The organism is Paenibacillus mucilaginosus 3016, from assembly GCF_000250655.1.
Lineage (GTDB): Bacteria > Bacillota > Bacilli > Paenibacillales > NBRC-103111 > Paenibacillus_G > Paenibacillus_G mucilaginosus.
Window position 1 is genome coordinate 8,122,107 of the sequence record NC_016935.1, and the last position, 230,686, is coordinate 8,352,792.

General features: G+C 57.2%; 198 protein-coding genes, 12 tRNA genes, 9 rRNA genes, 9 pseudogenes and 1 other annotated feature (2 of these 229 only partly in view). Of the genes and pseudogenes, 42 read left to right on the top strand and 186 right to left on the bottom strand.

The features are described from left to right. Nucleotides 1-1,215 carry the 3' portion of a GerAB/ArcD/ProY family transporter gene (locus tag PM3016_RS33825; RefSeq protein WP_014372486.1) on the top strand. 213 nt of this gene lie to the left of the window's left edge, so only the last 1,215 of its 1,428 coding nucleotides appear in the window; its start codon lies off the left edge, out of view; it ends in the stop codon at nt 1,213-1,215. A gap of 40 nt (nt 1,216-1,255) precedes the next feature. Here PM3016_RS33825 and PM3016_RS33830 read toward each other — a convergent pair whose 3' ends face one another. After that, entirely contained in the window at nt 1,256-1,606 is a 351-nt protein-coding gene (locus PM3016_RS33830; protein WP_014652941.1) for a hypothetical protein, read from the bottom strand. Between the two features lie 109 nt (nt 1,607-1,715). Here PM3016_RS33830 and PM3016_RS33835 point away from each other — a divergent pair, with 109 nt between their 5' ends. The 3 genes from PM3016_RS33835 to PM3016_RS33845 all read left to right on the top strand — a co-directional run bounded on the left by PM3016_RS33835 (nt 1,716) and on the right by PM3016_RS33845 (nt 4,002). After that, nucleotides 1,716-2,729 (top strand): M23 family metallopeptidase, encoded by a 1,014-nt coding sequence (locus tag PM3016_RS33835; protein WP_014372488.1) that lies wholly within the window; start codon nt 1,716-1,718, stop codon nt 2,727-2,729. Between the two features lies 1 nt (nt 2,730). Next, complete coding sequence (locus PM3016_RS33840; RefSeq protein WP_013921008.1) at nt 2,731-3,138, top strand: bactofilin family protein; 408 nt, start codon at nt 2,731-2,733, stop codon at nt 3,136-3,138. Nucleotides 3,139-3,249: 111 nt separating this feature from the next. Next, nucleotides 3,250-4,002, top strand: coding sequence for an HAD family hydrolase (locus PM3016_RS33845; protein WP_013921009.1), 753 nt, complete (start codon nt 3,250-3,252; stop codon nt 4,000-4,002). Between the two features lie 145 nt (nt 4,003-4,147). Here the strand turns inward: PM3016_RS33845 and PM3016_RS33850 are convergent, their stop codons facing one another. From PM3016_RS33850 to PM3016_RS33860, 3 genes are read right to left on the bottom strand one after another with little or no spacing between them, the layout of a single operon-like run. Further along, nucleotides 4,148-4,975, bottom strand: a complete 828-nt coding sequence (locus tag PM3016_RS33850) for an aminoglycoside adenylyltransferase domain-containing protein (RefSeq protein WP_014372489.1) — start codon at nt 4,973-4,975, stop codon at nt 4,148-4,150. 21 nt (nt 4,976-4,996) lie between these two features. Next, entirely contained in the window at nt 4,997-6,553 is a 1,557-nt protein-coding gene (locus tag PM3016_RS33855) for a DUF4153 domain-containing protein (RefSeq protein ID WP_014372490.1), read from the bottom strand. Between the two features lie 7 nt (nt 6,554-6,560). After that, on the bottom strand, nt 6,561-6,971 hold the full coding sequence (locus PM3016_RS33860; protein ID WP_013921012.1) for a hypothetical protein: 411 nt from the start codon (nt 6,969-6,971) through the stop codon (nt 6,561-6,563). Nucleotides 6,972-7,102: 131 nt separating this feature from the next. Between PM3016_RS33860 and PM3016_RS33865 the strand changes: the two genes are divergently transcribed. Together PM3016_RS33865 and PM3016_RS33870 are read left to right on the top strand one after the other, a co-directional pair. Then, a complete protein-coding gene (locus PM3016_RS33865; RefSeq protein ID WP_014372491.1) occupies nt 7,103-8,899 on the top strand; it encodes an ABC transporter substrate-binding protein in 1,797 nt (598 codons plus the stop codon). A gap of 115 nt (nt 8,900-9,014) precedes the next feature. Continuing rightward, complete coding sequence (locus PM3016_RS33870) at nt 9,015-9,518, top strand: hypothetical protein (protein ID WP_013921014.1); 504 nt, start codon at nt 9,015-9,017, stop codon at nt 9,516-9,518. Between the two features lie 231 nt (nt 9,519-9,749). Here the strand turns inward: PM3016_RS33870 and PM3016_RS33875 are convergent, their stop codons facing one another. The 3 genes and pseudogenes from PM3016_RS33875 to gltB all read right to left on the bottom strand — a co-directional run bounded on the left by PM3016_RS33875 (nt 9,750) and on the right by gltB (nt 16,826). Further along, entirely contained in the window at nt 9,750-10,553 is an 804-nt protein-coding gene (locus tag PM3016_RS33875) for a hypothetical protein (RefSeq protein ID WP_014372492.1), read from the bottom strand. Nucleotides 10,554-10,738: 185 nt separating this feature from the next. Continuing rightward, a complete protein-coding gene (locus PM3016_RS33880; protein WP_014372493.1) occupies nt 10,739-12,223 on the bottom strand; it encodes a glutamate synthase subunit beta in 1,485 nt (494 codons plus the stop codon). A gap of 12 nt (nt 12,224-12,235) precedes the next feature. Further along, nucleotides 12,236-16,826: pseudogene (gene gltB / locus PM3016_RS33885) on the bottom strand (glutamate synthase large subunit). 361 nt (nt 16,827-17,187) lie between these two features. Between gltB and PM3016_RS33890 the strand changes: the two are divergent. Continuing rightward, complete coding sequence (locus PM3016_RS33890; protein WP_014372494.1) at nt 17,188-19,062, top strand: PAS domain-containing sensor histidine kinase; 1,875 nt, start codon at nt 17,188-17,190, stop codon at nt 19,060-19,062. A gap of 146 nt (nt 19,063-19,208) precedes the next feature. Then, nucleotides 19,209-19,787, top strand: a complete 579-nt coding sequence (locus PM3016_RS33895) for a thymidine kinase (RefSeq protein WP_014372495.1) — start codon at nt 19,209-19,211, stop codon at nt 19,785-19,787. A gap of 134 nt (nt 19,788-19,921) precedes the next feature. Here the strand turns inward: PM3016_RS33895 and hisC are convergent, their stop codons facing one another. Beyond that, nucleotides 19,922-21,064, bottom strand: coding sequence for a histidinol-phosphate transaminase (gene hisC, locus PM3016_RS33900; RefSeq protein WP_013921021.1), 1,143 nt, complete (start codon nt 21,062-21,064; stop codon nt 19,922-19,924). 153 nt (nt 21,065-21,217) lie between these two features. Between hisC and pdxR the strand changes: the two genes are divergently transcribed. Further along, nucleotides 21,218-22,843, top strand: a complete 1,626-nt coding sequence (pdxR, locus tag PM3016_RS33905; protein ID WP_013921022.1) for a MocR-like pyridoxine biosynthesis transcription factor PdxR — start codon at nt 21,218-21,220, stop codon at nt 22,841-22,843. A 97-nt stretch (nt 22,844-22,940) separates the two neighbouring features. Next, the gene (locus PM3016_RS33910; protein WP_014372496.1) at nt 22,941-23,516 is read left to right on the top strand and encodes a hypothetical protein; all 576 of its coding nucleotides are present in this window, start codon (nt 22,941-22,943) and stop codon (nt 23,514-23,516) included. On the opposite strand, the gene PM3016_RS33915 is transcribed toward PM3016_RS33910, so the two are convergent. The 4 genes from PM3016_RS33915 to PM3016_RS33935 form a co-directional block, all read right to left on the bottom strand. Continuing rightward, on the bottom strand, nt 23,491-24,573 hold the full coding sequence (locus PM3016_RS33915) for a hypothetical protein (protein ID WP_014372497.1): 1,083 nt from the start codon (nt 24,571-24,573) through the stop codon (nt 23,491-23,493). The genes PM3016_RS33910 and PM3016_RS33915 overlap by 26 nt on opposite strands. Continuing rightward, entirely contained in the window at nt 24,566-25,105 is a 540-nt protein-coding gene (locus tag PM3016_RS33920; protein WP_013921025.1) for an RNA polymerase sigma factor, read from the bottom strand. Before PM3016_RS33920 ends, PM3016_RS33915 begins: the two co-directional genes overlap by 8 nt. Before the next feature lie 147 nt (nt 25,106-25,252). Next, a complete protein-coding gene (locus tag PM3016_RS33925; RefSeq protein ID WP_014372498.1) occupies nt 25,253-27,031 on the bottom strand; it encodes a 5'-nucleotidase C-terminal domain-containing protein in 1,779 nt (592 codons plus the stop codon). A 434-nt stretch (nt 27,032-27,465) separates the two neighbouring features. Further along, the gene (locus PM3016_RS33935; protein ID WP_013921027.1) at nt 27,466-27,816 is read right to left on the bottom strand and encodes a metal-sensitive transcriptional regulator; all 351 of its coding nucleotides are present in this window, start codon (nt 27,814-27,816) and stop codon (nt 27,466-27,468) included. 220 nt (nt 27,817-28,036) lie between these two features. Here PM3016_RS33935 and PM3016_RS33940 point away from each other — a divergent pair, with 220 nt between their 5' ends. After that, nucleotides 28,037-29,686, top strand: coding sequence for a hydroxysqualene dehydroxylase (locus PM3016_RS33940; RefSeq protein ID WP_013921028.1), 1,650 nt, complete (start codon nt 28,037-28,039; stop codon nt 29,684-29,686). A 125-nt stretch (nt 29,687-29,811) separates the two neighbouring features. On the opposite strand, the gene PM3016_RS33945 is transcribed toward PM3016_RS33940, so the two are convergent. The 9 genes and pseudogenes from PM3016_RS33945 to PM3016_RS33980 form a co-directional block, all read right to left on the bottom strand. Then, entirely contained in the window at nt 29,812-30,342 is a 531-nt protein-coding gene (locus PM3016_RS33945; RefSeq protein ID WP_013921029.1) for a type 1 glutamine amidotransferase domain-containing protein, read from the bottom strand. 460 nt (nt 30,343-30,802) lie between these two features. Then, nucleotides 30,803-30,925, bottom strand: a 5S ribosomal RNA gene (rrf, locus tag PM3016_RS33950). Nucleotides 30,926-31,021: 96 nt separating this feature from the next. Continuing rightward, nucleotides 31,022-33,951: ribosomal RNA gene (locus PM3016_RS33955) — 23S ribosomal RNA — on the bottom strand. A 269-nt stretch (nt 33,952-34,220) separates the two neighbouring features. Next, nucleotides 34,221-35,757 (bottom strand): 16S ribosomal RNA (locus PM3016_RS33960). The 16S, 23S and 5S rRNA genes sit together here, the layout of an rRNA operon. 272 nt (nt 35,758-36,029) lie before the next feature. After that, nucleotides 36,030-36,602: a hypothetical protein gene (locus tag PM3016_RS39020; protein WP_187297988.1), complete on the bottom strand. Its 573-nt coding sequence runs from the start codon at nt 36,600-36,602 to the stop codon at nt 36,030-36,032. Beyond that, nucleotides 36,586-38,277, bottom strand: a pseudogene (locus PM3016_RS33970) (alpha-glucosidase). The gene PM3016_RS39020 and the pseudogene PM3016_RS33970 overlap by 17 nt, the downstream one beginning before the upstream one ends. Nucleotides 38,278-38,490: 213 nt before the next feature. Further along, complete coding sequence (locus PM3016_RS33975) at nt 38,491-39,180, bottom strand: HD domain-containing protein (RefSeq protein WP_041619589.1); 690 nt, start codon at nt 39,178-39,180, stop codon at nt 38,491-38,493. Nucleotide 39,181: 1 nt separating this feature from the next. Beyond that, nucleotides 39,182-39,430: a hypothetical protein gene (locus PM3016_RS39025; protein ID WP_187297989.1), complete on the bottom strand. Its 249-nt coding sequence runs from the start codon at nt 39,428-39,430 to the stop codon at nt 39,182-39,184. A gap of 191 nt (nt 39,431-39,621) precedes the next feature. After that, the gene (locus PM3016_RS33980) at nt 39,622-40,437 is read right to left on the bottom strand and encodes an AraC family transcriptional regulator (protein WP_014372500.1); all 816 of its coding nucleotides are present in this window, start codon (nt 40,435-40,437) and stop codon (nt 39,622-39,624) included. Nucleotides 40,438-40,625: 188 nt separating this feature from the next. On the opposite strand from PM3016_RS33980, the gene PM3016_RS33985 reads away from it, so the two are divergent. After that, nucleotides 40,626-42,878, top strand: a complete 2,253-nt coding sequence (locus PM3016_RS33985) for an FAD-dependent oxidoreductase (protein ID WP_014372501.1) — start codon at nt 40,626-40,628, stop codon at nt 42,876-42,878. Between the two features lie 167 nt (nt 42,879-43,045). After that, complete coding sequence (locus tag PM3016_RS33990; RefSeq protein WP_014372502.1) at nt 43,046-43,615, top strand: O-acetyl-ADP-ribose deacetylase; 570 nt, start codon at nt 43,046-43,048, stop codon at nt 43,613-43,615. 142 nt (nt 43,616-43,757) lie between these two features. Here the strand turns inward: PM3016_RS33990 and PM3016_RS33995 are convergent, their stop codons facing one another. Next, nucleotides 43,758-44,120, bottom strand: a complete 363-nt coding sequence (locus PM3016_RS33995; protein WP_013921037.1) for a response regulator — start codon at nt 44,118-44,120, stop codon at nt 43,758-43,760. Nucleotides 44,121-44,371: 251 nt separating this feature from the next. Between PM3016_RS33995 and PM3016_RS39100 the strand changes: the two genes are divergently transcribed. Further along, nucleotides 44,372-44,464, top strand: a complete 93-nt coding sequence (locus tag PM3016_RS39100) for a hypothetical protein (RefSeq protein ID WP_014372503.1) — start codon at nt 44,372-44,374, stop codon at nt 44,462-44,464. 99 nt (nt 44,465-44,563) lie between these two features. Here PM3016_RS39100 and PM3016_RS34000 read toward each other — a convergent pair whose 3' ends face one another. Next, on the bottom strand, nt 44,564-45,154 hold the full coding sequence (locus PM3016_RS34000; protein WP_014372504.1) for a spore coat protein: 591 nt from the start codon (nt 45,152-45,154) through the stop codon (nt 44,564-44,566). Nucleotides 45,155-45,343: 189 nt separating this feature from the next. Here PM3016_RS34000 and PM3016_RS34005 point away from each other — a divergent pair, with 189 nt between their 5' ends. After that, a complete protein-coding gene (locus PM3016_RS34005) occupies nt 45,344-45,892 on the top strand; it encodes a hypothetical protein (protein ID WP_014372505.1) in 549 nt (182 codons plus the stop codon). A gap of 444 nt (nt 45,893-46,336) precedes the next feature. Here the strand turns inward: PM3016_RS34005 and PM3016_RS34010 are convergent, their stop codons facing one another. Beyond that, nucleotides 46,337-46,966, bottom strand: a complete 630-nt coding sequence (locus tag PM3016_RS34010) for a stalk domain-containing protein (RefSeq protein ID WP_014372506.1) — start codon at nt 46,964-46,966, stop codon at nt 46,337-46,339. A 252-nt stretch (nt 46,967-47,218) separates the two neighbouring features. Here PM3016_RS34010 and PM3016_RS34015 point away from each other — a divergent pair, with 252 nt between their 5' ends. Further along, nucleotides 47,219-47,662, top strand: coding sequence for a chemotaxis protein CheW (locus tag PM3016_RS34015; RefSeq protein WP_014372507.1), 444 nt, complete (start codon nt 47,219-47,221; stop codon nt 47,660-47,662). A gap of 207 nt (nt 47,663-47,869) precedes the next feature. On the opposite strand, the gene gcvH is transcribed toward PM3016_RS34015, so the two are convergent. Beyond that, nucleotides 47,870-48,271, bottom strand: coding sequence for a glycine cleavage system protein GcvH (gene gcvH / locus PM3016_RS34020; RefSeq protein ID WP_014372508.1), 402 nt, complete (start codon nt 48,269-48,271; stop codon nt 47,870-47,872). A 276-nt stretch (nt 48,272-48,547) separates the two neighbouring features. Between gcvH and gcvT the strand changes: the two genes are divergently transcribed. Genes gcvT through PM3016_RS34040 form a run of 4 tightly spaced genes read left to right on the top strand, consistent with a single transcriptional unit; the run spans nt 48,548 to nt 52,959 of the window. Continuing rightward, entirely contained in the window at nt 48,548-49,663 is a 1,116-nt protein-coding gene (gcvT, locus tag PM3016_RS34025; protein WP_014372509.1) for a glycine cleavage system aminomethyltransferase GcvT, read from the top strand. A 12-nt stretch (nt 49,664-49,675) separates the two neighbouring features. Then, a complete protein-coding gene (gene gcvPA, locus PM3016_RS34030; RefSeq protein ID WP_013921047.1) occupies nt 49,676-51,046 on the top strand; it encodes an aminomethyl-transferring glycine dehydrogenase subunit GcvPA in 1,371 nt (456 codons plus the stop codon). Continuing rightward, nucleotides 51,043-52,518 carry an aminomethyl-transferring glycine dehydrogenase subunit GcvPB gene (gene gcvPB, locus PM3016_RS34035; protein WP_013921048.1) on the top strand — a complete coding sequence of 492 codons (1,476 nt, stop codon included), beginning with the start codon at nt 51,043-51,045 and terminating at the stop codon, nt 52,516-52,518. The genes gcvPA and gcvPB overlap by 4 nt, the downstream gene beginning before the upstream one ends. A 45-nt stretch (nt 52,519-52,563) precedes the next feature. Beyond that, on the top strand, nt 52,564-52,959 hold the full coding sequence (locus tag PM3016_RS34040; protein ID WP_014372510.1) for a DUF2500 domain-containing protein: 396 nt from the start codon (nt 52,564-52,566) through the stop codon (nt 52,957-52,959). A gap of 196 nt (nt 52,960-53,155) precedes the next feature. On the opposite strand, the gene PM3016_RS34045 is transcribed toward PM3016_RS34040, so the two are convergent. Both PM3016_RS34045 and PM3016_RS34050 read right to left on the bottom strand, forming a co-directional pair. Further along, complete coding sequence (locus PM3016_RS34045; protein ID WP_013921050.1) at nt 53,156-53,473, bottom strand: DUF2325 domain-containing protein; 318 nt, start codon at nt 53,471-53,473, stop codon at nt 53,156-53,158. A gap of 71 nt (nt 53,474-53,544) precedes the next feature. Next, complete coding sequence (locus PM3016_RS34050; protein WP_238540392.1) at nt 53,545-54,246, bottom strand: (2Fe-2S)-binding protein; 702 nt, start codon at nt 54,244-54,246, stop codon at nt 53,545-53,547. A gap of 362 nt (nt 54,247-54,608) precedes the next feature. On the opposite strand from PM3016_RS34050, the gene PM3016_RS41245 reads away from it, so the two are divergent. Continuing rightward, nucleotides 54,609-55,685: a DUF2278 family protein gene (locus PM3016_RS41245; RefSeq protein WP_337999615.1), complete on the top strand. Its 1,077-nt coding sequence runs from the start codon at nt 54,609-54,611 to the stop codon at nt 55,683-55,685. 143 nt (nt 55,686-55,828) lie between these two features. Here PM3016_RS41245 and PM3016_RS41015 read toward each other — a convergent pair whose 3' ends face one another. From PM3016_RS41015 to PM3016_RS34060, 3 genes are all read right to left on the bottom strand, one after another. Beyond that, complete coding sequence (locus PM3016_RS41015) at nt 55,829-55,963, bottom strand: hypothetical protein (protein WP_016363047.1); 135 nt, start codon at nt 55,961-55,963, stop codon at nt 55,829-55,831. Between the two features lie 144 nt (nt 55,964-56,107). After that, nucleotides 56,108-56,224: a hypothetical protein gene (locus PM3016_RS37760; protein WP_014372513.1), complete on the bottom strand. Its 117-nt coding sequence runs from the start codon at nt 56,222-56,224 to the stop codon at nt 56,108-56,110. Nucleotides 56,225-56,481: 257 nt separating this feature from the next. Next, on the bottom strand, nt 56,482-57,525 hold the full coding sequence (locus PM3016_RS34060; protein ID WP_014372514.1) for a glycoside hydrolase family 88/105 protein: 1,044 nt from the start codon (nt 57,523-57,525) through the stop codon (nt 56,482-56,484). A 230-nt stretch (nt 57,526-57,755) separates the two neighbouring features. Here PM3016_RS34060 and PM3016_RS34065 point away from each other — a divergent pair, with 230 nt between their 5' ends. Then, nucleotides 57,756-58,676, top strand: coding sequence for an AraC family transcriptional regulator (locus tag PM3016_RS34065; RefSeq protein WP_014372515.1), 921 nt, complete (start codon nt 57,756-57,758; stop codon nt 58,674-58,676). A 34-nt stretch (nt 58,677-58,710) separates the two neighbouring features. Here the strand turns inward: PM3016_RS34065 and PM3016_RS34070 are convergent, their stop codons facing one another. Together PM3016_RS34070 and PM3016_RS34075 are read right to left on the bottom strand one after the other, a co-directional pair. Continuing rightward, a complete protein-coding gene (locus tag PM3016_RS34070; protein WP_014372516.1) occupies nt 58,711-59,685 on the bottom strand; it encodes a LacI family DNA-binding transcriptional regulator in 975 nt (324 codons plus the stop codon). Nucleotides 59,686-60,059: 374 nt separating this feature from the next. Beyond that, the gene (locus PM3016_RS34075; protein WP_014372517.1) at nt 60,060-64,172 is read right to left on the bottom strand and encodes a fibronectin type III domain-containing protein; all 4,113 of its coding nucleotides are present in this window, start codon (nt 64,170-64,172) and stop codon (nt 60,060-60,062) included. 368 nt (nt 64,173-64,540) lie between these two features. Here PM3016_RS34075 and PM3016_RS34080 point away from each other — a divergent pair, with 368 nt between their 5' ends. Both PM3016_RS34080 and PM3016_RS34085 read left to right on the top strand, forming a co-directional pair. Then, on the top strand, nt 64,541-66,196 hold the full coding sequence (locus PM3016_RS34080; RefSeq protein WP_014372518.1) for an S-layer homology domain-containing protein: 1,656 nt from the start codon (nt 64,541-64,543) through the stop codon (nt 66,194-66,196). Nucleotides 66,197-66,578: 382 nt separating this feature from the next. Further along, nucleotides 66,579-67,973: a hydroxysqualene dehydroxylase gene (locus PM3016_RS34085; RefSeq protein ID WP_238540393.1), complete on the top strand. Its 1,395-nt coding sequence runs from the start codon at nt 66,579-66,581 to the stop codon at nt 67,971-67,973. Nucleotides 67,974-68,106: 133 nt separating this feature from the next. Here PM3016_RS34085 and bacA read toward each other — a convergent pair whose 3' ends face one another. After that, nucleotides 68,107-68,904 carry an undecaprenyl-diphosphate phosphatase gene (gene bacA, locus PM3016_RS34090; protein ID WP_013921063.1) on the bottom strand — a complete coding sequence of 266 codons (798 nt, stop codon included), beginning with the start codon at nt 68,902-68,904 and terminating at the stop codon, nt 68,107-68,109. A gap of 264 nt (nt 68,905-69,168) precedes the next feature. Beyond that, nucleotides 69,169-70,116 carry a magnesium/cobalt transporter CorA gene (gene corA, locus PM3016_RS34095; protein ID WP_013921064.1) on the bottom strand — a complete coding sequence of 316 codons (948 nt, stop codon included), beginning with the start codon at nt 70,114-70,116 and terminating at the stop codon, nt 69,169-69,171. A gap of 158 nt (nt 70,117-70,274) precedes the next feature. Here corA and PM3016_RS34100 point away from each other — a divergent pair, with 158 nt between their 5' ends. Next, the gene (locus PM3016_RS34100; RefSeq protein WP_013921065.1) at nt 70,275-70,610 is read left to right on the top strand and encodes a L,D-transpeptidase; all 336 of its coding nucleotides are present in this window, start codon (nt 70,275-70,277) and stop codon (nt 70,608-70,610) included. Between the two features lie 69 nt (nt 70,611-70,679). Here PM3016_RS34100 and PM3016_RS34105 read toward each other — a convergent pair whose 3' ends face one another. From PM3016_RS34105 to PM3016_RS34120, 4 genes are all read right to left on the bottom strand, one after another. Continuing rightward, on the bottom strand, nt 70,680-71,342 hold the full coding sequence (locus PM3016_RS34105; protein ID WP_013921066.1) for a TetR/AcrR family transcriptional regulator: 663 nt from the start codon (nt 71,340-71,342) through the stop codon (nt 70,680-70,682). 169 nt (nt 71,343-71,511) lie between these two features. Next, the gene (locus PM3016_RS34110) at nt 71,512-71,790 is read right to left on the bottom strand and encodes a DUF1294 domain-containing protein (protein WP_013921067.1); all 279 of its coding nucleotides are present in this window, start codon (nt 71,788-71,790) and stop codon (nt 71,512-71,514) included. A gap of 27 nt (nt 71,791-71,817) precedes the next feature. Beyond that, nucleotides 71,818-72,252: a hypothetical protein gene (locus PM3016_RS34115; protein WP_013921068.1), complete on the bottom strand. Its 435-nt coding sequence runs from the start codon at nt 72,250-72,252 to the stop codon at nt 71,818-71,820. A 212-nt stretch (nt 72,253-72,464) separates the two neighbouring features. Further along, entirely contained in the window at nt 72,465-72,668 is a 204-nt protein-coding gene (locus PM3016_RS34120; RefSeq protein ID WP_013921069.1) for a hypothetical protein, read from the bottom strand. Between the two features lie 210 nt (nt 72,669-72,878). Between PM3016_RS34120 and PM3016_RS34125 the strand changes: the two genes are divergently transcribed. Then, nucleotides 72,879-73,880, top strand: a complete 1,002-nt coding sequence (locus tag PM3016_RS34125; RefSeq protein WP_013921070.1) for a YihY/virulence factor BrkB family protein — start codon at nt 72,879-72,881, stop codon at nt 73,878-73,880. A gap of 306 nt (nt 73,881-74,186) precedes the next feature. Continuing rightward, nucleotides 74,187-74,855: a GGDEF domain-containing protein gene (locus PM3016_RS34130; protein WP_236628592.1), complete on the top strand. Its 669-nt coding sequence runs from the start codon at nt 74,187-74,189 to the stop codon at nt 74,853-74,855. Between the two features lie 107 nt (nt 74,856-74,962). Here PM3016_RS34130 and PM3016_RS34135 read toward each other — a convergent pair whose 3' ends face one another. Together PM3016_RS34135 and PM3016_RS34140 are read right to left on the bottom strand one after the other, a co-directional pair. After that, a complete protein-coding gene (locus tag PM3016_RS34135; protein ID WP_238540394.1) occupies nt 74,963-76,390 on the bottom strand; it encodes a sensor histidine kinase in 1,428 nt (475 codons plus the stop codon). Continuing rightward, on the bottom strand, nt 76,380-77,054 hold the full coding sequence (locus PM3016_RS34140; RefSeq protein WP_013921073.1) for a response regulator transcription factor: 675 nt from the start codon (nt 77,052-77,054) through the stop codon (nt 76,380-76,382). Before PM3016_RS34140 ends, PM3016_RS34135 begins: the two co-directional genes overlap by 11 nt. 189 nt (nt 77,055-77,243) lie before the next feature. Here PM3016_RS34140 and PM3016_RS34145 point away from each other — a divergent pair, with 189 nt between their 5' ends. Next, entirely contained in the window at nt 77,244-77,993 is a 750-nt protein-coding gene (locus PM3016_RS34145) for a hypothetical protein (RefSeq protein WP_013921074.1), read from the top strand. Nucleotides 77,994-78,328: 335 nt separating this feature from the next. On the opposite strand, the gene PM3016_RS34150 is transcribed toward PM3016_RS34145, so the two are convergent. After that, on the bottom strand, nt 78,329-78,991 hold the full coding sequence (locus PM3016_RS34150; protein WP_014372522.1) for a PspA/IM30 family protein: 663 nt from the start codon (nt 78,989-78,991) through the stop codon (nt 78,329-78,331). Nucleotide 78,992: 1 nt separating this feature from the next. Continuing rightward, nucleotides 78,993-79,397: a hypothetical protein gene (locus PM3016_RS34155; protein ID WP_014372523.1), complete on the bottom strand. Its 405-nt coding sequence runs from the start codon at nt 79,395-79,397 to the stop codon at nt 78,993-78,995. A gap of 359 nt (nt 79,398-79,756) precedes the next feature. Here PM3016_RS34155 and PM3016_RS34160 point away from each other — a divergent pair, with 359 nt between their 5' ends. Next, the gene (locus PM3016_RS34160) at nt 79,757-82,048 is read left to right on the top strand and encodes an AraC family transcriptional regulator (RefSeq protein WP_238540395.1); all 2,292 of its coding nucleotides are present in this window, start codon (nt 79,757-79,759) and stop codon (nt 82,046-82,048) included. Nucleotides 82,049-82,186: 138 nt separating this feature from the next. Here PM3016_RS34160 and PM3016_RS34165 read toward each other — a convergent pair whose 3' ends face one another. The 4 genes from PM3016_RS34165 to PM3016_RS34180 all read right to left on the bottom strand — a co-directional run bounded on the left by PM3016_RS34165 (nt 82,187) and on the right by PM3016_RS34180 (nt 87,629). Continuing rightward, the gene (locus tag PM3016_RS34165) at nt 82,187-83,776 is read right to left on the bottom strand and encodes an extracellular solute-binding protein (RefSeq protein WP_014372525.1); all 1,590 of its coding nucleotides are present in this window, start codon (nt 83,774-83,776) and stop codon (nt 82,187-82,189) included. Nucleotides 83,777-83,867: 91 nt separating this feature from the next. Next, nucleotides 83,868-84,761, bottom strand: a complete 894-nt coding sequence (locus PM3016_RS34170; protein ID WP_041617627.1) for a carbohydrate ABC transporter permease — start codon at nt 84,759-84,761, stop codon at nt 83,868-83,870. 21 nt (nt 84,762-84,782) lie between these two features. Continuing rightward, the gene (locus PM3016_RS34175; RefSeq protein WP_013921080.1) at nt 84,783-85,796 is read right to left on the bottom strand and encodes an ABC transporter permease; all 1,014 of its coding nucleotides are present in this window, start codon (nt 85,794-85,796) and stop codon (nt 84,783-84,785) included. A gap of 390 nt (nt 85,797-86,186) precedes the next feature. Further along, nucleotides 86,187-87,629: a family 43 glycosylhydrolase gene (locus PM3016_RS34180; RefSeq protein ID WP_014372526.1), complete on the bottom strand. Its 1,443-nt coding sequence runs from the start codon at nt 87,627-87,629 to the stop codon at nt 86,187-86,189. 382 nt (nt 87,630-88,011) lie between these two features. Here PM3016_RS34180 and PM3016_RS34185 point away from each other — a divergent pair, with 382 nt between their 5' ends. Then, entirely contained in the window at nt 88,012-88,335 is a 324-nt protein-coding gene (locus PM3016_RS34185) for a hypothetical protein (RefSeq protein ID WP_013921082.1), read from the top strand. A gap of 146 nt (nt 88,336-88,481) precedes the next feature. Here the strand turns inward: PM3016_RS34185 and PM3016_RS34190 are convergent, their stop codons facing one another. The 6 genes from PM3016_RS34190 to PM3016_RS34215 form a co-directional block, all read right to left on the bottom strand. Continuing rightward, a complete protein-coding gene (locus PM3016_RS34190; protein WP_013921083.1) occupies nt 88,482-89,906 on the bottom strand; it encodes an aldehyde dehydrogenase family protein in 1,425 nt (474 codons plus the stop codon). A 6-nt stretch (nt 89,907-89,912) separates the two neighbouring features. Further along, nucleotides 89,913-91,304, bottom strand: coding sequence for a 4-aminobutyrate--2-oxoglutarate transaminase (gene gabT, locus PM3016_RS34195; RefSeq protein WP_014372527.1), 1,392 nt, complete (start codon nt 91,302-91,304; stop codon nt 89,913-89,915). Between the two features lie 136 nt (nt 91,305-91,440). After that, the gene (locus PM3016_RS34200) at nt 91,441-92,832 is read right to left on the bottom strand and encodes a putrescine aminotransferase (RefSeq protein WP_013921085.1); all 1,392 of its coding nucleotides are present in this window, start codon (nt 92,830-92,832) and stop codon (nt 91,441-91,443) included. 41 nt (nt 92,833-92,873) lie between these two features. After that, a complete protein-coding gene (locus tag PM3016_RS34205) occupies nt 92,874-94,346 on the bottom strand; it encodes an aldehyde dehydrogenase family protein (RefSeq protein ID WP_013921086.1) in 1,473 nt (490 codons plus the stop codon). A 147-nt stretch (nt 94,347-94,493) separates the two neighbouring features. After that, nucleotides 94,494-95,831, bottom strand: coding sequence for a Glu/Leu/Phe/Val family dehydrogenase (locus PM3016_RS34210; RefSeq protein ID WP_013921087.1), 1,338 nt, complete (start codon nt 95,829-95,831; stop codon nt 94,494-94,496). A gap of 144 nt (nt 95,832-95,975) precedes the next feature. Further along, nucleotides 95,976-97,016 carry a lyase family protein gene (locus PM3016_RS34215; protein WP_014372528.1) on the bottom strand — a complete coding sequence of 347 codons (1,041 nt, stop codon included), beginning with the start codon at nt 97,014-97,016 and terminating at the stop codon, nt 95,976-95,978. A 257-nt stretch (nt 97,017-97,273) separates the two neighbouring features. Between PM3016_RS34215 and pdxS the strand changes: the two genes are divergently transcribed. Beyond that, entirely contained in the window at nt 97,274-98,164 is an 891-nt protein-coding gene (gene pdxS, locus PM3016_RS34220; RefSeq protein WP_013921090.1) for a pyridoxal 5'-phosphate synthase lyase subunit PdxS, read from the top strand. A gap of 153 nt (nt 98,165-98,317) precedes the next feature. On the opposite strand, the gene PM3016_RS34225 is transcribed toward pdxS, so the two are convergent. After that, nucleotides 98,318-98,767 carry a DUF441 domain-containing protein gene (locus PM3016_RS34225; protein ID WP_013921091.1) on the bottom strand — a complete coding sequence of 150 codons (450 nt, stop codon included), beginning with the start codon at nt 98,765-98,767 and terminating at the stop codon, nt 98,318-98,320. Between the two features lie 324 nt (nt 98,768-99,091). Here PM3016_RS34225 and PM3016_RS34230 point away from each other — a divergent pair, with 324 nt between their 5' ends. Beyond that, the gene (locus PM3016_RS34230) at nt 99,092-100,537 is read left to right on the top strand and encodes a sensor histidine kinase (RefSeq protein WP_238540396.1); all 1,446 of its coding nucleotides are present in this window, start codon (nt 99,092-99,094) and stop codon (nt 100,535-100,537) included. Here PM3016_RS34230 and PM3016_RS34235 read toward each other — a convergent pair. Continuing rightward, nucleotides 100,534-100,971 (bottom strand): hypothetical protein, encoded by a 438-nt coding sequence (locus tag PM3016_RS34235; RefSeq protein WP_014372530.1) that lies wholly within the window; start codon nt 100,969-100,971, stop codon nt 100,534-100,536. The two genes, PM3016_RS34230 and PM3016_RS34235, sit on opposite strands and share 4 nt — an antisense overlap. Nucleotides 100,972-101,153: 182 nt before the next feature. Here PM3016_RS34235 and PM3016_RS34240 point away from each other — a divergent pair, with 182 nt between their 5' ends. Continuing rightward, the gene (locus PM3016_RS34240) at nt 101,154-101,885 is read left to right on the top strand and encodes a response regulator transcription factor (protein ID WP_014372531.1); all 732 of its coding nucleotides are present in this window, start codon (nt 101,154-101,156) and stop codon (nt 101,883-101,885) included. A gap of 120 nt (nt 101,886-102,005) precedes the next feature. On the opposite strand, the gene PM3016_RS34245 is transcribed toward PM3016_RS34240, so the two are convergent. The 6 genes from PM3016_RS34245 to PM3016_RS34270 all read right to left on the bottom strand — a co-directional run bounded on the left by PM3016_RS34245 (nt 102,006) and on the right by PM3016_RS34270 (nt 110,407). Next, nucleotides 102,006-102,272 (bottom strand): biotin/lipoyl-containing protein, encoded by a 267-nt coding sequence (locus tag PM3016_RS34245; RefSeq protein ID WP_014372532.1) that lies wholly within the window; start codon nt 102,270-102,272, stop codon nt 102,006-102,008. Next, nucleotides 102,256-104,397, bottom strand: coding sequence for a sigma 54-interacting transcriptional regulator (locus PM3016_RS34250; RefSeq protein ID WP_014372533.1), 2,142 nt, complete (start codon nt 104,395-104,397; stop codon nt 102,256-102,258). Before PM3016_RS34250 ends, PM3016_RS34245 begins: the two co-directional genes overlap by 17 nt. A gap of 129 nt (nt 104,398-104,526) precedes the next feature. Further along, nucleotides 104,527-105,849, bottom strand: coding sequence for an RNA polymerase factor sigma-54 (gene rpoN / locus PM3016_RS34255; RefSeq protein ID WP_014372534.1), 1,323 nt, complete (start codon nt 105,847-105,849; stop codon nt 104,527-104,529). Between the two features lie 143 nt (nt 105,850-105,992). Beyond that, nucleotides 105,993-106,955: an agmatinase gene (speB, locus tag PM3016_RS34260; RefSeq protein ID WP_014372535.1), complete on the bottom strand. Its 963-nt coding sequence runs from the start codon at nt 106,953-106,955 to the stop codon at nt 105,993-105,995. Nucleotides 106,956-107,386: 431 nt separating this feature from the next. Next, nucleotides 107,387-109,051 (bottom strand): glutamate--tRNA ligase, encoded by a 1,665-nt coding sequence (gene gltX, locus PM3016_RS34265; protein ID WP_014372536.1) that lies wholly within the window; start codon nt 109,049-109,051, stop codon nt 107,387-107,389. Continuing rightward, a complete protein-coding gene (locus PM3016_RS34270; protein WP_014372537.1) occupies nt 109,052-110,407 on the bottom strand; it encodes an APC family permease in 1,356 nt (451 codons plus the stop codon). It abuts the gene before it with no gap. A gap of 1,055 nt (nt 110,408-111,462) precedes the next feature. Here PM3016_RS34270 and PM3016_RS34275 point away from each other — a divergent pair. Continuing rightward, complete coding sequence (locus PM3016_RS34275; RefSeq protein ID WP_014372538.1) at nt 111,463-113,214, top strand: sensor histidine kinase; 1,752 nt, start codon at nt 111,463-111,465, stop codon at nt 113,212-113,214. A gap of 171 nt (nt 113,215-113,385) precedes the next feature. Beyond that, nucleotides 113,386-114,414, top strand: a complete 1,029-nt coding sequence (locus tag PM3016_RS34280) for a dimethylarginine dimethylaminohydrolase family protein (RefSeq protein ID WP_014652992.1) — start codon at nt 113,386-113,388, stop codon at nt 114,412-114,414. Between the two features lie 120 nt (nt 114,415-114,534). On the opposite strand, the gene PM3016_RS34285 is transcribed toward PM3016_RS34280, so the two are convergent. The 11 genes and pseudogenes from PM3016_RS34285 to ppc form a co-directional block, all read right to left on the bottom strand. Beyond that, complete coding sequence (locus tag PM3016_RS34285; RefSeq protein ID WP_014372540.1) at nt 114,535-114,954, bottom strand: VOC family protein; 420 nt, start codon at nt 114,952-114,954, stop codon at nt 114,535-114,537. Between the two features lie 18 nt (nt 114,955-114,972). Beyond that, nucleotides 114,973-115,479: a GyrI-like domain-containing protein gene (locus PM3016_RS34290; RefSeq protein WP_014372541.1), complete on the bottom strand. Its 507-nt coding sequence runs from the start codon at nt 115,477-115,479 to the stop codon at nt 114,973-114,975. Between the two features lie 238 nt (nt 115,480-115,717). Continuing rightward, nucleotides 115,718-116,269, bottom strand: a complete 552-nt coding sequence (locus PM3016_RS34295) for a histidine phosphatase family protein (protein ID WP_014372542.1) — start codon at nt 116,267-116,269, stop codon at nt 115,718-115,720. Between the two features lie 317 nt (nt 116,270-116,586). Further along, entirely contained in the window at nt 116,587-117,090 is a 504-nt protein-coding gene (locus PM3016_RS34300; RefSeq protein ID WP_014372543.1) for a DMT family transporter, read from the bottom strand. A 14-nt stretch (nt 117,091-117,104) separates the two neighbouring features. Then, a complete protein-coding gene (gene glmS, locus PM3016_RS34305; RefSeq protein WP_014372544.1) occupies nt 117,105-118,934 on the bottom strand; it encodes a glutamine--fructose-6-phosphate transaminase (isomerizing) in 1,830 nt (609 codons plus the stop codon). 551 nt (nt 118,935-119,485) lie between these two features. Continuing rightward, a pseudogene (gene glmM, locus PM3016_RS34310) lies at nt 119,486-120,827 on the bottom strand (phosphoglucosamine mutase). Between the two features lie 171 nt (nt 120,828-120,998). Beyond that, nucleotides 120,999-122,471: a CdaR family protein gene (locus tag PM3016_RS34315; RefSeq protein WP_014372545.1), complete on the bottom strand. Its 1,473-nt coding sequence runs from the start codon at nt 122,469-122,471 to the stop codon at nt 120,999-121,001. Nucleotides 122,472-122,474: 3 nt separating this feature from the next. Further along, the gene (cdaA, locus tag PM3016_RS34320) at nt 122,475-123,281 is read right to left on the bottom strand and encodes a diadenylate cyclase CdaA (protein WP_013921113.1); all 807 of its coding nucleotides are present in this window, start codon (nt 123,279-123,281) and stop codon (nt 122,475-122,477) included. Between the two features lie 145 nt (nt 123,282-123,426). After that, nucleotides 123,427-124,038 carry a zf-HC2 domain-containing protein gene (locus tag PM3016_RS34325; RefSeq protein ID WP_013921114.1) on the bottom strand — a complete coding sequence of 204 codons (612 nt, stop codon included), beginning with the start codon at nt 124,036-124,038 and terminating at the stop codon, nt 123,427-123,429. A gap of 91 nt (nt 124,039-124,129) precedes the next feature. After that, nucleotides 124,130-124,695 (bottom strand): annotated as a pseudogene (sigW, locus tag PM3016_RS34330) (RNA polymerase sigma factor SigW). 434 nt (nt 124,696-125,129) lie between these two features. Beyond that, on the bottom strand, nt 125,130-127,919 hold the full coding sequence (gene ppc / locus PM3016_RS34335) for a phosphoenolpyruvate carboxylase (protein ID WP_013921116.1): 2,790 nt from the start codon (nt 127,917-127,919) through the stop codon (nt 125,130-125,132). A gap of 187 nt (nt 127,920-128,106) precedes the next feature. On the opposite strand from ppc, the gene PM3016_RS34340 reads away from it, so the two are divergent. The 5 genes from PM3016_RS34340 (at nt 128,107) to PM3016_RS34360 (ending at nt 135,640) form a co-directional block, all read left to right on the top strand. Continuing rightward, a complete protein-coding gene (locus PM3016_RS34340) occupies nt 128,107-131,217 on the top strand; it encodes a response regulator (protein WP_014372546.1) in 3,111 nt (1,036 codons plus the stop codon). A 243-nt stretch (nt 131,218-131,460) separates the two neighbouring features. After that, nucleotides 131,461-133,206: an alpha-glycosidase gene (locus PM3016_RS34345; protein ID WP_014372547.1), complete on the top strand. Its 1,746-nt coding sequence runs from the start codon at nt 131,461-131,463 to the stop codon at nt 133,204-133,206. Nucleotides 133,207-133,281: 75 nt separating this feature from the next. Beyond that, nucleotides 133,282-133,617: a YflT domain-containing protein gene (locus tag PM3016_RS34350; protein WP_236628597.1), complete on the top strand. Its 336-nt coding sequence runs from the start codon at nt 133,282-133,284 to the stop codon at nt 133,615-133,617. A gap of 104 nt (nt 133,618-133,721) precedes the next feature. Beyond that, a complete protein-coding gene (locus PM3016_RS34355; RefSeq protein WP_238540397.1) occupies nt 133,722-134,792 on the top strand; it encodes an AI-2E family transporter in 1,071 nt (356 codons plus the stop codon). A 29-nt stretch (nt 134,793-134,821) separates the two neighbouring features. Continuing rightward, complete coding sequence (locus PM3016_RS34360; protein ID WP_013921121.1) at nt 134,822-135,640, top strand: SDR family oxidoreductase; 819 nt, start codon at nt 134,822-134,824, stop codon at nt 135,638-135,640. 86 nt (nt 135,641-135,726) lie between these two features. On the opposite strand, the gene PM3016_RS34365 is transcribed toward PM3016_RS34360, so the two are convergent. The 17 genes from PM3016_RS34365 to PM3016_RS34445 form a co-directional block, all read right to left on the bottom strand. After that, a tRNA-Gly gene (locus PM3016_RS34365) sits at nt 135,727-135,797 on the bottom strand. Between the two features lie 5 nt (nt 135,798-135,802). Then, nucleotides 135,803-135,879, bottom strand: a tRNA-Pro gene (locus PM3016_RS34370). 16 nt (nt 135,880-135,895) lie between these two features. After that, nucleotides 135,896-135,972 (bottom strand) — tRNA-Arg (locus PM3016_RS34375). A gap of 4 nt (nt 135,973-135,976) precedes the next feature. Then, nucleotides 135,977-136,051: transfer RNA gene (locus tag PM3016_RS34380), tRNA-Gly, on the bottom strand. Between the two features lie 8 nt (nt 136,052-136,059). After that, nucleotides 136,060-136,142: transfer RNA gene (locus PM3016_RS34385), tRNA-Leu, on the bottom strand. 42 nt (nt 136,143-136,184) lie between these two features. Next, nucleotides 136,185-136,260 (bottom strand) — tRNA-Lys (locus PM3016_RS34390). 8 nt (nt 136,261-136,268) lie between these two features. Next, a tRNA-Gln gene (locus PM3016_RS34395) sits at nt 136,269-136,343 on the bottom strand. Between the two features lie 9 nt (nt 136,344-136,352). Next, a tRNA-Trp gene (locus PM3016_RS34400) sits at nt 136,353-136,426 on the bottom strand. A gap of 4 nt (nt 136,427-136,430) precedes the next feature. Next, nucleotides 136,431-136,507: transfer RNA gene (locus tag PM3016_RS34405), tRNA-Met, on the bottom strand. A gap of 5 nt (nt 136,508-136,512) precedes the next feature. Further along, nucleotides 136,513-136,588 (bottom strand) — tRNA-Val (locus tag PM3016_RS34410). A 5-nt stretch (nt 136,589-136,593) separates the two neighbouring features. Next, nucleotides 136,594-136,668: transfer RNA gene (locus PM3016_RS34415), tRNA-Glu, on the bottom strand. A gap of 11 nt (nt 136,669-136,679) precedes the next feature. After that, nucleotides 136,680-136,753, bottom strand: a tRNA-Ile gene (locus tag PM3016_RS34420). Between the two features lie 43 nt (nt 136,754-136,796). Next, nucleotides 136,797-136,913: ribosomal RNA gene (gene rrf / locus PM3016_RS34425) — 5S ribosomal RNA — on the bottom strand. Nucleotides 136,914-137,009: 96 nt separating this feature from the next. Then, a 23S ribosomal RNA gene (locus tag PM3016_RS34430) occupies nt 137,010-139,939 on the bottom strand. 267 nt (nt 139,940-140,206) lie between these two features. Continuing rightward, nucleotides 140,207-141,743: ribosomal RNA gene (locus tag PM3016_RS34435) — 16S ribosomal RNA — on the bottom strand. Between the two features lie 302 nt (nt 141,744-142,045). Continuing rightward, nucleotides 142,046-142,264 (bottom strand): hypothetical protein, encoded by a 219-nt coding sequence (locus tag PM3016_RS34440; protein ID WP_013921123.1) that lies wholly within the window; start codon nt 142,262-142,264, stop codon nt 142,046-142,048. A 174-nt stretch (nt 142,265-142,438) separates the two neighbouring features. After that, nucleotides 142,439-143,062, bottom strand: a complete 624-nt coding sequence (locus PM3016_RS34445; RefSeq protein WP_013921124.1) for a stage II sporulation protein M — start codon at nt 143,060-143,062, stop codon at nt 142,439-142,441. 109 nt (nt 143,063-143,171) lie between these two features. Between PM3016_RS34445 and pdaB the strand changes: the two genes are divergently transcribed. Continuing rightward, the gene (gene pdaB, locus PM3016_RS34450) at nt 143,172-143,957 is read left to right on the top strand and encodes a polysaccharide deacetylase family sporulation protein PdaB (protein ID WP_014372550.1); all 786 of its coding nucleotides are present in this window, start codon (nt 143,172-143,174) and stop codon (nt 143,955-143,957) included. Nucleotides 143,958-143,983: 26 nt separating this feature from the next. On the opposite strand, the gene PM3016_RS34455 is transcribed toward pdaB, so the two are convergent. Then, nucleotides 143,984-144,580 (bottom strand): KinB-signaling pathway activation protein, encoded by a 597-nt coding sequence (locus PM3016_RS34455; protein ID WP_014372551.1) that lies wholly within the window; start codon nt 144,578-144,580, stop codon nt 143,984-143,986. 137 nt (nt 144,581-144,717) lie between these two features. Between PM3016_RS34455 and gerD the strand changes: the two genes are divergently transcribed. Beyond that, nucleotides 144,718-145,518 carry a spore germination lipoprotein GerD gene (gene gerD / locus PM3016_RS38335; protein WP_013921127.1) on the top strand — a complete coding sequence of 267 codons (801 nt, stop codon included), beginning with the start codon at nt 144,718-144,720 and terminating at the stop codon, nt 145,516-145,518. A gap of 83 nt (nt 145,519-145,601) precedes the next feature. Here the strand turns inward: gerD and PM3016_RS34465 are convergent, their stop codons facing one another. The 97 genes and pseudogenes from PM3016_RS34465 to spoIIE all read right to left on the bottom strand — a co-directional run. Beyond that, nucleotides 145,602-146,693, bottom strand: a complete 1,092-nt coding sequence (locus PM3016_RS34465; RefSeq protein ID WP_014372552.1) for an Mrp/NBP35 family ATP-binding protein — start codon at nt 146,691-146,693, stop codon at nt 145,602-145,604. Nucleotides 146,694-146,754: 61 nt separating this feature from the next. Continuing rightward, nucleotides 146,755-147,519 (bottom strand): N-acetylmuramoyl-L-alanine amidase CwlD, encoded by a 765-nt coding sequence (gene cwlD / locus PM3016_RS34470; protein ID WP_013921129.1) that lies wholly within the window; start codon nt 147,517-147,519, stop codon nt 146,755-146,757. Nucleotides 147,520-147,589: 70 nt separating this feature from the next. Beyond that, nucleotides 147,590-148,765, bottom strand: a complete 1,176-nt coding sequence (sat, locus tag PM3016_RS34475) for a sulfate adenylyltransferase (RefSeq protein ID WP_014372553.1) — start codon at nt 148,763-148,765, stop codon at nt 147,590-147,592. Between the two features lie 27 nt (nt 148,766-148,792). After that, nucleotides 148,793-149,485, bottom strand: coding sequence for a phosphoadenylyl-sulfate reductase (locus tag PM3016_RS34480; RefSeq protein ID WP_013921131.1), 693 nt, complete (start codon nt 149,483-149,485; stop codon nt 148,793-148,795). 197 nt (nt 149,486-149,682) lie between these two features. After that, on the bottom strand, nt 149,683-150,075 hold the full coding sequence (rpsI, locus tag PM3016_RS34485; protein ID WP_014372554.1) for a 30S ribosomal protein S9: 393 nt from the start codon (nt 150,073-150,075) through the stop codon (nt 149,683-149,685). Nucleotides 150,076-150,094: 19 nt separating this feature from the next. Continuing rightward, a complete protein-coding gene (gene rplM / locus PM3016_RS34490; RefSeq protein ID WP_013921133.1) occupies nt 150,095-150,532 on the bottom strand; it encodes a 50S ribosomal protein L13 in 438 nt (145 codons plus the stop codon). Between the two features lie 151 nt (nt 150,533-150,683). After that, nucleotides 150,684-151,460, bottom strand: a complete 777-nt coding sequence (gene truA, locus PM3016_RS34495) for a tRNA pseudouridine(38-40) synthase TruA (RefSeq protein WP_014372555.1) — start codon at nt 151,458-151,460, stop codon at nt 150,684-150,686. A gap of 94 nt (nt 151,461-151,554) precedes the next feature. Beyond that, on the bottom strand, nt 151,555-151,920 hold the full coding sequence (rplQ, locus tag PM3016_RS34500; protein ID WP_013921135.1) for a 50S ribosomal protein L17: 366 nt from the start codon (nt 151,918-151,920) through the stop codon (nt 151,555-151,557). A 55-nt stretch (nt 151,921-151,975) separates the two neighbouring features. Continuing rightward, on the bottom strand, nt 151,976-152,920 hold the full coding sequence (locus tag PM3016_RS34505) for a DNA-directed RNA polymerase subunit alpha (protein WP_013921136.1): 945 nt from the start codon (nt 152,918-152,920) through the stop codon (nt 151,976-151,978). Nucleotides 152,921-153,047: 127 nt separating this feature from the next. After that, nucleotides 153,048-153,443 carry a 30S ribosomal protein S11 gene (rpsK, locus tag PM3016_RS34510; RefSeq protein ID WP_013921137.1) on the bottom strand — a complete coding sequence of 132 codons (396 nt, stop codon included), beginning with the start codon at nt 153,441-153,443 and terminating at the stop codon, nt 153,048-153,050. 19 nt (nt 153,444-153,462) lie between these two features. Further along, complete coding sequence (gene rpsM / locus PM3016_RS34515) at nt 153,463-153,831, bottom strand: 30S ribosomal protein S13 (protein WP_013921138.1); 369 nt, start codon at nt 153,829-153,831, stop codon at nt 153,463-153,465. Nucleotides 153,832-153,847: 16 nt separating this feature from the next. Beyond that, nucleotides 153,848-153,961: a 50S ribosomal protein L36 gene (gene rpmJ / locus PM3016_RS37765; RefSeq protein ID WP_003333770.1), complete on the bottom strand. Its 114-nt coding sequence runs from the start codon at nt 153,959-153,961 to the stop codon at nt 153,848-153,850. Nucleotides 153,962-154,019: 58 nt separating this feature from the next. Further along, complete coding sequence (gene infA / locus PM3016_RS34520; protein ID WP_009676800.1) at nt 154,020-154,238, bottom strand: translation initiation factor IF-1; 219 nt, start codon at nt 154,236-154,238, stop codon at nt 154,020-154,022. 2 nt (nt 154,239-154,240) lie between these two features. Further along, on the bottom strand, nt 154,241-154,549 hold the full coding sequence (locus PM3016_RS34525) for a KOW domain-containing RNA-binding protein (RefSeq protein WP_014372556.1): 309 nt from the start codon (nt 154,547-154,549) through the stop codon (nt 154,241-154,243). A 9-nt stretch (nt 154,550-154,558) separates the two neighbouring features. Then, nucleotides 154,559-155,311: a type I methionyl aminopeptidase gene (gene map / locus PM3016_RS34530; RefSeq protein ID WP_013921140.1), complete on the bottom strand. Its 753-nt coding sequence runs from the start codon at nt 155,309-155,311 to the stop codon at nt 154,559-154,561. Beyond that, nucleotides 155,311-155,962: pseudogene (locus PM3016_RS34535) on the bottom strand (adenylate kinase). The gene map and the pseudogene PM3016_RS34535 overlap by 1 nt, the downstream one beginning before the upstream one ends. A gap of 87 nt (nt 155,963-156,049) precedes the next feature. Further along, the gene (gene secY / locus PM3016_RS34540) at nt 156,050-157,351 is read right to left on the bottom strand and encodes a preprotein translocase subunit SecY (protein WP_013921142.1); all 1,302 of its coding nucleotides are present in this window, start codon (nt 157,349-157,351) and stop codon (nt 156,050-156,052) included. Continuing rightward, nucleotides 157,351-157,791, bottom strand: a complete 441-nt coding sequence (gene rplO, locus PM3016_RS34545; RefSeq protein ID WP_014372558.1) for a 50S ribosomal protein L15 — start codon at nt 157,789-157,791, stop codon at nt 157,351-157,353. Before rplO ends, secY begins: the two co-directional genes overlap by 1 nt. A gap of 33 nt (nt 157,792-157,824) precedes the next feature. Further along, a complete protein-coding gene (gene rpmD, locus PM3016_RS34550; protein ID WP_014372559.1) occupies nt 157,825-158,013 on the bottom strand; it encodes a 50S ribosomal protein L30 in 189 nt (62 codons plus the stop codon). A 10-nt stretch (nt 158,014-158,023) separates the two neighbouring features. Next, entirely contained in the window at nt 158,024-158,521 is a 498-nt protein-coding gene (rpsE, locus tag PM3016_RS34555; protein ID WP_013921144.1) for a 30S ribosomal protein S5, read from the bottom strand. 30 nt (nt 158,522-158,551) lie between these two features. Further along, nucleotides 158,552-158,920 (bottom strand): 50S ribosomal protein L18, encoded by a 369-nt coding sequence (gene rplR, locus PM3016_RS34560; RefSeq protein WP_013921145.1) that lies wholly within the window; start codon nt 158,918-158,920, stop codon nt 158,552-158,554. Between the two features lie 64 nt (nt 158,921-158,984). Further along, nucleotides 158,985-159,527 carry a 50S ribosomal protein L6 gene (rplF, locus tag PM3016_RS34565; protein ID WP_014372560.1) on the bottom strand — a complete coding sequence of 181 codons (543 nt, stop codon included), beginning with the start codon at nt 159,525-159,527 and terminating at the stop codon, nt 158,985-158,987. A 30-nt stretch (nt 159,528-159,557) separates the two neighbouring features. Continuing rightward, a complete protein-coding gene (gene rpsH / locus PM3016_RS34570; RefSeq protein WP_013921148.1) occupies nt 159,558-159,956 on the bottom strand; it encodes a 30S ribosomal protein S8 in 399 nt (132 codons plus the stop codon). 33 nt (nt 159,957-159,989) lie between these two features. Next, nucleotides 159,990-160,175: a type Z 30S ribosomal protein S14 gene (locus PM3016_RS37770; protein ID WP_010498863.1), complete on the bottom strand. Its 186-nt coding sequence runs from the start codon at nt 160,173-160,175 to the stop codon at nt 159,990-159,992. 50 nt (nt 160,176-160,225) lie between these two features. Beyond that, nucleotides 160,226-160,768 carry a 50S ribosomal protein L5 gene (gene rplE, locus PM3016_RS34575; RefSeq protein WP_013921149.1) on the bottom strand — a complete coding sequence of 181 codons (543 nt, stop codon included), beginning with the start codon at nt 160,766-160,768 and terminating at the stop codon, nt 160,226-160,228. Between the two features lie 32 nt (nt 160,769-160,800). Next, entirely contained in the window at nt 160,801-161,154 is a 354-nt protein-coding gene (rplX, locus tag PM3016_RS34580) for a 50S ribosomal protein L24 (protein WP_013921150.1), read from the bottom strand. Between the two features lie 39 nt (nt 161,155-161,193). Then, on the bottom strand, nt 161,194-161,562 hold the full coding sequence (rplN, locus tag PM3016_RS34585; RefSeq protein ID WP_013921151.1) for a 50S ribosomal protein L14: 369 nt from the start codon (nt 161,560-161,562) through the stop codon (nt 161,194-161,196). Between the two features lie 43 nt (nt 161,563-161,605). After that, entirely contained in the window at nt 161,606-161,869 is a 264-nt protein-coding gene (gene rpsQ / locus PM3016_RS34590; RefSeq protein WP_013921152.1) for a 30S ribosomal protein S17, read from the bottom strand. Between the two features lie 23 nt (nt 161,870-161,892). Further along, entirely contained in the window at nt 161,893-162,093 is a 201-nt protein-coding gene (rpmC, locus tag PM3016_RS34595) for a 50S ribosomal protein L29 (protein ID WP_013921153.1), read from the bottom strand. Then, the gene (gene rplP / locus PM3016_RS34600) at nt 162,083-162,520 is read right to left on the bottom strand and encodes a 50S ribosomal protein L16 (protein WP_041619350.1); all 438 of its coding nucleotides are present in this window, start codon (nt 162,518-162,520) and stop codon (nt 162,083-162,085) included. The genes rpmC and rplP overlap by 11 nt, the downstream gene beginning before the upstream one ends. Before the next feature lie 2 nt (nt 162,521-162,522). Beyond that, complete coding sequence (rpsC, locus tag PM3016_RS34605; RefSeq protein WP_013921155.1) at nt 162,523-163,188, bottom strand: 30S ribosomal protein S3; 666 nt, start codon at nt 163,186-163,188, stop codon at nt 162,523-162,525. 13 nt (nt 163,189-163,201) lie between these two features. Then, complete coding sequence (gene rplV / locus PM3016_RS34610) at nt 163,202-163,537, bottom strand: 50S ribosomal protein L22 (protein WP_013921156.1); 336 nt, start codon at nt 163,535-163,537, stop codon at nt 163,202-163,204. Nucleotides 163,538-163,585: 48 nt separating this feature from the next. Continuing rightward, entirely contained in the window at nt 163,586-163,867 is a 282-nt protein-coding gene (gene rpsS, locus PM3016_RS34615; RefSeq protein ID WP_013921157.1) for a 30S ribosomal protein S19, read from the bottom strand. 39 nt (nt 163,868-163,906) lie between these two features. Further along, complete coding sequence (rplB, locus tag PM3016_RS34620; RefSeq protein ID WP_014372561.1) at nt 163,907-164,737, bottom strand: 50S ribosomal protein L2; 831 nt, start codon at nt 164,735-164,737, stop codon at nt 163,907-163,909. A gap of 30 nt (nt 164,738-164,767) precedes the next feature. Then, a complete protein-coding gene (gene rplW, locus PM3016_RS34625) occupies nt 164,768-165,058 on the bottom strand; it encodes a 50S ribosomal protein L23 (protein WP_013921159.1) in 291 nt (96 codons plus the stop codon). Continuing rightward, nucleotides 165,058-165,681: a 50S ribosomal protein L4 gene (gene rplD / locus PM3016_RS34630; RefSeq protein ID WP_014372562.1), complete on the bottom strand. Its 624-nt coding sequence runs from the start codon at nt 165,679-165,681 to the stop codon at nt 165,058-165,060. The genes rplW and rplD overlap by 1 nt, the downstream gene beginning before the upstream one ends. A gap of 24 nt (nt 165,682-165,705) precedes the next feature. After that, nucleotides 165,706-166,332 carry a 50S ribosomal protein L3 gene (gene rplC, locus PM3016_RS34635; protein ID WP_013921162.1) on the bottom strand — a complete coding sequence of 209 codons (627 nt, stop codon included), beginning with the start codon at nt 166,330-166,332 and terminating at the stop codon, nt 165,706-165,708. Nucleotides 166,333-166,384: 52 nt separating this feature from the next. Then, nucleotides 166,385-166,693 carry a 30S ribosomal protein S10 gene (rpsJ, locus tag PM3016_RS34640; RefSeq protein ID WP_013921163.1) on the bottom strand — a complete coding sequence of 103 codons (309 nt, stop codon included), beginning with the start codon at nt 166,691-166,693 and terminating at the stop codon, nt 166,385-166,387. Nucleotides 166,694-166,935: 242 nt separating this feature from the next. Beyond that, nucleotides 166,936-168,126, bottom strand: coding sequence for an elongation factor Tu (gene tuf / locus PM3016_RS34645; RefSeq protein WP_013921164.1), 1,191 nt, complete (start codon nt 168,124-168,126; stop codon nt 166,936-166,938). 34 nt (nt 168,127-168,160) lie between these two features. Then, nucleotides 168,161-170,237, bottom strand: a pseudogene (fusA, locus tag PM3016_RS34650) (elongation factor G). A gap of 43 nt (nt 170,238-170,280) precedes the next feature. Beyond that, nucleotides 170,281-170,751 carry a 30S ribosomal protein S7 gene (rpsG, locus tag PM3016_RS34655; RefSeq protein ID WP_014372563.1) on the bottom strand — a complete coding sequence of 157 codons (471 nt, stop codon included), beginning with the start codon at nt 170,749-170,751 and terminating at the stop codon, nt 170,281-170,283. A gap of 45 nt (nt 170,752-170,796) precedes the next feature. Then, nucleotides 170,797-171,216 (bottom strand): 30S ribosomal protein S12, encoded by a 420-nt coding sequence (gene rpsL / locus PM3016_RS34660; protein WP_013921168.1) that lies wholly within the window; start codon nt 171,214-171,216, stop codon nt 170,797-170,799. A 117-nt stretch (nt 171,217-171,333) separates the two neighbouring features. Continuing rightward, entirely contained in the window at nt 171,334-171,585 is a 252-nt protein-coding gene (locus PM3016_RS34665) for a ribosomal L7Ae/L30e/S12e/Gadd45 family protein (protein ID WP_013921169.1), read from the bottom strand. Between the two features lie 149 nt (nt 171,586-171,734). Next, nucleotides 171,735-175,355 carry a DNA-directed RNA polymerase subunit beta' gene (gene rpoC, locus PM3016_RS34670; protein WP_013921170.1) on the bottom strand — a complete coding sequence of 1,207 codons (3,621 nt, stop codon included), beginning with the start codon at nt 175,353-175,355 and terminating at the stop codon, nt 171,735-171,737. Between the two features lie 117 nt (nt 175,356-175,472). Continuing rightward, a complete protein-coding gene (gene rpoB, locus PM3016_RS34675; protein WP_041618553.1) occupies nt 175,473-179,027 on the bottom strand; it encodes a DNA-directed RNA polymerase subunit beta in 3,555 nt (1,184 codons plus the stop codon). Nucleotides 179,028-179,409: 382 nt separating this feature from the next. Beyond that, nucleotides 179,410-180,006 (bottom strand): class I SAM-dependent methyltransferase, encoded by a 597-nt coding sequence (locus PM3016_RS34680; protein ID WP_013921173.1) that lies wholly within the window; start codon nt 180,004-180,006, stop codon nt 179,410-179,412. A gap of 93 nt (nt 180,007-180,099) precedes the next feature. Continuing rightward, the gene (gene rplL / locus PM3016_RS34685) at nt 180,100-180,462 is read right to left on the bottom strand and encodes a 50S ribosomal protein L7/L12 (RefSeq protein ID WP_013921174.1); all 363 of its coding nucleotides are present in this window, start codon (nt 180,460-180,462) and stop codon (nt 180,100-180,102) included. 57 nt (nt 180,463-180,519) lie between these two features. After that, nucleotides 180,520-181,032: a 50S ribosomal protein L10 gene (gene rplJ / locus PM3016_RS34690; protein ID WP_013921175.1), complete on the bottom strand. Its 513-nt coding sequence runs from the start codon at nt 181,030-181,032 to the stop codon at nt 180,520-180,522. A gap of 107 nt (nt 181,033-181,139) precedes the next feature. After that, nucleotides 181,140-181,298: a sequence feature (ribosomal protein L10 leader region), on the bottom strand. 63 nt (nt 181,299-181,361) lie between these two features. Next, the gene (gene rplA / locus PM3016_RS34695; protein WP_013921176.1) at nt 181,362-182,054 is read right to left on the bottom strand and encodes a 50S ribosomal protein L1; all 693 of its coding nucleotides are present in this window, start codon (nt 182,052-182,054) and stop codon (nt 181,362-181,364) included. A 101-nt stretch (nt 182,055-182,155) separates the two neighbouring features. Next, nucleotides 182,156-182,581 (bottom strand): 50S ribosomal protein L11, encoded by a 426-nt coding sequence (gene rplK, locus PM3016_RS34700; protein ID WP_013921177.1) that lies wholly within the window; start codon nt 182,579-182,581, stop codon nt 182,156-182,158. Nucleotides 182,582-182,625: 44 nt separating this feature from the next. Further along, nucleotides 182,626-183,159, bottom strand: a complete 534-nt coding sequence (gene nusG, locus PM3016_RS34705) for a transcription termination/antitermination protein NusG (RefSeq protein ID WP_014372564.1) — start codon at nt 183,157-183,159, stop codon at nt 182,626-182,628. 26 nt (nt 183,160-183,185) lie between these two features. Then, on the bottom strand, nt 183,186-183,398 hold the full coding sequence (gene secE, locus PM3016_RS34710) for a preprotein translocase subunit SecE (protein ID WP_013921179.1): 213 nt from the start codon (nt 183,396-183,398) through the stop codon (nt 183,186-183,188). Between the two features lie 18 nt (nt 183,399-183,416). After that, the gene (rpmG, locus tag PM3016_RS37775; RefSeq protein ID WP_014372565.1) at nt 183,417-183,566 is read right to left on the bottom strand and encodes a 50S ribosomal protein L33; all 150 of its coding nucleotides are present in this window, start codon (nt 183,564-183,566) and stop codon (nt 183,417-183,419) included. Nucleotides 183,567-183,965: 399 nt separating this feature from the next. Continuing rightward, on the bottom strand, nt 183,966-184,610 hold the full coding sequence (gene sigH, locus PM3016_RS34715) for an RNA polymerase sporulation sigma factor SigH (protein ID WP_014372566.1): 645 nt from the start codon (nt 184,608-184,610) through the stop codon (nt 183,966-183,968). Nucleotides 184,611-184,724: 114 nt separating this feature from the next. Continuing rightward, entirely contained in the window at nt 184,725-185,240 is a 516-nt protein-coding gene (locus PM3016_RS34720) for an NYN domain-containing protein (protein ID WP_013921182.1), read from the bottom strand. A gap of 15 nt (nt 185,241-185,255) precedes the next feature. Then, nucleotides 185,256-186,011 carry a 23S rRNA (guanosine(2251)-2'-O)-methyltransferase RlmB gene (gene rlmB / locus PM3016_RS34725; RefSeq protein ID WP_013921183.1) on the bottom strand — a complete coding sequence of 252 codons (756 nt, stop codon included), beginning with the start codon at nt 186,009-186,011 and terminating at the stop codon, nt 185,256-185,258. A gap of 22 nt (nt 186,012-186,033) precedes the next feature. Then, nucleotides 186,034-186,468: a Mini-ribonuclease 3 gene (locus tag PM3016_RS34730; RefSeq protein WP_041619351.1), complete on the bottom strand. Its 435-nt coding sequence runs from the start codon at nt 186,466-186,468 to the stop codon at nt 186,034-186,036. A gap of 11 nt (nt 186,469-186,479) precedes the next feature. Then, nucleotides 186,480-187,876: pseudogene (gene cysS, locus PM3016_RS34735) on the bottom strand (cysteine--tRNA ligase). A 1-nt stretch (nt 187,877) separates the two neighbouring features. Next, nucleotides 187,878-188,525: a serine O-acetyltransferase gene (gene cysE / locus PM3016_RS34740; protein WP_014372568.1), complete on the bottom strand. Its 648-nt coding sequence runs from the start codon at nt 188,523-188,525 to the stop codon at nt 187,878-187,880. A gap of 436 nt (nt 188,526-188,961) precedes the next feature. Further along, nucleotides 188,962-190,410: pseudogene (gltX, locus tag PM3016_RS34745) on the bottom strand (glutamate--tRNA ligase). An 84-nt stretch (nt 190,411-190,494) separates the two neighbouring features. Next, nucleotides 190,495-190,977 (bottom strand): 2-C-methyl-D-erythritol 2,4-cyclodiphosphate synthase, encoded by a 483-nt coding sequence (gene ispF, locus PM3016_RS34750; protein WP_013921188.1) that lies wholly within the window; start codon nt 190,975-190,977, stop codon nt 190,495-190,497. Further along, nucleotides 190,974-191,681, bottom strand: coding sequence for a 2-C-methyl-D-erythritol 4-phosphate cytidylyltransferase (gene ispD, locus PM3016_RS34755; RefSeq protein WP_014372569.1), 708 nt, complete (start codon nt 191,679-191,681; stop codon nt 190,974-190,976). The genes ispF and ispD overlap by 4 nt, the downstream gene beginning before the upstream one ends. Nucleotides 191,682-191,774: 93 nt before the next feature. Then, nucleotides 191,775-192,869, bottom strand: a complete 1,095-nt coding sequence (locus PM3016_RS34760; protein ID WP_014372570.1) for a PIN/TRAM domain-containing protein — start codon at nt 192,867-192,869, stop codon at nt 191,775-191,777. A gap of 145 nt (nt 192,870-193,014) precedes the next feature. Next, the gene (gene pssA / locus PM3016_RS34765) at nt 193,015-193,746 is read right to left on the bottom strand and encodes a CDP-diacylglycerol--serine O-phosphatidyltransferase (protein ID WP_013921191.1); all 732 of its coding nucleotides are present in this window, start codon (nt 193,744-193,746) and stop codon (nt 193,015-193,017) included. Between the two features lie 76 nt (nt 193,747-193,822). After that, nucleotides 193,823-194,905, bottom strand: a complete 1,083-nt coding sequence (gene disA, locus PM3016_RS34770) for a DNA integrity scanning diadenylate cyclase DisA (protein WP_013921192.1) — start codon at nt 194,903-194,905, stop codon at nt 193,823-193,825. An 11-nt stretch (nt 194,906-194,916) separates the two neighbouring features. After that, nucleotides 194,917-196,284 carry a DNA repair protein RadA gene (gene radA / locus PM3016_RS34775; protein WP_014653014.1) on the bottom strand — a complete coding sequence of 456 codons (1,368 nt, stop codon included), beginning with the start codon at nt 196,282-196,284 and terminating at the stop codon, nt 194,917-194,919. A gap of 167 nt (nt 196,285-196,451) precedes the next feature. Then, nucleotides 196,452-198,896: an ATP-dependent protease ATP-binding subunit ClpC gene (clpC, locus tag PM3016_RS34780; RefSeq protein WP_014372572.1), complete on the bottom strand. Its 2,445-nt coding sequence runs from the start codon at nt 198,894-198,896 to the stop codon at nt 196,452-196,454. A 73-nt stretch (nt 198,897-198,969) separates the two neighbouring features. After that, nucleotides 198,970-200,037 (bottom strand): protein-arginine kinase McsB, encoded by a 1,068-nt coding sequence (locus tag PM3016_RS34785; RefSeq protein WP_013921195.1) that lies wholly within the window; start codon nt 200,035-200,037, stop codon nt 198,970-198,972. Nucleotides 200,038-200,065: 28 nt separating this feature from the next. After that, the gene (locus PM3016_RS34790; protein WP_013921196.1) at nt 200,066-200,584 is read right to left on the bottom strand and encodes a protein-arginine kinase activator protein McsA; all 519 of its coding nucleotides are present in this window, start codon (nt 200,582-200,584) and stop codon (nt 200,066-200,068) included. Between the two features lie 53 nt (nt 200,585-200,637). Then, nucleotides 200,638-201,099: a CtsR family transcriptional regulator gene (locus PM3016_RS34795; protein ID WP_013921197.1), complete on the bottom strand. Its 462-nt coding sequence runs from the start codon at nt 201,097-201,099 to the stop codon at nt 200,638-200,640. 393 nt (nt 201,100-201,492) lie between these two features. Continuing rightward, nucleotides 201,493-201,609 (bottom strand): 5S ribosomal RNA (gene rrf / locus PM3016_RS34800). A gap of 96 nt (nt 201,610-201,705) precedes the next feature. After that, nucleotides 201,706-204,639: ribosomal RNA gene (locus PM3016_RS34805) — 23S ribosomal RNA — on the bottom strand. Nucleotides 204,640-204,908: 269 nt separating this feature from the next. Continuing rightward, nucleotides 204,909-206,445: ribosomal RNA gene (locus PM3016_RS34810) — 16S ribosomal RNA — on the bottom strand. A gap of 365 nt (nt 206,446-206,810) precedes the next feature. After that, entirely contained in the window at nt 206,811-208,307 is a 1,497-nt protein-coding gene (lysS, locus tag PM3016_RS34815) for a lysine--tRNA ligase (RefSeq protein WP_014372573.1), read from the bottom strand. Between the two features lie 75 nt (nt 208,308-208,382). Next, the gene (gene greA / locus PM3016_RS34820; protein WP_013921199.1) at nt 208,383-208,859 is read right to left on the bottom strand and encodes a transcription elongation factor GreA; all 477 of its coding nucleotides are present in this window, start codon (nt 208,857-208,859) and stop codon (nt 208,383-208,385) included. 199 nt (nt 208,860-209,058) lie between these two features. Beyond that, the gene (gene dusB, locus PM3016_RS34825) at nt 209,059-210,051 is read right to left on the bottom strand and encodes a tRNA dihydrouridine synthase DusB (protein ID WP_013921200.1); all 993 of its coding nucleotides are present in this window, start codon (nt 210,049-210,051) and stop codon (nt 209,059-209,061) included. 35 nt (nt 210,052-210,086) lie between these two features. Beyond that, entirely contained in the window at nt 210,087-210,317 is a 231-nt protein-coding gene (locus tag PM3016_RS34830; RefSeq protein WP_013921201.1) for a helix-turn-helix domain-containing protein, read from the bottom strand. Continuing rightward, nucleotides 210,299-210,832: a 2-amino-4-hydroxy-6-hydroxymethyldihydropteridine diphosphokinase gene (gene folK, locus PM3016_RS34835; protein WP_013921202.1), complete on the bottom strand. Its 534-nt coding sequence runs from the start codon at nt 210,830-210,832 to the stop codon at nt 210,299-210,301. The genes PM3016_RS34830 and folK overlap by 19 nt, the downstream gene beginning before the upstream one ends. Further along, entirely contained in the window at nt 210,833-211,195 is a 363-nt protein-coding gene (folB, locus tag PM3016_RS34840; protein WP_013921203.1) for a dihydroneopterin aldolase, read from the bottom strand. A gap of 41 nt (nt 211,196-211,236) precedes the next feature. Continuing rightward, a complete protein-coding gene (folP, locus tag PM3016_RS34845; protein ID WP_013921204.1) occupies nt 211,237-212,088 on the bottom strand; it encodes a dihydropteroate synthase in 852 nt (283 codons plus the stop codon). 31 nt (nt 212,089-212,119) lie between these two features. Further along, the gene (locus PM3016_RS34850; protein ID WP_014372575.1) at nt 212,120-213,007 is read right to left on the bottom strand and encodes an aminotransferase class IV; all 888 of its coding nucleotides are present in this window, start codon (nt 213,005-213,007) and stop codon (nt 212,120-212,122) included. Beyond that, a complete protein-coding gene (pabA, locus tag PM3016_RS34855; RefSeq protein WP_013921206.1) occupies nt 213,004-213,585 on the bottom strand; it encodes an aminodeoxychorismate/anthranilate synthase component II in 582 nt (193 codons plus the stop codon). The genes PM3016_RS34850 and pabA overlap by 4 nt, the downstream gene beginning before the upstream one ends. A 3-nt stretch (nt 213,586-213,588) precedes the next feature. Continuing rightward, nucleotides 213,589-215,139 (bottom strand): anthranilate synthase component I family protein, encoded by a 1,551-nt coding sequence (locus PM3016_RS34860; RefSeq protein WP_013921207.1) that lies wholly within the window; start codon nt 215,137-215,139, stop codon nt 213,589-213,591. 111 nt (nt 215,140-215,250) lie between these two features. Beyond that, nucleotides 215,251-216,192 carry a cysteine synthase A gene (cysK, locus tag PM3016_RS34865; protein ID WP_013921208.1) on the bottom strand — a complete coding sequence of 314 codons (942 nt, stop codon included), beginning with the start codon at nt 216,190-216,192 and terminating at the stop codon, nt 215,251-215,253. 125 nt (nt 216,193-216,317) lie between these two features. Further along, nucleotides 216,318-217,256: a peptidyl-prolyl cis-trans isomerase gene (locus PM3016_RS34870; protein ID WP_014372576.1), complete on the bottom strand. Its 939-nt coding sequence runs from the start codon at nt 217,254-217,256 to the stop codon at nt 216,318-216,320. A gap of 81 nt (nt 217,257-217,337) precedes the next feature. Then, nucleotides 217,338-218,210, bottom strand: a complete 873-nt coding sequence (gene hslO, locus PM3016_RS34875; RefSeq protein ID WP_013921210.1) for an Hsp33 family molecular chaperone HslO — start codon at nt 218,208-218,210, stop codon at nt 217,338-217,340. Nucleotides 218,211-218,259: 49 nt separating this feature from the next. Further along, nucleotides 218,260-219,027 (bottom strand): type III pantothenate kinase, encoded by a 768-nt coding sequence (locus tag PM3016_RS34880; RefSeq protein WP_013921211.1) that lies wholly within the window; start codon nt 219,025-219,027, stop codon nt 218,260-218,262. Next, entirely contained in the window at nt 219,024-219,893 is an 870-nt protein-coding gene (gene nadC, locus PM3016_RS34885; RefSeq protein ID WP_013921212.1) for a carboxylating nicotinate-nucleotide diphosphorylase, read from the bottom strand. The genes PM3016_RS34880 and nadC overlap by 4 nt, the downstream gene beginning before the upstream one ends. Then, complete coding sequence (gene nadB, locus PM3016_RS34890; RefSeq protein ID WP_014372577.1) at nt 219,886-221,499, bottom strand: L-aspartate oxidase; 1,614 nt, start codon at nt 221,497-221,499, stop codon at nt 219,886-219,888. Before nadB ends, nadC begins: the two co-directional genes overlap by 8 nt. A gap of 70 nt (nt 221,500-221,569) precedes the next feature. Further along, nucleotides 221,570-222,508, bottom strand: coding sequence for a quinolinate synthase NadA (gene nadA, locus PM3016_RS34895; protein ID WP_013921214.1), 939 nt, complete (start codon nt 222,506-222,508; stop codon nt 221,570-221,572). A gap of 322 nt (nt 222,509-222,830) precedes the next feature. Then, a pseudogene (ftsH, locus tag PM3016_RS34900) lies at nt 222,831-224,793 on the bottom strand (ATP-dependent zinc metalloprotease FtsH). A 78-nt stretch (nt 224,794-224,871) separates the two neighbouring features. Beyond that, nucleotides 224,872-225,411, bottom strand: coding sequence for a hypoxanthine phosphoribosyltransferase (gene hpt, locus PM3016_RS34905; RefSeq protein ID WP_013921216.1), 540 nt, complete (start codon nt 225,409-225,411; stop codon nt 224,872-224,874). 24 nt (nt 225,412-225,435) lie between these two features. Further along, complete coding sequence (gene tilS, locus PM3016_RS34910) at nt 225,436-226,857, bottom strand: tRNA lysidine(34) synthetase TilS (RefSeq protein WP_014372578.1); 1,422 nt, start codon at nt 226,855-226,857, stop codon at nt 225,436-225,438. A 60-nt stretch (nt 226,858-226,917) separates the two neighbouring features. Then, complete coding sequence (locus tag PM3016_RS34915) at nt 226,918-227,823, bottom strand: protein kinase domain-containing protein (RefSeq protein ID WP_014372579.1); 906 nt, start codon at nt 227,821-227,823, stop codon at nt 226,918-226,920. Next, nucleotides 227,813-228,595, bottom strand: coding sequence for a vWA domain-containing protein (locus tag PM3016_RS34920; RefSeq protein ID WP_014372580.1), 783 nt, complete (start codon nt 228,593-228,595; stop codon nt 227,813-227,815). Before PM3016_RS34920 ends, PM3016_RS34915 begins: the two co-directional genes overlap by 11 nt. 285 nt (nt 228,596-228,880) lie before the next feature. Beyond that, nucleotides 228,881-229,783 (bottom strand): hypothetical protein, encoded by a 903-nt coding sequence (locus PM3016_RS34925; protein WP_238540398.1) that lies wholly within the window; start codon nt 229,781-229,783, stop codon nt 228,881-228,883. A gap of 29 nt (nt 229,784-229,812) precedes the next feature. Then, nucleotides 229,813-230,686, bottom strand: partial view of a stage II sporulation protein E gene (gene spoIIE / locus PM3016_RS34930; protein ID WP_014372582.1) — the final stretch only. It continues 1,622 nt past the right edge of the window; 874 of the gene's 2,496 nt are visible here — the last part of the coding sequence; its start codon lies off the right edge, out of view; the stop codon is at nt 229,813-229,815.

Sequence of the window (230,686 nt, forward strand, 5' to 3'; positions counted from 1 at the left end):
TTCGAGATCACCATGAAGATGTTCGGCAGGATGGCCGGGACCCTCGTCAACCTGGTGTTGATCCTGCATATTTGGCTGATCCTGATGCGGGATTTACGGGCTCTTGGCAAGTTCATCAATACGATGCTGCTGCCCAACACGCCGGAAGAGATCCTGGTGATGCTGCTGATGCTCATCCTCATGTTCTACGGCAGGACCAGCGTTGAAGTGCTGGCCCGGGTGAACGATCTGTTCTTCCCGCTCTTCTTTATCGTGATCGCGCTTCTCCCGCTTCTGCTCTCCAACGAGCTGAACAAGGAGCTGATCCAGCCGGTGCTGGTCAGCGGGCCGATCAAGATGCTGTATTCGAACCTGCTGAGCTTCGGGTGGTACGGGGACACGCTGGTCGCAGGCGCCTTCCTGCATACGGTCTGGAACGCAAGGCAGGTGCAGGCCGCCATCCGCCACGGGGCCATCATGGCCACCACCCTGCTCAGCCTCTTCATCTTCATGGTGCTGGTCGTGCTCGGGCCCGTCATGCCGGCGAACATGATCTACCCGAATTACAGCCTGGTGCAGCACGTTCATATTACGGACTTCCTGGACCGCGTGGACCTGCCGATCCTCAGCATCTGGTTTCCGGTTCTCGTCTGCAAATTGCTGATGATCTATCTGGCCTTCCTTACGGGGCTGGCCAGCCTGCTGCGGGAGAGGGATTACACGTTCATCAACTCTCCGGTCTCGCTGGTTCTGCTGCTGACCTCGATGCTGGCCTTCAAGAGCACAACCGAGGTGCATGCCTTCGGCAATTACAGCTCGCCGGTGATCATCCTGGCTTACCAGCCGCTGCTGCTGGCGGCCCTGCTGATCGGGATGCGCCGGTTCCCGAAGAAGTCTGCCGGGGAGCAGGCCTCCGGCGGCTCGGACGACAGCTCGAACGGCGGTTCAGGCTCCGCCAGCCCCCGCAGGAGCGGAGCTGCATCGGGAGGCGGGGGCGGAGGCAGCCCGGGGGCCCGTATCCAGCGGCGCTTCCAAGCCTTGAGCTACGGCCATCTCGTCCTGATGAGCAACGTCCTGCTCCTGCTCTGCGTGCTGTTCGTCGGGGCCGGCGTGTTCTTCGCCAAATCGTTCGCCATGCTGGGCGCGGTCGGGGCCCTGGGCTACACGGTCTGCCTGCTGCTGGCGCTGCTGACCTCGCACTTCGAAATGAACCGCGCCGATCAGCATGGCGGCTAGTCCTGCTCTGAATCAGCGGCCCGAAGGACCGGGCCCGCTCTCAGACCGGCTCCAGACCGATGATCTGTCCCATCGGAATGAGAAGGGTGAGCTCTTCCTCCTCCTCTTCCCGGGATACCCGGACTTCGATGAAATCTTTGCCGGTGAGCTTCAGCTCCGCTTCGAAGAGTCCCGCATACAGCGTGCGGACCTTCGCGGCTGTCCCGGGGCGCCCGGCGGCATGGCCCAGCAGCACGATCTCCTGCAGGCTCTGCGGGACGAAATAGCTGCCGCTGACGCGGATGAACCGCCGGCCGACCTTCTCGAGCACACCCGGCTCGCTCGCGAAGGCTTCCGCCTGCAGGGCCACTTCGTGGTTCAGGTGAAGCGCCAGCCGTTCCAACAGGTTCATGCGATTACTTCGCAAGAAAGACAATCCGATCCCTCCCAGGCGCTCTGCTATCCTAACTGTATGCCCGGAGGCGGGGATTCTTGACTGTCACAGCATGAAAGGAGTTCCCATGAATTTCAAGTGGTTTCGCAACAAGCTGACCTTCGTGATCATACCCGAAGCGAACGGCAGCGTCGTCCGTGTCAACCTCTCCCGCGGCCTGATCGGCGGTGCCCTGCTGCTGGCGGTCCTGCTCATCGGCGCGTCGGGGATCATCTACTTCCGGCACCTGCATTCCACGGCTTCGGCCTACCTCCGCACATCGGAGCTGAACGGCCGGACCGCGCGGCTCGAGCAGGACCTGAAGGGCAAGAACGCCGCGATCGAGCAGCTTCAAAATGAGCTGCATTCCTTATCGAAGCAGGCCGAGCAGGTGCACAGCCGGATGGAGGAAATGAAGCGGCTCGAGCAGGAACTGAAGAAGCTCGCCCCCGGCAGTGCACCGGCCTCGGGGGGCTCCGGCGGCACGCCGGCCGTCTCGGCGGCAGCCGGCAGCGGCGCGGCGGGAGGCATGGGCGGTCCGGCCGTTCCCGTGACGGCCAGGGATATGCAGGAGCTCGCGAATCTGACCGAGGCCCGATATCTCGAGCTCGAACGGGAGATGACCCGGCTTCAGGGGCATTTTACCCGCTCCAAGCAGCTCCTGCTCGAGAAGCTGGAGCGCCAGCGCCGCACGCCGAGCCTCTGGCCGACTCTCTCCAAGATCGTCACTTCGCCCTACGGGTACCGCAAGGACCCGTTCACGAAGAAGCTCAGCTTCCACCGCGGGATTGATATTGCAGGGAAGATGAACGATCCGGTCTATGCGGCTGCCGGAGGCACGGTGCGTGAGGTCGGCTACGACAAGCTGCACGGCCATAATGTGATTCTGGAGCATGCGGACGGCCTCAGAACCTGGTACATGCACCTGAGCAGCGCTTCGGTACGCAAAGGACAGACGGTCGACAAAGGCCAGCAGATCGGCAAGCTCGGCACGACGGGCCGCAGCACCGGACCGCATCTGCACTACGAAATCCAGCTGGGCGGCAAGAGCACCGATCCCGCTCCTTACCTGCCCGCCTCATATCGAAAGGAGAAAGGTTGACATGCTGAAATCCATGCTTGGACAAAAAGGCCGCGGTTCCAAAGCCGCCAGCGGGGTGACCCTCATCGGCGAGGGCTGTGAATTCGAGGGCGCGCTCCGGTCGGAAGCCGACCTGCGGATTGAAGGCGAGTTCAACGGGGTGCTGCAGGCCTCGGGCGAGGTCGCCATCGGCGAACGGGGACGGGTCCGCACGACGGACCTGCGGGCCCGCGATGTCGTCATCGCCGGCAGGCTGGAGGGCCGGGTGGAGGCCGAAGGCCGCGTGCGGATCACCTCCACGGGGAAGCTGATCGGCACCGTCCGCGCCGCCGTTCTGATGATCGAGCAGGGCGCGGTGTTCCAGGGCCAAAGCGAGATGATGGAAGAGGCGAGGCAGGAAGATGCGCCTCTGGCGATCGCCATGATATAATAGGGTGAAAAGCTTGCTTGTTTTGGGTAAAAGAGGATAAGCCCTCCGGCGCAGCCCGAGGCGTCTTTTGCGGTAACACCACAAGCCAAGACAGAGTAGGAGTAGAGGCCCATGACGAAGCAGACCATCTTATTTGATATGGACGACACACTGATCCACTGCAACAAGTACTTTGATCTGGTTGCCGAACAGTTCGCCGATCAGATGGAAACGTGGTTCCACGGCTACCATCTGTCGATCGATGAAGTGAAGAAGAAACAATCCGAGATCGACCTGGAGCGGGTGCTCGTCAGCGGTTTCGCACCGGACCACTTCCCCCAGTCGTTCGTGGATACGTATGAATATTATCTGAACCTCACCGGACGGCCGCGCAGCGAGCAGGAGATCGAGCGCCTCCGGGAGCTCGGCGCTTCCGTATACGGCCACGGCATCGAGCCCTATCCCCACATGGAAGAAACGCTCCGTACGCTTCAGGCCGAAGGCCATGAGCTGCACCTGTATACGGGCGGTGAACCGACGATCCAGATGCGCAAGGTCACGGAGGCGGGACTGCAGCGCTTTTTTGCCACACGGATTCATATCACGCGCCACAAGAACGCCGAATTCCTCGAGAGCCTGATCCGTACGAACGGATGGGACCGCAAGGTGACCTGGATGATCGGCAACTCGATGCGGACGGACATCAACCCTGCGCTCAAATGCGGCATTAACGCCATCTTCATGCCGGCCGAGCAGGAATGGGCGTACAATCAGGTCGAGCTTGAGACGGAACCGGCCGGCGCCTACTTCACGCTGCCGAGCCTGAACGCCATCCCGGATGCCATCCGCAGCTATACCGAGCCCAAGGCGGCCGCCAGCGGCTGACCCCATAGGTAAGATAAACGGATATGCCGTCCTTTTGCAGGACGATGCAAAAGGGCTTCGCCGTCCGGTAAGGACGGGATGCCTTGGCCGAAAAGCAGGGACCCTCGCGGATGACGGAAGGGTCCTTTGGTTTGGGGAAGGAGCTTTACTCCCGCGTCCAAGGCTTCAGTTCATATTCGCGGGGAAGACGGTCTGAGAGCTCATCCAGGAACCGGAGCGTCTCCCGCCGGCGCTGCACCGCATCCGGGAAGACCGGCTCCCCCCTGCCGCTCCGGATCCGGAGCGCTTCATCGATGACAGGCTGTCCGCAGGCCGCCGTCCGCTGCCGCACATAGGCAGCAGCCGCTTCCTTGGAGATGATGGCCCCCGTATCGAGGGTGTAATAGATGCGGCAGAACGTCAGCACGGCGAATTCGATCCAGAGGTCCTGCAGGAACAAATCAGGCTCCTTCCGCCTCCACGCCCAGTAGACGTCCAGATTATAGCTCATCTCGCGCCGGAGGCTTTCCCCGTCTAAGCGGACATCAAGCGCGGCCGCCGGTGCCCCGGCAATCCGGATTCCATGGTGCTTCAGAATCCACAGCGCCGCCAGTTTCGGCCCCGTCTCCCTGATTCCCTTGAAGCGCTCTCCCTCCCATTCGTAACAAGCTCCCGCAGCAAGGTTCAGCGGAGAGCCGCTCCGCATTCCGTTCAGCTTGTGCTCCGACGCATACTGCACCTCCATCCGCCGGCCGAATTCGTGCTCCCCAGCAAGCTTCGCATGGATGAAGGTCAGCTCCATTAACCATTCAGGATCCAAAGGTCCGTCGCTCACGCCCAGCACATCGACATCGCTGCACGGCGGACGGAACGCGTCAAGCGCGGCGGAACCGAGCAGATAAACCCCCTTCATCCGGCCGGGCAGCCTCTCCTCCAGCAGGTTCGCATAAGCTTGCAGCAAAGGCAGCAGGGCTGCCGGTATCCTGATCTCCATCCCTTATTCCTCCCGCTCTTCCTACTCTATGAGTTCCAGCGCCCGTTCCGCTCTCCACCGCGCCAGATTCCACTCCATCCACCGGGGCTTCTCTTCCTGCAGCCGGGTACGGTACGTCTCGGCCGCCACCGAGAGTTCCGCCAGATCCGGACGGCGGTGCTGCATCGCCGCCACATAAGGAACCGCTTCATAACCGAGCGAGCCCAGATAGCCTGTGTCCAAATGGCCCGTGCGCTCATAGCGGGCTATATTGCCCCGGGCGATCAAGCCGTCAACGCTCGCATAATTCAGGATCACATAACCTGCGAGCGCGGCGATCAGATAGCTGCGGACCAGCGGAAACTGCGGCTTCCAAAGCTTCACGAGAGCCAGCAGGAACAGCACGGTGAGCAGCAGCATAAAAGCATGGACCAGAATCCGCGTCACCGTAAAGCCGTAGGCCTCCTCGTACAGGGCCAGACGCAGATAAGCCGAGACGAGCATCACCGTGCTGAAGCCGACCAGCAGCGCAAGCAGGCTCCGGAGGGCCAGCCAGGCACGATTCCCCGGCCGGCGGACACCATAGACCATGGCGATGAGCACGGAGAGGTTGATCAGTGTGACCAGCACCAGCTCCGCGAACCCCTTGCGTGCATAAGCCGCATAAGTAATCCCTTCGGGGAGCTCGGCGCCGGCGAAGAAATACGAGAACTGCACAAGGGCGAACAGCGCATACACCGCGTTAAGCATCACAAGCATCGTGCCGGCCACTGTCGGGTCGATCTTGGGCAGGCCGGAGGGCGGCTCGAAGGCCGGTTCGGATGCTGTGAATAAGGAGCTTGCGGATGCGGGCCCGGTGATAGGGACGGGACCGTACTCCGGCGGTGAAGCCGGGCCGCCCTCCTCGCTCCTGCGCGGTTTGGGCCTATGCAGTCCGTTGATATAGGCGAAGAGGCCGACCGTCACGGCCGCCACCCACAGCAGACGGAACGCTTCCTCCCCCAGCTCCAGACCGGCCAGCAGGTCCGGCAGCCTGGCCAGCGACCGGTCGAAGACCGTGTCGGCGGAAGCGAGCAGCATCAGGACCATGAACACGAGCGGCGCCGACAGCAGCAGCCCGAGGAGCACCTTCCTCCCCTGGCCCGCCCCTCCGGATGAGGTCCTCCGGCGCTGCAGGACGGCCAGCAGCAGCTGGATCGGACGCGGCACGCTGCGCAGCGTCTGTACGGCGAGCTGCTCCAGAGGCTGAAACCACAAGGACTCGGCCGATGGTGCCGCGTGCCGGCTGCTCCAGGTCATATGTATGAGGATCAGCAGCGGGACCATCAGCGCATTGAGCATCAGGAGCAGCACGCCCGAATGCAGCATATAAGTCAGCGAGAGCAGGAGTACCGGCAGCAGCAGCAGGTTCACGGGCTGTTTCAGCGGGACCTCCTGCCGCGCTGCAGTTGTATAATACAGCGCGTAAAGGGCGGCGGCGAACAGCGGGTAAGACACGCCCCACGAGTGTCCATAGAACAGGTAGTGATGAAGCACGGCGCAGCCGAAAGCGGCGGCCAGCAGCCTGAGCTCGGCACGATTGGTGTCGGTTGGTTGCATCGCGTTCTCAGCCCCTCTTTCCCTGAAGAATCATCCGGAGGAATCGCACCGCCAGACGGCGGAGGCCGCGGACCGCCTCCACCGGGACCATCCCGGCTTCAGCCTTCCCAGAGGCGCCTTCTTCCGCTGCCTCTTCCACCGACTGCAGCTGCAGAGAGGCCTGCGGCTCCTGCCTCAGCTCCTCCCGGAGGGTAGACCATACCTCTTCTGCGCGGAGCTGGAGCAGCGAGGCCGCATGCTCCCCCCGGCGCTTCGCACAGGCCATCCGGGCCAGCAGCCAGACGCAGCGTGCGAGTTCCTCGGGCGCAGCCGCCCGAGACAAGCTCCTGCGGAGCTCCAGCAGGATCTGGCTCTCCCACGGCACGGTGAGGGCATCGGGACGGACGGTTCCGTCCCCGTTCCTTCTGCTTAGGGTCATCTCATCGTCTCCTTCCCGCCGGAACAACGGCGGATTCGTCTTACACCCTATTCTAGCTTGTAAAAGAGGAACAAAAAGCGTAACTTTAAAACAACAAATTTCCTATTTTACGCACATTCGGGAGGACCTTCATGAAGCTCAGAGACCACTACCTGCGGCTGCGCCGGCACTTTCCGCAGGCGGAGGACGGGCAGGCGCTGGCCGTCGCCCTCGATGAACTGGCCGGCGTGCTCGACTGCACGCACCGCAATGTCACGCTGCTGCTAAAGCGGATGCGGGCCGAAGGCTGGATCGGCTGGGAGCCGAAGCGCGGACGGGGCAGCCGGTCGCCCCTGACCTTCTTCTGCCCGCTGGAAGAGATGCTCTTCTCTGCCACCCGGGAGCTGGTCCTGCGGGGCGATCTGCAGGGCGCTCTGGCCCGGCTGCAGACAGCGGATTCCGGCCCCGGGCTGCAGGAGCGGTTCCACCGCTGGCTCGGCGGATACTTCGGGCACCGCAGCGAAGTGCGGGGAGCCCGGAGGCTCGACACCCTGCGGTTCCCGCTCTCGCAGCAGGTGGCTTCGCTCGATCCGGCGGGCACCCTCTTCACGGCCGACGCCCATCTCGTCCACCAGCTGTTCGACCCGCTCCTGCGGTATAACCGGGTGACGAAGACGCTGTCCCCGCACGTGGCCCATGCCTGGGAGGCCGACCTCTCCCGGCTCCGGTGGACCTTCCACCTGCGCAAGGGCGTGCTCTTTCATCACGGCCGGGAGCTCACGGCCGATGACGTATGCGCCACATTCGCCCGGCTGCGCGGGCGGGCCGACGGTTCCCTGTACGGCTGGGTGCACAGACGGATCGCGAGCGTCGAAGCGCAGGATCCCGTTACGGTGACCTTCACGCTGGAGGAGCCCTGTGAGCTGCTTCCGCAGTACCTGGCCACCACCCGGGCATCCATCGTCCCTGCGGAGCTGAGCGAGCAGGCGGACTTCAGCCGAAATCCGGTCGGCACCGGTCCGTTCCGCCTCTCCCATCTCGATGAGACGCTGTGCGTGCTCGATGCGTTTCCGGGCTATTTCCAGGGACGGGCCCATCTGGACCGGGTCGAGCTCTGGCATGCCCCCGGGCTGCAGGAGCAGGAGCGCACCCGCACCCTGGGCAGCTTTCAGCTCCTGCACAACTACCTGCTCCCGGTGGAGGACGATGCCGGCTCTTGGCATCAGGTACAGCAGCAGGGCGCCACCTGCCGCTTCCTCACCTTCAACCTGCGCAAGCAGGGGCCGCTGGCCTCTCCCGTTCTCCGCGAAGCGCTCTGTACGGCGCTCCATCCGGCCAAGGTGCTGGAGCGCGTCGGCGGCGACGCCACCTATGCGGCTGCCAGCCTGGTCCGCGGCGATGCGGAGCTCCCCCCGCAGCAGACACAGGATGAAGTGCAGCCGCCCGAAGCGTGCCTTGAAGCGCTGAGGCGGGCAGGCTATGCCGGCGAGCGGCTTGTCCTCTGCACGATTCCCCAGTACGAGCGGGATGCGAAGCTTGTCCAGGCCCTGCTGCAGGAGACCGGATGGGCCGTGGAAGTCAAGCTGCTCGGTGCCGAAGCGTTCAAAAGCGAGCAGCGCCTGCAGGCTGATCTGCTGCTGTTCTCCATGGTGCTGGATAACGATGCCGAGCTTCGCCTGGTCGATCTTTACAAGAGCATGCAGCGCCATCTCGAGCCCTCGGCCAAAGAGGCTGTCGCCGCCAAGATCAGTACGCTGCTCGGGGAGACGGAAGCCCTGCGGCGGGAACAGCTCCTGCTGGGCACGGAAGAGGAGCTCCGGAGCCGGCGGCTGCTTCACATCCTGTATTTCAAACGGCTCAAAACCGTCTACCATGCTTCCGTCCGGGGCATCTCGCTGGATTCGCTCGAATGGGTGAGTTTTAAGGACATTTGGTTTCAAACCCGGTAATCCCGCAGCCCGGAACGTCCCGGCCGCCTCAGCTCCCCTTGGGAATTTAAGCCATAAATGATTTCCCACGTGAATATAGTAGGAGCAAGAGGCCCGAGGGAGGAGACCGGAGCGAATGAGAAAACCTAGGGAGCTGGTTTACCGCAGCAGCCGATACGGGTTTACGCTGAGACTACCCGCATGGTGGCGCAGCTTTTGTGTCGTCAGCCGTTCGAAGCGCGACCGGGAGACCGAGTACGAAGCCCATTTCCAGTTCAAATACAAAGGCAAAATCTACGACGACATCTTCACCCTGCTCGTGTACCGGATGACCCGCAGACAGTGGAAAGCGCGGGGGTATGACGAATCCCCGCTGATCTTCGTAGCGGAGCATGACGGCCGGATCTTCGCCGCCCTGACGCCGGGGGAGCTGCCCCACGCGTTCTACGACCCGAAGACGGACGATTACAACTACAAGAAATACGGCAGCGCCATCTCGCTGCTGAAGCGCATGGTCAACAGCGATGTGCCGCGGATTCTGAAGTCGGTCCGCTTTGCCCGCGGAAGCGTCACGATGAAGTCGGTGCCCTACCGCTCGCGCAAGGTATGGCCTGTCCGGTGCCGGCGCCGACGGAAGTGAACCCCAGCCGTTTGGGCAGGGCGCTGCATCCCGCCGATCCCGCACGGAGAGACTTGCTCAGCCGACCTTCTGATTGGGACGGCCGAAAGACAGCCGTTACTGATCCTCTCTTGCCGCGATTATTTCGGCACAACAAAGAGGCCCTGCGGAAGCTGTCCGCAGGGCCTTGATCCGCATGGAGACCTCTCGGTCCTGCATGCGATGGAACGATGCAGCGCGCTTTCGGGGGCCTCAGGAGAACCATCGTCCTGACCGCTCGGCGGCACGCTTCTTTTTCTTGGCGTACTTCTGCACGCGGGAGAGCATCACCGGCTCGCCGCCGAGGTCCGGGGACAGCGTCCGCTTCGGCTCGGAAGCGGGCGGCCCGGGCTCCGCCGATGCCGCGCTCTCCAGCCGGCCGGCGGTTTTCGCAGACAGCGCCTCCTGTCCTTGGGATGGCCAAGCTTCCGGCTGCGGGACAAGGGGCTGTTCCTCCGCAGAGCCCGCTTCGGACGCCTCCAGTGTGCTGATGGCAGACTCCCCTTCCGAGCCCGCTTTCATCACCGCTTTCACCGCCGCTTCCTCTGCGGCTTCGACCGCCTTATGTTCCGCTTTCTCCGCCTCTTCGAACGCCTCCACTGCTGCTCTGACGCCATCATCAGATGCTTCAGCCGGTGCTCCGGTCCGAACCGAAGCCGTCGGGAATGCCGTACCGGTCTTCACCTGGGTCTGCCGCACCGCAGCCTGAGGGGCCTCCTCTTCGCCACCCGCGTTCGCCAGACCGCCCCCCACCGGTTCCGTCCGCTTTGGGCCCCCGACCGAAGCCGGGTCCGTCACCGGGGCCTCCTGCGGAGATCCGTCCTTCCTGCCCTCCAGCCGGTACAGCCGGTCATTCAGGGCCAGTACGGCCGTCCGCAGCTCGTCCACCTCTCTTCGCAGCGCTGCGAGCTCCTGCTCCGCTCCGCGGTCCATCCACTCCTCGGGCCATTCCTCCGACTGCTCCAGCAGCGCCTTCCACTCTTCCGCCGTCAACAGCTCTTTGGGATCCCTGCGCATCCTGCCGCCTCCTCCGTCCTGCATACCGTACCGCGATTATACAACAGGACGACGCCCCGCTCCACAAAGTTTCACCAAAATGAGGAAAAGGGGCACTCCCCAGCCCTCAAGTCGGGGGTGCCCCTGTACAGTTGGGGCAGCGCTGTACCTCCACCGCTCCCACCAACATCCAATTCCACTTTCGCTTAGGGCAGGTTCGTAGCCCCCATCAGGTACCGGTCGACCTCCCGGGCCGCCTCGCGCCCCTCCTGAATCGCCCACACGACCAGGCTCTGGCCCCGCCGCATGTCACCTGCGGCAAAGACGCCTTCGGCGCTGGTTGCATAGCGCCCGTAGGCCGCCCTGGCGTTCGAGCGCTCGTCGCGCTCCACGCCGAGCTGCTCGAGCACCGGGCTCTCCGGGCCGGTGAAGCCCATCGCCAGCAGCACGAGCTGCGCCGGAACCACCTGCTCGCTGCCCGGCACCTCGACCGGGACGAAGCGGCCGGCCTCATCTTGCTGCCAATCGACGAGCACCGTGTGCAGGGCCTCCACCTGTCCGGCATCATCCCCCGTGAACCGCTTCGTGTTGATGAGGTAGCGTCTCGGGTCGCCTCCCTGCAGGGCCGCCGCCTCTTCCTGGCCGTAGTCGGTCTTGAGCACCTTCGGCCACTCGGGCCACGGATTGTTCGCCTGCCGGGTCTCCGGCGGACGCGGCAGAATCTCGAACTGCGTCACGCTGCGGCACTTGTGGCGGATCGCTGTGCCGACACAGTCCGTGCCCGTGTCCCCGCCGCCGATCACGACCACGTCCTTGCCCTCGGCGGACAAGTAAGCTCCATCCTTATGCTCGGAATCGAGCAGGCTCTTCGTGTTGCGCGAGAGGAACTCCATCGCGAGGTGGATTCCCCCGAGCTCCCGCCCTTCTATGCGCAAATCCCTCCCCTGTGTGGCCCCGCCGCAGAGCACCACGGCATCGTAGTCCTTGCGAAGCTGCGAAGCCGGAATATCGCGTCCGATCTCCGTCCCGGTGATGAAGACGACACCTTCGGCAGCCAGCAGGTCGATCCGGCGCTGAACCACCTTTTTGTCCAGCTTCATGTTCGGGATGCCGTACATGAGCAGGCCGCCGGCCCGATCCGCCCGCTCATAGACCGTCACCAGGTGGCCCGCCTTGTTGAGCTGGGCCGCACAGGCGAGGCCTGATGGTCCGGAACCGACCACGGCCACCGTCTTCCCCGTCCGCCGGGCGGGCGGCTGCGGCACGACCCAGCCCTCGGCGAAGCCTTTGTCGATGATCGTCTTCTCGATGTTCTTGATCGTCACGGGCTTGCCGTGCAGGCCCACGGTACAGGAGCCCTCACAGGGCGCCGGACAGACGCGCCCGGTGAATTCCGGGAAGTTGTTCGTCTTGTGCAGCCGCTCCAGCGCCTCCCGCCACTGCCCCCGGTAGATGAGGTCATTCCACTCGGGGATAAGATTCTGCACGGGGCAGCCGGCCGCCATGCCGCTGAGGATGGTGCCGGTGTGGCAGAACGGGATGCCGCAGTCCATGCAACGGGCTCCCTGCTGCTGCAGCTTGATCTCCGGCATCGCGATGCCGAACTCCTGCCAGTGGGCGATCCGCAGCAGAGGAGCATGCTCGATCGGCACCTCGCGCTCATAGTCCATAAACCCGGTCGGTTTACCCATCGCTACGCCTCCTTAGTTGCCGCCCACGCGGGAGACATCCTTCATATTCTCTTCAAAAGCCACGAGCAGCGCCCGCTGCTGCGAAAGCCCCGAACGCTTCACGCGCTCGATCGCCTCGAACATCCGCTTGTAGTCCTTCGGAATGACCTTAACGAAATTCCACAAGAGCTCCTCCCAGTGCTGCAGCACCCGGTGGGCCACCGCACTGTCCGTGTACGTCGCATGGTGCTGGATCAGGTTCTTGAGCTCCTCGGCTTCGTAGATCTCCTCCACGCTCTCGAGCAGCACCATATCCTTGTTGCACCGGCCGGCGAAGGATCCCTGCTCGTCGAGCACGTAAGCGATGCCTCCGGACATCCCCGCCGCAAAGTTGCGGCCGGTAGGCCCCAGCACCACCACACGGCCGCCGGTCATATACTCGCAGCCGTGGTCGCCGACGCCCTCCACGACGGCCCGGGCGCCCGAATTGCGCACGGCGAACCGCTCCCCGGCGATGCCCCGGATATAGGCCTCCCCGTCGGTCGCCCCGTAGAGGGCGACGTTGCCGATGATAATGTTCTCTTCCGCCGTGTAGGCCGCCTGCTCCGGAGGGAAGACGGACAGCCTCCCGCCGGAGAGCCCCTTGCCGAAGTAATCGTTGGCGTCGCCCGCAAGCGACAGCGTCATGCCCCGCGGAACGAAGGCCCCGAAGCTCTGACCGGCCGATCCGTTAAAATGCAGCCGGATCGTATCGTGCGGCAGCCCTTCGCCGCCATGCAGCCGGGTCACTTCGCTGCCGACGATCGTGCCGACCACACGGTTCACGTTGGAGATCGGCACGATCGCGTGCACCCGCTCCCTGCGTTCGAGGGCCGGCGCACAGAGCTCCAGCAGCTCCGTACGGTCCAGCGACCGGTCGAGCCCGTGGTCCTGCGCCTCGCTGCAGAAGCGCCCCACCCCAGGCCCCGCCTCCGGCTGATGCAGCAGCGGCGAGAGGTCGACTCCCCTTGGCCTTCCAGTGCGCCACCGCGCGCTTCGTTTCGAGCACCTCGGTGTGCCCGATCATCTCCTCCACCGTGCGGAAGCCGAGCTCGGCCATGAGCTCGCGGGTATCCTCCGCGACGAAGCGCATAAAGTTCACGGCATGCTCCGGCTCGCCGGTGAACTTCGCCCGCAGCTCCGGGTTCTGCGTCGCTACGCCGACCGGGCACGTATCGAGATGACACACGCGCATCATGATGCAGCCGAGTGCAATGAGCGGGGTCGTAGCGAAGCCGAACTCCTCGGCCCCGAGCAAGGCGGCGATCACCACGTCGCGCCCGGTCATCAGCTTGCCGTCCGTCTCCACCCGGATGCGGCTGCGCAGGTTGTTCAGCACGAGCGTCTGGTGCGTCTCGGCGAGCCCCAGCTCCCACGGGAGCCCCGCATGGCGGATGGATGTCTGCGGCGAAGCCCCCGTGCCTCCGTCGTAGCCGCTGATGAGCACGACATCCGCCTTGCCCTTGGCAACGCCGGCCGCAATCGTGCCGACGCCGACTTCCGAAACCAGCTTCACGGAGATGCGGGCGCGCGGATTCGCATTCTTGAGATCGTGGATGAGCTCAGCGAGATCCTCGATCGAATAGATGTCGTGGTGCGGCGGCGGAGAGATGAGGCCGACGCCGGGCGTCACGCCGCGCACCTCCGCCACCCACGGGTAGACCTTGGAGCCCGGGAGCTGGCCGCCTTCACCCGGTTTGGCCCCCTGCGCCATCTTGATCTGGATCTCGTCGGCGTTCACGAGATAGGCGCTTGTCACCCCGAAGCGGCCGGAGGCCACCTGCTTGATCGCACTGCGTCGCAGATCCCCGTTCGGATCAGGCGTGAAGCGCTCCGGATGCTCGCCCCCCTCGCCCGTATTGCTCTTGCCGCCGATCCGGTTCATCGCCACAGCCAGCGTCTCATGGGCCTCTTTGGAGATCGAGCCGTACGACATCGCGCCGGTCTTGAAGCGGCGGAACAGAGATTCGGCCGGCTCCACTTCCTCCAGCGGGACCGGCGTGCGATCCGAGCGGAACGCGAGAAGGGAGCGCAGCGTCAGGTAGCGCTCGTTCTCCTGGTGGATCAGCCCGGTGAACGATTTATAGGCACGGTAATCCCCGGTCCGCACCGCCTTCTGCAGCGCATGGATCGTCTCCGGGTTGTAGATATGCTCCTCCCCGCTGCGGCGCCACTGCAGCTCGCCTCCCGGATCCAGCACCCCGTCGCGGCCTTCCTGCTCAGAGTAAGCCCGGCGGTGCCGCATCAGCGCTTCCTCGGCAATCTCCTGCAGCCCGATGCCGCCGATTGGGGTATACGTCCAGGTAAAATACTTCTCGACCAGCTCGCTGCTCAGCCCAACCGCCTCGAAGATCTGGGCGCCCCGGTAAGACTGGATCGTGGAGATGCCCATTTTCGCCAGCACCTTCACGACGCCCTTCGTCGCCGCCTTGATATAGCTCGCCTCCGCCTTCTCCGGCGTTAGATCTTTCAGCGCCCCCCGGCGGATCTGACCTTCTATCGTTTCGAGCGCCAGGTACGGGTTGATCCCTCCCGCCCCGTAGCCGAGCAGCAGGGCGAAGTGGTGCACCTCGCGCGGTTCCCCCGACTCCACGAGCAGCGCCACCCGCGTACGGGTCCCCTGCCGGATCAGGTGATGGTGCAGCCCCGATACGGCGAGCAGCGCAGGGATAGCCGCCTGCTCTTCGTCAGCGCCGCGGTCGGAGAGAATGAGCAGGCTTGCCCCCTCCCCGACCGCCGTATCCGCCGCTGTGAAAAGCGCCCCGAGCGACCGCTCCAGGCCGGCCGCCCCCTCCCCCGCCGGGAAGAGCATCGGCAGCGTCACGGTACGGAAGCCTTCGCGCCGGACATGCCGGAGCTTCGCGAGCTCCGCGTTCGTCAGGATCGGCGTCTCGATCCGGATCTGCCGGCAGCTCTCGGGCTTCGGGTCGATCAGGCTGCCCTCGGGTCCGATCGTCGTCACCTGGGCCGTGATGATCTCCTCGAAGTTGGCGTCGATCGGCGGGTTCGTCACCTGGGCGAACAGCTGCTTGAAGTAGCTGTAGAGCAGCTGGGGACGGTCCGATAGCACCGCCAGCGGGGCATCGAAGCCCATCGAGCCTACGGGATCGACGCCCGTCCGCGCCATCGGCTCCAGCACACGGCGCAGGTTCTCGAACGTGTAGCCGAACGCCTGCTGGCGCTGCAGCAGGGTACCGGGATCCGGCTCGGGCGGCAGCGGAGCCTCCGGCAGCTCGGACAGCGATACGAGATGCTCCTGCAGCCATTCGCGGTACGGATGCTGGGCCGCCACGGCGGACTTCAGCTCCTCATCCGCGATAATCCGGCCCTCTGCCGTATCGACGAGCAGCATCCGGCCCGGCTGAAGCCGCTGCTTCGCCGCAATGCGCTCCGGCGGAATCGGCAGCACGCCCGCTTCCGAAGCGAGCACGATCCAATCGTCCGTGGTGACATAGTAGCGTGCGGGGCGCAGGCCGTTGCGGTCGAGAACCGCACCGATCGAGACACCGTCCGTGAACGCGATCGCCGCCGGACCGTCCCAGGGCTCCATAAGACAGGAATGATACTCGTAGAACGCCCGGCGCGCATCGTCCATCGACTCGTGCTTGGCCCACGGCTCGGGGATCATCATCATGGCCGCATGCGGCAGCGACCGGCCGGAGAGCATCAGGAACTCCAGGCAGTTGTCGAACATCTGGGAGTCCGACCCGTCCGTGTCGATCAGCGGAAGGATCGCCTCATAATCGCTGCCGAAAAGCTCGGTCCGGCAGGCCGCCTCGCGGGCATGCATCCAGTTCACATTGCCCCGCAGCGTATTGATCTCGCCGTTGTGGATCAAATAGCGGTAGGGATGGGCCCGCTCCCAGCTGGGGAACGTATTGGTGCTGAACCTGGAGTGAACCAGCGCCAGCGCCGTCTCAAAATCCGGATCCTGCAGATCCGTATAATACCGGTCGACCTGAGCCGGCGTCAGCATACCCTTGTAGACGATCGTGCGGGAGGAGAGACTTGCGAAGTAGACGCCCCCTTTCCCGAGAGAGGGCGGCCCCTTCTCCGAACGCTTGCGGATCACGTACAGCTTCCGCTCGAAGATCAGGTAATCCTCCGCATCCGCCGAGGCGCCGACGAAGAACTGCCGGATACAGGGCTCCGCCGATCTCGCCGCCTCTCCGAGCAGCGCATGGTCCGTCGGCACGGTGCGCCAGCCGAGGAAGCTCTGGCCTGTTCGCCTTACTTGATCTTCAATCCATAACTCGGCGGCGATGCGCGCTTCCGCCTGCTGCGGCAGGAAGAGCATCCCGACGCCGTAACGGCCGGGTGCCGGCAGCCGGATCCCCTCTTCCGAGCAGACGCGCTGCAGGAACTTGTGCGGGAGCTGGAGCAGAATCCCCGCGCCGTCTCCCGTATTGCTCTCGCTGCCTTGACCCCCGCGGTGGTCGAGGTTGCAGAGGATCCGAAGAGCCGCCTCCACCATCGCGTGGGAAGGGGCACCTTTCATATGGGCGACGAATCCGATGCCGCAGGCATCGTGTTCGAAGCTCGGGTCGTACAGGCCTTGTTTGGCTGGAAGTCCATTTCTGTTCATCACTCGCGCAACCTCTCATTTTCGGAATGGATTACAACTCCTGGTCTGTCGCCACTGGTGGAATGCCATCTCTGAAAAAAGGAACAAAGGGAATGCGTCATCGGTGTAATGCTTTACAGAAATAAAGTGGTCTTTGCAAAGAAAAAGGAACGCTCCTGCCCGCCTGCCCTAGCTGTGAACATTCTATGAACAACCCTAGATCGTATGAATAATCTTAACATCCCATGCCAAGCTCGGCAATTTATAAAAAACTAGAGATTTCGACTCATTTTTGAGGAGATACTGCAGAACAAAAAGGGAAATGTAGACATTTGACGAATGCTTAGCAGATGCATCATTCATGAAGCGGAGGAAGCTTCCCATGCAAGATCAACACCCCTATAGGCCTGCTTTGGAGCACGACCTCCGGGACGGCCGCACAGACCTTCAGCGGCTGCTGCCTGAACTGGCACTGAAGCCCTTCTCCCTCTCGGATGTCGGCACGCTGCTCGCGGCGGCGGACGGGCGTCTGGTGAAGAGCAGCGAATCCCTCTCCCGCCTGCTCGGCTATGAACCCGGCTCCCTGCGGAATTCGAGCCTGCAGGAGCTCGTTCATCCCGGAGATCTGCTGCTGCACATGCATCATCTCAGCCGGCTGGCCGCAGGGCAGAGCACCCGGTATAGCGCCGAGATGAGGCTCATGCACCGCAGCGGCGAACCTCTGCCGATGTTCGTAAGCGCCTTCGCGGTCGGGGAGGACACGGACGCCCCCCGGTATATCTATATGCAGGTTCAGGATTTGAGCGGCCGCCTCCGGGCGGAATCCGCGCTGCAGGACTCCCTGCTCCACCTGCACTCCCTGCTCGAGACAATGACCGATGCTTATCTCATGCTGGGGCGGGAAGGCGAGTTTCTTTACATGAACCGAAGTGCAGAGGAACTGCTGGGCCGCAGCCGCACCGATCTTCTCGGGCGCAGCTGCCGGGTGCTCATGCCCGAATGGTACGGACCAGTCTTCTACCGCAGCTTTCAGCGCGGGCTCGAAGAAGGCGTCCCCCTCTCCCTGCAGGAGCATTTTCCCTCGGAGCAGCGGTGGCTCGAGCTCCACTGCCGCCCCTGCAAGCCCGGGCTGTCTGTCTTCGTCCGCGACGTAACGCGGCACAAGGCACAGGAGGAGAAGCTTCGGGCGACGAAGCAGCAGCTGGATTCGATGATCGAGCATGCGGCGGATAACATCGTCATCCTCGACAGCAGCTTCCGGCTGCTGCGCGTCAACCAGGCGTTCCTCGACACCTTCGGCTACTCGGAGGAGGAGCTCATCGGCCGCCGGCCGCCGAACATTCCCGATGAGCTCTGGATCGAATCCGAGCTGCTGTTCCGGCAGGCCTTCCAGGGCAAGCAGATCTCGGGTTTTGAGACGGTGCGCCGGCGCAAGGACGGCCTCCTCCTCGATATGAGCCTGACGATCTCGCCGATCGTCGGGGCCGACCATCACATCCCCGGCATCTGCATCATCGGCCGGGACATCTCGGAGCACAAGCGAACCGAAGAGCTGCTGCGCAGCTCCGAGAAGCTGGCCGTCGCCGGGCAGCTCGCCGCCGGCGTGGCCCATGAGATCCGCAATCCCCTGACCTCGCTCAAAGGCTTCACCCAGTTCATGAAGGCCGGAGCGCAGTACAAGGAACAATACCTCGACATCATGATGTCCGAGCTCGACCGCATCGAACAGATCATCAGCGAGCTTCTGCTGCTGGCCCGTCCGCAGGCTGTCACGTACCGGACCAAACCCCTGGAACCCATCCTGACCCATGTCATCTCCCTGCTCGAACCTCAAGCCAATCTGCAGAATGTGGAGCTGCTCGCCAGCATCCCTTCCGGACTTCCGCCCGTCTACTGTGAAGAAAACCACCTCAAGCAAGTCTTCATCAACCTCATGAAAAATGCGCTGGAAGCGATGCCACGGGGCGGCCGGCTGGAATTGGCCGCCTCGGCTTCAGAAGAAGACGGGGTCTGCGTGACATTAGAGGATAATGGTCCCGGTATCCCTGCGGAGCTTCTGAAGCGGCTTGGGGAACCGTTTTTCACCACCAAGGAAAAAGGCTCGGGGCTCGGCCTCATGGTCTCCCAGAAGATCGTCGCGGAGCACGGGGGGCGCCTGTCCGTAGACAGCAGGGAAGGCGGCGGGACCACCGTAACCGTGGTGCTGCCCCAGGCCTCCGAACGTACCGATCCCGCTTCCGACGCAGCGGATTCCTGATGCCTTGGCCCGTACCGCTTCCTCTCCGCGCCGGGCGTCTTATTGGCTGAAATAGGCAGGCCCGCTCGTCCCCCGGGGGTATACCATCCCGGCCGCAGTATGCTATGATGGTCTTCTGATTTCCTGTAGAGAGGACGAGCATCCCAGTGGCCCAACTCTATTTCCGATATGGTACGATGAACAGCGGTAAATCCATCGAAGTGCTCCGCGTGGCCCATAACTATGAGGAGCAGGGCAAAAAAGTGCTGCTCTTCACTCCGGCCGTCGACGACCGGGAAGGCGTGGGCGTCGTCGCTTCGCGAATCGGCATGCGCAAGGACGGCATCATCATCGACGAGCATCTCGATATGGTGGCGATGGCGGCGCAGGAGCGCCCGAACTGCATCCTAATCGACGAAGCGCAGTTCCTGACGAAGGCGCAGGTCGAGCAGCTGACCGAGATCACCGATACGCTCGGCATCCCGGTCATCACCTACGGCCTCCGGGGCGACTTCCTCGGCCAGCTGTTCGAAGGCAGCATGCATCTGTTCGCCCTGGCCGACAAGATCGAAGAGATCAAGACGGTATGCTGGTACTGCGACCGCAAGGCGACGATGAACATGCGCTGCAAGGACGGCGTTCCCGTCTTCACGGGCGAACAGATCCAGATCGGGGGCAACGAGAGCTATATCCCCGTCTGCCGCAAGTGCTATTCCCGCCAAAAGAAAACGGCCGCCGCACAGTAATCTGCGCTCACGGCCATTCTCTTTCCCCGCCGGCCTCTTTCAGGACACGGCGGGACTATTGCAATCTTGAAGCATCCGCCGAAACAGGCGGGTGCTTTTTGGTAATGAGGCTGATCTTGACCTGATGGGCCCGTCTATGCTGGACCTCCGTTCTTCTTCCAGAGCTCCCGTAGAGCCGCGATCAGGCGGTCCATTTCCTCCGCCGTCCCGATCGAGATCCGGACATGCTCGGTCAGCCCCCACGAGCCGCCGTAACGCAGAATAATCCCCTGCGCCAGCAGCCGTCCGCAGGCCTGCTCCGCCCCCGGTCCGAGCCGGACGAGCACGAAGTTGGCCATGCTCTCGGTGCACTCCAGCCCGAGCTCCCGGCAGGCGGCGTAGAGCTTCTGCCGGCCCTGCCCGTTCAGCTCCCGGGATGCCTCCACATGCCCCTGATCGGCCAGTGCGGCGGCGGCGGCCGCCTGAGCCAGCGCGTTGACGTTGAACGGCTCCTTCACCTGGAGCAGCGTCCGGACCACCTCGCGCGGCGCGGCGCCGAAGCCGACCCGCAGCCCCGCCAGCCCGTAGATCTTCGAGAACGTCTGCAGCACGACGAGCGGGTATCCCTCCCGCACCAGCTCCAGTCCGTCCGTATAGTCGTCTGCGGTGACGTAGTGACTATACGCGGCATCGTAGACGACGAGCACGCCCTGCGGCAGCGAATCGAGCAGCCGTCGCAGCTCGCCGGCCGGCAGATACGTCCCCGTCGGATTATTGGGCGAGCAGAGCCAGATGAGCTTGGTCCGTCCGGTGACGGCAGCCAGGAGGGCATCCGCGCTGCAGCGGAAGCCTTCCCCAAGCGGTACGCGTACCACCTCGGCGTTCATCAGCAGCGTGCCGAAGGCATACTCGCTGAAGGTCGGCGCCGGAGTAATCACCTCATCGCCCGGATCCAGGTACGCTTCGGCAATCAGCGTAATGAGCTCGTCTCCCCCGTTGGTTATGATAAGCTCCTCCTCGGACAGCCCCTTATGCAGGGCAATCGCCTGCCGCAGCCGCACCGCTCCCGCGTCCGGATAGCGGTGCAGCTCCGGAAGCATGGCCGCTGCCGCCTCCACCGCCCGGGGCGATGGCCCCAGCGGATTCTCGTTGGAAGCCAGCTTCACCACGTCCTCCAGCCCCAGCTCCTCCTGCACCTCCCAGATCGGCTTGCCGGGGGAATAAGGGGTCATCCGCCCCAGCACGTCCCGCGGCTGAACTCTCCGTTCGTTCCTTTGCAGAGCTTTCTCTTGTCTCATGGCTCTCTCCTCTTTCCTTTGAGTTGGCATAACCGCTGCACTGCCGGATGGACCGCCGCAGCTTTACTTTCCCATCCGTTCTTACGATAATTAGCATTATACGGCCTTACTGTCATAATCCAATGTACAAAATGCTATCACTTTTCATGACAGATGAGACACCGCACGTGTCTGGCTATCCAAGCGGCCAAGGCCTGGGCGCTATCCTACAGATACAAAGGAGGGTTTCCCCTGCTGATCCCCCCGATCTCGGCGGCTTATCCCAGTGAGCCGCTTCACGCACAGGTATACCGTACTCTCAAGGAGGAGCTGCTCGGCGGCCGGATTGCTCCCGGGGGACGCCTGCCTTCCATCCGCCAGCTGGCACAGCACCTGGGCATCTCGCGCAATCCGGTTGAAGCGGCTTACGATCAGCTGGCTGCGGAAGGCTATATCGCCTCCCGGCCCAAAAGCGGCTACTATGCCGCCGACATGGAGCTCCTTGAAGATATCGTGAGAGAGGCCCCCCCTGCACCCACGGACTCTTCTGTGACGGAGCTCACCGTTCAGCCGCCGCACGCTTCGAGTGAGGCCCCCGGACTGGAGCGTCCCGGACAGGCGGCCTCCCTATCGAATGCGGCCGGCCTGATGCATAGAGGCACCCCCGCACCGGACCGTATCCGCTTCGATATGGACGGCACCGATACCGCCAGTTTTCCGTTTCCCCTCTGGCGCAAGCTCACTATGGAGGTGCTGCAGCCGGCGAATCTGGGGCTGCTCGGTTACGGCGACCGCCGCGGAGAGCCGAAGCTCCGGGAGCTCACCGCCGCCTACCTGCGGCAGACCCGCGGCGTCCGCTGCACGTCCGAGCAGCTCATACTCACCTCCGGTACGCAGCAGTCCATGCTGCTGATCGCATCACTGCTCCGTGGGACGCACCGGGAGTGGGCTGTGGAAGGAGCCATGGATCCGCGCATTGCGGCACTTCTGCGGCAGCAGGGCATCGGCCTGCATGGCCTTCCTCTTGAAGAGGACGGCTTTCCGGCCGACAGGCTGGACCCGGCGAAGCACCGGGCCGCCTATGTCACGCCGTCCCACCAATTCCCTTACGGGATGGTCCTGCCCGCGGCCAAACGGCTGAAGCTGCTGCAGTGGGCGGAGGCAAGCGGCGGTTACCTCATTGAAGACGACTATGACTCCGATTTCCGTTTCGAGGGCCGCCCGGTGCCCGCGCTGCAGGGGATGGACAGCACGGGCCGGGTCGTATATCTCGGCACCTTCTCGAGATCCCTCTCCCCCGCCTTCCGCCTCAGCTACTGCATCCTGCCGCCGGAGCTGCTCGAACGCTTCCACCGGGAGCTCCCCTGGTACGAGTCCAGCGCCTCCCGGCTGACCCAGAAGACGATGGAGCTGTTTATGGAGCGGGGCGGATTTGAGCGGCACGTCCGCCGGATGAAGCAGCTCTACCGGCACAAGCGCGCCGTGCTGCTGGAAGCCATCGCCCGGCACATGGGAGGATGCAGCCGCGTGTCCGGCACCGCCTCCGGGCTGCACGTGCTTCTGCGCCTCGACACTCCGCTGCTGGAGGAATATCTGCGGCAGCGTGCCGCTGCGCTCGGTGTCGATGTGCGGGCCGTGTCGTCCTTTCAGCTCGAGGGCGTCCAAGCGGAGCACCCCTGCGGGAACTTCTCCACTGAAGCCGAATCTGAATCGGCGGGCTTCCTTCTTGGCTTCGGGAGCCTTACCCCCGGGCAGATCGAAGAGGGGGTCCGCCGGCTCGCGCTGGCCTGGTTCGGCTAAGCCGCCCCTCTGCGCCCCTTCCGCAGATGGCGTTCACATCCCCTCCGGCCGTGCATATCCTGTCTATATAGGCATAAGCGGAGGAGGCGAGCGCAGCATGAAGCCAACCATCTTTTGGTATCGGATCGCTCTTCTGGGCTATTTGCTGGCCTGGTTCGCAGGCAGCTTCATTACTGCCGTATCCGTCTATAGCGGAGCCGTTGCCCGCCTTATGGGCGGTGAGTTCCCGGTAATCGAAGAGTACGTCTACTATGCGCTGGCCGGCGCGATTGGCGGCACACTGTACGCCCTGCGGCTGCTGCATGAGTACTACGACAACCTGAACGAGCGCTGGATCGTATGGTATCTGCTGCGGCCGATCAATTGTGCGGTGGCGGCGGTCATGACGATCATCCTGTTCAACAGCGGGATTCTGCTGCTCACCACGGGAGAGACGATGGAAGCGCGGATCGGCATCGCATTCCTGGTCGGCTTCGGTTACGGCAAGCTCATGGATAAGCTGCGGATGCTGACCGAGACGCTCTTCAACGGGGGCGCCGCAAAGACGAGCAGCCCGCCGGACCGCCCTCACCAGGGCAGCCAGGCAAAGAGGCTTGACGCAAAAAAGAACCCGCTCCGCCGGCTTCGGCCGGTAAGCGGGTCTTATTTTATTTTTCTATCTCCGGATTCCTGAACTCCCGTTTGCGCTCCGTCCACCCCTCTTGAGGCTTTGTCGAAAAGACCTCCCTGTCGACCGGTTCGTCGAACCGGATCTCCGTCATCTCCATGACTGTAACAGGCTCGCCGGCCCGGTCCGTCAGCAGCAGCTTCAGAATCACCCCCGTCTCCGAGTCAACCCAGTACTTATAGCGCTCAGCCCCCTGCTTCTCCCCCATATAGGCGTCCAGCTTCCCTTCCATGATCGTCGCCTCGCGGTCCAGAAACGGCTCCGTTCCCGTGATCTCAAAGATGGGCTGCATCGTAGCCTCGTCGACTGTCCAGAAGGCGAAGTAAGAAGGATAGACTAAATCCAAGCCGTCCGCCCAGGCTTTTCCACCCCTTGCCGACCAATTGTTCATTCCTTGGCTGTCCTTGTAAAAACGCGGCCCTGCAGGAGGCTCTCCAGTTCTTTTATTCAGCCTGTCATCAATCCAATAGAACGGTTTTCCTTTACGCTTCTCTTCCAAATACATGTGAAGCATTACCTTACCGTCAAAATTGGTTATTGAGTAAACCTGTCCGGTTTTCCCATCCAGCCTCTTGTGCGAAGAGCCCGGCACTTCCCCTTCATCCACTGTGAACTCCACGACATACTCGTTCTTCCCCCTATCTTCCGATACGTGATAAGCCCCCTGCACGGTCGTAAAATAATCCATTGTATTCAGCATCCGCTCGAATACCGGTACATCCGGCCCCTGCTTCTTCACGATCCCACCGAGAGTACCTGTGGGAGCAGGCAGCTGTCCTCCGTCCTGTATCCACCCTTTGGCGATGACGAAGTCCGATCCGCCCCCTTCGCCGGCCATTCGCTCCCGTTCGAGCTGTACGGTGCCATACCCGCCCAGGAGCAGTACGGCCCCGATCAAACCTGCAGCCCACATTCTACGGGTCCCCCTGCCAAATCGGCTTCCTCTTCCCAGCTCCCGGGAAGCAATCTCCCGTTCAATCTTGTTCCGCAGGTCCTTCGTGAAGGTCCGCTCGGTCAGCGGTTCCCTCCTTAGCCGGCTGTACCAAGAAGGCCGTTCATTCATAAGGGATACCCTCCTTCTGCAGCTGCTCCGATAGTTTAGCCCTTGCCCGGTGAATCCGGGATTTCACTGTACCGACCGAGATATTCAGCATCTCGGCGATCTCCTTCTGGGAGAGCTCGTGTACCGCGTCCAAGAGCAGCACCTCGCGCATCTTCAGCGGCAGCCCGGCTACCACCGTCCAGATTTCGTCTGTCAGCTGCAGCGAAAAATACTCCTCCTCCGCCGATCGCCCCTTCCTGTCCCCCAGCACCCGCTCCATAAGGAGGACGCGACGAAACCAACTCTTTTTACGGTAATCGTACACCAGATTCCTCGCAATCTTCAGCAGCCATGTCCGCAGGGAGGACTCCCCTCTGAAAGTGCTTATATATCGATAGGCCCGGATGAAGGTTTCCTGGGACAGATCGTCAGCCGCATCCGCCTTCCCCGTCAAAAAATAAATGTAGTTCCAGACCTCCTGCCCATGCAAATCCATGATCCCACGAAAATCGAGCACATCCAGACCGGCGGCGTGCCTCAGGTACTCCTCCAAGGGTTCCCCTCCTCTCTCCATACTTCTTATAGACAGCCCTTTCCATAGAAAGGTTCCCTCCTCCGGTTCACAAAAAAGGCCCTAAAGCAAAAAAAACCAAAGACCGCAGGAGCGGCACTTTGGTTTTGGTTTATTGAGCTAAACAGATTACGGCAGAACGATCTGCTGGCCCGGATAAATCAGATTCGGATTGCGCAGCGCATTCAGCTCCTGGAGCTTCTGCCAGGTCGTGCGGTGCAGCTTGGCGATCTTCCAGAGGGAGTCGCCCGGCTTCACGACATGCACTCCGGCAGCAGCCGTCGGTGCCGGGGCAGCTGCGGGAGCTCCTGCAGCCGGAGCCGGTACAGCCACGGGTGCAGCGCCTGTCACGTTAATGCGTCCCGCCGCGACGGTGCTGACCGCTCCCTGCTTCTGCAGGTACGATATTAGCGCTTCCTCCAGCGAGGCATAGTCGCCGAGCACCGGCTGGTCCTTGAACATGTCGTACTTGTCCCCGCCCGCCGCGATAAAATCATTGGTAGCAAGCACGTACTCCTGCTCCGGCACCAGCGGCACGCCCTTCACGTTCACGGAAGCAACCCGGCTGCCGGCCGGCTTCGAGGCGTCGAAGGTGAACGTCATGCCTCCGATATGCGGGAACGGGGCGAACGATTCGGGATAGCCCGATACGCCGTGCTCCAGAGCGGCCAGGAGCTCCGATCCCTTCACCTTCTTCGTCTGGATGTAGTTGCCGAACGGCAGGACCGTCACCACTTCGCCCTTCGTGATCGGCCCCGGTTCGATGGAAGCGCGGATGCCGCCTCCGTTGGTGAGCGACACATCGGCACCGCTCTCCGCGATCATCGCATCGGCGATGAGATTGCCAAGGTTCGATTCGCCCTTGCGCACGACCTCGCGGTCACCGACCAGCTTGATCTGCGTGCTGCCCACTTCCTGGGAGAGCACGGCCTCCTGCTCTTGTTTGATTCCCTTCACCAGCTCGACAATGGCAGGATCTTCGGCAGTCCCGCCTTCCTTCACGCTCGCTTTGGTCAGCAGGCCCGCCTTCTTGCCCGTCAGCTTCCCGTTCTCGAAGGTCAGGTCCACCCTGCCGATATTCTTGAGATACTCACCGGTCTGGGCGATAAGCACTGGGCCTACCTGCGTGCCTTCCTTCATCTCCGTGTGGCTGTGCCCATCGATGATGACATCGATCTCCGGCACCGCCTGAGCCACCTTGATGCTCGTATCCGTGCTGGACTCGTCCACTCCCAGGTGGGCCAGCGCAATGATCGCATCCACCTTGCCTTTGAGCTCGCCGACTACGGCTTTGGCCTCCAGGGCAGGGTCATGGAAGGTCAGCCCCTTCACATTGTTCGGATGGGTCTTGAATGCCGTCTCCGGCGTGCTGAGGCCGAAGATCCCCAGCTTGATCCCGTCCACTTCCTTGATGATATACGACTCCAGAATCCGGGAGCCGTCCTCCTTCTTCGTATTCGAAGAAAGGACTGGGAACTTCGCCTGGCCGGCCAGTTCGACAAGACGCGGATAACCATAGTTAAAATCATGGTTGCCCGCCGTCATCGCATCGTAGCCGATCGTGTTCATCAGCTTGACGATACTCTCTCCGCGTACCAGGTTGGCTATGGTTTGACCGTGAAACGTGTCCCCGGCGTCCAGCAGCAGCGTATTCGGGTTCTCCGCCTTATACTGCCTGGCCAGGGTGGCCAGCGCCGCATAACCGATGCCCGTATCGCTTGCTTCGAAGCGGGAATGGATATCGTTCGTATGCAGCAGGGTAATGCTTTTCTTTGCTACTGCCGTCACGGCAGAGGGGGATGCGGGGGCTGTGCCGGACTCGGCGGCAGCCGCCGGCAGGACCGGCAGGGACGCCATCAGCAGCGCCAGGGTTCCGATCATGGTGCTTCGGGAAGGGATCAATCGCATTCGCAGGTTCTCCTCCTGTAACATGGGCTTGGACATCTCCCTTCCAGTATACCAGCGGAGTATTACAGAACATTTCACTCTGCATGAAGATTTTGTTAAGAAGACAGCCGGTAAGCCGCCATTCCCCGGAGAAACCAAAAAAGAGCGCCGGAACGCATCCGGCGCCAAAGAAGATGAGGGGGTACTTCCTAAGATGACAAACGAGTATCCACCCGTGAAGCTCACTCTCCTCAGCCTGAAGCCAAGGTGGTAGCGGGAGCGAACCACACGGCCCACTGCTGCCGCCGGGTGTACTATACCTTTCGCATTCCGCCGCCAAGCTTCGGGGGTCGGACCCCTGCTCTTGATCAGATGGGATGCACGGCACCGGCTGCCGCGGCCCGATTAGACATCCTCAAAGCCCGGACCCCCCTACGCTTACGCTCGCGGTTTTCCTATTTTATAAGCTTGCCCATCGTTTTCATGAGCTCATCAATGACTTCGGTATCTCCCTGCTCGATCCGCTCGACCACACAGCTGCGCATATGCCCTTCAAGCAAAATTTTGCCTACCGAATTCAAAGCCGACTGGATCGCAGCAATCTGGTTCAGCACGTCATCACAGTACGTGTCCTTTTCAATCATGCCTTTGACGCCGCGGATCTGACCCTCGATCCGGTTCAAACGGGACACGAGGTTATCCTTTACTTTCGCCGAATGATGGCTCCGGCGTTCTGCGCCCGCACCACAGCAGTCATCCGCATGTGCCGCAGAGGTACTTTGCTCCTCTTTCGTTTCGATATCCATCTGGCTTCACCCTTACCTGCTTTTATTCTTATTTTAACATACCCCTATAGGGTATACAACACCTTTCTGCCGCCCAACTTCTGTCAAGCTTCAGTATATTCCTCGACACCACTACTTTAGACCTATGAACATCTTGTCAAAAATATGATTCCTTCGCCCCCTATTCTATGATATAACTGATACTAGATGAAAGAAGTGCCATGTAAGGGAGAGTCGGCCAATGAAAACCAAAGTAATCATTCTTGGGGGCGGGGTTGCCGGAATGAGTGCGGCCCATGAACTCGGAGAGCGGGGCTATGATGTTTCCGTTTACGAGATGAAGCGCCTGCCCGGAGGCAAAGCAAGGTCGATGCCGGTTCCAGGAAGCGGCAAGGATGGCCGCAGTGACCTGCCGGGAGAACACGGATTCCGATTCTTCCCCCGTTTCTATAAACATATTATCGATACGATGAAGCGAATTCCCTATGGAGACGGCAGGCATGTAGCCGATAATCTGACGGAAGGCACCCGCCTTGGGCTTGCCCGCACGGATGGGCCTCCGGTAGAGTTTCTCACCGAATTTCCGAGCTCCTTCTCCGACCTGAAGGATCTGTTCAAGTCCCTCTTCGATAACGACCTGGGCCTGACGGAAGCCGAGGTGGAACATTATCTGAGCCGGATTTGGCAGGTGATGACAAGCTGCGACGAGCGGCGTGAGGAAGAGTACCAGAATACGCCTTGGTGGAGCTTTATCAACGCCGATGAGCAGTCGGAGAATTTCCGGCGCGTCTTTGCCGGCATGACCCGTATTCTCGTTGCCGCCAAAGCTAGAGAAGCGAATACGTGCACCGTGGGAACCGTAGGGGCCCAGATTATGCTCGATATGGTGCTCCCCGGCGGAAGTGCGGACAGGCTCCTTGACGGGCCTACGAATGAGGTCTGGCTGCATCCCTGGCTGACCTACCTGCGACATCTGGGAGTTGACTATCATCTCAACGCCAAGGTGGAAGCGATCTCTTGTACGGATGGCATCATCACAGGTGCTACGATTACAGAGGATGGCGTCACCAAAGAGGTTCACGGAGATTTCTACATTTGTGCCCTGCCGGTAGAAGTCATGGCGCCTCTGGTTACGGGCGAAATGCTGCAAGCCGACCCTACCCTGGCGGGCATCAAACTGCTGTCCGATGATGTGGAATGGATGAACGGCATTCAATTCTACTTCAAAGAAGACGTCCCGATGATTCACGGGCACATGATTTATATGGATTCTCCTTGGGCGCTGACTTCCGTTTCACAGGCCCAGTTCTGGCCGGACTTTCCGATGAGCCAATATGGTGACGGAACGGTTAGAGGCGTGCTGTCCGTAGATGTTTCCGATTGGGAAGCACCCGGCCTGCTGTACGGCAAACCGGCTAAGAACTGCACCAAGGAAGAAATCATGGAGGAAGTATGGCACCAGTTGAAGCTGAGCCTGAATGCGGCCGGACAGGAGGTTCTAAGGGATGACAACCTCCACTCCTGGTTCCTCGATGAAGATATCCATATGCCTAATCCGGCAGGATCCTTAGTCAATCTGGAGCCCCTGCTGGTCAATAAGGTGTATACCCGGGAGCTTCGCCCCAATGCGTATACCCGTATTCCCAATCTTCTGCTTGCCTCGGACTATGTCAGAACCAATACGGATCTGGCCACGATGGAAGGAGCTAATGAAGCGGCCCGCCGCGCGGTGAATGTCATCTTGGAGAGAACGGAGTCGTCTGCCCCCTTCTGCAAGATTTGGGATATGTATGATTTTGATCTGCTGGCACTGCAGCGTCACCATGACAAGAAGCGGTTTGAAAAAGGCCTTCCGTGGGACGGTACTATATTTTCCCCTGTTGGCAGCTAAGCATTCGCTGCGGTCTCATTCCCTTATACAACAAACGAAACGCCTCATTCCGGCTCGGCTGGAAGAGGCGTTTTGTGCTTATATTGTATAAGATTTATATCATCATATCGATTTCGGCACGATGTTCAGGAACGGACGCTCGGCACTTTCTCCAGCGCCTTGAGGGTCTCCCGGATAAATGCCGGCTCGTCCTTCGGCGTACGGGAGGTAATGAGATTGCGATCGACCACCACTTCTTTATCCTGAAAAGCGGCTCCTGCATTCGTGATATCATCCTGCAGCGGCGGATAAGCGGTCAGAATCCGTCCCTGCAGCAGCCCGGCGGAGATCAGGATCTGCGGACCGTGACAGATGGCGGCAATCGGCTTGCCTACCTCGTCCATCACGTGAACGAACGATTGGATGAGCGGGTCCAGCCGCAGGGCCTCAGGAGAAGCGCCTCCCGGGATGACCACCGCGTCAAACTCATTTGGATTCACATCCTTAATAGCCATCTCCACCGTATAGCTCGCCTTCTTTTGTTTCCCTTCCAGCTTCTCTCCTGCCTTAAGACCGATAATTACCGCTTCGTGACCTGCCTCCAGAATAGCCTCATAGGGCTTTTGCATTTCGCTATCTTCAAACGCCGGACCCAGCAAGAAAGCAACTTTCGCCATTGTTATCGACTCCTTCTTGAGGAATTACGGCCTGCGCGGCCTATTCTTATTACCCGTTTCTCTCCTCCTACAATCAAGCCGTGTTCTCTCCTCTGCCTTTACAAATCCATTACGCATTCTTTTCGAAACCTTAACCCAAGCCTCCTCTCCGTTTTGGTACAATAAGATCGAACAAAGGACAGGACTTCGCCATTCCCCCTCTCCCCAATAAGTCGTCTCGATCCTGCTGCATCTCCCGTCCTCCCCCCACGGTCTTCGGGTGCAGCGTATCTTCTGCCAGTCCTCTTATCTCCCCCTTTCCCTTTTTAAAAAGAGTAGCTCCTTCAAGCCCTAAGCTGCCTCAGGGCTTTTTGCTTTTCCACTGTATCTGCACCTCAGCCTGTAGGCATGCCCTTGTATGCCTCACGAACAAACAAAAAAGAGCCCTCTTGGACTCATAGTCCAAAAGAGCTCTTCATTGGCTTGGCGACGTTCTACTCTCCCAGGACCCTGCGGTCCAAGTACCATCGACGCTGGAAGGCTTAACGTCGTGTTCGGAGTGGGTACCTGGTCTGCGTGGTTCCCTTCCGCCATCATCACCAAACGGTTGTTCAAGGCTTGCACCTTGAAAACTGGATACGAAACTGCTAGCTGAATACCTAACATCTATATTACTGCCGCCGCTTCCTTGCGGAAGCTTGTGGATAAGCCCTCGACCGATTAGTATTCGTCAGCTCCACGCGTTGCCGCGCTTCCACCCCGAACCTATCAACCTCGTCGTCTACAAGGGGTCTTACATACTGGGAAATCTCATCTTGAGGGGGGCTTCACGCTTAGATGCTTTCAGCGCTTATCCCGTCCGTACTTGGCTATCCAGCCGTGCTCCTGGCGGAACAACTGGTACACCAGCGGTACGTCCATCCCGGTCCTCTCGTACTAAGGACAGCTCCTCTCAAATTTCCTGCGCCCGCGACAGATAGGGACCGAACTGTCTCACGACGTTCTGAACCCAGCTCGCGTACCGCTTTAATGGGCGAACAGCCCAACCCTTGGGACCTACTTCAGCCCCAGGATGCGATGAGCCGACATCGAGGTGCCAAACCTCCCCGTCGATGTGGACTCTTGGGGGAGATAAGCCTGTTATCCCCAGGGTAGCTTTTATCCGTTGAGCGATGGCCCTTCCATTCGGTACCACCGGATCACTAAGCCCGACTTTCGTCCCTGCTCGACCTGTTTGTCTCGCAGTCAAGCTCCCTTATGCCTTTGCACTCTTCGAATGATTTCCAACCATTCTGAGGGAACCTTGGGGCGCCTCCGTTACGCTTTAGGAGGCGACCGCCCCAGTCAAACTGCCCACCTGACACTGTCCCCGTACCGGATCACGGTACCAGGTTAGAACTCCGATACGATCAGGGTGGTATCCCAACGGCGCCTCCACCCAAGCTGGCGCTCAGGCTTCTCAGGCTCCCACCTATCCTGTACAGATCGTACCAAAGTCCAATATCAAGCTGCAGTAAAGCTCCATGGGGTCTTTCCGTCTTGTCGCGGGTAACCTGCATCTTCACAGGTATTAAAATTTCACCGGATCTCTCGTCGAGACAGCGCCCAAGTCGTTACGCCATTCGTGCGGGTCAGAATTTACCTGACAAGGAATTTCGCTACCTTAGGACCGTTATAGTTACGGCCGCCGTTTACTGGGGCTTCGGTTCACAGCTTCGGATTGCTCCTAACCGCTCCCCTTAACCTTCCAGCACCGGGCAGGCGTCAGCCCGTATACTTCGCCTTGCGGCTTCGCACAGACCTGTGTTTTTGCTAAACAGTCGCTTGGGCCTTTTCACTGCGGCCCCCTCGGGCTATTCACCCTACCGAGGCACCCCTTCTCCCGAAGTTACGGGGTCATTTTGCCGAGTTCCTTAACGAGAGTTCTTCCGCGCGCCTTAGCATGCTCTGCTCGCCTACCTGTGTCGGTTTGCGGTACGGGCACCTTCTCCCTGGCTAGAGGCTTTTCTTGGCAGCCTGAACTCATGACCTTCGGTACTTAAATTTCCCTCCCCATCACAGCTTAGCCTTACGATGTGCGGATTTGCCTACACATCAGCCTTACTGCTTGGACGAGCATCCATCAGCTCGCGTCACTATCCTTCTGCGTCACCCCATTGCTCATAACGGTTCACGGTGGTACAGGAATTTCAACCTGTTGTCCTTCGACTACGCCTTTCGGCCTCGCCTTAGGTCCCGACTTACCCTGAGCGGACGAGCCTTCCTCAGGAACCCTTAGGCTTTCGGCGGATCAGATTCTCACTGATCTTTTCGTTACTCATACCGGCATTCTCACTTGTATGCAGTCCAGCTGTCCTCACGATCAACCTTCAACCCGCATACAACGCTCCCCTACTGCCCGGGTGCAAACAAGTTTGCACCTTGGACTCATAGCTTCGGTGGTGTGTTTAGCCCCGTTACATTTTCGGCGCAGAGTCACTCGACCAGTGAGCTATTACGCACTCTTTCAATGGTGGCTGCTTCTAAGCCAACATCCTGGTTGTCTGTGCAACTCCACATCCTTTCCCACTTAACACACACTTGGGGACCTTAGCTGATGATCTGGGCTGTTTCCCTCTTGACAATGGATCTTAGCACTCACTGTCTGACTCCCGGGCATCACGTTTGCGGCATTCAGAGTTTGACTGGACTTGGTAACCCTTGGCGGGCCCCGCACCCAATCAGTGCTTTACCTCCGCAACGCTAACCCGAGGCTAGCCCTAAAGCTATTTCGGGGAGAACCAGCTATCTCCGAGTTCGATTGGAATTTCTCCGCTACCCCCACCTCATCCCCGAATTTTTCAACATTCGTGGGTTCGGGCCTCCAGTGCGTGTTACCGCACCTTCACCCTGGACAGGGGTAGATCACACGGTTTCGGGTCTACGTCCACGTACTATGTCGCCCTATTCAGACTCGCTTTCGCTGCGGCTGCGGCTTCTCACCTTAACCTCGCACGGGAACGTAACTCGCCGGTTCATTCTACAAAAGGCACGCCATCACCCATTAACGGGCTCTGACTTCTTGTAAGCACACGGTTTCAGGTTCTTTTTCACTCCGCTCCCGCGGTTCTTTTCACCTTTCCCTCACGGTACTGCTTCACTATCGGTCACCAGGGAGTATTTAGCCTTGGCAGATGGTCCTGCCGGTTTCCCACGAGGTTTCACGTGTCTCGCGGTACTCAGGATCCGTCTAGGGTGTTCGCAGAATTTCAGTTACGGGGCTTTTACCCACTCTGGCCGGCCTTTCCAGACCTGTTCGCCTACTCTGCTTAACCCACATTGACGTCCTACAACCCCAAGGAGCAAGCTCCTTGGTTTGGGCTGTTCCGCTTTCGCTCGCCGCTACTGACGGAATCACTATTGTTTTCTTTTCCTGAGGGTACTTAGATGTTTCAGTTCCCCTCGTATGCCTCCAATGCAGCTATGTATTCACTGCATGGTACATGCGAATTACCACATGTGGGTTTCCCCATTCGGACATCCCCGGATCAAAGCCTGCTTACGGCTCCCCGAGGCATTATCGTTGTTCGCCACGTCCTTCTTCGGCTCCTGGTGCCTAGGCATCCTCCGTGTGCTCTTAATAGCTTAACCTAATCGCTATTCGAAACATTGGATGTTTCAGCTTTATTTGCTTTGTTTCGCTATCCAGTTTTCAAGGAACAAACCATGTTCACCGCCGTTTCACTGGCAGGAACGTTATCTTAGCATGGCGCCGCGGCCGATACAAGTATCAGCTTTTGACAGCCTAGCCAAGTTTGAAAGGCATTGCACCTTTCAAAACTGAACACGAGTGAGTGTCCGCAGCTCAAGGGCTGCTATAAGATTTGTCCGCCACCCTGCAGGTGACATGGACTCCATAGAAAGGAGGTGATCCAGCCGCACCTTCCGATACGGCTACCTTGTTACGACTTCACCCCAATCATCTACCCCACCTTCGACGGCTGGCCCCCTTGCGGGTTACCCCACCGGCTTCGGGTGTTGTAAACTCTCGTGGTGTGACGGGCGGTGTGTACAAGACCCGGGAACGTATTCACCGCGGCATGCTGATCCGCGATTACTAGCAATTCCGACTTCATGCAGGCGAGTTGCAGCCTGCAATCCGAACTGAGACCGGCTTCTAAGGATTCGCTCCATCTCGCGACTTCGCTTCCCGTTGTACCGGCCATTGTAGTACGTGTGTAGCCCAGGTCATAAGGGGCATGATGATTTGACGTCATCCCCACCTTCCTCCGGTTTGTCACCGGCAGTCACTCTAGAGTGCCCAACTCAATGCTGGCAACTAAAGTCAAGGGTTGCGCTCGTTGCGGGACTTAACCCAACATCTCACGACACGAGCTGACGACAACCATGCACCACCTGTCACCTCTGTCCCGAAGGAGGACCCTATCTCTAGGGCTTTCAGAGGGATGTCAAGACCTGGTAAGGTTCTTCGCGTTGCTTCGAATTAAACCACATACTCCACTGCTTGTGCGGGTCCCCGTCAATTCCTTTGAGTTTCACTCTTGCGAGCGTACTCCCCAGGCGGAGTGCTTATTGTGTTTACTTCGGCACCAAGGGTATCGAAACCCCTAACACCTAGCACTCATCGTTTACGGCGTGGACTACCAGGGTATCTAATCCTGTTTGCTCCCCACGCTTTCGCGCCTCAGCGTCAGTTACAGTCCAGAAAGCCGCCTTCGCCACTGGTGTTCCTCCACATCTCTACGCATTTCACCGCTACACGTGGAATTCCGCTTTCCTCTCCTGCACTCAAGTCTTCCAGTTTCCGGTGCGAACCGGGGTTGAGCCCCGGGCTTAAACACCAGACTTAAAAGACCGCCTGCGCGCGCTTTACGCCCAATAATTCCGGACAACGCTTGCCCCCTACGTATTACCGCGGCTGCTGGCACGTAGTTAGCCGGGGCTTTCTTCTCAGGTACCGTCATTCGCAGAGCAGTTACTCTCCACGACATTCTTCCCTGGCAACAGAGCTTTACGATCCGAAAACCTTCATCACTCACGCGGCGTTGCTCCGTCAGGCTTGCGCCCATTGCGGAAGATTCCCTACTGCTGCCTCCCGTAGGAGTCTGGGCCGTGTCTCAGTCCCAGTGTGGCCGATCACCCTCTCAGGTCGGCTACGCATCGTCGCCTTGGTGGGCCGTTACCCCGCCAACTAGCTAATGCGCCGCAGGCCCATCCGTAAGCCACAGGTTGCCCCGTGTTTCATGATTCCGGCATGCACCGAAACCAGCTATCCGGTCTTAGCTACCGTTTCCGGTAGTTATCCCGATCTTACAGGCAGGTTGCCTACGTGTTACTCACCCGTCCGCCGCTAAGCACCGAAGTGCTCCGCTCGACTTGCATGTATTAGGCACGCCGCCAGCGTTCGTCCTGAGCCAGGATCAAACTCTCCATTAAGTCCCCATAAGGGATGAAAAGCTGATGTTGCTCATTTTGAAGCTTGGCAGAAACTCATCGCTGAGTCTCTATATTTAACACTCACTCGTTGTTCAGTTTTCAAAGGGCAATCTTGGTTGTGCTCGGCCTGTTTGGCGGCCGGTTCACAATATAGCATCTTTGCTTCCGGATTGCAACTCTGTTCTTTTTTCCATTCTTGGGATACCCCACAAGCTCAGATCCAAGCAACTCGTCTCATACCAAAGCATATTTCCGAATCGTTAATGTCGTTATTAACTATCGGATTTGTAATATACCATAAACCATTCCGGTAATGCAACCCCGAAAGGGCAGTGAGTTTTCCTAGCAACAGATATGAACACCGTCCGCACAGCCTCAACCGAATAAATTGATCCGTTTGGCACAAAGTAAGCATGTCTCGATTTTCCTAATCCAATGACGCGGAGGTAAATATGCAAAACCAAATGCAAAACCAATCCTACCAGCAGTTCCTCGAGCAGCAGCAGACCCAGCAGATGCAGCAGGCCCAACAGGCACAGCAGGCCATCCAAGCGACCGGGCTGACCAACTTCTCCCAGCAGATGCGCCAGCTTCAAATCCAATTCGGACAAATCGGCCAGGAGCTCCAGCAGGCCCAGTCCCAAATTGAAACTCAGATGAACGCACAGCAGCGCCGCATCATGGAAATCCAGCAGCGCCTCCAGCAGAACATCCAGGCGATGGACATGATGATTCAATCTTCGCAGGGCCAGCCATCCGGACAAACGAGATTCATGTAAGCGAACATGAAACGGACCGGCATCGCGCCGGCCCTTTTCTTTTTCCCTGTCACAATCCGTATCCATAGACTCTGGCTTCATACGGCCGCAGCTTCATTTCCTTGGCGGCCCCGCCGCTGCCGTACCCCTCAAGAGGAGGATAGTTGCTGATGAGCAGCCTCCCCTCGGCCATCGACCAATCTTCCGACCAGTGGTAAACGGCGGGCCGATCCGAGACATTCAAGATGACCACCAGGCGCTGACGCTTCAGCTTCCTGCGGTAAACAAAAAGCTGCTCTCCGTCTGTCGGCACAAGCTCGTAGCTTCCGTACACCACAATAGGGTGCTTTTTGCGGAGAGAGATCAGTCTGCGGTAGTAATGAAAAACAGAGTTCGGATCGGATCGCTCCGCCTCCACGTTGACCATTGTATAATTCGGGTGAACCTGTATCCAGGGGGGGGCCGGGTTGTAAAACCAGCATGCTCGGCGGCATTCCACTGCATAGGGGTCCGCGCGTTATCCCGCCCCCTCTTGTAAATCACTTCCAATACATCTTGGGGATCCCTCCTTTTTCCTCTACCTGTTCCTTATAGAACTGCAGGGTACTGATATCCCGGTAATCCTCAATCGACGGGAAGCGGACGTTCATGATTCCTATCTCTTCCCCCTGATAGATATACGGAGTGCCCTGCAACATATGAAGCATGGTAGCCAGCAGCTTGGCCGACGGAACTCGGAATTCCTTATCATGCCCGAATCTCGATACGGAACGGGGCTGATCATGATTATTGAAGTAAAGCGTGTTCCAGGCCTTACCTTCGAGCTCCTTCTGCCACCTGCTGAGCACGTCGATCAGATCCTTCAGCTTCCAGGGCACGACGCTCCACTTGTCTTCCCCGTAATCCAGCTGGACGTGTTCGAAGTGAAAGATCATCTGAAGCTCCTTCTCCTCGCTGCAGGCATACCGGAGAGCGTCCTCGGTCGTGGCCCCGCCCGTTTCGCCTACGGTCATCAGGTCGAACCGCGAAAGCACCTCCCGGTTCATCTCCTGCAGGTACTCATGCACGTGAGGGCCATTTTCATAGTATTGCTTCCCGTTTGCCAGTTCCCCCTCTCCCGCACTCGGGAAGGATTGATCCTTCGATATGGAGTTGATGACATCCATGCGGAACCCGTCCACACCCTTGTTAATCCACCACCAGACCATATCGTATAACGTACGCCTGACCCTGGGATTGTCCCAGTTCAAATCCGGCTGATGCTTGCTGAACAAATGGAGGTAATACTCGCCGGTCTCCTCGCCCAGTACTCCCATGCCGAACCGCCAAACATGGAAGCCCAGTTGTTCGGAGGGCCTCCGTCCCTGCCGGGCGGTCTCCATATGTAAAAGTCACGGTAAGGATTGTCCTTGGACCGGCGTGATTCCACAAACCACGGATGCTCGTCCGAGGTGTGGTTCATCACCAAATCCATCATAAGCTTCATGCCGCGGTCATGGATCTCTTCGACCAGGAGCTCCCAATCCTCCATCGTTCCGAAGTCCTGCATAATGCTGAAATAATCGCTGATGTCGTACCCGTTGTCTTTGTTCGGCGATTGATAGATGGGAGACAGCCAGATCACATCGGCTCCCAGCTCCCGGATATAATCAAGACGGTCCACAAGGCCCCGAAGGTCTCCGATGCCATCGCCGTTGCTGTCCATGAAGCTGCGGGGATACACCTGATAAACCACGCTTTCCTTCCACCATCTTCGTTCCATCCGGACTCTCCTCCCGAATCTCTTTTTTAGGGCGTCAATCATTGATGCGGTTAGTTCTTCAGCCTATTAACCACCTGGAGAGGGCCGGATAACAAATCATCCTTTATTTTCCACATCATCTGCATCTGCAGCTTTTATCGGCATGGCAAAGAACCCTACGGATTGGGATTCATTCCGTAAGGTTGCTCTATTGTTCAAGACATGCGGAAGGAATTACGGCGTCTTCCGGAACATCGGGCTTTCGCCTTCCCACTCCTGATAGAACTGCTCGAGGAAGCCCTCCATATACCGATGGCGTTCCAAAGCCAGAGCCCGCCCGGTGTCCGTGTTCATCAGATCCTTGAGCTTCAGGAGCTTCTCGTAAAAATGATTGATGGCGGTTCCCCCGCTGCTCCGGTATTCCTCCTGGGTCATCGCCTCCCGCGGCGCCTGCGCAGGGTCGTGCATCAGGCGCCCCTTGGCTCCGCCATAGGCGAAGGTTCGGCCGATCCCGATGGCTCCGATCGCATCCAGCCGGTCCGCATCTTGTACGATCCGACCTTCCAGTGTGCGCATCGGCACTCCATGTCCGCCGCTGTACGAGACGGTCCGGATGATCTCCATAATGTGGTCCGTGTCACCCGGGCTCACGCCCGCTTCGTTCAGCCATGCCTCAATCCGCCGCTGGCCCGCCTCTTTGTCCTCTACCAGCTTCTCGTCCGCGAGATCATGAAGCAGCGCCGCCAGCTCACAAACAAACACGTCCGCTCCTTCGGCCTCTGCGATCCGCCGTGCGGTACGGGCTACCCGGAACATGTGCCACCAGTCGTGCCCGCTGCTGTCGCCCCCCAGCTGCTCCTGTACCAGACGCTCGGCCTGGCCGATGATGCCTTGTCTGATCTGCTCCCCTGTCATTCCGTTCATCTCAGTCTCCGCCTCCACCTCCGCAGCCTCCTCCATCGCCTCCCGAACCGAAGCCACTGCTGTCTCCGTTCGAACAGTTGTTGTCCGGCCCGCTGCTGCTTGTATCCATCCCATTATAATGGTGTGTTCCTCCATAATAAATATCACTGCCGTTTCTTCTGCCGCCTCCCCGAGATCTGCGGTCTCCACGCAGGCCGCTGGCCACCGCTCCAACGATAACACCCAGCACGATGACGAATAAAAAGTTCAACAGCCTCAGCCTCCCCAAGATAAACGGCTTCGTCGTCCTTTAAGGACAATGCGCGTTCATTTAAGAAAAATAAGATGACGGAATCGAGACCTGGCGGGATACAAATTCATTGTAATTTTAGAAAAGACATCCATAAGATACCCTTATAGACGACTGGAAAAGGCTGAGGGTTGCACTTGGGTCACCGGCGCTTATACCCGGTGAAGCTTCCTGTAAGCGGAAGGAGAAACCTGCAGCTTCCGGGAGAACACCCGGCTGAGATAGAATCCGTTCTCATATCCGCACTGCTCTGCGATTTCGTCCAGGGTCAGGGCAGTCTCCAGGAGCAGCGTCCGGGCATGCTGCAGCCGCAGAGCCGTCACATACTCCATGGGGGATACCCCCAGCGCGGCCTGGAACCTTCTCGTGAACTGGACGGGCGTGCACCCCCGCTGAGCCGCCAGCTCCTTCAGCAGGACAGGCCCGAAGGCATGCTGCCGGAGCCACAAGGCCGCGGCCTGCATATCCGGATCGTCGGCCCCCGCCGGCCGCCCGCTGGCCGCAGCGAGCTCCCGCTCGATGCAGATGAGCTGCCACAGATCCTGGAAGCCGTGTGCCGCAAGGGCCAATCGCCGCTCGGGGGAAGCGTGCTGCAGCTGCTCCATATAGAAGTAATTGGAGGAGAGGCGCTGACGATCCGCTACTGAAACCCCTCCGGCCGGTTTGGGCATAGGGCCCGCCTCTCCACCGCCTGCTTCCGCGGCTGCACTCGTTCTCCAGCGGAAGGTAACGAAGTAAAACGAGAGCTCCTCCAGCACCTCGCGCTGAAAACGGTCCCCCGGAGGGCAGAAGACGATGTCTCCGAAGGACGCTTCCCCCTGCACTCCCCCGACGGCATAACGGAAACGGCCTTCTTTGACGGCAAAGGCCACCCAGTCCCCATACGTATCCTCCTGCAGCTGAAACGCCCCGATCCGTTCCCAGTAAACCTGGTTCGTCACGTCCGGGACCCAGCGCCAATCCGGCATCCTAGGCACCTCCCTCAAATTGAAATTTTGTATATGCCCAGCTCAATTACGTGCATGTTCAAAGGCTCCAGCCTCTTATACAATGAAACCATAATCCTCTGAGTACAGTATAGCAGAACACTTCCTGTAAGCGTAAACAGTCGATGGAAGGGCACTGAAATTTCGTATAAAACCTATGAGGTGATCCCATGAGAAACGAAACCGTACAAACCGATATCGCCGTTATCGGCGGCGGACTCGCCGGCGTGAATGCCGCCATCGCCGCCGCGCGGCTCGGCCGAACCGTCGCCCTGGTCCAGAACCGCCCGGTGCTTGGAGGCAACTCCAGCAGCGAAGTCAGGGTATGGGTATGCGGAGCGACCGGCCACGGCACCCACCGCTATGCCCGGGAAACCGGCATCATGGGCGAACTCTTCGTGGAAAATCAGTATCGCAATCCCGAAGGGAACCCGTACTTCTGGGATCTCGTGCTGCTCGAAGCCGTCCGGGCGGAGAAAAATATCCAGCTCTTCCTCAACACGGATGTGCACGAAGTGGAGGCGGAGGGCTCCGAAGAGGACCGCAGCATCGTGTCCGTGACGGGCTGGATGATGGGCTCGGAGCGGCGCATCCGCTTCGAGAGCGGCATGTATCTCGACTGCACGGGCGACGGGCTCGTCGGCTTCCTCGCCGGGGCGAAGTTCCGCCTGGGCCGGGAGGCGCGGCACGAGTACAACGAGGAATGGGCGCCGGAGACCCCGGACGACATTACGCTCGGCAGCACGATCCTGTTCTACAGCAAGGATGCCGGGCAGCCGGTGAAGTACGTCCCTCCGAGCTTCGCCAAAGACATCACCCAGACGTCGATCCCGATCCGCCGCGTCATCCGCAGCGGGGACTCCGGCTGTCACTACTGGTGGATCGAATGGGGCGGCGAGCTGGACACCGTTCACGAGAACGAGCGGATCCGCGATGAGCTGTGGTCCGTCATCTACGGAATTTGGGATTATATCAAAAATTCCGGGCAGTTCGACGCGGAGAACACGACGCTGGAGTGGGTCGGCTCCCTGCCGGGCAAGCGGGAATACCGGCGCTTCGTCGGGGATTATGTCCTGAACCAGAACGATATCCTGGCCCAGCGGGAATTCGAGGACCGCGTCGCGTTCGGCGGCTGGTCGATCGACCTGCATCCGCCGCAGGGCATGTACGCGCAGGAGAGCGGCTCGAAGCATCTCTATACGGACGGGGTCTACCACGTGCCGTTCCGCTCGCTCTACTCGGCGAACGTGAGCAACCTGCTCTTCGCCGGGCGCAACATCAGCGCTACGCACGTGGCCTTCGGCACGACGCGCGTCATGGCCACATGCGCGGTCATCGGCGAAGCGGCCGGCACCGGCGCGGCGCTGGCGGTGCAGCACGGGACGACGCCCCGCGGCGTCTACCGCGAGCGCCTCGCCGAGCTGCAGCAGACGCTCTTGCGGCAGGACGCCTCGGTCATCGGGCTGCGCAGCTCCGATGAGGCGGACCTCGCCCGCCGGGCGGCGGTCAGCTCGTCCGGCCACCTGCGGCGCCTCGCCCTGGAGGCACCCGCGGAGCCTTACCCGCTGAAGGCGGACGCCGGGCTGCTGCTGCCCGTCGCCCCCGAGCTCGCCGAGCTTGAGCTGCTCGCCGATGCGGTGGAGGACACGGTGCTGGAGGTCGAGGTGTGGAGCACCGGACGGCCGGAGAACTACGTGCCGCATACGCTTGAGCTGCGGAGCACGGGGACGGCCAAGGCCGGTGAACGCCAGTGGGTGAAGATTCCGCTCGGCTGGGCACCGGAGGAAGCGCAGAATGCGTTCATCGTCGTGAAGGCGAATCCGCAGTTGTCGCTGTACCTGTCCGATCAGCCGCAGACCGGCGTGATCGCATTCCACCACAGCGCGGCGCCGGCCTCGGCGCAGAACCCGGAGAACTACCGGAGCGACCAGCCCGTCGTAGAGTGGACGATGCGGGAGCTGGGTGCCCGCCGGCCGTTCTGCTTCCGGGCCTATCCGGAGACGAACGCCTTCACGCCCGAGCAGGCGGTGAACGGCTACCTCCGTCCATACGGGCAGCCGCATCTGTGGGTATCCGAGCCGCTGGCTTCCCGGGGCGAAGCACATCTCGAGCTCTCGTGGCCGGAACCGGTCACGGTAAGTGAAGTACAGCTCGTGTTCAACGACGACGTGAACGAGGATCTGATCAACCTGCACCACCACCGCACGCCGTTCGAGATCATCCCCGAGCTTGTGCGGGACTACCGCATCGAAGGCTTCGTGAACGGCTCCTGGCAGGCGCTGCACCGGGAGGAAGGCAACCGCAAGCGCAAGCGGGTGCACCGGCTGGACGCACCGGTGACCGTAGAACGGCTGCAGCTCGCCGTGGAGCAGACCAACGGCAGCCGGGGCGCCGAAGTGGTGGAGATCCGGGTATACGGGTAGGCGGCTTAGGGGCGGTCTGCAGGTTCGGCAGGAAAGACAGAGGGATCATGAGTCCCCTGTCTTTTTTTGCGCCTGGATATTCTCCAAGGCATACCAGAAGTAGAAGAAGTGGGTAAATAGGAAGATACGAAGAAAAAATGGGGGCGCATAAAGGAGGCTGAATTCTTATGACGGCAGCTGCGGTCACAGTCGGCAACGTATCCTTTGAAGTCATGCGGGGCGATATTACACGGGTCAAAGCGGACGCCATCGTCAATGCGGCGAATTCAAGCCTGCTCGGGGGCGGAGGCGTCGACGGAGCGATCCACCGGGCCGGCGGCCGGGCGATTCTGGACGACTGCATCCGCATCCGTTCCCGGCAGGGCGGCTGTCCGCCTGGAGAAGCGGTGATCACAACAGGGGGGAAGCTCCCGGCCTCCCACGTCATCCATACAGTAGGCCCGGTATGGAACGGCGGCACACAGGGAGAGGCCGAGGTGCTGCGGCGCTGCTACCGGAGCGTACTGGCCCTGGCGGCGGAGCACGGGGTCCGCTCCATTGCCTTCCCCAACATCGGGACCGGCATCTACGGCTTCCCGAAGGAGCTCGCGGCGATCTGCGCCTGGGAGGAAGTGACCGCCTTCGTCCGCCGGCATGCGGAAGAGGCCGGGACGCTCCGCCAGGTTCTCTTCGTCTGCTACGACGAAGAGAACTTCCGGCTCTATGCGCAGGAGGCGCAAAAGCGGCGCTCCTCCTAAGCCGGCATGCCGGGCTGGGCAGAGCTCTGAACGGCTTCTTGGACATGAAAAAAACTGCCGGAGAAGGGTCTCCAGGCAGTTTTTTTATGTTCAGGCAGGTATGCCGTAAGCACTCACGGCAGCCGGGCTGATCCGTATTCTTTTACAGGCCGAGCACTTTATTGACGGACTCCACGACCCGTTCCTTCTGGAACGGCTTCACGACAAAATCCTTCGCTCCCGCGGAGATCGCATCCACAACCATCGCCTTCTGCCCCATCGCCGAGCACATGATAATCCGCGCCGCGGGATCGTGGCCCCGGATTTCCTTCACGGCCCCTACGCCGTCGAGCTCCGGCATCGTAATGTCCATCGTCACCAGGTCCGGCTTGGTCGTCAGATAGGCGTTCACCGCTTCCAGTCCGTTGGCCGCTTCCCCGACAATCTCATGTCCCGCTTCCGTCAGCATTGTGCGGAGCATCATGCGCATAAACGCCGCGTCGTCCACCACCAATATTTTTGCCATGGGCGTTCGTTCCTCCCGGTCTTTAGGTTTGCTTTCATTATGCCAAAAACCTTTGAGGATACGATTAGGAACGCCGCCGGCAAACGTTAGTTTTCTTAACATTGTCCTAATGAATCGAGCGGCCGGGGTCCCCGCCCATTTTGTCCGCACACGGGCGTACACCCATCCGGCGCGGTCCCCTCGGGCATAGGATATATGGTGTGAAGGAGTTCAGAGCTCCCAAGCAACAAGGATTGAAGGAGGAATGAACAATGGGTGCATATGCCGGCGGTTTTACTTCGACAGGTGCCATTCTGGTTCTCTTCATCTTGCTGGTGATCGTGAGCCGCGCGCTCGTTCTGTAAGATAAGGAATAAGAATACAAACAGCGGCGGGAGCCTGGGCTCCTGCCGCTTGTTTGTGTTGGGCCGGGTCCCGGGGTTCGGTGCCGCCGGCCCCGGGCCTTAGTGATTGAAATGCGTCTGGTACGGCTGCTGCTGCTGTGCCGGCTGGACGGCGCCGATCATCGTGCGCATCGTATGATCAGCCAGCTGCGGAGCCTGGTAGTAGCCTTTGTAGTTCATATATTGGAACATCTCAAATGCCATCTCTTGGCAGATATTAGCGGAGGTCGCATGGTACTGGCGGATCTGCGGATCGACACATTCGTTCGCCCACAGCATGGAGACCGCCGAGCCGGTTTTGTGCAGATTCAAGGCAATCGTGGAGATCGACACGTCGGACAGCGTCGTCGCATTCGGATTCGGAGCCGGCAGGGACGGCTGCTGCAGACCGGTCTGCGGATGCTCGTACACGCGAAGCTCAGGCGTGTGCGGAGGAGCCGGAACCGTGATGCCTCTGCCTTGAAGCAGCTGCACGCCGAAGTTATAGCCTTCGATCATCCGGCGCTGCTGGTTGAACAGGATATCCTTCAGATGCGTATCCTGCGCCATCGAGAACAATACGCCGTACAGCTCGATGTGCGCGGCTTTGGTGCGTACCGCTTCCTGGGTTTCGAGAAACTCGTGAGCGGCAAAACGTTGCTGGGTGTGCATGTGAACCTCCTGAAGAAAATGAATTTGTAGGTTGCGCTCTTACAGAAATAGGATGCCCAAGGAATGCATCATTATGTATGATTTTCCAAATAAAAAAACAGAAAAGAAGATGGGCGGGGCTGCGGCAACAATCGGAGGTCCGGCTTCGTCTGATGGGTACCTGAACGATATGAAGGAGGCGCCAACCTAATGAACAAGAACAACCTGCTTCTGTGTGCCGCGGGCCTGCTGCTGATGCTGGGCCTGCAGGTGCCCTCTGCGTTATCCCCGGTTCCTGCCGAAGCCTCGGCCATGCAGGTCGATGTCCGGGTGCCCGCCTGGCCGGTGGAGCTCGACGGCATCACCTTGGACCGCTCCCCAAGCACCTATCCGCCGATTGTCTTCCATGACATCACCTATATCCCCATGACCTGGGACGTCAGCCGGGCCGCAGGTCTGACCCTCGATTGGTCGGCGGAAAACGGCCTTACCATCCGCTCGGGCGCGGAGGAGCGCGTCCCCCTGTCTCCACCTGCGCACGGGAACGCTGCCGCTGACGGCAAGACCCTCACCGCTTATGTCGCTTCCTTCCCCATCACCATCGACGGCAGAACCGTCGATCTCGCCAAGGATCCGTACCCTCCGCTTCTCTTCCGGAATGTGACATACTTCCCCCTTACCTGGGACTACGCGGTGGAGACGTTCGGCTGGACGGCATCCTGGGATCCGCGCAGCGGCCTGTCCGTCAGGACAAAATGAAGGCTGTCTCTAAATCTGAACCCCTGCCGTGTCGATAAAAGCAATAGGCAGAAAGCGGCAGCGGGCTGAGAGGCCGGCTGTCATCTTGACGAAGGTTCCGGCGTATGTGCTGGAGTGCTGTGTGTATGGGAATATGCTTACTTCCGGGGAGGTATCGGGAAGCCGTAGCTCAGCTGAACCCCCTCTGACGAGTAGGGAAGCGGGTTAGGTAAAGCGGGCCAGGTAAGGACTGACGGCTTGCACAGGAGCTGTTCATCGGGGGGCTGTTTCTGTGGGGTTCTGCTTCAAGAGAGAGTTCATTACGCGGGAACTTCTTTTCGCGGGTTAGTGGGGAAGAGCGCTTCACCGCCAGCTTCTTAGAGCAGCATCCGAAGTGATCTGCCGGAGCTTTTCCTCATGGAAGAAGCCGGCTCCTCGCGGAACCGGCCTCGGCAGGCGGATGCGTCAGTATTCCGAAGTGCTGGACGACCCATCCGGGTATACGATGTGCACGCTGACCGGACGGTTGCCGCCCTCCGCGGCGCCGGCCGCCCAGAGCTCGTAGCGGTCCACTTCGCCGGCCGCGTTCCAGGAGACGAACACCTGCGCCTGCAGGTCGCCCCGCTTCAGCGCTTCCATGTCGGCGCTCACCCCTCCGCTGCTCTGGTAGCCGGGTGAGGCTCCGATATCGTAACGCCACTGCTGGCGCGAGCTGTCGAGCAGTGCGGAGAAGGACGGCTCACCGAGCGCGTCGCGCACTTCCTTGGAGGACATGCCCCTCTCCAGGCGGTATTGGGCAGCCCAGATCCGCTTCTCCGTATCGCCGGCGCCGCTCGGCTCGGAGACGACCGCCACGATCTTGTCTTCTTCCCGGTAAGCCGCGCCGGCCCCCAGATTCTCGGCCATATAGCGCAGGGGGACGTAGGTGTGGCCGTTATAATTCAGAATGGCGAAGCGGGAAGGCGTCTCTACCTTCTCGCCGTTGAATTCGAATTGGACGGGGAAGAGCACCGCCCGTATTTCATCCGATGCGTAAGCGGCTGCGGAAGAGACCAGCGCCGCCCCGCAGAGGAATCCAAGCACAAATTTCTTCATGAGTACCTCCCGTATTCTTGGCTGCAGAACTGCCGGTTCGTGAGGAATAAGACCTTTTGCGGATGACCGTGATTTCTCTATATTATACAGGCATCCGGCCCCAAAAGGGTAGCCGGCCGGAAACCGCGCTCCGCAAGGACCGCCGGCAGGTAAGGAAAACGGCGGGAGCCGCCTCCTTACATAGTGTCTCTCCCCTTGGTGTACAATGAATAGAAAGACCCGCAGAACGTTCCATTCGAGGAGGCAACAGCCGTGGAATCCCAAACATTAGAAGCCATCATCTGCCGCATCGGCAGCGAGAAATATGCCATCTCCGCCCAGCAAATCAAATCCATTGTACCTGTAACCAAAATTACACCGGTTCTCAAAATGCCGACGTATGTCCTCGGAGTCATGAAGTATGAGAACAAGCTGCATACCATCATCGACCTGCGCCACTATCTGGTCGGCAGCCATACGACCGTCAAGCCGACCACCCGCATCATCATCATCGGGCTCGGAGACAAGACGTACGGGCTGATGGTGGAGGAAGCTTACGATTTCACTTCCATTCCGATCAAGAACATGGATGAAGGAGATCTGCCGGAGGAGCGCCCGTATATCCAGGGCTTCGTCACTTATAAGGAAGAGCTCGTCTGCGTACTCAAAATCCGTGAGCTCATGGAGTATATCGCACAGCATCCGGAGAACGAGTAAAAGAAAGCTCCGGGAGACCGCGCGCGTATTCAATGCAGGCTGCCGGGGATTGCGGAGCCTTAAAGGACGTCAACATCCGCTGCGTTCCATGGACTCCAGCCCGGCCGCCGGGAGCGGCGGAGGACCTAACCAAAAAAGCCGAACCAGCCGCAGCTCAGCAGCGGGGGTTCGGCTTTTTGGTGAAACCGGCCGGACACGGCCCGGCCTCTATTCATTCAGCGAATCGATATGCGCGAGATAGCCTTCGGCGGTGAGCAGATGCGCGCCTGCCTGCTTCAGTGTCCCCTCGATCGCCAGCTCCACCACCCAGCCGGCCCCGTACGGATCCTCGTTCACCTGTTCGGGGCGTTCGAGCAGCGCCTCGTTGACCTTCACTACGCGTCCGCTCACAGGAGCGTACAGATCCGAGACCGTCTTCACGGACTCGATGGTGCCGAGGCTTCCCCCCGCTTCCACCACCGCACCGACCCCGGGAAGCTCCACGAATACGATATCCCCGAGCTCCCGCTGGGCAAAATCGGTGATGCCGACACGAACCGTTCCGCTCTCCGCCTCCACGGCCCACTCATGATCTTCACTGTACAGCAGTTCCGCCTTTACCTCGCTCATCCCGGCCCCCCGCTTTCCCTGAAAATATTGGCAAATATCGGTTTCATCTTTGAGAGTAAAGCACCGTCTTTCCCCATGTCAAGAATATTAACAAAATAATTAGAAAAATCAGATTATTGGTTGACAATTGCCACAGTGTCACGTATTAATGAAATTAGCATGGCTGGGCTCCTCTTCCAGCCCCTTCCTTCTAACCGCTTCTCTTCCCCTTCTACGAAATCATCCAAACAAAGCAAGTGGCTTCCCTCTTTCCCCATTCGAACCGGAGGTGATGGGATGAAACCGCTCAAGCGAACCCCTCTGTACCCGTTCTATGAAGCGCACGACGCCCGATGCATCGACTTCGGCGGCTGGGACCTGCCGGTGCAGTATGCCGCCGGTCTAACCCTGGAGCATGAAGCCGTAAGGCAGCGGGCCGGGTTATTCGACGTCTCCCATATGGGCGAATTCCTCGTTACCGGTCCCAGGGCGGCCTCCTGGCTCCAGCGGCTCACAACCAACGATATCGGCCGCCTGCAGGACGGTGAAGCCCAATATACCCTGCTCTGCTATCCGGACGGCGGTACCGTCGATGACCTGCTGGTCTACCGCCTGGCCCCCGACCGCTTCATGCTGGTCGTGAACGCCTCGAATATTGCCAAAGACTTCGAGTGGCTGCAGAGGCACCAGGTCCCCGGCGCCCATCTCGAAGACCGCTCGGAAGCGACAGCCCTGCTGGCGCTGCAGGGGCCGAGAGCGGCTGCGATTCTCGCCCAAGCGGCGGAAGGTCCGCTGCCGGAGCTCCGGCCCTTCGCCTTCGCCGAGAACGTCCCCCTCTGCGGAGGCATCCCTGCCTTGGTCTCGCGCACCGGTTATACGGGCGAGGACGGGTTCGAGCTCTATCTCGGCGTGGACGATGCGGGCGCCGTATGGCAGGGCCTCCTGCAGGCGGGAGAGCCGCATGGCCTGCTGCCCGCCGGGCTCGGGGCCCGGGACACGCTGCGCTTCGAGGCCCGGCTGCCCCTGTACGGGCAGGAGCTCAGCCCGCAGATCTCACCGCTGGAAGCGGGGCTCGGCCCGTTCGTCCGCCTGGCCAAGGAGGACTTCATCGGCCGGGAGGCGCTGCTGCTGCAGAAGGAGCTGGGCTTGCGGCGCAAGCTGGCCGGCATTGAGATGATCGACCGGGGCATTCCCCGGGCCCATTATCCGGTCCATTCGGCGGACGGCCGGCCGATCGGGGAGGTCACCACGGGGACGCAGTCTCCTACGCTGAAGCGCAATCTGGGCCTCGCACTGATTGAAGCGGAGCAGGCAGCCCTCGGAACCGAGCTTCTGGTGGAGATCCGCGGCAAGCTGCTGCGCGCGCGGATCGTGCCTACGCCTTTTTACCGAAAAAAGAGCCCTACGCCATAGGAGGAAGCCCTCATGTCCAATACACAGCCGATCCGCCATCGTTATCTGCCGATGACTCCTGCGGACCAGGAGGAGATGCTGGGCACGATCGGTGCCGATTCCATCGAAGACCTGTTCGCCGATATTCCGAAGGACGTGCGGTTCCAGGGCACGCTGCCCGTCTCGTCCGCCCTGGATGAAGCGGCCCTGCTGCGGCATCTGAAAATACTGGCCGGGCGCAATGCCGACAGCGAACGGTACGTCTCCTTTCTCGGGGCCGGCATCTATGACCATCATATTCCGGTCGTGATCGGACATATGCTCTCGCGGTCGGAGTTTTATACGGCCTATACCCCTTATCAGGCCGAGATCTCCCAGGGCGAGCTGCAAGCCATCTTCGAATTCCAGTCGTACATCTGCGAGCTGACGGGCATGGCCGTCGCCAATGCGAGCATGTACGACGGGGCCACCGCGCTCGCGGAAGCCGGGGCGCTGGCCTGCGGAGCCGTTCAGCGCAGGCGGCTCGCCGTGTCACAGGGCGTGCACCCTGAAGCCCGGGAGATCCTGCGCACCACGGCGCGGGGACTCGGCCTCGAGGTCGTGGAAGTGCCCTGCCGGGACGGCGTGACCGATCTTGAGGCCCTGCGCGCAGCGGTTACGCCGGAGACGGCCGCCGTGCTCGTGCAGTCGCCGAATTTCTTCGGCTGCGTCGAGAATCTGCGGGCGATCGAGCCGGCCGCCCACACCCACGGCGGACTGCTCGCCGTGAGCGTCAATCCGCTGTCGCTCGGACTTCTGGAGGCCCCCGGCAGACTCGGCGCCGACATCGTCACCGGCGATGCGCAGCCCCTCGGCCTCTCCGCCTCGCTCGGCGGACCGACATGCGGCTTCTTCGCCGTCACGTCCGCGCTCATGCGGCGGATGCCCGGCCGCATCGTCGGCCAGACCACGGACCGTGAAGGCCGGCGGGGCTTCGTGCTTACGCTGCAGACGCGTGAGCAGCACATCCGCCGGGAGCGGGCGACGTCGAACATCTGCTCGAACCAGGCGCTGCTGGCGCTCGGCGCCTCCGTGTACTTATCGCTGATGGGCCGGGAAGGCATCGCGGAGACGGCCCGGCTGAACCTGCATAAGGCCCACTATGCGGCCGGTGTGCTGAGCCGGATCCCCGGCGTCTCCCTGGCCTACGGCTCCCCGTTCTTCAACGAGTTCACGCTCCGGCTGCCGGAGGAAACCGATGTGCCGGCCCTGCGGCGCAGCCTGCTTCAGGACGGCTACCTGGCGGGCCATGACCTCGGCTCCGCCGACCCGGCCCTGCAGGGGCTGCTCCTCATCGCGGTGACAGAGCGGCGCACCCGGGAAGAGATTGACGCATTCGCCCGGCGATTGGAGGCGTATTTATGACCGAAGCGTTCAGAGTGAAAGACGACCAGCCGCTGATCTTCGAGCTCAGCCGGCCGGGCCGGACCGCTTATTCGCTGCCCCCCTGCGACGTGCCCGAGACGGACCCGCGGGAGCTGATTCCCGCCGAGCTGCTGCGCGAGAAGCCCCCTGCGCTGCCCGAGGTGTACGAGGTGGACGTCGTCCGCCATTATACAGCCCTCTCCCGGCGCAACTTCGGCGTGGATAACGGCTTCTATCCGCTCGGCTCCTGCACGATGAAATATAACCCGAAGCTCCACGAGGACGCCGCGAGGCTGGACGGCTTCGCCAAGATCCATCCCTACCAGCCCGAGGAGTCGATCCAGGGCGCGCTGGAGCTTCTCTACCGGCTGCAGGAGGACCTCGCCGGCCTCACCGGCATGGACGAAGTGACGCTGCAGCCTGCGGCCGGAGCCCACGGCGAATGGACGGGGCTCATGATGATCCGCGCCTACCACGAGGCACGGGGGGAGAAGCGCTCGAAGGTGCTCGTGCCCGATTCGTCCCACGGCACGAATCCGGCCAGCGCGACGGCCGCCGGGTTCGAGACGGTGACGCTGCCCTCCGGGCCGGACGGCCTGGTTGATCTCGAGCGTCTGCGGGAGGCCGCCGGACCGGATACGGCCGCCCTCATGCTGACGAACCCGAACACCCTCGGCCTGTTCGAGAGCCGGATCACCGAGATTGCGGCCATCGTGCACGAAGCCGGCGGCCTGCTCTATTATGACGGCGCCAACTCCAACGCCATTATGGGCATTACCCGGCCCGGCGACATGGGCTTCGACGTCGTGCATCTCAACCTGCACAAGACAATGAGCACCCCGCATGGAGGCGGCGGCCCGGGAGCCGGTCCGGTCGGCGTGAAGAAGCTGCTCGCCCCCTTCCTGCCGAAGCCTGTGGTCGCCCGCCGGGCGGACGGCTCCTATACGCTGGACGGCGAGCGGCCTGATTCCATCGGCCGGGTGAAGGCGTTCTACGGCAACTTCGGCATCCTGCTGCGTGCCTACGCGTACATCCGCTCCTATGGACCGGAAGGGCTCCGCCGGGTCTCCGAATGCGCGGTGCTGAACGCGAACTACATGCTTCGCCGCCTGGCCGGACACTATGACGTGCCGTACGACCGGATCTGCAAGCACGAGTTCGTGCTCTCGGGCCGCGGGCTCAAGAAGCACGGCATCCGCACGCTGGATGTCGCGAAACGGCTGCTCGACTTCGGCTACCATCCGCCGACGATCTACTTTCCGCTGAACGTCGAGGAGTGCATCATGATCGAGCCCACCGAAACCGAGAGCAAGGAGACGCTGGACGGGTTCATCGATACCATGATCCGGATTGCGGAGGAGGCGGAGCGGGATCCGGACCTGCTCAAGAACGCTCCGTATACGACGCCCGTCCGCCGGCTGGATGAAACGCAGGCTGCACGAAAGCCCGTTCTGAACTGCAGCTGCGAGTAAGCTTGCCTGGCACAGAACCATTTCACTTCTGAGGAGGGATTGCGCATGCCTTCGGCCGACTTCGGATGGTGGAACTATGCCGTCCCCGGGCTCACCATCGTCATCACGGCAGGAATCGGATTCCTTCTGTTCCGGCTGCTCCCCGGTCTCACCCGGAGCTTCCTGGTCTGGCGCCGCAACAACGCCGCGGAACGCTTGACCCTGCAGGCTCTGGTGGTGGCCAAGCGAAGCCGCACGGCCGCAGCCGCCGGGGAGGGCGGCGCACGCACCGCCTACTACATCACGTTCGAGCTCACGGCCAATGGCGAGAAGCTCGAGCTGCCGGTAGCCGGCTCCGAATACGGGCTGCTCGTAGCGGGCGATCACGGGCAGCTGATCTGCCAGGGAACCCGGTTCCACGACTTTGTCCGTCGTACCCGTTCGGCCGTCCGGACGCTCTGAATCCTGCTCCGCATGTTCTGTTCCAGAGGGGCTTCTCTTCACTCGGATAGCCGCGTTCCCTCTCCCTCTGGAGAGGAGCGGGATACGGAGCAGTCCCTAGCCGCCGCCCCGCCGTCAAAGACAACGGCAAAAAGACCCTGACGCATTCACCGGGAATGCATCAGGGTCTTCTTATGGATCGGGAAAGGTCCGCGTCTTAATGGCTGCTCTTGTTGTTCAGCCATTCGCAGGTATCCGCGCAGTCGCACAGCGCCTTCTTCACCGAGCACCAGGACCGCTTCGCGTAATAGATCGGCACTTCCTGCTCTTTGGCCTGCTGCTTGATCACCTTGGTGAGGTTGTGATTGACATAATCCGTCAATACCAGCACGGCGGCGACCTTCTCGGGGATTCCCTTACGCACCATTTGACATTTGCGTCCAGACATATGTACTACTTCATCAAATCCGATATCGGCCAGATGATCCGGCATGTTGCCCAGATGATCGGCGCCTACGACCAGTATCGACGGCATGTTTCGCACTCCTTCGTCCTATAGTGAATGTGGAACCGGGGGCTTCTACCCGGAAGTATAATTGCTGTGATTTAAGAGGTTGCAGCGGCGGCCAGCATGGCCTGCTTCTTCTCATCCCGCTGCGCCGCGGTAAGCCGCGGACAGGTATAACAGTAGCCGTGGCCCGAGTCGGTACGGTAAGCCAGACAACAGGAGGCCTTGATGCGCCACTTCTCTTCGGGCGCTACCGGGTTCTCCACATAGCGGAATTTGACGTCCAGCGGATTGCGCTTGCGGCCAAAATCCTCTCCCTGCAGCCCCTGCAGAAGAGCGCGGAAATCCTCTTCCACCCTACGCCGCTGCTCCTCATCGCCTGCGGTTTCGAGCAGATGGTCATAAGCATAATGGATGCGCGTGACCGGCGCGTTCCAGACGTGACCGGGATCCACTCCCGCCGCCGCAGCTACCGCCTCTACCGTAGGGCGCAGCCGGTTCCCATAAAAGTCCCGCAGCAGCGCATCGCGCCATTCCTCACGGCAGCCGGACGGCACCTCCGTCGTCTCGCGGTCGGCAAGCAAGAACGCAAAAGCAATATGATGGCCTCTCGGATAGGCCTGTATGGTCAAATTATCGGGTGTAAGGCGGAATACCGCCTGATGGAACGAGATCATATACTGCAGGGCTCCGCACAAGCCGCCCAGCCAGGAACCGAAATAAGCAGCGGTCACATCCGGGCCCTTCGCCTTGATGGCGGATCCGTATACGGCAATCAGCTCAGCCGCTTTCTCCGGCACCGACAGTTCTTCCCAAGTAAAGCGGAACAGCTCACCTGGCTGCGGCTCCGTCCTAAAAAAGCAGTGTTTCTCCAAATGTTCGAACATTTCCGCTGACATGGCGTTGTCTACCCACTTCCCTCATCTATTAAAACCTCACGATGCGGTTCTGGCTGCCGATAGTCGTGATAATGATTCTCAATATCACCTTGACCTAATGATAATGGTTATCAATCGCATTGTCAACCCCATTCTGCTCTCCCCCTTTCGTAGGAACAAAGTAGCGCGGTTTGTCGGCAAGTGGGGCCCTCGGGACCGGCACCGTTCGACACCCTTTCCAAGCGGGCTCCGATACAATGGAAAAAGGCAAATGATGTGGAATCTTGTCTGACCATGTACCGAACAAAGGAGCAGAGAACCTGATGCCGATCCAGTACGGAGTATTGAAATGCAAGGCTGTGGACTGCCGCAAAGGCGTCCCCGAGAATGCCCATTACCAAGTGCACGCGGTTGCCGAAGGGGAAGACTTCCGGCTGGCCGTCAATGTCCGGTCGCAGCTCAGTCCTTCCGAGCTCCTCTATTATGCGGACGAGCACTTCCAGCATGCCGTTACGGAGAAGCTCGCCGAGCTTCCTTACGGCTTCACGAAGCTGGAGGGTCGGCCCGGCGGAGCGGCCCTGGACTTTATCCGCAGCAACCTCTTCGACCCGAAGGATATGGTCCCGCTTCCCTTCGAGATTCCCGGTCAGGATAATGACCTCAACGAAAAATGCGACTTTTATATCCGCCGCGCCCTTGCCGTGGAAGATGCGGTGCTCTACGTATTCGGCGAGGAGTGGGGACCCGAACCGGACAAGCCCGACAAGATCTTCGGCTTCAGGCCCGGCCACGGGGTGCACAATATTCATATGAATCAGGGCAACCATGCCAAATTCCAGCAGGATGACGGCGTGTATCAGGATGGGGCCCTGCTCATCCACTTCCCGTCGGAGGGACGCTGGATCGGGCTGTTCCTCGCCTTCCAGTCGCAGACGTGGCATACGGACGACCGGACCGGCCACCGGATCGGCGAGCCTGTCCCGGCGCCGGATAAGCCGGACCGGCCCGGAGGCAAGCCGTCGGAGCCTGACGGCCCCCTGTTCATCGTCGGCGCGGTGGTACGTCCCGAAGGGGCCGTCGGCGAAGGCCGGGAGAGCGTGACGCTCCTCAATGCCTCGCCGGAGCCTGTAGACCTCGCCGGCTGGTCGCTGGCGAACCGGAACAAGCAGAAGCATCCGCTGGGCGGCGTTCTGGCCCAGGGCCAGTTCCTGACGGTGCCGCTGGACCGTGCACCCGGCGGGCAGGAGTTCCTGCGCAACAAGGGCGATATCATCACGCTGCTTGACCCGGACGGTCTCAAGGTGCATGGCGTGTCCTACACCCAGGGACAAGTGCGGGAGGGCTGGACGCTGCTGTTCTGACCGGGGGAAGACAGCGCTGCTCTTCGCACAGGACGCCCCGGGCTGCGACGGACCGCGTGAAACGAGATTGAGACGGTCACCTGTCAAGCGGGGCCGTCTCTTTCGGCTGCAGCTTTTTATCATAACGCCTATCCGTTACACTCTTACCTCGCTCTCAGACAAGCCGCAGCAACAGGATACATCGTGTCCCTGCTCTCCATCTTCTGTCCTCCGCCGTCCGTGGGCTCAGCCCTGCTGACCGGCAGCGGCCCGTTGTCGGGCACGTTTACTTCGGCCATGCGTCCCTTCCCTTCCAGCTTGTCCTGCCTATTTATCCATGCAGCCCGGAATCGATTCCATTATGCAGTCCGCCGCATACCAAAGAACCGGCCACTCCCCAAAAAGGGAATGACCGGTTCTTGCCTACAGCCGCACCCCGCAGCTTAGATAAAGAATCCTGCCGTTGCTACAATCACCAGCAGAATGTAAAGCACCAGAATCACGCCTGTCGAAGTAAAACCGGTACCTACGCCGCCACCGCATCCGCCTGCAAAACCCATGTCGGATCACTCCTTCGGTAAGATTGAGCTGCCGGGCCGCGCTCCGTCCCCACTGCTCTTGCTTACAATATATGTACCTTCAAGGGATCCGATTGGACGAAGGCCCGTGCTGAACAAATTCTCAGAAGCAGAGCCGGGCGGCTGCCCTGGAGAGGGTTGCGGGGGAAGGGATTCCGTCCATGGGGCCGGAGGCGGAGGAAAAGCGGACCTTATCATACCTGGGAGGCCGATCGATGTATCTCCGGTCTCTGCCGGGCTTACCGCTGCTCCCTCTCCGCCTCTTCTTCCGCCGCCACGAGCATCAGCGCCAAGCCCTGTCCGTAGAGGGTCGGATGGCACGGGATGCGGCCATAGGCCTCCACCGATTCCATGACCGGCGTGCCTCCCGATACGCCCCGCACCTCCCCGTTCTCCGCCACGCGGTCCAGAACGGCAGGCAGGGCGCGGTCCGCTGCCGTCCGCAGCTCCGGCTCCAGCAGCCCGGCGCGGATACCGAGCAGCATGCCGCAGGCAATGCCGGCGCTGCCCGAGGTCTCTTCGTAGAAATCCGGCCGGTCCAGGACGGTGGTCCACAGTCCGCCGGGCCGCTGGTATCCGGCCAGGGCCCGCATCAGCCGGCGGTAGCGGCCGAGGCTCTCGTCCGTGAGGGAGGCCAGGCCGGCGAGCTCCTTATGGATCATCGGCACGGCGGCCGCAATCCAGGCATTGGCCCTCGTCCACCGGGCCGCCGACATATGGCTGCCTTCCCCCGAGTTCCAGCCGTGGAAGAGCGCCCCTGTGGCCTCATCCTGCAGGAGCCTCAGGTGCAGATCCACCTGATGGACGGCTTCCCTGGCATACGCTTCGGAACCGGTCAGACGGGCTGCTCTGGCGAGGAACAGCACCGCCATGAAGACGGTATCCGCCCACACCTGCTCGGGAAAGCTCACGTTCTCGGTGACCGTATGCTCGAAGGCGCCCTCCCGGGTCCGGGGGGCCTCCCCGATCATCCAGTCGGCCGTCCGCACGACGGCATCCCGGAGAGCTTCCTCCCCCGTCTCTCTGTACAGGTCCGGATAGACCGCGAACGGCGCCATGGCATTGATCACCCGGGCGGAGGCGGCCTTGGATCCGTTGCGCTCCACCCACTGCAGCAGCTTCGAGCGGACCGCCTCCCGCCCTTCCGGACGCCCATACTCCAGCAAGGCGATCACCCCCACACCGGGCACCCAGTCCCACTGGTTCAGGTCGAGTCCCCAATTGCCCGTATGATCCTCCAGCATATAGCTGCAGATCCTCTCTCCGGCTGACGCCCATTGCATTCCTGCCGACCTCCCCGATACGCGGCCACAGCCGCAGAATTGGCTACTGTCTTTACTATACCGGAGGACGGGACGAAGCACGTGGGGAGGGGTCGTCAGTCGTGTGGGGAAAAATCCGGATTCCCCCTTCCTTCGGCCGCGCGGGACCGTTAGAATGAAGCTGTGAAGAGAACGCTTTCCTTAAATATGCAGGAAAAAGACCGAACAGACGGAAGGAGGCACGGCCACGAATGGATGCCCATCTGCACGAGGAACCGATAGCGCCGCTGAACCGGGAGCGTCATCCGACCGACGAGGTCACGAATGCATTCCTCTCCCGTTACCCGGTGCACTGCCGGCTGAGGGAACAGCCGCTCGGCCAGATGCACCTTCACAGCCATCACGGATACGAGCTGTATTTGTGCCTCAAGGGGAGCGGGGTGTTCCTGGCCGGAGACGGCATCTATCCGATGGCTCCCGGCTCGCTGACACTCGTCGCCCCTCATGTCCTGCACCTGCCGCGCCCGGCGCCCACTGAGCCCTTCCACCGGTATGTGCTCTCCCTCGGCGAACCGCTCATCGACCGGCTGCAGGCCCATACGGCAGGCTTCGCGGAGGCCGCGGAAGCCCTCTGGGGCACGCCGCCGGCTCCATGCACCCACCGGCATCTGCCCCCGGCCCTGCTGCTGGAGGTCCGGGCGCTCCTGGCCTCGCTCGAGAAGGAGACGGAGGAGCGGCGGCCGCTCTTCCGTCTGGCGGTGGAGCATCTGATCACCGGGCTGTTCCTCACCCTTGCCCGGGCCGGGCTCCAGCCCGCTTCCGAAGGACCGTCCGGCGCCCTCTCCGATGAAGAGCTGGCGGGCCAGGTGCTGCAGGTGCTTGCCCGCCGGTACAACGACGACACGCTGGAGGTTGGGGAGCTGCACCGCAGCTTCCACTTGTCGCGCTCCCGTCTCTTCGAGCTGTTCCGGCGCACCACCGGCTACACCATGAACGGCTTCCTCACCGCCTACCGGCTACACAAGGCCAAGGAGCTGCTGCGCCGCACGGCGCTGCCGGTCACGGATATTGCAGGGGAGGCCGGGTTCGGGGATGTATCGCATTTTTACCATACCTTCAAAAAACACACCGGCCTCACCCCTAAAGCCTACCGTTCCCTGCTGCAGCCCTAAGCCGACACACGGCGCTACACAGCCGTCGATGCGGTTAAACGGTGGACCGTTCGACAAGGGAGAACGGCAGCTCCCGCTGAACGATCTCCCCCCTGCCGGTGAGCCGTTCATGGAGAAGACGGAAAGCCGCCCCGCCCATATCGGTCAACCCATTGTCGATCGCCGTCAGGTCGAACATGCGTGAGATGGGCTGATTATCGAATCCGATGAGCGCCAGATCCCCGGGGATCCGTACGCCCTGCCGGGCAGCTTCCGACATCAGGCCCACAGCCACTTCGTCTCCCGTAACAATCAAGGCGGTAGGCCGCTCGTTCATGGCCAGCACCCGCTTCAGCAGCTGCGCTCCGTCCTCGATCGTGAAACACCCCGGCAGCACCCACGCTTCGCGTGCGGGCTCGCTCCACTTGGCCAGCATATCCGCATAAGCCCTCCGTCTCTCCCGGGAGCTGGAGCTGCCGCCCCGCCCCAGGGAGAACCCGATCCGGCGGTGTCCCCGCCTGTGGAGATAGTCCATCGCCTCCCGGAAGCACCGGTAGTGATCGATATATACGGCGGATACCTGCTTGGAGCCCGGCCGCTCGCAGACGACCAGCGGACCGAATGCCGCATAGGGCTCCAGCCTCTCCCACTCCAGCGCCCTGGAGCACACAATCACACCGTCGAGCCCCTTCATCCGCAGCCTCTCCAGCATGCCCACTTCCCTCTCCGTCCGGTAATCCGTCTGGCAGAGCACGAGCTGGACTCCGGCTTCCAGCGCTTCCCGCGTGATGCCTTCCAGAAGCATCGTGAAGTAGGGATGATGGATATAAGGAAGCAGCACGCCGATCATCCCCGATCTTCCTTTGATGAGCTGGACCGCATTCAGGTTGCGGGAGTAATTCAGCCTGCGGACCGTATCCAGGACCGCCTGCCGCTTCTCCTGCGCCACGTGGGGATGGCCATTCAGCACCCGGGACACCGTCGAAACCGAGACTCCCGCCTGCCTGGCAATCTCTTTGATATTCGCCATTGTCAGCTCTCCCTTCCCAGGTCCGTCCTTCCTTCAATGCTATCCATTGTACCGCGGCCCTGCCGGACATTACCAATGCTTCATCTGCCGGTTGACATGAAATGCATTTCATATTCTACACTGAAGGAGCAGTACCCCGCAGGCCGGCGTTACCTTCGGAGGGCGTGACGGCAGCGGATTTTCCCTCGAACACCCGCAGGCTGCAGAAGACTTCCCTTCAGGGTAAAATGGAAACCACCGTTGTTCCTATTCGTTTCGTGTTGGTCATAGTCGGATTATATCGATATAAGCTTCACTAAATAAAAGAAGGCCCCGGAGCACCAGCCCCGGGGCCTTCTTGAATGACAGACCGTCAACCTGCCCTGCAGCCTCCTTTAGGATGAGGCCGGCTTCGAACCCGCTTCCCCAGCCGCCGCCAAAGCTTCCGCATGCTGCAGGTCCTTCGCATCAATCCGCCCGTCGTGGTTCAGATCAAGCCGCGAATCGTAGCCGGCCTGCCCGGCCGACGTGCCGAGGTGCGAGGAGATCAGCGCCGTGTCCTCCTTATCCGTCCGCCCGTCCCCGTTCAGATCGGCGCTGTCCGCATACACGGTCAGCGTCACGGGGGTCGGCACCGGGTGCATGGCGCCCCGGCTGTCCGTGAATACCGAGCCCCCGGCCAGGGTGAAGGTTCCCTCGCCCGGCTGCAGCACCGTGAATCGCAGCGTAATCAGGCCCGGTGAGCCGCTGATCGGAGGCTTCGGTTCCAGGAGCGTGCCCTTCAGGCCGATTCGGCCCGGAGTGGACAGGTACTTCGACAGCTGCACCGTCTTGTTCTCCGTCCCGAACTCCGGGTGGAGGAAGATGTGGTTCAGCTTGAACCGGCTCCGGTCGTAATCCAGCTTGAGCAGGAAGCCCCGCAGATCGGCAGCATCCCGGGCACGCAGCCGAAGCTCCAGCTCCGAGCCCGCATGGAGGAAGCCCGGCTTCGCCTGCAGCGTGACCGTCCCGCCCGCCGGAACCGGAGCCCCCGGCGTGCTGACCTTCACGCTGGGATTGTCCGCGCTCACGAGGCCGGACCGGTCCGTCGCGGCTATCGAGAAGGTATACGTCCTGCCGGCAGCAAGTCCGGTGGCCTTGTATGTGTACACCGCGGCCCCCACGGTTCCGAGCGGCTCTCCGTCACGGTAGATCGTGTAGGCCTGGACGCCGCCCGGAGCTGCTGCGGCCTGCCACTGCAGAAGGGCACTGTCGTACGTGACCCCGCTGACCGTCAGCGCCTCTCCCGCCGGCCAGACCGGCGGGCGGGTCCCCCCGCTGCCGGTCTCCAGACGGAAGAGCGTGCGGCCGACCGCTTTGTAGAAAGTACCGTCCCTTAGCCCATCGACGCCGTCCGCCGAAGCGAGGCGCTGCGCGGCCCCTTCCGGGCTAAGCACATACAGCTCATTGCGGTCGGAATAGAACGTCAGCGTTCCGTCCGCCGCAAGACCGGAGATCCGCGGATGGCCGTGATCCTCGTAGGAGGTCGCCTGCGTCACGGTGCCGTCCGGGGACCGCAGGAAGATCTGCCTCGAACCTGCGGCATCCCCCATGCTGCGGGTGAAGGCGGTCCAGCCCCCGGCCGCCTCGTAATCCACCGCTCCGTCAAGCCGCTCCCCTTCTGCCCCCGCGGGGCTCAGCACCGTGCTCGAGGTTCCGTCATACTGAACGATCGCGCCGCCGCTGGTATAGAGGAGCCTGCCGCCTTCCCATTCCGGCTGCTCATACCTCTTCCCGTCCGGCGGCAGGAGCAGGGGCTCCAGCGCCCTGCTGTCCGCCCGGAATGTGTAGAGTCCCGTTCCATCGGAGAGGATGAGCCCGCCGGAAGCATCGGCATCGGCCCCGCTCAGCCCGTTCACCGCGATCGGCGTTACCGCTCCGGTCCGGGTATTCAAGTGGTAGTAAGCGTTCCGGTTCTCTTCCACCGCCGCGAAGACCGCGTGCTCCCGCTGCCGCAGCAGCCACCAGCCCTCGGCGGCCCGGACACCGGCCGTCAGCTCGGTCAGCTTGCCCTGCCGCCACAGATAGAGCCCCTTGGGTTCTCCGCTTCCGCTGGCGTAGGCGGAGAACAGCACACCGTCCGGCGTCAGGGTATGCTCATCGGTGACCGCTTCCGGATCGGCGAACACCGGAATGTCTTCGCCTCCCGCCCGGCTGCGCAGCACCAGCGTCCCATCGCTGCGGATGAAGAGCAGCCGCTCCTGGTCGAAGCCCACGATGCGTCCTTCCGCTTCCGCCTCCATCACCAGCGCACGGCCCGACTCGACATGAACCGGTCTGCGTACCGAGACCGTCTGTCCTTCGTCGTCCACAGCGGTGACTTCCACTTCCACCCGCTGCCCCTCATAGGCCGAGAGATCAAGGGTCTGGTCGACCTGCGCTCCTCCGGCCGCCGGAATCTCCACCGGCTTAAGGCCTTCGATATGCAGCCGGATCGATACGGCCGGCTGTCCGCGGTCGTCGGAAACCGCCCCCTTCACCTGAAGCCCGCCCGATCGGACCACTTCCTCGAAGAGCGGGGCAACCAGCTCCACCTTCGGCGGCTCCGTGACGAAGGGCCGCTGCGAGGTCGTGACGGTGACCTGCGGGTTGTCCAGGCTGCGGTTGCCCGCGCCGTCTCTGGCCTCTACCGAGAAGCTGTAGGTGCGCCCGGGTTCCAGGCCCTCCGCCACATAACCGGCGGCCGGGTCCGCGGCCGCTGTCAGCAGCTCGCCGTCCCGATAGATGCTGTAGGTCAGGGGCTCTCCGGAATCATCCTCGGCCCCCTGCCACTGCAGTCTCACGTGGTCGTAGGTCACGTCCGTCACGGTTAAGGCCGCTTCCTCCGGCCAGACCGGCGGAAGCTTGTCGAGCTTCGTGCTGATGCGGAATAAGGTGTCTCCCAGCGCCTTGTAGAACGCTCCCCCGCGGTAAGCGTCCTTCCCCCGGCTGGAGGCCACGGCTACCGGCTCCGTCTGCGGTCCGGCGAGGTACAAGCGGCCGTTATAATAGAAAGAGAAGGTCCCCTTCTCCGTCAGTCGGCCGAGGGCCGGATGCCCGCCCACATTCGCCGCTTCCCGCACCTCTCCGTCCGGCGACTCGAGATAGATCGCCCGGCCTGTTTCGTCGCCTTTGGTATAGGCGATCCATCCCTGATTGGCCTGGTAATCCCGGTAAGGCACCACTTCCGCTCCTCGCTCGATCTCTTCATCCGTATAAGGCGGACTGAGCTCCGTTACCGCCCCGCCGTCGAACTTGGAAATATTGGAGTGATACGAGAAGAGCAGCCTGTCCCCGTCCGCCACCGGATTGCTGTATTCGTAGGATTCCCACCCATCAAGACCGAGCAGCAGGGTCCGCGTGCCGGTATCCGGAGCAAAACGGTAGATGCCGTCCGTATCGAAGAACACCAGGTGCCCTTCAGGCGTAATATCGGCATGATAGATGGACGAGCCGATCACCTGGCGCTCCCCGGTCTCCGTGTCGAGATAGTACGTCTGTGAGAGCGGGAATTCGTCATACACCGCATGCTTCCCGGAGACCGCCCGCCAGGCTGCACTGCGTACGGAAGCCCCGGAGGCCAGAGGGGTCAGCTTGCCGCCCTGCCACAAATAGAGCTCCTGGTCCGAGAACGAGCCGGCCCGGTACAGGGAGAACACCGCTCCGCCCGGCACCAGCTTCTGCTCAAGCGTGGTCCGCCCCGGCTCGGCGAAGACCATGGTGTCCTCCGTTCCGCCGCGCTGGCGGATCCGCAGGGAGCCGTCCCCGGCCGTATACAGGATCCGGCTGTCGTCAAAGTCGGCAATCTCGCCCGGCACCTGTTCGACCTCACTCAGATAAGGACTCATCTCCACGTGCACGATGCGGGTCTCTTTTACAACATTGCCTTTGCCGTCGTCTGCGCTCACATGGATCTCCAGCTTGCGCCCGTCAAAGGCCCGGGCATCGAATTCCTGGCTGACCTTCGTCCCTCCCTGGAAGGAGCCCAGCACCAGCCCCGATTGGTATTCGGTTACCTTGACCGTCAACGCGGGCTGCCCCGTATCGTCGGACGCTTCCGCCGTTACAAGGAACAGGCCATCCCGGGTCACATAGCCGGATGAAGGACCGGTGACCTTCAGCTGCGGCGGCTCATCATAGACGAAGCTCTGGCGGGCCTCGGCACTACGGCCTCCGGTATCCTCCGCGCGGACGCTCAGCTCCTTCGCTCCTTTGGGGAGCCCTTCGAGGGAGAGGGGGCCCGTCCAATGGCACTGCGCATAGATGCAGGTCTTGGTCAGGGGAGCCTCCCGCTCACCCACCCGCGCTGTAACCCCTTTCACATCAGTGGAGCCCGAAACCGCGGCCTTCACCTGCAGTACCGTGCCGCTGGGCATCCCCTGGCCGGGAGCAACGATGCTGACCGTCATAGCCCCGGCAGCGTGGATCTGCGCAGGAAACAGCAGCATCAAAATCAGGCCGTACACAGGGCCTTTTCGGGAACGAATCATAGACTTCAACTCCACCTGTCCTCTCTAAATTAGATACATATTGTATCACAGTGGGCAATCTTATTCTGGATGTTCATATATTCGACACAACTTTTCAAAATCCTTCCACCCACTTTAGAGCGACGACATCTCCATTTGTTATTCACCACATTGAACGGTGCAAAAACGCCTGAAGGGCCTTAGCCTGACTGATATTTATCAAATTCCTGAGTTTTTTGAATACGCTTTCTTAAATTCGGTCTAAAGGGAACGGCTGCCATACCGTCGTGCCGCCTCCATGCGATGGAAACAACTTGCCGTGGATCATCCCCCCGAGGCGTACTATGATGGGCATACAAGCAAAGACACAGCAAAGGAGCGGTAACCTCATGAAAATCATCAAGACGCTCGTGACCGCTGCCGTTCTGGCGGCAGCTTTGCCTTCTGCGGGACCGGTCACCGCCGAGTCCGCCGGACGAATAAGTCTCGGCTATCTGTATGGAGGCTCGACCTCCTCTTACATTACGCAGGTGGACCGCACGCAGGGAGCCCTCAACCGGGTATCCCCCAGCTTCATCGATATTGGGGCGGACGGTTCCCTCAAGTGGGCCGATGGCATACAAAGCTTCACCAAAACGATGCATGCCAAGCAGGTTAAGGTAGTGCCCTTCCTCAGCAACCATTGGAGCCGTGAAGCGGGACGCCTGGCCTTGGCGAACCGGGAGGCGCTGGCGCAGGAGATGGCGGACAAGATCGTCAGCCTGGGTCTGGACGGCGTGAACGTGGATATTGAGAATGTGACGGACGAGGACCGCGATGCCTTCACCGATCTGGTGCGGCTGCTCCGGGAGAAGCTCCCCAAGGAGAAGGAAGTCTCCGTCGCGGTGGCGGCCAATCCGAACGGATGGACGGAAGGCTGGCACGGCTCTTACGACATGAAGGCTCTGGCCCAGTATGCCGATTACATTCTGCTCATGGCTTATGACGAATCCTACGAGGGCCGGGAAACGGCCGGACCGGTAGCCAGTATCTCCTGGGTGGAGAAGTCGGTGCAGCAGGCGCTGAAAAGTGTTCCTTCGCAGAAGCTCCTGCTCGGTATCCCTTTCTACGGGCGCCTCTGGAGCGAAGACGGCTCGATCAAGGGACTCGGGATCTCGAACCGGAAGGCGGAGCAGCTGGCTGCTTCTTACGGCGGTTCCGTGATCTTCGACGCCGACACCCAGTCTCCCGTGCTTAACTTCTATCTGCCCGAGGGCGGATCGCCCGTAAGTGTAAGCTACAAGCCGCTCGCAGCCGGACAATCCTATACGGTATGGTATGAGAACGAAGAATCGATCAAGGAGAAGCTGGAGCTCGTCAGCAAGTATAACCTCAAAGGCTCCGGGGTCTGGAGCATGGGCCAGGAAACGGCTGACACCTGGGGCTACTTCGACAACTGGCTGAACCGCAACTATTTTGCGGATACCGAGGGCCACTGGGCGGTGGAGGAGATCCTCGCGGCTGCCGATAAAGGCTGGATGAACGGCATGACCTCCGGCAGCTTTGCGCCTGATGCCTCCTTGACGCGGGCACAGGCGGCGGCCATCCTGGTGCGCGCATTGGACCTGAAAGCCGAAGAGGGGATACCGGCGGCAGGGTTCACGGACGTAGCCGCCTCCCACTGGGCTTACCAGGACATCAGCACTGCGCGCAGTGCAGGCCTGATTGACGGCGTCGGCGGCGGCCGGTTCGATCCGGAAGCCCCGCTGACCCGGGAGCAGCTCTCCGCCATGCTGGTACGGGCCCTGGACCTCAAGGCGTCGTCCTCGGCAGCCCTGCCGAGCTTCCAGGATGTTGCAGCTTCCCGCTGGTCTTCCGAGGCCATTCGTACGCTCGCCGGCTACGGCATCGTCAGCGGCTATCCGGACGGTACCTTCCGGGCCGCCCAGCCGACGACACGGGCCCAGATGGCCGTTCTGCTGAGCCGCGCCTCCCTTCAGCTCGAGGAAGCGTCCGAAGAACGGGTTGCATCCTCAGCCGATGCCGATTCGGAAACGTCCAAGTAGACCTTGACGAGATAGACCGGGTTTATTATAGTATCCGTCTGCAGGCGCGAAAGCATACAGGATGCTGTCATCCGCCCCGTTTGGGGCAAGCTAAGGAAGCGGGAAGGAATCCCGCTTCCTTATTCGTACATACAGGCAGCCAACCTTCCGCCTGCCTCCATGCGGGCGGACCAATCATGTCCCCTCAGCCGTTGGATCCGGCCTCTTCGGGACCCGGCTTCTTCCATCCAGATACCGGCCCCGCACGGCTCTGAAGCCCTGCAGTGAGGCTCCTTTTCAATGAGGTTCCTTTTCCTCCTCCCTCACGGCCTGACGGATTGATGGGCACCTATCCCGGGTAATGAGCACTAATTCAATTGGGAGAGTCAAAGGGGTGTTAGTGGTGACGAGTAATCAGGATGTCATTGTTGTGGGGTCCGGCCTTGCCGGTCTTGCCTGCGCATTCGAGCTGGCGGATCAGGGCCGGCGGGTGCTCGTGCTCGAGGCGGGAGCCGTCGCCGGAGGAAGAACCTCCAACTGGAAACAGGGCAGCGAGCCGCAGAGCCATCACTTCCCGCCCCGGCCATCCCCGAGCGGCATGCTGGTGGAGTCCGGGTTCCACAAGTTCCTCGGCTTCTATGAGGATCTGCCGAAGCTTCTGAGGCGCGCCGGGATCGATCTGGACGAGATGCTGACGTGGGAGAAAACCATGGAAATCCGGATTCCTGATGGGAAAACCGCCGGAGAATTCGGCATCGCTCCGGTCAAAGCGCCGCTGAAGACGATCGGCGGGCTGCTCGGCAATAACGACATTCTCTCCTATGCCGAGAAGCTCTCGCTGCTGCCGTTTCTCGCTGCGGGCTTCAAGGATCACGCTGCTAATCCGGAGGAGCTCGATCGCTGCAGCGTCAAGGAATATGCCGAGCGCCACGGGGTCCATCCGGATGCGCTCAGCCATCTGCTCGAGCCTCTGACGGGAGGCATCCTGTTCCTGCCGCCCGAGCGCTTCTCGGCTCTGGTCTTCTTCAGTCTGTTCGCCCCCGCCGCCGCGAAGGTCCTCAAGATGCAGATCGGCGGCTTCAACGGCGGGATGCGGGATGTGATGGTCGAGCCGCTGATCGAGGCGATCCGTGACCGCGGCGGCGAGGTTCGCCTGAACTCTCCTGTACGCGGGCTGCTCCGGGACGGCGAGGCCGTGCGCGGGGTACGCCTGGACAGCGGGGACCTGCGGGCCGGCCATGTCGTGGTCGCGGCGGATCTCGGCTCGGCCCAGCGCCTGCTGCGGCCCGAGTTCGGCACAGCCCCCCAGTGGCAGCCGTTCTTCGCCCTGCAGACGATGCCGCATATTACCCTGCAGCTGGAGCTGACCGAACCGCTGCTGCCGGAGGACCGGACCGAGTTCGGGCCGGGGACGATCTGGGGCAGCTTCACGGAGCAGTCCCGCACGACCTTCCGGCATGTGCCGGGGCGGGTCTCGGCGATCCTCACCCCCTCCGACGAGCTCATGGCTCTGACCGACGAAGAGATCTTCGAGCGGGCATGTCTGGATGCCGTGCGGCTCGGCCTGGAGCTGCGCCCGAAAGTCACCGAGTACCGGGTCATCCGCAGCCGGGATCTCTTCTACTCGGTGCAGCCCGGCAACGACCGGCACCGGCCGGAACAGCGGACTGGGGTGCCAGGGCTGACCCTTGCCGGCGATTACATCCGGCAGTCCATGTACACGACCATGGAGGGAGCGGTGAGATCAGGCCTACTGGCGGCGGAAGCCGTCATCGAGGCGCTTCAGACTCAGGCCTAAGGGCCGAGGCACTCGAAAGCCGGCCAGCTTATCTTAACGGCACCTTTATTGGATTCAGCGCTTCCTCCCACAAATCAAAAACACCGCAGGCGCCAAGTGCCCTGCGGTGTTCGGTCATGCATGCGAATCCGGATTACAGATACAAAATAACAAAGAAAATAGCGGCAAGAGCAAAGCGGTAGTAAGCGAAATAGCTCAGTTTCAGCTTCTTGATGGCGTTAAGGAAGGTGACGATCGCCAGCATCCCGACGATGAAGGAAGCGGCCAGACCGATCAGGAACAGGGGGAGGTCAGCCATGGTGAGAAATTCGCGGCTCTTGTACAGGTCGTACCCCGATGCGGCGAACATCATCGGCACGGATACGATAAACGTAAACTCGGCTGCCGCCTTCTGGCTCGTACCGAGCAGCATGCCGCCGGACATCGTGGAGCCCGAACGCGAGAAGCCGGGCCACAAGGCCAGACACTGGAACAGGCCGATGCCGAGCGCCTGCTTGTATGTAATGTCATCCATTGTCTCGGAAGTGACGCGCACCCGTGCTTTTTCGGCCACAATCATAAGCACCCCGCCTGCCACGAGACTGTAAAGCACCGGGTTCGGACCGAACAGAAATTCCTTGATCTGGTCGCGGAACAAAAGTCCGATCACCACGGCCGGAATCATGGCCAGGGCCACATGCACCGCATTGATGCCCGGACGCTTCATGAAACCCGGACGGACATCCAGGAAGCCGAGGAACCGGCGCCAATACAGCACGAGCACCGCAAGCACGGCCCCCAGCTGCACAACGACCTCGAACGTCTTCGCCCTGTCGCCTTCGAAGCCGAGCAGATGCGCGGTCAGAATCATGTGACCGGTGGAGGAGACCGGCAGGAACTCGGTCAAGCCCTCCACGATACCCATAATGATCGCATTCAAAATGTCACTCAACAGCTGCACTCTCCCATCCGTATCTCTATTTTTCTATACAGTAAGTTCTCTCCCGCCACAGGCGCGCAGGGAAAGAGACGCCGGACCGTCAGGCCGGCCTGCGGCGTCTCCTAGATTATAGCTTATTTGGGCACGGGCTTGAAAGCTTACTTTGGACAGACCTCCCGGCCTCCTCCGCAAAGCCCCGGGCAGTAAACGTCTCTTCTTCCAAATCTTCTGCCAGTCTAAGACGGCCGGAGGGCTTGTATGCCCGGTCTTCGGCCCTCACTCGAACCAGCCTTTGCGGCGAAACCACAGGAACATGCCGAAGCCCAGCCCAAACATCACCCCAAGCACCGCATAGTAGGCCCCGTGCCAGGACAGCTCCGGCATATACTCAAAGTTCATGCCATAGATGCCCGCAATGAAGGTGAGCGGCATGAAGATCGTGGTGATCACCGTGAGCGTCTTCATGATCGTGTTCATCCGGTTGGCGTTCACCGAGATGTAATGGTCCCGCATATCGGCTGTCACCTCACGGTTCGAGTCGATCATCTCCGAGAGTTTCAGCAGGTGATCATAGACATCGGTAAAATAGTACATCTGCTCCCGGATCCCCTCGATCCGGTCCGAGTTGATCACCCGGTAGAGCAGGTCGCGCATCGGTACAATGGTCCTGCGCAGCTTCAGCAGGCGGGAGCGGATCTCGAACACTTCGTCCATCAGCATCTGCACCGACCGTTTGCGCGGTCTCGTCTCAATACCGAGCAGCTGGTCCTCCAGCTCATGAATGGCAGGGAAGTATTGATCCACTAATTTATCCATGACAGAGTATGCCGCGTAAAGATGGCCTTTCTTCCAATTGTCCTTCCGCTGGATTCTCGCCCACGCCTCATCAAGCTCCTTCAGCGCCTCCTTGTGGAAGGTCACGACGAAGTTCGGTCCGATGAACATGTCCACCTCCCGGACGGCCAGCTTCAGCGGGTCCAGCGAATGCATAATCATGAAGTGTACTTCCTCGTAATGGTCGAGCTTCGGCCGCTGCAGGAGATAGAAACAATCCTCCACGGCCAGCGGATGAAAGTGAAAATGCCGATCGAGCAGCATCGCTTCTTCTTCCGTCGGCGAGTTAAAGTCGACCCAGTACCAGAGCAGGCCGGGACTTCCCAGCTCCCCCAGGGAGATCGACGGCAGAAACTGCCGGTTGGTCGTTACAGCGCAGATGCGCAGCATGCGGAATCACCCGATTTCTGGATTTCATTTGGTTTGCTGACCGTTCCTATGCCCTGCCAGTATACCGCATCATCTCCCTCTTTTGGAAAAAGGGGCCCCGCGCGAAGCCTCCGCATACGATAAAGCAGGTCGAAACTAAAGAGGGAGGCGAGCCGTTCATGGCTTACCGGATTATCGTGGACCTGTCGGACCGCAAGCTGCATCTGCTCGAGGGCAACATTGTCCGCAATACGTATCCCATCGCGGTCGGCGCCATGCTGACGCAGTCCCCTCAGGGGGAATACAAGATCATCAACAAGGCCCCGAATCCCGGCGGTCCTTACGGGACCTACTGGATGGGCCTCTCCAAGCCCCATTACGGCATCCACGGTACGAATAACCCGTCCTCTATCGGCAAGGCGGTCTCCCATGGATGCATCCGGATGTTCAACTGGGACGTGAACGCCTTGGCCGCGAAGGTGTCCATCGGCACGCGCGTCACCATCCGGCAATAAGCGCCCTTGGAGCGAGGGCAGCGCCTCGGCGGAGGAAACAGCGGTGACCGGACTTCGAACGCGCTTCGATTACCCGGCGCTCTCTCCGGTCCGGCGCACCATGCCGTGCAGCAGAATATTCACGATCAGGGCGGCCCGTTCCGAGGCCGTCTTCTCCCGAAGCTCCTGCTCCCCTTCCCCCGCCTCTCTCTCCAGGTCCGTGTTCAGCATGGACCGGCTGATGCTCAGGAGCAGAAAAGCCGACGAGAAGGGATCGGCCCCGCCTTCCTCCCGGCTCTTCAGCCGGCCTTCCCGCTGCCCTTCCCCGAAGAGGGCGGCCAGCGGTCCGACAAAGCCCTGCCGGAACCACTCATGCACGGACGCACGCGAAGCCTCATCGAGTTCGTGCCGCATATCGTGGAACATCACGTTCATATTCGGCGGTGCATGGAGCAGCAGATAGGCGGCGGCCCGGCGAAGCCGCTCTTCCAGCGGTTCCCCGCTCTGCCGGATCCGCTCCAGTGCCTCGCCGTTCTTCGCAAGAATCTCCCGGATCACCTCCAGGTAGAGCTCCTGCTTATCGGCAAAATGGTGATACAGCGCCGGCTGCGTCAGCCCGCAGGCATCTGCGATCACCCGGGTCGATACCGCCCGGTATCCGAGCTCCATGAACAGCCGGTGGGCTGTCGCCACAATCCGTTTGCGCGTCTCCAGCAGATCCTCCGGAGCGGTTTCCTTTCGTCTGCGGGCCATGCGTATCCCTCCGGTCTTCGGCTAGTTCTTTTACGTTGAAATATAACTTCGCGTGGTACCCCTGTCAAGAATGCCTCCGTCCGCTTCACCCCCTCCTTTAACGAAGGAGCCGCCAAGATAAAGAAAAAAGCGCCCGCACCTGCGGACGCTTTTCCCCGTTCCCTGCTTCCTATCCGGCCCGGACCAGATCGAATAGATACAGTCCTGCCAGCACTTGAACCGCCAGAATCGCCGGAATGCCCACGACGAAGCTCCGGTGCTGGGTCTTGTGCCGGAAGGAACGCATCGCGATCCAGACTCCGAGCGCACCTCCCGCCGCCGCAATCAGGAACAGCCGCTTCTCCGGCACCCTCCGCCGTCCGCCCTTGCGGGCCCGCGACTTGTCGGAGCCCATCAGCCCGAAGCCGACCAGATTGATGACGGCGAGATAGGCGAACACCACGATCAACGCGCTCCACCTCCAAGCCACTACTGCTTACGAAATCTTGCCGATCTTCACCGCGGAATTGAAATACCGCAAAAAATCGATGAGGCCTTTCATCTTCATCATGTAATCCTCGAAGGAACCGCCGCGTGCCGCCATGGCCTTCTCCAGCTCCCAAGCATGCTTGTAGAGCTTCTCGAGCACAGCCTCCTCCGTTGACGGCTTATGCAGGTCCGTGCCGTGGGAGAGCTCGAACTCTTCAATCACCTGGCCGAGATAGTACGGAAAAATGTTGATCGTATTCCCCGGGTTCGGAGAAGGCTCAATGTAAGCAAGCCCGGTATATTCATAGGGTACGATCAGCAGATTCGTCACCATATCCGGCAGCTTCACCGTATAGGCGAGGCCCTGGTGCAGCGGAATCAGGTTAGGGTAGTTGTTGAACTCCCCGCGCTTCATCCGTTGAAAAAAACTTTCTAAGAACATCTGTTGTCACCCCGTTCTACGCTGCCGATTTCCTTCGTTCCTGCCTCTTATCCTATCATGTTTGGCCTATGGCGGAAAAGCACGGCGGGCAGCTGCCCCGCGTGCCGTTCTGCGCGCGCCTTATTCTATATATCGGCTGGCTCCTCCGGTTCCTGAAGCCGTCATCCGCAGCTGCAGAGATATCGGGCCGGCCGTCACGTCACCGCCTGCGCCTAAAACTCGGAGAGCATCCGGTCGAGCCGGGCGTTAAACTCCTCCTTGGTGATCATCTCCACCCGTTCGGCGCGGCTGTGGTGTCGTTCGGCGTAACGGCGAAGGTCCATGGCCTCCGCCAGGTCACCCTCCATCAGAACACTTCGTATATGAATGTCATCGTCCGTGTGGACAATCAGAACATATTCGGATTCGATCTGCATCTCTTCCTGCCTCCCTGCTCCTTCTGTGCTCCACCGGAGCCAAGAGGTGATTAACCGCGAAGGACGCCCCTGAACCGGATTCCCGGGTGGTAAATCATTCCCTGCGCCATCTGCCTTCCCCCTGCAGCCGTCCCATTTGATTCAGGGCTTGTTCCCTCCGGGTAAATACTTGGTAACTTGAATCAGGCCACCTGAGAGGAGGAATCTCCGATGAAAGCCGTACATAAAGGCCGCAAGCCCAGCAGGGGTCCATTCAGCGGCTATTCCCATAACGGCGAGCACCGGGAAGCCCCGGGAACGGGGGCGGGCAAGCCTGTACACAAGATGAAGCTGCGGCTCTTCGCCGAAAACCTGTACTGCCGGTTTCAGGACGATGAGGTCCCGGCCATGGGCGCACAGCTCACTTATTACCTCATCCTGTCCTTCTTCCCCTTCCTGATCTTCGTGATCGCCGTCCTCAGCTTCACGGATTTTACGGCCAAAGACGCCATAGACAGCATCTCCCAGGTACTGCCGGACCTCTCGACGCAAACCATCCGGGAGGCCTTCTCCGAAATTCAGAAATCCCAGAGCGGCTCCCTGCTCTCGATCGGTCTGCTGGCCACTCTCTGGTCGGCCTCCAACGGGGTCAGCGCCGTCATCAAATCGCTGAATAAAGCGTATGACGTGGAAGAAGACCGTCCGTTCTGGAAGGTGAAGCTGATCTCGATCGCCTTCACGCTCGTGCTCGCCGTCGTGATTGTGTTCGCCTTCGTCATGCTGGTGTTCGGCCGGCTGATCGGCGAGACGATCTACAAGTTTGTGCACCTGCCGGGGTCCTTCGATGTGATCTGGGGGGTCGCCCAGTACGCCATTCCGCTCGCGACGATGATCGTCGTCTTCATGCTCCTCTACAGCTATGTGCCGAATCTGCGGCTTACCTTCAAGGAAGTGCTGCCGGGCGCCATCTTCGCCACCGTCGGCTGGGTCGTCACCTCGCTGCTCTTCTCCTTCTACGTCAACAACTTCGGGAACTACACGAAGACGTACGGGAGTATCGGAGGCATCATCGTCCTGCTGACCTGGCTCTACCTGTCGAGCATCATCATTATTCTCGGCGGTGAGATCAACGCCACGCTGCACTTTGACCGCAACGGAAAACAAAAGGCGGCCTGCAAGAAATTCGCGTTGTCCCTGCCCATCGGGAAGAAGAAGGACAAGGTCTCATCCTGAGACAAGAACCGGGGCTTCGATCCGTAACCGGCTCCCCTCCTTTGGGGGAGGCCGGTTTTTTGGTGCGAGCTAAAAGGCTTTGGAAGCTGCGGGAGGCTCTCTCCATCCAGCCTTTTTCCAGTCACTACCGGATTCTGATACGGATAAGCCGGGCAGAATGGGCGCATACCGTAATGGTGCAATATAGATATAAATTCTTATATTTGAAAAAAACCACCGGACCCTTGGGCGTAAACATTAGCCGCTGACAGCCTTATCATGCTACAATGAAGATATGCATATAGGACTTTAGAACTAACCCAAAGGGTGATTACCTTGAAATACTTCGGCAGACTGACAACAACCGGTATCGTTCTCCTCGTCCATACTTCTTATATTATCTACTACTATTTCCGTGACGGTACGGTCGACCCCGCGGACCTGCTCGGGTATCCCCTGTTCGTGTTCCTGTCCTGGTGGGCCGGACTGCAGTATGACCGGGCCAAGTACTACAGCGAGAAGGATACGCTGACCCAGCTCTATAACCGGCGCTTCGTCACCGAATCGTACGGCCGGATGGCGGCCCTTGCGCAGCGGAACGGGGCCAGGCTGTACCTGATGGTGATCGACTGCGACAACTTCAAGGAGATCAACGACAAGTACAGCCACCATACCGGGGACCAGGTGCTGCAGGCGATCAGCCGCCTTCTCGTCCGCCATACGCGGCAGAGCGATATCACCGCCCGTTGGGGAGGCGACGAGTTTGTCGTGATCGGCCAGTACAAAGACGAAGAGGGGCTGCAGGCGATGCTCAGACGGCTGGAGGCCGAATGCGCCCGGCTGTCCGGTGAGCTGGGCGTGCCTGTCACCGTCTCGATCGGCTCGTCCTTGTACCCTGACGATTCGGCGGATCTGTTCGAGCTGATTCAGACAGCGGACCGCCGCATGTATCAGGCCAAGGCGGCCAAGAAAAGTTCCCTTCATCTGGTTCCTTGAACGAATAAAGCCGGCCCGTACGCTCATCCGCGCCGGGCCGGCTTCTTTGAATTGATGCATCAGCGCGGCGCGGCTGCTTATCAACCGCGCTTTCCGCTTACGGGACGTCACATTTCCCTTGCCGCGGGCAGCCTGACGTTGAAGGCGCTGCCTCTTCCCGGGGCGCTCTCCACGGCAATCGATCCGCCATGTGCATCCACAATCCACTTCGCGATGGCAAGCCCGAGGCCGTGGCCGCCCTGCTGCCGGTTCCTCGCCTTGTCGGCCCGGTAGAAGCGGTCGAAGATCCGGAGCCGGTCCTCCGGCGCTATGCCGATGCCGGTATCCTGCACCTCCAGAACCAGCCGGCGGGCCGCTTCGCTGCCTTCCGCCCGAAGGCTCAGGCGGACCTCTCCGCCCTCCGGCGTGTACTTCACCGCGTTGTCGAGCAGGATGTAGAGCAGCTGCTTGAGCCGCTCGGCATCCCCTACTATCTGCAGGGAGCCGGAGAAAGCGGCCTCCAACCGGATGCCCTTCGCCGCGGCGAGTCCCTGCATCGACTCCGCGGCGCTCCGGGCATACGGCTCCAGGTCGAAGAGCTCCCGCTGCAGCCGGTACTCCGGCATGTCGGAGCGGGCGAGCGTGAGCAGGTCGCCGACCAGACGGCTCATCCGCTTCACCTCTTCCTTCATGCCCGAGAGGAGCTTGCGCGAGAACGGGTCGGTCTCCTCCGTCTGCTCCATCTCCAGCGCGTCGATGGACGACAGCATGACGCTGAGCGGGGTCCGCAGCTCATGGGAAGCATCGGCGACGAACTCCCGCTGCTTCGTATAGGAGGCCTGGATCGGGACCATCGCCCGCCGCGACATCCGGTGACTGATATACAGCGCCACCCCGAAGAAGAGCAGGCCCAGTCCCGCCAGCAGGTACCTCAGCCAGGAGAACAGCACGTAGTGGTAGGACACGTTCTTGCCGATGTAGAGGGTGCCGAACTGCTGCCCGCCCGCCTGGATCGGCCGTTCCGCCACCAGGAGCCGGAGCTCCATCGGCTGGTCCTGATCCATGCCGCGCTTGTAGCCCCTCGGCGGACGGCGGCCCTCCCCGCCCATGCGGTCCCCGGAATAGCGAAGCGACTCCTGGTACATGCCCGCGAAGCCGATGCCGCCCCGGTTCACCAGCGAGAGCAGCTCAGGCCGCATGCGGCGGTCCGCCTCCTGCCCGTAGAGCAGCTCCCCGGACGGGCTGACGATGTAGTGGAAGAGCCCGTCCTCCGCACCGGACAGCACACCTTCGGCCTCGAGGGTCCGGGCGTCGAACCGCCCATACGTTCCGAGATACTTCACAATCGCCTGGAGCTCCTGATCCGCGAGGGCGTTCGTCTCCCGCTCCTGGTCCTTCCAGATCATGTAGTGGAGGATCGAGTAGAAGATCAGGATGAAGACCCCGAGGAACAGCATCAGCACGCCGCTGTACACGAGCGTAAGCCGGCGCTGGGTGCGCCCGAACATATCCTCTCCCCTGAACCGCTCCAGCAGACTTTTCCATCTAGTCTTCAAGCTTGTATCCCACCCCGCGTACGCTCTGCACCAGTTCCTGTCCGCCGAGCGGCTCCAGCTTCTTGCGCAGCAGCTTCACTGTGGCGTCGACGGTCTTCGCCGACACCTCCGCATCGTATCCCCAGATCCGGTCCAGCAGCACCTCCCTCGACAGCACCTGCCCTTTGTTGCACGCGAGCAGATCCAGCAGCTGGAATTCCCGCGGCGTCAGCTGGATCGTCTCCTCCCCCAGCTGGACCGTACAGCCTGTCCGGTTCAGCAGAATCCCGCCGATGGTCACCGTCTCTTCCTTGAGCGGCGCATAATTGCGCCGGGAGAGCGCACGCAGGCGGGCCAGCAGCTCATCGATCTCGAACGGCTTCACGAGGTAGTCGTCCGCCCCCGCATCGAGCCCCTCAATCCGGTCCTGCAGCGCATCCTTGGCTGTCAGCATAAGCACCGCGCCCGTGTAGCCGGAGCGGCGCAGCCTGCGGCATGCCTCCACCCCGTCGCCACCGGGCATCATCCAATCGAGTATCACAATATCGTAATGGGCCGCCTTCGCATAATCGTAGGCATCTTCACCCGTCATGACCCAATCCACGCGGTATCCCGCTTTCTTCTTCAGCATGTGTGCGACGAGTTCACCGAGCCGGTCATCGTCTTCCGCAAGCAGAATGTTCATAGCTCCGAGTCCTCCTTCTTTTCCTCTCCCGAGCTTACCGCTTCCGGGTGAAATTCAGGTGAAAACCGTCTGATGCCGTTACGCTGATTTCACCGTTTTTTCACTATCGTTCCCTATACTAAAGCATGGGACGCCCGGATGCCAGAGCGGAAGGGCTCGCCCCAGACTAAGCTTGGAGGGATTCTACTAATGAACAAGAAAATGCTGCCTCTGACCATTGCCATCGGCCTGATGGCCATCGCCGGAACGGCTTATGCCCAAACCACGACTTCGACGACGGGAACCGATACCTCATCTGCACAGACCCAGACCCAGAGCGCACCTGCCGCTTCGGCGGACCGCATCTCCGGCCTGAAGGGCAAGGGCGGGTTCGGCAAGGGAACGTCCTGGAACAACACCGAGCTGCTGAGCCTGCTCGGACTGGATGCGGACGGGCTCAAGACCGAGCTGCAGGCCGGCAAGTCCTTGTCGGAGATCGCCGCGGCCAAGGGTGTAACCGACCAGGCGGTGATCGACCTGCTCGTGAAGCAGGAAACCGCCCGCCTCGACCAGGCCGTGACCGACGGCAAACTGACGCAGGCCCAGGCCGACGAGCGCAAGGCGCAGCTGAGCACCCAGATCGCGGAGAAGATCAAGCAGCAGGGCGCAGGCTTCGACAAGGGCCGCGGCGGCAAGGGCGGACGCGGCGGCTTCCACGGCATGAGCGAAGCGGCCGGCGTGCTCGGCATGACCGAGCAGGAAGTGCTGGACGGCCTGAAGGCCGGCAAGTCGCTGAGCGAGATCGCGGCCGAGAAGGGCGTGGACAAGCAGAAGCTGATCGACGCTCTGCTCCAGAAGGAAGAAGAGCGGATCAAGACGTTCGTCGACCATAAGCGTACGGCGCCGGCAGCAAGCCCTTCGACAGGCACGTCAAGCAGCACGGCCGCACCCCAAGCGTAATCCGAATATGTACGATACCAATTGATCAATGCGAGGTCCGTCCGTCGCCCAAGGGTGCCGGGTCGGGCCTCTTTGTGCGTCTGAATCGGCCGTTCCAGGGAAGACAGACAGCCTGGCTGCAGAAGCCGTCAGGGGTGAGCGCAATGCCCGTCGCCGTCAGAATGATCTCGTGACGGCCGTGACATCGACCAGCCAGCGCAGATCGGTGCCGCCGACTCTTCCTTGTATAACGCGCTCATCGTCCGGTATCTCATCGTTTGACCGGAACAGAGCAGCGATTCCATAGCAAAAAGCCGGCGATAGTTCTCATCGCCGGCCCCGCATTCCTGCTGGGCTTATCCCTGCGAGCGGGCAGCCTTCAGCTTCTTCAATTCTTCCTGCACGTCCGCCGCAAGACCTGCGTTCACAGGAGCGCCTCCGCCGAACACGCCCTGCACGTGGCGGGCCGCAGATGCCTGTGCTTCACTGCGCCAGATCCCCGCTTCGATCCGGGCCAGTCCGCCTGCGATCTTGTTCGTATCGAAGGAGCGCAGCGCCGCATTCGCGTTCTGGATCGCCTGCGCGGCGTTCGCCCGCGAAGTCAGGAAGAGCAGCTTGTCCTGAAGCACCGCATGCAGATCCTTCAGCTTCGTCAGCTCTTCGTTCAGCACCGCCGTCTGGCCGGCGAGGAGCTCCTTTTGATCCAGGTACGTCTGAAGGCGCTGCTGCTGCACGAGCTTCTCCTGCAGGGCCAGTGCCGCAATGCCGTCCTCGCCCTGATCGACCGCCAATTCCGCCTGGCGCGTACGCTTCGCAACGGCCTTCTGCGCTTCGGCAATCAGTCCATCCACCTGGCGCTCGGCCACAAGCTGGTTGGCGTAAGCCTGCTGCGCCTGAACCGCCGCTTCTTCCACCTCGCGGATGTACTGCTTCACCATGCTGACCGGATTCTCGAGACCGTCGAGGAAATCGTTCACGTCAGCCACCGCAATGTTCTTGATTCTTCCGAAGATACCCATGTTATTTGTCCTCCTTGCGAGTTTGTTGTTGTTCCCATTGATCCAGTACGATGCCTGCATCCGGCTGTCTTACATCCACATAGGACGTATAAGCGGTCGTGGAGCCGGCTGCGGGTACGGCCGCCGTCTTGTTCTTGCGGTTCCGGTAGCGGATGAACGCCCAGCCGGCAAGGCCGACGAAAGCGATCAGCAGCAGCACCTCCGCCCAGATGGGCAGATGCCCCATGGAGTGAACCCCGCCGCGCGGGCGGCTTCCCCAAGCCTGCATCGCCATCTCCCGGTGGCGTCCGCCTCCGGCCATCCCCCGAACCACGGGGCCGTGGAAGATCAGCTTCTGCAGCAGCTCCCAGCCCAGGATTGCGACACCTGCGGTCAGAATCCAGCTTCCTACTTTTTTCTTCTTCATGCGGTTCACCTCTCCTCAGCATTCTTGATGATGCGTTGTGTGATCAAGTGACGGGTTATTTCCTACAAGAACAAGAGTACCGCAGCATGGTGAAATTCCGGTGAAAGAGAAGAGGCTTATCCTTCCATCCCCACAAAAAGAAAAACCGTCCCCTAAGCAAGAGGCAGTTCATCATAAAGTTCACACTCCTTGCGATTGTTCACAGGCCCGGCTGCCTGCCGGTTCATCAAAGTTTCTTCCGGATACTGTAAGAAATGGCGCCGCAGGATTATAATGGATGCACGCCTCTGCCCCGGACGGCTCCGGAGAACGCGGATCGATCCGGGCCGCACGGAGAGAAGTACAGAAAGATCAGAACCATGGGGGGATCCATTGTGACGGGACGGCACCTGTTCAAGACCTACGAGAACCGGAAGCTTTACAGCATGCTTCTGCTCAGCACCACGTTATGCATTGCGGCTACGCTGCTGCTCTCTTCCTATATCTTTTATGCCAATTCGGTGCGCATCGGCTTGAACCAGGTCTACCAGTCGGACCTCGGCAGCCTGACGCAGACGAGCAAGGTCGTGGTAGGCATGACGCAGAGCGCCCAATCGCTCTCCTTCCAGATGTACCGCAATACGACGATCTCGAAGCTGATGTTTTATGAAAACCCTTCCATCTATGACGTTACGGCAGCCACCGGCGAACTGGCCGGGTACCTGAGTTCGATGCCGTTCATCGAATCGATCTACGTCTATAACGCCAAGTCGGGGCTCCTGCACATCGCCTCGAATCAGGGGCAGAGCGGCACCTTCACCAAGGAGGAGCTCGCGGACACCGGGATCGTGGAGATCCTGGGCCGCTTCCAGGATTACAAACCCTTCACCCCGATTCCCCGCCGTTACAGCGTGCAGCAGGGAGACAGCAGGACGATCGGTGTGTATACGTATCTCTGCTATGAAGCGATCGGAACGGGAACGAACATGGACTCCGCCGTCATCGTCAATATCTCCGCTTCCTGGATCAACAAGGATCTGGGCCAGGGAGATACCGGGGCGGCGGGCATCTCCTACATCCTCGACGACCGGGGCCGGCTGTTGACCGGCGACGGCCTTCTGGCCGGCGTTCCTGCGGGGCAGGCTCCGGAGCTGCAGGCGGTGCTCGACCACGATATCCGGGGACAGGAGTCCGGTTATTTCGTGAAGGAGGTGGACGGGACGAAGAGCCTCGTGTCATACACCTCCCCGGACCCCCTGGGATGGCAGTATATCCGGATCACCCCGTACAAGCAGATCACCGGCAAAATCAGCGCCGTCCGCACCACCAGCATCAGCATCGCCGGAGGGATCCTTGCGGCCGGCCTGCTCATCTCGTGGCTCCTCTCGCGGTTCCTGTACAGGCCGTTCCATGCCATGGCGAGCAAAGTCAGCACGCTGGAGAGCGAGAAGCGCAACGCCTTGTATCCGCTGAAGCAGGCGCTCCTGCGTTCGCTGGTTCAAGGCACCCAGCCGCTCCGGACGGAGGCGCATTGGAACAAGCTGAAGGAAGCCGGCATCACCGTCGATTTCCGCCGGGACTACCGGCTCGTCCTTCTGCGGATCGACGGCTTCGAGGCGTTCCGGGAGATGCACGGGGACGACCTGACAGTGTATCAGTTCGCCGTCATGAACATCGCCTCCGAGATCGCCTCGCCGGCCTTCCGCACGGAGACGGTCGATCTCGCCGAGAACGGCGTGCTGCTGATTCTCGGAGCCCCTGAAGTTGGAGAGTCTCCGGAGGCCTCCCTGCCGGACCCGGGCATGCTGCTGCCGGAGATCCGCCGCTCCGTGCTTGACTACCTGAAGCTCAGCGTGTCGATCACCTGCAGCCCGGCGGCCTGCGGCCCTGAGGCGCTGCATCCTCTCTACCGGCAGGTGAAGGAAGCGGCGCTGCACCGCTTCTTCCTCGGGCCCGGCTGCCTTATTGCCTCGGAAGAGGTGCTGCAGCGCAAGACTGCCGATTACCTCTTCCCCGTCGACAAGGAGCGCCGGATGACCGAAGCGCTGATGGCCGGAAAGACGGAAGAAGCGAAGGGCCTGCTCGCCGAGATGCTGCAGGAGACCGCCGCCTATCCGTTCGGAGCGCTTCAGCTTGCCGCCTCCCGCCTGACGGCCACTATCGGCACCGTCGTGACGGCAGTCCAGAAGAACGGCCATCTGGAGCTCGGCCGGGGGCTGGAGGCGTATGTGCCGTCCCTCCACGGCTTCGAATCGCTGCAGGAGCTGCAGGGAGCCTTCTTCTCCTTCTTCGAGGAGCTGCGCAGCCGGCAGGCCGAGAAGCGGAGTCTGAAGCAGGAGGACCTCGTCCGCCGGGTCAACGACATGATCGACCGGGAGTATGGCGACCCGAACCTGTGCCTGAACAAGATCGCCGACAGCCTGGGGCTCTCCTCCATCCATCTCTCCCGGGTCTACAAGCAACTGACCCTCCTGGCCATCGTCGATGTGATCAACACGACCCGCCTAGAGCAGGCCAAGCGCCTGCTGCAGGAGACCGACCTGCCGGTAGCCGAGATCGCGGAGCGGATCGGCTATACCTCCTCTTCGTACCTGTACCGGATGTTCAAAAAGAACTTCGGCGTCACCCCGACCGACTTCCGCAAGGCGCAGCTGCAGGCAGGTGAACGCTAGACCAGAAGCCTCATCCCTGCGCGGTAACAAGAACGGCCGCCCGCACTTCCCGTGCGGGCGGCCGCTGTATTGTCACCTTCTGCTCCCGTTGGCCGGCTGACCTGCCGGGCCTTACAGGGAGCTTTTAGCCTGAAAGATCTACTTGATCCCCTTGTCCTTCACATACTGCGCCCACTGTTTCTTGTACTCCCCCTGCACCTTGTCGAGACCCGCCTGCTTCGCCTTCTCCAGGAAGGTTTTCAGCCCGGTCTCCACGTCCGGCAGAAGACCAGCCTGGAGCGGATACAGGTACTGCTTCGTCACCTGCTCAAGCGCCGCTTTCTCCGCCTGGTAGCTCGTGTAATCCTCGGCGAACCCGGTGAAGATGTCCGGCTTTTGGATTTTGTCCAGCTCGCTGAAGATCTTCTTGACGTTGTCGTAGCCCTTGTCGAACAGCATGTACTCGGGGTTGCGCCACGCCCACCCGTTCATCGCCTCCCGGCCGAAGCCGTTGGAGTTCTTGTCGCCGACCATCTTGTAGTACCCGTTCTCCACCGTGTAGTTCTTGCCTTCGATGCCGTACTGGGTCAGGAGGTTGTACTGCTTGTCGGTCACGAGCTTCTCATAGAACGCCAGCGCCCGCTCCGCATTCTTGCTGCTCTTCGGGATGGCGAAGCCGTTGTGGATCGGATGCACGGGCGTCGCGAACCCCCGGGAGAGCGGGAACGGGTAGTACTCCAGCTTCCAGTCCGGATGGGTCGAGGCGATCTTGATCACCGAATCGTTGAAGCGCGTCGGGTTGTCGCCGAAGATGCTGGCCGCCTTGCCGCTCGTCAGCTGATCCGTCAGCGTGTCCTTGTTGTTCAGCACGTTCTTCGGGAAAAAGCCCTTATCCATCCACCGCTTCATCGTCTGCAGCTCCTCCAGATGCTCCGGGGAGCCCCAGTAGGAGTAAGCCTCGCCCGGCTGGCTGTACTTGATGCCGATGCCGTAAGGCAGCGGACCTCCCACAGGGTCACGCGTCAGCTCCCGGAACGGGTCGGACAGCGAGCTGACCGGGTTCGAAGTCGACGCCAGCGGCAGCATATCCGGCTCATTCTTCTTGATGCCGTCGAGGTAGGCTTCATACGTCTCGATCGACGTCGGCTTCGGCAGGTTGTACTTGGCCCGCAGATCTTCGCGGTACACGAAGCCGTTGGTCACATACTCCTTGTAGGTGGCGGGAACGGTGTAGATTTTGCCGTCGATCTTCACCGCCTCCCACATGTCCTTCGGCACGAACCCGTTCAGCTTCGGAGCGGCCTTCGGCAGGAGCTCGTCGAGCGGCTGGAACGCCCCCTTCTTCGCATACGACTGGTACTGCGTCCAGTCCGCGGTGAAGATCAGATCTACCTGCTGGCCGGAGGAGAGGAGCAGCTTGTATTTCTGGTCCCAGTCCGTCCAGGACGTATAGTTGAACTTCACCGTGGCGTTGAGATCCTTCTCCGCCAGCTTGTTGATCTCCGCCTGGATGACCGGCAGGTCCTTCGGCGCATCGCCGAGCATGTAGAACTGCAGTTCGACCTTCTTGGAGGTATCGAGCCCGCTGCCCGTCCCTCCCGAACCGGAAGCGGGAGCGGACGCCTCCTTCGCGCCTCCCGTCCCTGCCGGCTTACCGGCGTTGTCCGTCCCTCCGCTGCAGCCGGCAAGAGCCGAGACGGCCAGCGCCGCCGAGAGTACCGTGAACCCCAGTTTTTTCTTTTGTGCCATATCGAAACAGCCTCCCCAGAACATTGTGTAATTTTTAATTAGGTAAGAAGATAGTAACCCGGAAGCATAATCCCCGATGCTCGGATGACCTTTACCCTTTGACCGCACCGACTGTCAGCCCTTTGACGAAATACCGCTGCACGAACGGGTACAGGAACAGGATCGGTCCCGTTACGATGATGGCCATCGCCATCTTGGTGGATTCCGTCGGCATATCCTGCCCGAGCGACACCCCGGTGCCCGCCCCCATCTGGGCGATGAACTGCATCGCATTCACGATATTGTAGAGATAGAACTGCAGCTGGTACTTGCTCTGGTCGTTGATGAACAGCGAGGAGCCGAACCAGTCGTTCCAATAATGCAGTGCCAGGAACAGGCCCACGGTAGCAATGCCCGGCATGGAGAGCTGCAGCACAATGCGCGAGTAGATCGTGAAGTCGCCCGCCCCGTCGATCTTCGCCGATTCGAACAACTCCTCGGGCACCGCCGAGCGGATGAAGGTTTTCATCAGAATGATCAGGAACGGCGTCATCAGCCCCGGAAAAATCAGCGCCGTATACGTATCGGTGAGCTGCAGGTACTTGGTCATCATAATGTACCAGGGCACAAGGCCGCCGCCGAACAGGGTCGTAAAGTAAATGTAGAACGAGAACACGTTGCGGTATTTGAAATCCTTGCGCTGCAGCACATAGCCCGCCATCGTCATCAGGAACAGGCCGAGCGCCGTACCGGTGACCGTGGTGAAGATCGTGACGCCGTAAGCCTTCAACACCTGCTCCGGAAAGCGGAATACCGTCTTGTAGCCCTCCAGCGAGAAGTCCAGCGGCAGCAGATGGTAGCCGCTGCGGATGATCGATTCATTCTGCGTGAAGGAGGCCGAGAGGATGAGCAGGAACGGGAAGAGGCAGGCCAGCGCTGCGGCGGTAATGAACAGATAAGCGGCCGCCTGAAAGAGCGGCGTGTACTTGTCGTCTCGAATGCGCATGGGGTCCATCGTTCTCCTTCCTCAGAATAAGGCGTACTCGTCGTTGATCCGCCGGATGACGGCATTCACGCTGAGTATCAGAATGAAGCCGAACAGCGATTGGTACAGCCCGGCTGCCGTGGCCATGCCGACATCGAAGGTGACCTTGAGCGAACGGTACACATACGTATCCAGAATATCCGTGGCGTTGTACAGCACCCCGTTGTTGCCGACGAGCTGGTAGAACAGATCGAACTGGCCCTTCATGATGCTGCCGATCGAGAACAGGAGCAGGACGATGAAGGTCGTCTTCAGCATCGGAATCGTGATGTGCCAGATCCGCTGGAAGATGTTCGCCCCGTCGATCTTCGCCGCCTCATAGTAGTCCTCGGGAATGCCGGTAATGGCCGCCAGATAGATGACCATGCTGTAGCCGAGGTTCTTCCACAGGTAGAACAGGATGATGAGCGGCACCCACATCCAGGGTGTGTTGTACACATCCACGGGGTCCAGGCCGAAGCCCTTCAGCATCGTATTGAGGAAACCGCTCTCATAGTTAAACACATTGTACACAATGACGCTCAGAATGACGAAGGAGATGAAATACGGCAGGAACAGAATCGACTGGGCCGCCTTCTTGAACCACCGGCCCTTCACCTCACTGAGCAGGACCGCGCTGAGAATCGCCAGCCCATTGCCCAGCACAATGAAGGCCAGGTTATAGCCCAGCGTGTTCAAGGTCAGCTTCGCGAGGACGCCGGAGGTCCAGAGAAACTTGAAATTCTCGAGCCCGACGAACGGGGCGTCGAACAGCCCCGTGCCGAAGTCGAAGCGTGTGAAGGCGTAGTAGACCCCCACCATCGGGATGTACGAGTTAATGAAGAAAAAAATCAGCGTCGGCAGCAGCATGAGGAACAGGATCCGGTTGGTCACCAGCTCATGGACTATGCCTCTCTTCTTCCTGGTTCGGCTTACCGCCTCTCCTCTGCCGCGCGGCTGCGGGCCTGTCCGGAGTCCCGGGCCCATGCTCCCGGCAGCATTCGTATGGGAATCCATGCAGCTCCCCTCCTTTCCTGAAAATGCAAATTTGGTATTCGCCTGATCGGCTCGTATGGCTTTAGTATAGGCAAAGGGGTGACGCTGACGAAAGTGAAGCATCGGGATCCAGGTGAACCATGCTGAGGAAGGCCGCATGAACAAACCGGACGACGGTGAACAATGTGAATTTGCGGCTCTGCGGTGCGGGCTGAGAGGCTTGATACCTATGAAAAAAGCTGATCTTCCGCGGATAAATATCCGTGAGATCAGCTTCTTTGCCGCGGGCCTTTTGGCGTTACCCGTCCTTGAGGTAAACGGATGCCGGTTTTCCAACAGCCGATTACAAAGACTATAGTCGAGAAAAGGGATGGCCGTTTGCGCCATCCCTCATCACCAGCCGATATTCGGTTAAGGCCCGAGCAGCTTCACTTCATATAAGGTGGGGGTGTACCAGTTGTTCGGGTTATTCCACAGCACCGCATTCACCAGAACGATCCGCACATAACGGGCGTTGAAGTTCACCGCATCCGTCGTGAAGCCGTACGTCTTGTTCGACGTCCGGTCAATCGTCGTATAATTCGCCCCGTCCGTGCTGTACTCGATCTTGTACTGGTGGTACGCCTCGGAGCCTTTGTACATGAACCAGGAGATATCGACCTCGCGGATCGTCTTCACCGCCCCCAGATCCACCTGCCATGTCGACGGCCAAGCGGCCGAAGCGGCCTTCCATTCGCTCTGATAATTGCCGTCATTCGCCCGGGATGCCGCATAGCCCGATGCGGCCGAGCCGGCGGTGGCCGGTTTGCCGAGGGCGTGATTGGTCATCGCCGGAGCGGCCACCACTCCCGTCGCCGCATCGATGGACCAGGAGCTCTGCCAGTCCATGGACGCGGTCCCCGCCGCCCCGTTCAGCGTCAGCGGCAGCCATACGTAGCGCGAATCGCCTAGCTGGCCCGGGTTCCAGCGGTCGCCCATGTAGATGTAGGAGGCTGCCGAGCTGCCCTGCACAGGCAGAATGAACGTCGACTGGGAGTAGAAGGTCGATGTGTTGCCGAGAGGCGCCAGGGCGGACCAAGGTCCCGCCATGGACGAGGCGGTCGCGTACATCGCCTGGTTCGGATACCAGCCCGAAGCCCCCGAGGTGATCAGGAAGTATTTGCCCCCCTGCTTCGCGACGGCCGGGGCTTCCCGATGCCCGTTCTGGAATACCCAGCCTTGGAACGAAGCCACATTCAGATAGTCGCTCGTCAGCTTGAACGAAGCCAGCGAATCGTTCGCCCCGCCGCCGGAGTTCGAAGCGGAGAGGAGGTAGGCGCTTCCGTCGTCATCCTTGAACACCGTCATATCCCTTGATTCATAACCAAGCGGGCGGAAGCTGCCGTGGTACGTATATTTGCCGCAGACCGAAGAGGAAGAAGCGACCGCCACCCGGCCGAGCGAATAATCCGCCGCATTCTCATAATGCATCCACATCACATATTTGCCCGTCGACTCGTTGTAGATCACCTTCGGCCGCTCCACCTTCGAGCTGGCGAGCTCGGCGTGGGAGCTTGGCTGCAGAGGGTAGCTCACCCACTTCCAGTTCTTGAGATCGGTCGACGAATAACACACGACATTCTTGAAGGTGGCGGAATTATGGATCTTGTCCTCTCCGATCCAATAATACGTGGAGCCGACCTTGATCACCCCGCCGCCGTGCGCCTGAACCGTCCCCCCTGTCGTATCGTACCAGACCGGGCCGCTGTTGATCGTCACCGACGCCGCAGCGGCGGGCTGCGGAACAAGTGTGACCAAGAGAGCCAAGCATAAAGACCACACCAAGAGAACCAACCGGAACCTTCGAATCACCATGCTACACCAAGCCTCCTTTAGGATGAGTAACGTAATTTGCCCCGGCCGAAGCCCTGGCGGAAGCTGCCGGAACACCTTGCGGAATCCTACTGCTGTCACCTCCCTGCCCGTAGTACCCTTATCGTAAGCGCATTCAATTCCTCCCGCCAGTGAACAATTCTGCTCCTCGTGAACAATGTGATCAAGATCGGATCAAGATCGTGAGCCTAATGGGCGGATGCTCCCCGGAGCGCCTTCCGTTCAGATCCTGAGCTGGGCATACAGAATACCAGGAGGACAACTCCTCCGATCAATCTCGAAGGAGGGGGTTCCTCCAGACTCGACAAGCCCACCCGCTCTGCTCTACACTGATAGCAACTGACTCTGCCCGAGGTGATGAACGATGGCAGGCGAGCCGCTGGACGAACCGATCCGGCCCCATGGATTTCTGCGCTTCCTGATTATTCTGCTTCCCTGTCTCCTGCTCCGCTTCGGACTCGGGGAGATCCGGGGGAGCTTCTACTTCTTCATCGTACTGTACTTCCCTATGATCAACTGGGGCGTCTACTGGACGATGGGCTCCGTCCGCGTGCTCCTTAACCGCCTGTTCGGCTCGGAGCGAATCCGGATCGCGAAGCTCCGCAAGTTCTACAAGTGGTACCTCAATGCTCCCGGGGCGCTGGTGCTCTCGGAGCTGGTCTACCAGGCCTATCTGTTCAACCGCTGAGAAGCCCGGCAGCGGATAAGACGATACCCAAAGACGCCCCTTCCGAATAAGAAGAGGCGTCTTTGGGTTTGACTTTGATACCATTAGTGCATGACGACCGGGGTTAGACCCTCCGGGCAAAAACGCATGCCGGCGGCATCCCGCTGCTACAGCTTAATCGAGATAAACTTGAGCTCGGTCAGCTCTTCGACCGCGTACTTGATGCCCTCGCGGCCGAAGCCGCTCTCCTTGACGCCGCCGTACGGCATGTTGTCAACGCGGAACGTCGGGATGTCGTTAATGATCACGCCGCCGACTTCCAGTTCCTCCGCAGCCCGCATCGCGGTATGGATGTTCGACGAGTAGATCCCCGCCTGCAGTCCGTAGCGCGAGCGGTTGACCGCGGCGATCGCCTCGGAGACGTCCGTGAAGGACGAGAGCGTGACGACCGGACCGAACACCTCCTGGCACGAGACGGATGACGTCTCGGCCGCGTTCGCCAGCACGGTCGGCGGGAAGACCGCCGTGGAGACCGCCCGGCCTCCCGTGAGCACAATCGCGCCTTCGGACACCGCCGCATCGACCCAGGAGGCCATGCGCTCGACTTCCTTCTCGGCGATCAGTGCCGAGATATCGGTCGTCTCCTCGAGCGGGTCGCCCACGACAAGCTTCTCGGTAGCCTCGACGAAGCGGCGGGAGAACTCCTCGTACCGGCTCTCGTGCACATAGATCCGCTGGATCGAGATGCACACCTGGCCGTTGTAGGAGAACGCGCCGAGCACGCACCGGTCGATGAGCGCCTGCGTGATCTCGACCGTATCGTCGATGATCACCGCCGCATTCGACCCGAGCTCCAGCGTCACCCGCTTCAGGCCGGCCTTGTTCTTCATGGCGATGCCGACCTCCGGGCTGCCCGTGAAGGTGATCGCCGCAATGCGGCTGTCGCGCACGAGCTTCTCGCCGACCACCGAGCCCTTGCCCGGGATCACGTTCAGCGCGCCCGCCGGCAGGCCGGCTTCGTGCAGAATGCCGGCAAGGGCCAGGGCGCTCAGCGGCGTCTGCCCGGCGGGCTTCAGCACGATCGTGTTGCCGGCGGCAATCGCCGGGCCGACCTTGTGCGCGACGAGGTTGAACGGGAAGTTGAACGGGGTGATCGCCCCGACCACCCCGATCGGCCGGCGCACCGTGAACGCGAGGCGCCCTTCCCCGCCCGGGGCCGCGTCCACCGGCACGGTCTCGCCGTGAATCCGCTTCGCCTCTTCCGCGGCGAACTTGTACGTCTGCACGGTGCGGCCGATCTCCGCCCGTCCGGCCTTCAGCGGCTTCGACGCCTCGTTCGCCAGCAGCCGCGCGAGCTCTTCCGCCCGCTGCTCCATGAGCGAAGCAGCCTTCTCCAGAATACGCGCCCGCTCATGTGCAGGCAGCGAGCGCATCACACTGCCGGCCGCCTGTGCGGCGGCGATGGCGTCTTCCACGTCGGCCTCGTCGGCCTGGCCGACTTCCGCAAGCAGTTCGCCGGTATGCGGCGAGCGCAGTTCGGTATAAGAGCGGGCTTCTTTCCACTGCCCGCCGATCCATAAATGTTGTTTCATTCGATATCAGACTCCTATCGTAGGCTGGGGAGCCGTCAGTCTTCGTAGCACGCCTCCCAGGATGGAGAGGCCTTCCTCAAGCTGCTCCCCGGTAATGACGAGCGGCGTCAGGAAACGCAGCACATTGCCGTGTACACCGGCAGATAGCACAATAACCCCTTCGACGCAGCACGCCTTCGTCACCGCGGCCACCAGCTCCTTCGCGGGAGCGCCGGTCGCCGGGTCGGCGAACTCCACCGCGCACATGGCGCCGAGCCCGCGGATATCCGCGATCTGCGGCACGTCCTTCTGCAGCTCGCTGAAGTACGATCGGATGTGTTCGCCGATCTCCACGGCCCGCTCCGGCAGCCGGTCGCGCTCCATGAGCTCGATGACGGCCAGGGCCGCCGCGCAGCCGAGCGGGCTGCCGCCGTACGTGCCGCCGATCTCCCCGGGCTGCGGTGCATCCATCAGCTCCGCCCGGCCGATGACGCCGGAGATCGGCACACCGGCGGCGATCGACTTGGACATCGTCAGGAGATCCGGCTCGATGCCGAAGTGCGTCGAGGCGAACATCGTGCCCGTGCGGCCGAAGCCGGTCTGGATCTCGTCGGCGATGAACAGAATCCCGTGCCGCCGGCAGATCTCGTAGACGCCCTGCACGAAGGACTTCGGCGGTACGATGAACCCGCCCTCGCCCTGCACCGGCTCCATGATGACCGCCGCCAGCTCTTCCGGGGCCACTTCAGTGTACAGGAAGTCCTCGAATTGTTTCAAACAAAACGCCGCATACTCCTCTTCGGACATGGAAGCCGGCTTGTGGAACGGATACGGGAACGGCGCCTTGTAGGTCGCCGGCGCGAACGGCCCCATCTGGAACTTGTAGGGCTTCACTTTGCTCGTCAGCGACATGCCCATCAGCGTCCGTCCGTGGAAGCCGCGGGTGAACGACACGATCCCTGTCCGTCCCGTCGCCTTGCGGGCGATCTTCACCGCATTCTCGACCGCTTCCGCCCCCGAGTTCAGGAAGATCGTCTTCTTCGCAAACGAGCCCGGCGTAATCTCCGCAAGCTTCTCCGCGAGCTGGAGATACGGCTCATACATGGCAACATGAAAGCACGTATGAATATACTTACCCGCCTGCTCCTGGATCGCCCGCACGACCTCCGGCGGGCAGTGGCCTGCGTTCAGTGTCCCGATCGCTCCGGCGAAATCCAGGAACACATTCCCGTCCACATCATAGATCAGCGCCCCCTCCGCCCGCTCGGCGAAGATCGGCGTATTGTTCCCTACGCCCTTCGGTACGTGGCGCTGCCGGCGCTCCAGAAGCGCACGCCCCTTCTCTCCGGGCAGCTCCCCGGTTACCCGCGCGAACCTGCGCCCTGTCCCGCTTTGATCCTGACTCTGCACCTGTGTCATTCTCTTTCTCCTCCCGATCCTGCGGAAAAAGAAGGCCCGCCCGGCAGCCGGCCTTCTTCCTTCGCCCGATGAATCATTCCTATGGTGAATCATTGACCGCATGAATCTTCCCGAACGCTTCAACGAAGCGGCCCGATTACAGCTGAATCTGGCCCAGCACCTTCTTGAACTCGGCGATCACGCGGTCGGCCTGCTCGTAGGTGATCGTCAGCGGCGGCTCAATCCGGATCGTCTTCGCATTGATGAGCGTCCCGGCCACCAGCACGCCGTTGTCGAACAGCCCTTTGGACACCTCATAGCCGATCTCATCGGTATGGAACTCAATGCCGATCAGCAGGCCGAGGCCCCGGATCTCCAGCACAAGGTCCCCATGATCCGCCGCCGCTTCGCGCAGGCCCTTCAGCATATAGTCGCCGAGCTCAGCCGCTCTCGCCGGCAGGTTTTCCTCGATAAGCACGTTGAACGTCGCAATGGCCGCGGCGCAGGCCAGCGGGTTGCCGCCGAACGTGGTCGTGTGCATGAACGGGTTCGGGAAGAAGCTCTTGAACACTTCTTCGGTCGCCACCACCGCACCGGCCGGCATGATCCCGCCCCCGAACGCCTTCGCGAGACACAGGATGTCCGGCACGACGTCGTAGTGCTCGCAGCAGAACAGCTTGCCCGTACGCCCCATGCCGGTCTGGACTTCGTCGAAGATGAGCAGCGCGCCGAATTCGTCGCAGAGCTGGCGCAGCCCCTTCAGGTAGCCGTCCGGCGGCAGGATGACCCCGCCCTCGCCTTGGATCGGCTCTACAATCACGCCGGCCACGTCCTCACCGGTCATCGCGCAGGCTTCCATCGTCTTGCGCATCATGTCCAGATCGCCGAAGTGCACGTGCTTGAAGCCCGGGATCATCGGCAGGAACGGCTTGCGGAAGACTCCCTTGGCCGTGCCGGACAGGGACCCGAGGCTCTTGCCGTGGAAGGCCCGCGTTGTCGCGATGAAGGTCGTGCGGGAGCTGTACATCTTCGCAAGCTTCAGCGCGGCCTCCACGGTCTCCGTGCCGCTGTTCGCGAAGAACGCATACTTGAGTGCGCCCGGCGTCACGTCCGCCAGAATCTTCGCCAGGATGGCCCGCAGCGGATCGAGCAGATCCTGGCTGTGCAGCGCCTGCCGGTTCATCTGGTCGATGACCGCCTGCTTGACCTTCGGGTGCCCGTGGCCGACGTTATAGATCCCGAAGCCGCCGAGACAGTCGATGTATTCTTTGCCATGGACGTCCATGAAGCAGTTCAGGCCGGAGTCCTTCCACTCGACCGCCGCGAACTGGCCGTCCTTCGTGACGGACTTGCGGTAAGCCAGGAAGCCCGGATTGACGTGCTCACGGAAGTTATCGACGGTCTCCTTGGTGATCCAGGCCGCTTCTTCCTTCGTAATGTCCTTTTTGCTGATCATATCCAGCACTTTATTCGTATAGGCGAATACGTCCGCCAGCTGTTCCTTGAGCTCCGCCGCCTTGCCTGTCTGTTCTGCCGTTCCGTTCGTCATAGTAACCCTCCTGTAAGTTGGAATTGTATTCATTATCAGTGCTAGTTCGCGTACCAGCCGATCGGCTGCACTTGGAGATTGATATTGATCTGCTTGACCTCGGTGAACTCCGAGAGTCCCCGGGTGCCGAGGCCGCGCCCGATGCCGCTCTGTTTGTAGCCGCCCCACGGCGCTTCATTGTACGCATTGTGGAACGTGTTGATCCACGTGATGCCCGCCCGCAGCCGCTTCACGACCCGCAGCGCCTTCGCCCCGTCGGTCGAGAAGACGCCGGCCGCGAGGCCGTAGTCCGAGTCGTTAGCGATACGCACCGCTTCGTCCTCATCCTTGAACTTCTGCACGACGAGCACCGGACCGAAAATTTCCTCCCGCACGATCCGCATCTCCGGCGTCACGTCCGTAAATATCGTCGGCTCGACGAAGTACCCGCGGTCAAGGCCTTCCGCCGTCATCCGGGAGCCGCCGCACACCAGCTTCGCACCTTCCTGCCGGCCGAGCTCGATATAATGCAGCACCTTCTCCATGTGCGCCTCGGAGACGAGCGGGCCCATCTCGACCCCTTCCTCATTCCCCGGTCCGGTACGGATGAGCTTCGCCCGTTCCACCAGGCGCTCGACGAAGCGGTCATGGATGCTCTCTTCGAGCAGCAGCCGGGAGCCGGCCGCACACACCTGGCCCGAGTTCGCGAAGATCGCGAACAGCGCATAATCCACCGCCGTCTCGAAGTCGGCATCCGCGAACACAATGTTCGGCGACTTGCCGCCGAGCTCCAGCGAGATGTTCTTGATATTGCCTGCGGCCGCCCGCATGATGCTGCGCCCGGTCGCCGTTCCGCCCGTGAAGCTCACCTTGTCGACGAGTCCGCTCTCAGCGATCTCCTGGCCGACCGTGGCGCCCGGCCCCATCACCAGGTTCGCCACCCCCTGCGGAATCCCCACGCTTTCGAAGATTTCGAAGAGCTTCACCGCCGTCACCGGCGTCAGCTCCGACGGCTTGAACACGACCGTGTTGCCTGCAGCCAGCGCAGGGGCCAGCTTCCAGACCGCAATGAGCAGCGGGTAATTCCACGGCACGATCAGCCCGCAGACGCCGACCGGCTCATGCACCACCATCGCCTGCACCGGGTCCGCCACGTCATACGTCTCTCCGTGCGGCTTGGTAATCAGCCCCGCGTAGTAGCGGAAGCAGTTCGCCGCATCGGCGATGTCGATAAGCGATTCGCGCAGCGGCTTGCCGTTGTCCTGGGTCTCCAGCGCGGCCAGCTCTTCCGCCGAAGCTTCCAGCCGGTCCGCCACCGCGAGGAGCACCGCTGCGCGCTGTGCCGGCGGCCGGGAGGACCAGACGCCGCTGTCGAACGCCCGGCGTGCGGCCTCAATCGCCCGGCGCGCATCGGCTGTACCGCCGTCCGCCGCCTCGGCGACGGCCTCCCCGCTGGCCGGATTCACGATCTTCCGGGTAGCGCCGCTCTCGGCCTTCACCCAGGCGCCGTCGATATACATGTGCAGATGGGTCACAAAGCTCACTCCTTAGCAATGGTTGAGTTCACATAGAATAGAAGAGCAAGAATCATGCCAAGTCCGCCGGGAACCGCGGCCGCCGCTGCCGGGCGGCTCTCTATGCAGCTTTGCATCCCGGCAGTTATGCGCCCGTGAAGAGCTTATTCACTTTTGCATAAGTCCCGCCGGCAGCACTCCGGGCACCCAGCCCCGGGCGATCGAGGCCTCGGCGAGCTTGCGCACCCCCGCCACATAAGCCGCCGTCCGCATGTCGATGCCGTACTGCTGCGAGGTCTGGTACACCTTGCGGAAGCTCTTCTCGATCTTCTCCTTGAGCTTCCCGTCCACTTCTTCTTCCGGCCAGTACAGCCCCTGGTTGTTCTGCACCCATTCGAAGTAGGACACGATGACGCCCCCCGAATTCGCCAGAATGTCCGGCACGACGAGAATGCCCCGCTCCGCCAGCCGCTTCGTGGCCTCCCTCGTCGTCGGTCCGTTGGCCGCTTCCACGATGACCCGGCAGCGGATCCGGTCGGCATTCGCTTCGGTGATCTGGCCGCCGAGCGCCGCCGGCACAAGCACGTCGCATTCTTTCTCGAGCAGCTCCTTGTTCGTGATCGTCTCACGGAACAGGTGCGTTACCGCACCGAACGAATCGCGCCGCTCCATGAGGTCGGGGATATCGAGCCCCCGCTCGTCGTACACCGCACCGAAGACGTCCGAGATGCCGATGACCTTGGCTCCTTCCTCGTGAAGCATCTGCGCCAGATGGCTGCCCACGTTGCCGAAGCCCTGGATGATGACCCGGGCGCCGCGCAGCTGCAGGCCGATCTGCTCGCTGGTCAGCTTCAGCGTGTAGAGCACGCCCTTCGAGGTCGCCGTCTCCCGCCCGAGCGAGCCGCCGAGAATGATCGGCTTGCCGGTAATGAAGCTCGGCGAATCGTTCTCGCGGATATGATCATACTCGTCGGCCATCCAGGCCATGATCTGCGCATTCGTGAACACGTCCGGCGCGGGGATATCCTTCGACGGGCCGACGAGCTGGGAGATGGCCCTGACATACCCCCGGCTCAGACGCTCAAGCTCGCCGAAGCTCATCGACCGCGGATCGCAGACCACGCCGCCCTTGCCGCCGCCGTACGGCAGGTCGGTAATCCCGCACTTCAGGCTCATCCAGCCGGAAAGCGCCTTCACTTCATCAGGCGTCACTTCCGGGTGGAAGCGGATGCCGCCTTTGGTCGGGCCCACCGCATCATTATGCTGGGAACGGTACCCCGTGAAGATCTGCGTCGTTCCGTTATCCATTCGCACCGGGATTTTGACTTCCAGGAACCGGATCGGATCCTTCAGAAGCTCGTATACCGGCCCCGGATACCGGAGGAGATCCGCCGCTTCCTTCAAAAGCTCCTGGAACGCGATCAGCGGATTATCCTCTGCCGCCCCCTGGCGTGCCGCCTGTGTCTCCTGCGTCGTTGTCACGTGTTTGCCCGAATGAACCGTCATGTTTAACACCCCATTAGTGGAATCGCCTTACACTTGGAAGATCAGCAAGTTCGGTGCCAATCTACCGCTGCGCGGAAGATTGGGCGGCTTCGGCACACTGTCGCAGCCCCCGGCTCCCCTCCGCTTCCTCTCCCCCTGTCTCCCTCATACCTGCTGCGTCTCCCGCGCCCCGGCCTCCGCCCAGCCCCGCAGCTGTCCGGCCCCGTACATCAGGCACCGCATCGACGGCAGCAGGTTCAGGAGCACGATCGGCGTCATGTCGCCGATGCCCGACCGTACGCCCTGCGTCGCCTTCAGGAGAATGCGGTGGTGGCCGATGACCTGGATGAGCAGGTGCATCGGTCCCTCGAGCAGGTGCAGGCTGCCTGTGCCGCCCGCCCGCTCGACGTGCCTCCATCCGGCCAGCCGACGGCACAGCTCCGACAGCCCCAGCGCGGTGGTATGCACCGCTGCCGAGAGCTTGCGGTAGACAGACGTATCCGAGGTGCCGGCCGTCCGGCCGGCGGGCAGGAGCACCCGGCCGGTATCTTCGCCGAGGCAGCGGAGCAGCCGGCCGGTGAATGCCGGCTCGCCGGAGAGCGGCACGCGCAGCAGCACCTTCTCGGCGCCGCGGATGAGCTCGGCGTCCTCCCTGACGCGGCCCGCATAATCCCTGGCTTCCGGCGGCAGGCCTTCGCGGGCGAGCGACTGACCCAGCTCCTGCAGTGAAGCCGTCAGCTCCTCCGTCAGGGTGAGACAAGCCAGCCGCGAGGCGAGGCGCACCACCTCGCCCGGGGGAAGGCCCAGACCGGCGTGCAGCTCCGGATGGCAGCTCCCGTAATCGCCCTTCTCCCGGGCCATCAGCTCCAAGGCCCGGTTGGCCAGCACGTCGTTCATATTAATATCGAGCGCGGCTGCGGATCTTCCCTGGGCGGGATCGACGATAAAATGCTTCCTGTAATGCCCTCTGGCCACTTCCCCCGCCGCAATCGTCAGCGTGCGGGCCGCAAGCCGCGGCAGCACCCCAAGCTCGCCGTTCACCTTGGCCGAGGCCCCCTTGACCCGGGCCAAGGCGGTGATCCACTCCTTCGGCACGGCCGCCTCGCTGCGCGGGGAAGCCGCTGCACGGAGGGTGCGGACACCGAAGTACGCATCCGCGGGCAGCCTCCGTTCGCCCCAGGTATCCTTTTCTATGCGTTCCTGCATGACTCTCATCTCCTTTGCATACGGATGCGCCCGTCAGCGCCAGGTGCATCCCTCTGTCCCGGTACAAGCAAGTTGCATACCAATCCCGCTGAGCCCTCTGCGCCCCCCTCTTTATGCAATCCTGCATAAAACGTGCAGCAATGAATGAAATCGCATACATAGAAAGCCCGCCGACCGCGAGCTAGAGGCTTGGCACACTTCTTGCTTGCCCTTAAGGACAGAAACAATCCCACACAACAATGAACAGAGGAGCGGTTATGATGGCACCAGAAACCGGATCGGTAAGAGTCAAACGGGGCATGGCGGAAATGCAGAAGGGCGGCGTCATCATGGACGTCATTAATGCGGAGCAGGCACGGATCGCCGAGGCGGCCGGCGCGGTGGCGGTCATGGCGCTCGAGCGCGTCCCGTCGGATATCCGGGCGGCCGGCGGCGTGGCGAGGATGGCGGACGTGTCGATCGTGGAAGAGGTGATGAAGGCGGTCACCATTCCCGTGATGGCGAAGGCCCGGATCGGCCACTACGTCGAGGCCCGGGTGCTGGAATCCCTCGGCGTCGACTATATCGACGAGAGCGAAGTGCTCACCCCCGCCGACGAAGTGTTCCATATCAGCAAGAATGAGTTCACCGTCCCCTTCGTCTGTGGAGCGCGGGACATCGGCGAAGCACTGCGGCGCATCGGGGAAGGCGCATCGATGATCCGCACAAAGGGCGAGCCGGGCACCGGCAATATCGTCGAAGCGGTGCGCCACATGCGGACCATGGTATCCCAGGTCCGTAAGGTGCAGAGCCTCTCGCCTGACGAGCTCATGAACGAGGCGAAGCTGCTCGGTGCGCCGTATGAGCTGCTGCTCGAGGTGCACCGCACCGGCCGGCTGCCGGTCGTGAATTTCGCCGCCGGCGGCGTCGCCACCCCGGCGGACGCGGCCTTGATGATGCATCTCGGCGCAGACGGTGTCTTCGTCGGCTCCGGCATCTTCAAGTCCGACTCGCCGGAGCGCTTCGCCCGGGCGATCGTCCAGGCAACGACGCACTACGAGGACTACGGGCTTATCGCCCGCGAATCCAAGAACCTCGGCACCGCGATGAAGGGCCTTGAGATCTCCACGCTGCGTCCGGAAGAGCGGATGTCCGTGCGCGGCTGGTAACCCGGCATTCGCTGCCCGGCAGCATGAGATCATGGTCTTCGCCGTCCTTTATGTATTCAAAATATAAGGTGACAGAATCGAGCCTTGGTGAGATATAACTTCTTATATTTCAAAAAAACAGACCTAACCCGGCATCCGCGGTTAGGTCTGTTTTCATTTGGCCACCAGGAGCGACAGAATCCCCGCCGCAATCAGCGGCCCCACCGGCACGCCCTTGAAGAACGCCACGCCCAGGATCGTTCCGATCACAAGGCTGGTGACAAGCGCCGGAGAGCTCGACATCAGGTGGGCGCCCCGCCCGCCCAGGTAGGCTACCAGGACGCCCACGCCTATGGCGGCGATCGATTTCCAGTGCAGGAAGGACTGGTAGAGCTCCTTGGTGCTGATCGTCCCGCTCGCCAGGGGAGCGAGAATGCCGATCGTCAGGATGATGATGCCCAGCGAGAGCCCGTTCTTCTCAATCCACGGGAACGCCTGATGCAGACCCAGAGTGCGGATCAGCAGAAGCACCACGGCGGCGATCGTAATGGACTGGTTCCGGCTGACAACGCCGAGCAGGGCCAGCAGAATCAGCAGCAGTGACGGCATATCGAGCTGCGGCAAACGGCCACGCCTCCTTCCCACCTTGCAAAATGGAGAACAATTGCATTATAGAGCTTGCGGCGCTCCATTTCCAGGTAGGCGGATGGCCGCCGTCTCCGAAGCAGCGGATGATGGCGCCTGCCGCTCCAAGCGGCCGCATGCGGCAAAAGCTCCCGGCTCAAAAGACAGGCAGCTTCAAGTGGGGCTGCGCTTCTTGCCGGCACAATGAAATGACTGACGCGCAATCCCTGATATGCTATTATTTACCTGCCGGAATGCGGAACAGCAATATCATCGCCTATCGCAATCCGTCATCATCGAATGGGGCAGGTGAACCCATCCTCCGTGATCGTACTCTTCTTTATTCAGCTCTTTACCGGCTCGATCATCCTCTTCGTCGATGCGAAGCGGGAGTCCAACCGATGGCTGGCCGCCAACCTGTTCCTGACCTGTCTATGGGACTTATCCTTCATCTTCCGCGATACCCTGATCCCTTACCTGCAGGCGAACGCTTTGGCTTCCCCTGCGCTCATAGCCTTCCTATTCGAAGCCGCCAAAGGATTCGAATTCACGGGTGAAATTCTCAATCCTTATACCGGACTGTTGTTCGCGGTTGTGTATGCCGGTGCCGCCACGCGGAGGGTCAAGCGGCTGCTCTATGTCATCCTGCTCATCCCTTGTGCCTATATGGCTTACATCACGCCATTTTACCCTGATCTCCGCATTGACTACACGGTGATGGTCTGGTGGGTCGGTGCCTACTACCTGTGCATCCTGATCTTACTGCTGCTGGCGATCATCCGGGCGCCGGATCCTGTCCTGCGCGGCCACCGGATCCTCGTCTTCTGCATGGCGATTCCGCCGATGCTGGGGGACTACTTTTTCAATCATCTGTCGCGTGCACTCGTCTACAACTCCGAGCAGTACCGCCTGCTGATCGTGGTCTACTCGATCCAGTTCGTGCTGTTCTTCGTCTTCGCCATCCGGTACGGCATCTTCGGCATCCGCATCCAGGTCCGGAAGCAGCGCCTCGATTACACGCTTCGCGCACTGACCAGCGGTACGGCCATGATGAACCATGCGATCAAGAACCGCCTGATCAACATTGAGTTCCTGGCCGAGCGCCTCAAGAAGACGATGCCGGACGAAGCCCAGCCGCAGGTACTGTGCTCCCTGGAGAAAATCCGCAGCGAGACCCAGTTCCTCTACCGGATGATGGAACGTATACACAAGCAGAGCCAGGAGGTCGAGATCGCCGCCGTTCCGGTCGGACTTGCCGAGCTCCTTCGGGACGTGATCCGGACCAAGGAAGAGATCATGGAGAGAAAAGGAATCCGGCTGACGGTCCGATTGGAACCGGTGCCTGAGGTCATGGCGGATCCCCTGCATCTCCAGGAGGTGCTGCATAACTTGCTGTCCAATGCGCTGGACGCGGTGATGCCGGGTCAGGGGCATCTGCAGGTGGGCTGCAGAGCCTCCGGCAAATGGGTGCTGGTGGAGGTCAAGGATAACGGGTGTGGTATCGATAAGGGGGATTTGCAGCGTATCTTCGATCCTTTTTATTCCACGAAGCGGAGGTCGGACAATTTCGGTCTGGGGCTATCGTACAGCTATATGGTCATCCGAAAGCATAAGGGCACGATTGAGGCGGCAAGCGAACCGGGACGCGGGACGGCGTTCACGGTGAAGCTTCCTTTGGGCCGGAGCCCCCTGAGAATGCGGCATACTTCCTCACCCGCGCATGGAACTGCAGCAGGCAGCCTTCACACGCATCAGGGGTTACCTGATTAATAGAGTGTGACGGAAGTGACGTTGTAATACCCTTGGGTTCCGCCGGTCGTGGTCAGCAGCACTTTGGCCGAAGCCGAACGGGCATAGGTCAGGGTCGTGAACCGGATCTGCGTGCCGTTGTTGATGATCTCGACCTTCCAATCACTTGCATTGCCTGTACTCGAGGTCACCGAAACCGAGGCTACCTTGCCCTTGAAGCTGTCCGGCAGCGTCTTTGTCACCGTGGAATACTGGCTGGCCGTGAAGAGATTGACTTCACCAAGGTACCATACGATCGGAGGCAGCGGCAGGATCGGCCCTTGCAGGATGATCGGGCTGTTGTCTCTGGCAAGCGGTGTAGTGCTTGCTGCACTGGCGGCTACCGGGATGCTCAGAAGGGTTGCGGCGACGGCGGATACGGCGGATACTTTCAGGGCTTTCTTGACGTTAAACATGATTTTTCATTCCTCCAGAAGGTTTGATTAGTTGAACGCTCTCGTTCACAGGACTTATCATATCCGAAGCGCAGCACCGCCGATATACTCGATGTTTTGAGTATATTTCGAGAAGGCGGCCGGCCCGCATCGACTTCCCCGGGGGAGCGCCCCGCTGGAAACCACTTATAGGGAATGGTGTTATGAAGCCGATCCACACGTTTATCTGCGAAGATGATCCGCTCTTCCTCGAACTGCTCTCCGAATACATCGGGAGTCAGCCGGACATGGAGGTGACGGGAACCGCATCGCGCAAATCTGACCTGATCCAAGCCGTCGGGGTAGTCCCCATGGATGTGCTGCTGCTCGACCTGAATCTGTCCGACGAGAATTATGACGGGATCGAAGCGGCGATTGAGATCAAGGCGATGCGTCCCGACCTCCAGATCATTGTGCTCTCCTCCCTCGACCAGGAAGAGGTGATGACGCATGCCATAGCCTACGGGCGGGTAACCAACTATATCACCAAGGAACACTATGCGGATGTCCCCTCTGCGATCCGCTCGGCGGCGGCCGGCCGTTCCGGCCTTCATCACTCTTCCGCCGGCGTCCTGATGAACCGGCTGGTCCGGAGTCACCAGTCCGAGCTCAAGAAGAAGATCACTCCCGTCCAGCTGCAGATCATGCAGATGCTCGATCAGGGGTACTCCCGGCGGGAGATTGCCGAGAAGCTCTACTACAACGAGCAGTCCGTCAACAACGAATTGTGCAAAGCGAGCAGAACGATCAAAGGCAAATTCCCCTACCTCGAATGGCTCCGGCTCAAAAAGCACAATACGAAGCATCTCGTCGAGCTGGCCAAACAGCTCGGTCTGCTCGAACCCTCACCGGAGCTGCCGGAGACCGCCGCCGGCAGAGAACGTCATCACAGCTGAAGCAGGACACACCCTGCACGAGCCGTCGCACAGCAAAAAACCGTTCGAAGGCCCGGGGCTTGCGAACGGTTACTTGTTTTGTCTATGAAGTAATTGCCCCGGGGGACGGCCATCCTTACACTACGGAGCCTCACCTTCCGGTTCGGCCTCCGGTTCTCCCGCGCGTTCTATAATGTGCGTCAGGATCATACCCGAGATCACGTACTCTCCCAGAGCTACTTCCATGTGACCGGAGATGCCCGTTACCGGTGCAAGAATCGCGTGGGTCAGGCCGCCTGCACTCAGCGCGAACAGAACGCCGCCTTCCTCCACAGGGTCTCCGGGCGAGACGAAGATGCGTTCAATCGTCCCGGCAAAAGGTGTGGTGACGTCATATTGTAATCCCAATGTCCTCCCCCCTTCCGATCCGCTCCTGAATTTCCTGGTATTTGCGCGAGATGGTCGACTGGGAGACGCCGAGCACCTTGGCGGCCATCGAAGTCGTCTTGTATTCTTCCATCGCCGCCTTGATCATCTGATCCTCCAATGCCTTCGTCGCTTCCTTGAGCGACATGCCCTTGGCGGGCCGGCGCAGCGAGGACGGGCTCGTCCTCCCCCGCTTGAGCAGCGGTGTGATCTGCGACGCTTCGATGAGCTCCTCGTCGGTCGTCACCGAAATCCGCTCAATGATATTCTGCAGCTCCCGCACGTTGCCGGGCCAGGAATACGATTCGAGCACATCGAGCGCGTCCTGCGACAGCTGGTTGCTGCGGCTGTACTTCTCATTGAATTTGTGCAGAAAATGCAGCGACAGCAGCGGAATATCCTCCGGCCGCTCCCTCAGCGGCGGGATGGCGATCGGGATGACGTTCAGCCGGTAATAGAGGTCCTCGCGGAACGTGCCTTCCTCGACCATTTTCTCCAGATCCTTGTTCGTCGCGGTGATGATCTGCACATCAATCTCCACCACCTCGGTGCCGCCCACGGGGATGATCTCCCGCTCCTGCAGCGCCCGCAGCAGCTTGACCTGCAGACTCAGCGGCATCTCGGCGATCTCGTCGAGGAACAGAATGCCCTTGTTGGCCATCTGGAAGTAGCCCTGCTTCCCGCTTGCATTCGCTCCCGTGAACGCCCCTTTGACATAGCCGAAGAGCTCGCTCTCGAGCAGCGCTTCGGGAATCGCGCCGCAGTTCACTTTGACGAACGGCTTCGAGCTCCTCGGCCCGAGTTCGTAGATGCAGCGGGCGAACACCTCTTTGCCTACCCCCGATTCCCCGGTAAGCAGGACGGTCGACGACACATTGGCCACCTTGTGGATGTACTTCATGACCTTCTCGATCTTCTCGCTCCCGTAGATCACCTGCCGCTGGCCCGAGTAGCTCTTCTGGTCCCGCAGGTGCTCGAGCTCCTTCTTGTACCGCTCGCTCATCTTCTTCGCATGGCGCAGCTCTTCCTTGAGGAGCACGGTCTCGGTGATATCCCGCAGGGCAATAACGATCCGCTCCAGCTTCCCCTTCGCGTCGAAGACCGGGTTGCCGACGGCGAGCACATTCCGGCCTGTCCGGCTTTCCTGCATGACGGATACTTTCCGGCGGCGTTCCAGGACCATTTTGACAAGAGAAGCAAAAAAGCCCCCCTCATGCTCCAGCTCCATCAGGTTCGTGCCGATGAGATCCTCCAGCCTCGACTCCCGGAAGTCCTCGACCCACTTGCCGCTGTAACGCAGCAGAACGCCCTTCTCGTCCACCACCAGGATCTCGTCGTAGATCGAGGAGAGGATTGCCTGCAGGTCCGTGTTCAGGTTCTTGACGTACTCCAGCTCCATCGCCATATTCTCGATGTACGGCAGGTCCTGCAGGACGATGATCGCCCCGGTGACATGCCCGTGCTTGTTGCGGATGGGGCCGAAGTCGGCGAGCACCCCGATCTTGTCGTTGACGATAATGTGGTTGAGCACCACCTCGCCGCGCTCGATGACGTTCTGGAAAATCTCCCCGTCAAGCAGCGAGCCCGCATGCTCCCGGCGCAGCTCGTCCGGCTCGGCCCGCAGCATCCGGAGCGCCTCTGCGCTGAAGTTCTCGATCCGGCCGTGCCCGTCGGCAATGACGATCCCGAGCGGGATCGAATGAAGCAGCGAGCGGATCCAGTCCGATCCCGTCGACTGGTTCGTCAGCAGGTAGTACAGGACATCCTCCCGGGTCAGGTAGCTCTCATGCCGGCCGTCCCGGCTCTCCAGCACCACGATCTCTTCCCCGAACACTTTGAAGAAATCCAGCATATCCGCTTCCTGCTGAATGTGCATGAGATGGGTCTGGTACGGCAGTGAAGCCACCTTGCGCTCCATCCACTCCCTCTGGTTGACCGACGGCATGATGTCCGTGGTCCGCAGGAAAGCGGCGATCCGCCCGGGCTGCTCCCCATCCTCTATAAAAACGTAGGGCTCGTTGTACTGCGACATGATTCTCCAGGCCTCGTCCGCCGTCGAATCGAACGTGACCTTATGTGCTTTTCGGACAAACCACTTCGTGGACATGCTCTTTCCTCCTATGCGCAGATCGTGCTGCCTGTCTCCCGATTATAGATCATTTGCGGCTGCGATAGAACTGCAGGCAGAACATGGTTCTTGGCGGCAAAGAAGACTGCAGCCCGGAAGGCGCACAGTCTACAGCACTCGTTTGCGCAGGGAGGAAGAGAGGATGTGCAGCTCTTCCCTGTACTTGGCCACCGTACGGCGGGCCACCTGGAGCCCCCGTTTCGAGAGCTCCTGCGCCAGCTTCTCGTCGGAGTACGGCCTGCCCTTGTTCTCGCCGGCCACCAGCTCGGCGATGACGGACTTGACCTCCAGGCTCGAAGCGCCCCCGCCTCCGCCGCTCTCTGCCAGCGGCACGGCCGCGAAGAAGGCCTTGAGCTCGAAGGTGCCGTGGCACGTGCGCACATACTTGCCGTTCACCGCCCGGCTGACCGTGGATTCGTGCAGGCCCAGCTTGTCGGCGATCGTCCGCAGGTTCATCGGCCTCAGGCCTCGCAGGCCCTGCCCCCAGAAGCCCGGCTGCTCCTCGAAGATCGCGGCGATGACCCGTTTCAGCGTCCGATAGCGCTGCTCCACCGCGCGCATCAGCCAGTCGGCCCCCCGCCGCTTGCTCTTCAGGTAGGCCGCCGCCTCGCCATCGGTCCGCCCGAGCCGCTCGTAGCCGTCCTGCACGGTGAGCCGGGGGGTGAGCTCCGCATTCCAGCGGATGAGCAGCTCCCCCCGCTCCAGCCGGACTTCGGCGTCCGGCACGACGTAATGCGTTCGTTCGCCGGGGTGCAGACTGCCCGGGCGGGGCTGCAGCCCCCGGATATAGCGGGCGATCTCCCGCACCGCCTCCGGCGGGAGACCGAGCCGGCGGGCCAACGCCTCCCAGCGTCCGCGGGCGACGAGCGGAAAGCACGCTTCGCTGAGCGCGTCCGCTGTGCCCGGAGGTGCCTGCGGGTCACGGCCGGCCTGGAGCAGGAGGCACTCGCGGAGGTCCCGCGCCCCGATGCCCGCCGGCTCCAGCCGCTGCACCTCGCGCAGCGCGTCCTCCAGCTGCCGCAGGTCCGCGCCCAGGCAGCCGGCCAGCTCGCCCAGCGGGTGGAGCAGGTACCCGGCGCCGTCCAGCGAGCCGACAAGGAAGGCGGCTGCCCGGTACAGGTCCGCCGGCAGGCCTGCGATCCGCAGCTGGCTCAGCAGCGCCTGCTCCAGCGTCTCGCCGCGGGCGGGCAGCCGGCCGAGGCGGTCATCCTCCCCGCCGCCTGGGCCGATGGCGTGGCGGCTTCCCGCGGAGCGGCGTGCAGAGGGAGAGCTCCACTCCAGCTCCAGCAGCGGGTTCTCCAGCGCCTGCTCCTGCAGGTAGGACAGCAGGTCCGTGCCGGTCAGCTGCAGAATATGAACCGACTGCTGAAGCTCCGGCGTCAAGGTGGTTTTCATCTGAATGGCTGTCGTTTGGCTCAGTCCTGTAATCATGGCGTTGTCCTCCTTCTCTGTCGGCTCAAGATCGGCATTGCGGGGCCGGGAGCTCCCCGCTTCAGGCGAGCCCGGCTGATTCCCTTCCATTGTACCGCGGTCCTGCGGCGCTTCGCATCAGGCGGCTGTCCGCTTCGCTTGGCTTAGGCCCCCGTGATGCTCTCCTGCGGGCTCGCCGTCTTAAGGTTCAGGGCGACCAGACTCGCGAACTCGTGGATCAGCGTCGCAGCCAGCAGCGAAGTCGTCTGGGCCGGATCATAGCCCGGCAGCACTTCGACCAGGTCGAACCCGATATAGTTCAAACCGGTCAGCGACCGGACGAGCTCGAGCGTCTCATGGCTTGTGAATCCGCCGACCTCCGGCGTCCCCGTCCCCGGCGCATAGGCCGGATCGACGAAGTCGATGTCGAAGGTCAGGAACACCGGCATATCGCCGACCGTTTCCTTGACGCGGCGCACGACCTCCGGAATGCCCGCCGCTCGGAGTTCTCCCGAGGTGATCACGTTGAACCCGAGATCGTAGCTCGCCTCCAGATCGCCGGGATGGTTCAGCGTTCCCCGGATCCCGATCTGGAACACCTTGGAAGGGACGACGAGTCCTTCCTCATGCGCACGGATGAAGGTGGAGCCGTGCCAGTACTTCTCATCGTAGTAGGTGTCCCACGTATCCGTGTGGGAGTCAAAATGCACCAGCGCCACCGGCCCGTGCACCTTGGCCGCCGCACGCAGCGCAGCCAGCGTCACGGAGTGGTCCCCCCCAAGGCCGACCGGTACGATCCCGGCCTGCATCAGCTCCAGCGCGCTGGCTTCCATCAGCTCATAGCTGCGGTGGATGTTGTGCGGGATGACCGAGACATCCCCGATGTCGATGGCCTTCGTCTCCTCGAACGGGTATACCTTATGCACCGGGTGGTAGGGGAACAGGAGCATCGATCCCTGGCGGATCGCCTGCGGCGCGAAGCGCGCCCCCACCCGGAACGAGGCGGCCGTATCGAACGGCATGCCGACGATCGCAAGCCTTGCGCCTTCCCGCTTCGCCGGAAGCCGCATGAACGAGCCGGTCGTACAGAACTCGGGCTGAACATCGGGAGATAACGGATACTGCATGAATAACATCCTCCTAGAATGAAGTAATCGGGTCAGAATCTGCAGCTGCATGCCCCTCTGTATTCTACATAGCAAGAATCATGCCAACATCTGCGAATCCAGGGCATGGCGGGCTGATCCGCTGCCATGGCCTCTCGGCCGGTCCCTGGGGCGGTTTCTTCGCAGGGAACTGCTCCTGCATTCCTCCCAGGGCCTTAGCCGGTCCGCGTGTGTGCGACGCATATCAGGCCTATTTCCTCAACAGCAGACGGAACAGCAGCGTTCACACCCGATCCACCGTCTGCCGCCCCTTATGCACTTCTGCATAACGCATCCATCTTTGCGCTTCAGGGCTTCCGCCGGCTCCGCTTCGCCGGCTTTCTATGCCAGGGCGCGGCACAGCTGCATTCCCTTCGGCCGCCTGCCCTCTCTGCCAACGAATCAAGCCCATCCTACCGGCTGACCTCCAGCCAGCCTGCCAGCCGCCGCCTTACCGCACTGCCGCCCAGAATGCTGCAGATTTCATACAGGTCCGGCGTCTGCTCCCTGCCTGTCAGGACGAGCCGCAGCACCATCGCCACGTCACCGGTATGACCGTTGAATCCGGCGGGGTTCTTCTTGTACGTCTTCGGGCTGTCCGCATACCCCAGCTCTGCAGCCAGCCCCCGGATCGTGCCGAACCACTCTTCCGCTGCTTCGCCCTCATCGTAAGCTGCGAGATAACCCCGCACGATGTCACGGGCCTGCTCCAGCCGCATCCGTGCCTGAATCCGCTTCGTCCGGGCCGGCTCTTCCGGCTCCTCATAGAAGAAGCCGATGTAGGCCGGCAGCTCGCTCCACTTCGCGATATCCTTCCTCGGCTTGGTTCCGCCCCGGCCGATGGCGAGAATCCGCTGCGCATAACCGGGGTCCGCTTCCAGCCATCCGGCAAAAGCCGGATGAAACCTGCGTCCCCAGGCCAGCGCCGCGTTGTAGACCTCTTCGGCTGTCATCCGCGCTACGACCTCCTTGGCCGTGTCCTCCAGCTTCGCCCCGTCGAACAGCGCGCCGCTGCGGTTCAGCCTGCCCGGCTCCAGCGCGAAATCCGTCAAAGGAGCATCCGGATGCTCCCTGCACCAGTCCTCGAAGGTCCAGTTCGCCAGCTGAAGCAGATACTCCAGGACGGCCTCCGGCGGAACTCCTCGCTCCGCATAGTAAGAGACGGCAGCTTCAGGGTCCTTGCGCTTGCTCAGCTTACGCTTCGAGGCTCCCTGCTGTTTCAGGATGGGAGCCAGATGCGCATACACCGGAGCCTCAAAGCCGAGCACCTCCCAAAGCTGAAGATGCACCGGAAGCGAGCTCAGCCACTCGTCCCCCCGGATCACGTGCGTCGTTCTCATCAAATGGTCGTCCACCGCATGGGCCAGATGGTAGGTCGGCAGTCCATCCGCCTTCAGCAGCACGATGTCCTGGTGATTCTCGGGCAGGGTGAGCGTCCCTTTGACGAGATCTTCCACGATCACGGAACGTGCGGGATCGCCCGGCGAACGAAGCCTGACTGTATAAGGCTGGCCCTGCTCAATCCGCTCCCGCACCTCGGCAAGCGGCAGATCGCGGTGAACCGCCCACTTCCCGTAATACCCCGTGGTCAGCCCCTGCGCCTCCTGCTCCGCCCGCATGGCCGCCAGCTTTTCCTCCGTGCAGAAGCACGGATACGCCAGACCGCGTTCCATTAAGTCCTTCGCATAAGCGGTATAGATCTCCCTGCGGCGGCTCTGCTTGTAGGGGCCATAACTCCCACGCTCCCCGGCTTCCCCGGTCCCTTCATCGAACGTTACGCCGAAAGCCCGAAGCGCCTCCAGTATCGCTTCGGTTCCGCCTTCCACCTCTCTTTTTTGATCCGTATCCTCGATCCGCAGATAGAAGCGCCCGCCGGTCTGGGCGGCGAGCCTGCCGGCAATGAAGGCGGTGAACAAGCCGCCCAGATGCAGGAAGCCGGTCGGACTCGGCGCAAACCGGGTCACGATGGCGCCGGACGCCGGCTTCCGGAGCGGATACTGCTCTTCCAGCTCCAGCGGCGTGGGAAGCGCCCCCGGCCAGATCAGCTCCGCCGCTGTCTTATATTCCATTGGTTTCATCTAGATCGCCTCTTCATAGTAGTCCATCACCGGCGGCTTCCTCGAGAACATTCGCGTGTTCACCAGAAGGTAGATCAGCCCGAGGCCGCTCCATACAAAACCGAGGATCAGTGAAGGCATTTCGAGATTACTCCACAGAAAAGCTATGAACGATGTGCCCACAAGAGGAACGACCACGTATTTGAGCGTGCCGGCCAGTCCCCGCTGCTTTTGCTGAATGTAGTAATAGCCGATCACCGACAGATTCACTGCCGTGAACGCGGTCAAAGCTCCGAAGTTAATGAACTGGATCGCCGTGGCGAGATCCAGCGCCAGCGCCGTCAGGCTGAAAGCGCCGATGAGCAGCACGTTGATCATCGGCGTCTGAAATCGCGGGGAGACATAGCCGAACCACTTCTTCGGCAGCACATTCTCACGCCCCATGGCGAAGAGCAGACGGGAAGCGCTCATATGGGAAGCTATACCGGATGCGATCGTGGAGGAGAGTGCACCGGCCAGGAATATCGACTGGAACAAACTTCCGCCTAGGATAAAGGCCATCTCTGGAGAGGCCGATTCCGGATCGGAGAACTGCGACACGTCAGGGAAGAGCAGTGAGGCCAGGTATCCCGCCGTGATGAAGATCAGGCCTCCCATGGCGGCGACGAGATAGATGGCCCTCGGGATCGTCTTTCGCGGGTCCGGTGTCTCCTCCGCATACGTTGTTACCGCATCGAATCCGAGGAAGGAGAAGCAGAGGATAGCGGCACCCCCGAGCAAAGCCCCCATGGACATATCCGGACTGAAAAAAGGCGTCAGCGTGAATGCCGCACTGTCTGCCGGGTCGGCCGTCAGCCGCTGAATCACCAGAACGCTGAAGATGCTGACTACGAGAATCTGAAAAAACACCAGAAACGTGTTCAGGTTCGCCACGACGTTGTTGCTCCACAGGTTGACAACGGTGAGCAGCCCGGCCATGACCACAATCCAGATCCAGCCCGGCACTCCCGGAAACGCGGCTTCCAGATAAATACGAGTCAGAAGCACGTTAATCATCGGCAGAAAAATATAATCGAGCAGCGCTATCCAGCCGACCATGAACCCGACATGCGGATTAATGGCCGTACGGCTGTACGTATAAGCTGAGCCTGCAACCGGGAAGGCACGCACCATGTGGCCGTAACAAGCTGCCGTAAACAGGATGGCAATCAGCGTTACGATGTAGGCCGCAGGCACATGCCCGCTTGTCGTATCCGTGACAATACCATACGTATCGAATACGGTCGTAGGGGTCATATACCCGAGTCCCAGAATGACGATATGCCTGAGCTTCAATGACTTCCTGAGTGTGGCGGGCGGATCCGTTAAAGTTTGCATGTACCAAGCTCCTTTGTATTAGGTTGGATTATGACAACATTCGTAACATGAGCAAGAAGTATGCCAACCTGATTGGAGCGCTTACAGCTTACATCGGCCTCAAAATGCAGTTCAAATTTATTCAAAAATTCATGATTATTTATTATTGCATAATCTTTTCATTTTGCAACCGGTATCAATCTTACATGGAAATGAATTGCTTTCATTATATTATGTGATGTTTATGTCATACTCACCAAGCTAGTCGTATCCCCCATCCCAGCCGGTACAGGCTGTTTTTCAACGCCCCTCATTGCGCAGCATGACGGTACGCTTTTGTCTACCGCCGAAGCAGTCCGTTGAGCGCCCTTTATGCGTAGCATAACGGAGCGCATAAACGAAGCCTTTCGCTTTTATCTGCCGGCGACGCAGTCCGTTTTTGAGCGGCCTTTATGCGCAGCATAACGGAGCCTTTCGCTTTTATCTGCCGGCGACGCAGTCCGTTTTTGAGCGGCCTTTATGCGCAGCATAACGGAGCGCATAAACGAAGCCTTTCGCTTTTATCTACCGGCGACGCAGTCCGTTTTTGAGCGACCTTTATGCGTAGGCATAACGGAACGCATAAACGAAGCCTCTCGCTTTTATCTACCGGCGACGCAGTCCGTTTTTGAGCGACCTTTATGCGCAGCATAACGGAGCACAAAAACGAATCGTCTCGCTTTTATCTACCGGCGACGTAGTCGTTTTTTGACAGCGACCTTTATGCGAAGCATAACGGAGCACAAAAACGAATCGTCTCGCTTTTATCTACCGGCGACGTAGTTCGTTTTTGACAGCGACCTTTATGCGAAGCATAACGGAGCGCAAAAACGAAGCTACAAGCACAGCAATGCATTTCACTAAGCAACCAATATGCGAAGCATAGCGCACATCCCACTACCAGCGACGTAGTTCATTTTTAACAGCGACCTTTATGCAAAGCATAACGGAGCGCAAAAATGAACTACGAGCCCCAAGCAGCTTTTGTCGAAATATGATATAATATAAGGAACTTTGCCTATAATCGGGGTGGCCGCATGTTACGAGCGGAATGGTTTAACAAATCCAAGTTTATCGTTGTTTTTGTGGTAGTCTTCTTCTCTACCATTCTCTTAAATAACTTTGTGTTCTACCAAGTCACGCAGGAACGGCTGGAAGAGACGTTCGAGAAGGAGTCGGAGATGCTTGCCGTCGATCTGACCGATTCCATCTCCCAATACCACCTGTCGGTCCGCTATGTGGAGGAACTCATTGGCGAGGAGCTTCGCGTCGCCGCGATGGCCATTCAGAGCTCGCTTGATCCCAAATTCGAGAATGTCACCAACGAGCAGCTCGCTGCCTTAAGTCAGGAGCTCGGCATCTCCCACATCACCCTGTTCCAGCGCAAGGAGAAGGACATTGTCGGGGTCCGCTCGTCTGATCCCAAGGAGATCGGCATCAGCGCCAGGAAGTGGGGCTTCTGGTATACGGCGATGAAGCAGCTGTTCGCGCTTCAGCCCGTATCGATTCCCGAGGGGCAGAAGCTCAAGAATTACTGGGCGGGCCCGCTCGAGTATTCGTCCTCCAATCCTGGATCGATCGACAAGTGGGGCTATTACTACGACGGCACGACGAATTACATGATCAATCCTTACGTGCATGACCGTCAGATCCGCGAGTTCCAGAACCTGGTCGGATATGAAGAGATCGTCCAGCGCACGCTCAAAAAGGACAGCACCATCCTCGAGATTACCGGCTTCAATCCGAAGCTGTTCGGGGAGAAGGCACCCGAGTTCAAACGCAACGACGGTACCAAATTCGTTTCTCTGAGCAACCGGGACATCTATTTCGGGACCTATACGTTCCCGGAATCCAGAGATGTGGCCAGTGTACGGCAGGCCATCTCGGATAACCGGACGATTACGTACAGCGGCGAAAGCAATGGCCGCAAGGTCATCAAGAGCTTTATCCCCGTTCCGTCCGGCAAAGATCTCGGGGGGCAGGAGTTTCCTTACGTCATCGGGGTGGTGTCCGATTACCAATCGATTCAGACGCACCTCGACAAGCAGGCACGCAATGCCTTCTATCTCATCATTCTCGCCACGCTCATGGCGATGATCATCATTTACCTCTATGTCATCTACATGCGCCGGGCGAAGGAATCGGCGGTCCAGCTCACGCAGGACCAGTATATCGAGGATATCTCAAGGATGTTCACCACCGTACGGGGACAGCGGCATGACTTCCTTAATCACGTGCAGACCATCCACACCATGGTACAGCTCGGGAAATACGAGGAAGTGAAGAAGTACACGAAGCAGTTCGTCCAGGAGATTGTCGAGATCAGCGATATCATCCAGATCAACCATCCGGTCATCGCCTCCCAGGTGCAGGCCAAGGTCGCTGCCTCCATCTCGCGGAAGATCCGCTTCCAGCATGACTTTCAGAATCTCTGCAAGCTGCCGCTCAATGCGCTCAAGTCCGTCGATATGGTGAAGGTCATCGGCAACCTCGTCGACAATGCGTTCGATGAAGTGGAGAAGCTGCCTGTGGAAGAACGGGAGGTCCTGCTGACCGGATGGGTGGATAACGGGGACTTTCACATCAAGGTAAAAAATCCGTGCCATAATCCTCCTTCCGAGGAGGAGATCGCGCAGCTGTTCAAGCCTGGATTCTCTACCAAGGAAGGGGAGCATCACGGTCTGGGGCTGTCCATTGTCAAAGGGATCGTCGAAGGCTACAAGGGAAGTATCCAGGTGGCGGTGGAAGGAAGCAGCATCGAATTCCATGTCCGCATTCCCGGTGAATAGGGTTGCAATAGCAAAGGAAGTGCTCACGAAGCACTTCCTTTTTTGGTGCCCATACAACAGAGCGATTTCTATGAATGCATACCATTCAGGGCATAAAATCAAGCCGGGAGGGAAATAGTGGGGGATAACGCTCGACAATCGAGCTGCTTGCTGAAGGGTGGTCGATTCTTCTTGCTGGAGAAAGAACGGTATCTGTCCGACCGGTTTGCCTTGGAGCCTGCCAGTGATAAGCAGCTGCTGCAGGACATTTGGGGGACACCATGGGGAGTCTTCTGTCCGGTCGGCCCCATCCGCAGCGTGCTCATGCACCGGCCCGGTGAAGAGGTGCTGCAGATCCCGAAGGATCAATACGAAGTCGAGGCCGGGTCGCTTCGTCTGAGGGAGGTGCACGGCCGCAGCCTGAGCAAAGGACGAGGGCAGGATCCGCCGGATCTCGGCCTGCTGCAGGCACAGCACGACGGCATTGCCGAGGCTCTTCGCAAGGCAGGCGCTGAAGTGCTCATGCTGGATCAACCCGAGTCCGGTGTATGGCCTGACCGCATGTTCACCAGGGACCTGGGGATGGTGCTCCCCGGCGGGGTCATTCTCTCCCGCTTCGCGCTGTATCTCAGGCAGGGGGAGACCCGTATAGCGCAGGAGACCCTCGGACGGATCGGGGTGCCGATCCTCGGGGCTATTCACGGACAGGGCTTTATGGAGGGAGGCAGCTTCGCGCTGCTGGACAGCCGGACTGCGGCCGTTGGGCGTTCCGAACGGGTGAACGATGCGGGGATCGAGCAGCTGAGGCAGCTGCTGCGGATTCAAGAGGTGGAGCTGCTGACCATTGACATGCCATCCGATAAAATCCATCTGGACGAAGCCTTCCTCATGCTGGATACCGACAAGGCATTGGTGAATCCCCGGCTGCTGCCGCACTGGTTCCTGAAGGCCCTCCACGAGCGGAACATCACTATGCTGGCGGTCGATCCCGAAGATCCGCCGCTGACGATCAACGCGCTTGCGGTCGCACCGGGAAAAGTGCTCTTCTCCTCGGAAGGCTGCCCGACCGCAGAGCTCCTGCAGAAGAATGGAATCGAAGTGATCCCGGTGGAGGTCTCCGAAATTTATAAGATGGGCGGAGGCATTCACTGCGTCACCCTTCCGCTGGTAAGGGAGGAGGATCCGTTCGGCAGAGCCTCGGCCGTCACGCCGCGGCAATGATGCTCCGCAGCGGCCGGAAGACGCCGGGTATTCAGACAATCTTCCGGCTGCGTTCATTCTAAGACGGAGCGGAGCCGGAGCACCCTGCTTCCCTGAAAGAACAATCGATGAAGGCCCGGCTCAAGGCTGCTGCCAAGCTTGGAATTTGTTGCCGTCCGGGTCCTTGAACGTCAGCTGCTTTCCGCAGGAGCCCTCATCGCGGATGCTCTCTTCCACCCATGCACCGGCACCTGTCAGAGAAGCATGCAGCCCCTCGATATCCTCGGTTTCGAAGCAAAGCGGGAACATCTCGTAGGCTTCCCCGTTGTCGGTCCATCCGGTCGTCTCGAAGACAGCCGCGGCTCCGTCGCTGCAGGGGAGCAGGAACAGCCACTGTCCATCCCCAAGCAGCAGGATGGCGCCCCGGCCCGGCTCCAGCGGCGAACGCCGCTTCAGGCCAAGCACTTCCTCGTACCAGGCCGCCGATACAGCGACGTCACGTACCGGAATGTAGGCACATTCCACCTTTTTCAGCAGGGCCTTCTTGGTTGTTATGCTCATGCTTCATCCACTCTCCTCTCAGGGCTTCGCCAGCGCGATGTACACATCAATCTCATTGTCCTCCCGGTCGGGCCGGTAGCGTTCATCCCACACCTCAAAATCAAAGCCGTCGGGGCACCGGCTGTTCTTCCGCATCCATTCCCCATAGAGGGCATCATACGTGCTCCCAAGCTCCGCTTCGGGGCCGCGGTGCGCTGCCTTCACATATTCCCTCGCGGGCAGGGTATGAACGCTCATCCCCTCCGGGGGCTCGGTACCTTCCGGTACGAGGAAGCCGATGATTTGGCGGAATGCGTCCACGTGCGGATTGAATCCGGGCTTCATAGGGTAGACCTGCACGAGATGGGGATAGGGAGAGTGCAGGTCGGCCAGCTCCTCCCTGCGGGAGAGCATCGTTTCGTACGCCTTGCGGCCGAGCCCCTCTTCACTGATTTGCTTCAGATTCGCCTCGAACGATATACCGGCAATCGTAAATGAGGGGAGCGTAACCAATTCGGGCGATACGGGATGGACAGGTGATGGCAAAAGAAATTCCTCCTTCAGTTTCATGGGCAGGGATCATATGTTCCCCTATACCTATTCTCGCTGCCGGTCAATTATCCTTTCACTTTAGGAATTTTTTAGATAACGCTTTTCACTGATCCTCTGCTGAATTCACATCAAAAAAACAAGTCTGCGCTTTTCCGCAGACCTGGTTGTCCATCTTTTGGAAGTATCCCGTTTACTACGGCCGTTTGTTAACCGGCCTGTTCCGGCGTCTCCTTTATCCTTGGCGTTCGAAGAGATACAGCTGTCCGTTCGCCGCACGCCGGAAACGAGGTCCCTTGAAGCCTCTGCGGCGCAGCTCGCGGGAGAGCTCCTGCATGAACGCGGCATGGCCGACCAGAAGGATGTTCACACCGTCTCCTTCAGCCGTAATCTCGTCCACGACCCGGGCCGCTCTAGCCCGAACTCCCGCCCTGCTTTCCTGGAATGCCCCATGACCGAGCAACCATGCGGCCCGCATCCACAGCAGCCAGCCGATGATCGGGAGCCTGCGTTGCGAGATCCGTTCGAACGCCGGATAAGGGATCTCCCGAAGACCTTCCATATAACGGATCGGCCCGGAGTGGATCGTCTGGGCGGTAATCCTCGCCCGCGGCATATCACTGGCATAGCAGCGCTGCCACTGAATCCCGTTCATCTCCGTTGTTCCGATCTCCACTTCCGATTGATCGTATTCCGTGAACCACCTGGTGAGCTCCTCGCCTGACATCCAGCCTTTGGCGGGAAGTCCCCTCTTGACCTTAAAGTGCCTGACCAACCCGATTTTCATGCCCGCTCACTCTTTCTCTCTCGTTGTCCATTGTATGGATTAACCCTGGGAATCCGCCAAAATATACCATAGTATTCTTGTTTATATTGTCAGTTGTCCCCTTCTTCTGTCAAGCTAAGAGGCTTCGCCGTCCTATAAGGGCAGTACGCGTTTATAAGACATATCAGATCACCGAATTGAGCCTCAGTGAGATATAAATTCTTATGTCAACGAAATAAAACGGCCTTCTTCCAAGGAAGAAGGCCGTCAGGTTCCGATTCGTCCCCCCAGCAGCGGCAGGAGCTCACAGATTTATGCGGCTTGCGAATCGGTTCGTGCTACAAAGAAACCGGCTTTTGCTGCCCTTCCCCCGCCACCGACGTTTTCTTCCGCGAGATGGACAGAATGCCCGCGAGCACGAAGAGAATTCCTACGAGGTGGTACCAATGGATCGGCTCATGCAGCGCCGCATAAGAGAGGACGACGGCACTCACCGGCATGAGCGCCGAGAATACGGCCGAGGAACCGGCCGGAATCTGCGCCATCGCCTGATTCAGCAGCAGGACAGCGAATACGGTAACCCCTACCCCGGTATAGACCAGCAGTCCCCATATGGCCGGCGTCACCGCCGCGATCTCGAACTGTGCCGCCTGCACCAGGGAGACCGGAAGGAACAAGCCGAACCCGATCGTGCTGGTCAGGGCAGCGGAAGCCAGCGGGCTCAGGTTCGCCGACAGGAGCTTGCCGAAGGTCATGAATACCGCTTCCCCGATGACCAGATGTTTCGCGGCGCGCTTAAGCAAAAAAAGAGCCCCGATGAGATCGGGACCCTTCTTCTTCATAACCTCTATATAGCTTACTCAACCGTAACACTCTTCGCCAGGTTGCGCGGTTTGTCGACATCGTTACCGCGGGCCAGCGAGGCATAGTAGGACAGCAGCTGCAGCGGAACAACCGACAGAGCCGGGGTCAGCAGCGGCAGCGTGCTCGGAATGGCATACACGTGATCGACCACTTTGCCGAGCTCCGTCTCGCCTTCGTTGTGGATGCCGAAGACATGCGCGCCACGGGCCGTTACTTCTTTGATGTTGCTGACCGTCTTCTCGAAGAGATCTTCCTGCGTAGCGATCGCAATCACCGGAACGCCTTCTTCGATCAGTGCCAGCGTACCGTGCTTCAGCTCGCCGGCTGCATAAGCTTCGGAGTGGATGTACGAAATCTCCTTCAGCTTCAGCGAGCCTTCGAGAGCAACGGCATAATCCAGGCCGCGGCCGATGAAGAACAGGTTGTCGTGGGTGGAAATCTGTTCTGCTACATCCTTGAGGATTGGAGCGCCTTCCAGGATCTGCTCCACCTTCTGCGGCAGTTCCTGAAGACCTGCGATCACTTCGGCAATATAAGCCTCGCTCTGCGAACCCAGTGTCTGGGCCAGGTACAGGCCAAGCAGGTAGAACGCGATAAGCTGGGACGTATAAGCCTTCGTGGAAGCTACGGCAATCTCCGGACCGGCCCACGTGACGATCACATCGTCCGCTTCGCGGGAAACGGAGCTGCCAACCACGTTCGTGATGGCCAGCACACGCGCACCGCATTTTTTCGCTTCGCGGAGAGCTGCCAGAGTATCGGCCGTCTCACCGGATTGGCTCACAACGATCACCAGTGTCTCCGGCGTAATGATCGGCGAACGGTAGCGGTATTCGGAAGCAACGTCGGTTTCAACCGGGATGCGGGCCAGCTGCTCGATCACCGTCTTGCCGACAAGGCCTGCGTGGAATGCTGTACCGCAAGCTACGATGTGAACCTGACGAATGCCGCGAATCTGCTCCGGCGTCATGCCAATTTCCGGCAGCAGGACTTTTTTCCCGGAAGCATCGAGTCTGGCGCCCATTGTGTCACGGTAGGCTTTAGGCTGTTCGTAAATCTCCTTCAGCATGAAGTGATCGAATCCGCCTTTTTCCGCCGTAACAATATCCCAATCGACATGGAATAATTCCCGGTAAATAAAATTCCCCTCGAGCGTCATTAATTCGACACCTTCCCGTGTCAAAACAGCCATTTCGCCGTCGTTCAGGATGTACACGTTGCGTGTATACTCGAGAATCGCCGGGATGTCGGAACCGATGAAGTTCTCGCCTTCGCCGACACCGATAATCAACGGGCTCGCCAGACGGACGGCAACCAGTTTATCCGGTTCGAACTCCGTCAGAACGCCAAGCGCGAATGCGCCCTTCATGCGGGAGACCGCCTTCTGAACCGCTTTGACGATGTCGCCTTCGTACAGGGATGCGATCAGGTGAGAGATAACTTCCGTGTCGGTCTCCGATACGAAGACATGCCCCTGAGCCGTCAATTCTTCCTTCAAGGAAATATAATTCTCAATAATCCCGTTATGCACTACGGAGAATTTATGGGAATTGTCCGTATGCGGATGAGAGTTCACATCCGACGGTTTGCCGTGCGTTGCCCAGCGGGTATGTCCGATCCCGATCGTTCCGCTCAGCGGTGCTGATTCGAGCTTCGATTCCAGTACAGCCAGACGTCCTTTGGACTTCTTCACCTGAAGACCTTCGGTTGTATAGACGGCAACACCCGCCGAATCGTAACCGCGGTATTCGAGTTTTTTCAAGCCTTCAATCAATATATTCTGGGATTCACGTTTCCCTACATAACCAACGATTCCGCACATATGATAGTACCTCCTGAATGTATGAAGCTAAATAAGTCCTGCAAAGCTCTTGATATAACTCCTTGCTGCAGATCCCGTCGAATTCTTGTCGGCCCGGTCGCCCGGACGTTTTGCTCTTCGACTTGTACGGAATGGATCGATCCCGGAAGGCCCCCGCCGAATATTTCGAACACCTTCACCTCGTCAACTGGATGGTCAGTTCCTGCAGTCGATTAATCCTGCGCCGTCTAGGGAATAAGTTGGAGGCCGCTCCCGCCGGCTTAGTGCCGTAGAAGCAGACTCGAAGACCGAAACGCAGCAAAAAAAACGTACCCAGGACAAAGACGGATCCAGTTCTGGCGCTTGTCGAACCGAAGAACCCCGATCCTCCTCTCTATATCTTGAGTAAAGACATATACCCATCTTATTCATTTCGCATCGGAAGTGCAACTGATATTTTCACCATGTTTTCATGATGCTATCCAAATAGATCAGGTCCCCCAATACAGGCAAAAAATCCCCGGAAGCCTTGCCGCTCCGGGGATTTCCCACTTGTCAGCATCTTGTATGTCTTACACCAGCTCGCGCTCGATGACCTCGGCGATCGATTTCACGTACGCTTCCACTTGGGCCGCATCAGGGCCTTCCGCCATCACGCGAATCAGCGATTCGGTGCCGGACGGGCGGACGAGCACGCGGCCGTTGTCGCCGAGCTCTTCTTCCACCTGATGGATCGCCGCTTCCACCGCCGCGTTGTCCTTCAGCTTGCTCTTGTCGGCAACACGAACATTCACAAGCGTCTGAGGATATTTGCGCATGATCCCCTTTAACTCACTGAGGCTCTTGCCCGACTGCACCAGCGTATCCATCACCTGCAGCGCAGTCAAAATGCCGTCTCCCGTCGTGTTGTAATCGAGGAAGATGACGTGGCCCGACTGCTCGCCGCCCAGGTTATAGCCGCCGCGGCGCATCTCTTCCATCACGTAGCGGTCGCCTACTGCGGTTTTGGCCGCTTTGAGCCCCACCGCCTCGATGCCCCTTGAAGAAGCCGATGTTGCTCATCACCGTGGTCACGATGGTGCTCTCCTTCAGCTTGCCGGCTTGATTCAACGCATGGCCGCAGATGCTGAGGAGGTAATCGCCGTCCACTTCCTCGCCCTTCTCGTCGATGGCGATCAGACGGTCCGCGTCCCCGTCGAAGGCGAGACCGATATGGGCTCCGCTCTCCACTACGAGCTTTTGCAGCTTCTCCGGATGGGTCGAACCGCAGTGGTCGTTGATGTTACGCCCGTTCGGCTCCGCACCGATGGTGATGACTTCGGCGCCCAGCGCTTCGAACACTTTGGGAGCAAGCTCATAAGCCGCACCGTTCGCACAGTCAAGCGCAATACGGTAGCCCTGGAAGGACGATTTCACCGTCGATTGAATATAGTCGAGATATTGGAATTTTGCCTGCTCATTCACCGTTACGGTGCCAATCTCCCCGCCGACCGGGCGAGGCAGTTCATCCTTCTCGGCATCCATCAGCCGTTCGATCTCCAGCTCCGTCTCGTCGGACAGCTTGTAGCCGTCGGCGCCGAAGAACTTGATGCCGTTATCTTCTACCGGGTTGTGCGATGCCGAGATCATTACGCCGGCATCCGCCTTCAGAAGGCGTGTCAGATAAGCAACACCCGGTGTCGAAATCACGCCGAGCCGAACGACATTCGCGCCGATCGACAGCAGCCCCGCCACCAGCGACGCTTCCAGCATCGGACCCGAGATCCGGGTATCCTGCCCGATCAGAACGACCGGCTTCTCCACTTGTCCTGCGAGCACATAGCCGCCGCAGCGGCCGATTTGATAAGCAAGCTCCGGAGTGAGTCCCTGATTCGCAACCCCGCGGACTCCATCCGTACCAAAATATTTCCCCATAATACGTTAGTCTCCCTCTGTTGACCATCACTTCAATGGATCATGTTCATCATTTCTCTATTCATCCGAGATAAACCGATAAATCCTGCGGTTGAGCCTGTAACAAACTATTCCCATTATTACGGATTCGCCACTCCGGGTCAAATCCAACAAATGGGCCCCCTTCCCTATTCAAGGGGATGGAGGCCCTGCCGGAGCCGCGGGCTGCTCCTCAGCTTCGGCCGCAGGGGTTCCCGAAGGAGAGGCCGGCACAGCTTCCGGCGAAGCAGCCGGAGCCGTCGGCTGTTCCGCATCCGCCGGCGCTTCTTGAGGAGCCTCCGTCTGCGGTGCCGCCGGTTCCGGTACCGTAGTCTGCGGAGCAGCCGGCGTTTCCTTGGCAGGCGTCTCGGTCTGCGGTGCCGGCTGCGCCGTCGTTTTGGCGGTGATCTCCACCGACATCTTGAACTCCTGCCCCGGCCCCTTCTTGACGAAGGTAGGCAGATTCCACGTTACCGGCACCTCATGCGTCCCGGGCGGCAGATTGCTTACATCAAGAATCGCCTGCACATCCTGCGGCTTCAGCTTGTCGATCAGCGTCGGCGCCCCTTCCACCTTCAGATCCACGGTGCCATTGGCCGGCCGGACTACCTTCGTGTTGAAGATATCGTTCTGGCCGATTATCGACAGCTTGATTCCCTCCAAGGTTTTGGTCACGGAAGGCACGATCGAGACATTCACCACGACCTTCTCCGGATCAAGCTGATTCACATTCTCCTTGGGCGGAATGCTCAGCGTAAATTCCGTATCTTCCTTCAGGTCGCTCAGCTCTACCTGCGGTCCTTCATAAAACTCCAGTTTATCGAGCACGTTCTGAGGCCCGTAGACCGTTACCTTGTCCGTGCTCTGCCGGATGGACGCCACCGCATATCCTGCCGGCGGCTCGCCGACCAGCTTCACCTGCAGAGGCACCATCGTAAACGGGCTGGTGATCGGCACTTCGACATCGACCACATTGGGCGTGATTGTGGCAGTCTCGATTTTCTTACCGTTCTTGTCATAAGCGGCAAGCACGGCCTTGCGGTTCGAAACCGGCGAGGTCGCCTTCTCTACGCTGACATCGGTCCGGACGGATTCCACTTCATCATAGATCCGGCTCGGTACCGATACGGTGACCTGGGACGGCTTGGCTACCGGCTGCCCGGCCTTCAGACCCACTCCCGGGATCCCTGTTACGTTTACCGTCACCGGCATCGATTTATTGCGTTTTTCGTCGACGACGACCTTCACGGTTGCAGGCGTCACCTTGACGGATACGTTTGCAGGAAAGCCAACCGGCGTCAGCGGCAACGTATATTCGCCTTTGCCCACCTGTGTCAGATCGACCTCCACCGAGTACCCTCCGGAGGTCATCACCTTTTTGACAACGGAATCCCGTCCGGAGAGCGTGACGGTCACCCGCTCCGGCTCCACGAGCTCCACATAGAATTGATCTTTATCATACTTCGGGGTAATCGCGACGTTGCCTATATTCTCTTCTCCTATGGCGCCGCTTGAGGTGCTGGACACCGTGCCGGCATCCGACGAGCGGACGACGGCCCACAGCAGCACCCCGATCACCAAGGCAACCACTTTCACAACGTTGGTATTCCGCAGCCACTGATCCATAACTTACCGCCGCCTCCATTTCCACAGAGGGCTGCTTTTCTTCTCTTTCGTCTTCGGTTTAAGCTCTTCGAACAGCTTCGCCAGCAGCGCATCTTCCTTGATGTCCCGCAGCACATGGCCGTTCATGGCCAGGGATACTTGTCCCGTCTCTTCGGAGACAATGACGGACATCGCGTCGGACACCTCCGTCATTCCGATCGCAGCCCGGTGCCTTGTCCCGAGCTCCTTGGAAATGAACGGATTCTCGGACAGAGGAAGGTAGCAGCCCGCCGCCATCAGCTGTCCCCCCCGGATAATGACGGCCCCGTCATGCAGCGGCGTATTCGGCACGAAAATATTAATGAGCAGCTCCGATGAGATTTTGGATTCCATGCCGATGCCCGACTCAATATAATCATTGAGTCCCGTCTCCCGCTCGAAGACAATCAGGGCCCCGATCTTCCGCCGTCCCATATAGTTCACCGCTTTGAGCACCTCATTGATGCGGCGGTTGACGTCCTGGTCCTCTTCGGAGTTGGTCCGCGAGAACAGCGTGCCCCGTCCGAGCTGCTCCAGCGCACGCCGGAGTTCAGGCTGGAAAATGATGAATACGCCCACCAGACCGAAGGTGAACATCTGATTCATCATCCACTGCAGCGTATTCAGCTTGAACCAGGAGGACAGCGCCCAAGTGACGACCACTACGAGGATGCCCTTCAGCAGCTGAATCGCCCGTGTTCCCCGTACGACGAGGATCAGCTTGTAGATCACATAGCTGACAATCAATATATCGATAATATCCTTAATGCGGATCTCTGTAATCCAATCCATCGCGTGTGCCCCCAAGTCCCTGCCGCGGTGATGTCTGTCTCTAGTTTAGTATGTACTCCTTAAATCATACCATATTTAAAGCAAAAAACCCTCCCCTTCCAAGACGGTTTGGGGAGGATTTTTAGAAATTCCAAAGCTTGGCTGTTCAGGGAGTCTCCGATACCTGGCTGACCCACTGGTTCATCTTGTACCACATCCAGCTGAATGCCTCGTCGATCTGCTTCACCTGGCCGGAAATATGCGCGGTGGATGCCTGGATCACCGATCCGTCAATGACGACCACGTTGCCTTCGACATCGCCGTCCACCTGCACGGTGCCCCCTTCGACGGTCAGATCGCCGCTGACTTTTTTGCCGGCCGGCACGACGACGGTATGTCCTTGAATCACAACGGACTCCAGATCCGTTCCCTTCACAATGAGATCCCGGTCATTGTCCCATGCGGTCATGAAAGAAGACAGCATCACAGCAAAAAACACCGCAGCTACGGAAGCTGCCGGATGTTTGCGAATCCAGCGGTATCCTCGGTTCTGGCGTTTGGCCGGAGGCAGGGCATCCATGATTCGCTGTGTGAGACCGTCCGGCACGGGAGGAGTGGGCCAGGCCGCCACAAGAGCTTCGACCTTCTCGAACTCCTGGAGGCGTCTGCGGCAGTCCATACAAGCGAGCAGATGCTCCTTGAGCTGTACCGCTTCCTTTCCCTCGAGTCCCCCGTCCATATATTCATGCAGCAGTGGGAGGGCTTCTTTACAGTTCATGATGAGCCGCTCCTTTCTTCTGTCCATATTCTGATTTTGCTATACACTACGCATCGGCTTGCGACATGTTTCAAAAAGTGTAAACATTTTTTTATAGAATCTTCTCCAGTTTCTTGCGGAGAAATTCCCTGCCGCGGTGCAGCCGGGTCTTGATCGTCGTCACCGGCATCGACAGCACGTCGCTGATCTCCTGAAGCGACAAGTCCTGCAGATAGCGCAGGATCACGACCGCCTTATACTTCTCGGGCAGCGTCTCAATCGATTCGCGGATTTGGGTCTGGGTCTCCGAGAGAAGGACCTGGTTGTCCGGGGACGGATCCTGACTTGCGAGCGTAGAATACCAGTCGCTGCCTTCCCGTCCCCCATCTCCGCATCCAGCGAATAGTTGATCTTGCGCTTGCGCAGACGGTCAATGCACAGGTTCGTGCCGATCCGGTAGATCCATGTCGAGAACTTCTGGTTCTCGTCATACCGGTCCAGGTTCATGTACACCCGAAGGAACGTTTCCTGAACGATTTCCTCCGCCTCATGCCGGCTGCGCAGCATCCGGTATGCAAGGTGATATATTTTGTCTTTATACAATTCCACAAGCTCGGCAAACGCCGCACGGTCGCCGCCGCGGGCCAGTTTGGCGAGCCGGGTGTCCATTTGATCCACCAGCCTACCTCCAACCTCCGGAGCCGCCCTCCCGTCCCACGACGCAGAACAACCGGCCCGGATTCTACAGGATGATGTCTTCCGGGCAGAAGACCATCCCTGCTATTATGCAAAGCATACCAAATCATAACACTTCATGTACAGTCTCCCCCTGAAGAAAGTACCGGAGCACTGTACGCCTCTCTGTCTTATGGCTCCCCCTCCCGATCCCGCGCGGAGGGGAATGCAGCATCCAAACGAGCCGTCGCGGGTTTCTTTTCCCTATATCCCATCTGTTTAGGATCAACGAGGCTGAGACTTGATTAATCCTATTTACGCCGGATGCCTTTCCTGGTTTCACCTGCTTTCCCGCTCAAACAAAGAAGCCTGGCGATAGCCGCCAGGCTCCGGAGCATTCCATAAGATTGTAGTTCAGTGGGCTTACATTTCGTCGATCAGCCCGTATTCCGCAGGCCCGCTGCAATGCCGTTAATGGTCAGCAGCACTTCGCGGAGCAGCAGCGCATCGTCTTCGCCTTGATCCCGCAGGGTGCGAAGCTCGGAGAGCAGCCCTACCTGCATGTAGCTCAGCGGATCGACATACGGGTTGCGCAGGCGGATCGATTCCTGGATGACCGGTACGTTATCCAGAATCTCCTGCTGTCCGGTGATGTTCAGGATGAGCTCCGAGGTACGGGTGTACTCATCCTGGATCAATCCGAAGATCCGCTCGGCGATGCTCTGATCCTGAATCATGCTGCCGTATTCCTTGGCGATGAGCAGATCCGCTTTGGCCAGGGCCATCTGCAGATTGTCGATCAGGGAACGGAAGAACGACCAGTTCTGGTACATCTCCTGCATCTTCTGAAGGTTCTCTTTCTTGCCTGCGTAGAAGCTGTTCAGCCCGTAGCCGGCAGCGTACCAGGCCGGCAGCAGGTAACGGCTCTGCGTCCATGCGAACACCCATGGAATCGCGCGCAGATCCTCAAACCGGTCGCTGTTCTTCCGCTTGGAAGGACGGGAGCCGATGTTGAGTTCGCCGATCTCCGGCAGCGGCGTGGACTCTTTGAAGAACGTCAGGAAGTCCTCGTCCCGGAAGATCAGGTCCTGGTACTTCGTCTGCGCCTGCTCGGAGATGCCGCGCATGATGTTCTCCCATTCCGCTTCGGAAGCGTTCGTCTGCGGATTTCTAGCCTGCAGCGCGCTCGTAATGAGCGCGGAAGTCGCCTGCTCCAGGGAGCGGTAGGCGATGCCCTTCATCGAATAGCGGGAGGAAAGCACCTCGCCCTGCTCCGTGATCTTGATGCCGCCGCCGACCGTATCGGCAGGCTGGGCCAGGATGCTGCGGTTGAGCGGCATGCCCCCGCGGCCCAGCGCCCCTCCGCGGCCGTGGAAGAACTTCAGCTTCACGTCGAACGGCTTAGCCGCTGCCGTAATGCCGCGCAGGGCTACCCGCAGCTCCCAGTTGGCGGTGATGACGCCGCCGTCCTTGTTGCTGTCGGAGTATCCGAGCATGATCTCCTGCAGGTGGTTCGTCGACACGAGCGAATTCCGGTAAGCCGGAATTTTGAAGAGGGTCGTCATGATGTCCGGAGCCGCGTGCAGGTCGTCGATCGTCTCGAACAGCGGCACGGACTGCAGGGTACATGTGATGGAACCGTCATTCTCGTGGATGTATAGCCCCGCTTCCTTGCCGAAGACGAGCACTTCGAGCAGGTCGCTTGCGCCCTGGGTCATCGAAATAAGGTAGCTCGAAATACAGCTGCGGCCGAACTCCTGCTGTGCTTTCTGGATGACACGGTAGACGTCCAGGCATTCCTGCGTCGATTCGCTGTACCGCAGGTAAGGTGAAGTAATTGGACGCGGGTCGTTCAGAATCGCTGTGAGCAGTTCGATCTTCTCGGCTTCCGGAAGCTTCGAGTAGTCCTCACAGATGCTCATCTTGGCCAGGATCTCCGTCATGGCCGCTTCGTGCTCCTTGCTGTGCTGACGCACATCCAGTGCAGCCAGATGGAAGCCGAACAGCTCCACTTGGCGGACGAGCTTCTGTACATACGTATCGGCGATGAAGTCCGCATAGTGGTTGCGGAGGCTGCGCTCGATGATCTGCAGGTCTGCACGGAATTCATCCGGGTTATTGTATTTGCGCTTCGCGGGTGCATTCGGGTTGCCCGTATTGCGGATGCGCTCGGTCATGAATTTCACTTTGATGCGGTAAGGCTCCTTGAGGTTGCGCCACTCGTTATCCGAGGAAAGCTCAATCTCGCGGCGATCCTTCTCGATCGACTCGAGAAGCTCCTCGCTGACTTCAACGATGCTCCGGCTGAAGCTCATGTGCTCCAGCAGCCCCGTCAGCTCCTCCTCGTATTTCGCGAGAGCCAGCTTGCGGTGCATGGTCAGGGTCTCCCACGTAACGGAAGCCTTGACGGAAGGGTTGCCGTCCCGGTCGCCGCCGATCCAGGAGCCGAACTTCAGGTAAGTCGGCACATGCCAGTCCTCTTCCGGATAATACTTGTCCAGACAGCGCTCCAGCTCCTGATAGACTTCAGGAAGCACATCGAAGAGCGTTTCGTCGAAATAGTACAGACCGTTGCGGACTTCGTCGATAACGGTCGGCTTGCGGTCGCGCAGCTCATCGGTCTGCCAGAGGGTAATCACCTCACCCAGCAGTTTCTCGCGCAGCTGCTCCCGCTCCCGGAACGTAAGGTTCGGGTTGTCGAGCTCCATAACGTCACCTGCGATGCGCTGGTGAATATCCAGCACGGCGCGGCGGGTTGCTTCCGTCGGGTGGGCGGTCATGACCAGCTCCAGGGAGATGCCTTGAATCATCTCCTGCACTTCGTCCGACGAAATGCCCAGCGACTTCAGCTCGCGGACCGAATCCTCGATGGAGCCCGGCTGCACGTTCTCTCCGGCCGTCCGCTCGTAATCGCGCTTGCGGCGGATCCGGTGGTTCTGCTCGGCAATATTGATCAGCTGGAAGTACACCGCGAAAGCACGGATGACTTGGTGACGAATTTCCGGCGCCAGGCCCGTCACGGTTTCTTTCAGTTCGGCGTACATCTCCGGCGTATAATCGGCGCGCAGCGTTTTACTCATCTCTCTGATTTTCTCTACGATGGTAAACAGCGCATTGCCGCCCTGGTGAACCAGCACTTCACCCAAAATGTGCCCCAGAAACCGGACATCCCGGCGAAGCAAATTGTTGGACGTGTTCTTGTGAATTAAACTGACTGAATCCGACATGGTTCTCCTCCATCCTGCCAATGCAAAGTCATACCACCTATTTTATCACATCGTTCCGTGTCATGTAATCCTTTTGTGCACTAAAGTCAAAAAATTCCCCTATCCATATAAACATTGAAGGCTAAGTGGCAGCGGGGTAAAATATTGGAAGACGCAAAGCCATACACTCAAAGGGGAGAGGATCCCATTGCCGACTTTCTTCCGTTCCAGCATACGAGTTAAGCTTGCCGCCGGTTTTATCGCCGTTCTGATCTGTCTCGGTATCTCGACCTTCGTACTCATCCAGCGAATTTATTCGCAGCAGCAGGCAATGAATTACATGATTTCTCACGATATGACACTGCACGACAGGGCCAATGGAATGGAAAAAAGCATCCTCGATATGGAGACCGGCCAGCGGGGGTATGTGATTACCGGGAATTCCGCCTATCTGGAGCCCTATCACAGCGGAAGAGAACAGTGGAAAAGAGAATATCTCGAGCTGATCCGTATGTCAGCCGGATCACCGGAGCAGCTGGAGCGGCTTGAGCAGATCCGCTCATCCGTCGAGCATTGGATCGAGAGCTCGGGAGAGCCCGCCATAGCCCTCAAAGAGGCCGGACGTACCGAAGAGCTTCAGCGCTTCTTCCGGGAAGACCCGGGCAAACGGGATATCGACCATCTGCGAAGCCAGCTGGCCGAATTCCGCGAGATTGGCAAACAGGAGACGGCGGAACGTGCAGCGGCCCTGGTGACAAGCAGCAGCACCCTGAAAGCCGAGCTGTATCTGCTGCTTTTCGCCGCCATCCTCATCGCGCTGCTCGTGATTCTGCTTCTGTCCCGCTCCATCGTGCATACGCTGGAGCTTGTTACCGGCACGATTCGCAGCATTGCCGCCGGAGAGGAGAACCTGACCACCCGCATTGATGTCCGCAGCCACGACGAGATTCACGATCTGGCGGAGGCCACGAATGCGCTGCTTGCCCGGGTAGAGGAAGAGAACTGGCTCAAAACCTGCTTCGTCGATGTCGCCACGCTCTATCAGGGCAGCACGGACATCAAGGATTTTGCACAGACGATTCTGAATTGGCTCGGCAGATATATGGACGCTGCCTATGGTGCGGTCTATATCCGGGACGAGGAAAGCGGGCCGCTCAAATTCGTCCGCACGGCCGCCTATGCCGAGCTCGGGGAGGCGCGGATGCAGACCTCGTTCCGTCTCGGCGAGGGCCTTGCCGGCCAGGCGGCAGCTGAGCAGCGCATGATGGTATTCGACCCTCTGCCCGACGGGTATGTGCGCGCCGGCTCCGGACTCGGCGAAGCCCAGCCCCGCTCGCTGATCCTCTTTCCGGTTTCTTTCGAAGGAGACACCATTGCGGTCATCGAGCTTGCTTCCTTCGCTCCTTTCCGGGAGCGGCATAAGGAGCTGCTGCGCAGGGTCTGCGAGACCCTCGGCATTGCGCTTCACAGCGTGCAGGGGCGGATGGAGGTGGAGAGGCTCTACCAGGAGAGCCAGGTGCTTACCGAGGAGCTCCAGACGCAGACGGAGGAGCTTCAGGCGCAGTCGGAAGAGCTTCATTCCCAGCATGAGGAGCTGATCTACTCGAACGACGCCCTTCGGCAGTCCGAAGAGCGGCTGCATTGGCAGAAGCTCACGCTGGAGAAGCAGGCCGAGGAGCTCGCCGCGATTTCCAAGTACAAATCGGAATTTCTCGCGAATATGTCGCACGAGCTCCGTACGCCGCTGAATTCCATGCTGATCCTCTCCCAGCTGCTTGCGGAGAACAGGGATGGCAATCTGACGGAGAAACAAACGGAATTCGCCCTGACCATCCACGCCTCGGGCAGCGACCTGCTCCGCCTCATCGACGAGATTCTCGACCTCTCGAAGGTCGAAGCAGGCCGAATGAAGATTGAACCCGAGACCTTCTCCCTGCGCCCGTGGATTACATGGGTGGAGCGGAGCTTTGAGCCCTTGGCAGACAAAAAGGGGCTTCTCTTTCATATCGCCATCCATCCGGAGGTACCGGAACAAATCTATACGGACAGCCACCGGCTTCAGCAGATCCTTCGCAACTTCTTATCCAATGCTTTCAAGTTTACGTCCAAGGGCAGCGTCGCCCTGCGGATCGACCGCAATGAGACCGTGCTTCGAAGGAGCGACGGTACCTCCGTCCCTGCCGTCGCGTTCTCGGTTATTGATACGGGCATCGGTATTCCGAAGAATAAGCTGGAGCTCATCTTCGAAGCCTTCCAGCAGGTCGATGGCACCACCAGCCGCCGCTACGGCGGTACGGGCCTCGGGCTGACCATATCCCGCGAGCTGGCCCGACTGCTCGGCGGCACGATCCGGGTAGAGAGCTCCGAAGGTGCGGGCAGCCGCTTCACCCTGTACCTTCCGGAACGGCTGGAGGATTCTCCAAGTGACGCCGCGGATATGGTGCCCGTGGTGGAGGCGGCAGCCTCCTTGGAGGCCGGACCGCAGGAAACGCTCCGGAACGCTCCCAAACGGCTGCTGCTGGTGGAGCAGGATCCGGAGCGGCGCAGCAGCATCTCACGGCTGATCGGGCGCAGCGATGTCAGCGTTCAGGCGGCGGCCAGTGCGCAGGAAGCCCTGGACGTCTTCGAGTCGTCCTCATGGGACGGAATCCTGGTCCGCCTCGATCCAGTTGACCGGCAGCTGCCCCGGCTACTTGAGCGTCTTGAGGGCAGCGACAGCCCTTTTACGCCTCCGTACGTACTTTATACGGACCATCCCTTATCCTCCCGGGAAGAAGCGTGTCTGAAGCCGCATGCGGGCCGTGTGCTCAGGATTGAGGATAACCTGGAACAGCGCCTGCTGGCCGAGACCAGAGTGCTGCTCAGCCAGCCCAAGGAGGCTTCACGGGAAGGGAACGCGGCGGAGCAGCCCCCGCTGCAGGAGCTTCCTCAGGTTTCTTTTGCGGGGAGGCAGGTGCTGCTCGTGGAAGACGACATCCGCAATGTCTTCGCGCTCTCCAACATTCTGGAGAAATACGGAATCAACGTTCTGTTCGCGGATAACGGCAAGGAGGCGCTTGAACTGCTTGAAGGGCACCCGCGGATCGATCTGGTGCTCATGGATATCATGATGCCCGAGATGGATGGCTACCAGGCCATCCGGAGCATCCGGGCGCTTCCAAGATACCGGCAGCTGCCGATCATTGCCCTCTCGGCCAAAGCGATGAAGGAAGACCGCCAGCGCTGCATGGACGCCGGAGCCTCCGACTACCTCAGCAAACCGGTCGACGTGCGGAAGCTGGTCACGCTGCTTCAAACTTGGCTGAGGCCCCGTGCCTGAGTGTGTATCACCCTTACCCATCCTTTCTGCCCTCCGCTAACCAAGTCCCGGTTCTCCCAGAGCCGGTTTTTTTGTGTTCGTTGTTCCACTTGGTTGTAACCTATCCCACGCCCACGCTACTTTGCTTCCATGGATCTGCATTCCTCCTTTTCTATGTAACCGCCTTCCTTTTGTTTAGTAGACATAGGGCAAGGTTAATAGGAGGATAAGCCTGATATTCTGTTCGATGAAGGAGCTGACGTTATGCTTCGGGAGTGCTTTTATCATGTGTCCAACAGCAACTGGGCTTACGCCTATACCAAAGAGAAGATTCACCTTCGCTTCCGGACCAAGCGTGACGACGTGACTGAGATTGCAGCCGTGACTGGGGACAAATACGACTGGGACCGTACATACAAGGAATACCCGATGCTCCGTATTGCTTCCGACGCTTACTTTGACTATTGGGAGGCCACGGTGAAGCCCAAGTACAAACGGCTCACTTACGGATTCCGGATTACGGCAGGAACCGAAACCGTATGGATGGTCGAGACCGGCGTATACAATGAGCAGCCCTATCCTCCGGGTGGGTACTACGATTTTCCTTATATTCACGAGATTGACCTCTTCACCGCACCGGAATGGGCCAAGTCCGCCATCTTCTATCAGATCTTCCCGGACCGCTTCGCCAATGGAGACCTCGAGAACGACCCGGAAGGCACTGAACAGTGGGGCGATACTCCTACCACCGACAATTCCTTCGGCGGAGATCTCCAGGGTATTATCGATAAGCTTGACTACATCGTGAATCTTGGCGTCAATGCCATCTACCTGACTCCCGTGTTCGAATCCCCCTCCAACCACAAGTACGATACCCTGGATTACAAAAAAGTAGATCCGCAGTTCGGCGACAATGCCAAACTGAAGGAGTTGGTTGAGGCCTGTCATGATCGCGGGATTCGTGTCATGCTGGACGCCGTGTTCAACCACTGCAGCGAGCACTTTGCCTTGTTCCAGGATGTCGTCAAGAAGGGGGAGAAGTCCAAGTATGCCGACTGGTTCCATGTCCGCGAATTTCCGATTGAGGTGAAGGACGGGATCCCGACCTACGATACGTTCGGATTTTTCCAGCATATGCCGAAGTTCAACACTGCCAATCCGGAGGTCAAAGAATACCTGCTCGACGTAGCCGAGTATTGGATCAAGGAGATCAAGATCGACGGCTGGCGTCTGGATGTAGCCAACGAGATCGACCACCACTTCTGGCGCGATTTCCGCAAAATCGTTAAAGCGGCGAATCCGGAAGCTTATATTGTCGGCGAGGTATGGAACGATTCACTCAAGTGGCTGCTCGGCGACCAATTCGACTCGGTCATGAACTATCCGTTCTCCAACAAGGTACTGGAATTCTTCTCGAGCTCCTATATGGACGGCTATACGTTCGCCAACAGCATGGGCTTCCTGCTTATGCGGTATCCGCAGCAGACCAACGAGGTCGTCTTCAATCTGCTCTGCAGCCATGATACGCCGCGGGTGCTGACGTGTGTGGGAGAAGACAAACGCCGTCTCAAGCTCTGTGTCGTGTTCCTGCTGACCTACATCGGGACCCCTTGTATCTTCTACGGGGATGAGATCGGCCTTACGGGCGGCGGAGATCCGGACTGCCGCAAGTGTATGGTGTGGGAGCCGGAGCACCAGGATAATGAGCTATACGACTTTTACAAGCTCCTGATTGCCCTGCGCAAAGATTACGACGTCCTGCGCCAAGGCGGATTCCGCTTCTTGAAGGCCGATTCAGGCGACTCCCGGATCATCTACGAACGCATTGACGACAAAATGCACTTCACCGTCTGGATGAACAACACAGAGGAAGAAACCGTGCTGTCCCACCCGATGGAGACCGATGACTGGAAAGACGCCCTTTCGCAGGAAGATGTGGTACCGGAGAACGGCATGATGAATATCAAGCTCGATCCATTGGGATACCGGATTTTGTACCGCTGGCTCTGATGTTTCAAAGCGGAATCAGACAGGTAATGACATTGCAGGAAACAGCAATACGCCAAGGAAGGGATGGTGAATGCCATGGACAAAAGGCCGCGGATCAGTGTGGTCCATGATGCCAACGAAGCCCGCGATCAGGTCCGCCTCTGGGTGCTTCAGGGACACAACAAAGAAGAGATTTACGTGCTGGCTCATGATGATGCGAGGACAGATCTAGTCGCCGATTACTCGGATGCCGAGAAGATCGGCATGTCGGAGGAGGGAGTGTGGAACAGCATCGCCAACATGTTCCGTTCCCAAGGGGACGAACTTCGCGCGAAGCTTAAAGCGCTGCATGTTCCTGACGCTGAAGCCGAGCGGCTGGAGCAAGAACTGGACGATGGCAAAATCGTCCTGCTGGCCACCGGCGGCCGGTAATCCCGATACGGCTCCACCGGGAATGAAGATTTGCCGAACCACAGGCAAATCTTTTTGGTGTCGGAGACAGGCATCGGGGCTAATCAAGTAATGGGAAGAGTGGAGTGGTCCGATTGCCGCAAAGCCGTTTTTTTCGGATCAGTCTCGGGGTGATCCTGATTCTGATCATTCTGAATCTGTTCATCCGGGTCAGCTTTCTCTTCTCTCCACTGTACGCCATCGCCCGAACGATCCTGATCCCTTTCATTATCTCCGGCTTCTGCTACTATCTTCTGCGTCCGCTGGTCCATCTCCTGGAGTCCCGCGGAATCCGCAGACCGTCAGCCACCCTGGTCCTGTACATATTTCTGGCTGATGTAGCGGCTCTGCTGGTGGTGGGCCTCGGCCCCATGCTTCAGAGTCAGACGAGCCTCTTCGTCCAGAACATCCCTGAACTGCTCGAGGGACTCACGGCCCAGATGGAGAAAATGGAGAGAACCCGCTGGTTGTCCGGTTACTTTACCAGTGATTCATTGAACTTGTCCGCCAAGCTGTCGGAGTGGATCAGTACGACCATGAACGTCGCTACGGACTATCTCACCAATGCGCTTGGTGTCATGACCAGTACGCTGCTGATTATCACAGCGATTCCAATCATTCTGTATTATCTGCTCTCCGATGGTCCCAAAGCGATGGATGCCTTCCTCGAGCTCTTTCCGGAGAGGTACCAGCCGCCCGTCCGCGATATGCTGGATGATATGGATAAGGTCCTCAGTGAGTTTATGATTGGCCGGATCCTCGTCTGCATTGTAGTGGGAGCCATGCTCTACATCGGTTTTCTGATCATCTCTCTGCCCTATCCATTGCTGCTCGCCACCTTTGCGATGATTATGAACTTCATACCATTCATCGGGCCGCTGATCGGCCTTGTTCCCTGTCTCATGATCGCCTTTACAGAGTCATCCGGGATGGCGTTATGGGTGCTGCTGATCTTTATCATCGCCAAAATGGCGGATAACAGCCTGGTCTCTCCCCAAGTGTTCGGCAAGCGGATGGATCTTCACCCCCTCACGGTCGTCATCCTGCTGTTGGTTTCTGCAGAGACCGCCGGCATCTTTGGAATGCTGTTGTCCATACCGGTGTATATGGTCCTTAAGATCATCTGGCTTCGCTTCAAGCCAACCTTGCACGTATAAATATCAATCATCCCCAGGAGGAGATAACAATGACACTCATGAACAACCAGCCTCAGCAGGCCAACAAAAGGCTTAAAGATAGGGTAGCCCTGGTTACGGGGGGCGGCTCCGGAATCGGGCGCGCCGCGGCGATACGAATGGCCGAGCAGGGTGCCAAGGTCGTGATCCTTGGCAGGGATAAGGAAGAGCTTCTTGAGGTGGAAAAGCATATCAAGGATCAAGGCGGAGAAGCTTGCAGCCTGAAGGCGGATATCTCCATTCCGGAGCAGATGGAAAAAAGCTTGAAAGACGCTGCCGACAAGTGGGGGCGCCTGGATATCGTCTTTGCCAATGCGGGAATCAACGGGGTTCTGACCTCTATCGAAGCTATGGAGGTAAAAGAATGGCAGCAGGTGGTGGATATTAACCTGAAGGGGACGTTCCTTACGGTCAAATACGCCATCCCTTATCTCAAAGAGAATGGCGGCAGTATCATCATCACCAGCTCCATTAATGGAAACCGGGTCTTCTCCAACTTCGGGTTCAGTGCTTACAGCACCACCAAGGCCGGACAGGTCGCCTTCATGAAGATGGCCGCCTTGGAATTGGCCAAGTTCAAAATCCGCGTAAATGCCATTTGTCCCGGTGCCATCTCCACCAACATCGACGAGAACACCAAACGAAAGCCGGAAGTAGAAGAAATTCGGATTCCGATCGAATTTCCTGAAGGAGACCAGCCGTTGAAACAAGCCTCCGGTTCTTCTGAACAGGTAGCGGATCTCGTATTGTTCCTGGCCTCGAATGAATCTTCACATATCACCGGAACTGAAATTTATATTGATGGAGCCGAGTCTTTACTGCACGGGTAGTAACAGTACCTTCGCACTCCTCGTAAAAGATAAAAGAAAGAACCCTGGTAAGCGAAAAGCCTACGAGGGTTCTTCCTTTACTATGAAGCGGGTGATGGGAATCGAACCCACGCTACCAGCTTGGAAGGCTGGAGTTCTACCATTGAACTACACCCGCAAAGATGGTCGGGACGACACGATTTGAACATGCGACCCCCTGGTCCCAAACCAGGTGCTCTACCAAGCTGAGCTACGTCCCGAGAAAACATGAAATAATGGCGTTCCCTGAGAGATTCGAACTCCCGACCTTTTGATTCGTAGTCAAACGCTCTATCCAGCTGAGCTAAGGGAACATAATGGAGCGGAAGACGGGAATCGAACCCGCGACCCTCGCCTTGGCAAGGCGATGCTCTACCGCTGAGCCACTTCCGCAAAACTTATGGTGCGCGTAGAGGGACTTGAACCCCCACGGTCGCCCGCCAGATCCTAAGTCTGGTGCGTCTGCCAATTCCGCCATACGCGCAAGTACTCTAAAATGAAACTGCCTCTGACTTTAGAGTGTTGATGGTGAGCCATGTAGGACTCGAACCTACGACACCCTGATTAAAAGTCAGGTGCTCTACCGACTGAGCTAATGGCTCAAACTGAATGGCTGGGGATCTAGGATTCGAACCTAGGCATGACGGAGTCAAAGTCCGTTGCCTTACCGCTTGGCTAATCCCCAATAAAAAGTTGGCAGGGGCAGCAGGAATCGAACCCACACCAAAGGTTTTGGAGACCTTTGTTCTACCTTTAAACTATGCCCCTATATTGGTTGCGGGGGCAGGATTTGAACCTGCGGCCTTCGGGTTATGAGCCCGACGAGCTACCGGGCTGCTCCACCCCGCGATAGTTGGTGAACGCTGACGGGATCGAACCGCCGACCCTTACCCTGTCAAGGTAATGCTCTCCCAGCTGAGCTAAGCGTTCATCTATGGTGACCCGTAGGGGATTCGAACCCCTGTTACCTCCGTGAAAGGGAGGTGTCTTAACCCCTTGACCAACGGGCCTTGCTTGTAAATGGGCCCTAGTGGACTCGAACCACCGACCTCACCCTTATCAGGGGTGCGCTCTAACCAGCTGAGCTAAGGGCCCTCATAAATTCTCATTGATACCTTTTCCCCACTTAAGCGGGACCGCTTGGCGACGTTCTACTCTCCCAGGACCCTGCGGTCCAAGTACCATCGACGCTGGAAGGCTTAACGTTCGTGTTCGGGATGGGTACGCGTGGTTCCCTTCCGCCATCATCACCAAACGGTTGTTCAAGGCTTGCACCTTGAAAACTGGATACGAAACTGCTAGCTGAAGACCTAACATCTATATTACTGCCGCCGCTTCCTTGCGGAAGCTTGTGGATAAGCCCTCGACCGATTAGTATTCGTCAGCTCCACGCGTTGCCGCGCTTCCACCCCGAACCTATCAACCTCGTCGTCTACAAGGGGTCTTACATACTGGGAAATCTCATCTTGAGGGGGGCTTCACGCTTAGATGCTTTCAGCGCTTATCCCGTCCGTACTTGGCTATCCAGCCGTGCTCCTGGCGGAACAACTGGTACACCAGCGGTACGTCCATCCCGGTCCTCTCGTACTAAGGACAGCTCCTCTCAAATTTCCTGCGCCCGCGACAGATAGGGACCGAACTGTCTCACGACGTTCTGAACCCAGCTCGCGTACCGCTTTAATGGGCGAACAGCCCAACCCTTGGGACCTACTTCAGCCCCAGGATGCGATGAGCCGACATCGAGGTGCCAAACCTCCCCGTCGATGTGGACTCTTGGGGGAGATAAGCCTGTTATCCCCAGGGTAGCTTTTATCCGTTGAGCGATGGCCCTTCCATTCGGTACCACCGGATCACTAAGCCCGACTTTCGTCCCTGCTCGACCTGTTTGTCTCGCAGTCAAGCTCCCTTATGCCTTTGCACTCTTCGAATGATTTCCAACCATTCTGAGGGAACCTTGGGGCGCCTCCGTTACGCTTTAGGAGGCGACCGCCCCAGTCAAACTGCCCACCTGACACTGTCCCCGTACCGGATCACGGTACCAGGTTAGAACTCCGATACGATCAGGGTGGTATCCCAACGGCGCCTCCACCCAAGCTGGCGCTCAGGCTTCTCAGGCTCCCACCTATCCTGTACAGATCGTACCAAAGTCCAATATCAAGCTGCAGTAAAGCTCCATGGGGTCTTTCCGTCTTGTCGCGGGTAACCTGCATCTTCACAGGTATTAAAATTTCACCGGATCTCTCGTCGAGACAGCGCCCAAGTCGTTACGCCATTCGTGCGGGTCAGAATTTACCTGACAAGGAATTTCGCTACCTTAGGACCGTTATAGTTACGGCCGCCGTTTACTGGGGCTTCGGTTCACAGCTTCGGATTGCTCCTAACCGCTCCCCTTAACCTTCCAGCACCGGGCAGGCGTCAGCCCGTATACTTCGCCTTGCGGCTTCGCACAGACCTGTGTTTTTGCTAAACAGTCGCTTGGGCCTTTTCACTGCGGCCCCCTCGGGCTATTCACCCTACCGAGGCACCCCTTCTCCCGAAGTTACGGGGTCATTTTGCCGAGTTCCTTAACGAGAGTTCTTCCGCGCGCCTTAGCATGCTCTGCTCGCCTACCTGTGTCGGTTTGCGGTACGGGCACCTTCTCCCTGGCTAGAGGCTTTTCTTGGCAGCCTGAACTCATGACCTTCGGTACTTAAATTTCCCTCCCCATCACAGCTTAGCCTTACGATGTGCGGATTTGCCTACACATCAGCCTTACTGCTTGGACGAGCATCCATCAGCTCGCGTCACTATCCTTCTGCGTCACCCCATTGCTCATAACGGTTCACGGTGGTACAGGAATTTCAACCTGTTGTCCTTCGACTACGCCTTTCGGCCTCGCCTTAGGTCCCGACTTACCCTGAGCGGACGAGCCTTCCTCAGGAACCCTTAGGCTTTCGGCGGATCAGATTCTCACTGATCTTTTCGTTACTCATACCGGCATTCTCACTTGTATGCAGTCCAGCTGTCCTCACGATCAACCTTCAACCCGCATACAACGCTCCCCTACTGCCCGGGTGCAAACAAGTTTGCACCTTGGACTCATAGCTTCGGTGGTGTGTTTAGCCCCGTTACATTTTCGGCGCAGAGTCACTCGACCAGTGAGCTATTACGCACTCTTTCAATGGTGGCTGCTTCTAAGCCAACATCCTGGTTGTCTGTGCAACTCCACATCCTTTCCCACTTAACACACACTTGGGGACCTTAGCTGATGATCTGGGCTGTTTCCCTCTTGACAATGGATCTTAGCACTCACTGTCTGACTCCCGGGCATCACGTTTGCGGCATTCAGAGTTTGACTGGACTTGGTAACCCTTGGCGGGCCCCGCACCCAATCAGTGCTTTACCTCCGCAACGCTAACCCGAGGCTAGCCCTAAAGCTATTTCGGGGAGAACCAGCTATCTCCGAGTTCGATTGGAATTTCTCCGCTACCCCCACCTCATCCCCGAATTTTTCAACATTCGTGGGTTCGGGCCTCCAGTGCGTGTTACCGCACCTTCACCCTGGACAGGGGTAGATCACACGGTTTCGGGTCTACGTCCACGTACTATGTCGCCCTATTCAGACTCGCTTTCGCTGCGGCTGCGGCTTCTCACCTTAACCTCGCACGGGAACGTAACTCGCCGGTTCATTCTACAAAAGGCACGCCATCACCCATTAACGGGCTCTGACTTCTTGTAAGCACACGGTTTCAGGTTCTTTTTCACTCCGCTCCCGCGGTTCTTTTCACCTTTCCCTCACGGTACTGCTTCACTATCGGTCACCAGGGAGTATTTAGCCTTGGCAGATGGTCCTGCCGGTTTCCCACGAGGTTTCACGTGTCTCGCGGTACTCAGGATCCGTCTAGGGTGTTCGCAGAATTTCAGTTACGGGGCTTTTACCCACTCTGGCCGGCCTTTCCAGACCTGTTCGCCTACTCTGCTTAACCCACATTGACGTCCTACAACCCCAAGGAGCAAGCTCCTTGGTTTGGGCTGTTCCGCTTTCGCTCGCCGCTACTGACGGAATCACTATTGTTTTCTTTTCCTGAGGGTACTTAGATGTTTCAGTTCCCCTCGTATGCCTCCAATGCAGCTATGTATTCACTGCATGGTACATGCGAATTACCACATGTGGGTTTCCCCATTCGGACATCCCCGGATCAAAGCCTGCTTACGGCTCCCCGAGGCATTATCGTTGTTCGCCACGTCCTTCTTCGGCTCCTGGTGCCTAGGCATCCTCCGTGTGCTCTTAATAGCTTAACCTAATCGCTCGATGATTTTATTTTACGTTCCGTTGAGCTTCACTCAAAGGTCACTACCAAAATAAAACATCTCGCTAGGCAGCTAATAAAAAACATTAGATACTTCAGCTAGTTTGTTTCGTATATCCAGTTTTCAAGGAACAAACTTCTTATTGAAAGGTATTGCACCTTTCAAAACTGAACACGAGTGAGTGTCCCGCTTGCGCGGTCGATGCAGCTTGCGCTGCCATATTTGATCCGGCCATTTTCATGGCCATGATCTCCATAGAAAGGAGGTGATCCAGCCGCACCTTCCGATACGGCTACCTTGTTACGACTTCACCCCAATCATCTACCCCACCTTCGACGGCTGGCCCCCTTGCGGGTTACCCCACCGGCTTCGGGTGTTGTAAACTCTCGTGGTGTGACGGGCGGTGTGTACAAGACCCGGGAACGTATTCACCGCGGCATGCTGATCCGCGATTACTAGCAATTCCGACTTCATGCAGGCGAGTTGCAGCCTGCAATCCGAACTGAGACCGGCTTCTAAGGATTCGCTCCATCTCGCGACTTCGCTTCCCGTTGTACCGGCCATTGTAGTACGTGTGTAGCCCAGGTCATAAGGGGCATGATGATTTGACGTCATCCCCACCTTCCTCCGGTTTGTCACCGGCAGTCACTCTAGAGTGCCCAACTCAATGCTGGCAACTAAAGTCAAGGGTTGCGCTCGTTGCGGGACTTAACCCAACATCTCACGACACGAGCTGACGACAACCATGCACCACCTGTCACCTCTGTCCCGAAGGAGGACCCTATCTCTAGGGCTTTCAGAGGGATGTCAAGACCTGGTAAGGTTCTTCGCGTTGCTTCGAATTAAACCACATACTCCACTGCTTGTGCGGGTCCCCGTCAATTCCTTTGAGTTTCACTCTTGCGAGCGTACTCCCCAGGCGGAGTGCTTATTGTGTTTACTTCGGCACCAAGGGTATCGAAACCCCTAACACCTAGCACTCATCGTTTACGGCGTGGACTACCAGGGTATCTAATCCTGTTTGCTCCCCACGCTTTCGCGCCTCAGCGTCAGTTACAGTCCAGAAAGCCGCCTTCGCCACTGGTGTTCCTCCACATCTCTACGCATTTCACCGCTACACGTGGAATTCCGCTTTCCTCTCCTGCACTCAAGTCTTCCAGTTTCCGGTGCGAACCGGGGTTGAGCCCCGGGCTTAAACACCAGACTTAAAAGACCGCCTGCGCGCGCTTTACGCCCAATAATTCCGGACAACGCTTGCCCCCTACGTATTACCGCGGCTGCTGGCACGTAGTTAGCCGGGGCTTTCTTCTCAGGTACCGTCATTCGCAGAGCAGTTACTCTCCACGACATTCTTCCCTGGCAACAGAGCTTTACGATCCGAAAACCTTCATCACTCACGCGGCGTTGCTCCGTCAGGCTTGCGCCCATTGCGGAAGATTCCCTACTGCTGCCTCCCGTAGGAGTCTGGGCCGTGTCTCAGTCCCAGTGTGGCCGATCACCCTCTCAGGTCGGCTACGCATCGTCGCCTTGGTGGGCCGTTACCCCGCCAACTAGCTAATGCGCCGCAGGCCCATCCGTAAGCCACAGGTTGCCCCGTGTTTCATGATTCCGGCATGCACCGAAACCAGCTATCCGGTCTTAGCTACCGTTTCCGGTAGTTATCCCGATCTTACAGGCAGGTTGCCTACGTGTTACTCACCCGTCCGCCGCTAAGCACCGAAGTGCTCCGCTCGACTTGCATGTATTAGGCACGCCGCCAGCGTTCGTCCTGAGCCAGGATCAAACTCTCCATTAAAGAAAAGCTGATGACTCATTTTGAAGCTTGGCAGAAACTCATCGCTGAGTCTCTATATTTAACACTCACTCGTTGTTCAGTTTTCAAAGGGCAATCATTGCAACAGATTCAATTCAGAATCTGTCATTTATTGTCACCTTGTTTATCGGCGACTTTTTTAATATATCACATTCGCCCGGTTCGTTGCAAGCACTTTTTAAAAAATGTTGTGTTTCTGTTGTTGCAACGGCTTGTCCAGTAAATGAGAACGAGTTATAAGATATCACAGGTATTTGGAATAGTCAAGACATCTTTGCTCATTTTTAATGCTGCATACGGTTCCTTGCATATTTCGATATTTCTCGAGGTGATGCGAGGCGCGCATACATGCGGAAGATGACTTTATACCGGGATTCAATAGCCACTTTAATGTCAGCGTCAATTCTTTTGTCATTCAGATCGAAGAGCATTTCATCCAATTCCTTGCGCAGCACATAGTCCAACTCTCTGCATTCACGTTCATTAAACAAAAAGCCCAACATGCTCACTGAACTGCCCCTTTCGATTAGCGAGGTCAGAAAAAAGAGGATGCTGACCTGACCCGCTTTAAGTTTCAACTTTGGCCCGGGCCAGTGCATCCCCTCTACACGCCAACAAGCAACAACTACCATCGCTTTACTGTTATGCACAGTTTTTGGCATTTTTATGAGTGATCTTTATGATATTTTTACTCCGGTGGCCAGCCAGAACGTCAAAGTGCTCTCGATGACCGCCGCGACAAACAATACGGCGACTAATGCAAGCCCTACAGCCGGCAGAGTGCGGAAGTAGCTCAAAAATTGTCCGTAAACCAATCCTTTCCGCGATGGACTTGGGAGAGCCACCATCCATTTTAATACGAGGATCCCCAGTCGGAGACCGTAAGCACAGGCAATGATAACAGCCGGCAGCTCCAGGATGCCGTGAGGCAGGATGGTTTTGATAAGAACGGCCCAGGATGCTTTCTCTACGACCAATACACTGATATAACCGATCAGCAGCCCGTTCACCACGAGGAAGAATAACGGCGGAAGTCCGAGAAACGCCCCGAGAGCAATAATAATGAGTGATTTGGAGGCATTATTCCAGAAGATCAGCCAGAAGATAGACCACTGTTGGTTAGGCTCATCTTTGATGGAATCGGTTATATTTTTCAAGGCTTCCAGCTGTCCCAGAATCATATTGTCAAACTGCTCCGATGATGCCGCTCCCATGTAAATCCCAACGATCATTACCAAGGTTGAAGCTATGAAGTAGTGCTTCATCTCTTTTGCCTGCTGCCAAGCCAATTTCCAATTCACTGTTCGTTCCTCCTGTATGGGGCATAAATAATCGGTACGAGCATACATTGTAACATCCTAGTTAAACAAGCCTTTTCAATCAAAGAGGGCGGACAGAGGAGGCCAAGTTGTGAATTATTTTTATGTCATGAACGGTAAAAAGGTTAAACAAGCGCTCATTATTACCGTCGCATTCCTGTTTGCCATCGGTATCGTTTATTCAGAACGGGGCAACGTGACCGTATTCTCCCAAAATGAACCTGCAGCAATCTACAATGTGGCCACGGACAAGAAAGTCATTGCCCTTACCTTTGACATCTCCTGGGGAGACAAAAGGACGGAGCCGATCCTTAAAGTTCTCGAAGAGAAGGGTATCAAGCAAGCTACCTTCTTCTTATCCTCGCCTTGGAGCAAAACCCACCCCGAGGTCGTGGCCAAGATCGCCAAGAATGGCTGGGAAATCGGCAACCACGGGCACAAGCATGTAAACTACAGCTCTTTGAGCGACGAAGAAATTCGTGCCCAAATTCAAACGTCTCACCAGCTATTAAGTGAAGTTACGGGAGCCCGACCTACGCTGCTTAGGCTGCCCAACGGTGATTTTGATAAAAGAGTACTTCGCATTGCCAGCGAAATGAATTATACCGTCATTCAATGGGACACCGACTCGATGGACTGGAAAAATCCCGGTGTCGACCAAATTGTGAATCGCGTCGTTTCCAAAGCCCACCCCGGGGACATCGTCCTTATGCATGCCAGCGACTCTTCTAAACAAACCCACGAAGCCCTGCCGAAAATCATAGATCAGCTCCGAGACAAGGGGTACGAGTTTGTAAGTGTAAGCCAGCTCCTTAAAGGAACACAAGTGGGAAACAAGCCTCCGGTCGAAGATCAGACCTTTAAACAAATCCAATAGGCTGCAATAAACAAGAAGAGCCGTTCTTACGGCTCTTTGTTTGTATTCACTACTTTGCTTAAAATCAGAATCTGCCATGCATTGCATGCCATAAGGGGGACCATCATAAATACGGTGGACGGAGCGTTATTCAATCTGAGCGAAGGCACTGCCTCTATCGCTGTAACGGCAATCATAAAAAATAAAGTCGGCATCCATGAACCCGCATTCGTTAACCGTACCTTCCACCAAGCTACTGCCACACCCGCGACAAGTACAAATATCGGAAGAATCAGGTAGACGGCCCATCCCTCTTCCACGGATGATCCGGAGTAACGCAGGTAAATCAAATCAAACATGACGATGAGGATGACCAGCCCCTGAAGCATATTCCATGTCCATTTGTTGCGAATCATGCCCATGGCGATATATCGGAAGATGAGGTAAGCGAAAAAACCCATCTGGCTGAGAACGCTTATGGTTGCCCCACCAAGCAGCATGGTAGCGGCGCTGAATCCTATTTCTTTCCCCCCCAGTTGAATCTCCTGGTCACCTAATTGGAGGATCAATCCTGTGATCACCGCCGCCCCCGCTCCTACAAGCAGCGTCGTCCAGAATAGATAAAACCATTTTCGCAAAGTCACTTTCCCGTACCCCCACTCCAGTAGTTACAACAGTTAATTGTACCAACCTTCACAATAAAAAGCTAACAACAATTGTGTTAAACCCCCCGTCTGGGACAAATACTATCCGCAAAACAATTGAAAGGAGCCTGTGCCTGATGATCGAGCATTGGAAACGTATCATGCCCGCTGTCATGATCGTCGGATTCCTGGCGGCCTGCGGTTCGGAACCTCAACAGCAACAAGCCCAAGGCAGTAACGGCAATACTTATAAAGATACCAAATCGATGGTCTTGGATATTCTCAAAACGGAAGACGGACGTAAAGCCATTCAGGAAGCGACCGTACAAAACAACAGCAAACTGGCTGTCTTATCGGCTGGAGATACACAGCAGCTGCAGCTTGCGGTTAAGGATGTATTGGTCGATACGGACACCAATAAATTTCTTCAAACCATGATCACCGATCCGAAATTTGCCGGGCAATTCGCTAAAGCCATTCAGAAGGAAACCAAACAGCTGCAAAAAGATCTTTTGAAGGATCCGGAATATCAAAAGCAAATGATGGATGCCATGAAGAGCCCCGAATTTGAGGGCATGCTCCTCGACACCATGAAATCGACGGCATACCGCACCCAAACGAAGCAGGTCATTCAGGAGTCGCTGCAAAGTCCTTTATTCCGGCTTGAGATGATGGAGCTGATGAAGAAGGTCCTCCAGGACGAGTCCCAGCCTAAGGCCCAGTCCCAAGGTGGCGGTGCTGCAGGTGGCGGCGGCGAAGAGAAGAAGGAAGGTCAGGGCGGAGATCAAAAGAAAGAAGAAGGCGGTGAAGGCGGCGGCGGTGAAGGTGGAGGCGGCGAGGGAGGCGGCTCCGGCGGTGGTGAAGAAGGCGGTGGCGGTGAAGGCGGCGGCGAAGAGAAACAGGGAGAAGAAGGCGGAGAAAAGAAAAAACAAGAGTAGTGTTCGTCACTTTCAGTCACATAAGCTGGGTCGTCTTCACAAAAACAAACAAAGGACCGGCCGCAGGGCCAGTCCTTTGTTTGCTATCCGAGCCGGTTCATCACTTCTTGAGCTAGCTCAAGGTAAATTTGCCCAGTAGGCATTTCGGCTTTATACACCGATGGTGAGTAATCCGGTTCGGCCACATGATTCTCCGGAACACCCAATGGAATCTGGGCCAGAAGCCCGGTGTGCAGTTCCTCCGCGAGCTTGGCACCGCCTCCCCGGCCAAAGATATATTCTTTATTGCCGCACTGGCCACAGGAATAATAGGACATGTTCTCGACTACACCCAGTATTTCATGGTCCGTATGAATCGCCATAGCTCCAGCTCTAGCCGCTACGAAAGCAGCGGTAGCATGAGGAGTCGTTACAATAATCTCCTTGCTCTGCGGAATCATTTGGTGCACATCCAGAGCCACATCGCCGGTACCCGGCGGCAGATCCAAGAGAAGGTAATCCAGCTCTCCCCACTCAACTTCATTGAAGAAATTCCTGAGCATCTTCCCAAGCATAGGCCCCCGCCAGATCACAGGCGTATTCTCTTCCACAAAGAAGCCCATAGAAATGACCTTCACCCCAAAGCGTTCTACCGGCAGGATGCGGTTGTCCACCATCTGGGGGCGTTCCTCGATGCCCATCATGTCAGGGACACTGAAGCCATAAATATCAGCATCCACCAAGCCGACTTTCTTGCCCAAACGTGCAAGTGCGACAGCCAGGTTTACGGTTACCGTTGACTTCCCTACCCCGCCCTTGCCGCTTGCAATGGCAATAAACTTTACTCCGGACTGCGCATCCAGCACATTCACAGAAGCCGGAACGTTTGTTTCTTCGCTGTATGGCTCCATCTGCGCCTGAACCTTCTTCGCGGCTTCATTTCGGTCATACTCGGTCAATGGGCGAAAACGCAGGTGCACTTCCTCTGCCCCTGCAGCTTTAAACGACTCGACAATAGCATGCTGCAGTCCGGCCTTGTAAGACTCGTCCTCTTTCGACAGCAGCACCGTCGCTGCAACACGGTTGTTATCTTTTATCATCATATCCCGTACAAATTGCAGATCTGCAAGACTAAGGCCAAATTCCGGGTCTTTCAGCTGGCTTATAGAGGCCAGAAGCTCTTCTTTGGTAGCCACAGTGTCACCTCAGCAGTAGGTAATAGGAATCCGGATTACTGAGGATTATTATACCACATTTTTAGCCTGAGCCTACTTTCTCCCCGGAATAGTACCTAAGGATGCCCTGATAAATCGAAGCCGCTATCTTCTTCTGATAAGATGTACTTCGGAGCAGCGCGGCTTCCCCTGGATTTGATAAAAAGCCCACTTCAACCAGGGCGCTTGGGATCTGCATCGCTTTCAGCAAAAAGATATCTTTATCGGCCGGCTTCGCAGCACGGTCGGTGTTTTCCATATTCTTGATGATTTCATCTTGAATCAGTGAAGCCAAACGTGCGTTCTCTTTGCCGGCCCCCTCTGGATGATAGAACGTTTGGGCCCCCGACCACTTGGCGGACGGTATGCTGTTCATGTGGATGGAAATCAAGAGATCGGATTTCTGCTTCACGACAAATTCGGCCCGCTTATGCAGATCTTCCGTCTTTCGCCTGCTGTAGCCTTTGGTAGAAGGATCCGCCAAATCGCGATCATCTTCCCTTGTCATTACCACTAGAGCCCCTGCCTGCTGAAGATAATCACGCAAATATTTGGTGATGGCCAAATTGACATCTTTCTCTACCAGCCCGTCTTTACTGCTGGCCCCACCGTCCGGTCCTCCATGGCCTGCATCCAGCGCAATGACTTTACCTGAGAGCGGCATCGTCCAATACGTCCAAGTCTTGGTGCTTGGCAGTTCATAAGTAAACAGGAACAGCATCAAGGCCACAAGCAGGCCCGACATGGCTATTTTGAGCCCTCCGTGCATGGTGAGCCAGACAATGACCCTCTTCTTTCTTCGGAACATGAAAAATCCACCTCGCATCCCCATAGACTCTCTTTCATCTTATGGGACGAGGTGGATTATTAGACCAGCCTTACACTTGGTATTCCGGTTCCTTCATGCCTTCGATCAGCACTTCCGCCACTTCCGGACGAGTAAACTGCGGAGGTGGGCACTGGCCGTCACGAAGCAGCGCACGCACTTTGGTACCCGAAAGATGCATATGATCTTCCTTGGTATGCGGGCAGGTCTTGCTGGAAGCCATGTTGCCGCACTTCGTGCAGAAGAAGCTGTGCTCGAAGAAGAGCGGGGTAATCCCAAGTTCTTCGGCTGTAAAGTTGCTGAAGATCTCTTGTGCTTCATAAGTACCATAGTAGTCGCCTACTCCAGCGTGGTCGCGGCCAACGATAAAGTGGGTGCAGCCATAATTTTTACGAACCATGGCGTGGAATATCGCTTCTCTAGGTCCTGCATAACGCATCGCAGCTGGGAACACACCCAGGAATACACGGTCCTTCGGATAGTAATTCTCCAGAAGCACCAAGTAACTGCGCATACGCACGTCGGCCGAAATATCGTCGGATTTGGTTTCACCCACGAGAGGGTTCAAGAACAAGGCATCTACAATCTCCATAGCGCTCTTCTGAATATACTCATGGGCACGATGTACCGGATTTCTTGTTTGGAAGCCTACAACGGTTCTCCAGCCCTTCTCAGCGAAGATTTGGCGCGTAACCGCAGGATCGTAGTAGAACTCCTCAAACTTCTCAGGCTGAGGACGGTTCAACACTTGCACAGCGCCGCCAATATAGGTGTTTGGACGGGAGAACAGCTTCTGAACGCCTGGATGTGCCGCATCGTCCGTCTTGAAGACTTTTACCGCTTCGTTCTTCTGGTCGACTTGATAGATGCTCTCGACGCGAATAACACCATAAATAACTCCATCCGCTTCACCAACCAGCGCCACATCTTGACCTTGGCTCAGTTCTGCAGCGACCTGATCTTCAACGGACAGCGTAATCGGAATGCTCCATACCGTGCCATTAGCAAGGCGCATATTCTCTACAACAGAGACGTAATCTTCCTGTCCCAAAAAACCGGTTAAAGGAGAAAATGCCCCTACACCGATCAAATCCAGGTCGGAAATGGTCCATGCATTGATCTTGAGCTGGTAAAAGCCTTCCGCCTGCTTCAGAAGCGCTTCTCTTTCCGCACCTCCCACCAATCGGTTAACGAGTGTTCCGCCATGAGGCTGGATCGTCTGTGTCATGCCGCATCCTCCAATAAACTAGATATTTTATTTATGCAGTCCGCACTCCGTCTTTTCAAAACCGGCCCAACGTCCGGCTCTTGGATCTTCGCCTGGAGCAACTTGACGTGTGCAGTGTTCGCAGCCAATACTTGGGTAGTTCATGTCATGAAGCGGGTTGTAAATCAGGTTGTTATTACGGATGTAATTCCATACGTCCTCAGACGTCCAATCAGCCAGTGGGTTGAATTTAACCAGCCCGAACTTTACGTCATACTCTACCTTCTTGGCATTAGCGCGTGTAGGCGCCTGATCGCGGCGGATACCCGTGAACCATGCGTCATAGTTCTTCAGGATATCCGTAAGCGGGTCGACTTTGCGGATGTTACAGCAATCGGTCGGCGAGGTCTTCCACAACTCAGGACCATGCTGCAGCGCCTGCTCTTCCAGCGTAAGCTTAGGCAGAACCTGTACGAACTGCAGTCCATAGTGCTTCTCCAAACGGTCACGCGTTTCATACGTTTCTTTGAAGTGCACATTCGTATCGAGGTAAAAAATATCAGTCTTAGGGCTAACCTTCTGGAGCATGTCGACGAGTACTACGTCTTCAGCCCCGAAACTACAGGCAAGCGTAATGTTGGGAAATCTTTCTACCGCAAAGGCCAAAAGTGCTTCCGGCGATTGGTTTTCAAATTCTTCGGCTGCCTTGTTGATCAGCGCCTCTTTTTCGAACAAGTTCATGAATAATTACCTCCTAAGGGTATAATTCCGAGTATGATCATGCGTTTTATGATATTTAGCTTTAATTATAATGATGGGCTACTTTTTGTCAATTAGAAATTTACGCTGGGCTTTATCCTAGCATATTATCTGACCGGTGATTCGGTGAAATAAAAAAGCCCTTCCGTTGTAAAACGGAAGGGCTTTTTGTGTGAAAATTAACGCTTGGAGAACTGAGGAGCGCGACGAGCTGCTTTGAGACCGTATTTCTTACGCTCTTTCATACGAGGGTCACGAGTCAGGAAGCCAGCTTTCTTCAGGGCTCCACGGAACTCAGGATCAGCTTTCAGCAGTGCACGGGAGATACCGTGACGAATCGCTCCAGCTTGTCCTGTGATCCCGCCGCCGTGTGCCAGAACGAGAACATCATACTTCGTCAATGTTTCCGTCAGGTTCAGGGGCTGCTTTACGATGAGCTTCAGGGTCTCCAGACCAAAATACTCATCCAATTCACGCTTATTGATAACGATACGGCCTTCGCCCGGTACAAGACGTACACGTGCTACAGAGTGCTTACGACGGCCAGTGCCATAATATTGAACTTGTGCCACAAGACAATCCTCCCTTTAATTAACCGCGAAGTTCCCAAACTACTGGTTGTTGTGCTTGATGCGGATGCTCCGAACCTGCATATACTTTCAGCTTCAGCTTGATACGGTTGCCCAGACGGTTCTTCGGAAGCATTCCGTGAATCGCCAGTTCCAGCATACGCTCAGGCTTGTTCTTCAGCATGTCTGCAGCAGAAGTAACTTTCAGACCACCCGGGTGCAGGGAGTGACGATAGTACATCTTGTTCTGCATCTTCTTACCTGTCAGTACGATTTTCTCGGCGTTGATGATCACTACGAAATCGCCAGTGTCAACATGCGGAGTGAATTCAGGCTTGTGCTTGCCGCGAAGGATGCTTGCAGCTTCGCTGGCCAGACGGCCAAGCGTCTTGTCGGTAGCATCGATGATGTACCATTTGCGTTCTACTTCATTTGGCTTCGCCATATATGTGGTACGCATGTAAATGTTCCTCCTAGAATCTATCTTCGTTCCAAATATCATACATTGTCATGGTTAGGTTAATGCTATAGCGGCAATTTCATGACCCGGGGCCGTGGGGTAGCCAGTCAAGAAACACCAATGGTAATTATACTACATTTAGGCGCAGTATTCAATACTTCTTGGCTTCCTTATCATAAAAAACTTCCCACAGCATTAAGCCGTGCGCCATGGCCGTAGGACCTGCCTTGGATCGGTTACGGGCAGCAAGAATCTCTCCGATCGCATTACTGCTTCGCTTCCCTTCTCCGACTTCCATAAGCGTTCCTACAATGATCCTAACCATGTTATAGAGAAACCCGTTGCCTGTGACGAAAATGTGCATTGCGTAGGATTGCAGCTCTTGATCGACCGGCTCACATTCTATGTAGGCATCGTAGATCGTGCGTACATGACTAACTGAAGCAGTTCGGGTGGAACAATAAGATGTAAAATCATGTTCTCCAATCAAGTGAAGCAGTCCCATCCTCATGCTTTCGACATCAAGTTTTCCGGGATGATGAAATTCAAAGCGGCGTTTGAAAGGATCCATAAACCTTCCGCAGCGAATCGTATATCTATACGTTTTGCGCTTAGCGGAACGCCTGGCATGAAACTCTGCAGGCACTTCTTCCGCATGCCAAACAACAATGTCATCGGGCAGTCTGGAATTCATAGCGTGACACCACCGGTCAACCGGGATTCTCGCTTCCGTCTGCAGATTGATGACCTGGCCTTTGGCATGAACTCCTGCATCGGTCCGGCCGGACGACGTTAGCTTCACCTTCTCGCCGGTAAGAAACAGAATGGCTTGTTCCAGCTCATCCTGCACCGTTACGAGCTCAGGCTGAGTCTGGAACCCATGATAGGCCGTTCCGTCATAGCTGACTTTCATGGCGATGTTTCTCAAAGCCGTCCTCCATGTACTCCAACGAAAAGTACAAGAAAAAAAGGGTTTCATCAGAATCGTGAGATCCCGTCCACCCTTTCCCATCCTTTTCTCTTTAAGCGCGGTCTACCAGTTCCAGGTAAACCATAGGTGCTGCATCGCCGCGGCGAGGACCCAGCTTCAAGATCCGAGTGTAACCGCCTTGACGCTCCGCATAACGTGGAGCCAGTTCAGCAAAAAGCTTCTGAATGGCGTCTTGGTTCTCGTTAGCTGCTTCCCGGCGTACGAAAGATGCAACTTGACGGCGTGCGTGAAGATCTCCACGCTTAGCCAGTGTGATCAGCTTCTCAGCGATCGAGCGAAGCTCTTTCGCTTTCGCTTCAGTTGTTTGAATACGTTCATGTATGAACAGGTCTGTTACCAGGTCACGGAACAAAGCTTTACGTGCGCTGGAGTCACGACCCAACTTTTGGTATGCCATGTGTGTGCAACCTCCTTCTGCTTAATAGCTGAGAGGGTATGCAACATGTTGGATGCTAGTCTTCCATCCGGAGGCCAAGACCAAGCTCCTCGAGCTTCTCTTGTACTTCTTCGAGAGATTTGCGTCCCAAGTTGCGAACCTTCATCATATCTTCTTCCGTTTTTGTAATCAATTCCTGAACCGTGTTGATTCCCGCACGCTTCAGACAGTTGTAGGAACGAACAGACAGATCCAGTTCCTCGATCGTCATCTCGAGGACCTTTTCCTTCTTGTCTTCTTCCTTCTCTACCATGATCTCGGCATCCTTGGCTTCGTCAGTCAGACCGACAAACAGCATCAGATGCTCAGTCAAGATCTTGGCGCCCAAGCTCACAGCCTCTTCGGGACGAATGCTGCCATCCGACCAGACTTCGAGAGTCAGCTTGTCGTAGTTCGTCACTTGACCGACGCGGGTGTTCTCCACGCTGTAATTGACACGCGTAATCGGAGTGTAGATCGAATCGATCGGAATCACGCCGATCGGCTGATCCTCTTTTTTGTTCTTGTCTGCCGATACATATCCCCGGCCGCGGTTCGCATGAATTCTCATGTGAAGACGGGAGTCGGAGGATAGGGTTGCGATGTGCAAATCCGGATTAAGAATTTCCACATCGCTATCACCGCGAATATCGCCAGCCACAACAGCCCCTTCACCCTCGGCATCGATCTCAAGAACCTTCTCCTCATCGGAGTGGATCTTGAGCGACAAGCCCTTCAGGTTCAGGATAATCTCCGTAACATCTTCCATGACCCCTGGAATCGTGGAGAACTCGTGCAGAACCCCATCGATCTGCACGGAGGTTACAGCAGCTCCGGGCAGGGACGAAAGTAAAATTCTGCGAAGCGAGTTACCGAGCGTAGTTCCGTAGCCTCTTTCGAGGGGCTCTACAACAAACTTGCCATAAGAGCCGTCTTCACTCAATGATACGGTTTCTATTTTCGGCTTTTCGATTTCGATCAAGGTTTAACCCTCCTTCAAACGTCGTTTCCCTTTGGATAACTAAAGACGTATAGAACGCGCAGTATGCCTATCCAAATAGTATTCTCAACTTTTGGATATTTATACCACCCAGCTTAGAGATCCTTAATTAGACACGACGGCGTTTCGGAGGACGGCATCCGTTATGTGGAATCGGGGTGACGTCTTTAATCAGGTTAACTTCCAGACCTGCTGCCTGAAGCGAACGAATAGCAGCTTCACGACCTGCACCCGGTCCTTTAACCATTACTTCTACTGCTTTCATACCATGTTCCATAGCGGCCTTGGCAGCGGACTCAGCAGCCATTTGCGCAGCAAATGGAGTGCTTTTACGGGAGCCCTTGAAGCCCAGGTTGCCGGCACTTGCCCAAGAGATGGCATTGCCGTGCGGATCCGTGATAGTAACGATGGTGTTGTTGAACGTGGAACGGATGTGTGCCACGCCGGAGTCGATATTTTTACGGTCACGACGCTTTGTACGTACGACTTTTTTAGGTTTAGCCATTTAGATTTTCCCTCCTTTACTACTTCTTCTTGTTAGCTACAGTACGACGAGGACCTTTGCGCGTACGAGCGTTTGTTTTCGTGCGCTGACCGCGAACAGGCAGGCCACGACGATGGCGAACTCCACGGTAGCAGCCGATCTCGATAAGACGCTTGATGTTCAGGGAAATCTCACGACGCAGATCGCCTTCAACCTTCAGGGTCTTGTCGATTACATCACGGATTTTGCTCACTTCGTCTTCTGTCAGGTCGCGAACGCGAGTGCTTGCATCGATACCCGTTTCTGCTACGATCTTTTGAGCCGTAGTGTTACCGATACCGAAAATGTAAGTCAGAGCGATGATGACTCGTTTATCACGAGGCAAGTCTACACCAGCAATACGTGCCATTTAACTCAGCACCTCCTTAGCCTTGTTTTTGTTTGTGTTTCGGATTTTCGCAGATTACCATTACGTTCCCTTTGCGGCGAATGACTTTGCATTTTTCGCAAATCGGCTTGACCGATGGTCTTACCTTCATGGTGGTTACCTCCTCAAAGTTTGCGGGAGCAAACTACTTCGTAAGCGTTACAAACGATTTATTTAAAACGATAGGTTATACGGCCTCTGGTTAAATCATATGGAGAGAGTTCCACTGTCACTTTGTCTCCGGGCAGGATCCGGATAAAGTGCATTCTGATTTTGCCGGATACATGAGCAAGTATCTTATGGCCGTTCTCCAGTTCCACCTTAAACATTGCATTCGGAAGAGGTTCAATCACTGTACCTTCAACTTCAATCACATCTTCTTTGGCCACAGTCATTCTCCTTTCTCTTGTGCTTCTATTGATGATGGTATCACATATTTGTTCAGCGCAAACCGCAGCTTCCCATTCGTAACACGACCGGTGGTGCGGATGCTATCAGACACTTCCGTACTGATCACAGGCAAAAGTTCTAGATGAATCAAGTTCTTCTTCTTCGGCTCATCGAATTTCCGTTTGCTGCCGTCAGCGATCCACACGTATCGTTGGTCTACGACGCCGATAATGACGGCATGCTTCCCGGTATCCTGTCCCCGAATCACTCTAACGATCTGTCCGATCTCAGGCAATAGAGAACTCGCCATACTCAGAACCTACGACTGGAGTCGTGTCAAGATCTCGTAACCATCCGCCGTTATTGCAATGGTGTGCTCGAAATGAGCGCACAGTGTGCCATCCACTGTGACAACCGTCCAATTGTCTTCAAGGGTTTTGACAAAACGCTCACCCACGTTGACCATTGGTTCGATTGCAAGAACCATGCCAGGCTTCAGCCGCGGACCATGACCGGGCACGCCGTAGTTCGGAATTTGGGGCTCCTCATGAAGCTCTGTTCCTATGCCATGACCTACATACTCGCGAACAACCGAAAAACCTTCATCTTCAATCACTTTTTGAATGGCATGGGAGATGGTATACAGACGTACATCCGGCTTAGCTTCCGCTAATCCAGCGTACAACGAACGCTCTGTTACTTCAAGCAATTTGCGAGCCGTATCGGAGATCGTTCCCACACCATACGTCCAAGCCGAATCCCCATGATACCCTTTGTACTGAGCTCCGATATCTATGCTGATGATGTCGCCATCCTTCAGCTTTCTCTGACCAGGTATGCCGTGAACCAATTCATCGTTAACCGAAGCGCAGATACTTCCGGAGAATCCGTTGTAGCCTTTGAAAGACGGAATTGCGCCCTGGCTGCGAATATAGTCTTCTGCGATTTGATCGAGCTCTTTCGTTGTAATATCGGGCTGAATGGACTGCTTGAGCAGACGATGCGTTTCAGCGACTATGCGGCCAGCCTCCCGCATCAGTTCCAATTCAGCAGCTGACTTACAAATGATCATTACGCTTGCCCTCGCAATAGTGAACTGATTTGTGCAGTGACCGTATTAATTTCTTGCTCACCGTTAACCTCACGCAATATTCCCTTGTTACGATAGTACTCGAGCAGTGGAGCGGTTTTATTGATATACTCGTCCAAACGAGTCCCTACTTTTTCTTCGGTGTCATCCGAACGCTGATACAATTCACCAGAACATTTGTCACAAACATTCTCACGTGCAGGAGGGTTAAACAAGATATGATACGTCGCACCGCAGGATCTGCAGATTCGACGACCAGTCAGACGTGCAAGCAGCAGATTCCGATCTACACTCAAGTTAACGACATGTTCAATGGATTTATCCATGGATGCGCCAATCTCATCGAGCGCTTCTGCTTGGGATATGGTTCTCGGGAACCCATCGAGCAAAAATCCTTTACTGCAGTCCGGCTGCTGAAGGCGTTCGCGGACGATACCGATCGTAATCTCATCCGGAACAAGCAAAGCCTTGATCCACATATTTCTTCGCTTCCACACCCAGCGGTGTTTCCTGCTTCATCGCGAGTCGGAAAGCATCCCCCGTCGAAATATGCGGAATCTGAAACTCATCAACGATTCTTTCCGCCTGTGTACCTTTGCCGGCACCAGGAGGGCCCATAAAGATGATATTCACCGTGACTTCCTCCCCCACAATCACCCATAGATGCTAACAGCACAATAGGTGCCGATAGCTAACAAGTTAACTACCAGTACCTATTTGCTATTTGTTAATGAACCCCTTGTAGTGGCGTTTGATCAGCTGGCTCTCGATTTGTTTCATCGTTTCGAGTCCGACACCAATAACGATCAGCAAGGAGGTACCACCAATCTGTACGGATTGTGGCAGTCCGGCTACTCCCGCAAGAACCATAGGGAAGATCGAAATGGCAGCCAAGAACAGCGCGCCTGATAAGGTGATTCTCGTCATCACTCTTGTGAGATAAACCGAAGTCGTTTTGCCAGGGCGAATGCCTGGAATATAACCACCGTTCTTCTTCATCTGGTCGGCCATTTGAACAGGGTTCATTTGAACGAAAGTGTAGAAGTAGGTAAATCCGATGATCAGCAAGACATACAGTGTCATCCCAAGAGGATGAGTATAGTTAAAGTTGGTGATAATCCAGTCTGCAACCACGTTACCCTGCCAGAAGCTGGCGAGCGTAGGTGGGAACATGATCAGCGAGACTGCGAAGATGACCGGGATAACACCGGCAGCATTCACTTTAAGTGGAATGTGTGTCGATTGTCCCCCGAACATTTTGCGGCCCACTACACGCTTAGCATACTGGACTGGAATTTTACGAACGCCCTGCTGCACGAAGATAACCCCAACGATCATGGCAATAACCACAATCGCAATCAGGACTACCTTCACAATGCTCAGGAACAGCGTGCCTTCCGCACCGGTAAACTGCGTTTGATAAATCTGCCCGATTGAGCTCGGGATCCCTGCAACGATACCCGCGAAGATGATAATGGAAATACCATTTCCAATGCCATTTTCGGTGATTTGTTCCCCTAACCACATCAGAAAAGCTGTCCCCGCGGTGAGTACGATGGCGATCAAAGCATACGTGGTAATCGTAGGATTGATAACCAATCCGTTGTACGCACGGTTAAACCCAACCGCCAGTCCAAACGCTTGAATTAAGCCGAGAACGATCGTCCCGTAACGGGTAATCTGACCCAGCTTTTTTCTGCCTACCTCACCTTCCTTGGCCCACTGAGTGAACGTCGGAATGACATCCATCGACAGCAGCTGCACAATGATCGAAGCCGTGATGTACGGCATGATCCCCATCGCAAAGATGGAGAATTGGAACAATGCGCCGCCTGAGAAAGTGTTAAGCAAGCCGAATATACCGGTAGAGCCCGCCTGATCTTGAAGTTTCAGAATCTCTGTGTTGATGTTAGGTACCGGAATAAACGCACCAATTCTGTAGACGATCAGAACCAGGAGCGTAAACAAGATACGCTTCCGGAGATCTTCTACTTTCATAATATTGGATATGGTACGGAACATTAAATCACCTCGGTTTGACCGCCGGCAGCCTGGATTTTCTCTACCGCAGATTGGGAGAATTTGCTCGCCTTCACGTTCAGTCCGACCGTAATTTCGCCATTACCCAGAATCTTGATGCCGTCTTTAGGGTTCTTGACAATACCCGATTGGAGCAGAACTTCTGGAGTAACTTCTGTACCTGCCGCAAACTTGTTCAGTTCCTCAACGTTGATAACAGCGTATTCCTTACGGAATTGGTTGTTAAATCCACGTTTCGGCAAGCGACGATAAAGTGGGTTTTGACCACCCTCGAAACCAGGACGAACACCGCCGCCGGAACGAGCGTTTTGCCCTTTGTGACCGCGAGTCGAAGTTTTACCCATACCACTACCAACACCACGGCCTACACGTTTGCGAGCACTGCGCGATCCTGGAGCAGATGTAAGTTCATGTAATTTCATCGTTTGCACCTCCTCTAGCTATATGGTAAAGCTTTACGCTTCGATTTCTTTAACTTCTACCAAGTGAGTCACTTGGTTAACCATGCCGCGGATAGCAGCATTGTCTGCTTGTGTTACCGTTTGATGCAGCTTGCGGAGTCCAAGAGCGGCAACAGTACGACGCTGCGTTTCAGGACGACCGATCAGGCTGCGCTTGAGGGTAATTTGCAATTGCTTAGCCATGGTATCCCTCCTAACCTAAGAGTTCTTCAACGGTTTTTCCGCGAAGCTTAGCAACGTCTTCCGCACGCTTCAGGCGCTGAAGGCCTTCGAGAGTCGCGTTAACCATGTTCATGGAGTTGGAAGAACCCAGGGATTTCGTCAGAATATCACCTACGCCAGCCAGTTCAAGTACCGCACGAACAGGGCCGCCGGCAATTACTCCAGTACCTTTGGATGCAGGCTTCAGAAGAACTTGACCTGCGCCAAATTTACCTGTTACCAGGTGAGGAATAGTAGTTCCGACGATAGGAACGTGAATCAGGTTTTTCTTTGCATCTTCGATACCTTTGCGGATCGCATCAGGTACTTCAGAAGCTTTACCGATTCCAGCGCCTACCCAACCGTTGCCGTCGCCAACAACCACAAGAGCGCTAAAGCTGAAACGGCGTCCGCCTTTTACAACTTTAGCAACGCGGTTGATCTGCACCACTTTTTCAGACAATTCTAAAGTATTGGGATCAATACGCAAGTGCTTTACCTCCTTATGTGTAAATTTGAATTAGAATTCAAGACCAGCTTCGCGAGCAGCGTCAGCCAGAGCCTTAACACGTCCGTGGTACAGGTAACCGCCGCGGTCGAATACGACTTGAACTACGCCTGCTGCTTTGGCACGCTCAGCAATCAGGGCACCGACTTTCGTTGCTGCCTCAGCGTTGCCACCGTTACCGATTTCGGCTTTCAGTTCCTTGTCCTGAGTGGATGCGGAAGCGATGGTTACACCCTTCACATCGTCAATCAGTTGAGCGTACATATGTTTAGAGGAACGGAAAATGTTCAGACGAGGACGCTCAGCCGTTCCTTGAATTTTCTTACGAACGCGAAGATGTCTTTTCAGACGCGCCTTGTTTTTGTCCGCCTTAGTAATCATTCGAGTTTCACTCCTTTCGAGTTCGGTCAGAAGCTTCGGGGCTAGGCCGTAAGCCTAGGCCACCTTACTTCTTCTTACCAGCCTTACCTTCTTTGCGAATGATACGCTCGCCTTCGTACTTGATACCTTTGCCTTTGTATGGCTCTGGTTCACGAACGGAACGAATCTTTGCAGCGATCGCGCCAACGGCTTCTTTATCGATGCCTTTAACGATGATCTTCGTGTTCGAAGGAACTTCGAACTCTACACCATTCTCAGGTGTGATTTCAACCGGGTGGGAGTACCCTACGTTCAGAACCAGCTTGTCGCCAGTTTTGTTAGCACGGTAACCTACGCCAACCAGCTCAAGGTTCTTTGCGAAACCATCCGTTACACCGCTAACCATGTTTTGTACAACACTGCGTGTCGTACCGTGCAGGGAGCGATGCAGCTTGTTGTCAGAAGGGCGCTCTACTGTCAGGACATTGTCCTCAACGCTGATCTTCATATCTTTGTGAAGCTCACGGGTCAGGGTACCTTTCGGGCCTTTAACCGTAATTACTGTATTGTCAAGAGTCACGTTTACTCCGCTTGGGATCGTGATCGGTTTGCGACCAATACGGGACATGTTTGCACCTCCGTTCTTTCTAAATCGGTATTACCAGACGTAGCAGATAACTTCTCCGCCGGCTTTAGTTTGACGAGCTTCCTTGTCTGTCATAACCCCTTTGGATGTAGACAGAATTGCGATTCCGAGACCGCCGAGTACGCGAGGCACTTCCTGGCTTTTAGCGTAAACGCGAAGACCTGGCTTACTGATTCTTTTCAGACCAGTAATGACACGCTCTTGGTTCGGGCCGTATTTCAGGAACAAGCGGATGATGCCTTGCTTGCTGTCTTCGATATATTCAGCGTCACGGATGAAGCCTTCCTTCTTGAGGATCTCAGCGATTTCGCGCTTGACCTTCGAAGCCGGAATTTCAACAGTCTCATGACGAACAACGTTAGCGTTACGAATGCGTGTAAGCATATCTGCAATTGGATCGGACATAACCATGTGTTGTAAACCTCCTTCCCGAAACTTTGAGTTTTACCAGCTTGCTTTTTTCACGCCAGGAATCTGGCCTTTGTATGCCAATTCGCGGAAACAAATTCTGCAAATTTTGAATTTCCGGAGTACGGAATGGGGACGGCCGCAGCGCTCGCAGCGAGTGTATGCCTGCACTTTGAATTTCGGAGGACGCTGCTGCTTAATCTTCATCGAAGTTTTTGCCACTTCAGTTTACACCTCCAAAGTTTCCGTAAGAAACTGCTCGTTTCTACTTATTATTTAGTGAACGGCATGCCGAGCTGCGTGAGCAATTCACGGGACTCTTCGTCCGATTTAGCCGTAGTTACGATTACGATATCCATACCACGAACTTTATCCACTTTATCATACTCAATTTCAGGGAAAATGAGTTGTTCTTTCAGACCGAGCGTGTAGTTACCGCGGCCGTCGAACGCTTTGTTCGATACACCACGGAAGTCACGTACGCGTGGCAGTGCAACATTGAACAGCTTGTCGAGGAAGTGATACATGCGCTCGCCGCGGAGCGTTACTTTCACACCGATCGGCATGTTCTCACGAAGTTTGAAACCAGCGATGGATTTCTTTGCTCTCGTGATAACCGGCTTTTGACCGGCGATCAGCTGCAGGTCGGACACAGCAGTATCAAGCACTTTGGAGTTCGAGACAGCCTCGCCCACACCCATGTTGATAACTACCTTTTCGATCTTAGGAACCTGCATAACCGTAGAATAGTTAAACTTCTGCATCAGAGCAGGAGTGATTTCGTTAAGGAAACGTTCTTTCATTCTTGCAGTCATGAATCCGAGTACCTCCTTTCTTACCTTTACGATTAATCGATAACCTCGCCGGATTTCTTCGCGACGCGGACTTTCTTACCGTTCTCAAGCACTTTGTAGCCTACGCGAGTTGGTTGGCCGCTCTTAGGATCAACCAGCATAACGTTGGATACGTGGATAGGAGCTTCCTGGTTAAGGATGCCGCCTTGTGGATTCTGCTGCGAAGGCTTCGCATGCTTCTTGATCATGTTCACGCCTTCTACCAGCACACGGTTTTCACGAGGGAAAGCTGCGATTACGCGGCCCTTTTTCCCTTTGTCCTTACCCGTGATCACGATAACCGTATCCTCTTTTTTCACGTGCAGTTTATTGTTATGGGACTCGAGTTTTTTCGGTTGCTTTGGCATTGTGGTTCCACCTCCTGAACAAGACGTTCACTGCTGATATTAGATAACTTCCGGAGCAAGAGATACGATCTTCATGAAGTCTCTGTCACGAAGTTCGCGAGCAACTGGTCCGAAGATCCGTGTACCGCGTGGGCTCTTATCTTCTTTAACGATTACAGCTGCATTCTCGTCGAATGTGATGTAAGAACCGTCTTTCCGGCGAGCACCGCGTCTCGTACGGACAACAACAGCCTTCACTACATCACCCTTTTTGACAACGCCACCTGGTGTTGCTTCTTTCACGGAGCAAACGATCAAGTCGCCGATGTTAGCTGTACGACGACCCGTACCACCCAACACTCGGATACACATGAGCGATTTAGCACCGGAGTTATCAGCTACGTTCAAGCGTGTAAATGGTTGAATCATTGTGTATTTCCTCCTTCCGGCCTTGATTTACCGAACCTTTATATTAAACGATAACCGCTTTTTCGACCACTTCAACCAGTCTCCAACGCTTATCCTTGGAGAGCGGACGAGTTTCCATGATTTTCACAACGTCACCAATCTTAGCTTCGTTGTTCTCATCATGTGCTTTGAATTTCTTCGTATATTTAATACGCTTGTGGTAGAGGTCGTGTTTTTTGTAAGTTTCTACAGCTACAACGATGGTTTTATCCATCTTGTCGCTAACGACTTTGCCCAGCTGCGTCTTACGCTCGTTGCGTTCAGCCATGTGAGATCCTCCTCTCTCATTCATTAACTAGTGATTCCCAATTCTCTTTCACGCAAAACAGTTTTTGCCCGGGCAATCTCTTTGCGGACTTTCTGAATTTGTACGGGATTATCCAGTTGACCGGTAGCCAGTTGAAAACGGAGGTTAAAGAGCTGCTCTTTAAATCCGGCAATCTTTTGTTCGATCTCAGCAGTGGTTAGGTTGCGAAATTCACTAGCCTTCATTTGCTTCACCACCTACATCCGAACTTCTAGTTACAAACTTAGTCTTAATTGGTAACTTAGTTGAAGCAAGTCTCAAAGCTTCACGAGCAGTTGCTTCATCAACACCACCAATTTCAAACATAATCTTTTCTCTCTTAACTACAGCTACCCAACCTGCAGGTGCACCTTTACCAGAACCCATACGTACACCTACACCTTTTGCAGTGTATGACTTTTGAGGGAAAATTCTAATCCAAACTTTACCGCCACGCTTCATGTAACGTGTCATAGCAACACGAGCCGCTTCGATTTGACGGTTGGTTACCCATGCCGGTTCCATTGCCTGGAGACCGAACTCACCGAAATGAACCTCAGCGCCACCTTTTGCACGACCGCGCATATTGCCGCGGTGCTCTTTACGGTGTTTTACACGTTTAGGAACTAACATGATTAGTTGCCTCCTTCCGCAGCAGCCTTTTTCTTAGCCGTTGGAAGAACTTCGCCACGGTAGATCCATACTTTTACGCCGATACGACCATAGGTTGTATGAGCTTCTGCAGTACCGTAGTCGATATCCGCACGAAGAGTATGAAGAGGTACCGTACCCTCGCTGTATCCTTCCGTTCTGGCGATTTCAGCACCGCCCAGACGACCGCTAACCGATGTTTTGATCCCTTTTGCGCCGGAACGAATCGTTCTTTGGATCGATTGCTTCAGTGCACGACGGAACGATACGCGACGCTCCAGTTGTTGTGCAATGCTTTCTGCAACCAGAATCGCGTCCAGTTCAGGGTTCTTTACTTCAGAGATGTTGATGTGAACCTTTTTGCCGTTAGTCAGCTTGGAGAGGTAGCCGCGGATTACTTCAACTTCGGAACCGCCTTTACCAATTACCATACCTGGCTTCGCAGTATGAATCGTAACGTTCACGCGGTTAGCTGCACGCTCGATTTCAATACGGGAAACGGCAGATTCTTTCAATTTTTGCTTCAGATATTCACGGATCTTTACGTCTTCCATCAGCAGATCGCCGAAATCTTTGCCGGCATACCATTTGGACTCCCAGTCACGGATGATACCGATACGAAGTCCCACCGGGTTTACTTTTTGACCCACACGTTGTCCCTCCTTATTTCTCAGATACCACTAAAGTGATGTGGCTGGTACGTTTATTGATACGGCTCGCACGACCCATCGCACGAGGACGGAATCTTTTCAATGTTGGCCCTTGGTCTACAGTAGCAGTAGTTACAACCAGATTGTTTACATCCAGGGAGTAGTTATGCTCTGCATTCGCGATAGCCGAGTTCAGCAGCTTCTCAACGATCGGGGAAGCCGACTTCGGAGTGTGACGCAGGATTGCGATAGCCTCACCCACTTGCTTGCCGCGGATCAGATCAACTACGAGTTGAGCCTTACGGGGAGCAATACGAACATATCTAGCAATAGCCTTAGCTTGTTGCATGGAAGTACCTCCTCTCAATTACGAAATCATGTGATTCCCGTTCAAAAATTAACGCTTGCCCGTTTTCTTGTCCGAATCCGTGTGACCTTTGTAAGTACGGGTTGGAGCGAATTCACCAAGCTTATGTCCGACCATATCTTCCGTCACGTATACCGGCACGTGCTTTCTACCATCATAAACAGCGAAAGTGTGGCCGATGAATTGCGGGAAAATCGTGGAACGGCGAGACCAAGTTTTGATAACCTGCTTCTTGGAAGCTTCGTTCATGTCTTCAACCTTCTTCAGAAGGTAGCCATCGATAAAAGGACCTTTTTTCAAACTGCGACCCATGCGTTGTTCCTCCCTTCTTTAAGCAAAGCGTAAATCGTATTACTTCGTGCGGCGACGAATAATGTACTGATTCGAAGCTTTGTTCTTCTTGCGTGTCTTGTAACCGAGCGTCGGCTTGCCCCAAGGAGACATTGGAGATTTGCGTCCGATCGGGGAACGGCCTTCACCACCACCGTGCGGGTGATCGTTAGGGTTCATGACGGAACCACGAACTTCCGGTCTTTGTCCGAGCCAGCGGGAACGGCCAGCTTTACCGATTTTGATAAGCTCATAATCCTCGTTACCAACGGAACCAACGGTTGCGCGGCAAACTTTCAGGATTCTTCTCATTTCGCCGGAGGAAAGACGTACGATAACGTACTGATCTTCTTTACCGAGCAGTTGAGCTTCCGTACCGGCTGCGCGAACCAGTTGGCCGCCTTTGCCTGGCTTCAGCTCGATGTTGTGGATAACCGTACCGACAGGGATGTTCTCCATCGGAAGAGCGTTGCCGACCTTAATATCAGCCGTTGGGCCGGATACTACTTGATCGTCCACTTTCAGACCTTTAGGAGCGATGATGTAACGCTTCTCGCCATCCACATAGTGGATCAGAGCGATGTTAGCGGAACGGTTCGGGTCGTACTCAATTGTAGCAACGCGACCTGGTATTCCATCTTTGTTACGCTTGAAGTCGATGATCCGGTACTTACGCTTGTGTCCGCCGCCTTGGTGACGAACCGTAATTTTACCTTGGTTGTTACGTCCAGCCTTTTTGCTCAAAGGAGCAAGCAGCGATTTCTCCGGAGTGGATGTTGTGATTTCTTCAAATGTCGAAACCGACATCGCACGTCTCGCAGGTGACGTTGGTTTGTACTTTTTAATTGGCACGTGGATTCCCTCCTTACTTTAGAAAGTTACTTATACCGATTCAAAGAATTCCAGTTCTTTGCTGTCCGCACTAAGGGTTACAATGGCTTTCTTCCATTCGGAAGTATAACCGGAGTAACGGCCATAACGCTTCGGCTTCGCCGGCATTCTCAACGTGTTAACATTCGAAACCTTCACTTTGAAGATCTGCTCGATTGCTTGTTTCACTTCCGTCTTGTTGGAACGGATGTCAACTTCGAACACGTATTTCTTGTCCGCCATCATTTCGCTGGAACGTTCGGTAATGATCGGGCGCTTAATAATATCGCGAGGGTTCTTCATTACGCAAACACCTCCTCTACCTTTTGCACCGCGTCCTTCGTAATGATCAGCTTGTCGTAGACCATAACATCCAGTACGTTGATTCCTTCAGCGACAACGAACTTCACGCCAGGAATGTTACGTGCAGAGAGTGCTACGTTCTCTTCGTAAGCAGCCGTTACAACCAGAGCCTTGCGATCCACTTTAAGGTTATTCAAGATTGCAGCAAATTCTTTTGTCTTTGGAGCAGCCATTTGAAGCTGGTCAAGAACGATAATCTCGCTCGACTTCACCTTGGAAGACAACGCAGATTTGATCGCCAGACGACGAACTTTCTTAGGCAGTTTGTAGGAGTAGCTGCGCGGAGTTGGTCCGAAGACGATACCGCCGCCTTTCCATTGCGGGGAACGGATGGAACCTTGACGCGCACGACCTGTACCTTTTTGTTTCCAAGGTTTACGGCCACCACCGCGAACTTCCGAACGACCTTTGGTTTTGTGCGTACCTGCACGAAGGGATGCGCGCTGCATCAGGACAGCTTCATTCAAGACATGAAGATGAGGCTCGATGCCGAATACCGATTCAGCCAGCTCCACTTCACCAACTTGAGCACCACTCACATTAAATACCGCTACTTTTGGCATGTGTTATCCTCCTTTCTTGCTATCTTAAGCTTTTACCGTCGATTTAACGGTAACGTAGCTGTTCTTAGGACCAGGAATGGAACCTTTGATCAGAAGCACGTTACGCTCAACGTCGATCTTAACAACTTCGAGACCTTGAATCGTAACTGTCTCGGAACCCATGTGACCTGGCAGGTTCTTACCTTTTGGTACACGGTTCGCTTGGATGGAACCCATCGAACCTGGACCGCGGTGATAACGGGAACCGTGAGCCATAGGACCTCTGGACTGGTTATGTCTCTTGATAACACCCTGGAACCCTTTACCTTTGGAAGTACCCGTTACATCAACGAATTCACCTTCAGCAAACACGTCAGCTTTGATTTCCTGGCCAACTTCGTACTCGGAAATCGCAACACCGCGAAGCTCTTTAACGTAGCGCTTAGGTGTTGTGCCTGCTTTCTTAGCGTGGCCCAACTCCGGTTTGTTTGCGTTTTGTTCTTTCTTATCGGCAAAACCGATTTGGATGGCCTCGTACCCGTCGTTCTCAACATCCTTCTTTTGCAGCACTGTGCAAGGACCTGCTTGAACAACTGTTACTGGTACAACCAATCCTTCGGGAGTAAACACTTGAGTCATCCCAAGTTTCTTACCTAAGATACCTTTAGTCATCGTTGACACCTCTTTTCCTCTCTTGCTTTGCTCTAGTTATTCACATTGTATATTACAGTTTGATTTCGATGTCCACACCGGACGGCAGATCCAGACGCATCAGAGCATCAACGGTTTGCGGCGTCGGATTGACGATATCGATCAAACGCTTATGCGTACGCATCTCGAATTGCTCGCGCGAATCTTTGTACTTGTGTACCGCACGGAGAATGGTAATGATCTGCTTCTCAGTTGGAAGCGGGATCGGACCAGAAACTCCAGCACCGGAACGCTTGGCTGTATCCACGATTTTCTCTGCGGATTGATCCAGAACTCTGTGATCATAAGCCTTCAAACGAATACGAATCTTTTGCTTTGCCATAGTATTCCCTCCTTTTATCGCCCAATTTAGTATCGGACATACTCCGTGAAAATCTCCTGACTCCGTCCCTATGGCAAAGGGGCCGGGTGTGTCAGCAACCTCTCACTTCATCGCAACGTCTCAGACCAACGTTCACTATTATATTAAATCTAGAAGAGAAAAGCAAGTAAAAAATGCACGCTTGCCCAAAATAAAATAAAAGCCCTTCATCCTAAGGATAAAGGGCTTTTATGCAAGCTAAATTACTTGCTGATGGAAGCAACCGCGCCTGCACCAACTGTACGGCCGCCTTCGCGGATAGCGAAGCGAGTGCCTTCCTCGATAGCGATCGGGGAGATCAGCTCAACCGTTACAGTGATGTTGTCGCCTGGCATAACCATCTCGGAACCTTCAGGCAGGTTGATGATGCCTGTTACGTCCGTTGTGCGGAAGTAGAACTGTGGACGGTAGCCAGTGAAGAAAGGCTTGTGACGGCCACCTTCTTCTTTAGTCAGGACGTAGATTTGTGCGGAAAAGTTCGTGTGAGGCTTAACCGAACCCGGCTTCGCCAGAACTTGACCACGCTCGATGTCCTTACGGTCTACACCACGAAGCAGTGCGCCGATGTTGTCGCCGGCTTGAGCGGAGTCCAGAAGCTTACGGAACATCTCAACGCCTGTAACAACGGACTTGCGAGTTTCTTCAGCCAGACCGATGATTTCGATCTCGTCGCCGACTTTGATAACGCCACGCTCTACACGACCTGTAGCAACGGTACCACGACCAGTGATCGTGAATACGTCCTCGACAGGCATAAGGAAAGGCTTGTCCGTGTCGCGCTCTGGAGTTGGGATGTAAGTGTCGATCTGTTCGAACAGTTCAACGATCTTCTCAGCCCAAGGACCATCTGGGTTTTGCAGCGCTTCACGAGCTGCACCACGGATGATTGGAGTGTCGTCGCCTGGGAACTCATACTCGTTCAGCAGGTCGCGAACTTCCATTTCAACGAGCTCGAGGAGCTCTTCGTCTTCAACCATATCACACTTGTTGAGGAATACAACGATGTATGGTACGCCTACTTGACGGGAGAGCAGGATGTGCTCACGAGTTTGTGGCATAGGGCCGTCAGCTGCGGATACTACGAGGATCGCGCCGTCCATTTGTGCTGCGCCGGTGATCATGTTTTTAACATAGTCGGCGTGGCCTGGGCAGTCAACGTGTGCGTAGTGACGGTTAGGTGTTTCGTATTCAACGTGTGCAGTGGAGATTGTGATACCACGCTCGCGCTCTTCTGGTGCTTTGTCGATTTGGTCGAATGCTACAGCTGCACCGCCGTATTTCTTGGACAGAACAGTTGTGATTGCAGCCGTCAGGGTAGTTTTACCGTGGTCGACGTGACCGATAGTACCAATGTTAACGTGCGGCTTATTACGTTCAAATTTCGCTTTTGCCATGGAAAGACAGCCTCCTTAAGTAACTAATTTATATTTAGGCACCTTTGTTCTTTGCGACGATTTCGTCAGCAATGGACTTAGGTACTTCTTCATAGTGGGAGATTTCCATCGAGTAAACGCCGCGGCCCTGTGTACGGGAACGCAGAGTTGTCGAGTAACCAAACATTTCGGAAAGAGGTACCTTCGCACGGATGATTTGGGCACCGAAACGTGCGTCCATACCTTCGATACGTCCACGACGGGAGTTAAGGTCGCCCATAACATCGCCCATGTACTCTTCAGGTACAGTTACTTCTACCTTCATGATCGGCTCAAGAAGAACTGGACGGCACTTCTCAGCCGCTGCTTTGAGAGCCATGGAGCCTGCGATTTTCGAACGCCATTTCACTGGAGTCCACATCGTGGTAGGAACCATCGACAACAGTAGCTTTGATATCCACAAGTGGGAAACCTGCGTATACGCCGTTCTTCATGGATTCTTCAATACCCGCTTGAATTGGAGCGATAAATTCTCTAGGAATCGATCCGCCCACAACCTTGCTCTCGAACTGGAAGCCAGTTCCCGGCTCAAGCGGTTGGAATTCCACCCAACAATGGCCGTACTGACCGCGACCGCCGGATTGGCGAACGAACTTGCCTTCGACCTTTGCAGCTTGTTTGAACGTCTCGCGGTATGCAACTTGCGGCTTACCTACGTTAGTCTCAACTTTGAACTCGCGAAGCATACGGTCAACAATGATCTCAAGGTGAAGCTCACCCATACCGGAGATGATCGTTTGGCCAGTTTCTTCGTCCGTGTGTGCACGGAACGTCGGATCTTCTTCGGAGAGCTTGGACAGAGCAACACCCATTTTATCTTGGTCCGCTTTGGTCTTAGGCTCAACAGCCAGTTGGATAACCGGCTCAGGGAAGTTCATCGACTCGAGAACTACAGGGTTCTTCTCATCACACAGTGTATCACCAGTTACGGTATCTTTCAAACCAACGGCAGCTGCAATATCACCAGAGTAAACGATACTGATTTCTTGACGGCTGTTCGCATGCATTTGAAGGATCCGGCCGATTCTTTCACGCTTGCCCTTAGTTGCATTCAGCACATAGGAACCGGAGTTCAGAACACCGGAATATACGCGGAAGAATGTCAGCTTACCGACAAACGGATCTGTCATGATTTTGAAGGCGAGTGCCGAGAACGGCTCATCGTCAGACGATTTACGAATAACTTCTGTGCCGTCTTCGAGTGTACCTTTGATGTCCGGTACGTCGATTGGAGCTGGAAGGTAGTCGATAACCGCGTCAAGCATCATTTGAACACCTTTGTTACGGTAGGAAGATCCGCAGATAACTGGGAAGATCTTAACGTTTACTACGCCTTGACGCAGTGCACCCTTAATCTCTTCAATAGTCAACTCTTCGCCTTCCAGGTACTTCATCATGAGCTCTTCGTCCAGTTCTGCAACCTTCTCAACGAGTTCAAGACGAAGCTCCTCCACCTTATCCTTGTACTCAGCTGGTACTTCGGATTCGATAGGGTCCTTACCCAAGTCATCCTGGTAGACATAAGCTTTGCGCTCTACCAGGTCGATTACGCCTGCGAAGTCATTCTCAGCGCCGATTGGCAGTTGGATAGCAACTGCATTGGCACCAAGCTTCTGACGCATCGATTCGATAACTTGAAGGAAGTCCGCACCGATAATGTCCATCTTATTGACGTATGCAATCCGTGGAACACTATAACGGTCCGCTTGTCTCCAAACGGTCTCGGATTGAGGCTCGACGCCTTCTTTTGCGCTGAACACACCTACGGCTCCGTCCAATACGCGCAGGGAACGTTCTACTTCAACTGTGAAGTCAACGTGACCCGGGGTGTCGATAATATTGATGCGGTGACCTTTCCATTGAGCGGTTGTAGCAGCGGAAGTAATCGTAATCCCGCGCTCCTGCTCCTGCTCCATCCAGTCCATCGTTGCAGCACCTTCGTGAACTTCACCGATCTTGTGCACGCGGCCCGTGTAGAACAGAATACGCTCGGTCGTGGTCGTCTTACCGGCATCGATATGCGCCATGATCCCGATATTGCGCGTATCTTTCAGAGAAAACTCTCTTGCCATCAGGGAATCTCCTTCCTATACATTAGGAATTTGAATTAGTATTCTACCAACGATAGTGAGCGAACGCTTTGTTGGCTTCCGCCATCTTGTGCGTATCCTCACGCTTCTTAACGGAAGCGCCAGTATTGTTGCTTGCATCGATAATCTCTTGAGCAAGTCTCTCTTCCATCGTCTTCTCACCACGAAGACGGGAGTAGTTGACGAGCCAACGCAGACCCAATGTAGTACGACGCTCTGGTCTTACTTCGATTGGCACCTGGTAGTTCGCGCCCCCCACACGGCGAGCTTTGACTTCAAGAACCGGCATAATGTTCTTAATTGCTTGTTCGAACACTTCCATTGGATCTTTGCCGGTACGCTCTTGAATGAGGTTGAAGGCGTTATAAAGAATAGCTTGCGCTACCCCCTTCTTCCCGTCATACATGATACGGTTGACCAGGCGAGTAACCAACTTGCTGTTATACACCGGATCGGGCAATACGTCTCTGCGAGTAACTGGACCTTTACGAGGCATAGTTATCCCCCTTTCTCAAAAAATCATTCTGATTTTGATAGATTATTACTTCTTCACTTTCGGACGCTTCGCGCCGTACTTGGAACGAGCTTGCTTACGGTTGTTCACGCCTGCTGTATCCAGCGCACCACGAACGATGTGGTAACGTACACCCGGAAGGTCCTTTACACGACCGCCGCGGATCAGTACTACGCTGTGCTCTTGCAGGTTGTGTCCGATACCCGGAATATAAGCTGTAACTTCAACACGGTTAGTCAGACGAACACGCGCATACTTACGAAGAGCGGAGTTCGGCTTCTTTGGCGTCATCGTACCTACACGAGTACACACACCGCGTTTTTGTGGCGAGCTGATATCCGTCGATTCTCTTTTCAAAGCATTGAAGCCTTTTTGGAGAGCCGGGGATTTGGATTTTACAACTTTTGCTTCCCGTCCTTTACGAACGAGTTGGTTGATTGTTGGCATTTTGGCCACCTCCTTCAATGGGATAATTCATGAATTTCAAGTCCACAGATCCAGGCGAATCGTAAATGAACAAATGAAAAGTTTTTGCCTTTGAAATTCGCTTCTCAGACAAAAACATTAGTCGTTCACTACGGCCGCTACCGCGGCGCCCACTTCGATTCCACACGCTTTACCTAACAACTTCATGGAGTCCACGTATGTTACATTAACCCCCATTTTCTTGCAAAGGTTAACCATTTTTATCGTTATTCGCGGATCTGCATCTTTGGCTACAAAGACTTCCAAGGCCTTGCCTTGTTCAACCGTCTTCGTCGCTTGCTTGTTGCCTATCGACAGCTTCGCAGCCTGCTTCACTTTATCATAAGACATGAGTCATATCCTCCAAAGCAGAACAGGTCAGGAACCATGTGTTTTGGCACACTTGGATATATTATCACTTCACCCAGACCGTGTCAAGAAAGGATCGCTTGCCTTTTCAAAGATTTTTGATAACCTTCTCCAAGGCAAGCGGACTTCCCTTACTCTACCGTTACTGCTTCCGCCTCGGTTACTTCTTCATCGAGCGGCTCAGCATTAGGATCCGTGATCCGGATATTGCGGTATCTCGACATCCCTGTACCGGCCGGGATCAGTTTCCCGATAATGACGTTCTCTTTGAGACCCAGCAGCTGGTCTACCTTACCCTTAATAGCGGCATCCGTCAGGACACGTGTCGTCTCCTGGAAGGAAGCGGCCGACAGGAAGGAGTCGGTCTCCAGCGATGCTTTGGTAATACCGAGAAGAACCGGCTTGGCGACCGCAGGCTCCTCGCCTGCAAAGAGCGCCACCTTGTTGGCTTCCTCGTATTCATGCATATCAACGAAGGAGCCAGGAAGCAGCGTTGTATTCCCCGCATCTACGATACGGATCTTACGCAGCATCTGACGGATCATAACTTCCACGTGCTTATCGTTGATTTCTACGCCCTGGTTACGGTATACGCGCTGAACTTCCTGCAGAATGTAGTTCTGAACGCCCCGGATGCCTTTGATGCGCAGCATTTCTTTCGGGTCGATGGAACCTTCCGTCAGCTCATCCCCTGCTTCCACGTTCTGGCCGAGGGTAACACGAATACGCGAGCCGTAAGGAACGTTGTAAGTCTTGGATTCCGCTTCGCCTTGAACTTCGATTTCTCTGCGGTCTTTTGCTTCGCGAATTTCTTTTACCACACCGTCGATCTCGGTGATGATCGCTTGACCCTTCGGATTACGGGCTTCGAACAGCTCCTGGATCCGCGGCAAACCTTGCGTGATATCATCCCCTGCTACGCCCCCTGTATGGAACGTACGCATTGTCAGCTGGGTTCCCGGTTCCCCGATGGATTGGGCTGCAATAATACCTACAGCTTCCCCGATTTCGACGAACTGGCCCGTTGCCAGGTTACGACCGTAGCACTTTTTGCATACGCCGTGCTTGGAGCGGCAGCTGAGTACGGAGCGGATCTGAAGCTTGGTAATGCCTGCCGCGATAATCTGATCAGCAACCGTAGAATCGATCAGTTCGTTGCGGTTCACAATGATATCGCCGGTTTCCGGATGACGTACGGTCTCGAAGGAATAACGGCCTTCAATACGGTCATAGAGATCCTCAATAACCTCTTTGCCGTCCTGAATCCGGGATACGAGGAAGCCTTTGTCCGTACCGCAATCTTCATCACGTACGATAACGTCCTGGGCCACGTCAACGAGACGACGGGTCAAGTAACCCGAGTCCGCTGTACGAAGCGCCGTATCGGCGAGACCTTTACGGGCACCGTGCGTCGAGATGAAGTACTCGAGTACCGTCAGGCCTTCACGGAAGTTCGACTTGATCGGGAGCTCGATGATTTTACCGGACGGGTTCGCCATGAGACCACGCATACCGCCCAGCTGGGTGATCTGCGATTTGTTACCCCGCGCTTTGGATTCCACCATCATGTTGATGGAATTGTACTTGTCGAGGGATCTCATCAGGATATCCGTCAGTTCATCCTTCGCTTTGCTCCAGATGGCAATAACACGGTCATAACGCTCGTCGTCCGTAATGAGACCACGGCGGTATTGGTTCGTTACCACGCTGACCTTCTCATCGGACTCCTGCATGATCTTCGTCTTCTCTTGCGGTACGACAACGTCCGCAACGGCAATCGTAATCCCCGCACGCGTGGAATACGTAAAGCCCAGCTGCTTGATATCATCCAGGATAATCGATGTTTGGGTCGTGTGATATTTGCGGAAGCACTCCGCAATGATCGTCCCCAGGTAATCCTTGCCCACAGCTTTGGTTTCGGGCAGTTCATCCATTGCTTTACGGATGTCCTGGCCCTTACCGAATACGAAGTAGTTATCAGACGGACCGTTCAGGAGGTTCGCCTTGGTTGCTTCGTTAATGTATGGGAAGTCCTTCGGATAGATTTCGTTGAAAATAATCTTACCGATGGTGGTAACGAGCATAGCTTCCTGCTGCTCAGGCGTAAAGCTTTCCTTGCCAAGCGCTCTGGCAGGGATGGCTACACGAGCATGAAGCGCAGCATCTCCACGGTGATAAAGAGATACGGCTTCCGCTACGGTGCGCAGGATCGTACCCGAACCTTTGGCATTCTTGTTCTCGGTCGTCAGGTAGAACGATCCGAGGACCATATCCTGCGAAGGTGTAACGACAGGCTTGCCGTCCTTCGGGTTCAAGATGTTGCCGGCAGCCAGCATCAGCAGGCGCGCTTCAGCTTGAGCTTCGGCAGACAGCGGCACGTGAACGGCCATCTGGTCGCCGTCGAAGTCAGCGTTGTAAGCCGTACATACGAGCGGATGCAGTTTGATCGCACGGCCTTCGACCAGGATCGGTTCGAATGCCTGAATCCCAAGACGGTGAAGCGTAGGGGCACGGTTCAGAAGGACTGGATGCTCCTTAATGACTTCTTCAAGCACATCCCAAACTTCTGGAGAGACTCTCTCTACCTTGCGCTTCGCGCTCTTTATGTTGTGGGCGAGGCCCTTATTAACAAGCTCCTTCATGACGAACGGCTTGAAGAGTTCCAGTGCCATCTCTTTCGGAAGTCCGCACTGATACATTCTCAAGCTGGGTCCTACTACGATAACCGAACGGCCCGAGTAGTCTACACGCTTACCCAGAAGGTTCTGACGGAAACGTCCCTGCTTACCCTTCAGCATGTGGCTGAGAGATTTGAGCGGTCGGTTGCCCGGTCCGGTGACCGGACGGCCGCGGCGGCCGTTGTCAATCAGAGCATCAACGGCTTCCTGAAGCATACGCTTCTCGTTCTGCACGATAATATCCGGCGCTCCGAGGTCCAGAAGACGCTTCAGACGGTTGTTCCGGTTGATTACGCGGCGGTACAGGTCATTCAGGTCGGACGTCGCAAAACGGCCGCCGTCGAGCTGTACCATCGGACGCAGTTCCGGCGGAATGACCGGGAGGACATCAAGCACCATCCACTCCGGCATGTTCTTGGAGTTACGGAATGCTTCCATAACCTCAAGACGCTTGATCGCACGGTTGCGGCGCTGGCCTTGAGCCGTCTTCAGCTCTTCCTTCAGCATCTCGACTTCCTTCTCGATGTCGATGTCCTGAAGAAGCTTCTTGACAGCCTCTGCTCCCATGCCTGCCTGGAACGCATACCCATACTTCTCGCGGTAGCTGCGGTACTCCTTCTCGGAGAGCAGCTGCTTCTTCTCGAGCGGCGTATCACCTGGATCGGTAACCACGTAGGATGCAAAATAAATAATCTCTTCGAGCGAGCGCGGGGACATATCCAGAGCCAGACCCATCCGGCTCGGGATGCCCTTGAAGTACCAGATATGGGACACCGGTGCGGCGAGCTCGATATGGCCCATACGCTCACGGCGTACCTTCTGGCGGGTAACTTCTACGCCGCAGCGGTCGCAAACGACACCTTTGTAACGGACACGCTTGTATTTACCGCAGTGACATTCCCAGTCCTTCGTAGGCCCGAAGATTTTCTCGCAGAACAGGCCTTCTTTCTCAGGCTTCAGCGTTCTATAGTTAATCGTCTCCGGCTTCTTGACTTCACCTCTGGACCACGAACGGATCTTATCCGGAGATGCCAAACCGATTTTCATGTACTCAAAATTGTTGACGTCGATCAAGGAGCAACCCTCCTCCAAGTTTTGTGCAACAAAACTACATCGGAAGCATCCGTTGTAACAATGTGCTGTCTATGTGCGGCTTACACCATTGCATTACGTCATTGTGACAGATGGGTGTTACTCCACACCCATCTCGGCGCCTTCCAGATTGAGGTTCAATTTGTCGCTTGTGACCTCATCGTCGTCGTCCATTTCCTTCATTTCGATTTCTTCTTCGTTCTCGGACAAGATCTTAACATCCATACCCAAGCTTTGAAGCTCTTTGATCAATACTTTGAAGGACTCCGGCACGCCCGGCTCCGGTACATTCTCACCCTTGACGATCGACTCGTACGTTTTGACACGGCCAACCACGTCGTCGGATTTTACCGTCAGGATCTCCTGCAGCGTATAAGCGGCGCCATAGGCCTCAAGCGCCCATACTTCCATCTCGCCGAAACGCTGGCCGCCGAACTGCGCTTTACCACCCAGCGGCTGCTGAGTAACGAGCGAGTAAGGACCTGTGGAACGGGCATGGATCTTATCGTCGACCATGTGCGCCAGCTTGATCATGTACATGACGCCAACCGTCACTTCACGCTCAAACGGATCACCGGTACGTCCGTCATAAAGAAGAGTCTTACCATTACGCTGCATGCCTGCTTCTTCCATCGTATCGAATACGTCATACTCACGCGCACCGTCGAATACCGGTGTGGCCGTATGAATACCCAGATACTTGGCCGCCATCCCCAAGTGAACCTCGAGCACCTGGCCGATGTTCATCCGCGACGGAACGCCGAGCGGGTTCAGCACGACTTGGACCGGCGTACCATCCGGCAGGAACGGCATGTCCTCTTCAGGAAGAATACGGGCGATAACCCCTTTGTTACCGTGACGACCTGCCATCTTATCGCCCTCGGAGATCTTACGCTTCTGAGCGATGTAGACGCGCACCAGCTGATTTACGCCCGGAGGGAGTTCATCGCCGTTTTCGCGGGTAAATACTTTTACGTCCACTACGATCCCGTCCGTACCGTGAGGTACACGGAGGGAAGTATCACGAACCTCGCGTGCCTTCTCACCGAAGATCGCATGAAGCAGCCGTTCTTCCGCCGTCAGCTCCGTTACACCTTTTGGCGTTACTTTACCGACGAGAATGTCGCCTGCGGCAATCTCGGCACCCACACGGATGATGCCGCGCTCATCGAGATTCTTCAGCGCGTCTTCACCGACGTTCGGAATGTCGCGGGTAATCTCTTCCGGTCCAAGCTTCGTATCCCGCGCTTCGGACTCGTATTCCTCGATGTGAATCGAAGTATAGACGTCCTCTTTCACGAGTTTCTCACTCAGCAGGATGGCATCCTCGTAGTTGTACCCTTCCCAAGTCATGAAGGCAACGACTACGTTGCGACCCAGCGCCAGCTCGCCCATCTCGGTGGAAGGACCGTCAGCGAGAATATCGCCTACGCGAACCTGTTCCCCTTTGTGGCAGATCGGTCGCTGATTGATGCACGTTCCCTGGTTGGAACGAAGGAACTTGTGAAGCTTATGTTTAACGAGGTCTCCGTTCACCAGCTTACCGTCAACCATCTCCTGACGGCGAACCCAGATCTCATTGGCCGATACACGTTCAACCACACCATTGACCTTGGATACGATACATACACCGGAGTCCTTAGCCGACTTATGCTCCATCCCTGTACCGACAAGCGGAGATTTCGGAATGAGAAGCGGTACGGCCTGACGCTGCATGTTCGAACCCATAAGCGCACGGTTGGAGTCATCGTTCTCGAGGAACGGAATGAGCGCCGTAGCGACGGATACTACCTGCTTAGGAGATACGTCCATGTAGTCTACACGGTCTTTGTGGAGCGTCAGAATATCATCCTTGTAACGGACGATAACCTGATCCTTGGCAAAACGGCCGTCTTCCGTAAGCTCGGCGTTCGCCTGTGCAACCACGTAGTTATCTTCCTCGTCTGCCGTCAGGTACGAGATCTCGGCAGTCACAACCCCCGTATTCGGATCCACCCGGCGGTACGGAGCTTCGATGAAACCGAACTCGTTCACACGGGCAAAGGTCGACAAGGAGTTGATCAGACCGATGTTCGGTCCCTCAGGAGTCTCGATCGGACACATCCGGCCGTAGTGGGAGTGGTGGACGTCACGGACTTCAAAGCCCGCGCGCTCACGCGTCAGACCGCCCGGTCCGAGTGCCGAAAGACGACGCTTGTGCGTAAGCTCAGCCAGCGGGTTCGTCTGGTCCATAAACTGCGACAACTGGGAGCTGCCGAAGAACTCCTTGATCGAAGCAATCACCGGACGAATGTTGATGAGCTGCTGCGGTGTGATCGTGTTGACGTCCTGAATGGACATCCGTTCCCGAACTACACGCTCCATCCGGGAAAGACCGATACGGAACTGGTTCTGAAGAAGTTCACCTACAGAACGCAGACGACGGTTACCCAAGTGGTCGATATCATCCGTGCTGCCGATGCCGTGAAGCAGATCGATGAAGTAGTTGATCGACGAGATAATATCCGCAGGCGTGATGTTCTTGACCGTCTTGTCGATCTTGCCGTTGGAGATGACCTTAACGACCTTGCCGTCTTCGATCGGGGAGTAGACATGAACGCACTGCATTGGAATTTTGTCCATGTCGGCAATGCCGCTCGCTACGCTCCACTCTTTGAAGCCCACATTGTTCTCCAGATGAGGAAGGATCGTATCGAGCAGGCGGCGGTCGATGAGCTGACCGGCCTCCGCAATGATCTCACCGGTCTCCGGATCCGCTAGGGTTTCGGCGAGACGCTGATTGAACAGACGGTTCTTTATGTGAAGTTTCTTGTTAATCTTGTAACGACCGACATTCGCCAGATCATAGCGCTTCGGATCGAAGAAGCGGGCAACAAGCAGGCTTCTAGCATTATCCAGAGTCGGCGGCTCGCCCGGACGCAGGCGCTCGTAGATCTCGATCAAGGCCTTGTCCGTCGAATCGGTATTATCCTTATCGAGCGTGTTGCGGATATACTCGTCATCGCCTAGCAGATCAATGATCTCCGCATCCGTACCGAAGCCGAGCGCACGAAGCAGCACCGTAACCGGAATCTTCCGCGTGCGGTCGATCCGGACATAGATGATGTCTTTCGCATCAGTCTCAAGTTCCAGCCAGGCACCACGATTCGGAATAACCGTAGCGGTGTAAGTTTTCTTACCGTTCTTATCTATTTTCGTGCTAAAATAAACGCTAGGGGAACGAACCAGCTGGCTGACGATAACCCGTTCAGCTCCGTTGATAATAAAGGTACCCGTCTCCGTCATCAGCGGGAAATCGCCCATGAAGACTTCCTGCTCTTTTACCTCACCGGTCTCCTTATTGATCAAACGCACTTTCACACGAAGCGGTGCAGCGAAGGTGACGTCGCGTTCCTTGGACTCATCGACCGAGTACTTAGGCTCTCCTAAGCTGTAATCGATAAATTCCAACACCAAATTCCCCGTAAAATCCTGTATCGGGGAAATATCCTGAAACATTTCACGCAATCCCTCATCCAAAAACCACTGGTATGATTTTTGTTGGATTTCAATCAGGTTCGGCACTTCCAGAACCTCATTAATCCGAGCGTACGACCTGCGTTTACGTCGACCTAATTGAATCAGATGACCCGCCAACTTAGATTCACCCCTTATGTCTACTCAATGGAACAAAATAAAAGCCTCTTAGGGAAGCCTTCTCGAGTAAATACTGCGCGAAGAGTCACTTCTTTAGGAAGCTTCTAGTTACGTACATACGATGGGAGACTATCCTTCAATCTTACCACTATTTTCTTCATACCTTTCAGGGTTTACTTAAAATTTAGACATTATACGTCGAAAGCCCAAATTTTATTCACCTCGGCAAGAAAAAATAATTCTTGACATTTTAGTAAACTAAAGACATATATCCCAATCCTAATGCTGACATTTAACTATGATATCACATTCGAAAAATCAAGTCAACAATATTCCCAAAAGATATACCTATTCGCACGAATGGAAATGAAAACTTCCCTTATGCATCAAAGCAGCCGTGCTATTTCGTAGCTTTCAAAATCCAATATCCCCGATCGCGCTCCACTTCTTCCACGGATGCGAAGATGGATTCGAGCTTGGCCACAGCTGATGGGGCTCCCTGCTTTTTCTGGATAACGACCCATAGCGCCCCGCCATCGGTTAACACCGAATGAGCCTGTTCGAAAATCCGGTGAACCGTTTCTTTCCCTGCCCGAATCGGCGGATTAGTCAATACGACGTCAAACGATTCCCCGGCCACTTCAGCCAGCAGATCACTCTGCAGAATGCGTACGTTACGTATACTGTTGCGCTGGGCATTCCGCTTGGCCAGCTCAATCGCCCGTTCATTGATATCCACCATGGTTACCTGCCCTTGGCCGGCCATAGCGGCTGCAGCCAATCCGATCGGTCCATAACCGCAGCCGACATCCAGCACCCTTGCATCGGCTGGAAACTCCATCGTTTCTATCATCAGCTTAGAACCGTAATCCACACCCTTTTTGGAGAAAACACCGGCATCGGTAGCAAATGCATAGGTGCGTCCACGCAGCTCCTCTTCCACCTGACCGAGATCATGACCTGTGGTCGGCTTCTCGGTATAGTAATGTTCTGACACATCGATCCCCCCTTTCTACTTTTATTCCCTATTCATTCAAAACGAAAACCCCTTGAGAGGAAGCCTCATCAAGGGGTCATCGGTAAAACAAAATTACTTCACTTCTACGGATGCGCCTGCTTCTTCAAGCTTCGCTTTTACCGCTTCAGCTTCTTCTTTAGCTACTTTTTCTTTCAGTGGCTTCGGAGCGTTGTCTACCAGGTCTTTTGCTTCTTTCAGACCCAGGCCAGTGATTTCGCGAACAACTTTGATAACGTTGATCTTGGAAGCGCCAGCGCTTGTCAGGATTACGTCGAATTCAGTTTGCTCTGCTACTTCTGCTGCGCCGCCGCCAGCTACCATTGCTACTGGAGCTGCTGCTGTTACGCCGAACTCTTCTTCGATTGCTTTAACCAGATCGTTCAGTTCGAGTACGGTCATGCCTTTGATGGCTTCCAAGATTTGCTCTTTGCTCATGGTTAAACCTCCATTATCATCCATAAAGTATTGGGTAAAACATTCATTTCAAAAGGATTAAGCTTCTTGAGCGCCGCCTTCTTGCTTCTCAGCCACAGCTTTAACCGCAAGGGCGAAGTTGCGCATAGGAGCTTGGAGCACGCTGAGGAGCATGGACAGAAGACCCTCTCTCGATGGGAGTTCAGCCAGCGCCTTGATTTGGTTGAAGTCAACAACTTTGCCTTCAACTACACCCGCTTTTACGCTCAGCTTGTCATTCTTCTTCGCGAAATCCGTAAGGATTTTCGCTGGAGTAATGATATCGTCTTTGCTGAATGCGATCGCCGTTGGGCCCGTCAGGAACTCATCCAGTTCGGACAGTTCAGCGGATGCCGTAGCACGGCGTACCAGCGTGTTCTTCAGAACTTGGAACTCAACGCCAGCTTCACGCAGTTGTCTGCGGAGCTCGGTAACTTGAGCAACGTTCAGACCACGATAGTCAGCGACGATGGAGCAGGAGCTCACTTTCAGCTTCTCGGATACTTCCGATACCTGTTGCGATTTCAGCTCGATTACTTTTGCATTTGCCATTTTTGCACCTCCTACAAGTTTTCGTGAGAAAACTGACATCCTTCAAAAACTTAACGCGCAAACGCATCCCGAGGGCTTAGGGCCTCCGCCGCCTGCTAGGCATTCTCGTTTAAATGCGAAAATGCCTTCGCAGACAAGGCGAAGGCATGATGATTCAAGTATTCTTAAGCTCACGAGCAAAGAATATCCGAACTTATATCATAACACCTCGGTAGGGAATTAAGCCCGGGGGCACCTACTGTCTACGGTAAGCATATTCGTTTGTTAGTTCTTCTAAGCAACCTAACATAGGTTAGCATGGATGACTAGAAAAGTCAACCCTTACTTTCCTATCTCAGAATCGTTGCATTCACACGAGCGCTAGGACCCATGGTCGAGGATACCGCTACGTTCTTCAGGTATACACCTTTAGCTGCAGCAGGCTTCGCTCTGTTCAGTGCATCGATCAGTGCTTTGAAGTTTTCAGCAAGCTTCTCGGCATCGAAGGAAACTTTGCCGATTGGCGCGTGAATTTGACCGGCTTTATCCAGACGGTACTCGATTTTACCTGCCTTGATCTCTTGAACGGCTTTCGTCACGTCGAACGTAACTGTACCCGCTTTAGGGTTAGGCATCAAACCTTTACCACCGAGAATACGGCCGAGCTTACCCACTTCGCTCATCATGTCCGGCGTAGCTACGCAGACATCGAAGTCGAACCAGCCCTGCTGAATTTTGTTGATCATGTCCTGATCGCCTACGAAATCAGCGCCAGCAGCTTCCGCTTCTTTTGCTTTATCGCCTTTTGCGAATACGAGAACACGCTTTGTTTTACCCGTACCGTGCGGCAGTACAACTACGCCACGAACAGCTTGGTCTTGTTTTCTCGGGTCAACGCCGAGACGTACGGCTACTTCGACAGTCTCGTCGAACTTAGCACGCGCCGTTTGCTTCACGAGCTGAATCGCTTCAAGCGGCTCGTAGAATGCTTCGGCATCGATTTGCTTGGCAACTTCCAAGTACTTCTTACCGTGTTTTGGCACAATCTTGTCCTCCTAAGTGGTATTAGCGGAATATCCTCCCACTGAATGGCAGTCCCGGTTACAGGAATGCCTAAAGCCGGCACGCTATCATCAGATGACGATTAGTCTTCGATGATAACGCCCATGCTGCGAGCTGTACCTTCAACCATACGCATTGCAGCTTCAACAGATGCAGCGTTAAGGTCAGGCATTTTTTGCTCGGCGATTTCACGAACTTTCGAACGCTTAACCGTTGCGACTTTCTTCTTGTTTGGCTCACCGGAACCTTTTTCGATTCCAGCAGCAACGCGAAGCAGTACTGCAGCCGGCGGAGTTTTCGTTTCGAACGTGAAGGAACGGTCTTCGAATACCGTAATAACAACCGGAATGATCAGACCTGCTTGGTCAGCTGTACGAGCATTGAACTCTTTGCAGAACGCCATGATGTTCACGCCTGCTTGACCAAGTGCCGGACCGATTGGCGGCGCCGGATTCGCTTTCCCTGCAGGAACCTGCAGCTTCACCATTTTGATAACCTTTTTTGCCATGTGTGACACCCCCTCATCCGTAGTATGGCAGACTTTCCAGTAACCTAGATCTTCTCAACCTGGTTATAGTCAAGCTCCAAAGGAGTCTCTCTGCCGAACATGTTTACATGAACCTTCAGCTTAGCTTTGTCGAGCAGAATTTCTTCTACCGATCCGACAAAGTTGGCGAAAGGCCCGACCTTTACGCGCACGGTTTCTTTGAGCTCGAAATCGATCTTCGGTTTTGGCTCCTCGATCCCCATGTGCTTGAGAATGGAGTCCACTTCCTCAGGAAGCAGCGCCGTCGGCTTCGATCCGGAACCGGTCGAACCCACAAATCCGGTAACGCCAGGCGTATTGCGCACAACATACCAGGAATCGTCCGTCTGGATCATCTCCACAAGAACATAACCCGGGTACACTTTGCGCATAACCGTCTTTTTCTTACCGTCTTTGTTCACAAGTTCTTCTTCCATGGGTACGAGAACACGGAAGATCTTGTCCTTCATGTCCATGGATTCAACGCGTTTCTCCAAGTTTGCCTTCACCTTGTTTTCATACCCGGAGTAGGTATGTACGACGTACCATCTTTTTTCCATTTCCATAGCGCCACCTGTAGTCATCATCATTCGAACACGAGGCGAAGCAGCTCAGAAATGCCCAAGTCTAACACGTAGAAGTACACCGTCACGAAGATGACCGTAAATAACACAACTAGCGTATAGGTAGTGAGCTCTTTACGGGTAGGCCACTTCACCTTTTTCAGCTCTGCCCAGGCATCGCCGAAGAAAGAAAATGTGTTGCCGAATCCCTGCTTCATTCTAGCCAAAAAGGACACAACTACACCTCCAAAAAACTAGCGAGTCTCGCGATGAGCCGTTTGTTCATTGCAAAACTTGCAATATTTCTTCAACTCCATGCGGTCGGGATGGTTGCGCTTATTTTTGGAAGACGTATAGTTTCTTTGCTTGCAGTTCGTGCACGCTAGCGTGATGATCACCCGCATGATGTCACCTCCTACGGACCAGCCTCAAAATTTACCTTACGATACTAGAGTAAACGTCTTAATGCATCTCTCGCTTTCGCAAAAGATCGGTTCAAGAAGAACTGCTAATGCATTTTCTTATCAAACCAGCAAAAAAACGCCTTTCGTCCCTAAGGCTACCTGAATACTTTAGCATACGCCCTATTCCATGTCAAGAAAAAAGCATAAAGTAAGCATCCGTCCCTTGACTTCATTATTAACTTAGCGCACCTTTTTTAAACAAAGTTTTCCAAGAATCAAGCTAGGGAGTTACTTGCCAGCAGCGAACAAACATTCTATAATAGAGTTGTTCCATAACTTACATCCATAATTTACATATAAATATAAAAAGCACCCTGCAAGGTTTGCAAGGTGCCGGCTCTAAGCGTCACGCACTTCCAAATAACGTTCCAACTTCCGTTTGACCCGCTGCAGCGCATTGTCTATCGACTTTACATGCCGGTCTAGATCCACAGCAATCTCCTGATAAGACCGCCCGTCCAAATAAAGCATGAGCACCCTGCGCTCCAGGTCACTCAGGATTTCTCCCATTTTGTCTTCCAACCCGCTAAACTCTTCCTGATTGATAATCAATTCCTCCGGGTCGGATACACGTGAGCCGCAAATGACATCCAGCAGCGTCCGGTCGGAGTCTTCATCATAAATAGGCTTGTCCAGCGATACATAGGAATTCAGCGGAATATGCTTCTGTCGGGTAGCTGTCTTAATGGCCGTAATGATCTGGCGGGTGATGCATAGTTCGGCAAACGCCTTGAAGGAAGCGAGTTTATCGCCGCGAAAGTCACGAATCGCCTTATACAGGCCAATCATGCCTTCTTGCACGATGTCTTCGCGATCAGCACCGATAAGAAAATAAGAACGCGCCTTAGCGCGAACGAAATTCTTATACTTATTAATTAGGTATTCCAGTGCGTCACTGTCCCCTTCTCGGACCGCTTCGACAATATCTTCGTCTGCCTTGAGGTCGTATTCGGACATTCTCAACTCTTTGAGGTCGACACTCACCACAATCCCCCCGGCCTACGCTTGAAAGATAGGATTAGTATACATTATGTAATCTATCATCGTCAACCGAATCCCCTGCGAAAAACCTTTTTCTGCCAAGACCTATGCCAGGGTTCACTTCCCCCGCCTCCACTTTTCGAGCTGATCGAGCGTATCCTTATCCAGCCTGCTGTCAAACGTATTGGTCCGCCTGTCCGTATCCTGCTCGATCTTCCGCCGGATGTCCTGACGGGCGGCACGGACTTTGATCAGCAGCTCGGAAGCAGGGATACGGAACGCCCCTTTGCCGAAGATCACATGCTGCTCCGTCATGTCGGAAGTGGCCACATAGACCTGCTTGCGCCGGCCCACATGAGCGGTAACGAGGCGCTCGATAAGTTCGTCCGCGGTTTCCTTCTCTTTCGTATAATACACGGGAAGACGGCTCTGCAGATACTTGCCGCCAAGTCCAGGTACATAGTATGCGTCAAAAACCACGATCACTTTCATTCCTGAGAAAGATTGGTATTCTGCCATGATTTCAATAAGCCTGTCGCGTGCTTCCTCCAGCCGGATCTCTTTGAGCTGCTGCAGATGCGGCCAGGCTCCAATGATGTTGTAACCGTCCACGATGAGGATTTCCTGAATCATAGCTCATCTCCCGCTTTAGCGGGCCGCCGCCATCCGTTGCCGAACCGTTTCATACATGAATACGCCCGCGGCAACGGAAGCATTGAGCGAATTGATACTTCCCGACATCGGCAGCTTCAGAAGAAAATCGCATTTCTCCCGGATGAGTCGCCCCATTCCCTTCTGCTCATTGCCAATCACAATTGCAAGCGGCAGGTTCAGGTTTGTCTCGAATGCCGGCTGGGTTGCGGCCACATCCGCTCCGGCAATCCAGACTCCCTCTTCCTTGAGCAGGTCGATCGTCTGGGCCAGATTCGTTACCCTGGCAACCGGCACATATTCCACCGCGCCGGCCGAGGTCTTGGAGACGGTCGCGGTAAGCCCTACCGACCGGCGCTTGGGAATGATGACCCCATGAACCCCGGTACAGTCCGCCGTACGCAGAATTGAACCCAGGTTATGCGGGTCCTCGATCTCGTCCAGCAGCAGCAGGAACGGCTCTTCCCCTTTCTCCCGCGCCCGGGCCAGCAGATCCTCCACTTCCACGTATGCATAGGCGGCTACCTGAGCCACTACCCCTTGATGCTGAAGTCCGGGTGCCATGGCATCAAGCTTGCGCTTATCCGCGTTCTGGACAATAATCCCCTGTGCCTTGGCCTCCGCCAGGATCGGCGCGACGACCTGCTTCTGAGCTCCCTCGGCGATCCAGATCTTGTTGATCGACCGTCCCGACCGCAGAGCCTCCATAACGGAGTGCTTGCCCCCGATGATATCTTCCTCTTTTTCTTCCATTATGGCTCCCCCTCTCCAGTATTTACTGCGTATCCTGCGTTTCCAGCGTAAGCCGGAGAAGCTCTTGCAGTCTCTCATAGCGCCCCAGGTAATACAGATAGCCCACGAGACATTCAAAAGCCGTACTGTGCCGGTATTCCAAAATATCCGCATTCTTTGCGGACGATCCGGATTTGGCGTTACGCCCGCGTTTGACGATATCGGTCTCTTCTTCGGTCAGCAGCGGCATCCACCGCTCCAGCGCCTTCGCTTGAGCCTTCGCCGATACGTACCGGGTGCACAGCTTATGCATATGGTTCGGCTTATGATTGGTCTGTGAGACAACATACTGCCTGATGTACATCTCATATATGGCATCCCCCATATAAGCCAGCACCAATGGGTTCAGCAGCTTCGGTTCTTTGGCCGGAGGAAAGGCGAACAGCCCGCCCCCCAGCGTAAGTTCTGATATTTCCACTCGATAGTCCCCTATTTCCGCCGCCAACGAATGCCCTGCGCCGTATCTTCCAGCAGGATACCCCGCGCCGTCAGCAGGTCGCGAATTTCATCGGCCCGTGCCCAATTCTTGGATTTGCGGGCTTCCGTCCGTTCGATGATCAGCTGCTCGATCTCATCGTCAAGCAGACCTTCATCCTCCGGAGTTAGTATGCCCAACACGCCGTCCATCGCTGCAAACTGCTCCAGCAGAAGCTGAAGAGAAGCCGTTCTTACGCTCTCGCGCGCCGCGTACGGATTTGCAAAGTTAACCAGCTCAAACATCGCGGTGATGGCATCCGGTGTGTTGAAGTCATCGTTCATTTTGGCTTCGAACTGCTCCTTCACGGCCTGTACGGCTGCGGACACCTCCTCTTCCGCGTCCCCTTCCGCTGCGGACTGAAGACGGTGCTTCAGCCCCGCAATACAGTTCTCGAGCCGGGCCAGGCTCCCTTTGGCCTGCTCTACAGCTTCATCGCTGAAATTCAGCGGGTTGCGGTAGTGGCCTGACAGCATGAAGTAACGGATCACCTGGGATGGGATGGATTCCAGCAGCCGGTTTACATTGATGCCGTTACCGAGCGACTTGGACATTTTCTCATTGTTGATGTTCACAAACCCGTTGTGCATCCAGTAGTTCGCCATGGCATGACCGGTCATCCCCTCGGACTGAGCAATCTCACACTCATGGTGAGGGAACGCCAGATCCTGGCCGCCGCCATGAATATCAATGGTGTCACCCAGGAATTTACGGACCATGGCCGAGCATTCGATATGCCATCCCGGACGTCCTTCGCCCCAAGGGCTGGACCAGGAGATCTCACCGGGCTTCGCTGCTTTCCACAGCACAAAATCCTGCGGATTCTCCTTGCGCTCGTCTACATCCACGCGGATGCCGTATTGGAGCTCTTCAAGATTCTGATGCGAGAGCTTGCCGTATTCGGGGAAACTCCGTGTGCGGAAGTACACGTCTCCTCCCGCTTCATAAGCCAGCCCCTTCTCCTCAAGACCAGAGATGAACTCGATGATCTCCGTCATGTTCTGCGTGACTCGCGGATGCAGCGTCGCTTCCCGGAGCCCAGACCTTTGGTGTCCTCATAGTACTTCTGTACGAAGAGATCGGCGACTTCCGGAACGGTCATGCCCATATCGGAGGCCTTGCGGATCAGTTTGTCGTCCACATCGGTGAAATTAACGACATAGTTTACTTCATAACCGACGGATTCCAGATACCGGCGCACCACATCAAAGAAAATAACCGGACGGGCATTGCCGATATGGATATAATCATAGACCGTCGGCCCGCACACATACATTTTTACCTTACCCGGATCCAGGGGCCTGAACTCTTCCTTGGTACGCGACATCGTATTGTAAATCTTCAGGGTCATCCTACTTCCCTCCGCTTCTGGCTTTCATGGAATCGAGCTCCATCTTGAGCTCATCGATCTGCTGCTGGGTCTGGCGGAACATATCCACCACGGGATCCGGCAGCTTGTCGTGCTCGAGACGTCCTACCCGGACGCCATCCCGCTTGACGATTCTTCCCGGTATCCCTACCACCGTACTATTCGGCGGCACTTCACTCAAGACCACGGCATTCGTACCGATCCGCGAATTGTCACCCACCGTGAAGGATCCGGTAACCTTGGCCCCTGCCGAGATGACCACATTGTTGCCGATTGTCGGGTGGCGCTTGCCGCGCTCCTTCCCCGTCCCCCCCAGCGTTACTCCATGGTAGAGCAGTACATCGTCGCCGATCTCGCAGGTCTCCCCGATGACCACCCCCATGCCGTGGTCGATGAAGAACCTTCTTCCGATGGTCGCCCCCGGGTGAATCTCAATCCCGGTCATAAACCGGCTGATCTGGGAGATCACTCTGGCCAGGGTAAACCAGCGTTTGCGATAAAACCAATGGGCGACCCGGTGCGCCCACAAGGCATGCAGGCCGGCATAAGTGAAGACCACTTCAAACCAGCTTCTGGCTGCTGGGTCGTTCTCGAAGATCGTCTCGATGTCTTCTTTCATTCTTCTAAACATACCAGTATCACCACTTCCCCCGCCCTTATACCCCATCTGGAAAACTCTGCAAAGCTCCCCCGCTTCGGGACAAATCAAAAAGCCCCTACAGCCCTTACGGGCTGCAGAGGCGTTCGAAGCGCGGTTCCACTCTGCTTGGTCCGGCCGCCTGCGGAGTTCTTCCTCCAGGCATACCTTCCCATCTTCATCGTTCGTAACGTGAACGCCACGGCACAGACTACCCTGCCGCTGCAGCATGTTTGCTCACAGCAGATCGGCTGTGCGGCTCCCGGGTGCACTTCCGTCAATAGAAGGGTTGAACGACTTCCAGCCAGGTCTCCATCGGACCGGTCGTTCTCTCTGAGAAACCCTGCAGTTGCGTACTCTCCCGTTCGTCGCCATAGAAACTATAGAATTGCCAAAATGTTATTGTCAGTATATCGGAAAACCGACCCTATTACAATAATTTCTTAAGCCGCGCGGCTACCGTCTCACGACCAAGAAGATACAGGGTCATGTTGAGATCCGGACCATGCATTTGGCCGGTCAGCGCCACACGGATGGTCATGAAGAGCTGCTTCCCTTTATAACCTGTAGAAGTCTGCACGGCCTTAATCAGGCCTTTGAGCGCATCCACGCTGAACTCAGCCGCCCCTTCCACTTGCTCCAGGAAGCTGCGAAGCACTACCGGTGCATGTTCTTCCCCGAGCATTGCCTGGGCTTCCTCGTCGTAGCTGGCGTCCTCTCGGAAGAACAGCTCGGAAAGAGGGACGATCTCAGCCGCATAGCGAAGCTGCTCCTGATAAAGTCCCACCAGCGAACGGACCCACTGCTGCTGCTCGGCCGTAAGCTCTTCCGGCAGGCGTCCGGCCTGCTGCAGGTGCGGCAGAGCCAGGGCCGTGATCCGGTCCGTATCGGCTTTCTTGATATATTGGTTGTTCATCCAGTTCAGTTTATCCATATCGAATACGGCCGGACTCTTCGATACCCGGTCAAGATCGAACTGGGCGATCAGTTCCTCCTTGGTGAAGATCTCCTCTTCCCCTTTGGGGGACCAGCCCAGCAGGGCAATGAAGTTCATGACCGCTTCCGGCAGGTAACCGAGCTCTCTATACTGCTCGATGAATTGAATGATGGATTCATCGCGCTTGCTCATCTTCTTGCGGTCCTGGTTCAGGATCAGCGCGAGGTGGGCAAACTCCGGTACAGGCAGCCCCAGCGCCTCGTACATCATGATCTGGCGGGGGTGTTCGTCAGGTGCTCCTCCCCGCGGATCACCAGACTGATCTTCATCAGGTGGTCATCCAGAATAACCGCAAAGTTATAGGTAGGAATCCCATCCGGACGGACGATAATGAAATCTCCGATGCCGTTCGTCTCGAACTCCACCTGCTCGCGTATACGGTCCACGAACGAGATGGTCTGGTCCGCCGGCACGCGGAAACGGATCGACGGCTTGCGTCCCTCCGCCTCGAAGGCGGCGATCTGCTCGGCCGTCAGGTGGCGGCAGCGGCCGGAGTACATCGGCATCTCGCCGGCGGCCTCCTGAGCGGCCCGCTCCTGCTCCAGATCCGCTTCGGAGCAGTAACAGCGGTAAGCGTTGCCCTCTCTCAGCAGCTGCTCCACAAAAGGCTGATACAGGTCCAGCCGCTCGGTCTGCCGGTAAGGACCATAAGGCCCGCCGATATCCACGCTCTCGTCCCAATCGACGCCAAGCCACTTCAGCCCCTCGAGCTGGCTGCCGATCCCGGACTCCAGATGCCGTGTCTGATCCGTATCTTCGAGACGGATAATGAACTTGCCGCTCCTTGCGAGCAAGCAAATAATCGAACAGGGCCGTTCTCGCCCCGCCGATATGTAAGTGTCCCGTAGGACTCGGAGCATACCTTACCCGTAACTCTGACATATCCCCGTCTCTCCTCCCAAGCCTTCCCCCGGCGTCTCTCGCGCTACCCAAGGAATGCCGTTCCTGTCCAAAGTTTATTTGTTATCATAGCACATCTCGAATTAAGCAAACAACAGCCTGCGCCGCGATCCCTTCCCCTCTGCCGGTGAAGCCGAGCTGCTCGGTTGTCGTTGCTTTCACGTTCACCTGCGAAGCCTCGGCACCGAGTCCGGCCGCGATCCGTTCCACCATCGCCGGGATATACGGAGCCATCTTTGGCCGCTGGGCAATAATCGTGCAATCGGCATTGCCGAGCCGGTACCCCATCGATTTGGCATGGGTCCAAACCTGCTCCAGCAGCACATAGCTGTCCGCATCTTTGAACGCGGCATCGGTATCCGGAAAATGCTTGCCGATATCTCCAAGCCCCAGGGCCCCCAGAATAGCATCACTCAGCGCATGCAGCAGTACATCCGCATCGGAGTGGCCCAGAAGCCCTTTCTCATAAGGAATCTCGACCCCGCCGATAATGCAGGGGCGTCCCTCTACCAGCTGATGCACATCGAATCCTTGTCCTACACGTATCATTCTGACACCTCTCCTCTGGCATGACGCAGAATCCATTCCGCCCAAGGCAGATCCTCCGGCGTCGTGATCTTGATATTGTAATAATCCGAGGGAACCACATCGACGGGATGACCCAGCCACTCGACCAGCATGGCATCATCCGTTCCCATGAATCCTTCCTGCCGGGCCTTCTCATGGGCATCCAGCAGCAGGGCAAAACGAAAAGCCTGCGGGGTCTGGATCGCCCACAAGCTGCTTCTGTCGGGGGTGGATTGGATGGTCCCGTTCGAGCCGACAACCTTAATCGTATCCTTGACCGGAACCGCCAGTACGGCGGCCCCCATCTCTTGAACACGCTGAAGGCAGGCAAGAACATGATCCGGATGAGCAAAGGGTCTGACCCCGTCATGCACCATAACCCATTCCGTAGACCGGCCCAAGGCCAGCAGCCCCTGATAAACGGAGTCCTGCCTTTCCTTCCCCCCGGGTATAATGTGTTTACATTTGGTCAGTCCGTACTGATTCGCATAATCGCGGCAGCGCTGGACATCTTCCCTGCCGGTAACAAGGACGATCTCTTCCACAGCGCTCATCTTCTCGAACCGCTCGAGCGTATGTACGATGATGGGCTTGCCGTCAAGCAGCAGATACTGCTTGCTCTCCTTCGTGCCCATTCGTGATCCGCGGCCTGCGGCCACGATAATGATTCCCAGCTTGTCCGCCATCTTGTCCACCTGCCATTGTTCTAAGCCTCAGGCGTTGCGTCCGGCGAGTGCCAAGCGCGAGCGTCCTAAGCGTATCCCTTCTATCATACCGGATCAGAGCGCTTTTTCCAATAGCTTCGGCTTGGCGAAGATCATGCGTCCGGCGGAGGTCTGCAGGACACTGGTAACAAGCACGTCGAGCGTCGTACCGATGAAATCCCGGCCGCCTTCGACGACAATCATCGTGCCGTCATCAAGATAAGCTACACCCTGACCATGCTCCTTGCCGTCTTTAATGACCTGTACGAGGATTTCTTCCCCAGGCAGCACCACCGGCTTGACCGCATTCGCCAAGTCATTGATGTTCAGCACCGACACCCCTTGAAGCTCACATACTTTATTGAGATTAAAATCATTCGTGATTACCTTACCCTGCAGCACCTTGGCCAGACGGACCAGCTTGCTGTCCACCTCGGAGATTTCATCGAAGTCCCCTTCATAGATCAGAACTTTGACATCAAGCTCCTTCTGGATCTTGTTAAGGATATCGAGGCCCCGGCGCCCCCGGTTGCGCTTCAGCAGATCCGAGGAGTCCGCAATATGCTGCAGCTCTTCCAGAACGAATTCCGGGATCACCAGTGTTCCCTCAATAAAGCCCGTTTTGCAAATATCCGCGATTCTTCCGTCGATGATAACGCTGGTATCCAGGATCTTGTGTTCCTCGAAGCCTTTGGCCTCTCCCTGATTTCCTCTGCTCCGGTCCTTGCGCTTATTCTCCAGAAACGCGAGCAGTTCTTCCTTTTTCACACGGCCGAGCCGAAATCCCGCATAAGTCAAAACGGCTACGCAGAGCATCAGGAGCAGCGGATTCAGCGCCCCCGTCCTCTCCAATGGATAGAGCAGTACGGAAGAAACGACGAGTCCGATAACCATGCCTGCCGAACCGGCCACAAGATCGATAACCGGAACATTTGTGATACGCTCTTCACCCTGCTGCAGCGCTTGGATCAGACCGCGGTAGACTGACCCGCTGACCGACCAGAACAGAACCGCTCCGAGCAGGAACATCCACCCTTTCACTCCGCTGATCTCCAAGCCCGTTACGGATGCTATGACGTCAAAAAGCGGCCTCCCGATCATATCACTGCATTGAACACCCAGCGCACCGCCGATAACTGCAAACAGAAGTTGGAACCCTTTTTTCATCATAGACTTCACCTCCATCAATTCCATATTCTTTTTATGCTTTCGTTACAATTATGAACCAAAACCTTCCTGCTTAATCCTCGCATCCCCGCTGAAAATAAAAAAAGCGCCATTTCCTCTCAAGGAAACGACGCTTCAGCTAACAGCATTATACAGTTGTGGTTTTCGACTCCGCTTCTTCTTTCTTTCTTTTCCGGCGGCCGATGAAGAAGAGCCGATCAACGTTTTTTTTTAGGCCGTACAGCGCGTAGAGGAGCAGCGGTACAAAAATCATCTTGGACAGCGTTCCCGGGAACATCACTGCCAGCACAACAGCAATGATGACCACGATCGGCGTAATCCAGATCGCCGCTTTCGGAATTCCGACCTTCTTGAAGTTCGGGTACTTCACTGTGCTCACCATCAGGTAGGAAAGCAGCAGAGTCGAAAGCACAAGCACGATCGTATTCAGTTCTTTATGGAACAAGGCCAGCGTACAGAGTACACCGCCCGCTGCCGGAATCGGCAGACCGATGAAGTAGCCCGGCGTACCGGCAACAACGTTAAAGCGGGCGAGACGGAGGGCGCCGCAGATAGGGAATACTGCGGTCACGATCCAGGCTGCAGCAGCATTCATTTCGGTGAAAGCAACGACGTACATGATAAAAGCGGGAGCAACGCCAAACGAGATGACGTCGGAGAGGGAGTCGAGTTCTTTGCCGAATTCGCTCTGCGCATTGAGAGCCCGGGCGACTCGTCCGTCCAAACCGTCCAGAAGCATGGCTACGATGACCATGATGGCCGCCAGCTCCGGTTTATTATTAAACACCATGATAATTGCGATGATACCTAAGAACAGATTCCCGACGGTAAATACGTTCGGCAGGGATTTTGTTATCATTAGTTGGCTCCACCTCTGGTTATACTGTACCCTAATACTTTGTATTATATTAGGCTACCCTCTGATTGTATGCACTTTAGATATGTCTGTCAATGAGTACCTGATCTTGGATCCGCTTGAGTCCTTCCTTGATCGCTCTCGCCCGAACCTCGCCAATGCCGTCGACTTCGTCCAGCTCTTCAATAGTGGCCATCATGAGATGAGGCAGCGTTTTGAAACGTTCAATCAGATTGTGAATAATGACTGCCGGCAGCCGCGGAATCTTGTTCAATACCCGGTATCCTCTAGGAGACACGCTCTCCTCAGCGCTGCTTGAAGCGTTAGGGTATCCCAACGCTTTGGCGATATGGGAATGATCCAGCATTTCTTCGGATGCAAGCCGCTTCAGCACCGAAAGCACTTCGCGGATCTTCTCCTCGCTCGGATCCCTTATATAATCTTTTACGAGCAAGTACGCTTCAAGTTCCGTATTTCCCACTAATTCTTCCAGCTGCATCGAGATGAGGCGGCCCTCATTCCCGAGTTCATTAATATACCTCTTAATCTCCGCCTTAATACGGAGCACCATCTCCACCCGCTGAATGACTCCGGTGACATCATGCAGGGTAACCAGCTCTTCAAACTCCGAAGCGGCCAGATTCGTCATTCCCTGATCCTGCACCGACTTGTATTTTTCAAGAGTTTGGATCGCCTGGTTCGCTTTGGTCAGGATTACGCCAATGTCCTTCAGGGCGTACCGCAGGTTACCCTGATACAAGGTAATGACATTGCGGCGCTGGGAGATGGACACGACGAGCTTCTGGGTCTGCCTCGCCACCCGCTCTGCGGTTCTGTGCCGGATGCCCGTTTCGCTGGAAGCAATGGAGGAGTCGGGGATGAGCTGCGTATTCGCAAAAAGAATCCGCTTCAGATCCTCACTCAGAATGATCGCCCCGTCCATCTTCGCCAGCTCATACAGATAGTTTGGAGAAAACTCGCAGTTAATGGAGAAGCCGCCGTCGACAATCTCCATCACCTCGGGGCCGCAGCCCACGACAATAAGCCCCCCCGTCTTTGCCCGCAGCACGTTCTCCAACCCGTCCCGGAAAGGGGTTCCCGGCGCAACAAGCTGCAGGAGCTGGCTCATTACGTCCCGTTTGGCTTCTTCCTTGTTGCTCAAGGGTGTCCCTCCTATACTAAAGCGGCCGAAAGCGCTTCGGCCACGGTGTTCACGCCAATAATCTCGATCCCCGCAGGGGGTGTCCATCCCTTGAGGCTCTTCTGCGGCAGGATGATCCGTTTGAATCCGAGCTTCTGGGCTTCACGCACCCGCTGATCCACACGGGAGACTCCGCGGACTTCACCCGTTAGGCCGATCTCACCGATGATGACATCAAACGGCTGGGTCGGCTGGTCACGGAAGCTGGAAGCGATACTCACCGCTACCGCCAAATCGACGGCAGGCTCATCCAGCTTCACCCCGCCGGCGATGTTCAGATACGCATCCTGGTTCTGCAGGAACATGCCCATGCGCTTCTCCAGCACCGCGATGATCAAAGAAAGCCGGTTATGGTCGTAGCCTGTAGCCATCCGCCGCGGCGACGGGAAATTGGTCTGTGAGACCAGTGCCTGCAGCTCGACCAGGACGGGCCTCGTGCCTTCCATGGCGGCGACTACCGTCGAACCTGATACGCCAAGCGGGCGCTCCGACAAGAACAGCTCGGATGGGTTGCTGACTTCCACGAGTCCGATTTCCTGCATCTCGAAAATTCCGATCTCGTTGGTCGACCCGAACCGGTTCTTCACCGCCCGAAGCAGCCGGTACGAATGATGGCGTTCCCCCTCAAAGTACAGAACGCAGTCCACCATATGCTCGAGCATCCGCGGCCCCGCGATCGCCCCTTCTTTGGTAACATGGCCAACGAGTACCGTAGCTATACCTTTTCCTTTGGCGATCCGCATAAAGTGCCCCGTACATTCCCGCACCTGAGATACGCTTCCCGGCGCAGACTCCACGGCAGGATGGTACACCGTCTGAATCGAGTCGATGACGACGAAATCCGGACGGATCTCATCGATCGCCGCCTCGATAAACTGGGCGTTGGTCTCCGACAGGACGAAGAGCAGCGGGGAAATCGCCTGCAGCCGGTCCGCACGCAGCTTGGTCTGGCGTACCGATTCTTCACCCGAGATATAGAGCACCTTGCACTCCTGCTTGGTCAGCTCGTAAGAAGTCTGCAGCAGAAGGGTGGATTTGCCGATCCCCGGGTCTCCTCCCACAAGGATCAGGGATCCCGGTACGATGCCGCCCCCGAGCACACGGTTGAGCTCCCGGTTCTCGGTAATGATCCGGGCTTCTTCGCTGCTTTCTATGTTTATGATCGATACGGCTTTTTCTTTCTTCTCCGAAGCTCCCCCATGGAAGCCCCGGCTCTTGGACACCGTCTCGATTTCTTCCACAAAAGAATTCCATGCCTGGCAGCCGGGACACTTGCCCAGCCACTTGGGTGATTCGTATCCGCACTCCGAACAGAAAAACTTGGTCTTGGTCTTAGCCATGCTGTTATCACTGCCTTTCAGTTCCATTACAAAGTTTACCATGGTTTCCCTTGCCTTGAAAACCCTTCCCGGGCCCGTACGCAAAAAAAGAAGCCCTGCAGCCGCAAAACGGTCTGCAGGAGCTTCTTCTCTGTATAAGTCAGCCTTCAAAAGCACTTGGCAGGTCCTTATGCCTGCGATGTTACCCCTTGGGTACGCTCGACCACGAGGTCTCCATCTTTCTCGTCGATCGTGAGCGTATCTCCTTTGCTGATGTTGCCGCGGAGCAGCTCTTCGGACAGGCGGTCTTCGATATGCTTCTGGATCGCCCGGCGAAGCGGTCTTGCACCGAAGGAAGGATCATAGCCTTCTTTGGCAAGGAAGGCCTTGGCCGCATCCGTCAGAACAAAGTCCACTTCCTGCTCTTTCAGGCGCTTGCGGAGTTCTTCCGCCATGAGGGAAACGATCTGACCGATGTGCGCTTCGTCCAGGGAGTGGAACACAATGATCTCGTCGATCCGGTTCAGGAACTCCGGACGGAAGCTCTTCTTGAGCTCGCCCATGACCTTATCCTTCATGTTGCCGTACTCTTTGCCGGCATCAATCGTGGCGGTAAAGCCAAGGGTCGAGTTCTTCTTGATGACATCGGCACCGACGTTGGATGTCATGATGATCAGGGTGTTGCGGAAGTCTACCGTACGTCCCTTGGAATCGGTCAGACGGCCGTCTTCCAGCACCTGCAGAAGAATGTTGAACACTTCCGGGTGAGCTTTCTCGATCTCATCGAGAAGCACGACCGAGTAAGGCTTGCGGCGTACTTTCTCGGTGAGCTGGCCGCCTTCTTCGTACCCGACATATCCTGGAGGCGCCCCTACCAGACGGGAGGTGGAATGCTTCTCCATATACTCGGACATGTCGATCCGGATCACGGAGTTTTCATCACCGAACAGAGATTCGGCAAGCGCACGGGCAAGCTCGGTTTTACCTACCCCTGTAGGACCAAGGAAGATGAAGGAGCCCATCGGACGCTTCGGATCCTTGAGACCTGCTCTCGCCCGGCGGATGGCACGGGATACGGCCTTAACGGCTTCATCCTGACCGATGACCCGGTCGTGAAGGATCGATTCCATCTGAAGCAGGCGCTGCGTCTCTTCCTCCGCCAGCTTCACGACCGGAATGCCGGTCCAGCTTGCGACTACCTGGGCAATGTCATCCGGTGTCACTTCGGAGTCCGTGCGGCCCTGCTTCTCCTTCCACTCATTCTTCGTGGAATCGAGCTCTTCACGCAGCTTCTGTTCCGTGTCCCGCAGGGATGCGGCCTTCTCGAACTCCTGGCTCTGCACCGCAGCATCCTTCTCCTTGCGGATATCCTCAAGCCGGCTTTCGAGCTTCTTCAGATCCGGCGGTACCGTATAGGAGCGGAGCCTCACTTTGGAGCTCGCCTCGTCGATCAAGTCAATCGCTTTGTCCGGTAGGAAGCGGTCCGTAATGTAGCGGTCTGACAGCTTCACAGCCTGTTCGATGGCCTCATCGGTGATTTTCACCCGGTGATGCGCTTCGTAACGGTCACGCAGACCGTGCAGGATCTGGATCGCTTCGTCCGGCGATGGCTGATCCACCGTAATCGGTTGGAAGCGGCGCTCCAGAGCTGCGTCTTTCTCAATATATTTGCGGTATTCGTCCAGCGTCGTGGCCCCGATGCACTGCAGCTCGCCGCGGGCAAGAGCAGGTTTCAGGATGTTGGAAGCGTCAATCGCGCCTTCCGCTCCCCCTGCACCGATCAGCGTGTGAAGCTCATCGATGAAGAGCACGATGTTGCCGGCTTGACGAATTTCGTCCATGATCTTCTTGAGACGGTCCTCGAATTCGCCGCGGTACTTCGTACCGGCTACCACGGATCCCATATCCAGCGTCATGACGCGCTTGTCACGAAGCGTTTCCGGAATTTCGTTGGCGACGATTTTCTGGGCCAATCCTTCGGCAATTGCCGTCTTACCTACGCCGGGTTCCCCGATCAGAACCGGGTTGTTCTTCGTCCGGCGGCTGAGCACCTGAATTACGCGCTCAATTTCCTTGCTCCGGCCGATGACCGGATCGAGGTTACCTTCCTTGGCGTAAGCCGTCAGGTCACGGGCCAGGCCGTCCAGCGTCGGCGTATTCACATTGGCCGGGTTACCATGATTCGGCGAGACTACTTCGCTGCTGCCAAGCAGCTGAAGCACCTGCTGGCGTGCCTTGTTGAGGCTTACGCCCAGGTTGCCGAGCACGCGTGCAGCGACGCCTTCTCCCTCACGGATCAGACCGAGCAGGATATGCTCCGTCCCCACATACGTGTGTCCCAGCTTGCGGGCTTCATCCATCGACAGCTCGATGACTTTTTTCGCCCGCGGGGTGTAAGCAATATTGGAGGGCTGTTCTTGACCTCTGCCGATCAGGGATTCCACTTCATCCTGGATTTTCTCAAGTCCAAGACCCAGCGCAATCAGCGCCTTCGCTGCAATCCCTTCGCCTTCACGAATCAGGCCGAGCAGGATATGCTCTGTGCCGATATTGTTATGTCCCAAGCGTACCGCTTCTTCTTGAGCCAAAGAGAGCACTTTCTGTGCGCGTTCCGTAAATCTGCCAAACATCATGTATAACACCTCCATGGTTGGTATAACAAAATGACGTTCCCACTGCTTATGGATTCCCTTTCGGGTAGAGCCGTCAGCCGGCTGCCGAGATTTTTTCCCGGATGAGCTGAGCCCTTCTTATGTCTCTTTCTTCAGGCGTTAGCTTTTCTCCTGCTGTCTGCTGTAAAAAACCAGGTTGTGTCATCACAAGCAGCTCATTGAGCACGTGCGGCGACACATTTTTGATAAAGCCGAGATCAATCCCCAGCCTTACGTCGGACAGCCTCTGAGCCGCTTCCTTGGAATCCATAATCGCCGCATAAGAGAGTATGCCGTAGGAACGGCTGACCCGGTCCAGAATCTTGGGACGGGTCTCATGGATCAGCCTCTGCCGTGCCGCCCTCTCATGTTCGATAATCTGGCGGACGACGCTGTACAAATTATCGATGATCTCCTCTTCCGATTGCCCGAGGGTAATCTGATTGGAAATCTGGAATAAGTTGCCGAGGGCCTCGCTGCCTTCGCCGTACAAGCCCCTTACTGCCAACCCTACCTGCGTGATTGCGGATAAAATCCGGTTAATCTGCTGCGTCAACACCAGAGCCGGCAGGTGAATCATAACTGAGGCCCGAATGCCGGTGCCTACATTCGTCGGACAGCTTGTCATATACCCGCGCTTCTCGTCGAAGGCATATTCCAGCTGCGTCTCGAAGACATCGTCGATCTGCCCTGCCAGGTCCCATGCTTCCTTGATCTGAAAGCCGGGGCACAAGCATTGTATTCGAAGGTGGTCCTCTTCATTCACCATGATGGAGATCGACTCGTTGTCGCTCAGGATGACCGCTCCGTTACGGGACTCGTTGGCTAATGCCGGGGAGATGAGATGCTTCTCCACCAGGACGCGGCGCTGCAGCTCATCCAGATCCGCAAGCGGGAGCAGCGTGAAACGGGAGATCGTTCCCAGCTCTTCGCTCTCCAATACCTTGGCAGCCAGCTCGGCAACCTCCTTGGACTGCCCGTTCGTGGCCAGCATGGGGAAAGGGTATTCCCGGATGTTCCGGGCAAGACGGATCCGGCTGGAGATGACGATATCCGAATCAGGCCCTTCCCCCTTCATCCATTCACTCAGCGCATGCTGGGTGAAACGGCTCGCTTCCGTCATATGCATTCCTCCTTACGGTGTGAGCGGGTCACCCTTCGGCAACCTTCTTCTCCAGCTCCCGGATCTGGTCCCGGATCTGTGCCGCCTGCTCAAATTCCTCGTTCTCTATGCGAATCAGCATGTCTTTCTTCAGCTGATCGATCTCACGTTTATATTTAATTAACCCACCCGAACGCTTCGGAACCTTACCGATATGGACCGTGTTCCCATGCACCCGTTTGAACAGGGGATCGAGTTTGTCACCGAAGTACTTGTAGCATTCGCTGCAGCCGAAGCGCCCTACCTTACTGAATTGTCCGTAAGTTAAGCCGCAGTGCTCGCACCGGCTGGGTTGGGCTTTATTCGCAACCGTGCTGTGGGCCGAAGGCTCGAAGTCCAGGAGCCCGCTGAGCAGATTGTGAATCGAGAAGCCGTTAGGCGTGCCCGGGATCAGTTCCCCTTTTTCCCTTGCACAGGTTTCACAGATGTGAAATTCCGTTTTTTCACCATTCAGGATTTTCGTAAAATGCAGGGTAGCCTGCTTTTTGCCGCATTCCTGACAAAGCATCCGGTTCCCTCCCTTTCTGCCATAAGCAGCAGTACATCGTTTGGTTCAAAAGATTATTTGCTCAATAAGGCAATCAGCATAGCCTTCAGCATCCGGGCACGGAGTTCATCCCTCAATGGAAGCTTGAGTCCCAGGACTTCCCGGGCTACGGCAGCCTTCATGATCCCGGCTTCGCGAGGGGTGATAAACCCGCCCTCTTCCAGCTGATACAGCAGACCTTCGGATGCCGTCTGATCCATATGCGTCGAGATCGTCTGGAAGATATGATCCAGTACGGCTCCATGGGAGTGGAGCTCGATTCTCTGGATGCGGATGTAACCGCCTCCCCCGCGCTTGCTCTCGACCACATAGCCCTTCTCCAGGGTAAATCGGGTACTAATCACATAATTAATCTGGGAAGGCACACATTGAAACTGATCCGCCAGATCGTTGCGCTGAATCTCGATTACGCCATCGGGGCTCTGCTGCAATACCTGCTTCAGATACTGTTCTATCATTTCTGAAACATTGCGCATCCATTCAACCTCCAAAGGCAAAGTATATACGAAGAAAAACGCCTGCGTGTCCGCCTGGGACAAAAGAATGTTGGTCTCTGTTCAGCCGCCGCATAAGCACAACGTTATACTTCATTGCGATTCGTTAACGCCTTATTCATTGACTTTGACTTTCTTTGACTTTAAATACATTATAGCAGATATTCTCAAGAATGCAACAGGTCTAGGCCTCGCTGTAGCGCTGGCTTCTGGTGATGCTTCTGATTAGTATTATTCCCAATCCCGGAGCAAAACAGAACCACACTTCGGGAAAACATCTCTTATATGACGGCTTGGCTGCGACAGCCTCACTCACCTTTTTTATTAACCCAAAAGAGCCCCTTTGGACTCATGGTCCAAAGGGGCTCTTCATTGGCTTGGCGACGTTCTACTCTCCCAGGACCCTGCGGTCCAAGTACCATCGACGCTGGAAGGCTTAACGTTCGTGTTCGGGATGGGTACGCGTGGTTCCCTTCCGCCATCATCACCAAACGGTTGTTCAAGGCTTGCACCTTGAAAACTGGATACGAAACTGCTAGCTGAAGACCTAACATCTATATTACTGCCGCCGCTTCCTTCAGGAAGCTTGTGGATAAGCCCTCGACCGATTAGTATTCGTCAGCTCCACGCGTTGCCGCGCTTCCACCCCGAACCTATCAACCTCGTCGTCTACAAGGGGTCTTACATACTGGGAAATCTCATCTTGAGGGGGGCTTCACGCTTAGATGCTTTCAGCGCTTATCCCGTCCGTACTTGGCTATCCAGCCGTGCTCCTGGCGGAACAACTGGTACACCAGCGGTACGTCCATCCCGGTCCTCTCGTACTAAGGACAGCTCCTCTCAAATTTCCTGCGCCCGCGACAGATAGGGACCGAACTGTCTCACGACGTTCTGAACCCAGCTCGCGTACCGCTTTAATGGGCGAACAGCCCAACCCTTGGGACCTACTTCAGCCCCAGGATGCGATGAGCCGACATCGAGGTGCCAAACCTCCCCGTCGATGTGGACTCTTGGGGGAGATAAGCCTGTTATCCCCAGGGTAGCTTTTATCCGTTGAGCGATGGCCCTTCCATTCGGTACCACCGGATCACTAAGCCCGACTTTCGTCCCTGCTCGACCTGTTTGTCTCGCAGTCAAGCTCCCTTATGCCTTTGCACTCTTCGAATGATTTCCAACCATTCTGAGGGAACCTTGGGGCGCCTCCGTTACGCTTTAGGAGGCGACCGCCCCAGTCAAACTGCCCACCTGACACTGTCCCCGTACCGGATCACGGTACCAGGTTAGAACTCCGATACGATCAGGGTGGTATCCCAACGGCGCCTCCACCCAAGCTGGCGCTCAGGCTTCTCAGGCTCCCACCTATCCTGTACAGATCGTACCAAAGTCCAATATCAAGCTGCAGTAAAGCTCCATGGGGTCTTTCCGTCTTGTCGCGGGTAACCTGCATCTTCACAGGTATTAAAATTTCACCGGATCTCTCGTCGAGACAGCGCCCAAGTCGTTACGCCATTCGTGCGGGTCAGAATTTACCTGACAAGGAATTTCGCTACCTTAGGACCGTTATAGTTACGGCCGCCGTTTACTGGGGCTTCGGTTCACAGCTTCGGATTGCTCCTAACCGCTCCCCTTAACCTTCCAGCACCGGGCAGGCGTCAGCCCGTATACTTCGCCTTGCGGCTTCGCACAGACCTGTGTTTTTGCTAAACAGTCGCTTGGGCCTTTTCACTGCGGCCCCCTCGGGCTATTCACCCTACCGAGGCACCCCTTCTCCCGAAGTTACGGGGTCATTTTGCCGAGTTCCTTAACGAGAGTTCTTCCGCGCGCCTTAGCATGCTCTGCTCGCCTACCTGTGTCGGTTTGCGGTACGGGCACCTTCTCCCTGGCTAGAGGCTTTTCTTGGCAGCCTGAACTCATGACCTTCGGTACTTAAATTTCCCTCCCCATCACAGCTTAGCCTTACGATGTGCGGATTTGCCTACACATCAGCCTTACTGCTTGGACGAGCATCCATCAGCTCGCGTCACTATCCTTCTGCGTCACCCCATTGCTCATAACGGTTCACGGTGGTACAGGAATTTCAACCTGTTGTCCTTCGACTACGCCTTTCGGCCTCGCCTTAGGTCCCGACTTACCCTGAGCGGACGAGCCTTCCTCAGGAACCCTTAGGCTTTCGGCGGATCAGATTCTCACTGATCTTTTCGTTACTCATACCGGCATTCTCACTTGTATGCAGTCCAGCTGTCCTCACGATCAACCTTCAACCCGCATACAACGCTCCCCTACTGCCCGGGTGCAAACAAGTTTGCACCTTGGACTCATAGCTTCGGTGGTGTGTTTAGCCCCGTTACATTTTCGGCGCAGAGTCACTCGACCAGTGAGCTATTACGCACTCTTTCAATGGTGGCTGCTTCTAAGCCAACATCCTGGTTGTCTGTGCAACTCCACATCCTTTCCCACTTAACACACACTTGGGGACCTTAGCTGATGATCTGGGCTGTTTCCCTCTTGACAATGGATCTTAGCACTCACTGTCTGACTCCCGGGCATCACGTTTGCGGCATTCAGAGTTTGACTGGACTTGGTAACCCTTGGCGGGCCCCGCACCCAATCAGTGCTTTACCTCCGCAACGCTAACCCGAGGCTAGCCCTAAAGCTATTTCGGGGAGAACCAGCTATCTCCGAGTTCGATTGGAATTTCTCCGCTACCCCCACCTCATCCCCGAATTTTTCAACATTCGTGGGTTCGGGCCTCCAGTGCGTGTTACCGCACCTTCACCCTGGACAGGGGTAGATCACACGGTTTCGGGTCTACGTCCACGTACTATGTCGCCCTATTCAGACTCGCTTTCGCTGCGGCTGCGGCTTCTCACCTTAACCTCGCACGGGAACGTAACTCGCCGGTTCATTCTACAAAAGGCACGCCATCACCCATTAACGGGCTCTGACTTCTTGTAAGCACACGGTTTCAGGTTCTTTTTCACTCCGCTCCCGCGGTTCTTTTCACCTTTCCCTCACGGTACTGCTTCACTATCGGTCACCAGGGAGTATTTAGCCTTGGCAGATGGTCCTGCCGGTTTCCCACGAGGTTTCACGTGTCTCGCGGTACTCAGGATCCGTCTAGGATGTTCGCAGAATTTCAGTTACGGGGCTTTTACCCACTCTGGCCGGCCTTTCCAGACCTGTTCGCCTACTCTGCTTAACCCACATTGACGTCCTACAACCCCAAGGAGCAAGCTCCTTGGTTTGGGCTGTTCCGCTTTCGCTCGCCGCTACTGACGGAATCACTATTGTTTTCTTTTCCTGAGGGTACTTAGATGTTTCAGTTCCCCTCGTCTGCCTCCAATGCAGCTATGTATTCACTGCATGGTACATGCGAATTACCACATGTGGGGTTTCCCCATTCGGACATCCCCGGATCAAAGCCTGCTTACGGCTCCCCGAGGCATTATCGTTGTTCGCCACGATCCCTTTCTTCGGCTCCTGGTGCCTAGGCATCCTCCGTGTGCTCTTAATAGCTTAACCTAATCGCTATTCGAAACATTGGATGTTTCAGCTTTATTTGCTTTGTTTCGCTATCCAGTTTTCAAGGAACAAACCATGTTCACCGCCGTTTCACTGGCAGGAACGTTATCTTAGCATGGCGCCGCGGCCGATACAAGTATCAGCTTTTGACAGCCTAGCCAAGTTTGAAAGGCATTGCACCTTTCAAAACTGAACACGAGTGAGTGTCCGCAGCTCAAGGGCTGCTATAAGATTTGTCCGCCACCCTGCAGGTGACATGGACTCCATAGAAAGGAGGTGATCCAGCCGCACCTTCCGATACGGCTACCTTGTTACGACTTCACCCCAATCATCTACCCCACCTTCGACGGCTGGCCCCCTTGCGGGTTACCCCACCGGCTTCGGGTGTTGTAAACTCTCGTGGTGTGACGGGCGGTGTGTACAAGACCCGGGAACGTATTCACCGCGGCATGCTGATCCGCGATTACTAGCAATTCCGACTTCATGCAGGCGAGTTGCAGCCTGCAATCCGAACTGAGACCGGCTTCTAAGGATTCGCTCCATCTCGCGACTTCGCTTCCCGTTGTACCGGCCATTGTAGTACGTGTGTAGCCCAGGTCATAAGGGGCATGATGATTTGACGTCATCCCCACCTTCCTCCGGTTTGTCACCGGCAGTCACTCTAGAGTGCCCAACTCAATGCTGGCAACTAAAGTCAAGGGTTGCGCTCGTTGCGGGACTTAACCCAACATCTCACGACACGAGCTGACGACAACCATGCACCACCTGTCACCTCTGTCCCGAAGGAGGACCCTATCTCTAGGGCTTTCAGAGGGATGTCAAGACCTGGTAAGGTTCTTCGCGTTGCTTCGAATTAAACCACATACTCCACTGCTTGTGCGGGTCCCCGTCAATTCCTTTGAGTTTCACTCTTGCGAGCGTACTCCCCAGGCGGAGTGCTTATTGTGTTTACTTCGGCACCAAGGGTATCGAAACCCCTAACACCTAGCACTCATCGTTTACGGCGTGGACTACCAGGGTATCTAATCCTGTTTGCTCCCCACGCTTTCGCGCCTCAGCGTCAGTTACAGTCCAGAAAGCCGCCTTCGCCACTGGTGTTCCTCCACATCTCTACGCATTTCACCGCTACACGTGGAATTCCGCTTTCCTCTCCTGCACTCAAGTCTTCCAGTTTCCGGTGCGAACCGGGGTTGAGCCCCGGGCTTAAACACCAGACTTAAAAGACCGCCTGCGCGCGCTTTACGCCCAATAATTCCGGACAACGCTTGCCCCCTACGTATTACCGCGGCTGCTGGCACGTAGTTAGCCGGGGCTTTCTTCTCAGGTACCGTCATTCGCAGAGCAGTTACTCTCCACGACGTTCTTCCCTGGCAACAGAGCTTTACGATCCGAAAACCTTCATCACTCACGCGGCGTTGCTCCGTCAGGCTTGCGCCCATTGCGGAAGATTCCCTACTGCTGCCTCCCGTAGGAGTCTGGGCCGTGTCTCAGTCCCAGTGTGGCCGATCACCCTCTCAGGTCGGCTACGCATCGTCGCCTTGGTGGGCCGTTACCCCGCCAACTAGCTAATGCGCCGCAGGCCCATCCGTAAGCCACAGGTTGCCCCGTGTTTCATGATTCCGGCATGCACCGAAACCAGCTATCCGGTCTTAGCTACCGTTTCCGGTAGTTATCCCGATCTTACAGGCAGGTTGCCTACGTGTTACTCACCCGTCCGCCGCTAAGCACCGAAGTGCTCCGCTCGACTTGCATGTATTAGGCACGCCGCCAGCGTTCGTCCTGAGCCAGGATCAAACTCTCCATTAAAGAAAAGCTGATGACTCATTTTGAAGCTTGGCAGAAACTCATCGCTGAGTCTCTGTATTTAACACTCACTCGTTGTTCAGTTTTCAAAGGGCAATTCAATTCTTAGTGCTCCGATCAGCTTACTTGTATCTCGGAAGCAACTTTTACATCCTATCACATCAAGCGCTTTAAAGTCAAGCAGTTATTTTTTCGAGCCGGTTCACCGATAACTGGTAGAACCCGCACTGCTTGTCCTTGAAGTATACGCTCGAAAGCGACAAGAAGTAATATAGCATGACGGCGGGTTAAAAAGCAAGCCCCCCAGGCTTACTTCTGAAATCAAATAAAAAAGCGCCCCATTCCAGGGGCGCCTTCCGGTAACTCCGTTATTCTCCCTGACGCTCACGCATCAGAGGGAAGAGCAGTACGTCGCGAATCGACGGGGCATCTGTAAGCAGCATGACCAGCCGGTCGATGCCGATGCCAAGTCCGCCTGTAGGCGGCATACCGTATTCCAGGGCACGGACGAAATCTTCATCCATCTCATGCGCCTCGTCATTGCCCTGCTCGCGTTCCACAAGCTGCGCGGCAAAACGCTCCCGCTGGTCGATCGGATCGTTCAGCTCCGTGAAGGCATTCGCATGCTCACGCGCCACGATAAAGAGCTCGAAGCGGTCCGTGAAACGCGGATCGGCGTCACTCTTTTTGGCCAATGGTGAGATTGCCACCGGATGACCCGTGATGAACGTCGGCTGAATCAGTGTCTCCTCGACGAACGTCTCGAAGAACTGGTTCACAATATGGCCGAAGGTCATGGTAGGCTCTACAGGAACCTTATGCTCTTTGGCCAGACGGTGTGCTTCCTCGTCGCTCATCTGCACGCTGAAATCAACGCCTACCACTTCCTTAATCGCATCGACCATCGTCACACGGCGCCACTGTGGAGCCAGGTTGACCTCATGGCCCTGGTACATAATCGTTGTAGTGCCGAGCACTTCCTGAGCGATATGCGCGATCATTTCCTCCGTCAGCTTCATGATATCCTTATAATCGGCATACGCCTCATACAGCTCAATCATCGTGAATTCCGGATTGTGACGCGTGGAAATTCCCTCATTACGGTAAACACGGCCGATCTCATACACCTTCTCCATGCCGCCGACAATCAGGCGCTTCAGGTGCAGCTCGATGGCAATACGCATATACAACTGCATATCCAGCGCATTATGATGCGTAATGAACGGACGGGCGGCAGCACCGCCGGCAATCGCATGCAGAGTAGGCGTCTCCACCTCAAGATAGCCGAGGGCATCCAGGTAGCGGCGCATCGATTGAATGATCTTCGAACGGGCGATGAACGTCTGCTGAACATCCTGATTCATAATCAGGTCGACGTAGCGCTGGCGGTAACGAAGCTCCACGTCCTTCAAGCCATGGTACTTCTCCGGCAGAGGAAGCAGCGATTTGGAAAGAACGACGACAGAAGAGGCCTTCACGGAAAGCTCTCCCGTCTTCGTCTTGAATACCGTTCCCCGAATACCGATAATATCCCCGATGTCGAGCAGGTCATAGGCTTTGTAAGGAGTCTCCCCTACAGCGTCCGCACGCACATAGATCTGGATCTTACCTGTAATGTCCTGCAGGTGGGCAAATCCGGCCTTCCCCATCTCCCGCTTCTGCATAATCCGGCCGGCAATGCTGACCTCTGCCTTGAGCTCGTCCAGTTCTTCTTTGGACTTCTCTTCATAGGCCTTGGTAATCTCGGCGGCGTGGTGTGTTCTTTCGTACTTTTGACCGAACGGATCGATTCCCATAGATCTCAGCTCGTCCAGCTTGCCGCGTCGAATTTGAAGCAGTTCGTTCAATTCCAGTTCAACACTCATGTTTACAACTCCTTGATTATCTTCCTTCTGATAGTACAAAAAAGCCTCCAGAGGAAGCTTTTTGCTGCCAAATGATTACTTCTTGATTTCGAGGATCTCGTATTGAATCACACCGGCAGGTACGTTGACATCCACTACGGAGCCTTTGCGTTTGCCGAGAATGGCCTTGCCCACAGGGCTTTCATTGGAAATCTTGTTCTGGAACGGGTCGGACTCCGCTGTACCCACAATCGAATATTCCACGATATCGCCGAACTCCAGGTCCTTCAGAATTACGATGGACCCAACGCCTACGGTATCGGTATCGACTTCATCGCTGTTGATAATGCGGGCGTTACGCAGCATCTTCTCGAGCGTGATGATCCGTCCTTCCACAAAGGCCTGCTCATTCTTCGCATCTTCGTACTCGGAGTTCTCGCTGATATCTCCGTAGCCGATGGCGATCTTGATCCGCTCCGCCACTTCACGGCGTTTCACCGATTTGAGATGCTCCAGCTCTTCCTCGAGCTTTTTCAAACCTTCCTGCGTGAGAATGACTTCTTTTTCGCTCATTGCTACATATCTCCCGTCGTGTGAAAGATTTTCATATTCGAGCTCATCCGTTATGAATTCACTGTTAATAAGGTATATGAATGAACTGCAGATCCATGCATGGACCTGCGGGAAAAAGCGAGTTCGCCAAAGACTATTGACTGATTATATTTCAAGCCCCATCAAATGTCAATGTAAGCCATTTCGCTCCCAATTCCTGCTATTGCGCCGCAATCTCAGGCTCATCCAGGTTGGAAATATAGTCATTCAGCAGCTCGATCATCGCATCGCGCTTGGTCTGTTCCATGATCGCATCCTTGACGCGGGCTCCGCCGCGAAGACCCTTGAGATACCAGGCGAGATGCTTGCGCATCTCCTTCACAGCCACCGCCTCGCCCTTCAATGCCGTCAGGCGGTCCAGGTGAAGAATGGCAATCTGGATCTTCTCGTGAGGACTAGGCTCTGGAGGAAGCTCCCCGTTGGTGAGATACTGAATGGTGCGGTACAGCATCCAAGGGTTGCCCAGTGCCGCCCGTCCGATCATTACGCCATCGACGCCGGTCGTATCCAGCATGCGCTTGGCGTCCTCCGGCGTAAAGACATCTCCATTGCCGATCACCGGAATGGAGACGGACTCTTTGACTTCCTTAATGATATCCCAGTTCGCGTGGCCGGTATACATCTGAACCCGCGTACGGCCATGCACGGCCACGGCCGCCCCGCCGCCGTTCTCCACCGCTTTGGCGTTCTGGACGGCGTACACGTGATCGTCATCCCAGCCGATGCGCATCTTGACAGTCAGCGGCTTCGATACGGCCTTGGAGACCGTAGAGACCATCTGTTCGATCTTACCGGGATCAAGCAGCCAGCGGGCTCCGGCATCGCACTTGGTGATCTTAGGTACGGGACAGCCCATGTTGATATCGATGATATCCGCATTGGTGTGCTGGTCGACATACTTGGCCGCCTCCACCAGCGTCTCCGTATCCCCGCCGAAGATCTGCAGGGACAGCGGCTTCTCCCGCTCATCCACATAGAGCATCTCGAGCGTACGGTGGTTGCCGTGAAGAATTGCCTTGTCGCTGACCATCTCGGCACAGACCAAGCCGCAGCCGAATTCTTTGGCGATCAAACGGAAAGCCGGATTACAGACACCGGCCATCGGTGCAAGGACTACTTTGTTCGGGGCTGTAACCCCGCCTATGGTAAGCATATGCGTTCACACTCTTTCGTTGCCGAAGGCGCGGCTCACGAGCTGTGGCGGGAGGAACTTCCGGATGCCGCCATCAGTTCTTCCGGCTCGATGCCGAGCGCGTCGGATATTTTGCGTATAATCTTGGGGTCGGGTTTACGGGTACCGCGTTCGATGGAGCCGAGGATGGCAATGGACACATCCAGCCGGTCCGCCAGCTCATTCTGAGTGAAACCTTTCAATTTGCGAAAAGCGCGGATGCGCTGGGCTACTGCATTCTTTTCCATAACGTAACGCCTTCCTTTCCTGAAAGCCGCCGAAGATGATCTTCGAGGGCCCCTGCCTGCTGCGGATTCTGAGCCTTCATCACCTCGATGAGCGGAATGAGCACGAAGGCACGTTCCATCATGCGGGGATGCGGCAGAATCAGACGGGGATCCTCTTGAGTGCGGCTTCCGTAGAGCAACAGATCGAGATCGATGGTTCTTGGCCCCCATCGCACCTCCCGCTTGCGCCCCAGGTGCTGCTCGGCACCCAGCATCTGCGCAAACAAATCCTCCGGCGACAGCGTCGTTCCGACTGCCGCCACCATGTTCAGGAACGGGTCCTGATCGACATAGCCGACCGGATCCGTCTCATAGAAGGAGGACAAGCCGAGGATGCGGATCTCCGGATGCTCTTCCAGCATGCGGAGCGCCTCCTTCAGGTACTGCTCCCGGTCGCCCAGGTTGGAGCCGAGGCCGATATAAGCCACCGCCAGATCTTCCTGCGAATGTATATCCGCCTTCTCTTCGTTCATCATCTATGCCCGCTTTCTGTGAATCTCCACGGTAACACCTTCAAAATGGATGGGGGCCGGCGGGTGCGGTTTCTGCACGCGCACGGTAATTTCATTTATACTAGTATAAGTTCGAAGCACCTCGGATGCAATACGCTCCGCGAGCGCCTCGATTAATTTGAAGGTCTCGCCCTCCACGATCCCCTTGATGGTATCATGTACGGCAGCGTAATTCACGGTATCCTCCAAGGCATCCGAGCGCCCCGGTTGATCCAGAGCCATATACAGCTCTGTATCCACATGATAGCGCGCCCCGAGCTTGTTTTCTTCCGGAAATACTCCATGATAGCCATAAAAGGCCATCCCCTTCATCACGATCCGGTCCATCCCTTCTCCCCCTTCACAGGAAACTCTGCAGCCCCGGCTGCTTATCTCTGCCTGATGATTGCATCGGTCATATCCGCCACCCGGCGCATGGCACGTACATCATGCACCCGCATAATCCGGCAGCCTTGGGCAACCCCAAGGGCGACCGTAGCAGCGGTTCCTTCCACTACGTCGTGCGGTGGAAGCTGCAGCGTCTGGTGGATCATCCGCTTGCGCGACGTGCCGAGAAGCACCGGAAAGCCGAGCCCGACAATACGCTCCAGGTGGTTCATCAGCTGAAGGTTCTGCTCGTACGTCTTGGCAAAACCGATCCCCGGATCGAGAATGATCTGCTCCTCCGCAATCCCTGCGGCCCTCGCCCGTTCCACGGTCCGCTGCAGATCGTCCACTACGTCCTGGATAAAGTTAGCATACACCGGCTCGGTCCGATTATGCATCAGCACGATAGGAGCCGCATATTCGGCGGCTACCCGGGCCATAGCCTCATCCCTTTGGAGGCCCCAAATATCATTAAGCCAAGTGGCCCCGGCCTCCAAAGCCTGCCGGGCCGTCTCCGCCTTGTATGTATCAATGGAGATAGGAACCTTAATGCCCGCCTCCCGGATTGCACGAATGGCAGGCAGCACACGCCGCAGCTCTTCCTCCAGCGGAACCGGTGCGAAGCCGGGTCTTGTCGACTCGCCGCCGATATCCAGGATATCGGCTCCTTCTTCCAGCATCTGCTTCGCCCGTTCCACGGCAGACGCCGGGTCGATATACCGTCCCCCGTCCGAGAACGAATCCGGGGTGACATTCAGGATTCCCATAATAAGGGTACGCTTATCCCTGCCCGGAAATTCACGCTCCAAGACGGATGTTGTATCGCTGCTGCGTCCACGCTCTGAAGTCTCCATGATGCCTTTTCACACTCCTCTAGCCTTCTGCCTATCGCTTCATTTGCTCTCCAACGGCGGCTTGGCGGTATGCCAGAAGCAGCCTCTCCGTCACCGGTCCGATGCAGCCGCCGCCGATCCCGGACTGCCCGCCCTGCCCGTCCCATAGAACGGTGACCGGGACAATCTCCTGGATCGAATTCGTAAGGAATGCCTCGTCCGCCTGCTGCAGATCTTCCCAATCGTAAAACCCTTCATGGACCGGTATCCCAAGCTCCCCGGCAAGCGAGAGCACGAAACGGCGGGTAATGCCGCAGAGGAGCCCGGTCTCCGGCGCAGGCGTATGGATTGCACCCTTACGTACAAAAAAGACATTGCTGACAATGCCTTCGCATAATCGTCCCTGGCCGTCCAGGAACAGCCCTTCCGCACTCCGCGCCCACGGATACTTCCTCATCTCCTGCTTCGCAAGGATGTTGTTCATATAGTGAAGCGACTTCAGCCGAGTCCGCCCTTCCGGTGTGCTCCGGGGCAGGGCTAGCCGCTGAAGTCCCCGGCCGCTCCGGTATACCTCCGGATCGGCAGGAGGCAGCGGCTTGGCGTACAGCACTTCGGTCAGCTGCCCGTACGGCTCTGCGGGCAGACCGAGCGCACCGCTGCCCGCCGTGACCGTGTACCGGAAATACGCATCTTCCAGACCGCTGTCTTCCAGGATCCGGGCGATCCGCCGCCGCAGTCCCCCAGGGTCCGGCACGAAGGCCATATCAAGCTCCGCACAGCCGGCCGCCAGCCGCTCCAGATGCCATTCGAGCAGGAAAGGACGGCCGCCGTAGGTGCGGAAGGTCTCGAACAGGCCCATGCCGTAAAGAAAACCGTGGTCGTATACAGAGACCACGGCCTGTCCTTCTTCTATGAGCTGTCCGTTCAGATCGATCTTCACACGCGTTCTCCCGCGGACGACTTCAGGAAGTTGCGCAGCATCTGATGACCATGGTCCGTGATGATCGACTCCGGATGGAACTGAACGCCTTCGATCGGATACTCCTTGTGCCGCAGGCCCATGATCTCTCCTTCGGCCGTCTCGGCTGTAATCTCCAGACAGTCAGGAAGCGTCTCCCGCTTGACGATCAGAGAGTGATATCTTGTAGCGATAAATGGGGAAGGCAGACCTTCGAACACGGATTTGCCGTCATGGAAAATCTCCGATGTCTTGCCGTGCATCAGCTTCTCCGCCCGGACCACATCGCCGCCGAAGACTTGTCCGATCGACTGATGTCCGAGGCAGACGCCGAGAATCGGAATGCGCCCCTTGAAGTGCTCGATCAGACTGAGCGAAATCCCCGCTTCATTGGGCGTGCAGGGACCGGGTGAGATCAGCAGATGATCGGGATTCAGCGCTTCGATCCCAGCGAGATCAATCTCATCATTGCGGCGGACTTCCACCTGTTCCCCAAGCTCTCCCAAATACTGCACCAGGTTGTACGTAAACGAGTCGTAATTGTCGATTACCAGAATCATCGCTTAACCCCTCCTGCGGGCTACCGGCTCCGCTTCACTGTATTGGATCGCTTTCCACATCGCTTTGGCTTTGTTGATGGACTCCATATATTCTTTTTCCGGAATCGAATCGATCACGATGCCTGCTCCCGCCTGCACATAACCGGTACCTTCCGCTACAACCAAGGTTCGTATAATAATATTAAATTCCATATCGCCGTTATAGTCAATCCACCCAATGGACCCCGTATAAGGGCCCCGGCGCACGGGTTCCAATTCCTCGATAATCTCCATGGTGCGAATCTTCGGCGCCCCCGTGATGGTTCCTCCCGGGAAGGCCGCCCCAATGACGTCGAACGCATCCTTGCCCTGAGCCAGTTCACCTTCGACCTCAGAGACAATATGCATCACATGAGAGTAATACTCGATCACCATAAAATCCGATACCCGGACCGTCCCGTACTTGGAGATCCTGCCCAGGTCGTTACGCTCCAGATCCACGAGCATGATATGCTCAGCCCGTTCCTTCTCATGATGAATCAGCTCATCAGCGAGGCGACGGTCTTCCTCCGGGCTGGCCCCCCGTGGGCGCGTTCCCGCAATCGGACGCGTGCGCACCGTTCCCCGCTCGAGCTGAACCAGCAGCTCCGGAGAGCCGGAGACGAGCTGGAAGTCGGCGAAGCGCAGCATGCCCATATACGGCGACGGATTCACCAGGCGGAGCCACTCGTAGATCTCTTCAGGCGTGGACTCGAGCTTCTTATGCTGGCGCACGGACAGATTCACCTGGAACACATCGCCGGCCCCGATGTAATCCCGAATCCGGCGGACAGCCTCCACATAAGCTTCGCGGGGAAAATCGGCCTGGATGCCGGGAATCGCATCCACATCGATCTGCAGAAGATCCCGGCTCATCCGCTCCTTCTTCTCCGCGAGCTCGCCTGCCAGAGCCTGATCTTGATTGGAGGCCATGAGTCCGTTCCACAGCTCGTACATCCGCTCGGCCGACGCAGCCGCTTCTGCGTACTTCCGGTTCAGGAGCTCCTGATCACCCTGATCCGGTGCGTACACCGACACCGCGCAGAACAGCTCACTCTGCTGGTGATCGATGATCCACAGCTCGTCCACCCGGACGAAGGCATAATCCGGCAGGGGCAGGTCCGCGGCAGCCTGTACGGGCAGACGCTCAATCGTACGGATCACATCATACCCCCAAAAGCCTACGCAGCCCCCGGTCCATTTGGGTGCGCCGTCCACGTAAGGAGCCCTGTAGGGAGCCATCCACCGTTTGACCGCTTCGAGCGGCGGCAGACTGCCCCGCTCCACCACCCCTTCCGGTCCCGAGATGACCATATCAAGTCCTCTTCCCCGGATCTCCGAGCGGGGCTGCAGGCCCAGGAACGTATACCGTCCCCCCTTGCCGCTCTCGAGCACGAAGGAGCCGGGAGCCGCCTGCTCCCAAGCCCCAAGCCATGACGCCGGACGGGTTTCTTCGAGTGCATACCTGCGGATGTAAGGAAGCACGGTGTAGGCTCCCGCCCACTGCTGCCACTGCTCCAAAGATGTGAGAATCATTCCGCTGCGCCTCCGTTTCCACGTTACCAAGATGTTGGGTTAAGTATACTTGAAAACGCCCATGAAAAAAAGGGCCTGCTCCACCGGAGAGCAGACCCTTCTCTTAAAATATTATTGATCTTCGAATTGGTAGAGCGGCGTGGACAGATAGCGCTCGCCGTTGGATGGTACCACGGCGACAACACGCTTGCCTGCGCCAAGCTCCTTGGCTACCTTCAATGCCGCGAAGATGGCCGCACCGGAAGAGATCCCGCCCAGAATACCTTCTTCCTTCGCCACACGGCGGGAGGTTTCGAATGCATCCTCGTTATCTACCGCAATGATACCGTCATAGATATTCGTATTCAGGATATCCGGCACGAAGCCGGCGCCGATGCCCTGAATCTTGTGAGGACCCGGCTTGCCGCCGGAGAGAACCGGCGAAGCGGATGGCTCTACCGCGTAGACCTTGATGCCAGGGAAGTTCTCTTTGAGCACCGTGCCGGCACCCGTGATCGTTCCGCCTGTTCCGATCCCCGCGATGAACGCATCCAGCTGGCCATCGTGTTCTTTGATCGCTTCCACGATCTCAGGGCCTGTCGTCTCGAGGTGGACTTTCACGTTCGCCTGGTTCTTGAACTGCTGCGGCATGAAATAGCCAGGGTTCTCGGCCAGAATCTCTTCGGCACGCTTGATCGCGCCCTTCATGCCTTCAGCTCCCGGGGTCAGCACCAGCTGGGCGCCATAAGCGCGAAGCAGGTTCCGGCGCTCCATGGACATGGTCTCCGGCATAACGAGAATTGCTTTGTATCCTTTGGCAGCAGCCACCATGGCCAGACCGATCCCTGTGTTGCCGCTGGTCGGTTCAACGATCGTATCGCCCGGTTTGATGATGCCTTCCTGCTCCGCTACGTTGATCATGGAGATGGCAATCCGGTCTTTTACGCTGGCGCCCGGGTTCTGGAACTCCAACTTCACGTACACTTCCGCGCTGCCTTCCGGTACGACGCGGTTCAGCTTCACGAGCGGCGTATCCCCAATCAGTTGCGTGATGTTTTGAACTAGTCTGGCCATTCGGTTCTCCTCCTCAAGATCACAAAAAGTCCTCTAAAATATCCGAGTAAATTGCTAGGTATAATACTGCCATCTTATCAAACCGGAGAGAACCTTGTCAATACGCAAGTGAGCAAGCGCAAGCATCAGAACCCCTCCTGCACCTGCACCTTCCACTTGTCCCGCAGTCTGCTTACGGTTTGTTTGATCGGAGGAGCCTGACTCAATGCAATTTCTTTGCGTACCTGCTCACGAATCTCCTGGGGAGACCCCTTGGAAAGTTCTTTGCGGTCCTGCACTTTCACCAGGACGTACTGCCCTTCCCATTCGACGGGCTTGGAGACTTCGCCTTTCCTGAGCGGCTTCGCCGCCTTCATCACCGCAGCGGGAACGAAGGGGTCGCCCTCTTCAATCCAGCCGAGCTCCCCGCCGCTGCCGCGGGTGGCATCATCCAGCGACCGGTCCCTCGCCACCTGGCCGAAGTCCGCCCCCTTCGCCAGCTCCGCCGCCGCCTTCTGTGCCTGTTCCCTGCTTGCGGAAACGATCTGCTGCAGCTTCAGCATGAGGCGCGGGCGGAATTCCTCCTCATGCGCCTGCATATAGGCATCCACTTCCGCGTCACTCACCTGAATGCCGCGGATCGTCATTTTCTCCGCCAGCAGCCTGTTCTCTGTATCCGCGATAAGCTCTTCCCGTGTCAGTCCGAGCTGCTCTTTCATCGACTCCCAAAACGCACTCTCGCTATCGTAACCCTGCTGCATCCGCAAAATTTCCTGCTGCACTTCGCTATCGCTTACTAGAACCCCCTGTACCTCCGCTTCCCTGCGGATGACGTACTGGTCGATCATGTGGTCCAGCAGCTCCCGGCCATGCTTGTGGAGAAGCTGATCTTCCAGGTCCTGCTGTGTGATAACATGTTCCCCGATGGTGGCGACGGTTCGCGTTGGATCGGCCTGCTTCGGTTGTTTCGGATTCGGATTGGAATGGAGTAAGCCTACATAATGGGCCGTCAATACAGAGGAGAGGATAACAACGGCGATCAGCAACACAGCGATCGTAGCCCACAATACTTTCAGGTTTCGCATGCCCTTTTCTCCCCGTATGATCACGCATCTATGTTCGGACGGCCCGTTTCCGCCGTCCTGCTTGTTCGTCCGCTTCCCGGTTTACAGCGCTGCGATTAATCCCTTAAGGTCTTCTCCGGTAAAAGCATACTTCTCGTTGCAGAAATGGCAGGAGACCTCCGCCTGCCCGTCTTCGTCCAGAATCGTCTGCAGTTCGCTGCGGCCAAGGGAAATCAAAGTCTGTTCGACCCGCTCCCGGGAACACTTGCACTGGAAGCGGATGTCGTCCCTGCGCTCCAGAATGGAAGCGCCCGGGAGCAGCGTGGTCAGGATCTGCTCGAGCGTATCCCCCCGGTCCAATGCTTTGGTGATCGGAGGCAGCGCGTTCAGCTCCTTCTCAATCTGGGTGATTTCCTCGTCCGACAATCCAGGAAGGAGCTGGATGATGAAGCCGCCCGCCGTCTTGACGGTATAATCGACGTCGATCAGCACGCCGAGGGCAACCGCCGAATTCGTCTGCTCACTCTTGGCGAAATAGTAGGTAAAGTCTTCGCCGAGCTCCCCGGAGACGATCGGTACGCTGCCGCGGTAAGGCTCCTTGAGACCGAGGTCCTTGATAACATAGAGGAATCCGTCCGTTCCCACGGCCCCTCTGACATCCAGCTTGCCGATCTCGTTGAGGGGCAGGTCCACTTCCGGGTTGTCGACGTAACCGCGCACTTCGCCGTGAGCGTTGGCATCCACGACGATCTGCCCGATCGGCCCGCCGCCTTTAATCTGAACCGTCAGCTTCTCTTCGCCCTTGAGCATCGCCCCCATCATCAGGGCTGCCGACACGGTGCGTCCAAGCGCGGCCGTGGCCGTGGGAGTCATCTGATGGCGCTGGCGCAGCTCTTCCACAATGCCGCGCGTATGTACCGCAAAAGCACGCACCTTGCCGTCATACGCGGTCGCTCTAATCAAATAATCCTGCATAGGAAGGACTCCTTTATCGTTCAGTCTTGACGCCGCCTGTGCGCCTCGATTAATTCTTGTTGCGTTCGTAAATAATCTGCAGTCCCTGAAGCGTAAGGAGCGGGTTCACGGTCTGGATTGTCCGGGATTCCCCCGAAATCAGCTCCGCCAGTCCCCCCGTTGCAATCACGCTCGGCTCCACGCTGAATTCCTGCTTGATGCGGTCGACAATCCCGTCCACCTGGCCGGCAAAGCCGTAAATGATGCCAGCCTGCATGGAAGCCACGGTATTCCTGCCGACAACGCTCTTCGGCTTGACAAGCTCAATGCGCGGCAGCTTCGCCGCCCGCTGGTAGAGCGCCTCCGTCGAGATGCCGATGCCCGGGGCAACGGCTCCGCCCACGTACTGCCCCTGCTCGTCGATATAATCGAAGGTCGTGGCCGTTCCGAAGTCCACCACGATACAGGGAGTGCCATACAGCTCGATGGCCGCCACGGCATTAACGATCCGGTCTGCGCCGACCTCGCGCGGGTTCTCATACCGGATGTTGAGCCCGGTCTTGATCCCGGGTCCCACGACGAGCGGCGTTTTCTTTACGTATTTTAAACATAATTGTTCCAGCACAAACATCAGCGGCGGCACGACCGAAGAGATGATGACCCCTTCGATCTGCTGCAGCGAAATCCCCGCATGCTGGAACAGATTGTACAAAATGATGCCGTACTCATCGGCTGTCGCCGAGCGGTTCGTGGAAATCCGCCAGTCATGGCGAAGCTGCTTTCCTTCGTAGATGCCCAGTACGATATTCGTATTCCCCACATCGACCACAAGTATCATGGACGCGCCTCCTTCTGCTCATTGAGATCCAGAGAGATGTCCAGCGCCTGTACGGAATAAGTGAGCCGGCCTACGGAGATCACGTCCACACCTGTCTCGGCAATGCCGCGCAACGTATCGAGCGTCACGCTTCCCGAGGCTTCTATCATGATATGCGGCGCCTCCTGTTTCATTCGCTGAACAGCCTGCTTCATCTGCTCCGTGCTCATGTTATCCAGCATGACGATATCCGGACGGGCCCCGAGTGCCTCTTCAAGCTGCTCAAAATTCTCGACTTCCACTTCAATCTTCATGGTGTGCGGGATTTGGGCACGCGCAGCCTGGATCGCCTTCGCAATGCCACCCGCCCCCTTGATATGATTGTCCTTGATCATTACGGCATCATACAAGCCGAAGCGGTGATTATATCCGCCGCCCACCCGGACCGCATACTTCTCCAGCATCCGGTGCCCCGGTGTCGTCTTGCGGGTATCCACCAGTCTGGTAGGCAGCCCCTCCAGCCTGTCCACATACTGGCGGGTACGCGTCGCAATGCCCGACATCCGCTGCAGCAGATTCAGCGCCAGACGCTCCCCCAGCAGGATACTGCGCGTACTGCCGGTTACCTCGGCCAGAACCGTACCGTATTCGACCTGCTGGCCTTCGGCCGCTTTGGCTTCAAAGCGCAGCGAAGGGTCAACCATAGCGAAAACCGCCTGGGCTACCGGAAGGCCCGCCACAATGCCGGCATCCTTCACATGAATAATCCCTTTAGCCGTTGAATCGGCGGAGATGGTGGTCATCGTCGTGACGTCGCCCATCCCGATGTCTTCCTCCAGCCACAGCCGGAGGCTCTGCTCCAGCTGGGAACCCGTCAGCTCATACATCGTCATTCCGTCCTTCCGTTATACCGTTCACCCGGTTGAACACCGTGTGCTTGCGCCAGACGAGATCGTCTCGTTCCGGGAAATCTTCCCGGTAGTGTCCCCCGCGGCTTTCCTCTCTAATCAGAGCCGCCTGAGTCGTAAGCAGAGAGCAGATGAGCAGATTGGCGAACTCGAACTCCTGTCGCTTGGAGAGGCAGCTGTCGAAGAGAGATACATGGCGTTTCAGCTCGTCATACCCCTTCTGCAGCCCTTTGGCACTGCGCTTGAGACCCGCATAGCGGACCATCAGCTTCTGCAGCTTCAATCTCTTCTCGACGACAGGCTGGATTGGGCTGCCCGTTGCACGCTCCGTCTCCCTTACGTCCGGAAGCACTTCGCTGCGGGGCATGTCCAGAATCCGCTCTACGATCCGGCGCCCGAATACGATGGCCTCCGAAAGCGAATTGCTCGCCAGCCGGTTCGCGCCATGAACCCCTGTGGAAGATACTTCTCCGCAGGCAAAGAGGCGCTTCACGTTCGTCTCCCCATAGAGATCCGTCTCCACCCCGCCCATCATATAATGAGCGGCAGGAGCCACCGGAATCCAGTCCGAGGACAAGTCGAGACCATGGCTCAGGCAAACTTCGTAAATGGTAGGGAAGCGGTTCTTCACCGTTTCTTCCGATTCATGCGTAAAGTCGATATACACAAACGTCGATTTGGTTGCTTCCATCTCGCTGACAATGGCCCGGGCCACGATATCCCGCGGTGCCAGCTCCAGCTGCGGATGGTAGCGTTCCATGAAGCGCTCTCCATTGATATTGCGGAGCACCGCACCCTCGCCGCGGACGGCTTCCGAGATCAGGAAGCGCGGCGCCCCCGGGTAACATAAGGCCGTCGGATGAAACTGCACGAATTCGACGTCACGAATATTGGCTCCGGCACGGTAAGCAATGGCAATCCCGTCCCCCGTGGCGATGTCCGGATTCGTTGTGTAACGGTACAGCTGTCCCGCACCACCTGTGCACAGCACTGTAGCGTTCGCTCGGACAAAGACGCGCTGGCCGTCCGGCTTCTGCACCAGAGCACCGAAGCATTCATTGCCTTCGGTGATCAGATCAATGACAAAATGATCATCCCAGACTTCAATGTTCGGGTCCCCTTTGGCTTTCTCCGAGAGTGCCCGAACAATCTCCGCGCCGGTCGCATCCCCCTGTGCATGAAGAATACGCCGCTGACTGTGCGCTCCCTCCTGGGTTAACGCATAGCGGCCGTCCTCCATATCGAATTCGGTGCCCATGCGGATCAGGTCCTTGACCCCGCTCGGTCCTTCATGCACCAATACGTCAACAGCCGCCGAAGAGCACAGACCCGCCCCCGCGATCAGCGTGTCCTGGCGGTGATAGGCAGGCGAATCCTCATCGGAGATGACCGCCGCTATCCCCCCTTGGGCATAGCGCGTATTGCTGTCGAGCAGCGATTTCTTCGTGACCATGAGCACCCGCTTGGTCTCCGCCGCCTTCAGCGCGGTAAAAAGACCGGCGATGCCGGCGCCGATCACAATGACATCCGTATGTACATGCGGAAGGTCCCGCACGTCGAAATTCACCAAATAACGAGGTATCATGAGCACGGCTCCCACCTGTCTATTCGAGTTCCTGTTTTGAGATAAACAAATTCAAGAAAAGCAGCGCATGCTACTTGACCTGCAGCATGCGCTCCAAGGATGCTCTGGCCTGATCAGCAACATGCGGCGGCACATAGATCTGCGGCTGATTGGTTTCCAGGCACTTCACTACTTTTTTGAGATTATTGACTTTCATGTTCGGGCAGACAAGGAACTTCGTAGCAAAGTGGAACGTCTTGTCAGGGCTGTCCAGCCGCAGCTGATACCCGGTTCCGTCTTCCGTCCCTACGATAAATTCCTGGCAGTCGGATTCCTTACAGTACTTGATGATGGCGGTTGTACTTCCTACAAAGTCTCCCATCTTAACAACCTCTGGACGGCATTCCGGATGAACGACGAACTGGGCGTTCGGATGCAGCCGCTTCATCTCCTCGACATCCTTCACCGTCAGCATATCGTGGGTATTGCAGTACCCTTCCCAGATGATCATCTTCTTGTCGGTAAACTTCGATACGTAATCTCCGAGATTCTTGTCCGGTACCCAGATAATCTCGTCGGAATCCACGGAATTGATCACCTTGATGGCGTTGGCCGAAGTACAGCAAATATCCGTCTCCGACTTGACCTCGGCGGACGTGTTGATATAAGCAACGACCTTCGCATTCGGATGCTGTCTCTTTAGTGCCCGGAGGCCGTCGACGTTGACCATGTCGGCCATCGGGCACCCGGCTCTCTCATCCGGAATGAGTACGGTCTTGTTCGGCGCAAGAATCTTTGCGCTTTCCCCCATGAAATGAACTCCGCAGAAAACGATAACCTCGGCATCGGTCGAAGCGGCTTTCTGTGCCAGCAGGAAGGAATCCCCCCGAAAATCCGCGACTTCCTGAATCTCGTCCCGCTGATAATAGTGTGCGAGTATGATGGCGTTCCGTTCTTTCTTCAGCTGGGCAATCCGCTCTTTGAGCTCCCGCTGCTGTTCTGCTTTGCGCTCCAACGCTAATGCTTCCATGACGCACCTTCCTTTTCTTCAAGCGCGTGAAATGATTCACAAGGTGTATAAAGATTTACACCTAATTTACACAACCCATCCCCACCTGTCAATGCTCAAATACCCACAAAAACCAGGGTTTCCCTGCCCTTTAAGAAGCGATTGTCCCTATTGCCCAAGTTCCTGGAAAGTTGCGCTTCCCCAGTGCTTCTCCAGCTACCCGTTAGGCTCTCCTCTGAGCCTCAGCCGCATCCGAAGCAATAACTTCCGCGGTTGTCTCCGTCCGGCTCTTCATTACAAAAAGAAGACCGGCCGCCCCCCAGGGCTCCGGTCTTCTGTGCTGCTATTCTTCTTTCTTCTCGTCCTTATCGTACAGCTGATCCAGCTCGGACTTGCCGGTGTTCTCCGGCTGTCCCTGAATGTTCACTTTGAGGTCATCCGCCTTCACGCCCGGTTCGCTGCCCACAGGGCCCAGCTTCCCGGTATCGATCAGCTCCTGGATCTGCTCCTTCTCAAGCGTCTCCTTCTCGATGAGCGTCTCGGCGATCAGCTTCACCTGATCACTGTACTTGGAGAGAATTTCTTTGGCGCGGTCGTAGCAGGCACGGATCATGGACTGCATCTCTTGGTCGATCTCGTAAGCGATGGCATCACTGTAGTTCTGCTCATGCCCGATGTCCCGTCCAAGGAATACCTGTCCCTGCGTCGTACCGAACTGCATCGGTCCGAGCTTGTCGCTCATCCCGAATTCCGTGATCATCCGGCGGATAATGCCCGTCGCCCGCTGGAAGTCACTGTAGGCCCCGGTACCGATCTCGCCGATGAACAGCTCCTCGGATACGCGTCCGGCCAAGAGACCGGTGACCTTGTCGAGCAGCTCCGATTTCGTCTGCATCATCCGGTCTTCGCCTTCCTTCGGAAGCATCATGACGTAGCCGCCGGCGCGGCCGCGCGGAATGATCGTGACCTTGTGCACCATCTCGGCATTCTCAACGTGCACACCTACAATCGTATGGCCCGCCTCGTGGAAGGCCACCATCCGCTTCTCTCTCTCGGAGATAATGCGGGATTTCTTCTGCGTCCCGACAATGACGCGGTCGAACGCTTCGTCGATCTCTTCCATGGAGATATCCTTGCGATTGCGGCGGGCGGCGATCAGCGCTGCTTCGTTGAGCAGGTTCTCGAGATCCGCTCCCGTGAAACCGGTCGTATATCTTGCCAGCTGGTCGAGCTTAACGTCCTTGTTCAGCGGCTTGTTGCGCGCGTGAACCTTCAGTACCGCTTCGCGGCCCTTCACATCCGGACGGTCGACCGTAATCTGACGGTCAAAGCGTCCCGGACGCCAGGAGCGCAGGGTCAAGAATATCCGGGCGGTTCGTCGCCGCCACGATAATGATGCCTTCGTTCGCACCGAAGCCGTCCATCTCGACGAGCAATTGGTTGAGCGTCTGTTCACGCTCATCATGCCCGCCGCCGAGACCGGCGCCGCGTTGACGGCCGACCGCATCAATCTCATCTATGAATATAATACAAGGGGCATTCTTCTTCGCATTCTCAAACAAATCGCGGACACGGGAGGCACCGACGCCGACGAACATCTCGACGAAATCCGAACCGGAGATCGAGAAGAACGGCACGCCTGCTTCACCTGCAACGGCTCTGGCCAGGAGCGTCTTACCCGTTCCCGGAGGACCGTTGAGCAGTACGCCTTTGGGGATCCGGGCGCCGACCGCAGCGAATTTGCGCGGGTCTTTCAGGAATTCGACAACCTCAACCAGTTCCTGTTTCTCTTCATCCGCCCCTGCAACGTCTTCAAAGGTAACCCGCTTCTTCTCTTCGTTATACAGACGGGCACGGCTCTTGCCAAAGTTCATCACCTTGCCGCCGCCACCTTGAGCCTGATTCAACAGGAAGAAGAACAGGATGAAGATGATCACGAACGGGATAATGGAGGTAAGGAAGCTGATCCAAACATTGTCCCCTTCCATTTTCTCGATGAAAACGTTCTCCGGGTTGATCTCGCTGTTCTCGATCAAACGGAATATTTCTTCTTCATACGGCGCCCGCGACTCGAAATTCAACTTGTCCGCAGAAGGCGGAGTTTTATATTTCCCCCGAACCAAATACGTTTGAGCGTCATACTTCACGATAATCTGGTCTACGTTCTTTTCTATCAAGGCCTGCCGGAGCTTACCATAGCTGATCGTGTCTTTCTGTTCATTCTGCGTGCTGATGAAGTGTACGATTCCGACGGTGACCAAGAAAATAAGCAGATAAAAACCAGTATTGCGAATGATGCGATTCATCCCCTACCTCCTCTCAACAAACGGCTTTGTATATTGTACCACAGCAAGTCTCGGGTTCTCAAATTGTCCAAGCCCGCGCTAGTGGGAGTACACTTCGGGTTTCAAAATGCCTACGAACGGCAGGTTGCGGTACTTCTCGCCGTAGTCGAGACCATAGCCTACAACGAAGGCATCCGGGATCACAAAGCCTTTGTAATCCGCGTCCAGATCGACCTTACGGCCGGTCGGCTTGTCAAAGAGTGCGGCAATCGTGGTCGAAAGTGCGTTGCGGCGCTCGAGCACATCGATCAGATAGCTGAGGGTCAGACCGCTGTCGATAATATCCTCGACGATGAGGACATGGCGTCCTTCCACCGAGATATCCAGGTCCTTGATGATTTTGACGACCCCGGATGACTTGGTCGATGCCCCATACGAGGATACGGCCATGAAATCCGTCTCGAGCGGCAGGTCAATCCGCTTCACCAGGTCGGCCATGAAGATGAATGCGCCTTTCAGGACACAAATGACAAGCGGGTTCTTCCCCTCGAAATCGCGGGTGATGAGCTCGCCCATCTCTTTGACCTTGTCCTGAATCTGCTGCTCGGAGTAAAGCACTTCTAGTACGTCGTTTTGCAAGAGAGATCCTCCTACTTAGTTGGGTTAATTTGGCATAACCAGCCGCAGGCGCAGCCGGCTTCGGGTACTGGCGGTGACCGCGCCCATGGCGGACGTTCGCACTCCGGGTACCCAGATGATGTTTCCTCTTGCATCCGTAATCAGTGGAATTCTCTCCCGTAGAGACGGCGGCACCTTCGCGTCGATGAACATATCTTTTACCTTTTTCGTTCCGTTTAGTCCGAGCGGCTGCATCCGGTCGCCCGGGAGCCTGCTGCGCACTATTAATGGAAGGAAGAGTTCTTCCGCGTCGAAAATGGCGGTGTAAGTCGCGGCTTCTCCCGCTACCGGGTCTTCGCCTTCCAAACGCTGCAGTTCGATGCGCACCCCCGTCTCGGGAATCGTAAAGGACTGCAGCCCCTCTCCCAGCTCATGGACATAAGCGCGAGGGGGTAACACCATAGTATGTACCGCGATTCGATCATATTCCCTGGCAAGCATAATGTCCTGCACGACCTCACGGCGGAAGTTGACAGGCTCTTCCGACAGTATGGCCAAGCGAACACTCTCAATGTGAAGGAAATCCATGGAATTCCGATCCGCTGCAAGATAACTTAATATTAGTTTAATGAGTCGCCTTTGTAAAGCAATGTGTACCCCGGCAAACCAGCGGGCGGACCAGACATATGCCCCGTCCCGGCGCCCTATGTTCGCCTCGTATAACAGCCTCGTCTGCTCCTCCAGAAAGCTGTCTTCCGAGCCTGCCGTCTCGGCGAGCCGGACCAGTGCCTCCGGGAGCTTGTCGTTGTACTGCTTGAGGTAAGGCATCAGCTCGAGCCTCACTTGATTGCGGGTGTACTTGGCCTGCAGGTTGCTGCTGTCGGTACAGTACTCCAGGCCCTCGGCTTCGCAGTAGGCTTCGATCTCTGACTTGTATATACGCAGCAGAGGCCTGATAAGTTCCACACCATCCGAGATTGTTCTTCGAAGCGGGATCCCGGCCAGTCCCGAGAGCCCCGTCCCCCGCAGAATCCTCATCAGCACGGTCTCCGCCTGATCGTCGGCATGATGGGCCGTGGCGATCCGCCTGGCGCCTGTGCGCCTGGCCACATCCAGCAGAAACGCGTATCGTCTCTCCCTGGCCGCGGCCTGGGGATTCTCCCCTCCAGCCGCCAGAACCGACGGCATATCGAGACGGACCGTATGCAGCGCAAGCCCCAGCCGTGCGGCATGCCGGGCCACCAGCTCCGCTTCCCGCTCCGATTCCTCTGCCCGGAAACCATGGTTTACGTGCGCGACGATCAGCCTCCATTCATAGCGTGCGGACAACCCAAAGAGGAGATGGAGCAGCCCTACGGAATCGGGCCCGCCCGATACCGCTACGACTACGCCGTCCCCCGGTGCAAGCAGCGCTTCCTTCCTGATCCACTTCTCGACCCGGGCGGGCCAACCTGCCCCTGATCTCATGACTCATTGCATCCTCTCCATCAGCAGCCTGCAGCCCTGCCGGCGTTACTGTATATTACACTACTGGAAGACCAAGTAAACGGTCGCCGCGAACAAAATCAACGACACGGCAAAGGTCCACGGAATCCAGCCGAAGTCCAGCGCTTCCGCGGTACGCCGGGGCGGGGTCAGGCTTCGCGCCCGCCAGTCCGCGAGCATCTGCCGGGAGGACGTGTATCTGCCGGTCAAGGCACTGCGCAGCACGCCTGCCACCGGAGCGAGGACCGCATGGCCCTGGACTGCGGCCAGCAGGTCCTCCGTGCCGCGGTTCTGCGGCAGCCCTCCGGCCAGCGAGCGGAACCTTGCCTCAGGCAGCGCGGCCGCGATCATCAGCACGGCGAAGGAGAAGAGGTCGTAAGCCTCATCCGCCGTCCGGGAGCCGCCGTTCCAATAGCCACGGTCATACTGTTCCGTGAACTGCTTGACCGACCGGCCCACCGCCGTAACCCCGCCGTAATCGATCAGCCCTACCTCCCCATGGGAAGATACGATGACATTCTCCGCCTTGAGATCGCCGAAAACGAAGCCGCAGGCATGCAGCTCCGCCAGGCTCCGCAGCAAATGAAGGCCCGTCACATAGAGCCAATCCGTCCCGCGGTCGCGGATAAAGTCCGTGAGCGGCTGGCCTTCGATATACCGGAGAACGGCAAACGGATAGCTCGCCCCCCCGAAAGTAAAATCATCGACATCGTGCAGCAGGGTGCCAAAGACAGAGGATGAGCGCGACAGCGCCTTCAGCGCATTCACCTCCGACTGATGGTCCACGGCGTCGAAGCCCACCTTCAGGGCATATCTCCTGCGTCCCTGACGGACAAGGTATACCTTGCCGTTGCTTCCCGCCCCGAGCAGCCGCTCGATCCGGTATTCCCCCCGGTTCCACTTGCCCTGGATCGCAGAGCCTTCCGGCAGGGACAGTTCAGACGACATAGTCACTCCAGATCCCTTCTTTGCGGACCTTCCCCGTTCCTTCCGGCAGAAGTGCTCCCGCCGCTTGTACGGAGCTCCCCCCTGCCGTTTCTCTTCCGGAGAGCCCGCCCATATATTCAATGACCTCCAGAAGGGCCGGACCCGTCGGAGTCGTTCCCCTCATGTTTAATTTATAGAACAACCCCTTCAAATTTGCAAGGTCGCTCGTCCATGCGATATCGCAGTGGGCCGCCCGCTCTTCGGCTGCAAGCCCGCCCGGGAAGTGAAACACGGACAGCAGGCTGGACCCCTGCCTGGACTGCAGGCTGAGCTGCAGATCCTGGATCGCATCCTTGACCGCCTGCAGCTTCGGCTTCATGGAAGAGCTGGCATCGATCAGAAGGGCAATCTGCAGGCTGGCCGTCTCGGTCAGATCGTCAATGACCCGTACCACCTCCGACCGCTGGTGCGGGGGGAGCCGCTCCAGCTGCGAATGGCCCAGGATGCCGCGCAGTTCCTGTCCCACGACCTGCTGAATCGTCGAAACCACCGATTTGCGCGTGATCATCTGCACGGTCTGGGCGAGCTGGGAGGACTTCACGATCCGGCTCATGCCGCCCCCCGCCTCCGCCGTCTCCCGGATCTCCTCCGCCCCCAGCAGACCGATATCTCCCGAATCGACAATGCCGATCACGTGGACCATAATCCCTTCCGCCTTCGCACGGGCCGCCGCCGCCACCGGCGAGACTCCCACATTCGAACATCCGTCGGTAACGAGGATGATTTGCTTCATGCTGTCTACCCCCTTGTAAACTCTCTATCTTCAGCTTTGCCAGCTGGGAGAATTCTAAACGAGAAGGGGGCCGGACAGCGCAAAATACCGTCCCCGCATGCGCCTGCGAAGACGGTACCTGCTTCCCTGTATATGTACTTTGGCACCTGTGCCAATCAGGCGCCCCGAAGATATCGGCATCCCTGCACACCGGTCCCTGAGCCCCTTACCCCTCACCTTCTATCTTCGGAGACAGGGTCACCGGCTGCTTGCTCCTCCTTCCGCCAATGGCTTGAAACCAAGACCCTATGCCAGCGGTACGGCCGCTGCCTGCGGCGGCGCCCTCAACGCCTCCATTCCCTTCGCTCCGGCAAGGAATTCCCGGATTCTCTTGCTTGTGCCCTCCCGTTCCTGTGCAGCTGCGCTCCCCCGTCTACTTTGGACGGCTTCCATTACCGGGATGATCATCTTAGCCTGCCTGTCGCGCCTCTTGAGGCTGCCCTGATGCTCCGCTCTGCCTTGGGCTGCCAGGATCAGCTGCTGCGCCGTGACCTGCATGCCGAGGATCTCCTCCATACGGTCTCGACCCTTGAGGCTCTGCAGATCCTGGATAATCTTCACGGCCAGCAGCGTATTCATCGGCTGCGGCTTACGGGAATCCCGCGCTTGGACGACTGGGCTGCTCTTGACGGTCTGAGCGCTCGTCGCGGTCTGGACCGCCTGCAACGGCGCCTGCTCCACAATCTGCACCGGCAGGCCAGCCTGCTGCGCCTGCATGGACTCGGTCCGCTGTTCCGCCTCTGCCTTCAGCATAGGCTGCTCTTCCGGAGCCGCCTCCAGGGACTGCTTCGCCCCCTGCTCAGGACCGGTCACCGCAGCCAACCGTTCGTCCTTCCTCGCCTTCCGGCTCTTCTTCCGCTTTCTTTCCTTACGTGCGGTTCCTTCCATCAGCTCTGCTGCGAGCTCCGCCGGGGCCCCGGCTGCCGCTGCAGCCGCTTCCGCTTGTGCACCCGCCGCTTCGGCTTGCACGAGCTGGGCGGTCTGCACGGATAAGCCGGGCCGGCCCGTTTCCTCTACTTCCACCGCTTCCACCGTTTTGACAATATTCAGCGCTTCCAGGACCTTGACGATCTTCATGACCTCCGTTACGTCCAAATCCTCGGTTACCTTCACGTCCAGCACGACCTTTACAGCTTTTGCGACTACCATGGTTCCCATCTCCTTCACCATTGTCATCATCAGCTCACCGTCCTAGGCCGTTCGATGCGCTCCATTCCCGGCCACGAGAAGGTAGCCCATTCCGGCTGAAATTTGTCAACCCGTGCCACGACCACCGTCATATCGTCATAGATCTCGCCGTGATGGTAACGTACGACCCGCTCCAGCAGGATATCCGCAAAGTCCTGAGGGGAATCCGCCTCAATCTCCGTGATCATCCGCTTCATCCACATTTCCTTGTTCACGGCATGCCCCGGGGCGTCATAAATGCCGTCGGTCATCATGATGAGCGTATCCCCGTGCTCGAGCTGCACGCTGACGAGATCGACGTCGATGTCGGCAAGTATGCCGACCGGCAGGTTGTTCGCCGTCACCGGGAACACCTCACTGCCTCTTTTAATGAAGCTTGGCGTCGAGCCGATCTTGAGGAACGTCGTCTGTGCGGTGTACTGGTCGATCAGCGCCACATCCACCGTAGCATAGACTTCATCCGACGAGCGGAGCATGAGCACGGAGTTGACCGATTTGATCGCCAGCTTCTCGTCCATCCCCGACTGCAGCAGCTGCTGAAGGATGGACAGTGCCGTACTGCTCTCCGCCCGCGCCCGCTCGCCGTTGCCCATGCCGTCGCTGAGCGCTACGGCAAACTTGCCGTTGCCAAGCTCTATGGTGCTGAAGCTGTCTCCCGACAGCAAATCGCCCCCCTTGGCTGCGCCCGCGATTCCCGTTTCCACCTCGTATTCCTTCGCCGAAGCGAAGACCACCGTACTGTAGCCTTCCTTACGCTCCAGCGATTCCTCGGACTTCACCGCGATGTGCTCGCCGACAATCTCGGAGAGCAGCGGGGCGATGATTTTGCGGCACTCGTCGAAGCCCCTTGTATATTGATGAACG

Bases quoted from the DNA above. Each gene is read 5' to 3' on its own strand.
- PM3016_RS33830 (WP_014652941.1), bottom strand. From the start codon at position 1,606: ATGAACCTGTTGGAACGGCTGGCGCTTCACCTGAACCACGAAGTGGCC.
- PM3016_RS33835 (WP_014372488.1), top strand. From the start codon at position 1,716: ATGAATTTCAAGTGGTTTCGCAACAAGCTGACCTTCGTGATCATACCC.
- PM3016_RS33840 (WP_013921008.1), top strand. From the start codon at position 2,731: ATGCTGAAATCCATGCTTGGACAAAAAGGCCGCGGTTCCAAAGCCGCC.
- PM3016_RS33845 (WP_013921009.1), top strand. From the start codon at position 3,250: ATGACGAAGCAGACCATCTTATTTGATATGGACGACACACTGATCCAC.
- PM3016_RS33850 (WP_014372489.1), bottom strand. From the start codon at position 4,975: ATGGAGATCAGGATACCGGCAGCCCTGCTGCCTTTGCTGCAAGCTTAT.
- PM3016_RS33855 (WP_014372490.1), bottom strand. From the start codon at position 6,553: ATGCAACCAACCGACACCAATCGTGCCGAGCTCAGGCTGCTGGCCGCC.
- PM3016_RS33860 (WP_013921012.1), bottom strand. From the start codon at position 6,971: ATGACCCTAAGCAGAAGGAACGGGGACGGAACCGTCCGTCCCGATGCC.
- PM3016_RS33865 (WP_014372491.1), top strand. From the start codon at position 7,103: ATGAAGCTCAGAGACCACTACCTGCGGCTGCGCCGGCACTTTCCGCAG.
- PM3016_RS33870 (WP_013921014.1), top strand. From the start codon at position 9,015: ATGAGAAAACCTAGGGAGCTGGTTTACCGCAGCAGCCGATACGGGTTT.
- PM3016_RS33875 (WP_014372492.1), bottom strand. From the start codon at position 10,553: ATGCGCAGGGATCCCAAAGAGCTGTTGACGGCGGAAGAGTGGAAGGCG.
- PM3016_RS33880 (WP_014372493.1), bottom strand. From the start codon at position 12,223: ATGGGTAAACCGACCGGGTTTATGGACTATGAGCGCGAGGTGCCGATC.
- PM3016_RS33890 (WP_014372494.1), top strand. From the start codon at position 17,188: ATGCAAGATCAACACCCCTATAGGCCTGCTTTGGAGCACGACCTCCGG.
- hisC (WP_013921021.1), bottom strand. From the start codon at position 21,064: ATGAGACAAGAGAAAGCTCTGCAAAGGAACGAACGGAGAGTTCAGCCG.
- pdxR (WP_013921022.1), top strand. From the start codon at position 21,218: ATGAGACACCGCACGTGTCTGGCTATCCAAGCGGCCAAGGCCTGGGCG.
- PM3016_RS33910 (WP_014372496.1), top strand. From the start codon at position 22,941: ATGAAGCCAACCATCTTTTGGTATCGGATCGCTCTTCTGGGCTATTTG.
- PM3016_RS33915 (WP_014372497.1), bottom strand. From the start codon at position 24,573: ATGAATGAACGGCCTTCTTGGTACAGCCGGCTAAGGAGGGAACCGCTG.
- PM3016_RS33925 (WP_014372498.1), bottom strand. From the start codon at position 27,031: ATGCGATTGATCCCTTCCCGAAGCACCATGATCGGAACCCTGGCGCTG.
- PM3016_RS33935 (WP_013921027.1), bottom strand. From the start codon at position 27,816: ATGGATATCGAAACGAAAGAGGAGCAAAGTACCTCTGCGGCACATGCG.
- PM3016_RS33940 (WP_013921028.1), top strand. From the start codon at position 28,037: ATGAAAACCAAAGTAATCATTCTTGGGGGCGGGGTTGCCGGAATGAGT.
- PM3016_RS33945 (WP_013921029.1), bottom strand. From the start codon at position 30,342: ATGGCGAAAGTTGCTTTCTTGCTGGGTCCGGCGTTTGAAGATAGCGAA.
- PM3016_RS39020 (WP_187297988.1), bottom strand. From the start codon at position 36,602: ATGGATACGGATTGTGACAGGGAAAAAGAAAAGGGCCGGCGCGATGCC.
- PM3016_RS33975 (WP_041619589.1), bottom strand. From the start codon at position 39,180: ATGAACGGAATGACAGGGGAGCAGATCAGACAAGGCATCATCGGCCAG.
- PM3016_RS33980 (WP_014372500.1), bottom strand. From the start codon at position 40,437: ATGCCGGATTGGCGCTGGGTCCCGGACGTGACGAACCAGGTTTACTGG.
- PM3016_RS33985 (WP_014372501.1), top strand. From the start codon at position 40,626: ATGAGAAACGAAACCGTACAAACCGATATCGCCGTTATCGGCGGCGGA.
- PM3016_RS33990 (WP_014372502.1), top strand. From the start codon at position 43,046: ATGACGGCAGCTGCGGTCACAGTCGGCAACGTATCCTTTGAAGTCATG.
- PM3016_RS33995 (WP_013921037.1), bottom strand. From the start codon at position 44,120: ATGGCAAAAATATTGGTGGTGGACGACGCGGCGTTTATGCGCATGATG.
- PM3016_RS39100 (WP_014372503.1), top strand. From the start codon at position 44,372: ATGGGTGCATATGCCGGCGGTTTTACTTCGACAGGTGCCATTCTGGTT.
- PM3016_RS34000 (WP_014372504.1), bottom strand. From the start codon at position 45,154: ATGCACACCCAGCAACGTTTTGCCGCTCACGAGTTTCTCGAAACCCAG.
- PM3016_RS34005 (WP_014372505.1), top strand. From the start codon at position 45,344: ATGAACAAGAACAACCTGCTTCTGTGTGCCGCGGGCCTGCTGCTGATG.
- PM3016_RS34010 (WP_014372506.1), bottom strand. From the start codon at position 46,966: ATGAAGAAATTTGTGCTTGGATTCCTCTGCGGGGCGGCGCTGGTCTCT.
- gcvH (WP_014372508.1), bottom strand. From the start codon at position 48,271: ATGAGCGAGGTAAAGGCGGAACTGCTGTACAGTGAAGATCATGAGTGG.
- gcvT (WP_014372509.1), top strand. From the start codon at position 48,548: ATGAAACCGCTCAAGCGAACCCCTCTGTACCCGTTCTATGAAGCGCAC.
- gcvPA (WP_013921047.1), top strand. From the start codon at position 49,676: ATGTCCAATACACAGCCGATCCGCCATCGTTATCTGCCGATGACTCCT.
- gcvPB (WP_013921048.1), top strand. From the start codon at position 51,043: ATGACCGAAGCGTTCAGAGTGAAAGACGACCAGCCGCTGATCTTCGAG.
- PM3016_RS34040 (WP_014372510.1), top strand. From the start codon at position 52,564: ATGCCTTCGGCCGACTTCGGATGGTGGAACTATGCCGTCCCCGGGCTC.
- PM3016_RS34045 (WP_013921050.1), bottom strand. From the start codon at position 53,473: ATGCCGTCGATACTGGTCGTAGGCGCCGATCATCTGGGCAACATGCCG.
- PM3016_RS41015 (WP_016363047.1), bottom strand. From the start codon at position 55,963: ATGGCCGAAGTAAACGTGCCCGACAACGGGCCGCTGCCGGTCAGCAGG.
- PM3016_RS37760 (WP_014372513.1), bottom strand. From the start codon at position 56,224: ATGGGTTTTGCAGGCGGATGCGGTGGCGGCGTAGGTACCGGTTTTACT.
- PM3016_RS34060 (WP_014372514.1), bottom strand. From the start codon at position 57,525: ATGCAATGGGCGTCAGCCGGAGAGAGGATCTGCAGCTATATGCTGGAG.
- PM3016_RS34065 (WP_014372515.1), top strand. From the start codon at position 57,756: ATGGATGCCCATCTGCACGAGGAACCGATAGCGCCGCTGAACCGGGAG.
- PM3016_RS34070 (WP_014372516.1), bottom strand. From the start codon at position 59,685: ATGGCGAATATCAAAGAGATTGCCAGGCAGGCGGGAGTCTCGGTTTCG.
- PM3016_RS34075 (WP_014372517.1), bottom strand. From the start codon at position 64,172: ATGATTCGTTCCCGAAAAGGCCCTGTGTACGGCCTGATTTTGATGCTG.
- PM3016_RS34080 (WP_014372518.1), top strand. From the start codon at position 64,541: ATGAAAATCATCAAGACGCTCGTGACCGCTGCCGTTCTGGCGGCAGCT.
- corA (WP_013921064.1), bottom strand. From the start codon at position 70,116: ATGCTGCGCATCTGCGCTGTAACGACCAACCGGCAGTTTCTGCCGTCG.
- PM3016_RS34100 (WP_013921065.1), top strand. From the start codon at position 70,275: ATGGCTTACCGGATTATCGTGGACCTGTCGGACCGCAAGCTGCATCTG.
- PM3016_RS34105 (WP_013921066.1), bottom strand. From the start codon at position 71,342: ATGGCCCGCAGACGAAAGGAAACCGCTCCGGAGGATCTGCTGGAGACG.
- PM3016_RS34115 (WP_013921068.1), bottom strand. From the start codon at position 72,252: ATGTTCTTAGAAAGTTTTTTTCAACGGATGAAGCGCGGGGAGTTCAAC.
- PM3016_RS34120 (WP_013921069.1), bottom strand. From the start codon at position 72,668: ATGCAGATCGAATCCGAATATGTTCTGATTGTCCACACGGACGATGAC.
- PM3016_RS34125 (WP_013921070.1), top strand. From the start codon at position 72,879: ATGAAAGCCGTACATAAAGGCCGCAAGCCCAGCAGGGGTCCATTCAGC.
- PM3016_RS34140 (WP_013921073.1), bottom strand. From the start codon at position 77,054: ATGAACATTCTGCTTGCGGAAGACGATGACCGGCTCGGTGAACTCGTC.
- PM3016_RS34145 (WP_013921074.1), top strand. From the start codon at position 77,244: ATGAACAAGAAAATGCTGCCTCTGACCATTGCCATCGGCCTGATGGCC.
- PM3016_RS34150 (WP_014372522.1), bottom strand. From the start codon at position 78,991: ATGGGTATCTTCGGAAGAATCAAGAACATTGCGGTGGCTGACGTGAAC.
- PM3016_RS34155 (WP_014372523.1), bottom strand. From the start codon at position 79,397: ATGAAGAAGAAAAAAGTAGGAAGCTGGATTCTGACCGCAGGTGTCGCA.
- PM3016_RS34160 (WP_238540395.1), top strand. From the start codon at position 79,757: ATGGGGGGATCCATTGTGACGGGACGGCACCTGTTCAAGACCTACGAG.
- PM3016_RS34165 (WP_014372525.1), bottom strand. From the start codon at position 83,776: ATGGCACAAAAGAAAAAACTGGGGTTCACGGTACTCTCGGCGGCGCTG.
- PM3016_RS34170 (WP_041617627.1), bottom strand. From the start codon at position 84,761: ATGCGCATTCGAGACGACAAGTACACGCCGCTCTTTCAGGCGGCCGCT.
- PM3016_RS34175 (WP_013921080.1), bottom strand. From the start codon at position 85,796: ATGGATTCCCATACGAATGCTGCCGGGAGCATGGGCCCGGGACTCCGG.
- PM3016_RS34180 (WP_014372526.1), bottom strand. From the start codon at position 87,629: ATGGTGATTCGAAGGTTCCGGTTGGTTCTCTTGGTGTGGTCTTTATGC.
- PM3016_RS34185 (WP_013921082.1), top strand. From the start codon at position 88,012: ATGGCAGGCGAGCCGCTGGACGAACCGATCCGGCCCCATGGATTTCTG.
- PM3016_RS34190 (WP_013921083.1), bottom strand. From the start codon at position 89,906: ATGAAACAACATTTATGGATCGGCGGGCAGTGGAAAGAAGCCCGCTCT.
- gabT (WP_014372527.1), bottom strand. From the start codon at position 91,304: ATGACACAGGTGCAGAGTCAGGATCAAAGCGGGACAGGGCGCAGGTTC.
- PM3016_RS34200 (WP_013921085.1), bottom strand. From the start codon at position 92,832: ATGACGAACGGAACGGCAGAACAGACAGGCAAGGCGGCGGAGCTCAAG.
- PM3016_RS34210 (WP_013921087.1), bottom strand. From the start codon at position 95,831: ATGACGGTTCATTCGGGCAAACACGTGACAACGACGCAGGAGACACAG.
- PM3016_RS34215 (WP_014372528.1), bottom strand. From the start codon at position 97,016: ATGCAGGAACGCATAGAAAAGGATACCTGGGGCGAACGGAGGCTGCCC.
- pdxS (WP_013921090.1), top strand. From the start codon at position 97,274: ATGATGGCACCAGAAACCGGATCGGTAAGAGTCAAACGGGGCATGGCG.
- PM3016_RS34235 (WP_014372530.1), bottom strand. From the start codon at position 100,971: ATGTTTAACGTCAAGAAAGCCCTGAAAGTATCCGCCGTATCCGCCGTC.
- PM3016_RS34240 (WP_014372531.1), top strand. From the start codon at position 101,154: ATGAAGCCGATCCACACGTTTATCTGCGAAGATGATCCGCTCTTCCTC.
- PM3016_RS34250 (WP_014372533.1), bottom strand. From the start codon at position 104,397: ATGTCCACGAAGTGGTTTGTCCGAAAAGCACATAAGGTCACGTTCGAT.
- rpoN (WP_014372534.1), bottom strand. From the start codon at position 105,849: ATGATTACAGGACTGAGCCAAACGACAGCCATTCAGATGAAAACCACC.
- speB (WP_014372535.1), bottom strand. From the start codon at position 106,955: ATGCAGTATCCGTTATCTCCCGATGTTCAGCCCGAGTTCTGTACGACC.
- gltX (WP_014372536.1), bottom strand. From the start codon at position 109,051: ATGAAACCAATGGAATATAAGACAGCGGCGGAGCTGATCTGGCCGGGG.
- PM3016_RS34270 (WP_014372537.1), bottom strand. From the start codon at position 110,407: ATGCAAACTTTAACGGATCCGCCCGCCACACTCAGGAAGTCATTGAAG.
- PM3016_RS34275 (WP_014372538.1), top strand. From the start codon at position 111,463: ATGTTACGAGCGGAATGGTTTAACAAATCCAAGTTTATCGTTGTTTTT.
- PM3016_RS34285 (WP_014372540.1), bottom strand. From the start codon at position 114,954: ATGAGCATAACAACCAAGAAGGCCCTGCTGAAAAAGGTGGAATGTGCC.
- PM3016_RS34295 (WP_014372542.1), bottom strand. From the start codon at position 116,269: ATGAAAATCGGGTTGGTCAGGCACTTTAAGGTCAAGAGGGGACTTCCC.
- PM3016_RS34300 (WP_014372543.1), bottom strand. From the start codon at position 117,090: ATGAAGAAGAAGGGTCCCGATCTCATCGGGGCTCTTTTTTTGCTTAAG.
- glmS (WP_014372544.1), bottom strand. From the start codon at position 118,934: ATGTGCGGAATCGTTGGTTATGTAGGGAAACGTGAATCCCAGAATATA.
- PM3016_RS34315 (WP_014372545.1), bottom strand. From the start codon at position 122,471: ATGGATCAGTGGCTGCGGAATACCAACGTTGTGAAAGTGGTTGCCTTG.
- cdaA (WP_013921113.1), bottom strand. From the start codon at position 123,281: ATGGATTGGATTACAGAGATCCGCATTAAGGATATTATCGATATATTG.
- PM3016_RS34325 (WP_013921114.1), bottom strand. From the start codon at position 124,038: ATGAACTGTAAAGAAGCCCTCCCACTGCTGCATGAATATATGGACGGG.
- ppc (WP_013921116.1), bottom strand. From the start codon at position 127,919: ATGTCGGATTCAGTCAGTTTAATTCACAAGAACACGTCCAACAATTTG.
- PM3016_RS34345 (WP_014372547.1), top strand. From the start codon at position 131,461: ATGCTTCGGGAGTGCTTTTATCATGTGTCCAACAGCAACTGGGCTTAC.
- PM3016_RS34350 (WP_236628597.1), top strand. From the start codon at position 133,282: ATGGACAAAAGGCCGCGGATCAGTGTGGTCCATGATGCCAACGAAGCC.
- PM3016_RS34360 (WP_013921121.1), top strand. From the start codon at position 134,822: ATGACACTCATGAACAACCAGCCTCAGCAGGCCAACAAAAGGCTTAAA.
- PM3016_RS34440 (WP_013921123.1), bottom strand. From the start codon at position 142,264: ATGTTGGGCTTTTTGTTTAATGAACGTGAATGCAGAGAGTTGGACTAT.
- gerD (WP_013921127.1), top strand. From the start codon at position 144,718: ATGATCGAGCATTGGAAACGTATCATGCCCGCTGTCATGATCGTCGGA.
- cwlD (WP_013921129.1), bottom strand. From the start codon at position 147,519: ATGTTCCGAAGAAAGAAGAGGGTCATTGTCTGGCTCACCATGCACGGA.
- sat (WP_014372553.1), bottom strand. From the start codon at position 148,765: ATGACACAGACGATCCAGCCTCATGGCGGAACACTCGTTAACCGATTG.
- PM3016_RS34480 (WP_013921131.1), bottom strand. From the start codon at position 149,485: ATGAACTTGTTCGAAAAAGAGGCGCTGATCAACAAGGCAGCCGAAGAA.
- rplM (WP_013921133.1), bottom strand. From the start codon at position 150,532: ATGCGTACCACATATATGGCGAAGCCAAATGAAGTAGAACGCAAATGG.
- rplQ (WP_013921135.1), bottom strand. From the start codon at position 151,920: ATGGCATACCAAAAGTTGGGTCGTGACTCCAGCGCACGTAAAGCTTTG.
- rpsK (WP_013921137.1), bottom strand. From the start codon at position 153,443: ATGGCTAAACCTAAAAAAGTCGTACGTACAAAGCGTCGTGACCGTAAA.
- rpsM (WP_013921138.1), bottom strand. From the start codon at position 153,831: ATGGCACGTATTGCTGGTGTAGACTTGCCTCGTGATAAACGAGTCATC.
- rpmJ (WP_003333770.1), bottom strand. From the start codon at position 153,961: ATGAAGGTAAGACCATCGGTCAAGCCGATTTGCGAAAAATGCAAAGTC.
- PM3016_RS34525 (WP_014372556.1), bottom strand. From the start codon at position 154,549: ATGGCGAGTTCTCTATTGCCTGAGATCGGACAGATCGTTAGAGTGATT.
- map (WP_013921140.1), bottom strand. From the start codon at position 155,311: ATGATCATTTGTAAGTCAGCTGCTGAATTGGAACTGATGCGGGAGGCT.
- secY (WP_013921142.1), bottom strand. From the start codon at position 157,351: ATGTTCCGTACCATATCCAATATTATGAAAGTAGAAGATCTCCGGAAG.
- rplO (WP_014372558.1), bottom strand. From the start codon at position 157,791: ATGAAATTACATGAACTTACATCTGCTCCAGGATCGCGCAGTGCTCGC.
- rpmD (WP_014372559.1), bottom strand. From the start codon at position 158,013: ATGGCTAAGCAATTGCAAATTACCCTCAAGCGCAGCCTGATCGGTCGT.
- rplR (WP_013921145.1), bottom strand. From the start codon at position 158,920: ATGATTACTAAGGCGGACAAAAACAAGGCGCGTCTGAAAAGACATCTT.
- rplF (WP_014372560.1), bottom strand. From the start codon at position 159,527: ATGTCCCGTATTGGTCGCAAACCGATCACGATCCCAAGCGGAGTAAAC.
- rpsH (WP_013921148.1), bottom strand. From the start codon at position 159,956: ATGGTTATGTCCGATCCAATTGCAGATATGCTTACACGCATTCGTAAC.
- rplE (WP_013921149.1), bottom strand. From the start codon at position 160,768: ATGACTGCAAGAATGAAAGAACGTTTCCTTAACGAAATCACTCCTGCT.
- rplX (WP_013921150.1), bottom strand. From the start codon at position 161,154: ATGCCAAAGCAACCGAAAAAACTCGAGTCCCATAACAATAAACTGCAC.
- rplN (WP_013921151.1), bottom strand. From the start codon at position 161,562: ATGATTCAACCATTTACACGCTTGAACGTAGCTGATAACTCCGGTGCT.
- rpsQ (WP_013921152.1), bottom strand. From the start codon at position 161,869: ATGGCTGAACGCAACGAGCGTAAGACGCAGCTGGGCAAAGTCGTTAGC.
- rpmC (WP_013921153.1), bottom strand. From the start codon at position 162,093: ATGAAGGCTAGTGAATTTCGCAACCTAACCACTGCTGAGATCGAACAA.
- rplP (WP_041619350.1), bottom strand. From the start codon at position 162,520: ATGTTAGTTCCTAAACGTGTAAAACACCGTAAAGAGCACCGCGGCAAT.
- rplV (WP_013921156.1), bottom strand. From the start codon at position 163,537: ATGCAACAAGCTAAGGCTATTGCTAGATATGTTCGTATTGCTCCCCGT.
- rpsS (WP_013921157.1), bottom strand. From the start codon at position 163,867: ATGGGTCGCAGTTTGAAAAAAGGTCCTTTTATCGATGGCTACCTTCTG.
- rplW (WP_013921159.1), bottom strand. From the start codon at position 165,058: ATGAAGAACCCTCGCGATATTATTAAGCGCCCGATCATTACCGAACGT.
- rplD (WP_014372562.1), bottom strand. From the start codon at position 165,681: ATGCCAAAAGTAGCGGTATTTAATGTGAGTGGTGCTCAAGTTGGTGAA.
- rplC (WP_013921162.1), bottom strand. From the start codon at position 166,332: ATGACTAAAGGTATCTTAGGTAAGAAACTTGGGATGACTCAAGTGTTT.
- rpsJ (WP_013921163.1), bottom strand. From the start codon at position 166,693: ATGGCAAAGCAAAAGATTCGTATTCGTTTGAAGGCTTATGATCACAGA.
- tuf (WP_013921164.1), bottom strand. From the start codon at position 168,126: ATGGCAAAAGCGAAATTTGAACGTAATAAGCCGCACGTTAACATTGGT.
- rpsG (WP_014372563.1), bottom strand. From the start codon at position 170,751: ATGCCTCGTAAAGGTCCAGTTACTCGCAGAGACGTATTGCCCGATCCG.
- rpsL (WP_013921168.1), bottom strand. From the start codon at position 171,216: ATGCCAACAATCAACCAACTCGTTCGTAAAGGACGGGAAGCAAAAGTT.
- PM3016_RS34665 (WP_013921169.1), bottom strand. From the start codon at position 171,585: ATGTCTTATGATAAAGTGAAGCAGGCTGCGAAGCTGTCGATAGGCAAC.
- rplL (WP_013921174.1), bottom strand. From the start codon at position 180,462: ATGAGCAAAGAGCAAATCTTGGAAGCCATCAAAGGCATGACCGTACTC.
- rplJ (WP_013921175.1), bottom strand. From the start codon at position 181,032: ATGGCAAATGCAAAAGTAATCGAGCTGAAATCGCAACAGGTATCGGAA.
- rplK (WP_013921177.1), bottom strand. From the start codon at position 182,581: ATGGCAAAAAAGGTTATCAAAATGGTGAAGCTGCAGGTTCCTGCAGGG.
- nusG (WP_014372564.1), bottom strand. From the start codon at position 183,159: ATGGAAAAAAGATGGTACGTCGTACATACCTACTCCGGGTATGAAAAC.
- rpmG (WP_014372565.1), bottom strand. From the start codon at position 183,566: ATGCGGGTGATCATCACGCTAGCGTGCACGAACTGCAAGCAAAGAAAC.
- PM3016_RS34720 (WP_013921182.1), bottom strand. From the start codon at position 185,240: ATGATTCAGGAAATCCTCATCGTGGACGGTTACAACATCATTGGAGCC.
- rlmB (WP_013921183.1), bottom strand. From the start codon at position 186,011: ATGGAAGAAAAAGAGGAAGATATCATCGGGGGCAAGCACTCCGTTATG.
- cysE (WP_014372568.1), bottom strand. From the start codon at position 188,525: ATGTTTAGAAGAATGAAAGAAGACATCGAGACGATCTTCGAGAACGAC.
- ispF (WP_013921188.1), bottom strand. From the start codon at position 190,977: ATGATACGTGTAGGACAAGGATTCGATGTGCATCAGCTGGTAGAGGGA.
- ispD (WP_014372569.1), bottom strand. From the start codon at position 191,681: ATGGCGGACAAGCTGGGAATCATTATCGTGGCCGCAGGCCGCGGATCA.
- PM3016_RS34760 (WP_014372570.1), bottom strand. From the start codon at position 192,869: ATGATGAAAAAAGGGTTCCAACTTCTGTTTGCAGTTATCGGCGGTGCG.
- pssA (WP_013921191.1), bottom strand. From the start codon at position 193,746: ATGATAACAAAATCCCTGCCGAACGTATTTACCGTCGGGAATCTGTTC.
- radA (WP_014653014.1), bottom strand. From the start codon at position 196,284: ATGGCTAAGACCAAGACCAAGTTTTTCTGTTCGGAGTGCGGATACGAA.
- clpC (WP_014372572.1), bottom strand. From the start codon at position 198,896: ATGATGTTTGGCAGATTTACGGAACGCGCACAGAAAGTGCTCTCTTTG.
- PM3016_RS34785 (WP_013921195.1), bottom strand. From the start codon at position 200,037: ATGACGGAAGCGAGCCGTTTCACCCAGCATGCGCTGAGTGAATGGATG.
- PM3016_RS34790 (WP_013921196.1), bottom strand. From the start codon at position 200,584: ATGCTTTGTCAGGAATGCGGCAAAAAGCAGGCTACCCTGCATTTTACG.
- PM3016_RS34795 (WP_013921197.1), bottom strand. From the start codon at position 201,099: ATGCGCAATGTTTCAGAAATGATAGAACAGTATCTGAAGCAGGTATTG.
- lysS (WP_014372573.1), bottom strand. From the start codon at position 208,307: ATGAGTGTTGAACTGGAATTGAACGAACTGCTTCAAATTCGACGCGGC.
- greA (WP_013921199.1), bottom strand. From the start codon at position 208,859: ATGAGCGAAAAAGAAGTCATTCTCACGCAGGAAGGTTTGAAAAAGCTC.
- dusB (WP_013921200.1), bottom strand. From the start codon at position 210,051: ATGCTTACCATAGGCGGGGTTACAGCCCCGAACAAAGTAGTCCTTGCA.
- PM3016_RS34830 (WP_013921201.1), bottom strand. From the start codon at position 210,317: ATGGAAAAGAATGCAGTAGCCCAGCGCATCCGCGCTTTTCGCAAATTG.
- folK (WP_013921202.1), bottom strand. From the start codon at position 210,832: ATGATGAACGAAGAGAAGGCGGATATACATTCGCAGGAAGATCTGGCG.
- folB (WP_013921203.1), bottom strand. From the start codon at position 211,195: ATGGACCGGATCGTGATGAAGGGGATGGCCTTTTATGGCTATCATGGA.
- folP (WP_013921204.1), bottom strand. From the start codon at position 212,088: ATGGAGACTTCAGAGCGTGGACGCAGCAGCGATACAACATCCGTCTTG.
- pabA (WP_013921206.1), bottom strand. From the start codon at position 213,585: ATGATTCTGGTAATCGACAATTACGACTCGTTTACGTACAACCTGGTG.
- PM3016_RS34860 (WP_013921207.1), bottom strand. From the start codon at position 215,139: ATGATTCTCACATCTTTGGAGCAGTGGCAGCAGTGGGCGGGAGCCTAC.
- cysK (WP_013921208.1), bottom strand. From the start codon at position 216,192: ATGGCCAGACTAGTTCAAAACATCACGCAACTGATTGGGGATACGCCG.
- PM3016_RS34870 (WP_014372576.1), bottom strand. From the start codon at position 217,256: ATGCGAAACCTGAAAGTATTGTGGGCTACGATCGCTGTGTTGCTGATC.
- hslO (WP_013921210.1), bottom strand. From the start codon at position 218,210: ATGCAGGATTATTTGATTAGAGCGACCGCGTATGACGGCAAGGTGCGT.
- PM3016_RS34880 (WP_013921211.1), bottom strand. From the start codon at position 219,027: ATGATACTTGTGGTCGATGTGGGGAATACGAATATCGTACTGGGCATC.
- nadC (WP_013921212.1), bottom strand. From the start codon at position 219,893: ATGTATGAGCTGACGGGTTCCCAGCTGGAGCAGAGCCTCCGGCTGTGG.
- nadB (WP_014372577.1), bottom strand. From the start codon at position 221,499: ATGATACCTCGTTATTTGGTGAATTTCGACGTGCGGGACCTTCCGCAT.
- nadA (WP_013921214.1), bottom strand. From the start codon at position 222,508: ATGGAAGCATTAGCGTTGGAGCGCAAAGCAGAACAGCAGCGGGAGCTC.
- tilS (WP_014372578.1), bottom strand. From the start codon at position 226,857: ATGAGATCAGGGGCAGGTTGGCCCGCCCGGGTCGAGAAGTGGATCAGG.
- PM3016_RS34915 (WP_014372579.1), bottom strand. From the start codon at position 227,823: ATGTCGTCTGAACTGTCCCTGCCGGAAGGCTCTGCGATCCAGGGCAAG.
- PM3016_RS34920 (WP_014372580.1), bottom strand. From the start codon at position 228,595: ATGAAGCAAATCATCCTCGTTACCGACGGATGTTCGAATGTGGGAGTC.
- PM3016_RS34925 (WP_238540398.1), bottom strand. From the start codon at position 229,783: ATGGTAGTCGCAAAAGCTGTAAAGGTCGTGCTGGACGTGAAGGTAACC.